The following is a 228,531-nucleotide window of genomic DNA, read 5'->3' as shown; positions in this document are numbered from 1 at the left end:
CACAGGTCCACCTGGCCGTGCTGCATCAGATGGCCACCCGCGTTGTCCACAATCAGCGTGTGCGGCACGCCGTGCTGGCCCAGCTCCCAGGCGGTGAGCGCGGCGCCCTGGTTGCGCGGGCGGGTTTCATCCACCCACACATGCACATCAATGCCTTCGTTGAAGGCCTGGTAAATCGCCGAGGTGGCCGTGCCCCAGTCCACCGTGGCCAGCCAGCCAGCGTTGCAGTGGGTGAGGATATTTATTCGCTGCCCGGGTTTTTGACGCGCCAGTTCGCGGATCAGCGCCAGGCCGTGAAGACCGAGCTGGTGGTTGATGGCGACGTCTTCATCCGCCATATGGGCTGCCAGCGCGAAAGCCGCTTGTTCGCGCTCTGACGGCGCGCGCGGCAGCAGGTCATCGACCATGCGCGCCAGGCCCCATTTCAGGTTCACGGCCGTGGGGCGGGTGGCCAGCAGCGTGCGCTGGGCGGCCAGCAGGGCGGCGTCGCTGGCGTCGTGGCGCATGGCCACGGCCAGGCCGTAAGCCGCCACCACGCCGATCAGCGGCGCGCCGCGAATCCACATCTCGCGGATGGCGCGCTCAAAGGTCACCACATCGGGCAGCGTGGCGGTTTTGAGTTCGTGTGGCAAAAAGCGCTGGTCGATGACTTCAACCAAACCGTCGGCATTGAGCCAGACGGTGCGCCACGGCGTTCCTTGAATTTTCATAACGTCAGTGTCCTGCATTCCTGGGCCAAGTCGATCACCTCGCTGATGAACTGAAAATCATCGCGCCCCAGCAGCAGCGCTTCGGCCAGGCGCAGCGTGCGCACCTCAATCAGCGCGCGCGCTGCTTCATCAGGGATGCCAGCAATTTCTGCCACCTTGGCCAAGCCCAGGGTGCGCCGCACCAGCTCACAACCCGCAAACCCCAGCGCGTCGTGGAACACCTGCTGCATGAAGGCCTCACGGAACAGGCGCTGACTGGCCTCGTCGCGGGCGCTGCCCATGAAGCTGGTGGCGCTGGCCGCATCGTGCGCGGCCCACAGCGCGGTGAATTTGTCGGCAAACCCGTCCCAGACCGCAGCCACCTGGCCCAGCAGCCAGGCCTGAACAGGCGCCGGGTCCTGCCCGGCCTGCACGCGGTGCCAGTCCTGCGACAAGTACGCCGTGAGCAAGTTGGCCAGCAGCAGGCCCACATCAAAACCGATGGGACCGTAGTAGGCAAATTCGGGGTCGATCACATAGGTGTCGGTGGGGTTCACCATCACCGAGCCAGTGTGCAGGTCGCCGTGCAGCAGCGTCTCGGCCCGGTTCATGAAGGCCCACTTCATCTGCGCGGCGGCCAGACGCACCTCGGGCTGGTGCACGCGCGCAATGGCTGCGCGCGGCAGCGCTGGGTTGTAGGCATTGGTGGGGTTGTCTTCAAACGGATCGGTGAAGATCAGGTCTTCGGTGATCTTGCACAGCTCGGTGTTGGTAGCAGCGGCCACCGCCTGCTTTTTGGCGGCGGCGCTCAAATACAGGTCCGAGCCGTGAAACAGCGTCTGCGCCAGATACGTGGACAGATGCTCGGCCAGGTTCGGGTAGGTGAGACCTTCCATCAGCCCCTTGCGCAAGATGATGTGGTCGCGCAGGTGCTGCATGGCGATCAGCGACTGCGCGCTGTCGGCATGGAACACGGCGGGCACGTGCTGCGGGCACAAGGCACCAAACTGCAGCAACGCGTTGGCCTCGCGGTCAGCGCGGTGGCGGGTGAGCGGCCAGCCTTCACCCACCAGACGCAGGTAAGGCAAGGCTTGCTTGATGACCAGGCTGCGCCCGGGCTGGCTGCGGCTGCTGACAAAGTAAACCAGGTTCAGGTTGCCGTCGCCCACCTCCACGATGTCCAGCGCGTCCAGATCGCCCAGCAAGGTCTGCAGGGCAGGCACGCCGCGCAGGTAGTCGGCCAGCGTCTCAGGGGTCAAAGCTTGGTAGGTCATGAGGATGATCTTTCAAATAAAAGATAGCACTTAAACCTTATGGATAAATGGCTAGCGGCACTTTTAATACAAATTAACATAAATCCCAAGTGATATACCAAACGAAGAAGTGCAATCGAGGGCGACTAGCGGCGTGCGTTGGGTGTCTGACGCAGCAAAATCAAGGAGGAGCCCGCAGGGCGGGGGACATTTGCGGAGTCAGGCACCCAATGTGCGCTGCGGGTTAAAACTGAACATGCGGGCATCACAAGCTGTGCTTTCACGCTACCGTCCATGGCCTTGGCATCCAAACTGCCGACAACCCGACGTGCTGGCTGGATGTTTGGCACCGCTCTTTCGCGTCACCGCAGCATCGCCGCCACATTGCCACCATCCACCGTCAACACGTTCCCAGTCGTCTTGGGCAACTGGGCCGACACCACAAACGCCTGCGCCACATCCTGCGCGGTCACCTCCTGGCCCAGCAGGTTGCCGCCCATGTAATCCGCCTCGCTCAAACCCCGCGCCTTGGCACGCAGCGCGATGGTGGCGTCATTGAGCAGGCCCGAGCGGATGCGGTCGGCATTCACCGCGTTGACGCGGATACCGTCCTTGCCATGCTCCAGCGCGTATTGGCGCACCAGCGCCAATAGCGCCGCCTTGGAGGTGCCATAAGCGCCAAAATCCGGCCCCGGGTTCACCGCCTGCTTGGACACATTGAACAACAACACGCCACCCAGGCGCTGCTGCTTCATGACCGTGACCGCCGTTTGCGCCACCCGTTGGTGCGCAAAAAAATTCACCTCAAAACTCTGGCGCAACGACTCATCAGGCAAAGTAAGCATGCCGCCCGGCAATGCCACACCAGCGTTGGAAACCACGATATCGACCCCGCCAAAGCGCTGCACCACCGCCGCAAAGGCGCTCTGCACCGACGCGGCATCGGTCACATCACACAGCAGCCCCAGCGCCTGGCGGCCGATGCTCTTGGCCACCGCCTGCGCCGCGGCCGCATCCACATCCAGCAGCGCCAACTCCGCGCCCTGCGCAGCAAAAGCGCGTGCGGTGGCCGCGCCAATGCCGCTGCCCGCACCCGTGACCACCACCACCCGGCCCTGCAAGGGCTTGGCCGCACTTTTGCCCAGCTTGGCCTGCTCCAGCGACCAGTATTCCATGTCGAACTCATGCGCCTCGCTCACTGGCTCATAAGTGCCACACGCATCGGCATCGGTCACGACTTCCATCCACGAGGCCATCACATCCGCGTTGACCGAGGCTTCAGCCGCCGTTTTGCCCACGCCGACCATACCCACACCGGGCAGCACGATGACGCGCGGCAGCGGGTCCAGCATCTTTTTGATGCCACCCACGCGGGCGTTGTTGCGCTCGAAATAAGCCTGGTACTGGCTGACAAACCCGGCCAGGCGCGCTTGCAGGTCGTGCGTCCAGGCGTCCAACTGACCCGCCAGCGGCGCCGCCAGCACCAGCGGGCGGCCTTTCATGCGGATCACATGGTCGGGCGTGGCCACGCCGCGTTGCGCCACCTCGGTCTGGCCGATGCCATTGGCAAATTCCAGCGCCAACGCATCGGCACGCAAGTCCAGCACCCAGTGCTGCGGGCTGCCTGGGGGGGCGAGGTCCGCCAGTGCGCCACGCAAAAACGGCCCCACATCGGCCATGCTGGCGACGCCAGCCGGGCCTGGGGTACCCGTGGCGGTGTCAGCATCCACCACGGCGGTTGTGACGCCGGGTGTTGCCAGTAACAGACCGTCATCCCGACCCCGCGCCGCCTTGCGCGCCGCAATAAAGTCTTCCGCCCGCGTCACAAAACCAATCATGCGTTCATACGACTGTTTGGCCGTGTCGCCAAAGCTGAACAACCCATGTTTGGCCAACAGCAAGCCCTTGGCCTGCGGGTGCGTCTCCACGGTGCGCGCCACCACCTGCGCCAGCTCAAAACCGGGCATCACATACGGCACCCAGACCACCTCATCGCCATACACCTCGCGGCACAGCGTCTCGCTGTCGGGCTGGTCGGCGATCACGATGGCGGCCAGCGCGTGGGTGTGGTCGATGAAGGTGTGCGACACATAGGCGTGCAGCAGCGCCTCCACCGACGGTGTGGGCGCGGTGTTGTCCAGCAGGTTGGTGCGCAGCGCGTTGACCATGGCCTCGTCGGACAGGCGGTCCAACTGGCGCAGCCGGTGCAGGCTCTCCATGCGCACCGCCGGGTGGCCGGCGGGCTCGATGGTGGCCAGGTCCCAGCCGCTGCCTTTGACACACAGCACCCGCACCGCGTCGCCCAACACATCTGTCAGGGTCAGCTTGACCGAGGTGTTGCCGCCGCCATGCAACACCAGCTTGGGGTTGGCGCCCAGCAGGCGCGCCGAATACGTGCGCAAGGCCAGCTCGGGCGGCACGCCAAGGGCGGTGTATTGATCGATACACGCCTGGGCGTCCAGATCACTCCATAAACTCTTCATACTGGCTTTCAAAAAGAAGTAACATAAGTTTCTACATATCAACAAATGTCATATTTACATATGTAAATAGTATCAGTCATTTGTCATAGTGCTGTATCAGGACTAACCCCCAAAAGCCCGCCACGCGTGTCGCAAAGGACCCATCATGAACACCTCGAAGGCGCCCAAAACGGTCAGAAGTTACGCCGGCAGCAATGCGCCCAGTCTGGACCCTATGTTGTCCGCGGCCTGGTTGTATTACGAAGACCAGCTGACGCAAAGCGACATTGCCGAGGTGCTGGGTGTGTCGCGCGCCTCGGTCATCAACTACCTGCACGAAGCGCGCCGCCTGGGTGTGGTGAAGATCACGCTGGACAGCGAACATTTCTCGGCCATGCGCCTGTCGCAGCAACTCGCCAAACGCTTCGGGCTGGCGCGCTGCATCGTCATCCCCGATGACCAGGGCCGCCGCCCGGTGGCCGAGCGGCTGGGTGAGGCCGGGGCGCAGTTGCTGGGCAAACTGGTGACAGCGGGCGACGTGCTGGGCGTGTCGTGGGGCCAGACGGTGCTGGCGCTGTCCAAAGCCATTGCGCCGCAGCGCGTGGCCGGTCTGTCGGTGATCCAGATCACCGGCAGCATGCTGTCCACCTTCGAGTTTTCGCCCGAGCTGTGCACCTCCAACATCGCCGACCGGTTTGGCGCGCGTTGTATCAACCTGCACGCGCCCGCGCTGGTATCGCGGCCCGAAATCCGCGCGCTGCTGTACAAAGAACCGGCCTTGATCCCGCAACTGGAACTGCTGCAAACCTGCACCAAGATCGTGTTTGGCGTGGGCCACCTGCAGCAGGACAGCACCATCTTTGGCTCGGGCACCGTCACCCCTGCCGACCTGCAGCCGTATGTCACGCAGGGCGCAGTGGGCGTCATTGCCGGGCGTTACATCGACAGCGCGGGCCAACCGGTGCTGGGCCCGCTGGACGAGCGCATGATCGGCCTGACGCTGCCCGAGATTGACCGCATCCCGATGCGCATCTGCCTGGCCGGTGGCGCCTCCAAAGCCACCGCCATCCGCGCCGCGCTGGACGGCCAGCACGCCACCATCCTGATCACCGACGAACTCGCGGCCCGGGCGCTGGTGGAGGGTGTGGACGAGGTCTGAACCCACGCCGGGGACGGCGATCAACGTGAGATGACCAGACGGGGTGCGCCCGGCGCCCGCGTCCGTAGAATCCGGGCATGCCTGAACTCACCTCTTCCCTCTTCTGGATCGCCGTCCTTCAAATCATCATCATCGACATCATGCTCGGTGGTGACAATGCCGTCGTCATCGCCCTGGCCTGCCGCAAATTGCCGCCCGAGCAGCGCAAAAAAGGCATTTTCTGGGGCGTGGTCGGCGCCATCGGCCTGCGTGTGGTGATGATTTTCTTTGCCCTGAAGTTGTTGGCGGTGCCTTACCTGAAGATTGTGGGCGGCCTGCTGCTGTTCTGGATCGGCATCAAGCTGATGCTGCCCGACCATGACGACGGCCACGGCAACATCGACGGTGGCACCACCCTGATGGCCGCCATCAAGACCATTGTGGTGGCCGACGCGGTGATGAGCCTGGACAACGTGATTGCGGTGGCCGGTGCCTCGCACGGGTCGATGGTGCTGGTGACCTTCGGCATTCTGGTGTCGATCCCGATCGTGGTTTGGGGCAGCAAGCTGGTGCTCACACTCATGGACCGTTTCCCGGTGGTGATCACCCTGGGTGCGGCGCTGCTGGGCTGGATTGCCGGGGGCATGCTGCTGTCTGACCGGGCCACGCCAGAGGTCCTGTCCAAAGGCATCCCGTACGCGCACTACCTGTTTGCCGCCGCCGGCGCGGTGCTGGTGGTGGTGGTGGGCAAATGGCTGGGCAGCCGGCGTGCGCCGCGCGCCAGCGTCGAACTGGCCGCCCCAAACAGCACCAAAACCACTGAAGGAGACTTGCCATGACCTCATCCTGCCTGATTGCCATCGACGGCTCCGAGCCCTCAGCCCGCGCGGTGGACCATGCCATAACCGACGCGGCCAGCCGCAAGCAGTGCCCGCACCTCTACCTGGTGAACGTGCAACCGGCCCTGTCCTCCAACGTGACCCGCTTCATCGACACCCAAACGGTGGACGACTTCCAGCGGGAAACCGGCGAGCAGGATCTGGCCGTGGCCAAGGCCAAGCTGACCGCCGCCGGGCTGACGTTTTCGACGCATATCCTGGTCGGCGAAGCGGCCCCCAGCATCGTTGACTTTGCCAAACAAAAAGGCTGCGACGTGATCGTCATGGGTGCACACGGCTTTGGCAGCGTGGTGGGCCTGTTCATGGGCTCGGTCACGGTCAAGGTGGTGCACCTGTCGCCGGTGCCGGTGCTGCTGGTCAAATAATCGGCATCTGGTAGAGCCACACCGGCCGCCCGTCCGGCGCCTGCAGCCGCGCAACGGCTGGCAAATCCGCCGCCTCAAATTCCAGACTCACCAGCCAGGCGCCGGGTTGGAGTTCGTCCAACGCTTTGGCGGCGGCGCGCGGCATGCTCTCAGGGCGCTGGAACAGATACACCAGCTCATAGCCCGACCAGTCGGCGCGCCAGATATCACCCTGGCGCACCCGTGCCCACGGACAACGCAGCGCACACAAGGCGCGCAGCGGCCAGCTCCATTCCAGCCCATGCAGTTCGGCTTGCGGGTAGGCGGCGCGCAAGGCTTTCAAACCATCACCCAGCCCACAACCTGCATCCAAAACCATAGCACCTAACCCAAGTGGTGCTTTGGTTGGAAGGTCTTTGAGGGCTTGCAAAGGCGTGGGGAACAGCGGTGCATCGCGCCAGGCGTTGAGCGGGTAAATCAGCAGCAGCAGCAACAGCGGCAGCAGCCAGGCCCAGGCCGGCAACGTCACCGCACCCGAAACACCCAGCAGCAACGGGAACCCCAGCGCCATCATCAAGCGGCGCCACCAGCTGCTGCCCAGCAGGCTGGCCGCCACACCCAACGCACAGGCCGTACCCAGGGCCAGCAACGGACTGGCGCCGATGCGTTGCAAGGCCGTGAACACCGCCCAGGCCACGCCCCACACCAACACGGCAGGAAGCGGCCAAAGCCGCATGAACGCGTTCATGGCACGTTCGAGGGCTTCACACCTTTTGCAGCTTCTCAATCAACCCGTTGAGCTCATCGAGCGAGCCAAACGCAATACTCAACTCACCCATTTCCTCCATGCGTCCGGCGCGTTTGACGCGCTTTTTGACGCGCACTTCCACCTCGGCCATCAGCAGATCAGACAGCTCCTCCTCCACCCGTTTCAGGTCGCGTGACTTCTCTTTTTTCGGCTTGGCGGCCACCAGCGAAAACTCGGCACCCAGTTTTTTGACCAGCCCCTCCGCCTCGCGCACCGACATTTTTTTGGCGGCAATCTGGCTGGCCGCGGTGATCTGCATGGCTTTGTCCAGACCCAGCAGCGCCCGCGCGTGGCCCATGTCCACGTCGCCGGCCATCAGCATGGTCTGCACCGGTTCGGCCAGGTTCAAGAGGCGCAGCAGGTTGCTGGCGGCGCTGCGTGAGCGGCCCACGGCCTGTGCGGCGGTTTCGTGCGTCAGGCCAAATTCCTTGATCAGGCGCTGCAAACCTTGTGCTTCTTCCAGCGGGTTCAGGTCTTCGCGCTGCATATTCTCGATCAGCGCCATGGCGGCGGCAGAGGCGTCGGGCACATCGCGCACCAGCACCGGCACGCTGTCGAGCCCGGCCAATTTGGCGGCCCGGAAGCGTCGTTCTCCGGCAATGATCTCGTACAGCGGCCGCCCTGCCCCGCCGCTGGGTGCCTCCGGCGTGAGCTCGCTGCGCTTGCGTTCGGCGGTGGTATCGCTCAAGCGGCGCACCAGAATCGGCTGCATGATGCCTTGGGCCTTGATCGATTCGGCCAGCTCATACAGCGCGCCTTCGTCCATGTGCGTGCGCGGCTGATACTGGCCGGGCACCATGTCGCTGAGCAACAGCGTGGACGGCTGGCCGCTGTTGGCGACGCTGGCGCTGGCGCCATCCGGCCCCAGCAAGTCATCCACCGTGGGCCCGAGCAAGGCCTCCAGACCGCGGCCCAGACCTTTTTGTTTTTTGGTGACCATGTGTGTGTCCCTGTCTAAGTTTGAATCAGTTGTTGCAGCAGCGCCTGCCCGGCAGGCCAGTCGCCCAAGCCGGAGTCGGCGTTGATGTGGCCGCGCGCGCCGATGTCCACCAGCCGCGAACCCCAGGCATGGGCAAACTGGGTGGCGCGCGCCAGCGTGCAATACGGGTCGTTGCTGCTGGCGACCAGCGTGCTGGGGAACGGCAAGGTATGGAGCACCAGCGGCGACCAGCTGCCCAGCACCGGGCGCAATTCGTCACGCTCGGCATCACCCGGCGCCACCAGCAGCGCCGCCGTGACGAGGCGGGTGTTTTTGGACAGGGCCGCCCACGCCGCCACCAGTTGGCAGCCCAGGCTGTGCGCCACCAGCACGGCGGGGGCATCACGTGACAGCAACACGTCTTCGAGCCGGGCGATCCAGTCGCCACGCAACGGGCGCAGCCAGTCGTGCTGCTCGACACGGACATAGCCCAACTGGTCTTGCCAGAGGCTTTGCCAGTGCAGCGGGCCGGAGTTTTGCCAGCCCGGCAGGATCAGGATGTTCTGGGGTTGCATGACTCGGTTTTGATCGCTGACAAGCTTGGGTGTGCGGGGGCTGAACGCTGGTTGGCTTATATTTTCCGGATGCGCGCCACCATCTCGGTGGCAAACGCCACAAACGCTTGCGCCCCCTTGGATGCGGGGTCAAACACCACACCGGGCACACCGTAGCTGGGTGCCTCGGCCAGGCGCACGTTGCGCGGGATCACGGAGTTGAACACCTTGTCACCAAAGCGCGCCTTGAGCTGTTCACTCACCTGCTGCTGCAGGGTGATGCGCGGGTCGAACATGACCCGCAGCAGACCGATGATGGCCAGCTCTTTGTTCAGATTGGCGTGCACCTGCTTGATGGTGTTGACCAGATCGGCCAGGCCTTCCAGCGCAAAGTACTCGCACTGCATCGGCACAATCACCCCGGTGGCGCAGCACAGGCCATTGAGGGTGAGCATGGACAGGCTCGGCGGGCAGTCGATCAGGATAAAGTCGTAGTCGGCGTCCACCTCGGCCAGCGCGGTTTTCAGGCGTTTCTCGCGGCGCTCCAGGCTGACCATTTCCACCTCGGCCCCGGCCAATTCGCGGTTGGCACCCAGAATGTCATAGCCACAACCGGCATCAACCAGCTTGGCACTTTGCACCCGGGCCTCGCGTACCGAGGCCGATCCGAGCAGCACGTCATAGACACTGAGTTCGAGCTTGCGTTTGTCGACACCCGAACCCATGGTGGCATTGCCCTGCGGGTCCAGGTCGATCATCAGCACCCGCTGCCCGACCTTGGCCAGACCAGCGGCCAGATTGACGGTGGTGGTGGTTTTGCCAACGCCACCTTTTTGGTTGGCAATGCAGAAAATTTGGGCCATGGGTGACTTCACTCGGAGAACAAAAAAAAAGGATCAGGCCAAGGTTTCACGTGAAACAACATCAGCACATCAGCGCGACACGGCCAGCTTGATGCCAAAACCAATCAGGAACAGGCCAGCGATTTTTTCCAGCACGCGGGTGATGGTGGGGTTGGCACGGACCTTTTCCGCCAAAAAATGGGTCAACAGGGTCGAGGTGAGGCCGTAACCCAAGGTCAGCGCGGCAATGGTCGCCGCCATGAAGGCGTAGGTCAGCAATCCCTGCTGGCGCGCGGGGTCCACAAACAGCGGGAAAAACGCCATGTAAAACAGGATGGCCTTGGGGTTGAGCAGCGTGATCATCAGCGCCTGTTTGAGGAAATGGTGCGGTTGGATGGTGAGCACCGGCGCCGCGCCCGGTTTGGCCAACAGCATCTTGCCGCCCAGCCAGGCCAGGTACGCGGCGCCCAGCCACTGCACGGCCTGGAATGCATCGGGATACGCCGCGAGCAAAGCCGCCACACCGGCCACCGCCGACCACATCAGCACCTGGTCACCCAGAATCACCCCCAAAGTCGCTGCCAGCCCACCCCGGATGCCGCCCTTGCTGGTGGAGGTGATCAGCGCCAGATTACCCGGCCCCGGCACCAGCAGGAACACGAGAACGGTGACAACAAAAGTGGCGTAGTCGGTGATGCCGAGCATGGGTTTCTTTGAACGGGGGAAGGCTGCGAGTTTACGTTGGAAAGGTTGGGGCCTGAAAACAGGGTTCGTATCGGCTGTTGACGCAGCGGCTGCTGAGGCAATACCTGCAGAGGTGATTCCGTTTCCAGATCGCTACGACACCAGGCGCGAAGCCGCAGACAGTACAAACGTACGGCATGGCGTTGCAACAACGTGTCGGATTGATATGGAAATGGAATGACACCTGTGGATGGGCCCGCAGTGCACTTGGGCTGGATACCGCCGTTCGTGTCCCCCGGCCTGCGGCCTCCTCCTTGACCTCACTTTGGTACCCAACCCAAGTACCCTGCTACCAGCCGGTGTGCCTCGTATTGACTTCGGAGCAAGACCGCCCTGACAATGCCGACGCACGTTTGAGGCCGGGTTTCGAAACCGTTCGATTCCACCCGCCGCAAAGAATCAGTCGGGTGGTGCGTTTTGCGTAGGTCAAGGAGGAGGCCGCAGGCCGGGGGACACGAAGCAAAACGCATCGCCCGGCTGATTCGGTCCTAACAACGAAATGGAAGTCCTGCAGTCACCCAGCCACAGCAGGCCGCATCCACACAAAACAGCGCTCCCGCAACCCGGCACCGTCAGCTGTTCCACGTGAAACACCGACACAGAGCCAGACAACGCAACCACTTCGTCACCCGGATTCCTACGATTCCACCCGCCGCAAAGATTCGGCCCTAACAACGGAACGGAGGTTCTGCAGTCACCCAGCCAAAGCAGGTCGCATCCACACAATACACCGCTCTGCCCCCAACCCCGGCACATTGAGTTGTTCCACGTGAAACACAGAAACCGTGCCAGGCAACGCAGCCATTTCATCTGCCGGATGTTTGCCCTTCATCGCCATCCAGATGCCCTGCTCTGCCAGCGCGTTGACGGACCAGGACGTGAAATCCACCAGCGACGCAAAGGCGCGCGAGCTGACCACCTGATACTTGTCCGTCAGACGCTCCACCCGCGCATGGACACCCCGCAGATTGGGCAACCTGAGCGTCACCGCCACCTGCTGGATGAACGACGCTTTTTTGGCCACGGTGTCCACACAATCGACCTGAATCTCCGGGCACAGGATGGCCATCACCACACCCGGCAAGCCTGCGCCCGAGCCCACGTCCAGCAGCTTCACCCGTTCCGGTGCACCGGTATCGGCTGAACGCAGCGTTTGCAACTGCGATTGCAACGGCGAGATCACCGCCAGACTGTCCAGCAGATGGTGCGTCAACATAGCGGGTGCGTCGCGCACCGCAGTCAGGTTATAGACCTTGTTCCACTTCTGGATCAGGGCCATGTAGGCCAACAAGGCGCTGGTTTGTGCTTCGGTCAACGGCACACCCATTTGGGCGGCAGACTGCGTCAGGGTCTGACGCAAGCTCACATCATGATCATTGACAGACAAGTTCACTCTCCCATTGATTCAATACGGGTGGATCCCACGGTGCCATCGCCACCACGGCTGCGGGTCATGTTGGCAGGTGTCACGTGAAACACATACGTCATGGTTCACAGGTCCAGCCACGCTGCCCGTTTTGCCACGGCGGGATCAGCCGCAACATCAGTTGTCCAGCGCCGCTGGGGAGACCAACCCACGGAACCCGCTTTTCTTGAGATACACCAACAACAGCGACACCGTGGCAGGCGTGATGCCCGATATGCGGGACGCCAGGCCCAGCGTCTGCGGGCGATGTTTGTTCAGCGTTTGCCGCGCCTCAAAACTCAGCGCCGTCACCTGCATATAGTCCAGGTCCGGCGGTAGCTTCAAGTGCTCGTAGTAAGCAGTGCGTTCGATCTCGGCGTGTTGCCGTTCGATATAACCCGAGTACGTGGCCGCAATTTCCACCTGCTCAATCACCTCAGCCACAAAGCGGTCCTGCGCTAACGCGGCGGCATCTGTTTCACGTGAAACAGCGGTTGGCAGTTCTGGCGCGGCGTATTTGCCGCCGTCCAGCGACATCAGACTGGGGTAGCTGATGCCGGGGCGGCGCAGCAGGTCGGCCAGGTTGTATTCATGTTCCAGCGCCTTGCCAAACACGCGTTCTGCTTCAGCAGCCGCCAGGTTTTTCGGGCTGACCCAGATCGAGCGCAGGCGCTCTGTTTCACGTGAAACAGCGTCGCGCTTGCGGCAAAAAGCTTCCCAGCGCACATCGTCCACCAGGCCGAGCTGGCGGCCCACGTCAGTCAGGCGGGCGTCGGCATTGTCTTCACGCAACTGCAGCCGGAACTCGGCCCGGCTGGTGAACATGCGGTAGGGTTCGGTCACCCCTTTGGTGATCAGGTCATCCACCAGCACCCCCAGATACGCCTCGTCACGCGCGGGCACCCAGCTGTCGCCGGTGTAAGACGCGCCGCCCGCCGCGCTGGCCAACACATCGCCACCGCCCATGGCGCGCACCTGCAGCGCCGCATTGGTGCCGGCAAACAAACCCTGTGCTGCCGCCTCCTCGTAACCGGTGGTGCCGTTGATCTGCCCGGCAAAAAACAGACCGCCAATGACCCGTGTCTCAAAGCTGTTTTTCAGCTGGGTCGGGTCAAAATAATCGTACTCAATGGCATACCCGGGCCGCAAGATGTGGGCGTTTTCCAGACCAGCCATGCTGCGCACCAAGGCGTACTGGATGTCAAACGGCAGACTGGTGCTGATGCCGTTGGGGTAATACTCGTGGGTGGTCAGGCCTTCGGGTTCCAGAAAAATCTGGTGGCTGTCCTTGTCGGCAAACCGGTTGATCTTGTCTTCCACACTCGGGCAATACCGCGGCCCCACCCCTTCGATCTTGCCGGTGAACATCGGGCTGCGGTCAAAGCCGCTGCGGATGATGTCGTGGGTGCGCTCATTGGTGTGGGTGATCCAGCACGGCATCTGCTGCGGGTGCTGCTCGGGTCGGCCCAGGTAACTGAACACCGGCATCACCGGGCTCATGCCGCCGGGCATGCCATCACCGGGTTGTTCGGTGCATTTGCTGAAATCGATCGAGCGGCCATCGATGCGCGGTGGGGTGCCGGTTTTCAGGCGCCCTTGCGGTAGCTTGAGCTCTTTCAGGCGCGCACTCAAGCTCACCGCTGGCGGATCACCGGCGCGACCCGCCGGGTAATTGTTCAGGCCGACATGGATCTTGCCATCCAGGAACGTGCCCGCCGTCAGCACCACCGTGGTGCTGCGAAACCGGATGCCGACCTGCGTCACCGCCCCCACCACCCGGTCACCCTCGACCATCAAATCATCCACCGCCTGCTGAAACAGCCACAGGTTGGGTTGGTTTTCCAGCCGACGGCGAATGGCGGCCTTGTACAAAATGCGGTCGGCCTGGGCGCGGGTGGCGCGCACCGCCGGGCCCTTGGAAGAATTGAGAATACGGAACTGGATGCCGCCTTCGTCAGTGGCCGCCGCCATGGCACCACCGAGTGCGTCCACCTCTTTCACCAGATGGCCCTTGCCGATGCCGCCAATTGACGGGTTGCAGCTCATCTGCCCCAGCGTCTCAATGTTGTGCGTCAGCAGCAGCGTCTTGCAGCCCATGCGGGCTGCGGCCAGCGCCGCCTCGGTGCCGGCATGGCCGCCACCGACGACGATCACATCAAAATGTTGGGGGTAAAGCATGGTGGTCCATTGAAAGAAGGCAGGTGAAAAAGCGGCGCCTGCCTGGCGCCTGAGTCGCCGCTGATTTTACCGAGACCCCACCCACCGCCGCCTTTTAAGGTGACCCAGGCGGCCTGAAAGCGGCCCAATCAAGCGCACAATGGCTGTTTGCAGTTGTCGTTTAAACCTCTTGAAAAAGGACAAAAAACCATGGCATCCGGAAGAATTCTCGTGGCCCAGGGCGGCGGCCCCACCGCCGTCATCAACCAGTCGCTGGCCGGAGTGGCGCTCGAGGCGCGGCGCTTCAGCCAGATCGGGCAAATTTATGGTGCCCTGCACGGTGTGCGCGGCATCGTGGACGAAAACTTTGTCGACCTGACCCAGGAAACCAGCCACAACCTGGAACTGGTGGCCAGCACCCCGTCCAGCGCGCTGGGCTCCACCCGCGACAAACCCGATGCCGCTTATTGCCACGAGATTTTCAAAGTGCTGCAGGCGCACAAGATCGGCCACTTTTTCTACATTGGCGGCAATGACTCGTCCGACACGGTGCGCATCGTCAGCGAAGAAGCACAGGCCGCCAACTACCCGCTGCGCACCATCCACATCCCCAAAACCATTGACAACGACCTGGTCGGCAGTGACCACACGCCCGGTTTTCCGTCCGCGGCGCGCTTTGTAGCGCAAGCCTTTGCCGGCGCCAACCTGGACAACGCCGCCCTCCCCGGCGTGTATGTGGGGGTCGTCATGGGACGCCACGCCGGTTTTCTGACCGCGGCTTCCGCTTTAGGCAAAAAATTCCCGGACGACGGCCCGCACCTGATTTACCTGCCCGAGCGCACCTTTGTGCTGGAGAAATTCCTGGCGGATGTGAAAACCACTTACGAGAAATATGGCCGCTGCGTGATCGCCGTGTCCGAGGGCATTCACGATGCGTCTGGTACACCGATTGCCGCCCTGCTGGCCAAGGACCTGGAACACGACGCGCACGGCAATGTGCAACTCTCGGGCAACGGCGCGCTGGCAGATCTGCTGTGTGAAGAGATCAAGTCCAAACTCAACATCAAACGCGTGCGCGGCGACACCTTTGGCTACATGCAGCGCTCGTTCATTGGCTGCGTCTCGGATGTAGACCAGCGCGAAGCCCGCGAAGTGGGTGAAAAGGCCGTGCAGTTTGCCATGTGGGGTGACCGCGACGGCTCGGTGGCCATCAAGCGCACCGGCTTTTATTCGGTCGACTACGAACTGCTGCCGCTGGCCACCGTGGCTGGCAAAACCCGCACCATGGAAGACGAGTTCATCGCGGCCAGCGGTACCGATGTGACCGATGCTTTCCGCATGTATTTGCGCCCGCTGCTGGGCTCCAAAATGCCCGACGCGTTCCGCCTGCGGCACAACCCGATTGCCAAGGTGTTGCAACGTTGACATGTTCAAACGTTCATATTTCATATGAACGTTTAGCTATCATTTTTGATAATTCACGGTGGTGGGTACAAGCGCCTTTAGCCATCCCAGCCCGGGTCTGCGGGGCATCCGGGCGGCTCAAAGGCTGAATGAGAGCGATGCGGGTTAGCATTGGGCACCTGGGCGGTATTGCCCGATCAACACCCACCTGATGGACGGTGCTCTTCCCTGAAAGGCTCGCATGAAACTCTATTACTCGCCCGGCGCCTGCTCTCTGGCCACCCACATCGCCCTGATGGAATCCGGTCTGGTCTTTGATGCCATCGCCTCGCCCACCAAAACCCACCGAACAGCCGACGGCACCGACTACTACACCATCAACCCGCTGGGTTATGTGCCGCTGCTGGTGCTGGATGATGGTCGTCAATTGCACGAGGTCGCGGTCATTCTGCAATACGTGGCTGACCAGGTCCCGCAGCTGCAACTGGCACCCGCCAATGGCACGTTTGAGCGTTACAAATTGCAGGAATGGCTCAACTTCATCGCCACCGAATTGCACAAGGGTTTCTCGCCGCTGTTCACACCGGGCATGCCTGACGAGGCCAAGGCGCTGGCCAAAACCCGCCTGATGGACCGCCTAAAATGGACTGACGGCGAACTGACGGGCCGAACTTTCCTGATGGGTGACACATTCACGGTGGCTGACGCTTACCTGTTTGTGGTGCAAAGCTGGGGCAAACATGTGGGTGTGGACACCTCCGGGCTGGCCCAGCTGAACGCCTTTGCGGCCCGCGTGGCGGCACGTCCGGCGGTTCAGGCGGCCTTGCGTGCCGAAGGTTTGCTGAAGTAAGCCACATTGCCTCCCCGCCTTTCCTGATTCAAGGTCTGTTCATGATTTTCGAAAAAAACAATCTCCGCCAACTTGATACACCCTTGACGTCAGTCGCCACCGTTCCCCATGCACCCGTTGTGGTGCCAGATTACCTGGAAAAAACCTACTGGTGGGCCTACACCCACCCCAACGCCGTGCGCGTGTTTGAGCGCCAATGGCTGGTGAACCTGATTTTGTGGGGCAATTTCTCGCGCCTGCGCGACCTGGCCCTGCAAGACATGGGCGAGGTCATCCATGGCCAAGTGTTGCAGGTGGCGTGTGTCTACGGCAACCTCACCGAGCACATCGTGCGCCGTCTGGACCCGCAGGCCCACTTGAGCGTGATTGACGTGGCGCCGGTGCAAATCAAGAACCTGCACCAAAAATTGACCGACAAACGCCAAGTCAGCATCCTGCAACAAGACGCCACCCACATGGGCTTTGCCGATGCCAGCCAGGACTGCACGCTGGTGTTTTTCCTGCTGCACGAAATGCCGGTGGAGGTGCGCCGCAAGACGATTGCCGAGGCACTTCGCGTCACCAAGCCGGGCGGCAAAGTCATTTTTGTGGATTACCACAAGCCGGTCGCCAGCAGCCCGTTCCGCTACATCATGGTGCCGATCCTGACCACGCTGGAACCGTTTGCCATGGATTTATGGAACCATGACATCACTGAATGGCTGCCTGCCAGCGTGACGGCCGATCAGATGGACAAACAAACCTACTTCGGCGGCCTGTACCAAAAACTGGTCATCACCCGCTAAGCCGGGCCTCTCACCCAAGGCGCACAGGGCGTGCGACCGTTCATCCGATAATTGCACCTTTTTGCTGCAGACCCTGCCTTGGACACGCCCGCCACACTGACCTTTTCCAAACTTGCTTGCAGCAAGGGTGGGCGTCTGCTTTTCAAGGACGTGGATTGCACCCTGGCGGCCGGGCATTGGCTGTATATCGCCGGAGCCAATGGCGTAGGCAAAACCAGTTTGCTGCGCATGGTGTGTGGTCTGGCCCCGGTGGAAGCTGGCCAGATTCTCTGGAACCACACGCCCATTGGCGCGCAGCACGACAGTTACCGGCAAGACCTGTGTTACCTCGGCCACCTGAACGCGCTGCAGGAATCGATGTCGGTGCAGGAAAACCTGATGTTCACCTCGGCCCTGGGCGGTATCGCGCTTGATGTGCAAAAAGCCAAGTCCGTGCTGGAGCGTTTTGGCCTGCGCGGGCGGTCGCAGCAACTGGTGCGGCACCTGTCGCAAGGGCAAAAGCGCCGCGTTGCCCTGTCCCGGCTGGCACTGAGTACGGCGCGGCTGTGGGTGCTGGACGAACCCTACGTGGCGATGGACGAAGCGGGCATCCAGATGTTGTCTGACCTGATCGCCACCCATCTGGATCACGGCGGCCTGGCCGTGCTGACCAGCCACCAACGCGTGCCGGTGGGCACACACACCGCGCAACTCCTTGAATTGAAAGCACCATGACACCCACCCCGAACATCCTGGGCGCTGGTTCCGTCATGCTGGCGGTGCTCAAGCGCGAAGTGGCCTTGGGGTTGCGGCAAAAAGGCGAAGTGCTGACGCCGCTGGTGTTTTTCATGGTGATCGCCAGCCTGTTCCCGTTGGGTGTGGGCGCCGAGTCCGGCCTGCTGCTGCGCATGGCGCCCGGCGTGTTGTGGGTTAGCGCCTTGCTGGCGGCCATGTTGTCGCTGCAGCGCATGTTTGCCACCGACTACGCCGACGGCTCACTCGAGCAGATGGTGCTGTCACCCACCCCGCTGGGCCTCTTGGTGCTGGCCAAGGCGCTGGCGCACTTTCTGCTGTCAGGCGTGCCGCTGGTGCTGATGGCGCCGGTGTTGGGCCTGCAATTTGGCCTGGACAGCCGGGCGCTGGGCATTTTGATGCTGACCCTGCTGCTGGGCACCCCCACGCTGAGCCTGATTGGCAGCATTGGCGCGGCGCTGACCTTGGGCGTACGCGGCGCAGGGGTTTTGCTGTCTTTATTGATCCTGCCACTTTATATTCCGGTGTTGATTTTTGGCGCCGGTGCGGTGGAGGCCGATGCCGCCGGTCTGGGCTTTGGCGGCCATGTGTCGCTGCTGTCGGCCCTGCTGGTACTCTCGTTGTTTTTTTCACCTTTTGCCACCGCGGCCGCGTTGAGGATTTCCCTGGAATGAAAACATCTGTGACTCACTGGTTCAAGTTTGCCTCGCCGCAAAACTTCTACCACCTAGCCGGCAAACTGTGGCCCTGGTTTGCCGCGCTGGCCACCGTGCTGTGCGCCGTTGGTCTGTGGATTGGCTTTTTTGTCGCGCCGGTGGACGCGCAACAAGGCCAGGGTTACCGCATCATCTTTGTGCATGTGCCGGCCTCGCAGATGTCGATGTTCATTTACCTGGTGATGGCGGCCTGGGCCGGGATTGGTTTGGCGTTCAACACCCGCTTATCGGGCATGGTCGCCTCCGCCCTGGCGCCCACTGGCGCCTTGTTTGCTTTTTTGTCGCTGCTGACCGGCGCCTTGTGGGGCAAACCGATGTGGGGCGCCTGGTGGGTGTGGGACGCGCGCCTGACCTCCACACTGATCCTGCTGTTCCTGTACCTGGGTTTTATGGCGCTGCACGCCAGCATCGACGACCCGCGCCGCGCCGACCGCGCCAGTGCCGTGCTGGCGCTGGTGGGGGCGGTGAACGTGCCCATCATTTATTTCTCGGTCAAATGGTGGAACACGCTGCACCAAGGCGCGTCGGTGTCACTCAAGGGCAGTTCCATGGCCAGCACCATGCTCACCGGCATGCTGGTCATGGTGGTGGCGTTCTGGATGTACGCCATTGCCATCGCGCTGTTTCGGGTGCGCAACATCATTTTGGACCGTGAACGTCATACCGAATGGGTGAAACATGCAGTGGCATAGCTGGGCAGAATTTTGGGCGATGGGCGGCTACGGCTTCTACGTCTGGGGCAGTTTTGGTGTGACCGCGCTGGTCATCGTGGCTGAAATCTGGCAGGTGCGGGCGCAACGCCGGGCACTTTTACGAAACCTTTTGAACGAAACCAACTCACAGGACGATATTCACTCGTCCCCGTCATCATGAAACCACGTCAAAAACGCGCCGCCATCATTGTGGGTGGGCTTGCCGCCGTCAGCTTGTCGGCTTATTTTGTCCTGAACGCTTTCGAGAGCAACCTGGTTTTTTTCTTCACACCCAGCCAGATCGAATCGGGCGAAGCGCCCAAAGACCGCACCTTCCGGGTCGGCGGCATGGTCAAGGAAGGCTCGCTGCAGCGCGTCAACATGACGTCCAACTTTGTCGTCACCGACTCCGCCAAAGAAGTCACGGTGTCCTACACCGGCATCCTGCCCGACCTGTTCAAAGAAGGCAAAGGCGTGGTGGCGCAAGGCAAGCTCGACGGTTCCGGCCACTTCACCGCGTCTGAAGTGCTGGCCAAACACGATGAGAACTACATGCCGCCTGAAGCCCAGCATGCCATGGACCAGGCCCAGATTGCCAACACGGCCAAATCCCTGAAGTAGCCGACTCTGGCTTCCCCTCTTTACCTGGCAACACACCATGATTCCTGAACTTGGTCATTTTTCGCTGATCCTGGCCTTGCTGGTGGCGGCCAGCCTGGGGGTTTTGCCGCTGGTGGGGGCCTACCAGAACCGCGCCGACTGGATGGCTTATGCCCGCCCCAGCACGCAGGCCTTGTGGTTCCTCATAGCGTTCTCTTTTTGCTGCCTGACCTACGCGTTCTACACCAACGATTTCTCGGTGCAATACGTGGCCCAACAGTCCAACTCCAAACTGCCGATGCTCTACAAGATCTCGGGCGTGTGGGGCGGCCATGAGGGCTCGCTGCTGCTGTGGATGCTGATGCTCAGCAGCTGGATGATGGCGGTATCGATTTTCTCGCGCCAGCTGCCCGATGTGATGGTGTCGCGCGTGCTGGCCGTGCTGGGTTTGGTGTCGGTGGGCTTCATGCTGTTCATGCTGCTCACCTCCAACCCGTTTGACCGTCTGGCCGACATCCCCGCCGATGGCCGTGACCTGAACCCGATGCTGCAAGACCCCGGCCTGGTGTTTCACCCGCCCTTGTTGTACATGGGTTATGTGGGGATGGCGGTGCCGTTTGCCTTTGCCATTGCGGCCTTGCTGAATGGTCGGCTGGACGCGGCTTGGGCGCGCTGGTCGCGGCCCTGGGCCACGGCCGCCTGGATCTTTCTGACCCTGGGCATTGCCTTGGGCTCATGGTGGGCCTATTACGAATTGGGCTGGGGCGGCTGGTGGTTCTGGGACCCGGTTGAAAACGCGTCCTTCCTGCCTTGGCTGATCTCCACCGCCCTGATCCACTCGCTGGCCGTCACCGAAAAGCGGGGCCTGTTCAGAAACTGGACCATCATTCTGGCCATCACCGCGTTTTCGTTGAGCCTGCTGGGCACCTTCCTGGTGCGCTCGGGGGTGCTGACCTCGGTCCATGCCTTTGCATCGGACCCGAGCCGCGGCGTGTTCATCCTGGGCTTTCTGGTGACGGTGGTGGGCAGTTCATTGGCCTTGTTTGCGGCGCGTGCCAGCAAGGTGCAAGTGGGTGGCAGTTTCTCGCTGGTGTCGCGTGAAACCTTTTTGCTCGTCAACAACGTGTTGCTGACCACGGCGGCCGCTAGTGTGTTGCTGGGCACGGTGTACCCGCTGATCGTCGATGCGCTCAACATGGGCAAGTTGTCGGTGGGCCCGCCTTATTTCAATGCGGTGTTTGCACCCATCATGATTCCGGTGCTACTTTTCATGGTGATTGGCTCCTACGCTCGCTGGAAAACCGACAGCCTGTCTGAAATCGGCAAACGGCTGCGCCCGATCGCCATCGTGTCGGTGCTGGCGGGCGGCGCTTTGCCGCTGCTGGCAGGCACCTGGTCACCGTTGGTCGCGTTGGGTCTGACGCTGTCTGTCTGGATCATTCTGGCCTCGGTGGTCGGCATTTACCGCCACGCCAAAGCCACCCGTGGCAGGCAGTCCACCCCCTTGTCCTTCTGGGGCATGCATGTGGCCCACATCGGCATTGCCGTGACTGTGATCGGTATCACCATGGTCAAGGGTTACGAGACCGAAAAAGACGTTCGCATGGCGCTCGGTGACACGGTCATGGTCGGGGGTTACACCTTCAAGCTCACCGGCATCGGTGAACGGCGTGGCCCCAACTACAACGCCGATGTCGGTACCGTTGAATTGCTGCAAGGCGACCAACTGCTGACCACGCTGCACCCGGAAAAGCGGGTGTATTTCTCGTCCACCATGCCAATGACCGAAGCTGCCATCCAAAGCAGCCTGACGCGCGATGTGTATGTGTCGCTCGGTGAGAAACTGGAAGACGGCGCCACCCCCGCCTGGGCGGTGCGGGTGTACCACAAACCTTTTGTCACCTGGATCTGGTTTGGTTGCCTGATCATGTCGCTGGGTGGCACCATGGCCGCGCTGGACCGGCGTTACCGCAAAAAGCTGGCGCAACGCCAGGCGCCAGGGCGTGATGGCGCGGGTGCCGTCCAGACAGCCTGACAACGTGAACCCTGTCTGAACGCATGAAAAAAACACTGATTCCCCTGATCATTTTTGGCGTCCTGGTCATCTTCCTGGCCATCGGGCTGACCCGCGACCCGCGTGAAATACCGTCACCGCTGATCAACAAACCGGCACCCGCTTTCACCGCACCGGTGCTGGGCAGCGACGGCCTGCAGTTTTCCAACAAGGACATGCTGGGCAAGGTCTGGCTGCTCAACGCCTGGGCCTCCTGGTGCGTGGCCTGCCGCCAGGAGCACCCGCTGCTGGTGCAACTGTCCAAAGCCAAGATCCTGCCCATCGTCGGGCTGGACTACAAGGACAAAGACGAATTGGGCCTCCAGTGGCTGAACCGGTATGGCAACCCTTACGATGTGTCGATGGTCGACCGCGACGGTCGCATCGGCATGGATTTTGGGGTGTATGGTGTGCCCGAGAGTTTCCTGATCGACAAGACCGGCTTGATTCGTTTCAAACAGATTGGTCCCTTCACCGAAGCCGACATCACCAACAAACTGTTGCCCCTGGTGAAGGAACTGCAAAAATGAAACTCTGGCTGACCCTCTTTCTGGCGCTGCAGCTCAGCCTGCCCAGCCACGCCAACGAAGCCGCCCCGCTGGCGGAAGACCCGGTGGTGGAACAACGCCTGATCGTCATCGCCGAAGAGCTGCGCTGCCTGGTTTGCCAGAACGAATCCCTGGCCGGTTCACGCGCCGACCTGGCCATGGACTTGCGCCGCGAGGTGCGCAACCTGATCAAATCCGGCAAGACAGACGCCGAGATCAAGGACTTTCTGGTCAGCCGTTATGGCGACTTCATCCTGTACCGCCCGCCGGTCAAGCCCACCACCTGGCTGCTCTGGTTTGGCCCGCTGGTGCTGTTGCTCGGCGCCATCTGGCTGCTGATCAGCACCATCCGGCGCAACCAGCAAGCCAAGGACACCCCCCGGATGGATGCGCAACAACGCGCCAAGGCCCAAGCCCTACTTCAAGAGACTGACCTTCAAAAATGACTGTATTCATAGGTATTGCGGCGCTGTTGACGCTGCTGGTGCTGGCTTGGCTCTTGATTCCCCTGCTGCGTTCCAGCCACCGAAGTGGCATCTCCAGTGAGGGCATCAATGCGGCCATCCACCGCGACCAGTTACAAGCGCTGGAAGCCGACCTGGCGCGCGGCGTGATCAACCAGGAAGACTTTGAAGCCACCCGCGACGAACTGCAACTCAGGTTGCTGGACGACACGCAAAGCACCCCCATCACCGCGGCGACATCAGGCAAACGCCTGCTGAGCCCCAAAGCCACCGCCGTCATGGTGGCACTGGCCACACCGCTGCTGGCCGTGGGCCTGTACCTGCAGTTGGGCAACCCGACGCTGGTGGACCCGGTGCAAAACCAGCACATGGGTGATCAGCAAATCCGCGCCATGATTGACAAGCTGGCGGAGCGCCAGAAGGCCAACCCGACCGACCTCAAAGGTTGGACCATGCTGGCGCGTTCCTACCGTGTCATGGGTCGTCTGGAAGACGCACGTGACGCCTTCGAGAAAGCGGGCAACTACATCGACACCGAACCCGATGCGCTGCTGGACTACGCCGCCGTTCTGGGCGGCCTGCAAGGCAACCGACTCGAAGGCAAACCCGTTGCCCTGATCGAGCAGGCGCTCAAGGTCAGCCCCGAGCACCCCAACGCGCTGATGATGCTGGGCATCGTCGCCTACCAGCGGGAAGACTACGCTGGCGCCGTCAAAGTCTGGGAACAATTGTTGGCCATGCTGGACCCCAATTCACAGGATGCCCAGCAAATGCAAGCCAACATTGCCGATGCCCGTGCCCAAGGCAAGTTGCCCCCGGCGGATGCCACCAAACTTCCCCCCGTGCCCGCCGCCGCTGCGGGTGGCATGACACCCGAGATGATCAACCAGATGGTGGAGCGCCTGGCCAACCGCCTCAAGGACAACCCCGACGATCACGCTGGCTGGGCGCGCCTGGCCAACGCCTACAAGGTGCAAGGCAAGTTGGATGATGCGGCGCAGGCCTTCAGCAAAACCGGCCCGCTGCTCGACACCGACGCCAACCTGATCAGCCAATACGCCGACCTGCTGGCCACCCGTGCCCAGGGTGATTTCAAGGGCCAGCCCCTCACCCTCATCAACAAGGCGCTGAGCATCGACCCCAAACAGCCCCATGCCTTGATGATGGCCGCGCAAGCCGCTTTGCAGCGCGCTGACTACGCCAAAGCCATCAGCCACTGGGAAACGGTACTGACCGTGCTACCCGCTGACTCGCCAGACAGCCAGCAAGTCAAGGCCGAAATGGCCGACGCCAAGGGCAAATTGGGGGCGCTGGGCAAGCCGTAGACCGCGTACCCACCCACACCATCCGATCAACCAGATCCGGGCAATGCCTGGATCTGGTTTTTTTTCGCCTCCAAACAGCCAACTCAAGGCAAAAACGCTCCCCCCATCGTCCGGGATAACCCTGTGAATAGTTTTGCTGGAAACGAAAGGTTATCCACAAAATTTTTTAATTTTCAAACTTGTTCAGGTTTCAAAGACAGCAACGAAGCGCACTCCTGCACAGCCGTCAATCGATATCAACATGATGATTTCAAAAGAAAAATGCGACTTATCCACGATAAAGCGGGCACTCTATCTACTACGACTACTTGATGTTTAAAGATATGGATAAAGACAAGCCAAAACTTTTGACAACTTTCACGACGAAAATTGAAAGACTCAATTGAACTTGTGCATAAATTGAAAAAAGCCTATCCCGCCGCGCCTTTTGGTGACGCAATCAAGTAACATTTGGCTTCGCAGGCCGCCCCATCGCTTTCCATCGGCGCCGCAGGCCCCACCCCTTCTATCCAGACCTTTTCGCCACCGCTATCCGTGACTGCCACTTTCGACATCAAAAGCGCCCAGCTTCCGCTGATGTCGCTGGTCACCAAAACGGCCGACCTGCAGCAGGTGCTTGCTGAATTGCTGCAAAGCTATGGCCCCGCCAGCGACAACGCCGATTTTTTTGAACACGACGCGGTGGTCATTGACACCTCCAAAACCAAAACCGCCCTTGCCGCAGAGGACCTGCACGCCCTGCTTGATGCCTTGCTGGCTTGTCGGCTCAAGCCGGTCGCCTTTCGGGGCGATCTGGTGGGCGGTGCGGAGGCCGCGCTGGCACTTGGCCTGGTGATGGCAGCACCCGACGTGGCGCGCAGTCAACCCAGGCCAGAGCCCAACACAACCGAAGCGCCAGTCCAGGTGATCAAAGAGGTGGTGACCGAAGTCATCCGGGAGGTGGTGCGCGAGGTGCCAGCGCCTGCGCTGCCCACCTTGGTGATCGACAAACCCGTGCGCTCTGGCCAGAAGGTGTACGCCCGTGGTGCTGATCTGGTGGTGCTAGCCATGGTGAACCAGGGCGGTGAAATCGTGGCGGACGGCCACATCCATGTGTATGCGCCGTTGCGTGGCAAAGCCATGGCGGGTGCCAATGGCAACACCCAGGCGCGCATTTTTTCCACCTGCCTGGAGCCTGAACTGATTTCCATCGCCGGGGTGTATCGCACCAGCGAAAATCCGCTGGCGCCCGATATCCAGGGCAAAGCGGCGCAAGTGCGTTTGAGCGATGATGGTCAGGAAAAGCTGTTGTTTGAAGCTTTGGCATCCTGACAAGCCCGTCCTGGATGCCACCGAACATTTATTTGAAAGACTGTGTAGTTATGACAAAAATCGTTGTGGTGACTTCTGGCAAGGGGGGCGTGGGCAAAACCACGACCAGCGCCAGTTTTGCAACCGGCCTGGCCCTGCGTGGCCACAAAACCGCAGTCATCGACTTTGACGTGGGCCTGCGCAACCTGGACCTGATCATGGGCTGCGAGCGCCGCGTCGTGTATGACCTGATCAACGTCATCCATGGTGAAGCCAACCTGAACCAGGCGCTGATCAAGGACAAGCAGTGTGACAACCTGTTCGTTCTGGCTGCCTCACAAACCCGCGACAAAGATGCCTTGACGCAGGACGGTGTTGAAAAAGTGCTGAACGATCTGGCCGCCATGGACTTCGAGTTCATCATCTGCGACTCCCCCGCCGGTATCGAGGTCGGGGCGCTGATGGCCATGCATTTTGCCGACGAGGCGCTGGTGGTCACCAACCCTGAAGTGTCCTCCGTGCGCGACTCGGACCGCATTTTGGGCATGTTGTCGAGCAAGACCAGGCGCGGCATGACCGGTGCCGAACCCATCAAGGAGCACCTGCTCATCACCCGTTACAACCCGGCGCGCGTCAACCAGGGTCAAATGCTCTCGTTGCAGGACATCCAGGACATTTTGCGCATCCAACTCATCGGTGTGATCCCCGAGAGTGAAGCCGTGTTGCAGGCGTCCAACCAGGGCTTGCCCGCCGTGCACCTGAACGGCAGCGATGTCTCGGAAGCCTACAAAGACGTGGTATCCCGTTTTCTCGGTGAAGACAAGCCCATGCGGTTCACCGAGGCGCCCAAGCAAGGCCTGCTCAAACGCTTGTTCGGGGGGAAATAAAGCATGTCTTTTTTCTCGTTCTTTCTGGGTGAAAAAAAGAAAACGGCCAGCGTGGCCAAAGAGCGGCTGCAGATCATCCTGGCGCACGAACGCAGCGGCCGCAGCCCGGCCACGCCGGACTATCTGCCGGATTTGCAACGAGAACTGATCGCGGTGATCAGCAAATACGTGCGCATCAACCCGGACGACATCAAGGTCAACCTGGAGCGCCAGGACAACCTGGAAGTGCTGGAAGTCAAGATCGAGCTGCCAGACAAGCGCTGACGGTGTCTGACCGCCTGGCAAAAAAACCGCTCAGGCCGCAGCCAGCCACTGCTGAACTTCAGCCACCGTTGGAATGCGCCCGCTACTGGCCAGTTTGTCATTGATGACCAAGCCGGGCGTGGCCAGCAGGTCGTAATGCATGATTTGCTGAATATCGGTCACCTTGACAAACTCGGCTTGGACATGGGCTGCGGCGGCAGCGTCCCTGGCAATGGCTTCGAGCTTGCGGCAGTTGGCGCAACCGGGGCCCAGTATCTTGATGTTGACCATGGGGTGTCTCCTTGAAAAGTCAAAAGAATCAAGCGGATGCCGCGTGATGCTGACGGTGTTTGAACCACATCCGGGTTCCACCTGCCATGGCCAGGACGAGCACCAACACCGTGGTCAGCGACCGCCAGCCCAACCCATCCACCCAGGCGCCATACAGCAAGCCCGCGCAGATGCTGAACACGGCCACCATGCCGACGTAAGCGGCTGTTTTGGTTCGACCAATCACGGCAGCCACCATCAGCATGCTTTGCAGGCTGAGTTCAGGATCAGCCATCAGGTAGGCCAGCAGCGGGCCGCGGTGCATGCCCAGGTCCAGAAACATGCGCGCCACCGGCACCTCAACTAGCGTCGGGAAATACATGAACACGCCAAAGCCCACCGCCACGGCATTGGCTGCCACCGTGTTGCTGCCCGCCAGGCTTTCAATCCATTCGGGCCGGATCACCTGGCGCACCATGCCAACGATAAAGACACCCGCCACCAGCAAGACAAAGATCTGTTTGACAAAACGCCAGGCCTCCCATAGCCAGGCACGCCAATCGTCACCCGCCAGCTGCCGGGCAAAGTGCCACACTGTCCCCAAGGCCACAGCGATCCCCACAACGCGGCCCGTCAGCGCCACTTGCAAGATACCGGGCCCAGGGGTCAAGCGCAGGGCTGCCACCAACAAGGTGCTGGCAGTCAGGCCCAGCGCCAGCCAGGTCCAGTGATTGGCGCCTTCGGTGATGTTCTCCAGACCCTTCCAGGCGGTTGCCGCAATCAGCAGCAGCAAGCCAATCAGGATCGAGCCCTGCAGGCTGACACCTTCTTCCCCTTTGGTGGCGTCAAAAGGCACCCACTCGAACAGCGTGCCTTGCCAAGCTTGGGCCCAGGCCACGGGCACATCCACCGTTGCCAACGTGGCCGTCAGAGGCCACAACTTCAAGGTGCCAGCTATCAGCAAGCCCACCAGCGCGAGCAAAACGCCCAGTGCTGCCGGCGCCATCGTGGCTTGCTGGGCGAACAAGGTGTCGGTTTGCGCATCGTGGCTGGCATCGTCGCGCCAGAAGATCAGCGCCATCAACAGGCCAATGCCGATGCCAAACAACAGGCACAACAACAACCGTGCCAACGCAAACTCAGGACCCAAAATACTGCCGGTATAGGCCAGCGCCATGATGTTGCCTGCGGGCGCAAAAAACAGGAAAGTGATCGCCGGACCAATGCCTGCCCCTTTTTTGTAGATACCGGCAAACAGCGGCACGATGGTGCAGGAGCAGACCGCAATCAACGAGCCCGCCGCCGCTGCGGCCGGGTACGAGACAAAGGGTGACGTGTTGCGCCCAAGCCAGCGGGTGATGCTGGCTTTGGGTATCAGCGCGGCCATGGCACCGGCAATGAAAAAAGCCGGCAACAGGCATAACAGGACATGGGCCGCCAGATAAGAAGCCAGGCTGCCGAGTCCGCCATGGAGCAATCTCAACATGAATTCCATCAAGAACTCCTGTTCCGAAGCGCGTCAACCATCTTAGGCTTTTGAAGGGACCTGGGTTTGCCTTATCTCAAAAAACGCGCCTTGGAAAAACCAACACCACGCCATTCCAATCATTCAACAATGGTTGTACTATCGCAGCAATGAACCCACTGACTGCAACCGCCGTTTTTGAATCCCTGTCGTCTGGCGTGCGTCTGGACATCTTCCGCTTGCTGGTAAAGGCTGGCCCTGCCGGACTGGTGGTGGGGGAAATCGGTAGCGCTTTGGCAATCCCTCCCACCAACCTGTCGTTTCATCTCAAGGCACTGACCCAAGCGCAATTGGTATCGGCCACGCAGGAGGGTCGTTTTCAGAGGTACCGGGCCAACCTGGCGCTGATGCAGGAACTGATTGCCTATTTGACGGCCGAGTGCTGCACGGGTCACCCAGAACAATGTGCCGAGCTTCAAGCGGCACCGATCTGCCCCTGACCGTCAGCCAAATGGCCCACCACCTGACCGAGCCAACCCGTTGACGCCAAGGAAGAAGTGACTGATGACAACCACCCCTGACGTACCCGCCGCGCCTGCGAAGCCCAATCCGCTGGGCGTGTTTGAGCGCTTCCTGACCATCTGGGTCGCCTTGGGCATCGGCGCTGGCGTGGGTCTGGGTTTGCTGATCCCCGACACGTTCGGGGCGATTGCCGCGCTGGAGATCGCCCATGTCAACCTGGTGGTGGCGGTGCTGATCTGGGTGATGATTTACCCGATGATGATCCAGATTGACTGGTCCGCCGTGAAGGACGTGGGTAAAAAACCGCGTGGTCTGGCCTTGACCCTGGTGGTGAACTGGCTCATCAAACCCTTCACCATGGCGGCTCTCGGTGTGCTGTTCTTCAAGTTCCTGTTGGCACCGTGGGTGGACCCGCAGTCCGCCAGCGAATACATCGCAGGCATGATTTTGCTGGGTGTGGCGCCGTGTACTGCGATGGTGTTTGTCTGGAGCCAGTTGGTGCGCGGCGATGCCAATTACACGCTGGTGCAGGTGTCGGTGAATGACCTGATCATGGTCTTTGCCTTCGCACCCATTGCCGCCTTTTTGCTGGGTGTGACCGACATCACCGTGCCATGGGAAACCCTGCTGCTTTCCACCCTGCTGTATGTGGTGCTGCCGCTGGCCGCTGGCATGGCCACGCGCCATGTGCTGGCGCGCCGCTCTGAGCAGGCGGTGGCGGCGTTTGTGGCACGCATCAAGCCTTGGTCGGTGGTCGGGCTGATTGCCACCGTGGTGTTGCTGTTTGGTTTTCAGGCCGGCACCATTGTGGCCAAGCCGCTCATCATTGGCCTGATTGCCATCCCGTTGGTGCTGCAAACCTATGGCATTTTTGCCATCAGTTGGTGGGGCGCCAAGCTGCTCAAACTGCCGCACAACATCGCCGGCCCGGCGTGCCTGATTGGCACCTCCAACTTCTTTGAATTGGCGGTGGCGGTGGCCATCTCCCTCTTTGGCCTCAACTCAGGCGCCGCGCTGGCCACCGTGGTGGGCGTGCTGGTGGAAGTGCCGGTGATGCTGTCGCTGGTCTGGCTGGTCAATCGTGCGGGGGCAGCTCAGGCACCAAGGTGACTGCGGCTGAGCGCAGGGTCAGCAACAGCTGGCGCCATCCGTCACGCCGCTGTCACAAACGGGTTTTATATTTCAACACTTATTGAAATATAGGCTGGGTCACCCTGCCAAGTTGCCGTGAAGCGCTGCGCCAGCCCGCGCTTGGCCAGCGGTTTCAGGTCCTTCTAACCCACAAGGAGTCCGCATGAAAGTCGGTATCAATGGCATGGGCCGCATTGGCCGCTTGGCGCTACGCGCCGCTCTGGGCGCCGCCGAGCGCCCGGCGGACGACCCGCACGCGGGCAACCGGCTGGAGGTGGTGCACCTCAACGAGCTCAAAGGTGGTGCTGACGCCACGGCCCACCTGCTGACTTTTGACACGGTGCAAGGCCGCTGGCGTGCCGACATTGCGGCGGATGGCGCCGACCGCCTGCACATCGGCGCGAAGCAGCTGACGTTTTCCTCTCACGCCACCGCTGCCGAGATTCCCTGGGGCGATCTGGGTGTGGACGTGGTGCTGGAATGCACCGGCAAGTTTTTGACCCCCGACACCCTGCAAGGCCACCTGGACCGGGGTGCCAAACGTGTCATCGTGGCCGCACCGGTCAAGGTGGGCGGCGTGCTGAACATCGTGGTGGGCGTCAACCACCACCTGTATGACCCGGCGCGTGATCACATCGTCACCGCGGCATCCTGCACCACCAACTGCCTGGCACCGGTGGTGAAAGTGGTGCATGAAGCCATTGGTATCCGCCACGGCCAGATCACCACCCTGCACAACCCCACCAACACCAACCTGGTGGTGGACGCGCCGCACAAAGACCTGCGCCGCGCCCGCAGCGCCATGGTCAACATGGCCCCCACCAGCACCGGCAGTGCCACCGCCATCACGCTGATTTACCCGGAGCTGCAAGGCAAGCTCAACGGCCACGCGGTGCGCGTACCGGCTCTCAATGCCTCGCTGACCGACTGCGTGTTTGAGATGCAGCGCGCAACCTCGGCCGAAGAAGTTAACGCGCTGTTTGCCGCCGCCGCTGCCAGTGGCCCGCTGGCGGGAATTCTGGGCTACGAGCCGCGCCCGTTGGTCAGCAGCGACTACGCCCGCGACACCCGTAGCAGCATCGTGGACGGCCTCTCGACCATGGTGACGGATGGCACGTTGCTCAAGGTCTACGCCTGGTACGACAACGAAATGGGCTACGCCACCCGCATGGTGGACCTGGCGTGCCACATGCAGCAGCAAGGCATCTGATTCCATTTCCAGATCAACCCGACACGTTGTTGCAAAGCCTTGCCGTACGTCTGTACTGTCTGCGGCTTCGCGCCTAGTGTCGAATTGATCTGGAAACGGAAGAACTTCCCATCAACAAACCAAAAGCTTTCCAGGCCATGACTACTCAAAGGGCGGGCGCCAGCGCCGCGCGCAACTACGCCATCGTCACCGCCGCCTATTGGGGCTTCACGCTGACCGATGGGGCGCTGCGCATGCTGGTGCTGCTGCACTTTTACCGGCTGGGTTATTCGCCGTTCACGCTGGCGTTTTTGTTTTTGCTGTACGAGGCAGCCGGTGTGCTGGCCAATCTGATTGGCGGCTGGTTGGCCACGCGCTATGGCATTCAGCGCATGCTGACCGTGGGACTGTGCACACAGATCACCGGGTTTTTGCTGCTCTCAGCCTTGTCCCCTACCTGGTCGGCCACTTTGTCCGTGGCCTGGGTGGTGCTGTCGCAAGGGGTGTGCGGCGTGGCCAAAGACTTGACCAAAACCGCCAGCAAATCAGCCATCAAACTCACCGCGGGGGAGGCCGAAGGCCAGCTGTTCAAGTGGGTGGCCTGGTTCACCGGCAGCAAAAACGCCATGAAAGGCGTGGGCTTTTTCCTGGGTGGCCTGCTGCTGGACCAGCTGGGTTTCAGCGGCTCGCTGTGGCTGATGGCGGCGCTGCTGGCGCTGGTGTTGCTGGCTGTGCTGCGTTTTGTGCCCAAGCTGATGGGCAAAAGCAAACCGTCCCAATCCGCCAAGGAGCTGTTTGCCAAAAACCGCGGCGTGAACCTGCTGGCCGCGGCGCGGGTGGTGCTGTTTGGTGCGCGTGATGTGTGGTTTGTGGTGGGTGTGCCGGTGTTTTTGTATGCCAGCGGCTGGACCTTTACCATGGTCGGCGGCTTTCTGGCCAGCTGGACCATTGGCTACGGCCTGGTGCAGGCGCTGGCGCCGCAGCTGGTGCGCCGCAGTGCCGATGGCTTGACGACAGAAGTGCCAGCTGCCCGATTGTGGTCCGGGTTATTGGCGCTGGTTCCCATCGCGCTGGCCGTGGCTGTGGCGCTGCAACTGCCAAACCTGGAATGGGTGGTGGTGGGTGGCCTGGGGCTGTTTGGCTTTGCTTTTGCGGTGAATTCATCGGTGCATTCCTACCTGGTGCTGGCCTACGCGGGCTCCGAGAAGGCGGCGGAAGACGTGGGCTTTTACTACGCCGCCAACGCGCTGGGGCGTTTCATGGGCACGCTGCTCTCAGGCCTGCTGTACCAGTGGGGCGGGCTGCTGTATGCGTTGATTGGCTCGGCGCTGATGCTGGTGCTTTGCTGGGCAGTGACGCTGGCTTTGCCGATGGTCAAACCCCCGGCTGTGGTCGCGGCATGACAGAAGCCGAGACCTTGCGCGCGCTGGCTGCGCTGGCACAAGCCTCGCGGCTGCAGATTTTTCGGCAACTGGTGGTGATGGGTGCAGAGGGTATGACGCCGGGGCGCTTGTCGGATGCGCTGGCGATGGCGCCCAACGCTTTGTCGTTCCATCTGCGCGAACTGAGCGCCGCCGGCCTGATCAGCCAGCAGCGCGATGGTCGCTTTCTGATTTACCGCGCGGCCTTTGACACGATGAACGCGCTGCTGTCCTACCTGAGTCTGAATTGTTGTGAATGGAAGCCCCATGATGTGTCTCAACCTGTCCCACCAAGGCGTGATCTGATGCCTCAAAAAGTGATGAACGTGCTGTTCATTTGCACCCACAACTCGGCCCGCAGCATCCTGGCTGAGGCGCTGCTCAACCAACTGGGCGGTGGCCGCTTCAGGGCCTACAGCGCGGGCAGCAGCCCGTCCGGCCAGGTCAACCCGCGGGCGGTGGCGCTGCTGGAGAAAAACCACTTCCGGGTCGGCGAGCTGCGCAGCAAAGACTGGGCAGAATTTGCCGCGCCGGGCGCGCCCCTGATGGACTTTGTGCTCACCGTGTGTGACAAGGCTGCGGGCGAAGTCTGTCCTGTCTGGCCGGGTCAACCCATGTCAGTGCACTGGGGGGTGCCCGACCCGGCGGCGGTCACAGGCCCCGACGCGCACATCGACGCCGCCTTCACCGATGCCTTCATGGTCTTGCAGCGGCGCATGTCGCTCTTTTTGAATCTGCCTATCGAGAAGCTGGCGCGCTTGTCGTTGCTCAGCGAATTGCAGGCGATTGGCCAGGTCACCCACGCCTGAGCCACAGCGCTGCGCCCTGACAAGTCATCGCCCGGTGCCAGTTAAGCTCCTGCCATGACGCCATCCCCAGCCAAGCCCACCGACCCCCGCGCCCTGCTACGCCAGATGTTTGACGCGGCGGTGGCCGCGGCGCAACCGGCCCGGTGTCTGGGCGCGCACCTGCCGCCAGCGCCCAAGGGCCGCACCATCGTCATCGGTGCGGGCAAAGCATCCGCCGCCATGGCCCGCGCGCTGGAAGACCTGTGGACCGCGCGTGACAACAGCCCGCTCGAAGGCCTGGTGGTCACCCGCTACGGCTACCAGGTGCCGTGCCGCCACATCGAGATTGTGCAAGCCGCGCACCCGGTGCCCGACGCCGCCGGGCAACAGGCCGCGCAGCGCATCCGCGCGCTGGTGACCGGGTTGACGGCAGACGATCTGGTGGTGGCGCTGATGTCTGGCGGTGGCTCGTCCTTGCTGGTGGCGACCGGTGAGGGCCTGACGCTGGCCGACAAACAGGCGGTGAACGCCGCGCTGCTGGCCAGTGGTGCCACGATTTCAGAGATGAACTGCGTGCGCCGCCACCTCTCGGGCATCAAGGGCGGGCGCCTGGGTGCCGCCTGCCACCCGGCCCAGTTGCTGACTTTGCTGATCTCGGATGTGCCGGGGGATGCACCGATGGACATCGCCTCCGGCCCCACGGTGGCGGATGCCACCACCTGTGCGCAGGCGCTGGACATCATCGCGCGGTATCAGATTCAGCTCACCCCCGCCGCGCGCCAGTTGCTGGAAAGTGGCGCCGGTGAAACCGTCAAACCGGGTGATACCCGCCTGCAAGCCAGCCAGGTGCGTTTGATCACGACCCCGCAGCTGGCGCTGGAGGCGGCGGCCGACGTGGCTCGCCAAGCAGGGTTCACGCCTTACATCCTGGGCGACAGCCTGGAAGGGGAATCGCGTGACGTGGCCAAGGTGCTGGGCGGCATGACCCGCCAGGTGGTGTTGCATGGCCAGCCGTTCAAGGCGCCGTGCGTGTTGCTGAGCGGCGGCGAAACCACGGTCACGCTCCGTGGCCAAGGCCGCGGCGGGCGCAACGTGGAGTTTTTGCTGGCGCTGGGTCTGGCGCTGGCCGACACACCGGGCGTCTACGCGCTGGCGGGTGACACCGATGGCGTGGACGGTGCCGAAGAAATTGCCGGCGCCATCCTGACCCCCGACACGCTGGCCCGCGCCTGGGCGCAGGGCATGAACCCGCGCAGTTTTCTGGACAACAACGACGCCCACAGCTTCTTCCAGGCGCTGGGCGACTCGGTCATCACCGGCCCCACGTTGACCAATGTGAACGACTTCCGGGCGATTCTGATCAGCTGAGAAACGGCAGCGCCACAAGGCGGGCCGCATCACTGGGTCAGGCAGACGTCTCTTTTTTCACCAGTGCGAACTCCGGATGCGTGTCGGTGAGCAGCTGGAACATGGCAAACGCCGGCCCGGCCATGTTGCGCGGGTCAGTGGCACTCTCCAGCGCCTGCCAGGTGCGCGACTGTTGCCCGCCGCGGCTGCCCGACTGGACCGGATAACCCATCAGACTGGCCGCCTCCACCTGGCTCAGGCCCGCTGTGAGCCGCGCCGCCTTGAGGGTTTCACCCGTCGGTTCGGGCATGGAAAGGAACAGTGTCATGGTGTCTCCGGGCGGGGGTTGGGTGAAGTGTTTGACAACTTGGGCTTCCAGCGTTTGAGCAGCAGGGCGTTGCTCATCACACTCACCGAACTCATCGCCATGGCGGCGCCAGCCATCACTGGGTTCAGCACACCGAAGGCCGCCAGCGGAATGCCGGCCACGTTGTAGACAAAGGCCCAGAACAGGTTCTGCCGGATCTTGGCCACGGTGCGGTGCGAGATGTCCAGCGCGGCGGCCACCAGCGCCAGGTCGCCACGCATCAGGGTGATGCCCGCGGCGTGCATCGCCACGTCGGTGCCACCACCGGCATTGGCCATGGCGATGCCGACATCCGCCGCCGCCAGCGCCGGGGCGTCGTTGACACCGTCGCCGACCATGATGACGGTCTGGCCACCCTGTTTGAGCCGGGTGATGTGCGCCGCCTTGTCGCCGGGCAACACATCGCTGATGACTTCATCGGGCAACAAGCCGACACGTTGGGCCATGGCCTGGGCGGCGGCCTGGTTGTCGCCCGAGAGCATCATCACCTGGATGCCTTGCGCACGCAGGGCCGCCACGGCAGAGGCGGCACTGGGCTTGGGCTCGTCACCAAACGCCATCAGGGCCAGCACCTTGACCCGGCCCGACTGGCTCAAGGCAAAGGCCGACAGCGTGGCGCCACGGCGTTGCAAGTCCAGCAGCGCCTGCTGAAAAGGCTCAAAGGTGCCACCTAGCTCGGTGATCCAGGCCAGATTGCCGATCAGGTAGTCGGCCCCCAGCACCGTGCCTTGCAGTCCTTTGCCCGGGGTGGACAGCACCTGGCTGACCTCGGGCAACACCAGGGCCTTGTCGGCCGCTGCTGCCACCACCGCACGCGCCAGCGGGTGGCTGCTGCCACTCTGGATGCTTGCGGCCACGGCCAGCAGCTGCTGCTCATCCACGCCGGGGTGCACCACAAAGTCGGTCAGCCGGGCGTGGCCCACGGTCAGGGTGCCGGTTTTGTCAAACACCACTACTTGCGCCTTGTGCGCCAGCTCCAGCGCCTGCGCGTCCTTGATCAAAATGCCGTGCTGCGCCGCCACCCCGGTCCCAGCCATGATGGCGGCCGGTGTGGCCAGCCCCAGCGCACACGGGCAGGCAATCACCAGCACGGTCACGGCGTGGATCACCGCCACCTCCAACGCCGCGCCGCTGGCCCACCAGCCCAGAAAGGTCGCCAATGCCAGCACCAACACCACCGGCACAAACACCGCACTCACCTGGTCCACCAGCCGCTGGATTGGTGCCTTGCCCGCCTGGGCGTCTTCCACCAGCCGGATGATGTTGGCCAGCACCGTGTCCACACCCACCGCCGTGACCTGCACGATGACGCGCCCGTCGCCATTGAGCGTGCCGCCGGTCACCGTCTCACCCACCTGTTTGACGACCGGCAGCGGCTCGCCGGTGAGCATCGACTCGTCCACCTGGGTTTGCCCCTCCATGACCTTGCCATCCACCGCAAACCGTTCGCCGGGGCGTACCACCAGCGCGTCACCGGCCAGCACCTCGTCGATAGGCACATCTACCTCGCCGTCCAGCCCCAGCAGGTGCGCCACCTCGGGCCGCAGGGCATGCAGTGCGCGGATGGCCGAAGTGGTTTGCCGCTTGGCGCGGGCTTCCAGCCATTTGCCCAGCAGCACCAGCGTGATGACCACCGCCGAGGCTTCAAAGTACAGGTGAGGCATGGTGTCAGCCGGTGAGGTGAGCCACAGCCACACCGACAGCGCCCAGCCCGCCGTGGTGCCAATCGACACCAGCAAGTCCATGTTGCCGCTGCGCGCCAGCAGCGCGTGCCAGCCGGCCTTGTAAAAACGCGCGCCCAAGACAAACTGCACCGGTGTCGCCAGCACAAACTGCAGCCAGGCCGGCAGCATCCAGTGCTGGCCGAACAGGTCACCCAGCATCGGCAGCATCAACGGCAAGGACAAGGCGGCACCCAGCGCCACCGGGCCAAAACCGGCCCAGGCGGATTCTGACGGCGCATCAATCGCGGCATTGGCCGCCACCGGCTCGTAACCCGCATCGCGCACCGCACGTTTGAGCCGTGCCTCGATCTGTTCGCTGGGGGCCACCAAAATGCGGGCCGATTCGGTGGCCAGGTTCACCGCCACCTCCTGCACGCCGGGCACTTTTTTCAGGGCGCGCTCGGCGCGGGCCACACACGACGCGCAGGTCATGCCGTGGATGCCGAGGTCGATGCGCAAGGGGGGATGGTCAGAATTCGGGGTGGTCATGGGGGGTGCGAGGCTCGGAGCAGAGAGGACAGGGGCCACAATAAGTCTTTTGTGATCACCCTATTTTCAGAGGTTTCAAATGAAGTACAGCTTTCACGTTGAAGGAATGACCTGCGAACACTGCGAAAAAGCCGTGGTGCGCGCCGTGCGCCAGCTCGACCGCAGTGCGCAGGTGGTGGCCGACCGCACCCAGAACAAGGTGGAGGTGGAATCGAGCGCCTCCGCCCAGGACATCACCCAGGCCATTGTGGAGGAAGGTTACAAGGTGGTGGCCTAAGTGGTGAGCACGGCGCCTGCCTGGCCGATGGCACAGGTCACCAGCCTGTACCCGTCGCTCAAGGCGGTGCAGCCCGGCTTGGCCGAGGTCAGCGCCCTGCTGCCCCCGATGACGGTGCCCGCCGACACCGTCTTGTTCAGCGAAAACGCCACCTGCCAGGGGTTTCCGCTGGTGATCGAGGGCGAGATCAAGGTGTCGCGCAACTCCAGTGACGGCCGCTCGCTGGAGCTGTACCGGGTGGTGGCTGGTGAACTGTGCCTAGTGTCCAGCGCCAGCCTGTTTCGGGCGCAGCCGCTGTCGGCCTGTGGCATCACCACCAAACCGAGCACCTTTTTGCTGATCCGCCCCGAGCTGTTCAAGCGCTGGATCGAGACCCCGGCGTTTCGCAATGATGTGCTGGGCCTGTTTGCCGAACGGATGGCCGACCTGACCGCGCTGGTGGACGCGGTGGCGTTTCACCGGCTGGACCGGCGCCTGGCCGCCGCCCTGCTGGGCCGCGGCCAGCAGCTCAGCCTGACGCACCAGGCGCTGGCTGACGAACTGGGCACGGTGCGCGAAATGGTCACGCGCCTGCTGCGCCGCTTTGAGCGCGACGGCTGGGTGGCGCTGGGGCGTGAGCAGATCACCATCCTCAACAGCGCGGCCTTGCGGGCGCTGGCTGGTTGAGTTTGCCTGGCTGACTGGGCAGCGGTGCTGGGATCAACTGCCTGGTTTGCGTTGGGGACTGCTGGTGTTGGTCAGCAAGGCGCATGTTGCTTTAAGACCCAAAGGAGCCGGTCACCCATTGAAAGAGCCTGTCCGACAGCAGTCATCCGAATCAGCAAGGTTATTGCGGCAATTGACCTTGCTTTGATCTCAAATGAGATACATAATGCCGATGCAACTTAGGAGGCATTACCATGACAGCACAAACTTCAATGCTCCACATCAGGGTGGAGGATGACATCAAAGAGCAAGCCACCCAGGCGCTGACTGCCATGGGTCTGTCTGTCTCGGATGCGGTACGCTTATTTTTGCGCCGCGTGGTGATCGACCAGGCATTTCCACTGGAACTCAAGGTGCCAAATGCGCAGACCCGTGCCGCAATGGAAGAGTCGCGCGCCATCATGGCAACACGCCGTGCGCGCTTTGCCTCTGCTGACGAACTGTTTGCTGACCTTGAAAAAAACAGCGGCAAGTAAACGCGCGGTGTTGCCGCGAGCCGCCGATTACGCCAAGGCGTTTCTGAAAGATTGGCAACGCCTGTCCCATTCTGGGCGCTTCGATATGGTGCGACTCAAGGAGGCGATGTTGTTGCTCATCGCCAATGACGCACCGCTTGCCCCTGAGTGGCTGGATCACAGCCTGAAAGGGGAATGGGCAGATCACCGTGAATGCCATATCGGCGGCGACTTCCTGCTGATTTACCAGGTCGACGCCAACTGGATTAACTTTGTTCGTTCTGGCACCCACTCCGAACTTTTCGGCAATTGACGATTTCCAAATCGAATCCGTCGGGCAGCAACAGGCTGATAGCGGACTTCCAAATTTTCAGACAGTGGTTCACCAAATCCTATGGTTTAGCTCTGAACGAACAAAACCCACACAGGGGTTTACAGTCCGATCGAGCGAGGGGTTTGGCGTCGCTGTCGGGAGTAAGTAAGTCCCTCGGGGGTTTCGGCGCGATAGTTCCACCTGACAAAGCACAATCTATTGCCGACTGTATTGGAGAAGCAGAAAGAGCGCTGCAATAGCCGCAGGTATCACAAGTCTTGCTGTCAGCAAGGCTCGCTTCACAAACCCATAGGCATGAAGCCGTTCTGTAGTGTCAGCTGGATACTTCTCGAAGAACCAGTTCAGCGTGGCTTTTTTTATTAGGTCTGCGGCAGGTTTTGCAAACAGAATTGCGAGGAAAACTGCTCCTAAACCCTGGCTCAAGCGCATTTCAATGGCTTGCGTTGATCGACCAAAGAGAAAAGTCACAGCAGCCACGGTCAGGATTGAGGCGACAAAGCCCAGAGCTAGAGACCAAGCGTCTTCCCTCCGATTTGCTCCTCGTGCGAGTCGAGTTAACGTTTCCTTGTACTTCTCTGGGTCAGAAGCTTGAAGTTCCGACAATCGACGATAGTTTGATACATCGACCTCAGGCAGTGGAAGTTGCATTATCGAGATTGTCCAGGCCAAAAAGATTGCGGCAAGGGCGTAACCAACAACGAACAGGTTTACAACGCGTGAGGTTGAAGGACGAGTGGCAACATCGTAGATAACGTTCAGTTGCAGCAGAAAAGATCCCGCAAACAGCGTGAGAATGACGATTAACATGATGCCGATAAGGACGAACGCAAGGCTTGTCGTCGCGAGATGCGGACGGCTGTTCTTGTAGTCGTACGGCTTTGCAAATGCATCAAAATAGTTATCGAGCAAGGCGCTGGAGTAGAAGTCACGAACCTCAGCTATAGGTGCGAGCCTTTTTAAGCACTCAGCGCGAAGGGCGACCAAGTAGCGTTGGTACCCCGATAGTGTTGCCGACACGGGGGAAAGGCTAGCAGCAAGGAATAGAAGAATCTCCTTGTGGTAGCCCAAGTTCTTGAATCCATAGCCAAAGAATTCGAACTCGTTCTTTCCTGAGTCTTGAGCGGCAAACAGTGAAAGCATGAGTATCAGATAAGCGACTGCCAAGACAAGCAGGGTTCGGCCTATGCGATTGATCCTGTTGCTCAGAGCCTCTACGTACTTTTCGCCAAAGTATTTGGAAGCAATTGTTTTGTTGTCCAGAAGCTGTGAGAACCGCTCCGCTCGGGCTGAGATCGCGGTTCGCCATCTTGTGCGCTTTAGCGCAGTTATCTCACTTCGTTCGTCATTCATCGCGGAAGTTAGGCCTCTCTGGGGACACAGCTAGTCGTTTCGTTTGCGCCGACGAACGTCGGATTTCAGCTGACGCCGAAGACGATCCGATGGAACTAATGGCAATTGTCACCCTAACATCGGCGTAGAAAAGGTCCAAATAGCCATTTAATAAAAGGCATCAATAACTTTCGATCAACGTCAAGGGGAATAAAAACTCCAGGAATACCAGCAACCAGACTTTTTACATCTGGTGCAGTTATGTGAGTAAGTGCTCTGACAGTAATTCTGAAAGTGAATTTTCTACCCAGGTGTCACCCTAAATGGGTGATGTGATTGAATGACCGCAACCGCTGCAATCCAGCCATCCAGCATCACCAGCAGCAAACAAAAAATACCACCCCGACGCTCCACGCCGCAAGCGGATCCCCTGGGTGACCTGAGTCACAGACGTTTGGCAGGGCGCACGCGTGTAATTGATACATCGTCCTTGCCCTGGGAAGTGTTTATTTACCAAGGAGTTGTCATGAAATCAAACGTTGGCGGTATCGACCGCATGCTGCGCATTGTTCTGGGTCTGGTGCTGATCGGCCTGACGCTCTCCGGCACGATTGGTGTCTGGGGCTGGATTGGTGTGGTGCCCCTGGCCACCGGCTTCATCAGCTTCTGCCCGCTTTACCCGCTGCTGGGCATCAATACCTGCGCCAAGAAATAGGTTTCTTCCAGATCTGGTTTCAAAAAGGGCCTGCCGGGCTTTGTCTGGCAGGCCTTTTTGACGTGCAAGATCAGGTTGTCATGCCGGGCCATGCCAGCACGTTGACCTCAATCATCGTCATCATGACCGCCGCGGCGCTTGCCACTGTGCTTGCCACCGCGCTCGCCGCCGTCACGGCCACCCTTGATGTCATGCTTGTTGCCGCTGCGATGGCACTCCACGCAGTTGTCGTATTGACGGATGCCCTCCTTGATGTGCTCGCGGCGGATGTTGTCGGGCGTGTGTTCGTGGCAGCTGTAGCAGGTGTAGCGGCTGTAGTCATTGCGTTCATGGCAGGTGGCACAGGTGGCGTTGTGGTCCTTGTCCAGCACAAAATATTGGGCGTGGTCAAAGGTCGCCGGCGTCCATTTCTGCTGTGAGTGGCATTGCTGGCAGTTGTCGGTGACTTGTTTGTGCAGCGCGTCGGTCGGTGTTTGGTGACAGGTCTGGCATTGCGCCAAGGTGGTTTGATTCAGCAGGTTGTGGTCAAACTGGCGCTGCCGGGCAAAACGTTTCACCCCGGCGTGGTCACTGTGGCAGGCCACGCAGTCCTGGCTTGTCAGGTCCTGGTGAAACGCCGCAGTGGTGCTGGGCTTGAGAACCGGCGCGCCGGTGGTGGTCAGGCGGCCAATGTCCACCGGCTTGTGGCAGCTGGCGCATTTCTCGGAATCGGCGCCGGTGAAGGCGGCATGGCAGGCAAAACAGTCGCCTTCCAGGGCGTGGTGGCCGGGGATCAGTTTGCCGGGCCCCACCATCAGGTTGGGGTAAATGAAGGTCAGCGCTCCCAGCACGGCGAGGTTGACCGCCAGCAGGAGTTTGACGAGGCGGCTCATGCCCAGCCCCAGAACATGAACACGCTGAGGATGTGCCCCAGCGCGATCACCAAAAACACCACGTAGATCGGGATGTGCACCTTGCGCCACTGGTTCATGACGTACAGCGCCACCGCGTCCCAGAACACGGCTTGTTCCACCTCGGGGTCGGACAGGCCGCGCTGCTGAAGCTGCTCGCGCTGGGTTTGCACGTGGGCTTTGGCGCGTTTGAGCAGCAAGCGCCCGACCAGACCGCTGACCACATTGACACTCATGGCCACCGTGGCCAGCCAGGGCAGGATGGCGTTGAAGTGCACCCCGGCGTGGATCAGGATCATTAGCGAGCCCAGCCAGGCGCTGAACTCATGCAGCCGCAGCAGCGTGACCGGGTTGCCGCTGGTGACGATCTTGCGTTTGCGCAGCGAGTAGTAAAACGAGACGATGATCAGCAGCGTGCCCAGAATGCCCAGGTAACGGCCCACCCACACCAGGTTCATGCGGTGCAGCAGGTAGTCGCCGGACCAGGACGCCAGCGCCAACACGCTCAGCAACAGGGTGAACGGCAAGACGTGGTCACGCCAGAGGGATCGGTTCATTTACAGCTCCAGGGTGAGGTGGCTTTTGGGGGTGCTGACGCACAGCAGGCAGCTGCCGGGTTCGGGGTCAAAGTCCGGCGCCTCCCGGTAACGCACCTCCCCCGTGCGAATCTTGGTCTGGCAGCCGCCGCAACTCCCGGAGCGGCAACCCGAGTTCACCGCAATGCCATGGGCCTCGGCAAAGTCCAGCAAATTGCCGCTGCCCGGCTGCCAGGCGACCTGTTGGCCAGACTTGGCAAAACTGACGGTGGCGGTTGCCGTGTCGCCCTCTGGCGCTGGCGCGGGGGTGGCCAGGGCGGCACTTTTGCGTTTCACGCTGGCGGGCCCAAACGCTTCAAAGTGAATCCGTGCATCGGGCACGCCCCAGTCTTCCAGCGCGGGCACTAGGCTGGCCAGCATCGGGGTCGGGCCGCACAGGTAGAAGTGGTAGGGTTTGAGCGGCAGCAGGCGGCGCAGCAAGTCGATGTCGATGCGGCCATGGCGCTGGTAGGGGTTGGTCAGGGTTGTGTTTGGGTCGGTGTCACTGAAACAGACGTGCAGGTGGAAGTTGGGGTGCATAGCGGCCAGCGCTTCCAGATGCGAGAGCGCCATCAGCTCCTGCTCAAAGCGGGCACCATAAAACAGCCAGACTTCGCGCCCGGGCTGCTCGGCAAAACACCAGTTCACCATGCTCAGCATCGGCGTGACGCCAATGCCGCCGCCCAGCAGCACCACCGGTGCGTCGCTGCGGTCGATATGGAAGTGCCCGGCCGGTGCGCGCACCTGCAACAGGCTGCCCACTGCCACGTGGTCGTGGAAAAAGTTGGACGAGCGCCCGGGTGGATGCGTGCTGTGGGGCGGCGTCGGCGCACGCTTGATCGACACGCGGTAACTGTTGGCGCGCGGCCCGTCAGAGAGCGAATAACAGCGTGTGATGGCTTGCGTGCTCCCATCGGGCAAGGGAATGTCCAGCTGAAAGGTCAGGTATTGGCCGGGCAGGAAGGCGGGCAGCGGTTGCCCGTCTTGCGGTGCCAGATGAAACGAACAGATGTCGCCAGTGGCGTTCTCCACCACTTTGTGGGTGACCTGGAAGTACCGCCAGCCCGACCAGGCAGCGGGCACCGCCTTGGGCTCGGGGGGATCCGCATGGGGCTTGACGGGCAAGCCGCCCTCACTGACCGTGGTGCGCAGGGTCTCGTAGGTCTGCCAGTGCCGCCAGAAGCCCATGGCCAGGTAGATGGCCAGTTGCAACACGATGGCGGCGGTGATCCAGAGCAGCAGTTGGAGCGAGGTCATGGCGCCGCGCCTGGGGCCACGTCGGCCCTTGCCTGAGGGGTGTCAAACACTGGGGTTACCTAGGTCCTGTCAAAGTGACAAAAGTTTAGGCGCGCCGTCTTAAGTAAGTCTTAACACGACAACACAGCGCGATTTAAGAGGGCCTTAAGCTGGGCTTGCGACCATCCGGCTTCTTCAACAAAAACAACGACGCGATGCCATTCCTACCCACCCACTACCTCACACCCAAGCGATTGCTCTGGGCCTCGATTGCCGTGGCCGTGATCACCATCACGCTGAAAACGCTGGCCTGGGTGGTGACCGACTCGGTGGGTTTGCTCTCAGACGCGATGGAGTCGTTTGTCAACCTGGCCAGCGCGGTGTTTGCGCTGATGATGGTGACCATCGCGCAGCGCCCGGCCGACGACGACCACCCCTACGGGCACCACAAGGCGGAGTACTTTTCGTCCGGTTTTGAGGGCCTTCTGATTGTGGGGGTGGCCATGGGCATCCTCTGGGCGGCAGCTTCGCGGTTGCTGGCGCCGCAGCCGCTGCAGGAACTGGGCTGGGGCCTGGCCTTGTCGGTGCTGAGCTCGGCCTTGAACGGTTTGCTGGCCTGGGTGATGTTCAGCGCGGCCAAAGAACACCGCTCGATTGCGCTGGAGGCCGATGCCCGGCATCTGGTCACCGATGTCTGGACCTCCGCAGGGGTGGTGGCGGGTCTGGCGGGCGTGGCCTTGACCGGCTGGCTCTGGCTGGACGCGCTGGCGGCCATCGGCGTGGCGCTGAACATTTTGTGGGAGGGCGGCCACCTGGTGTGGCGCTCGGCCCAAGGGCTGATGGACGAGGCGGTCGAGCCCGAGGTGCTGCAGGACATTCAGACCACGCTGGCCACCTTTGACCAGCAAGCCATCCGGTTCGATCACCTCATCACCCGCCGCTCGGGCCAGCGCCGCTTTGTGGATTTGCACATGCACATGCCCTCGCACTGGACGCTGGGGCGTGCCGCCACCGTGCGCACCGAGGTGGAGCAGGCACTGATGCGGGCGGTGCCCGGCCTGCGCGCCACCATCCAGCTGTTGCCCACCGATGTGGAGGCGCATGGTGATGACGCACCCGGTGTGCCCGCCACGCGTCCCCAGAGCGGGCCGCCCACTGGCGGGTGAACGATGCCCCGGTCGGCGCTCAGGCCACCGGCATCTCGCCGCCCAGCGCTTCCAGCAGATCGGGCAGCAGCTTTTGCAGCTCGCCGGTGGAGATGGCCACATCGGCGTCAAAGTCGTCGTCCTTGTGCTTGCTGGCGCTGGTGGACTCAAACACGCCGTCCAGAAACGCCAGCTTCTTTAACTGCAGGCCTTCGGTGAGCATGAACGACACCCGCTCATTCCAGGTCATGGCCAGGCGGGTCGGCATCTTGCCTTCCTTGATGTGCTGCTGCACTTCTTCGGTGTCCAGCCGGTGGCGGGCGTAGCGCACCACGGCTTTGGACTCGTCAGCGGCTTTGAGCTCACATTCGCGGTCGACACTGAAGCCGGCCGGGGCTTCCTGGCTCAGCAGCCATTCGGCCATGGCGGCCACGGGCGAGGTCTGGGTGTTGATCAGGGTGGCGGCAAAACCGGGCAGCGCCTGCACCAGCAGCGTCACCACCTCGTCGGCGCGCGCCTGGCTGGCGGCGTCCACCACCAGCAACCTGGCGTCGCGGTCGATCCACACCAGCGCGCTGGACTGCTTGGTGAACGCCATCGGCAGCAGTTCCAGGCGCATGTCGTCCTTGATGTCCCGGATTTCTTTCTTGCCGGGTTTGCGCCCGGTGCTGGCTTCGATCTGGGCCACGCGCTCCTGCGCCTTGCGGTTGACCACCGAGGCCGGCAGCGCGCGGGTTTCGACCATCAGTTTGGCCATCCATTGGCCGGCCACCACTTCCAGCAGCGGGCCGTTGGCCTGGCCACGCGGTTCGATCCAGCCAATGGATTTTTCCTGGCTGGCGCCACACTCGACATAGCGCCCGGCCTGCAGGCGCTCTTCCACTTGGTCGGCGGTGGTGGCCCAGCTGGCATCAAGGCGGTAAAAAATGAGGTTCTTGAACACGGGAGTTCCCTTTGGGTTGTCGTTGTCATTCCATTTCCAGATCAATCCGACACGTTGTTGCTTCGCCTTGCCGTACGTCTGTACTGTCTGCGGCTTCGCGCCTAGTCTCGTATCGATCTTGAAACGGAATCAGATGAGAAAGGCGTGGATCATCCCATCAAACGCGCGGCAAAACCTTCATCCAACTTTACAAAGCTTTGGCGCGGCCTCATCGCGGCGATACATGGGGTGCAGATACTTCTTTTCACGCCGATGCCACTTTCTGGTCAGCGGCTCTACCCAAAGGATGTCATCATGAAATCAAGTCTCAAACTCTCCCTCATCGCCGGTCTGATGGTGGCCGCAGGGCTTGCCTACGCTGGCCAGCGTGGCGGCCAGTGGAACAACGCATGCGACCCGATGATGGGCTCGGGCGGCATGATGCAGGGCCACGGCATGCGCCATGACCGCATGGGCAAGATGGACCCGGCGCGTATGCAGGCCAGGATGGAACAGCGCGACACGCTGCTCAAAGCCCAGCTCAAGCTGACCCCGGCGCAGGAAGGGGCCTGGAAAGCCTTTGTGGATGCCAGAAAACCCATGGCAACGCCCACCACGATGCAGCGCCCGGACCCGGTCGAGATGGCCAAGCTGACCACCCCCGAGCGGCTGGACAAGATGAAAGCCCTGCGCGCTGAACGCATGAAAACCATGACCGAGGCCATGGAGAAGCATGAGGCAGCCACCAAAACCTTCTATGCCGCCCTGACGCCGGACCAGCAAAAGGTGTTTGACGTGGCCGCCATGCCCGGCCAGGGCCACCGCATGGGTGGGCGCCAAGGCCAGGGGCCTGCTGCTGCACCAGCACCGGCTGCCAAACCCTGAGCCTCTCTGAGCCCGCATCTGAGCCCGCATCGGGCTGACTGACCCGAGCTGACACCTCACCGGAGCCGACATCTGCAGCAAGCGGGTGTCGGTTTCGGCATTTGTGGCAACATCGCGACCTTCGTTGCCCTCATCCCCCATGCCCCCATCCCGCTTGATGTCCAAGCCGCCCACACCCCGAACCGTCAGCCTCACCCAGCCCCTGACCTGGCTGGCGCGCGGCGGGCGCGACCTGTGGCGCTGCGGCTGGATCAGTTACCTGCATGGTCTGCTCATGACCGCGTTTGGCGCGATCATGCTGCTGCTGGCGGGTGAGCATGTCTGGCTGCTGGCGGGCGCTTTTTCTGGGTTTTTGCTGGTGGCACCGATTCTGGTGACCAGCGTGTACGCCATGAGCCGGGCGCTGGAGCGGCGCGAGCCGGTGGGCTGGCCGCTGGTGTTGAAGACCTGGCTGAACTGGCAGCACGGCGATTTCATCAAATGGGGTGATGAGCACTGGAACTTGCTGCGCTTTGGCGTGTTGCTGGCCACGGCGGGCACCACCTGGGTGGTGCTCTCGGCGGTGCTGATTCAACTCATGGCCACTGCACCCATCAGCACACCCACCGATTTTCTGGAGCAGGTGGTGCTGGCCCCGCGCGGGTTTTTGTTGGAGACCTGGCTGTTCATCGGCGGCATCCTGGCGGCGCCCATTGTTGCCTTCACGGTCATCACCATCCCGTTGCTGCTGGACCGGCGGATCACCGTGGCCCAGGCGATGACCGCGAGCTGGCAGGTGGTGGCGGCCAACCCGGTGGCGCTGGCCTTCTGGGGCGCCATCATCCTGAGCTTGACCCTGCTGGGTTTTGGGCTGGCCTTGCTGGGCCTGGTGGTGGTGGTGCCGTGGCTGGGCCATGCCAGCTGGCACGCTTACCGCGACCTGGTGGATGTGTCGGGCCTGCCGGGTTGGGAGTCGCACTGATGTGGGGTTTGACCGAGGCGCAGATCAGCGAATTTGGCATGACGTTCGGCATCGGCGCCGGCATTCTCTACATGCTGTTCATCATCGGCCAGCTGGCCTGGGAGTCCAAAGCCGGCAAGTTCGGCACTTTTGTGCTGTTTCTGGGCCTGGCGTTTGGCTTTGTCGGCTTCATGGCCAAGTACGTCATCCAGTATTTCATGGGTATCAAGTAGGGCGGCCACGCCGCCCGTGGATCACCGTGGTGATCAGCCAAACGGCTTGATGCCGATCAGCCAGCCGTGTAACCAGAAGGCAAACACGCCCCAGGCCAGCACGCCCAGCACCACGGTGATACCGGTGGCCGCCAGCGTGGTGGCGGGTGAGTGGCTGGACAGGTTGCGCCGGTCGCGCTTGCGCGCGGCAATGAAGTCCGCCACCGCCCAGGCCAGGAAACTGCCAAACAAAATGATGTGCGCCAGGCTGCCGTTGGCCATCAGATGCGCCACCGCCCACAGTTTGACGCCGGCCACCATCGGGTGATGCACTTTGGCCTTGATGGCGTTGCCCGGCACATAGGCGGCCACCAGCAGGATGAAGGCCAGCAGGTTGAACAGCGATGAGGCATGGCGCATGCCCAGCGGGGGAATCCAGATCCAGGTGGGTGTTTCACGTACCTGACCGTAGCCCCACACCAGCAACCCCAGGCCCAGCAGCGACAACACCGCATAGATGCCGCGCCAGGTGTCGGCCCCGAGCCGGCGGCGCTGGCGGTTGCGCCAGTCCTCGGCAAAGATGCGCACCGAATGCACGCCCAGAAAAAGCACCAAACCCGTCAACATGATCAACATGCCCATATGTCCCACCTCCTAGATGTGTGTGTATCAGGCGCCGAGCACCCGGTTTTTGCCAGACCGTTTGGCCAGGTACATGGCCTGATCAGCGCGTTTGATGGCCTGCGGCCCGGTTTCGCCAGCCGCCAATTGGGCCACACCAGCACTGAAAGTGATCAACACCTTCTCGGTGCCAGCCAGAAAAAAGCGCTTGGTCAGCTCGCGCTGCAGCCGGGTCATGGCCTCGATGCCTTTGTCCAGCGGCGTGTCGGGCAGCAGGATGACAAATTCTTCGCCGCCGTAACGCGCCAGCGTGTCTTGCGGGCGCATCACCTCCCGCGTAACCGTGGCCAGGTGGGTCAGCGCCGCATCGCCGGTGGCGTGGCCCAGGGTGTCGTTGAGTTTCTTGAAGTTGTCGATGTCCAGCAGCGCCATGCACAGGGGCGTGTCCTGTCGCTTCACCTTGGACACCTCGCGGGCCATGGCTTCGTCCAGACCCTGCCGGTTGAGGGCGCCGGTCAGTGGGTCATGACGCGCCTGGGTGCTGACGCGGTCGAGTTCCATGTGCAATTTGGCGATTTCGGCCTCGGTGGCCTCCGAGCGTTGTTTCATGCCGTGCAACTCGTCGCGCGCCATCTGACTGTCGCGCGCCATGGTGCGGGTGGCACCCACAATGTCTTTGAGCACCGGCGCGATGTCGGCCAGGGTTTTGGCCTGCTCGATGAGTTTGGCGCTGGCCTCCAGCTGCTCATGAAACCCGCTGGTGGACTGGCTCATGGCGGCCAGGCGCTCGATGAAGGTGGCCAGCATCTGGCGCATGTCTTCCTGCGCCTGTACCGCACGGGATTTGGCCTCGGTCTGCTTGAAGATCACGTCCTTGAGCTTTTGCTCCACATCGTCGAGGCGGCGCAAGGTGAGCGGCGGCACACAGGCGGCCATCAGCGCCTCGGTCTGGCCCTTGAGCCAGCTGTCATCAATGCTCAGGTGGCTGATGTTTTCCACCAGCAGGTGAAGCAGTTTCAGCAGCACGGTTTTGATTTCGGCCTGGTCCTCGGCGGCAAACGACAGCCGGTGGCTGTACTGGGCGATCATCTGTTTGACGGTGACGGCATCGTTGCCGGGATCACGTAGCGCGTTCAGCAGGGTCTGGGTCTGCGCCAGAAAGTGCTCGTCGTCGTTGCCCAGCGCGGGCAAAGCGAACTCGATCATGCGGGCGATCTGGCCGAAAAAATCGGCCGTCAAGGCCGGTGCCGTGACCACCGGGGGTGCCGGGGCGATCTCAATCGGCGGGGCGGGCAGCGTTTTGGGCGGGTCGACCAGCGACAGGCCGGGTTTGCCGTTGTCTGGCGCGGCCGGGCTGAAGCCGCCGTAGGCCATCAGCGCGTTTTTGACGCCATCCCAGTTGAGCTGGTGGATCGCCGACTCCAGCAAACCGCGCTGTTTTTGCTGGCCCGGTGTTTTGGTGGGCAGCGCCTTGGCAATGTCCAGCAGACGGTCCGCCGGAAACGGGGGCTCGATGGGCAGCTGGGCAATTTCGTTGTAGATTTTCTGGTAGTTCAGTGGCGTGGGCGCCAGCTTGCGAACCGTGAGTTGCTTGAGGGTCTCGCGTGCAAACTCGAAGGGGGTTTTCTCGGCCATGAGGTAATTTGCTACAAATTCAGTTGCTACCAGCCGTTATCGAATCAGGGTCATCGGTTGAAAGTAACGGTAGTTTATGCCAACCGTCATGTCCTCAGAGGGAGCTTGCATCATAGCTGCCCGAGGCCCAACAGGCGTCGGCTGACCGGCAGGGCGGGTTACCATCCCGGCCAGCCATGAACGCTTGTAGCGCGGCGCTTGCCCAAGCGGGCGGTCATGCCCAGTTGGCCCTTTTTCAAGAGAACCCCTATGCACTACCGTCCCCTTGGCCGCACCGGCTGGAACATCTCAACCGTCAGTTTTGGCGCCTGGGCCATTGGTGGCACCTGGGGCGAGGTGGATGACGCCGAATCGATGGGCGCGCTGCACCGGGCGCTGGATCTGGGTGTGAACTTCTTCGACAGCGCTGACGTGTATGGTGATGGCCGCAGCGAGCGCCTGCTGGCCCGGCTCAAACGTGAGCGCAGCGAGCCGTTTTACATCGCCACCAAAGCCGGGCGGCGCCTGGACCCGCACGAGGCCAGCGGCTACAACCGGGCCAACCTGACGGCGTTTGTCGAGCGCAGCCTGGTCAACCTGAACACCGAGGCCATCGACCTGCTGCAATTACATTGCCCGCCCACCGAGGTGTTTTACATGCCCGAGGTGTTTGGCGTGCTCGACGACCTAGTGGCCGCGGGCAAGCTGCGCCACTACGGCGTGAGTGTCGAGAAGGTGGAAGAAGCGCTCAAAGCCATCGAATTTCCCGGCGTGCAAAGTGTGCAGATCATCTACAACCTGTTTCGCCAGCGCCCGGCAGAGCTGCTGTTTGAGCAGACGCAAAAGCGCGGCGTCGGCATCCTGGCGCGGCTGCCGCTCTCATCCGGCCTGCTCAGCGGCAAGATGAATGCGCAGAGCACCTTTGCGTTGGACGATCACCGCCTGTTCAACCGCGACGGCGCGGCTTTTGACAAGGGTGAGACCTTCTCCGGCCTCGATTTCAATGTGGGCCTGCAGGCCGTGGAAGCCATGCGGCCCCTGGTGCCTGCAGGCCAGAGCATGGCGCAAATGGCGCTGCGCTGGATCCAGATGAACCCGGCGGTGACCTGCTCGATTCCCGGTGGCAAACGTGCTGATCAGGTGGCCGACAACGTGGCCGCAGCGGACTTGCCACCGCTCACGGACACCACCATGCAAGCTTTGGCCGACATCTACGCACGTTACGCCAAGCCGCTGGTCCACCAGCGCTGGTAAATATCGGTATTTGCCGATCTGTTTGTATATTCATTCGCATATCGATAGCAGGCAAATCTTCATCAATGGGAATGGGTTTCTGCGGGTATCTCGGCTTGCTAGTTGACAGAGGTCGGACGTAGGATGGGATGCCCCCCAACCAAGGGGCAACTTGAGCAACCGGGGGCGGGCGGTTTCCCACGTTTTTGCTTCCCGTTCAACCCATTTGTTGAGGAGATTTTGATGAAATACAACCGGCGTACCCTGATGGCCACCCTGGTGGCGGCCTCCTTTGCCATGGGCCTGCCGCTCAGTGCCTTTGCGCAGAAAAAGATCGTCCTGGGCTTCAGCCAGGTGGGTGCCGAGAGTGAATGGCGCACTGCCAACACCAACTCCATCAAAGAGGCTGCCGCCAAGGAAGGCATTGACCTGAAGTTCTCCGACGCCCAGCAAAAGCAGGAAAACCAGATCAAGGCCCTGCGCTCCTTCATCGCGCAAAAAGTGGACGTGATCGCCTTTGCACCGGTGGTTGAATCGGGCTGGGACACGGTGCTCAAAGAAATCAAGGCGGCCAAGATTCCCGTCATCCTGACCGACCGCTCGGTCGACTCCAAAGACACCTCCCTGTACGTGACCTTCATGGGCTCGGACTTCACCGAAGAAGGCCGCAAGGCGGGCCGCTGGCTGCTCGACAAGGTGAAGAACACCACGGGTGATGTCAACGTCGTGGAACTGCAGGGCACCGTGGGTTCCGGCCCGGCGATCGACCGCAAGAAAGGTTTTGAAGAAATCATCAAGGCCGAGCCGCGCATCAAGATCATCCGCTCCCAAACCGGTGACTTCACCCGCGCCAAGGGCAAGGAAGTCATGGAAGCCTTCCTGAAAGCCGAGGGCAAGAAGATCAACGTGCTCTATGCGCACAACGACGACATGGCGATTGGCGCCATCCAGGCGATCGAAGAAGCTGGCTTGCGGCCGTCCAAAGACATCACCATCATCTCGGTGGATGCGGTCAAGGGCGCGTTTGAGGCCATGATGGCCGGCAAGCTGGACGTGACGGTGGAATGCAGCCCGCTGCTCGGGCCGCAGCTGATGTCAGCCGTCAAGGACGTGGTGGGGGGTAAAACCCTGCCGCGGCGCATCGTGACGGTGGAGGGCATCTTCCCGATGGAAGTGGCAGCCAAGGAATTCCCGAACCGGAAATACTGATCGGTCGTTGTGATGGCAGCGGTGCGCAGCAGGTGCTGCGCATCCGCTTGTAGACAAGTCGTCCAACCGGCTTGTCTGGTTTGAGGTAACGGGATGACCATAACAAATATCACCAAGCCCCCATCGGGCCGAGGTAGCACTGCACCGGTGCTGGAGCTGCGTGGGATCGACAAACAGTTTGGCGCCGTTCAGGCCTTGCATCAGGTCAACCTGAACCTCTACGCGGGTGAGATCCATGCGCTGATGGGGCAAAACGGCGCGGGCAAATCGACCTTGATCAAGGTGCTCACGGGCGTCTACCCGGCTGATGCCGGCGAGATCAGGTTGAAAGGCCAGCCCATTCGCCCCACCTCCACGCTGCACGCGCAGCATCTGGGCATCAGCACGGTGTACCAGGAGGTCAACCTCTGCACCAACTTGTCGGTGGCAGAGAATATTTTTGCCGGCCGATACCCGCGCCGTGGCGCTTTAGGCGGCTGGTCCATCGACTGGGCGCGCATGCACCAGGAAGCCCGTGACCTGTTGAAGCGTCTGAATCTGGACATCGACGTGACGCAGCCGCTCTCGAACTACTCGGTAGCGGTGCAGCAGATGGTGGCGATTGCGCGGGGGCTGAACATCTCGGCCCAGGTGCTGATCCTGGATGAACCCACCTCCAGCCTGGACGATGACGAGGTGGCGCGTCTGTTTGGCGTGTTGCGCCAGCTGCGCGACCAGGGCATGGCCATTGTGTTCATCACCCACTTTCTGGACCAGATGTACGCGCTGTGTGACCACATCACCGTGCTGCGCAATGGGGAACTGGTGGGTGAATACCCGGCCGCCGAACTGGGCCACAGTGCGCTGATTGCGGCGATGGTCGGGCATGAGCTGGGAGCCAGTTTGAGTGCTACACCCGCCGCCCAACAGACGACCGAGTCGGCGGCTGAGTGGTTGACGGCCCGCGGGCTGGCACGCGCTGGCTGCATCAAACCGCTGGACCTGAGCTTGCGCCGCGGTGAAGTGGTGGGCATCGGCGGCTTGCTGGGATCGGGTCGCACCGAGCTGGCGCGGCTGCTGTTCGGGCTGGACCGCAGCGACGCCGGTGACATCTCTCTGGGCGGGCAGCCGGTGCGCATGGATTCCCCGGCCACCGCCATCAAGCTGGGCCTGGGGCTGTGCCCGGAAGACCGCAAGGCCGAAGGCATCATTGCCGAACTCTCGGTGCGTGAAAACATCGCGCTGGCGCTGCAGGCACGCCAAGGCCTGTGGCCGTTCATCAGCCGCGCGCGCCAGACCGAGATGGCGCAGCACTATGTCAAGGCGCTGGGCATCAAGACCACCGACATCGACACCCCGATTGGCCAGCTCTCGGGTGGCAACCAGCAAAAGGCGATGCTGGCACGCTGGCTGGCCACGCAGCCCAAGTTATTGATATTGGACGAACCCACCCGCGGCATCGACGTGGCCGCCAAACAGGAAATCATGAACGAGATACTGAGCTTGGCCAAGCAGGGCATGGCGGTGCTGTTCATCTCCTCCGAGATGAGCGAAGTGGTGCGGGTGGCAGACCGCATTGTGGTCATGCGTGACCATGCCAAGGTGGGCGAGCTGCCCGCAGGCAGCAGCGACCACGCGGTCTACGCCCTGATTGCGGAGCACGCATGAGCACCTCCACTTTGCCCTTGCACAAGCGCCTGCTGGCGCACCCGCTGATGTGGCCGCTGGTCACCCTGGCGCTGATTCTGGTGGTCAACGCCAGCCTGAACCCGGGCTTCTGGGTGCTGCAGTGGCGCGACGGCCACCTCTACGGCAGCATCATCGACATCCTGAACCGTGCCGCTCCGCTGATGCTGGTGTCACTCGGCATGACGCTGGTGATCGCCACACGCGGCATCGACATTTCAGTGGGCGCGGTGGTGGCCATCAGCGCCTCGGTGGCCGCGCTGATGATTGGTGGCACGCTGGTCATCAACGACGGCGTGCCGACCCATGTGAGCCGCTTCCCGATGCCCATCGCCATCGGGTGCGCGCTGCTGGTGGCGCTGTTCTGCGGGTTATGGAACGGGCTGCTGGTGGCCAAGATCGGCCTGCAGCCGATCATTGCGACGCTGATCCTGATGGTCGCCGGGCGCGGTATCGCGCAACTGGTCACCGGCGGGCAAATCGTCACGGTGTATTACGCGCCCTATTTCTATATTGGCAACGGCTTCTTGTGGGGCCTGCCGTTTGCCTTGTTCATTGCCGGTGGGGCATTTCTGGCGGTGCATTTGCTGGTGACCCGCACGGCGCTGGGCCTGTTCATCCAGTCCATCGGCATCAATCCGGCGGCAGCGCGGCTGGCCGGGGTGCGTGAGCGACTCATCACGGTTTGTGTGTACGCCTTCTGCGGCCTGACGGCCGGCATCGCCGGGCTGATCATCAGCTCCAACGTCAAAAGTGCCGACGGCAACAACGCCGGTAACCTGATGGAACTCGACGCCATCCTGGCGGTCACGTTGGGCGGAACTTTGCTTTCCGGCGGGCGCTTCAGTCTGGCTGGCAGCATGGTTGGCGCACTCATCATCCAGACGCTGACCTCCACCATTTATTCGATTGGTGTGCCACCGGAGATCAACCTGGTGGTCAAGGCGGTGGTGGTGTTTGTGGTGATGCTGTTGCAGTCGGCAAATTTCCGGCGGACGGTGCATGGCTGGGTGGTGCGACCTGCCGCGACCGGGGGAGGCGTATGAAGCTCAACGCCAAATACCTGCCCCTGGTGGCCACGGTGTCATTGTTTGTGGCGATGGCCACCTTTGGCTCGGTGTCGTACAACGGGTTTTTCTCGGCCCAGGTGTTTTTGAACCTGTTGATCGACAACGCGTTTTTGGTGATTGTGGCGGTGGGCATGACCTTTGTCATCCTGACCGGTGGCATTGACCTGTCAGTCGGCTCTGTGGTGGCCCTGAGCACCATGGTGCTGGCCGAGTTGGTGGAGCATCAGCACTGGAACCTGGGGCTGGCCATTCCGCTGGTGCTGCTGATGGGCACCGGTTTGGGGGCCTTCATGGGCTGGCTGATCCAGCGCTTTCGGCTGCAGCCCTTCATCGTCACGCTGGCGGGCATGTTTCTGGCACGCGGCCTGTGTTACGTGATCAGCATCGATTCGATCAGCATCACCGACGAGACCTACACCGCGCTGGCGCAGATCCGGGTGCCGTTGTGGCCGGATGCGGCGCTGTCGCTGAGTGCCATCCTGGCCGTGCTGGTGCTGCTGGCGGCGATTTTTGTGGCGCACGGCACCGAGTTTGGCCGCACTGTTTACGCCATCGGCGGCAGTGAGCCGTCGGCCATGCTGATGGGCTTGCCGGTGGCGCGCACCATGGTGCTGGTTTACAGCCTGAGCGGTTTCTGCTCGGCACTGGGCGGGGTGGTGTTCACCTTTTACATGTTGTCGGGTTACGGCCTGCATGCAGTGGGCCTGGAACTCGATGCCATCGCGGCGGTGGTGATTGGCGGCACGCTGCTCAGCGGCGGGGTCGGTTACGTGGCGGGCACGCTGTTTGGCGTGCTGGCGCTGGGGCTGATCCAGACCCTGATCATGTTTGACGGCTCGCTGAGTTCCTGGTGGACGCGCATTGTCATCGGCGCGCTGTTGCTGGTGTTTTGTGTGTTGCAGCGGGTGTTTGAGGTTCGGCGCAAGTAGCCTTTTCTTGCGCCGTTCTCACAAGACTCAGGACGACGCGGCACTCAGCTCCGCGGCTGTCCCCCGGCCCTGCGGGCCTCCTCCTTGATGCCGCTGCGCTGAATGCCACGCCGTCCCGAGTCCGCCAGCGTGGTGGGAATTCAACCGGTATTCACGGCCTGAATACCTACACGGTTCGCCACCGATGACCTGGGGGCGGATGGTGCAGCGAAATTAAGGGGGAGCCCGAAGGGCGGAGGACATTCGCGGAAGCATCTGCCCCCAGGTCATCGGTGACACCACTGGCGCAGACCAAGGTTTGTATTCTCAGATGCGCCGTCAAATAACGCGGCTATTCCAACAGCCCTCGCGGACACGGTCAGACTGTCGAGGCTGTCTCACTGAAGCGCCATTCCAGCTGCAGCGTCAGGCTCTCGCCCTGGTGCAACACCTTCAGGCCCGGCAACCCCGGCATGTGAAACGCATCAATCGGGTGGGTCACCGGCTCGAAACAAAACGCCGTGATGACCGGTGAGCGGTACAGCAAACACATACCATCGTTTTGCCCGCGCTGGACAATGTTCGGTTCGCGCATCGTCAGCGCCAGTTGCTGCTCTGGCCAGTCAATACGGGCCTCGCCCGACCAGCCGGTGTAGGCGTTGTCGATCAAGGTGCCATGCACATCCATGCCACCACGCGGGTCCCAGCTTGGGGGGAACTGGGTGGTGTGCTGGGTTGGCAGGCAATCAGGCCGGCTGAGCCAGACCCCTTGCACCTGCGTCGTCAGGCGGGTGCCGACCGGGCGCGGGAAAAACGGGTGTTGCCCCAAACCGTACGGCAAAGGCCGCTCGCCCGTGTGGGTGACGGTCAGCGTCTGGTCCATGCCGCCATCCACCAGCACAAAACGTTGCAACGCCTGGTAGGCATAGGGGTTGCCGTCAAAAGCCTGTGACTCCAGTGTCATCTCGACCGTGTTGTCCTGGGCTTGGTGCAGGGCCCAGGCTTGCAGCCAGCCGTCGCCATGAATTGGGTAGGGCTCACCGGCCCGATTCGGTGCCATCGGGTAATGGACACCGTCAAAGTCAAACCCGCCAGCGCTGATGCGGTTGGACCAGGGCACCAGCGGAAAAGATGCCAGCGTGTAACGGTCAGTGTCGCCAGCCCATGGGCGCCAGACATCGAGCTTGTCACCTTGGCGGTCGAGTTGCCAGGCCGCGACACCCCCGCCCAGCGAGGGCACCAGGCCCAGGTGTTGGTCGGCATGGTGCAGCCAAAAAATGGGGTGCTCGGCAGAAGTCATGGTGAATCGCATCCAGATAGTGACGTCACCCCAAGGGGCAACGAGGTGAAGATCGGGATGCTAACAATTCGTGGACGGGGGCTGGGATCAATTGTTTAGTGTCTAACATACACAAATTGCAATACTTGCCTGCTGAAACAGGAACCGATATGGTGATGAAGAGATCTTTGGCCGTTTTCCCCAGTCTGCGCGGTCAGCGTGTGTTTGTGACTGGCGGTGCAACGGCGGTGGGGGCGGCCATCGTCAGCGCGTTTGCCGCCCAGGGCGCCCAGGTGGCGTTTGTGGATGTGGCTGACGAGGACAGCCAACAACTGGTGGCCGATATCCAGGCCCAGGGCTTTGGCACCGTCTGGTGGCGCCATTGTGATGTGTGTGATGTGGCGGCCCTGCAAGCGGCCATGGCCGACGCCCGGCAGGAACTGGGTGACTTTTCGATTCTGGTCAACAACGTCGCCAGTGACGATCGGCATACGCTGGAATCGGTCACCCCCGACTATTGGGACGAACGCATGGCCGTGAACCAGCGCCCGGCTTTTTTTGCCATCCAGGCGGTGGTGCCCGGCATGCGCCGTCTGGGTGGCGGGGCCATCATCAACCTGGGATCGACTGGCTGGCAGCAAAAAAGCGGCGGTTACCCGTGTTATGCGGTGGCCAAATCGTCGATGAACGGGTTGACCCGGGGTCTGGCGGAGACGCTGGGCGCGGACCGCATCCGGATCAACACCGTGTCACCGGGCTGGGTCATGACGCCTCGGCAACTGTCCAAGTGGCTGGACGACGCAACCCTCGGCCAGATCCGTCACAACCAGTGTCTGCCCGACATGATCCAGGCGTCCGATGTGGCGCGCATGGTGCTGTTTCTCGCGTCCGACGACGCTGCCATGTGCACCGCGCAAGAGTTCAAGGTGGATGCGGGCTGGAATTAGGCGCCGGTTTTGTTGAACGGTTTGCCGTAAACCGTCAAGGCGGTGGCCTTCAGGGCCGACAGCAACACCTGGGCCGCAGGCGACAAGGGCTTGTCGCGCCGGGTGATGAAACCAAACGGCTCCATCTGGCACGGCAACACCACCGGCAGAATGCGCAGCAGGCCGTGGTCGGCGTAGTAGCGGGCCACGTCTTGCGCCATGATGCTGACCATGTCGCTTTGCTGCATCATCTTGGTCAAGAAAAGCAGCGAGCTGGTTTCCACCCGGTTGGTGAGTTGTTGCAAGTCCAGCTCCTGAAACATCAGGTCGAACTTGTGCCGCATCACGCTGCCCACCGGCGGCACGATCCAGCAATAGGCCAGCAGGTCGGTGAGCACTAATTGCTCGATGCCGAACAACGGATGCCCTGGCCGCGCCACGGCGCAGACCGGCTCGTCACCGATGGATTCGTAGCGCAAATCGTCGGTGTTGTGCTCATCCGATAAGCGCCCGATCATCACATCCAGCGTGCCGCGGTACAACTGCTCGATCAGCACGTTGCTGGACTCGATCTGGATGGTGATGCGCAGATGCGGGTGGGCCACTTTGACAGCGGCAATGGTCGGTGGCAGCAGCACCACGCCGGGGGCGGTGATGGCGCCCAGGCTGACCTGACCAAACTGGCCGTTTTTGGCCGCCTGCAACTCGTCGTTGGCCTGGTTCAGGCTGTTGAGCGCGGCGCGGGCGTGCCGGATCAGGGTTTCGCCATACCAGGTGGGGCGCATGCCGCGCGGCAGGCGCTCGAACAGTTGCACGCCCAGCACATCTTCCAAGTCTTTCAGCAGTTTGGAGGCCGCCGGTTGGGTCATGTTGAGCACCTGCGATGCCCGGTGGATATTGCCTTCTTCAGACAGCGCCACCACCAGCAAGAGTTGCCTGGTTTTCAGGCGCGCGCGGATCAGCCAATGGGTGTAGTTCGTCATGCCAGGGTTTCTACTGATGCCTTTTTGTGTATCGGAATGGGCGCAAATTAGATTGGAATATAGCGCCCATTGTCCTTATGATGCAGCCCATCCAAGCCGTCTGGGTATGGACAAAACAATTGGTTGCTGATCACTTACAGGAGTCATATTTTGAATGCTCGCAGAACAACATTGAAAGCATTGGCCGCTGCTTTGGCGCTGGGGTTTGCCGTCGCAACACCTTTGGCCCAGGCGCAGGACAAAGGCACCGTGGGTGTCTCCATGCCCACCAAGAGCTCGACCCGCTGGATCAGTGACGGCAACAGCATGGTCGCAGCCCTGCAAGCCAAAGGCTACAAGGCCGATCTGCAGTACGCTGACGACGACATCCCGAACCAGCTGGCCCAGATTGAAAACATGATCACCAAAGGGGTGAAGGTGCTGGTGATTGCCGCGATTGACGGCACCACCCTGTCCAACGCGCTGCAAAAAGCGGCGGACAAAGGCATCAAGGTGGTGTCGTATGACCGATTGATCGTCGGCAGCAAAAACGTGGACTACTACGCCACGTTCGACAACTTCCAGGTCGGTGTGTTGCAAGCCCAGTCGCTGGAAAAGGCGCTGGGTCTGAAAGAAGGCAAAGGCCCGTTCAACATCGAGCTGTTTGGTGGCTCGGCCGATGACAACAACGCCTTCTTCTTCTACGACGGCGCCATGTCGGTGCTGCAACCGTACATCGACAAAGGCAAGCTGGTGGTGCAGAGCAAACAAACTGGCATGAACAAGGTGTCCACCTTGCGCTGGGACGGTGCGGTGGCGCAGGCACGGATGGAAAACCTGTTGAGCGCCTACTACGGCAAAGCCAAGGTGAACGCGGTGTTGTCACCCTATGACGGTTTGAGCATCGGTATCTTGTCCGCCCTCAAGGGCGTGGGTTATGGCAGCGGTGGCCAGGCCATGCCGTTTGTGAGCGGCCAGGACGCGGAGGTGCCCTCGGTCAAGTCCATCATCCGTGGTGAGCAGTATTCGACCGTGTTCAAGGACACCCGCGAGCTGGCCAAGGTCACGGCCGGCATGGTGGATGCCATGATGAGCGGCAAGAAGGTCGAGATCAACGACACCAAGACCTACAACAACAAGGTCAAGATCGTGCCGTCTTACCTGCTGAAACCCGTGAGCGTGGACAAGTCCAATTACAAGGAAGTGCTGGTGGGCAGCGGCTACATCAAGGAAGAGCAGCTCAAGTAATTCCCGATCTTGGGGTAAATGAGGCCCTGTGCAGACAAGCGCAGGGCCTTTCCATTTTCAGAGGTCATATGGCTGAACCCATCTTAGAAATGCGCGGCATCGTCAAGGCGTTTCGCGGTGTCCGGGCGTTGAACAATGTCAACCTGACCGTTCAAGCCGGCCAGATCCACGCCATCGTGGGTGAAAACGGGGCGGGCAAGTCCACCCTGATGAAGGTGCTCAGTGGCGTTTACCCGCACGGTGAGTACGAAGGTGACATCCGGTTTTTGAACCAGGAATGCCGCTTCAAGGGCATCTCGGACAGCGAGCACCGCGGCATCATCATCATCCACCAGGAGCTGGCGCTGGTGCCGCTGCTGTCGATTGCCGAAAACATCTTTCTGGGCAACGAGCCAGCGCGCCACGGCATCATCGACTGGCATGTGGCACACACCAAAACGCAGGCGCTGTTGAGCAAGGTCGGGCTCAACGAGTCGCCCGACACCCTGATCACCCACCTGGGTGTGGGCAAACAGCAGCTGATTGAAATTGCCAAGGCCCTGTCCAAACAAGTCAAGCTGCTGATCCTGGACGAGCCCACCGCCAGTCTGAACGAAAAAGACAGCGACGCGCTGCTGGAGCTGCTGCTGGAACTCAAGCGTCAGGGCATTGCCTGTATCCTGATCTCGCACAAGCTCAACGAAGTCTCCAAGGTGGCCGACGCCATCACCATCCTGCGTGATGGGACCACGGTGGCGTCGCTCGATACCCAGGGCGGCAAAATCAGCGAAGACTTGGTGATCAAACACATGGTCGGACGCGAGATGGCGGACCGTTATCCCAAGCGCACCCCGCACATTGGTGACAAGGTGTTCGAGATCAAAAACTGGCATGTGCACCATGACGAACATGCCGACCGCGAAGTCATCAAAGGCATCAACCTGCATGTACGAAAAGGCGAAATTGTCGGCATTGCCGGTCTGATGGGCGCGGGCCGCACCGAACTGGCGATGAGTGTGTTTGGCCGCACCTATGGCCGCAACATCACTGGCGAGGTGCTGATGCACGGCCAACCGATCGACACCAGCACGGTTCAAAAAGCCATCGACCATGGCATTGCCTATGTGACCGAAGACCGCAAGGGTTATGGCCTGGTGCTCGATGAGACCATCGTCTGGAACACCACGCTGGCCAACTTGAATGCGGTGTCCAGCCGCTCGGTCATCGACGAGGGCCAGGAATACAGCGTGGCGGAGGACTACCGCAAAAAGCTCAACATCCGCAGCCCGAACGTGTTTGCCAGCACCGGCAACCTGTCGGGCGGCAACCAGCAAAAAGTGGTGCTCAGCAAATGGCTGTTTTCCGACCCCGAGGTGCTGATCCTCGACGAACCCACCCGCGGCATCGACGTGGGGGCCAAGTTCGAGATCTACACCATCATTGCGCAGCTGGCCGAACAGGGCAAATGTGTGCTGATGATCTCGTCGGAGATGCCCGAGCTGTTGGGCATGTGTGACCGGATCTGTGTCCTCAACGAAGGCGTGTTTGTGGCGGAGTTCCCTGCTGCAGAGGCGTCACAAGAAAAAATCATGCGATCCATCGTGACATCAGGAGCCAATTGACATGTCGACCGTTCCCTCCACCGCCACCCCTGCCGCAGCCGAGAAGGCGCCGGGGTTTTTGAAAAACAACCTGCGCGAGTACGGTTTGCTGATGGCCCTGGTGGTCATCATGGCTTTTTTCCAGGTGATGACCGATGGCACCCTGTTCCAGCCGTTGAACCTGACCAACCTGATTTTGCAGAACAGTTACATCATCGTGATGGCGCTGGGCATGTTGCTGGTCATCGTGGCCGGGCACATTGACCTGTCGGTCGGCTCGGTGTGTGGTTTTGTCGGTGCAGTCGCCGCAGTGTTGATGGTGGAATACAACCTCAACTTTGCCCTGACGGCCATGATTTGCCTGGTGCTGGGCGGTGTGATTGGCGCGGCTCAGGGCTATTGGGTGGCGTTTTACAAGATTCCGGCGTTCATCGTGACGCTGGCGGGCATGCTGGTGTTTCGGGGCCTGACGCTGGTGGTGCTGGGCGGTGCCTCGGTCGGCCCGTTCCCGACCGAGTTCCAGTTGCTGAGCACCGGCTTCATCCCCGACCCGTTTGGTGGTGAAACACTCAAAATCTTGTCGCTGGTTCTGGGGCTGGCCATGGCCTTGATCCTGTTGTACACCAAGGTGAAGGACCGGGCGGCTCGCACCAAACACGGCATGGACAACGAGCCCTATGCCTTCTTCCTGCTCAAAAACCTGGTCTTTGTGGGCATGATCACGGCCTTCAGCTACCTGTTGTCGTCTTACCGCGGCCTGCCTAACGTGCTGATCGTGATGCTGCTGTTGATGTTGTTTTACGACTTTGTCACTTCCAAAACCACCGTGGGGCGGCGCATCTATGCCCTGGGCGGCAACGAAAAAGCGGCGCGCCTCTCGGGCATCAACACCGAACGGCTGACGTTTTACACCTTCATCAACATGGGCGTGCTGGCCGCGCTGGCGGGTCTGATTTTTGCCGCACGGCTCAACACCGCCACCCCCAAAGCCGGTCTGGGTTTTGAGTTGGACGTGATTGCCGCGTGTTTCATCGGTGGTGCTTCGGCGTCCGGCGGTGTCGGCAAGGTGCTGGGCGCGGTGATTGGCGCCTTCATCATGGGTGTGATGAACAACGGCATGTCGATCATGGGCATCGGCATCGACTGGCAGCAGGTCATCAAGGGCCTGGTGCTGCTGGCCGCGGTGTTTTTTGACGTCTACAACAAGAAGAAATAAGCGCCATGTCGGACAACACTGTTTTGAAACTGCTGGGGCGCCGGTTGCGCCTGGCCGTGATTGGTGGCGGGCCGGGCTCGTTCATTGGTGCCATGCACCGCCAAGCGGCGCGCCTTGACGATCGGTATGAACTGGTCGCCTGCGCCTTGTCTTCGGATGCGCAGCGCTCGGTCAGTGCGGGCTTGGGCATAGGTGTGCCACTCGAGCGCTGTTATCCCGGGGGCCAGGCCTTGATGGAGGCTGAAGCCAAGCGTGTCGACGGCGCCGAGGTGGTGGCCATCATGACCCCCAACGACAGCCATTTCAGCTTTGCCATGCTGGCGCTGAATCACGGCATGGACGTGATCTGCGACAAACCCATGACCAACACGCTGGATGAGGCCCAGGCCTTGTTCCAACGGGTGCAGGACAGTGGCCTGGTGTTTTGCCTGACCCACAACTACACCGGTTACCCGATGGTGCGCCAGGCCCGGGCCATGGTGCAGGACGGCCAACTCGGCGAGATCCGGCTGGTGCAGGTGGAATACGTGCAGGGCGGTCGCGCCAAGGCGGGCCCCGGTAGACGCGCCTGGAAAGAAGACCCGGTGCGCGGTGGCCCGTCGCTGGTGATGGGCGACATCGGCACCCACGCCCACAACCTGCTGCGTTTCATGACCGGCCTGGAAGTGGCCCAGGTGGCGGCAGACATTGGCTGCATCGTGCCCGACCGTGTGACCCACGATTACGCGGGTGCGATGCTGCGCCTGAGCAATGGCGCACGCGGCAGTTTCTGGGTCACCCAGGCGGCTGCGGGTGTTGAAAACGGTTTGCGCATTCGCATCAGTGGATCGCTCGGCAGTCTGGAATGGTTTCAGGAACACCCGCAAGTGCTGCATTTCAAGCCGCTGGAAGCGCCCGCCCAGGTGCGCACGCCCAACGGGCCGGGCACTTTGCCGCTGGCCGCGCGGGCCTCACGCATCGTGGCCGGGCACCCGGAAGGTTTCCACGAAGCCTTTGCCAATTTGTACACCGACGCGGCCGATGCGATTGCGGCGCGGCGCAGCGGGCAGGTGGCTGACCCGATGGCGCTGCATTTCCCCAATGCCGGTGATGGCTTGCAAGGCATCCGTTTTGTCACCGCTGCCTTGGCCTCCAGCAATCACCAGGGCGCCTGGACGGCTGTCTGAGGTGCGCCAACCCATGTTCGACCCCAGTGACCATTCCCACCGCCGTTACAACCCATTGACCGGGCAGTGGGTGCTGGTGTCGCCGCACCGCGCCAAGCGCCCCTGGCAAGGCCAGCAGGAATTACCAGACCGCAGCGCGCGGCCCAGCCATGACCCGCAGTGTTATTTGTGTGCGGGCAACCTGCGGGTCACCGGCGAGCACAACCCGGATTACAAACACACCTACGTCTTCACCAACGATTTCGCCGCCATGATGGCCGACACACCCGAGGCCGCGCCGTCACTGGATGAGCTGTTCCAGATCACCAGCGCGCGCGGTACCAGCCGGGTGATCTGTTTTTCGCCCGACCACAGCCTGTCACTGCCCGAGCTGTCACTCACTGCCATCGGCCAGATCATTCAAACCTGGATGTCTGAGACCACCGAGCTTGGCCAGACCTACCCGTGTGTCCAGATTTTCGAGAACAAGGGCGCGATGATGGGGTGCTCCAACCCGCACCCGCATGGGCAGATCTGGGCCACCAGCTACCTTCCCACGGAGGTCCAGCATGAGGACGATCACCAGCGCGCTTACTTTGCCAAACACCAGCGTCTCATGTTGCTGGATGTCGCCGAGCGTGAAGCGGCCAGCGGTGAGCGCGTGGTGGTCCAAACCGAACACTGGCTGGCGGTCGTGCCGTTCTGGGCCACCTGGCCGTTCGAGGCCTTGCTGCTGCCGCGTTTTGCCGTGCAACGCATCACCCAGCTGACGACCGAGCAGCAAGCTGATCTGGCGCTGGCACTCAAAAAACTGACCAGCCGTTACGACAACCTGTTTCAGTGTTCCTTTCCGTATTCCATGGGCTGGCACGGTGCCCCGTTTGACGGTCGTGCCACCGACGGCTGGCAGTTGCATGCCCACTTTTATCCGCCCTTGCTGCGCTCAGCCAGTGTGCGCAAGTTCATGGTGGGGTTTGAGATGCTGGCCGAGGCCCAGCGCGACCTCACCCCCGAACAGGCGGCACAGCGCCTGCGGGCGCTACCCGATCTGCACTACCTCCAGGCCGCGCCATGTTCCAAGCTTTGAAACCTGTCGCCACGCAGGCGTTCGACGCCGCCTTTGGCTACGAGCCACAACGCTGGGTGCAGGCCCCGGGGCGGGTCAACCTGATTGGGGAACACACCGACTACAACGATGGCTTTGTGTTGCCCTGTGCCATCAACTTTGGCACGGTGATTGCCGCCAGTGCGCGCACCGACACCACCGTGCGGGTGGTGGCCGCGGACTACCGTGGCGAAGTGGACGTGTTCCGGCTGGATCAGGACATCCTGCCGTTGGCGGAGGGTACCTGGCCGAATTACGTGCGCGGGGTGGTCAAGTACCTGCAAGCGCATGGCTTGGCGCTGCAAGGTGCCGATCTGGCGTTGAGCGGTGATGTGCCGCAGGGTGCGGGCTTGTCGTCATCCGCTTCGCTGGAAGTCGCGGTCGCGCAGGCGTTCAAAACCCTGCAGGGTTGGGATGGTCTGAGCCCGACCGACATGGCCCTGATCGCCCAGCGCGCCGAGAACCGTTTTGTCGGCTGCAACTGCGGCATCATGGACCAGCTGGTGTCGGCGCGCGGGGAAGCGGGCAGCGCCCTGCTGATTGACTGCCGCTCCCACGACACCCGCGCGGTGCCACTGCCGCCCGATGTGGCGGTGATGATTGTTCACTCACGGGTGCGCCGCGGGCTGGTGGGCAGCGAATACAACATCCGGCGCCAGCAGTGTGAGGCGGCCGCCCAACACTACGGCGTGCGTGCCTTGCGTGACCTGAGCCTGGCGCGCTTGGAGGCGGATGCCGGTGACCTGGATGCCACGGTGCTGCGCCGGGCCCGCCACATCGTCACCGAGAACCAACGCACCCTCGACGCCGCCGCCGTGCTGGCCGCCGGTGATCTGCGGCAAATGGGTGTGCTCATGGCCGCTTCGCATGTGTCCATGCGCGACGATTTTGAGATCACCCATCCCGCCGTTGACGAGTTGGTGGAGATCCTGCAAACCGCCATCGGTGAGAGTGGTGGCGCCCGCATGACCGGTGGTGGTTTTGGCGGTTGTGCGGTGGCGCTGCTGCCCATGGCGCACGTGGCAGCGGTTCGCCGTGCGGTGGAGAAAAACTACCGTTCGCCCACGGGAGAGGTCGGCACGGTGTACGTTTGTCAGGCCTCGGCCGGTGCCGGTCAGGTGGCTTGAGGCGACGTCGGCACCGCCGGGCCGAGCGCCAAGCCGCCATGCTTTTATTGGTATCAATAACACCCTAATCTCTATTGGATGAGGATGAGGTCGCTCGCTATCATGCGCTCACGCTGGGGCAAACGATCACGCAGGCAAGCTGTTGATCTACCGCAAAAGGCTTGATGTTTGGCGTGAGTCAGCGGGCTGATCACGCTGGATGGTTTCTATTTTTTCCTGGGTGTTTTATGACCTCTTATGCATTGGGCCTGGACTACGGCAGTGACTCGGTCCGGGCGCTGTTGGTGAATGCGCTCACGGGCGAAGAAGTGGCCAGTGCCGTGGTGTACTACCCGCGCTGGAGCGAGGGCCTGTTTTGCGTGCCCGCCAAAGACCAGTTTCGCCAGCATCCGCTGGACTACACCGACAGCCTGGTGCAAGCCGTGCAAGCCCTGTGGCAACAAGCCCCGGCGGGTGCGGCCCAGCAGGTGGTGGGCCTGAGTTTTGACACCACCGGCTCGACCCCCATCGCCTTGAACCGCGACGGTGTGGCGCTGGCGCTGTTGCCCGAATTCGCCGACAACCCCAACGCCATGTTTGTGCTGTGGAAAGACCACACGGCCGTCAAGGAAGCCCGCGAAATCACCGCCGCCGCCCACGCCGCACCCGACAACTACCTGAAGTTTGAGGGCGGCATTTATTCTTCCGAGTGGTACTGGGCCAAGGCCTTGCATGTGATGCGGGCTGATGCGGCGGTGGCCCAAGCCGCTTACATCTGGGTCGAACACTGCGACTGGATTTCCGCCGTGTTGACGGGTACCACCCACCCCGACACCTTGCGCATGGGGCGCTGCGCCACCGGGCACAAACTGATGTGGCACGCCAGCTGGGGCGGTTACCCGCCGGATGCCTTTTTTGCTGGCATCGATCCGCTGCTTAGTGGTTTGCGGGACCGGCTGCCGGTCGAGACCTTCACCGCCGACCAGCTGTGTGGCCGCCTCACCGCAGAATGGGCTGACAAACTGGGCCTGCCGGTGGGCACAGCGGTCGGTTTTGGCGCTTTTGATGCCCACATGGGCGCCGTTGCAGCCAATGTCAAACCGGGTGTGTTGACCAAAATCATGGGCACCTCCACCTGCGACATCACCGTGGCCAGCTACGCTGACATCGGCGACAAAACTGTGCGGGGCATCTGTGGCCAGGTGGACGGCTCGGTGATGCCCGGCTTGGTGGGGCTGGAGGCCGGGCAATCCGCGTTTGGCGACTTGTATGCATGGTTTCGCAACCTGGTCAACTGGCCCACGACCAACCTGCTGCAGCGTAGCACCCTGATCGACGAGGCCACCAAGCACAAGCTGATCCAGGAGATGGAAGACCACACATTAACCGCCCTGGGTGTTGAAGCCGCCAAATTCGCGGTCGGCGAGACCGGTATCACCGCGCTGGACTGGGTCAATGGTCGCCGCACCCCCGACGCCGACCAGACCGTGGCCATGGCCCTCACCGGCCTGAAGATGGGCAGCCAGGCACCGCAGGTGTTTCGCGCGCTGGTGGAAGCCACCGCCTTTGGCGCGCGCGCCATCATCGAGCGCTTCAAAGAGGAAGGCATCGCGATCAACGCCGTGGTGGTGATTGGCGGCATTTCCAAAAAGTCCGACTTTGTCATGCAGGTCTGCGCCGATGTCTGGAACTGCCCGATCGATGTGCTGGAGAGTGAACAAAGCTGTGCCCTGGGCGCCGCCATCTTTGCCGCCACCGTCGGGGGCGCCCATGCCCATGTGGCAGATGCCCAGCAAGCGATGGCCTCGCCCGTCTGCAAAACCTACCAACCCAACCCCGCAGCCGCACGGGCCTATGAGCCGCTGTATGCCAGATACCAACATCTGGGTGCCTACGTCAACCAAGGAAAACCATGAGTTACACCGAACTCAAACGCGCGGCCTATGAGGCCAACATGGAACTCGACCGCCGCCACCTGGTGGTGTACAACTTTGGCAATGTGTCGGAAATCGACCGCGCCAAAGGCGTGATCGCCATCAAACCCAGCGGTGTGCCGTATGCCGAACTGAGCCCGGAAGACATGGTGGTGGTCGATCTGGACAACGTCGTGGTGGAGGGGCGGCTCAAACCCTCTTCCGACACCCGCACGCACACCCATTTGTACCGGCACTTCGCGCACATTGGCGGGGTGACGCACACCCACTCCACCTATGCCACCGCCTGGGCCCAGGCGCAGCTGCCCATCCCCTGCCTGGGCACCACCCATGCCGACTTTGTGTATGGCGACATTCCTTGCACGGCCGTCATCACTGACGCGCAGATCGCGCGCGACTACGAAGAAGAAACCGGCGTGCAGATCACCGACTGCTTCGCTGGCCGCAACCCGGACGAATCCCCCATGGTCATCGTGGCCGGTCACGGCCCCTTCACCTGGGGCAAGGACGCCGCCAAAGCCGTTTACCACGCGGTGATTCTGGAAGAGGTGGCGCACATGGCCTACCTGACCCAAACCCTGCGGCCCGGCATGGCCGCGCTGAAGCAGACCATCATCGACAAACACTTTTTGCGCAAACACGGCAAAAACGCCTATTACGGACAAACCGAGTCAAAGTGACCCGGTTGCCACTTGAGGAAGGAACACACCATGAAAGTTTTTGACAACAAGGAAGTCTGGCTGATCACCGGCTCACAACACCTGTACGGCCCGGGCGTGCTGGCGCAAGTGGCTGAGAACAGCCAGACCATTGCCAGCCGCCTGAGTGCCTGCGAGGCCATCTCGATCAAGATCGTGGCAAAAGACACGGTGGTATCACCCACCGACATCCTGGCGGTCTGCCAGGCCGCCAACAGCGCGCCCAACTGTGTCGGCGTCATCCTGTGGATGCACACCTTTTCACCCGCCAAGATGTGGATTGCCGGTCTGAAGGCGCTGCGCAAACCCTATATGCATCTGCACACCCAGTTCAACGCCGAACTGCCGTTTGCCGACATCAACATGCATTTCATGAACCTGAACCAGAGCGCCCACGGTGACCGCGAGTTCGGCCACATCAGCACCCGCCTGCGCCAAGACCGCAAGGTGGTGGTGGGGCATTGGGCCGAGCCGCGTGTGCAGGCCGACATCGACAGCTGGTGCCGCGTGGCCATGGGCTGGTTTGAGAGCCAGAACCTGAAGGTCGCGCGGTTGGGCGACAACATGCGCCAGGTGGCAGTGACCGAAGGCGACAAGGTCTCGGCGCAGATCCAGTTCGGCTACGAGGTGCACGCCTTTGGCCTGGGTGACCTGCAGGAAGCCGTAGCCACCATCACCGATGCCCAAGTGGCCCAGCAAATCGAGATCTACAAGGCAGACTACGAGGTGTCACCCGCCCTGCTGGCCGATGCCCACCAGTTTGAGATGTTGCAAAACGAAGCCCGCCTGGAACTGGGCCTGCACAAGTTCCTGACCGAGGGCGGCTTTGGTGCCTTCACCAACTGTTTTGAAAACCTGACCGGCACCACCAACCTGCCCGGCCTGGCCACCCAGCGCCTGATGAGTCAGGGTTTTGGCTACGGTGGTGAAGGTGACTGGAAAACCGCCGCCATGGTGCGTATCGCCAAGGTCATGTCCAAGGGACGCAGCGGTGGAACCTCGTTCATGGAGGACTACACCTACAACTTTGGCGCTGTCGGCCAGGTGCTGGGCGCACACATGCTCGAAGTCTGCCCGTCGATTGCCGCCGCGAAACCGAAGCTGGAAGTGCATTTGCACACCATCGGTTGCCGCAAGGACATCGCACGCCTGCTGTTCACCGGCAAAGCGGGCCCGGCGATCAATATCTCGGTGATCGACATGGGCACCCGTTTCCGCATGATCATCAACGAGGTCGATACCGTCACGCCAGCGCAAGAGTTGCCGAATCTGCCGGTGGCCAAGGCGTTGTGGGAGCCTCGCCCCAGCCTGGCAGTGGCCGCAGCGGCCTGGATCCATGCTGGTGGCGCCCACCACAGCGCCTACACCCAGGGCATCACCGCTGACGAAGCGGTGGACCTGGCCGAGATGGCCGGCATTGAAGCCGTGGTGATCGGCGCCGACACCACGGTGCGCGGCATCAAAACCGAGCTGCGCCACAATGCTGCCTATTACCACTTGAACCAGGGACTCTGACAACAGGGATCTCTGCCTCTAGCCCTTATGTACGATGACTATGTAGCTCTGATTTTTGACATGGATGGCACGCTGGTCGACAGCGGCCAGCTGCACGAATTCAGCTGGACCGCCACGTTGACCAAGTACGGCATCCCGATCGACGGCCCGTTGATGCGCTCCCTGGCGGGTGTGCCGACCAAGGAAACGCTGGAGATTCTGATCCAGAAGTTCAACTGCCAAGTGCAGGCCAGCGTGCATGAGATGAACGAGTTCAAGGAGCAGTGCGTGCGCGAAAACGTGCATCGCTTTGTGCGCCCCACGGCGCTGATCGACGTGGTGAAAAAGTACCACGGCATCAAACCCATGGCCATTGGCACCGGTGCCAACACGCCCGAGGCGCGGCTGGTGCTCCAACAATGCGGCCTGGAGAAGTACCTCGATGTGGTGGTGGGCGCCGACCAGGTGGCCAACCCCAAACCCGCGCCCGACACCTTTCTGCGCTGTGCCGAATTACTCGGTGTGGATGCCCGCCAATGTGTGGTGTTTGAAGATTCCCAACTCGGCCTGGAGGCCGCCGCCCGCGCGGGCATGGTGGGCATTGACGTGCTGCTGATTCACCAGATCAGCAATGACTACTACCTACGTTCGTCACCCGTTGTGCCGGGCGCGGGATCAGCGCCGGTCTGATCCGGCACCGTAGGGCAACAAGGCTTTGGCCGCTTCGATGCGCAAGTGCATCTCGATGGCCGGGTCGTTCATCACGGCGAGCAAAAATCGTTGTGGGTCGGTGCTCTCGCCGGTGAACGTGTAGGCTGCGTCGCGCGGGGCGTTGGCACCACCGGTCATGTCCACAGCGGCCAGGGCCGTATCCGGTGCCGCCGCAGCACCTGAAGGACGCAGCCGCGCCAGCGCCTGGCGAAACCCGGCGGGCGACATGCTCTCGAAATTCGCCAGCAGCTTGGCCTGCGCCTCGTCGCTGGGCGGCAGGTCAAGCCAGGGTTCGTCAGCAAACATGCTGATCAGGCCCGGCGCCACAAACGCGGACCAATGGCCGGTGTCGGCCTGCAGGGCGGGCACCCTTCGGGCGTGTTGGATCTGACCGGACGCCTCTGCCACGGGCCACATGACCACGTGCCGTGGCGACACCTCAGCCAGGTAACGCTGCCGCAGCGATTCAAGAAACACCATCGCCTGCGCCGCAGGCACCGGCTCCCGAAGGGAAAACCAGACCTGGTAGCCGCTGCCCGATACCGCCATGGCGGCAGCGGGCAGGCCCAGCTCGTCCTGAACGCCTTGCCACAGCGCCAGCACGCAACTGCAACCAGCCAGCTGCGCCACCGCCAGCACCATGGCCCGAACATGCCCGTTGGCGTCGATCAAACCCGCCTCGTTACCTGCCGGGTGCTGGGCATCGGCGGGCGGGTGGTCTGGCAGGTAAAGGCGGTGCAGCTCGGCTTGCAGTGGGTTCATGGTCGGTGCTTCTGAAGGGCGGGTGGGTGGGGTGGATTGTGGCTTGCACAGGCACGTAAACTGATGGCCCTGCACAAGACAACGCCACCCACCATGCCCATCACCGTCACTGACAAAGGAAACGCCCGCACCGAGGCGGCCCTGAAACGATTGCAACAGGCCATGGCCGAGATTGAAGCCGACATCGTGGCCAACCAAGGCATTTACCCGTTCAACCACGGGCGCGTCACGCAGTCCGAGCTGTGTCGTCGGGCCGATGTCAAAAAAGCCACGCTGCAAAACCCGCTGCACAAAGACACCACCCGCGTGGACATCCTGGCCTGGCTTGACGGGCTGTCTGCCAAACTGGCGCACACCCGCGATGCCAGCCGTGAGCGCGTCACCGCCGTGGCAGACAGCTTGAAGGACGAGATCACACGTTTGCGGCAAGACAACGACCTTCTGCGGCAACAGCTGCTGACCACCACGGCGCCGCTGCCCGCCGCCGCAACGGCCCTGGGCCAGATCGTTCCGGGTGCCCAGTTTCGGCACTACAAGGGCGGGCGCTACACTGTGATCGGCACCTGTCTGATCGAGGCCACCTTGCAGCCCGGCGTCTTGTACCGGCCCTGCCAGGGCGACCAACAGGATGTGCTGTGGATGCGTCCGGTGGCGGATTTTTTGGCACAGGTGGCAACGGCGCAGGGTTCGGTGCCACGTTTTGCACCCGTTGACTAGCCGTGGTCCAATCCTGGTCTGCTTCACCCTCCAAGTTGCCCCATGGCCCGCATCCACATCCAACTCCCCCGCCAGTTCGCCTTTTCTACCGACATCCTGCTGTACCAGAGCCATATGAACTATGGCGGCCATCTGGACAACGCCCTGTTGCTCAGCGTGGTGTCCGAGGCGCGTGTGCGGTTTTTCAAATCACTTGGTTACACCGAACTTGACGTCGAAGGCGTCGGGATCTTGGTGGCTGATGCGGCGCTGCAGTACCGCTCCGAAGCGTTTCACGGCGAGGTGATGGTGGTCAGCCTGGGTGCGGCCGACCTGGGTCGCAAAGGCTTCGATCTGGTGTGGTCGATGAACGAGCAAACCACCCGGCGTGAGGTGGCGCGCGGCAAAACCGGCATCGTGTTTTTTGACTACACCACCCAGCAGGTGGCGCCGATGCCCGCCGCCTTTCGGGACAAGATGGCCCGGTTCATGGCGCCCAGTGCGCTGGCGCCGGAAACGGTGTCAGCCTGATTCGGTCACGCGGTGGCGTTCAGGCGCTTGGTGCGCCGAGGGCCTGAACGCTGTCACGGAAAGAGGATGTCATTGTCATTGCGCAGGCATTCCGGGGGCTGGCCATAACCCGTTGAGCGCACCTGCTGCTCTTGGGACAACTCCACCTGGAACCACTGGCACGCGTAGTTTTCGTACCGGTAGCTCCACACCACACCACGCGCGCGGCCCAGCCCCTGCGTCTCGCTGGGCCGCCCGAGGCGCTGGCGGACCTCGTCCTGCGTCATGCCCGGGGTGATGAGGTTGAAGTTCCCTTCGGTCAGCACCTGCTCGGCTTGGACGATGTGGCCTGCGCCATCCACGTCCACAAACCAGGTGTGGTGCCCCATCGGCCCGCGCGGGAATTCCAGCCGGGTGCCGCTGGCGGTCTGGCGCACCGTGTCGGGTGGGCCCATTTTTGCCACCAGTTGGGCTTGGGTCAGGCTGGTCACGTTGGCCGGTGGCGCATAACTGCTGCACGCCGTCAACAGGGACAGCGCCAGCAGGCTCAAGGTCGTGGAGAGTTGCATGGCGCAAGCATAGCCGTTACGGCACGTAGTTGAATTGAGGGGAAAAAGTAGGCGGAGAAAGGGACGCATCCAGATCAACCGACGGGAGTCCGGCGTGATCGATCACCTGGATGACCGGCCCCAGGTGTCTGACGTAAGGGCGGCCCTCCAGCATGTCAACTGCCTGGCCAATCGAGAGCCGCCCTTGAAGCACCGGTGAATCGGTGGGGGCGGCCAAAATCTTGTCACGGGCAATGCCCCGGTAGACCCCCGGGGTGAAATAGGTGGAGAGGATCTGCGTCTGGTGTTCCCGGCCTTTTTCGCGCAAGATGCTCACGGCCGCCTCGGCCATCATGGCATTGCCCACCAGATAGCGCACTTTGGGGTGCTGGTCGAGCGCGACCTGAACCAGATTGCGCTGGACCGATTTGTCGGTATCGCCCCAACCCGTGGTGACGATGCGAATCGGACTGTTGCGGATTGCATCGCGAAAGCCCCGGTCCACAAAGGGCACCCAGCCAGCCGCGCGTGGTCCGGGAAACCAGGCCACGGGGATGTCGGTGCGGTCATTCTGGTGACGCTTGACCAGATAGCGGCCCATCAAATGCCCCATCTGGTACCAGGGCACCCCCACCTTGCCACTCAAGCCCTCATTGGCGATGTCGTTGACGGTGGCAAACACGGGTGTTCGGCGGCTCACGGTCTGGATGATGTCGCTCAGCCCCGCATAAGACACGGTGCCCAGAATGATGGCGTCCACCGGGTTCATGGCGGCACAGTTCTGCAGCAGATCGCGCTGACGCTGCAGGTGGGCATAACCCCAGGCTTCCTGGATGCGCAGCTTGACCCCCAGGCGGCGGGCCTCTTCCAGCATCCCGTAATTCACCGCCAGCCAATAGGCGTCCTTGATGTGGGGAATCACGATGCACAGACGCCAGGGCCGGGTGGGCAGGGCAGCCGCTTGGTAGGTCAGCGGGGTTGCCGTGCCTTCGTAGGAGAATGGCGGCTCCCAGCGGACCAGCTCGGTGGCCTGCACCGGTGGCTGCGCCAGCATCAGGAGCAGCATGGCGGCCAGGCTGGCCAGGCCCCTGGGTGATCGCTGGCAGTAGGCTTTCATCAACAATTTTTTCATCAGGCAGTCAGGACAGTCTTGCGCATCTTACGTCTTCATGAGCGTTTTCCTGCCTGGCTCGCCAATGCCTTGCGGCGTGAAGACAGCCTGGGCCCGGGCCTGGTCGGCAAGATGCTGGCGGTGTTCGGGGTGGCGGCCCTGCTGACGGTGGTGTTGGCCACCCTGGCCTGGCTCAGCTTTGAGCAGGTGGTGGCCAGCCACGGAAAAATTGTCAACGAGGCGATCCCGGCCATGGAGTCGGTGCAAGACCTGGTCCACCGCAATTCCCGCATTTCGGCCTGGCTGGAACAGTTGCAGCGGGCGCAAAGTGCGGATGAAACCCGGCGGCTTGGCCAGAATCTGACCGAACAGCTCAACGGCATGGCGCAGGTGCTGGATCAGCTTGAGCAGCAGCCCTTTGCCCATGACTTGCGTGGCCCGATGCGCGCAACCGTCCAGGCCATGGCGGCGAATGTCCAGCGCCAGGTGGAACAGACGCTGGCACGCATCGCCACCCAGCAAAGCGAAAGCGCCGCCCTGGCACGGCAGCGCACGGCGGTTGACGCCCTGCTGCGCTTGTCGGAATTTCTGGTGGCCAACGCCTCGGCCACGACCACCGCCAACATTGCCAATCTGTACCGGCTGCTGGACAAGGACAGCCAATCAGGCCAGTTGCTGCTCACCCTGGACCGGCTGATCGAGGTGGACATTGACGCGATGGAGCGCATGTCAGAGCTGCAGCTCTTGTGCTCCAGCCTGAAAACGGCGCTTGACCAGTTGCAAGCTGCGCAGCAGGACGAGGTGATCGCCGCCATCGAGACCCGCTTCGCCACTGACCTGAGCACGCTCAAGCGCCGCATCCAGGACCTGCGCGACCCCAGCCTGCAACAAGACAGCCTGGCGCAGTACAAGGTGCTGGCCAGCGCAGGCGCTGACAGCCCGTTTGCCCTGCACCGGCAGTCGCTGGCCCAGGCTGCCGCCCTGGCGCAGTCTGGCCACCAGGGCAGTGCCTGGGTCGCGCAGTTCAACCAACACGCCAGCGCGCTGGCCACGGCCGCCGGCAAGGCCATTGACACCGCCAGAACCGGGAGCCAGCGCGCCGTTGATCGGGTGTTCGTCGGCTTCCTGCTGGTGGCGGCTTTGTGCTGTGTGGGGCTGTTTGTGATCTTTTGGGCGGTTTTTCGCCACCATGTGGTGACGCGCCTGAAAGGCATGGAAACCGCCGTTCGCGCCCTCAGCACCGGCAACTATGACATCAGTCTGACGACCTCCGACCAGGACCTGCTGGCGCCGCTGAGCCACGCGCTGGAACAGGTTCGCCAGAACGTCCGTGAGCGCGAGCGGCTGGAACAGGCGTTGCGCCAGCACCAGGAGGCTCTGGAAAGCCAGGTGGCCGAGCGCACCGCCGAACTCAAGCGCACCAACCAATTGCTCGAGCATGAGGTGGCCGAGCACGCCGTGGCGCGGCAGCAGGCGGAAGACGCCAACAAGGCCAAAAACATCTTCCTGGGCAGTTTGAGCCATGAACTGCGCACCCCCTTGAGTGGGGTCAGCGGCGCCGTGCAGCTGCTGCAGCAGACCCACCCCGATGCCCGGCAGCGGGAGTACCTGCAGATGATCGACTACGCCAACCGCACCTTGCTGGAGATTTTCGAGGACATGCTCAGCTTCTCGCGCATCGAGGCCGGCAAGCTCGACCTGCTGTTGGAGCCGTTCGACCTGCGCGAAACCCTGGACGCGATGCTGTCCTTGCAGTTGTTGCCCGCCCAAAGCAAGGGCATTGCCCTGCGGTCTCAGGTGGCGCCCGATGTCCCCCGGTTCATGGTGGGTGACCGCCGCAAAATCAACCAGGTGCTACTTAACGTGATCGGCAATGCCATCAAGTTCACCGACCACGGCAGCGTGAGCGTGGTGGTTGAGGCACAGGACACCGCCGACCCGCAGCGCAAGCGCCTCAGTGTGGCGGTGGTCGATACCGGCATCGGCATCCCCGAGTCGCAGTGTGCCGAGGTGTTCAAGCCCTTTTTCCAGGTCGAAGAAACTGCGCATCAGCGCCATGGCGGCACCGGTCTGGGTCTGGCGATTTGCCAGCGTCTGATCCAGGCCATGGGCGGTGACATCCGCTTGACCTCGGCGCCGGGGCGTGGCACCTGCGTCACCTTCCGTCTTGAACTGGCCGTCGCGCCGGCCATGCCGACCAGGCCCGAGGCACAGCAGCCGCCTGTGGCGCTGCACCCGCTGACGGTGCTGGTGGTGGAGGACGATCCGATCAACCGGCTGGTCTGTGCCCGTTACCTGGAATTGCTGCAACACCGTGGCCTGCTTGCTGCGGACGGTGCCCAAGCGCTGGAACAACTGGCGCAGCAGACCCAGGCGGTCGATGCCATCCTGATGGACATCAGCCTGCCCGGCCGTTCGGGTCTGGAGGTGGCGCGTGACATCCACGCCCTGGCGCAAGGGCGCTGGGCCCACGTGCCGGTCATCGTGATGTCGGCGCATCTGGCAGAACAAACCCAGGCGGCCCAGGTCGAAGCCGGTCTGGCAGGTTTTTTGAGCAAACCGTTCACGCTGGACGACCTGGCCCGGGTGCTGGTTGACGTGACGCAGGCCAGGCCTGGCACGGGTGTTGAGCGCCCGGCGCCAGCCCCAGCCCCAACCCATGATGGTGACGCTGACTGGCTGGATCTGGCCTTTCTGGCCACCGAAATCGACACGCTGGGTGCCCCCATGCTGGTCGAGTTGCTGGCCCTGTTCGAAGACACCGCGGCTGCCACGTTGGATCAGATGGCAACCGCCCGGCAAGCCGGTGATGGGGTGGCGCTGGGGAAACTGGCACACCGGCTGCACAGCTCGGCGGCCAATCTGGGCTTGGTCCGGGTCATGTCAGCCACCCGCGAACTGGAGCTGGCCGCGGGCGCCGTGGGCACCGACAACGGGCACCTGGCCGATCTGTTGGCCCGGCTCCAGGCCACGACCGTGCAAAGTTGCCAGGCTCTGCGCCAGCATGTGCTGGCACAGAACCGGCCAGGTTAACGCGGGCTGGCGTCCTGCATCAGGACGTAGCCTTCGCTGCGCACGGTGACGATCAGCTTGGGTTTTTTTGGGTCGTCCTCCAGCTTGTCACGAAGCCGCGAGATCAGCACATCAATGGTGCGGTCGCTCGGGTCCCAGGCCCGGTGGCTGACGTTCTGCATCAAACGCTCCCGGCTGAGCACCGTGCCCGGATGGCTGGCCAGGGCGGACAACAACTCCAGTTCGCCGCGGGTCAGCACCTCCTGCTGCCCTTGCGGGTCCAGCAAGCGCCGTTGTTTGAGATCGAAGTGCCAGCGGCCCAGGGTCAGGCTGGGGGTGACGCTGGCTTTTTGCTGTCGGCGTGCACTGCGCAGAACGATCTTGACGCGGGCCAGCAACTCGCGCGCATTGAAGGGTTTGGTGACGTAGTCATCCGCGCCGGACTCCAGGCCGACAATTTTGTCGACATCATCATCATGGCCACTGATCAGGATGATGCCTATCCCGTCGTCGCGGGCGCGCAGCTCGCGTGCCAGTTCCAGACCGTCTTTGCCGGGCAGGCCAACATCGAGCAGCAGCACGGAAATGTCCTGGCTGGCCAGCACACGCCCCATCTCCTGCCCGTTGTGGGCCAGAAAAACGACATAACCTTCGGCCGTGAAATAGGCCTCCAGGCGTTTGCAGGTGATGGGGTCGTCGTCGACCACCAGAAGTTTGACAGGGCTATTTTCCACAGGCTGGGTTCATAAAAAGTGGCCGGATTATCCAGCGGTCAGCTCGGGCCAGGGCCGAACCCGCCAGGTTTGGTTAATGCGGTTAACACAACACAGGGCGCCATTCACAAATTTCACCAGTCAGTTCATACCCGCTGAGCAAAATCATCCGCAGCCGGTGAATGCGTGATTGCGGCATTCACTTCGTCAACGCACATTGCCATAGGACCCAGCATGGACAACAAACCGGATGATTTTTCAAGCGAGGCGGCCATTGTCGGGTCGCAGCGCGACTGGCGCAATTTCTTGCTGCTGGCCCTGGTCGGCCTGCCCGCCTTGATGGGCGTCTTGCTGGTGGTGTATGGGTTTCTGGTCTGGTTCTCCCAGCTGCTGGTCTTTGGACCACCGAGCTGAGTTTGCAGGCCAACCCGGTTTGACGCGTCGGTGCGCGCGCCATTGACTAGCGCATCACATGCCTAGAAAGAGATCATGACAAAGTTATTCAGATTTATCCGCCAGCTGTTCCTGCGGCCTTCCATGAAGATTGGCCTGGGCGTGCTGGTGACGGGCGGCTTCATGGCCGGCATCCTGTCCTGGCAGGGCTTCAACACGGCCATGGAACTCACCAACAAGGAAGAGTTTTGCCTCAACTGCCACACCATGCACGACAACCTGCTGCCCGAGCTGCAAAAGACCGTGCACTGGAGCAACCGCAGCGGGGTTCGCGCCACCTGCCCGGACTGCCACGTGCCCCACGACTTCACCGACAAGCTGGCGCGCAAGATGCAGGCCAGCCGCGAAGTGCTGGCGCAGTTCACCGGCCAGATCGGCACCCGTGAAAAATTCAAGGAGCACCGCCTGGTGCTGGCCCAGCGTGAGTGGGCACGTTTTTCCGCCAACGGTTCACGCGAATGCCGCAACTGCCATGACTACAAGGACATGGACTTCGACAAGATGCGCCCGACCTCGCAAGTCGCCATGCGCAATGCCGCCGCGCGCGACCAGAGCTGCATCGATTGCCACAAAGGTGTGGCCCACCAGTTGCCTGACATGAAAGGTGCGCGCAACCCGGCCTTTGACACTTTGTTGTCCAGTGCCATCGGCCAGAGCGTGTCCAGTGGCAAGGACTACTACACCGTGGTGCCGCAAGACTTGTTTGCCGACGCCGAGCTCAAGAGCAAAGTGGGTGCGATCGAAGTGGCCGCCAAGGTCAAGGTGCTGCAAACCCAGGGCGACGCCCAACAGGTGGAGCTGACGCTGTGGCGCAAGAACAAAGGTTATGGCCGCGTCTGGTATGGCGAGTTTGGCCTGAACATCACCAACGCCGTGCTGGACAAGGCAGTGGCGCAAAAACCCGAACTGGTCAAGGTCCTGGCCAGCCAGGAAGACCCGAACACCGGGCTGGAATGGCAGCAGGTACAAGCCCAACTCTGGATCAAGAAGGGCAGCCTGATCGACAGCGTGGAGCCCATCTGGACCATCGCCCGTGCCTCCTACACGCAAAGTTGCAGCGTGTGCCACCGCCAACCGCTGGAGTCGCACATTGATGCCAACGCCTGGCCGGGTCTGTTTGGCGGCATGGTGGGCTTCACCAGCATGGATGCCGACACCGCCAAGGTGGTGCTGAAGTACCTGCAATCGCACTCGTCGGACTTCAGCAACAAGCCCCATGCGGCAGCCGCTGCTGACGCCACTTTACAAACCGCACGGCCTTGAACAGGATGACCAACATGACTTACTCACGTCGCAATTTTTTAAAGGGACTGGCGGCTTTTTCCGGCACCACGCTGGTGGGCCCGGCCTTGCTGAGCGCCGCACCGGCCCAGGCCGCGACCGCCCGGGACGGCGCCAGCGCTGTTGCGGGTGCGGCCAGTGCCGCTGGCAAGGACATGGCCGGCTGGAAGATCACCGGCTCACACTTCGGCGCCATCCGCGCCAAGGTGGTCAACGACCGGGTGGTGGAAGTGCGGCCGTTTGAATACGACAAACACCCGACCGAGATGATCAAGGGCATTCCCGGCCTGATCTACAGCTCCTCGCGCATTCGTTACCCGATGGTGCGGCTGGACTGGTACAAGAAGCGCCACCACAGTGACACCGCCCAGCGCGGCGACAACCGTTTTGTGCGCGTCAGCTGGGACGATGCGCTGGACCTGTTCTACGAGGAGCTGGAGCGCGTTCAAAAATCCTACGGCCCGTGGGCGCTGCACACCGCCGGGGTCGGCTGGCGCACGGTGGGCCAGATGCACAGCTGCGGCAACCACATGATCCGCGCCATCGGCATGCATGGCCGCAGTGTCGGCACCGTGGGCGACTACTCCACCGGCGCTGGCCAAACCATCCTGCCCTATGTGCTGGGCTCGACCGAGGTTTATTCGCAGGGCACCTCGTGGGAGTTGATCCTCAAAGAAAGCAAGATGATCGTGTTCTGGGCCAATGACCCGATCAAGAACCTGCAGGTCGGCTGGAACACCGAAACCCACGAGTCTTACGCCTACTTTGAGCAGCTCAAGAAAAAAGTCGCCGCCAAAGAGATCCAGGTGCTGTGTCTGGACCCGGTCAAGAGCAAGACGCAGAATTACCTGGGCTGCGAGCACCAGTACATCAACCCGATGACCGACGTGGCGATGATGCTGGGCATTGCGCACACGCTGGTCAAGGAAGACCTGTACGACAAGAGCTTCATCAAGACCTACACCCTGGGGTTTGATCGGTTCCTGCCGTACCTGCTGGGCCAGACCGAAGACAAGGTGGAAAAAACCGCCGAGTGGGCGGCTGCCATCTGCGGCGTGCCCGCGCAGCGCATTCGCCAGCTGGCGCGTCAAATGGCCAAAAACCGCACCCAGCTGATCTTCGGCTGGGCCATCCAGCGCCAGCAACATGGTGAGCAGCCGTACTGGATGGGCGCGGTGCTGGCGGCCATGCTGGGCCAGATCGGCCTGCCCGGGGGCGGCATCAGCTACGCCCACCACTACAGCTCGGTGGGCGTGTCGTCCTCGGGCGCGGCCATGCCGGGCGCCTTCCCGCTCAACCTGGACCCGGGTCGCAAGCCCAAGTACGACAACACCGATTACAAGGGCTACAGCCCGACCATGCCGATTGCTCGCGTGATCGACGCCCTGCTCGAGCCCGGCAAAGAGATCGACTTCAATGGCGGCAAAGTGAAGCTGGCGCCGTACAAGATGGCCATCTTCACCGGCTGCAACCAGTGGCACCGCCAGTCGCAACGCAACCGCATGAAGCAGGCCTACCGCCAGCTGGAAACCGTGGTCGCGATCGACTACAACTGGACCGCCACCTGCCGCTTTGCCGACATCGTGCTGCCGGCCTGCACCCACTTTGAGCGCAACGACATCGACGCCTACGGCTCCTACAGCAACCGCGGCGTGCTGGCGATGCACAAGCTGGTGGACCCGCTGTTTCACTCGCGCCCGGATTTCGAGATCTTCAAGGGCCTGTGCCGCCGCTTCAACCGCGAAGAGGAATACACCCGTGGCATGAACGAGATGCAGTGGGTCGAAAAACTCTACGAGGACTGCCGCAAGGAAAACGGCCTCAAGGAGTTCCCCATGCCACCTTTTGCCGAGTTCTGGAAAACGGGCTATGTGCTGTTTCCTGAAGGCAAACCCTGGGTGCGTCATGCTGATTTTCGTGACGATGCCGAGGTCAATGCGCTGGGCACCCCGTCGGGATTTATTGAGATTTTCAGCCGCAAGATCGAGCGCTTTGGCTACGCCGACTGCAAAGGTCACCCGATCTGGATGGAAAAAACCGAGCGCTCGCACGGCGGCCCCAACTCCAAACGCTTCCCGCTGTGGCTGCAGTCGGTGCACCCGGACAAGCGCCTGCACTCGCAGCTGTGCGAGTCCGAACCGCTGCGCTCGACCTACGCCATCAAGGGCCGCGAACCGGTCTTCTTGAGCCCGGCCGATGCCAAGGCACGCGGCATCGCGCACGGCGACCTGGTGCGCGTGTTCAACGACCGCGGCCAGTTGCTGGCCGGTGCCCATGTGTCGGACAACTTCCCCAGCGGCGTGGTGCGCATTCAGGAAGGCGCCTGGTACGGCCCGACCGGGCCCGAGGTCGGTGCGCTCGACACCTATGGCGACCCGAACACCTTGACGCTGGACATCGGCACCTCCAGCCTAGCCCAGGCCACCAGCGCCAATACCTGCCTGGTGCAGATCGAGAAGTTCATCGGCGCGGCACCCGCAGTCACCGCCTTTGGCGGCCCGACCGAGGTCGATGCCAGCGGCACACCGGTGCGTTCAGCATGAGGGCCGCAGAATCGGGCGCGCTCGATGCGGCGCAGTGGCAACAGGCGTGCCAGCAGCGCGCGGTGGTCTACGGGTGGTTCTCCAGCCTCTACGCCGCCGAGTTGACTGACGCCCAACTCAACGCCTACCTGGGCGGCGAAGTGGATGGGCTGCTGCAGGGGCTGGCCAACATCGGGCTGGCTCCTGAGAGCCAGCGCCTGCAAGCGGCGCTGCACAGCCTGCGCGAGGTGCCCTACGCCCGCCTGGAACTGGCGGCGGACTTTGCCCAGGCGTTCTTGCTGGACGCCAAGTCCGGCGCCTTGCCGTATGGCTCCTGCTACAAAAACGACGCGGCGCAGTTTTGCGGGCCCACCGAGCAACGCATGCGGTCGTTTTTGGCGCAGTCGTCGCTGGTGCTGCAGGACGACTTCAAGGAGCCCGCCGACCACCTGGCGATCTACCTGGCGGTGATGGTCAAGCTGATCGAACAAGCGCCGCAAGACAACCTGCGCGCCGGCGTTCAAGCGCTGGACCAGGCGGCTTTCCTGCAGGATGGACTGATGACCTGGCTCCCGATGTTTGCCGAGAAATCCCGCCAAGTCACGACCCGGTTCGATGTTTACCCCGCCCTGGCCGCCCTGGTGCTGGCTTTTGTCCAGCACGATGTGTTGTTCTTGCAGGATGTGGCGCAGGGTGACGCAGCAGCGTCACAGGATGGCAATCGCCGCACGTCTTAGTCGACGCCCAAGGTGAGAAGTTGAAGCAGCCCGCGGGGCGCTTCCGGCTGCTTCATGCCAAAAACTGTGGTTAGAATTCCGCTGTTGGTGCTCGCGACGTGGTTCACACGGCGCAGTTCAACGGGAAGCAGGAGGGTCAGGCTGACAACAGCCCACCTAACCTGCGCTGCCCCCGCAACGGTAAGTGGACGAATCGTCATGATTTAGCTCCCATCAAGGCCACTGAGTGTTCTGAACAGACACTTGGGAAGGCGATGGAGGTGGCATCCACCAGCCCGGATACCGGCCAACAAGGTGGTTGCTCGCGTGCGGGCAACCGTGACGCTCAGGCACTGTCGGGGAAGATGGTGAGAGCTTGATGCCGGTGAATTCTGTGATGACTCTTCGACCCCCTGTCGCGCGCCTCTTGTCTTGGCCGTGGGCTTGTTCGCCCGTTTTCTTTTCCGTCCCACACACCCCTATCGCCCGAGTCACCCGCGCTGCGGCCATCGCCGCCAGGGCGTCGGGCTCGCCCGCGCGCTGACCCTGCTTAGCTTTTAACGGCTGGGTCACCCAACATCATGGCGCAACACGCGCTGGTGCTCACACGCATGGCTGCACATGGCCTTGTCAGACAGGCGCTGTTGCGCCTGCGTCAGGAGGTGCCCAACTGCTGACAGCTCTTCTCTGCGTTCACCCGTTATTTTTCAATCCGTCGTTTTTAAAGGAGTTACACCATGCACATCGAACCAGGCCTTGTTGAAGGCGCCAAAATTTTCCTCAGTGTCGCCACCGCCGCCGGTGCCCTGGCGTATGCGGCCAAGTTGGCTGTCAATACCGTCAAACGTGATGGCTTGTTGGCTTTTGCTTTGCGTTCTGCCATGGCCGTGGCTTTGGTGTTCTGCTTTTTTGAAGTGCTGCCGCACCACCCGGTGGGTGTCTCCGAGGTGCACCTGATTCTGGGTACCACCCTGTTGCTGGTATTTGGTGTGGCACCGGCTGCCATTGGCCTAGCTGGTGGTTTGTTGGTTCAGGGCCTGTTTTTTGCACCGTTCGATTTGCCGCAGTACGGCATGAACGTCACCACCCTGCTGGTGCCGCTGTTTGCCACCGCCGCCCTGGCGCGCAAGATCATTCCTGAGAGCACCGCTTATGTGGACATCAGCTACGCCCAGGCCTTCAAGCTGTCGGTGGCTTACCAAGGTGGCATCGTGGTGTGGGTCGGCTTCTGGGCCTTGTATGGCCGGGGTGTGGGTGCTGAGAACCTGGCCAGTGTTGCCAGCTTTGGCGCAGCCTACATGACCATTGTGTTGGCCGAACCCCTGATCGACCTGGGCGTGTTGGCATTGGCCAAGATGATGCACCGCCTGCAAGGCTCGGTCGCTGTCGACAAACGTCTGTACAGCGCGGCCTGATCCATGGTGCAGCCCAAGCCCGGATGCGTTTGGTTTGTGGGGGCCGGTCCTGGTGACCCGGACCTGATCACCGTCAAGGGCCGCGGGCTGATTGAGCGCGCGGGCGCCATTTTGTTCGCTGGCTCCCTGGTCAGCGAAGCCGCAACCCGCTGGGCACCAGCGGATTGCGTCATTGTGGACAGCAAAGACATGACCTTGGAGGACATGTCGGCTTGGCTGATCACGCAGGCGGCGCGCTGCGAGACCGTGGTGCGCCTGCAGACCGGAGACCCCGGGCTGTACGGCGCCTTGATTGAGCTGGTGCAGCCGCTGGATGCGGCGGGTGTGCCGGTGCAGGTGGTGCCGGGGGTGTCCTCGGCCATGGCCTCTGCCGCAGCAGCGGTCGAGAGCCTGACCCTGCCCGAAGTCACCCAGACCGTGATTCTGACCCGCATGGAAGGGCGCACGCCCATGCCCGAGGGTGAATCGTTGCAAGAGCTGGCAGCCCACCACAGCACCCTATGCATCTTTCTGAGCATCACCCTGCTGGGCAAAGTCACTGCGGCCTTGAGCGCCGCGGGCTGGTCGCGTGATGCGCCCGTGGTGGTGGTGCACAAGGCCAGTTGGCCCGGTGAAGAAAAGATTGTGCGTGGCACCGTGGCCACCATCCAGGCCCTGTGCCGCGAGGCCAAGCTGGTCAGCCAGTCGATGATCATCGCCAGCCCGACACTGGGCGCCCGGCATTGGACCACCCTGGCCAAATCCAAACTCTACGACGCCAGCTTTACCCACCGTTTCCGGCAGGCCAGCGTGCCTGCTTCTCAACTTACCCTGGATACCCCATGACCTCTGACACCATTTTGCTGGTGGGCCACGGCTCACGCGAGGCCTCCGGCAACGACGAAATCCTGGCTTTTGCCCAGCAGTGGCGCCAACGCCAGCCGAGCTGGTCGATCGAGGTTTGTTTTATCGAGCTGGCCGACATCACGCTGGCGCAGGGTTTGAATACTGCCGCCGCCAAGTCGGGCCGCGTGATGGTGGTGCCGCTGATTCTGAATGCGGCGGGCCACGTCAAGATGGACATCCCGCAGGCGATTGACGCAGCACGTGTCCGGTTTCCACGGGTCCAGTTTTTGTACACCCCCGAGTTGACCGCTTGCGACCTGCTGTTGAAGGTGGTGCTGCGCCGCCTCAAAACCGCGATGAAGTCGCTGGACATGCCCGACCCCACCACCACCGGTGTGGTCTTGCTCGGGCGCGGCTCGTCCGACCGCCACGCGAATGGCGAAATGGCCAAGATGGCGCGCTGGGTGATGGAAGAAACGGACCACCCGCTGGTCGATGTGGCGTTCACCGGCATCACCTACCCGCGCCTGGAGAAAGTCGTGCAGCGCCAGCACCTGCTGGGCATGACCCAGGTGGTGGTGTTGCCGTATTACCTGTTCAACGGCACGCTGATGGCGCGCATCGTGCGCCAGGTGGCCAACCTCAAGACGCAGTACCCCACGGTGCGTTTTGCGCTGACCGACTATTTTGGTTTTGAGCCCGAAGTGTTTGAGGTGCTGGAACAACGTGTGAACGATGCCCGGCTTGGTCGCCCCGCGGCGATGATGGCCTGTGATGGCTGCAAGTTCCGCGAGTTTGCCGTTGAACATGGCCAAGGCGGTCACCTGCATGACGATGGCACACACCACGGCCATGACCATGCACACCCGCACGAACACGACCATCCTCATGAACATGAACATGAACATGAGCATGAGCATGAGCATGAGCATGAGCATGAGCATGAGCATGAGCATGAGCATGGACACCACCATCCCCATGTCGGAGCCCCGGCATGAGTTTGTCCACTCCCAATGTCATCACCGAACAACTCACCGCCGCTGGCCGCGCCATCGAGCACGATTCGTTTGCGGTGATCGACCGCGAAGCCGGTCCCCACAACTACGCGCCAGAACAGTGGCCCGTGGTGCGTCGCATGATCCACGCCAATGCCGACTTTGATTTCAATGGCTTGACCGAATTTCATCCCCAGGCGGTGAGCGCCGGTCTGGCGGCCATTTTTTCGGGCCAGGCTCGTGTGGTGGCCGATGTCGAGATGATTTGTGTGGGTCTGTCTGCCCCGCGCCTGGCGCACTTTGGCATCAGCACCCACCAGTTCATCAGTGATCCTGATGTGATTGAGTTGGCTCAGACACAGGGCACCACGCGTGCGGTGCAGGCCATGCGCAAGGCGCACAGGCTGGGGCTGCTGGACGGTGCCATCGTCGGCATTGGCAACGCCCCCACCGCTTTGATCGAAGTGGTGCGGCTGATCCGCGAAGAGGGTGTCCGCCCGGCCCTGGTGGTCGGCATGCCGGTGGGTTTTGTATCGGCGGCTGAGTCCAAAGACTTGATGGCCTTGCAGAGTGATTTACCCTGGGTGGTGATCCGTGGCCGCAAGGGCGGCTCGACCCTGGTGGTGGCGGCCATCCACGCTTTGCTGGGCATGGCGGAGGCCAAGGCCAACAGCAAGGACAGCATCGCGTGATGGACAAAAGTGTGCCGCGTGGCACACGCACCGGTTTCACCACCGGTGCGTGTTCCGCAGCGGCGGCGCGGGCGGCGGTCATCGGCCTGGTGACCGGTCAGGTGCCTGACAGTGTCGAATGCCAGTTGCCCAATGGTGACTTGGTGACTTTTGCCGTGCACGATGGTCGTTGTGACGGGGTTTGTGCCCATGCCATGGTGATCAAGGATGCGGGTGACGACCCCGATTGCACCGACAAGGCCCACTTAACGGCCGATGTGCGCTGGCTGGCTGAGTTGCCAGGAAAGGTGTTGCTGGCTGGTGGTGTGGGTGTCGGTCGGGTCACGATGCCCGGTTTGGGCCTGGAGGTGGGTGGCCCGGCCATCAACCCGGTGCCACGCCGCAACATCGAAACTAATGTGCGCCAAGCCGCCGGGGCGCTGCTCGTCAAAGCAGGCTTGGAGGTGACGATTTCGGTGCCACAAGGCCAGGAGATGGCCAAAAAAACCACCAACGCCCGCCTGGGTATCCTGGGTGGCATCTCCATTCTGGGCACCACCGGCATTGTCAAACCGTATTCCACCGCCGCCTACCGGGCCAGTGTGGTGCAGGGGGTGCATGTTGCTGGCACCTTGCCGCAGGGGGTGGTGGTGCTGACCACCGGTGGTCGCACCGAAAAGTTTGTTATGGAACAGCTGCCCCATCTGCCCGAGGCCGCCTTTGTGCAGATGGGTGACTTTTTGCGTTACGCCATGAGTGCGGCGGTGAAAGCCGGTGTGAAGCAGGTGGTGATTGGCGGCATGGTGGGCAAACTCACCAAAATCGCCCAGGGTGAAACCATCACCCACGCTGGGCGGGCCGACGTCGACACCGGGCTGCTGGCCGACTTGGCGGCTGAACTCGGTGTGGCAGCCGAGGTGTGTGCCGACATCCGCGCCGCCAAAACCGCGCGGTATGCCGGTGAACGTATGGATGAACTCGGCTTGGGCACGGTGTTCCACACTACTCTGGCGCAACGTGTGGTGCAGACCTTGCGTCTGACCTACCCCGATCAGTTTGATATTCAGGTGCTGGTGTGTGACTTTGATGGGCACAAGATTGCCCAGTACCCATGAACAAGGAAGCCATGAAGAATTTGGACAAGTGCCGTGTGTTGGGCGTGCTGGACGATGGCGCGACCAGCCTGAGCCAGGCTGCGCTGACCCATCTGGAACAGGCGCAGTTGGTGATTGGTGGCACACGCACGCTGGAACTGCTGGCCGAGCACATCGCGCCGCAGGCCGAGCAGCGTGACCTGACCGGTGTGATGTCCCAGGTGCCGGAATGGATTCGCGCTGCGCTCGATGAAGGCCTGCGCGTGGTGGTGTTGGCCACTGGCGACCCCTTGTGCCATGGCATTGCCGCTTACCTGGCCTCGCGCCTGTGTGTCGAGGTGATCGAGGTGCTTCCCAACGTCTCGACCCTGCAACTGGCCTGCGCCCGCCTGTGTCTGCCCTGGCAGGACATGCGTTTTGTTTCGGTGCACAGCCGTGATGCCGGCGAATGGGTGGCCGGATCACCACCCAGCCATGGGCTGTATGGTTTGCTGCGTGAACTGCGCCAGCACGACCGCCTGGCGGTGTTGACCAGCCCGGCCAACTCACCCGATCGCATCGCCCGCATGCTGGTCACCGAGGGCCTGGATAACGACTGGGAAATGGCGGTGGCCGAGCGCCTGTGCCAGCCGCAGGAGCGCGTGCTGAGCGGCTTCAGCATCGAGGCCGCCACCCAGATGACTTTTGCCGAACTCAATGTGGTGCTGCTGTGGCGCACCACGTTGCGGGCGTCGCCAGTGTTGTTTGGCTTGCCCGATGTCAGCTTTGCCCAGCGCCACCCGGAAAAAGGTCTGATCACCAAAAACGAGGTGCGAGCGGTGTCCTTGGCGCGCCTGCAACTGCGCCAGAACAGTGTGGTCTGGGACATTGGTGCGGGCTCGGGCTCGGTCGGGCTGGAGGCCGCCCGCTTGTGCTCAATGGGCCATGTGTATGCCATTGAAAAAAATGCCGACGACTGCGCCAATGTGCTGCAGAACCGTCGCGCCTTGGGCATCAGCAACCACAGCCTGGTCCACGGCAAGGCGCCCGACGGCCTGGCCGACTGGGCCGACCCCGATGCGGTGTTCATCGGCGGTTCGGGCGGCGAGCTGGCCGCACTGATTGGCCTGGTGATGCAGCGCCTGCGCCCCGGCGGCTGGCTCGTGATGAATTTTGTGACGCTGGAAAACATGGCCACGGCGGTTGAAACGGTCAAAACCCTGGCTGCCAACTGGGACGTGCTGCAGTTACAGGCCTCACGCAGCCAGCCGATTCTGCAGATGCACCGCATGGCCGCAGAAAACCCGGTCTGGGTCGTCTGTGCCCAGGCAGGGTCTATCCCAATCACTTCTGAATTTGTAGCAACTCATGTCTAAAAACGGTACCCTTTTTGGTGTCTCGCTTGGCCCCGGCGACCCCGGACTGATCACACGCCGGGCCTGGGCTTTGCTGGAGCGCCCCGATGCGATCTGGACCTACCCGGTGCGCAGCATGCGCTCCGACAGTTACGCGCTCGATATTGCCCAGCGCGCGGGTTTGCCGCTGCCCGCGCAGCATCTGCCGCTGCTGTTCCCGATGACGCACGATGCAGAGAAACTGGCGCGCCATTGGCTGAAAGCCGCTGAAACCGTGCGTGAGCTGTTGGCCACCGGTAAGGACGTGTTGTTTCTGGTGGAGGGGGACGCCTCCACTTACGCCAGCTTCAGCTACCTGGCGCGGGTGCTGCGTGAGCTGGACCCAGCCGCGCAGGTGCAAGTTGTGGCGGGTGTGAGTTCGTTCAATGCAGTCTGTGCCACGGTGCAGGTGCCGCTGTCCGAGCAGGACGACACCATTGCCATCGTGCCCGCCGCTTATGGCATCCATGCGGTGGAAAAAATGCTCGACGACTTCGACACCCTGGTGCTGATGAAGGTGAAACCGCTGCTGGACGAGCTGATCGATTTGCTGGCGCGACGTGGCCTGCTGACCCACAGCTGCCTGGTGGAAAAAGCCGGTTCGCCGCTGGAGCGGGTGGTGCGGGACGTGGCCAGCCTCAAAGGCAGCCAGGTCAACTACCTGTCTTTGCTGCTTGTGAAAAATCCGGGCCGCGAAAAAGGGCCGATGGTGCGCGGTTGTCGCAAAAAAACCAGCACCGAGCTGGCAGAGGAAGCTGCCCAATGAGTGAGCAGATATCTCCCGTTTTGACCGAGCCGGTGCCGCGTGTGATGCTGATTGCCATCACCAAACACGGCGCACAACAAGCCGCGCTGCTGGCGCAGCAGTTGCCCGCCGCCCATGTGTGTGTCGCCGACAAGTTTGCCCCGCTGCTGGCCGGCGTCAGCAACCCGGTCCAGACCTACAGCGGCCCGTTTCGTGATGAAGTAGCGCAGCTCTTTGCCAACTTTGACCAACTGGTGTTTTTTGTCTCGCTCGGTGCGGTGGTGCGCCTGATCGCGCCCTACCTCAAAAGCAAGGACGAAGACCCCGGTGTGATTGTGGTGGACGATGCCGGGCAGTTTGTCATACCGGTGCTCTCTGGCCATATCGGTGGGGCCAACGCCATGGCAGAACAGGTGGCTGCGTTGCTGGGGGGCACTGCGGTGCTGACCACCGCGTCGGATGTGGGCAAGACCATCCCCGTCGATATTCTGGGACGCGAACTGGGCTGGCGTGTGGAGTCGCCCAAGATCAATATCACTCGCGTCTCTGCCGCCGTGGTCAACCAGGAGCCGGTGGCGCTGGTGCAAGAGGCGGGCAGCCCCCACTGGTGGACCCGCCCGACACCCTTGCCAGCCAACATCCAGCGCTTTACCCGCTTGGAAGATGTTGATCTGGATCAGTTCAAGGCGGTGCTGTGGATCACCCATGCCGAAGTGACCCCCGCGCATTGGGAACAACTGCATGAACGGCTGGTGGTTTACCGCCCGCCGCAGGGGCAGAGCGCATGAGTGTTGCGACATCGGGCGTTGCGATTGGTCTGGGCTGTGACCGGGGCACCCCCTTGACCACGGTGCTGCAGGCGCTGTACGACGCGTTGGCGCAGGCCGGGCTGAGCCGCACCCAGGTGCGGGTGTTGGCCAGCATCGAGGCCAAGTCCAACGAGCTTGCTTTCCTCGAACTGGCCAAGGTAGGGGGCTGGCCGCTGCGATTTTTCCGCGCGGCTGAACTGGCTGTGGTGCCGGTGCCCAATCCGTCCGAGACCGTCTTGCGTTACATGGGCACCCCCTCGGTGTCCGAGGCCGCTGCGTTGCTGGCGGCGGGGGCACAAGCCGATCAGTTGCTGGTCGAAAAATTCAAACACCAAGGCGTTGACGGAAAAAACGCCACCATTTCCATTGCAAGGATGACGCATGACTGAGATTGTTTCTGAAGCCCCCGTTGCCACCGGCCCGCAAGGCAAGATCATGCTGGTGGGCATCGGCCCGGGCAGCTTCGCCCAGATGACCCACCGCGCGGTCGAAGCCATTGCCGAGGCTGACGTGGTGATCGGGTATGTCACCTACATCAAGCTGGTGGCCGATTTGCTCGAGGGCAAAGAGGTCATTCGCAAGGGCATGACCGAGGAACTCGACCGCGCGGTGCATGCGCTGGAGCGCGCCCAGGCCGGCAAAAAGGTGGCGCTGATTTCCAGCGGCGACGCCGGGGTCTACGGCATGGCTGGTCCGACCTATGAGGTATTGTTTCAGGCGGGTTGGACGCCTGACAGCGGTGTGCCGGTGGAGATTGTGCCGGGCACCTCGGCCATCAATGCCTGTGCCTCGCTGGTGGGGGCGCCGTTGACGCATGACTTCTGCTCGATTTCGCTGTCCGACCTGTTGACCCCCTGGCCCGTCATCGCCCGTCGGCTGGAGGCCGCTGCTGCGGCTGACTTTGTGGTGGCGCTGTACAACCCCAAGAGTGGGCGGCGCACCCAGCAGATTGAACAGGCGCAGTACCTGTTTTTGCGGCATCGCTCGCCGCAGACGCCGGTGGCGGTGGTCAAGTCGGCCTACCGTCGCCGCCAGGCCATTGTGTTCACCACACTCGACAAGATGAGTGAGTGCGAGATCGGCATGCTCAGCACCGTGTTGATTGGCAACAGCAACACCTTTGTGCGTGACGGTCTGATGGTCACCCCGCGTGGTTATGCCAATAAATACGATCTGCAAGGTGACGGTAGCGCGCGGGAGGGCGAAAAACGTGGCCGTTCTCTGTCCACCGGTCTGCTGGGCTGGATGGCCAACCTACACGCTGACTTTGCTGAAGGCATCAGTCTGACGCAGTTGGCGCAGCTTCACCATCTGCCCGCAGACTATCTGGAGCTGGTGCTCAGAACCCCGCTTGAAGAGGAAGAGACGCCTGGTGCTGACGAGGCTGAGGTATGACTGAGGTGATCAAACCCAAAATTGGCGAGTACAAACGCCATCTGCTGATTTGCACCGGCCCACGCTGTGCCCAGGACGGCGCCGCGCAGGCCCTGTTTGACAGTTTGGGTGACAAGTTCAAGGCCGCCGGTTTGAATGACGGCGCGTTGCGGGTCAAACGCAGCCGGGTCAGCTGTTTTGCCGCCTGCAAAGGCGGGCCGGTGATGTGTGTACAACCCGATGGCACCTGGTACTACAACGTGACACCCGACAATATGGACCGCATCATCGAGCAGCATTTGGTGGCGGGCAAACCGGTGGCTGATCTGGTGTTTCACCAAGGTCCGGGAGATTGTCATGAGTGAGACAGCAGGTTTTGTCTACATCGTGGGTGCAGGGCCCGGCCCGGCCGACCTGATGACCTTGCGTGCGCTCAACCGCCTGCAGCGTGCCGAGGTGGTGGTGCATGACCGGCTGATCACACAAGAGGTCCTCGACCAGATTCCAGCCAGCGCTGAGCGCCTCTATGTGGGCAAGGCCCTGGGCAACCATTCGGTGCCACAAGACCAGATCAACGCCCTGCTGGTGCAACATGCCCAGGCTGGGCGCCAAGTGGTGCGGCTCAAAGGGGGCGACCCGTTTGTGTTTGGCCGCGGAGGGGAAGAAGTGCAGGCGCTGCAGGCCGCAGGGATCGGTTTTGAAGTTGTTCCGGGTGTGACAGCAGCCAGCGGCTGTTCGATGGCGGCAGGCATCCCGCTGACCCACCGCGACTTGGCTGGCAGCTGTGTCTTCCTGCCCGGCCATCTGGCCGACGAGAGCGGTGGTTATGACTGGACGGCCTTGGCGCGCCCGGGGCAGACGCGTGTGTTCTACATGGGGGTGCAGCGCCTGCCGCACATTGCCCAGCAACTGATCTCGCATGGCCTGGCGCCCGACACCCCGGCTGCCGTGGTGCGCGACGGTACCCGGACCAGCCAGCGTATCTGGGCCACCGGCCTGAGTCGCTTGGTGACGCTGGCGCCGTCTTATGGCCCCCAGCCCGGGCTGGTGATCATTGGTGAGACGGTGCAACTGAGTCCGCACTTCAACCCGCAGCGCTGAATGGGGCGTCCTACGCTGATGAAATCGGCCACTTGAGTGGCAGAATCGTCCTTGATCCACCTCTGTAACTTTCCAGCGGGTGACCGCAATCCATCAGGGAAAAGCCAGCGGCATGGACAAAAAATCACTCTCCGAGAGCGACATCTGCGACAAGTTCGTGCGTCCGGCTTTGGTGGCCGCCGGTTGGCACACACTTGACCAGATCTATGCCCAGTACCCCTTGCGCGACGGCCGGGTGGTGGTGCGCGGCAAAACCGCCCGGCGCGACCAAAACACGGTGCTGCGCGCCGACTACGCGCTGTTTTTCAAAGCCAACATCCCGCTGGCCGTGGTCGAGGTCAAACAAGCCCGTCTGTCCGTCAGCGCGGGCACCCAGCAAGCCATTCACTACGCCCAGTTGCTCGACGTGCCGTTCAGCTTTGCCAGCAATGGCGACGGTTTTGTCTTTCGTGACGCCACCTGTGCCACCGGCGTTCTGGAGCAAACCATTGGCCTGGACGAATTTCCCAGCCCGCAAGAACTGTGGCGTCGTTACTGCGCCTGGAAAGGCTGGGCACCTGCGGTACAGCGCGTGGCCGAAACCCCTTACGCCCCAGCCAAAACCCCGCGTTATTACCAGCTGGGCGCCATCAACCGCACGGTCGAAGCCATTGCCGCCGGGCAGCACCGGGTGCTGTTGGTCATGGCCACCGGCACCGGCAAAACCTACACCGCCTTCCAGATCATCCACCGGCTCTGGAAGTCCGACTGGCGCGCGGGCAAAGCCAACGGCCAAAAGCGCATCCTGTTCCTGGCCGACCGCAACATCCTGGTCGACCAAACCATGGTCAACGACTTCCGGCCCTTCAAGGGCGCCATGGCCAAACTCAGCCCCAATGCCAAGGGCATTGAGCGGGTCGATGCACAAGGCCATGTCACGGTGGAAGACATCGACCTGGCCGTCAACAAAAGCACCAAAGAGGTTAACAAGTCGTACGAGATTTACCTCTCGCTGTACCAGGCCGTCAGCGGCACGGATGAGGACCGCAACATCTACAAACAGTTCTCGCCAGACTTTTTCGATCTGATCGTGGTGGACGAATGCCACCGCGGTAGCGCCGCCGAAGACTCGGCCTGGCGCGAAATCCTCTCCTATTTCAGCATCGCCGCGCAGATCGGCCTGACCGCCACACCCAAAGAAACCAAAGACATCTCCAACAGCGACTACTTTGGTGAGCCGCTGTACACCTACAGCCTCAAACATGGCATTGAGGACGGTTACCTGGCGCCCTACAAAGTCATCCGTGTTGATTTGGACAAAGACAAGCTTCTTGAGGCGCTGACTGTGGAAAAAGATCTGATTGGTGTCAGGAACTATGACCGGCTGATGGACGGCTCTCGTCGTTTTGACGTCGAGGACTGGCTTCTGGGGCCAGGCGCGCTGTTGGACGAGGTGGACCCCGAGAGAAACAACTTCGGAACTCTTTCTGCGTTGAGCCTGAATCGCCCCGGATTTTGAGGAGGCTCCACACTTTGAGAAGATGGAGTCATGAGCAAGAAATCAAACCGTTTTTCCCCGGAAGTGCGCGAACGCGCTGTTCGCATGGTGCAAGAGCACCGTGGCGAATATCCGTTGGCCATGACACACTTCAGGAGAGAGTTGCAATCCATGGGTATGGATGCCCGTCACTTGCCTTTGGGGCTTGTTTGATTGCAGAAAAAATCTGACTTTAAAGAGTTACCGGTACTGCAGCCAAAGTCTTGCCGTTTACACAAAATTCGGGACACCCTCGCTTGGGCGCTCCCTTGCGCACCTGATCGAAACGATTGGCGCGCTCGAAGCGCGAGGCGTCGGCTTTAGGTCACTGACTGAGGCCATCGATACCACCACTTCGGGCGGACGGCTCATCTTCCACGTGTTCGGTGCGCTGGGCCAGTTTGAGCGTGACTTGATCCGCGATCGCACCAAGGCAGGACTGGCGGCAGCTGCCGCCCGTGGGCGCAAAGGTGGCCGCAAACCGGTCATCACCGCCGACAAGTTGCAGCGGGCGAGAGAGCATATTGCCAACGGGCTGACTGTTCGTGAAGCTGCGGCACGGCTCAAGATTGGCAAGACCGCCCTCTACGCCGCCCTGCAAGCTGCAAGTGCGGCGCGGCCTCCTGATGTTGTGCAGTCGCCTTCAGGGTAGGACACGAAGGCTTAGCGTACGATTTTTTCCGTTTTCTGAGACGACCCCTCGTAGTCCTCGCGCTCCCAAGGGTGGCCCTGGGCGACAACGTCCCAGTCGTGCTACTCGATGCGCCCGATCTCGCCACTGGCGAGGTTCAGGCGAGCGCTGGCGGTGACGATGTCGTCGGCGAGTTCGTCGGTTAGGGTGATCGGCACATGTAGGTCCATGGGGCGATTGTTCGCTGATTCGGGGGGGCGGCGCGCGCCGGGCCCCCTATGAGTAGCGCAGCTCCGTCTTGACCGTGCACCACAAGGCCACGAGCAGCGTGGCGCCCAGGTACAGCGCCACCGCGTAGCCGCTGTCGAAGCGGTTCAGCAGCATCAGGCAGATCGTCGGTGCCAGCGCCCCGCCGAGGATGCCGGCCGCCTGGAACCCCAGGCCGGTGCCGGTGTAGCGCACGCTCACCGGGAACAGCGCCGGCAGGTGCGCCGCCAGCGGGGCCCACAGCGCGGCCAGCAGGAACAGCGCGACGAAGGCCCCGGCGATGATCCACGGCATTTGCATCGTGTCGAGCAGGTAGACGTAGGCGAAGCACCAGACGATGTTCAGCACCGCTCCGACGGCCAGGACACGCTTCGTCCCGTGGCGGTCGCTCAGGTAGCCGAACAGCGGGATGCCGCACATCTGCCCGACCGCTGCCGCCATGCCGACCACCAGCGCCGATTCGCGCGGCAGGCCCAGGTGGGGCAGGTACACCAGCGGGAACAGCGCGAACACGTAGAAGGCGATGTCGCTGCCGGTGCGCGTGCCGACGGCCAGCAAGACTGGCTTCAGATGGTTGCGCGCGACCTCGAGCACCGGCGCCACCGGCTCCTTCTTCTGCATCTGCAGGAACTCGGGCGACTCGGCGAGGTGCAGGCGCATGTAGACGCCGACGCCCACCAGCAGGGCGCTCAGCAGGAACGGGATGCGCCAGCCCCAGTCGAGCAGCTGGGCCTCGGTCGTCAGGCTGGTGACGGCGGCGAACATGCCGCCGGCGAGCAGGAAGCCCAGCGGCGACGCCATCTGCACGATGCTGCCGAGCAGCGCCTTGATCTTGCTGCCCTTGGCGTACTCGCTGACCATCAGCGTGGCGCCGCCCCACTCGCCGCCCAGCGCGATGCCCTGCAGCACGCGCAGCACGCACAGCAGGTAGGCGCCGGTGGCGCCGGCCGTCGCGTAGTCGGGCAGGCAGCCGATCAGGAAGGTCGACGCGCCCATCAGGACCAGCGCGACGACCAGCACGTCCCGGCGGCCGATCCGGTCGCCGAAGTGGCCGAAGATGACGGCGCCCAGCGGCCTCGCGAGGAAGGCGACGCCGTAGGTCACCAGCGACAGCAGCAGCGCCAGGTTCGGGCTCATCTGCGAGAAGAACACCCGCGGGAAGATCAGCGCGGCCGCCGATCCGTAGATGAAGTGGTCGTAGAACTCCAGCGTGGTTCCGACCATGCCGGCAAGTGTGACCCGCAGCATGGCTGCGCGTTTCGGAACTGCATTCTCGGTGGACACGGGTGACCTTTCAGTGGGGTAGCGCGGGGAACAGCTGGCTGATCGCCCGGGTGAATGGTTGGGTCAGCGGATGGCGCTGGCGGAAGAGATCGTGGACATACGAATCGATCACCCCGCTCTGGTTCTTGCGCCGCACCAGCGACATCGGCGACGGCGCCCGGAAGACGCCGGGAACGTTCAGCCGGTGCAGCCGGCCGGCCTCGACATGGGCCTGGGCCACGACCTGCGGCAGGAAGCCGACGCCCAGCCCGAGCAGGTGGGCGTTGATCTTGGTCTCCATGTCCGGCACCAGCAGCTCCTGCTGCCCGGTCAGGCGCCAGGCCTGCCGTTTGTGCAGGTGGCGGGAGGTGTCCTCGATGTTGATGACCGGGATCCGCCGCACGTCGTCTTCGGTCAGCGACTGTGAGCGCCGCACGAGCGGGTGGCCGGCGGCACAGACGAAGTCCCACTCGATCAGGCCCAGCGGCAGGCAGCGATAGGTGTCGTCGATGGCGTGCAGGCCGGGCGCGCCGATGCCGGCATGGGCGTTCTCGTGAAGCATGTAGTCCCAGACCCCCATGTTCACCGCACGCTCCAGGCGAAACAGCGTGCCGGGAAACTTCTCGTACAGGTGGACCAGCAGGCTGGCCGCCCCCTGGGCGTCGTAGAGGAGATTGTTGAAGACCATCGTGAAACTCGGCTCAACTCCCGAGGCGACTTTCTTGAGTTCCCGCGGCAGATCATGCTGCCAGTCCAGCAGGTATTTGGCCTTCTCGATCAGCAGCAAGCCCGCGGCGGTAGGCGTAACCGAATGCGTGGTCCGGTTGATGAGCTTGATGTCGAGTATTTCTTCGAGATTCTTGATGCGATAGCTGATGGTGGACGTGGTCTTGTGCATCAGTTCGGAAACCACCGAAAAACTCTGGTGCTCGACGACCAGAAGAAACGTATAGAGGGTTTCGAGGTCTAAGTTGTGGGGCGGCTTGGAATAACTTGTCATGAGTCGTCGCTCCCGAGGTGATGACCGCACGGACCCGTGTCTCGGGCCTTCGTTCGACCCGACTCGGACGACCGGCGCGCCGCCAAGGCGCGCGGACGACGCCAGGCGGACACCCGGCCGCGCTCGTGCGGGCGGGTGCCGATGCCTGCCGTCTGGGCGGCGCGGGTGGTGGTCGAGCGGGCAAGAAACATCGTTGACGGTGGTCCGGTGCGGTTGGCGACGGCCTCACATCTCGTCGAGGCGCAGCGAGGGTCAGCGTCCGGCGACGGACCTGGGCGAATTGCGGGTAAATCCTAGCGCGTAAACCAGTTTTTGGGTGCGGCGCGCTTGTCAAAAAAAATTGCACGCGGATCGCGTGAGTTTTCCGATAACTCGGTTTTTGCTCGCCCTATAGTTTCTGTGCTGGCAAATGGTTGCCACACAACAGCGTATCGGAGCAGCAAATGACAGGTGAAAAACTGGCTGTCGTGGCGATCGGTGGTAATGCCCTGATCAAATCGGCGGCGGAAGCCGAGGCCCAGGATCAGTACGACACGATCCGGGGCATTGCGACGCACGTCGTGAACATGATCGACGCCGGCTGGCGGGTCGCCATCACGCACGGCAACGGCCCCCAGGTGGGCTTCTTGCAGCGCCGTTCGGAGATGGCCCGAGGGGAAGTCCCGGTGGCGCCGCTGGAGCATTCGGTGGCCCATACCCAGGGCTCGATCGGATTCATGTTCCAGAACGCCCTGCACAACGAGTTCATCCGCCGCGGGCAGGCCGCGCGCCGCGTCGTGACGGTCGTCACCCGCGTCGAGGTCGACGCCGCTGACGCAGCGTTCTCGAATCCCGACAAGCCGATCGGCGGCCACATGTCGTCCGAGCGGGCGCACGAGCTGGCGGCGTCGCAGGGCTGGTCGATCGCCGAGGACTCCGGGCGTGGATGGCGCCGGGTGGTGGCGTCGCCCAAGCCCCGCGCCATCCTGGAAGAAGAAAGCATCCTGCGGCTGCTGGCCGATGACACCGTGGTCATCGCCTGCGGCGGTGGCGGGATACCGGTCGTGCGCAGCGCCGAAGGCGGCTACGAGAGCGTCCAGGCCGTCATCGACAAGGACCGCGTCTCGGCCCTTCTCGCGGTCAGCCTGAAGGCCGACCTGTTCGTCATTCCGACGGCGGTCGACAAGGTTGCGATCCGCTTCGGACAGCCCGACATGCAGCAGCTTGGCGTCGTCCACGTCGACGAGGCCCGCCGCTACATGGCCGCCGGCGAGTTCGGCGTGGGCAGCATGCAGCCGAAGGTGGAGGCCATCCTGACCTACCTCGATCGGCGTCCCGGCGGGCGTGGCGTCATCACGTCCATTCACCAACTGGAGCAGGCCGTCGGAGACCGTTCCGTCGGCACGCATTTCCACACCGAACAAGCCTGAGGTCAGATATGAAATCAATCGGTTACATCAAGAAGAACACCTACTTCGACTCCGTCACCCTGATGGGGATCTCGAAGGGGCTGCTGGAGTTGCCCGGCGTGTTGCGCGTCTCGGTCAGCATGGGCACCGAGATGAACAAGCAGCTGCTGGCTGACGGCGGCTTTGACACCCGCGAGACCATGGGGGCCGAGCCGAACGACGTGATGATCGTCATCCAGCTCGACGACGCCCAGGACGAGGCCTCGACCCTGCAGGGGATCGAGGCGGCGATGAGCCGCCGCACCGACGGCGACGACTCGAAGCAGGCCAACCCGCGGACGCTGCAGGCGGCCGTGCGCCAGCTCGAGCCGAATGTCGCGGTCATCTCGCTGCCGGGGCTGTACGCCGCGGCCGAGGCGCGCAAGGCGCTGCTGGCAGGCCTGCACGTCATGCTGTTCAGCGACAACGTCAGCCTGGAAGACGAGCGCTCGCTGAAGGAACTCGCCCGCGACAAGGGCCTGCTGATGATGGGCCCCGACTGCGGCACCTCGATCATCGGCGGCAAGGCGCTGTGCTTCGCCAACCAGGTGGAGCGCGGCTCGGTGGGCATCGTCAGTGCGTCGGGCACCGGTGCGCAGGAGATCTCGGTCCTGCTGAGCCGGGCCGGTGCCGGCGTCAGCCAGCTGATCGGCGTCGGCGGCCGCGACCTGAGCGCGCAGATCGGCGGCCTGATGATGTTCGAGGCGATGGACGCGCTGGCGAACGACCCCGCCACCGAGGTCATCGTCCTGATCTCCAAGCCGCCGCACCCGACCATTGCCGAAGAGATCCGCCGCCGCGCCCGGGCCTGCGGCAAGCCGGTCGTGCTGTGCTTCCTCGGGGCCGCCGGCTCCGGCGAGCCCGACGGCAACGTGCTCGGCGCCTCGACGCTGGAGGCCGGCGCGGCGCAGACCCTGCGCGCGCTGTCGCGCCCGGTGCCCGACTGGATCGGCAAGGAAGGGCGGCTGCCGGCGGACTGCACGCCCTCCAAGAACGGCTACGTGCGGGCGCTGTTCTGCGGCGGCACGCTGACCGAGGAGTCGCGCCTCATCTTCCGCCAGGAGCGGCCGAACGCGCCGTGCTTCGGCAACACCGCCAAGAAGGCCGAGGAGCAGCTCGCGGACCCGATGCGCAGCCAGGCCCACACCTTCCTGGACATGGGCGACGACGTGTTCACGCGCGGCAAGCCGCACCCGATGATCGACCCGGAAGTCCGCAACACCCGCATCGTTGCGGAGGGTTCGGACCCCGAGACGGCCGTGCTGCTGCTCGACTTCGTGCTCGGCTACGGCGGGCATCCCGATCCGGTCGGCTCGGCGCTGCCGGCCATCGAGAAGGCCCTGGCCGAGGCCAAGCGCCAGGGGCGCCGGCTGACGGTCGTCGCCTACGTGCTGGGCACGCCGAAAGACCCGCAGAACTTTGTCGACCAGTGCGCGCGCCTTCGTGATCTCGGCGTGCTGCTCGGTGAGACCAACGCCCATGCCGCCCGACTGGCGGCCCTACTTGTCCAGGAGAACTGATGATGTCCAAAGTCCAAGAACTGTTCGGCTCGCCGCTGAAGGCGGTGAACCTGGGAACGGAGAATTTCTTCCACGACCTGCTCGACCAGGGCGTGTCGGCGGTGCATGTCGACTGGACGCCCCCGGCCGGCGGCAACCCCGAGCTGATCCGCGCGCTGTCGCTGCTGGAGAGCCCCGAGATCGACGCGGCCAACCAGGTTGCCATCGACCGGTTCCTGGCGGCCTCGCCGTTCCTGGTCGACTGCCGCCAGGCGATCGACGTGATTCCGGGCATGAAGCCCAACATGGTGCTGCACGCCGGGCCGCCGATCACCTGGGACCGCATGTGCGGCCCGATGCGCGGCGCGATCATCGGCGTGATCATGCTGGAAGGCTTCGCCAAGACGCCGGAAGAGGCGGAACAGGTCGCGGCCTCCGGCCAGATCGAGTTCTCGCCGTGCCACGACCACGACACCGTCGGCGCGATGGGCGGCGTGATCTCGGCGCACATGGCGGTTCACGTGTTCCAGAACAAGAAGCACGGCAACTTCGCCTATTGCGCCGTGCCCGAGGGCATGGGCGGCAAGCTGCTGCGCTACGGGGCCTTCGCTCCCGAGGTGCTCGAGCGGCTGCGCTGGATCGGCAGCGAGTACTGCAACGTCATGCACGAGGCGCTGTCCAACAGCGAGGGCATCGACGCCCGTTCGCTGCAGTTCCAGGCGCTGCACATGGGTGACGAGGGCCACAACCGCAACAAGGCCGGCACCAGCCTGCTGCTGCGCGCCCTGTTCCCGCTGCTGCTGAAGACCGGGATCTCCCACGAGCGGCTGTCGCACGTCGTCGACTTCGTCAACGGCAACGACGGCTACTTCCTCAGCATCAGCATGCCGACGTCCAAGGTCTGCCTGGACGTGGCGCGCAACGTGCCGAACAGCACGATGGTGACGGCGATGTGCCGCAACGGCGTCGACTTCGGCATCCGTGTCTCCGGCCTCGGCGACACCTGGTTCGTTGGGCCGGCGCAGCGTGTCGTCGGGCTGTACTTCCCGGGCTTTGGCGACGACGACGCCAACCTCGACATGGGCGACTCCTGCATCACCGAGACGGCCGGCATCGGCGGCTTCGCGCTGAGCGGCGCGCCGGCGATCGTGCAGCTGATCGGCGGTTCGCCGTCCGAAGGCATCGAGATCTCCAAGCGCATGTACGACATCACGCTGACCGAGAACCTGAACTACTCGCAGCCGGTGCTGAACTTCAGGGGCTCGCCGACCGGCATCGACATCCGCAAGGTCGTCAGCACCAACATCCTGCCGGTCATCACGACGGGCAGCGTGCACAAGGAGCCTGGCATCGGGCAGGTCGGCGCCGGCATCACGACGCCGCCGATGGAGTGCTTCAGCCGCGCGGTCCTGGCATTCGCGCAGCAATGTGCGCAGAACTGAGGCAAAGCCATGGACGAGATCATCAACAGCCCGTTGTTGTGGGCACTTTGCAGCGTCACGGTCGCGATCGTGGCGTTCCAGGGGGTCGCGTACTTCCGCCTGACCAAGCGCCAGGCCGCGCGCGTCGGCGTCAGCGAGGCGCAGTGCCGACAGGCCATGCGCATCGGCATGATGACGGCGGTCGGCCCGGCGCTGGGCATCCTCATCGTGATGGTCGGCCTGATGGCCGTGCTCGGCAGCCCGCTGGCCTGGATGCGGCTGTCGATCATCGTGTCGGCGACCAATGAACTGGCCGCCGCGAAGATCGGTGCCGAGGCCGCGGGCGTGACCTTCGGCGGCGCCGACTACGCGAAGGAAGCGCTGATGGTGTCCTGGTTCGGGATGTGGCTGAACGGCGTCGGCTCGCTGCTGGCGGTCGTGCTGTTCGCCAAGCACCTGGCCGGCATCCAGCGCAAGGTCGTCAGCCGCAACCCCCGGATCCTGGCGATCGTCAGCGGGGCCGCGATGTGCGCCATCTACGGCAACCTGAGCTCGGGAACGCTGCTCGGCGGCGGTGACTTCGTCGCCGCCTGGGCCGCGGCCGGCATCGCCACCTTCGTCTTCTATCAGATCGCGCAGCGCGTCGAGAAGCTGAAGGAATACAGCCTGGGTCTGGCGATGATCGTCGGAACGCTCGCCGGTGCCGCCTGGCACGGCCTCGCTTGAATCAGAGGTGAATGAAATGGACAATGCTGTTTACGAAAAGGAATGGGTTCGCCCGGTGCACCTCATCGGGAGAATCACGCTGATCGGCGTTTGCCTGTCATCCTTTCTTCCGGTCGCGTACCTGTACCTGGTGCATGGCGTCGTTCCGCCGATGGACTGGATCATCAAGGACGTGCTGCTGATCACCGCATCGTTCGGCTTCATCTGGCTGATCGAGCCGATCACGTTCTACCCGGCCCTCGGGATGATCGGCAGCTACCTGGCGTTCCTCACCGGCAACATCGGCACCAGCAAGCTGCCGGCGTCGGCCGTGGCGCAGGACATCATCAAGGTCGAGCCGGGCTCGCGGCAGGCCGAGGTGGTGTCGTCGATGGCGATCATCGGGTCGATCATCACCACGGTCGGCTTCGTCTGCGTCGGGGCACTGGCAGGCTCGGTGCTGCTCGCGGCGCTGCCGGCCGAGGTGCTGAACGCGATCAAGTCCTACACGGTGCCGGCGGTGTTCGGGTCGCTGATGGTCTCGTTCGCCATCAAGTACCCCAAGGTGATCCCGGTGGCGATCGGCGTGCCGCTGCTGCTCAGGCTCTTTGCCAAGGGCTTCGTTCCCGGCTATCTGTTCATCGTCTTCACGATCGTGGCCACGATTGCGGCGGCGCTGCTGATCTACAAGAACCAGATCTGGAACAAGCAGGAAAGCTGAACCGGTCGATGACTTGACCATGCGCCTGAGGAAACTCCGGCGCTTTTTTTCCGTCTGCCATGCGGTCTCTTGAAGTCATTTCGCGCTGCGGCCTGACGGTCGGCCAGTCCGGCGATGGCGTGGTTCATTCTTCCTTCCGGCAGGCGCTGAACTTCCGCCTCGACGGCGAGCTGTTCAGCCTGTTGGGCGAGGGCCAGGCGCTGGCGCCTGCCGGCATGATCGTCGGCGGCCGGTCGGACTTCACGCGCTTCGCGCCCGGCGCGCGTGTGCGCATGACGGCCGACGAGTTGGTTGTGGCCGGGGAGTCGTTCTCGCTGCGTGCCGCCGCGGTGGCGAGCACCGCGATCGCCGATCACGGGCCGCCGGACGACAGGCGGATCTCGGAACTGGCGGCCGTGCTCTCGCAATGGCTGTCACGCGATCCTCCCGCCCACGGCTGGTTCGACTCGCTGCACAACGAGGCTTCGCCTTACGCGCCGGCGGTGCGCCGAGTCTGGCTGGCATTGCAGGCGGCGGTGAGGACGGGCGACGACGACCAACTGGTCCATGCCTGCTCGGGCCTCGTCGGCCTCGGCCCGGGCCTGACCCCGTCGGGCGACGACTTCCTGCTCGGCATGTTCCTAGTGCTGCAGTGGCGGGCGCCCGGGCTGGGCGCCAGGATCCTGGAGCAGGCCGCGCGTGGCGCGTCGACGACCGACGTCAGCCAGGCCATGCTCCGGCGCGCGCTGCAGGGTCACGCGAGCCAGCTCTACCTGGCGGTGCTGGACCCCGGCGCGGAGCTGGAGTCGGCCCTGGCGAAGGCCAGGGCGTTCGGCCACTCGTCCGGGCACGACTGTCTGTGCGGGATGCTGTTCGCGTTGCAGCACTGGTAGGGGGCGGTGCCCGCCTCCTGAATGAGCGGCACGGCGTCCATCCGCTGGGTCGCGATGGCTCCTCTGGCGGAAGCGGTGAAATTCGAACTCACGGACGGTTGCTGTTGGCGCCTACAAGAATTGTTGTCTTCTCATCGGCATCCAAACCGACGCAGGCGATGCGTCGGAACTGGCAGAGCTCCGCATAGCGGAGCGTTACGCTCCCAGTCAGGTGCGTGGGTTGCGCTTGTTCAGTCATTTCTGGTCCCCCCAAAAACCAGCCGTAGCTTTCGCGACCTAGAGCCGACTCAGAGGCGGCATTGCCGAGGAAGTGAACGCAGTCGAGCCGGTATTCCTTAGCAGTTGGCTATGAAAAAACTGGGCCTATAGATTTCGCGTCTTATGCCTGGCTCTACACTCGTCAAATATCGATATTCCCCGCCCGCAACGCATTGGTTTCGATGAACTCACGGCGAGGTTCCACCTCGTCGCCCATCAGCATGGTGAACACCTTGTCGGCCTCAATCGCGTCGTCAATCTGCACCCGCAGCAGGGTGCGCACGGCCGGGTCCATGGTGGTTTCCCAGAGCTGTTCGGGGTTCATTTCGCCCAGCCCTTTGTAGCGTTGGCGGCTGGTGCTGCGTTCGGCTTCAGAGATCAGCCAGTCCATGGCTTCGCGGAAGTCGTTGACTTTTTGCTCTTTCTGTCGCTCGCCTTCACCGCGCGTGACTTTGGCACCCGCGCCCAGCAGGCCCTTGAAGGTTTTGGCGGCCTCGGCCAGCGCACCGTAGTCCGCGCCGTGGACAAAGTCTTGGGTGAGCACGCTGCTCTTGATGTTGCCGTGCAAGCGGCGGCTGATGCGCAGAATCGGTTTGTCGGTGCGCGCGTCAAATTCCCCCGCCACCTCGGCGTCGGGCAGGAAGGCCTGCATCGCAGCGGCGGAGATTTCGGCATCGGCCACGGTGTCGAGGTTGAGCGCCACGCCGTCGGCAATGGCGCGCAGGGCCGACACATCCATGAAGTTGCCCAGCCGGGCAATCACGGTCTGCGCCACCTGGTGCTTGCGTGCCAGCTCGGTCAGGGTGTCACCGGTCAGTGCGGTGTTGGCTTCGCCGCCGGTGTAAACCGTGGCGTGGACCAGCGCAATACGCAGCAAAAAGTTGTCGAGATCGGTGGGGCCTTGCAGGTACAGCTCTTCGCGCCCGGCCTTGACCTTGTACAGCGGCGGCTGGGCGATGTAGATGTGACCACGCTCCACCAGTTCGGGCATCTGGCGGTAGAAGAAGGTCAGCAGCAGGGTGCGGATGTGGGCGCCGTCCACGTCGGCATCGGTCATGATGATGATGCGGTGGTAACGCAGCTTGGCCACGTCAAAGTCGTCGTTGCCGGTGGAGCCACCAGCCTTGCCGATGCCGGTGCCCAAAGCAGTGATCAGCGTTAGGATTTCGTTGCTGGTGAGCAGTTTTTCGTAGCGCGCTTTCTCCACGTTCAGGATCTTGCCGCGCAGCGGCAGGATCGCCTGGAACTTGCGGTCGCGCCCTTGTTTGGCAGAGCCACCGGCGGAGTCGCCCTCTACGATGTAGATCTCGCAGCCTGCCGGGTCTTTTTCCTGGCAGTCGGCCAGTTTGCCGGGCAGGCCCATGCCGTCAAGCACCCCTTTGCGGCGCGTCATGTCGCGCGCCTTGCGGGCGGCTTCGCGGGCGCGCGCGGCTTCGATGATCTTGCCAACGATGATCTTGGCGTCGGCCGGGCGCTCTTGCAGGTAGTCCCACAGCAGTTTGCTCACGATGTCTTCCACCGGGCCGCGCACCTCTGATGACACCAGTTTGTCCTTGGTCTGGCTGCTGAACTTGGGCTCGGGCACCTTCACGGACAGCACGCAGCACAGGCCTTCGCGCATGTCGTCGCCGCTGACTTCGACCTTGGCTTTCTTGGCCAACTCGTTGTCGTCAATGTATTTGTTGATGATGCGGGTCATGGCAGCGCGCAGCCCGGTCAGGTGGGTGCCGCCGTCGCGCTGGGGAATATTGTTGGTGAAACACAGCACCTGTTCGTTGTAGCCGCTGTTCCACTGCATGGCCACTTCCACACCGATGTTGGTGCCCTGGTCACTCTGGCGGTCACCCAGCGCGTGGAAGATGTTGGGGTTGAGGATGGTCTTGCCTTTGTTGATGAAGTTGACAAAACCACGCACGCCGTCCGCGCCGGAAAAGTCGTCTTCCTTGCCGCTGCGTTCGTCTTTCAGGCGGATGCGCACACCGTGGTTCAAAAAGCTCAGCTCGCGCAGGCGCTTGGCCAGCACTTCGTAATGGAACTCGTTGTTTTCCTTGAAGATATCGGTGTCGGGCAAAAAGTGCACTTCGGTGCCGCGGCGTTCGGTATCGCCAATCACCTTCATGGGTGACACATCCACACCGTCCATGGCCTCGGTGATGCGGTTTTGCACAAACCCCCGGCTGAACTCCAGCACATGCACCTTGTGGTCCCGGCGCACGGTCAGGCGCAGCATCTTGGAGAGGGCGTTGACGCAGCTCACGCCCACGCCGTGCAGACCGCCCGAGACCTTGTAGCTGTTCTGGTTGAACTTGCCGCCAGCGTGCAACTCGGTCAAGGCAATTTCAGCGGCGCTGCGTTTGGGCTCATGCTTGTCGTCCATCTTCACGCCGGTCGGGATGCCGCGGCCGTTGTCGACCACACTCACCGAGTTGTCGGCGTGGATGGTGACCAGAATGTCGTCGCAATGGCCCGCCAGCGATTCGTCGATCGAGTTGTCCACCACCTCAAACACCAGGTGGTGCAGGCCGGTGCCGTCCGATGTGTCGCCGATGTACATGCCGGGGCGCTTGCGCACGGCTTCCAGGCCTTCCAGGATCTGGATCGAGCCTTCGCCATAAGCCTCGGAGGCCCCGGCCTGGTGCGCGTCGATGGTGGGCTGAAAGTTGGAGCTGTCAGCGGCGCCCTCGCCCGTGTGAACCCCGTTGCCGATGGGTTCATTGGAGGGGATGGGCTGGTTTTCTTCGGTCATGACACACTCTTGGACAGGTTAGACAGGCTTTTGGATGAGGCCGTGTCGCAAAACTTCGTAAATCTGGCGGGGTCTGGAAACATCAAACCCGCAAAGAACAGCGTGCTCGTCGCGGGTTTGGTTGGGCTGCACAGGGGCAACGTGGTGCCTAGATTCGCATCGGCATCACCACGTACTTGAACTGGTCGTTGTCGGGAATGGTCAGCAGCGCGGAGCTGTTGCCGTCAGACAGCTCGATCTTGATCATCTCTTGCGACATGTTGGCGAGGGCGTCAATCAGGTAGGTGACGTTGAAGCCGATCTCGATGCTGTCACCGCCGTAATCGATGTCGAGTTCGTCCACCGCCTCTTCCTGCTCGGCGTTGTTGGCGGCCACGCGCAGGGTGCCGGGGTCGATGTTCAGGCGCACACCCTTGAACTTGTCACTGGTCAGAATGGCGGTGCGCTGCAAGGTGGACAACAGCGCCGCACGGCCCAGAATGATGCTGTTTTGGTGGTTGCGCGGAATGACGCGGTTGTAGTCGGGGAACTTGCCTTCCACCAGCTTGGTGACGAACTCCATGCCGCCAAAGCTGAACTTGGCCTGGTTGTTGGCAAACTGCATGTCGATGGCGCCTTCGGCATCACTGAGAAGGCGCTGCAATTCCAGCACTGTTTTGCGCGGCAAGATCACCTCTTGCTTGGGCACTTCCACATCCAGCGTGGCGCTGGCAAAGGCCAGACGGTGGCCGTCGGTGGACACCAGACTGAGCTGCTGGCCTTCGGCCACAAACAAAATACCGTTGAGGTAATAACGAATGTCATGCACCGCCATGGCAAACGACACCTGGCTGAGCAACGCCTTCAGCGTTTTTTGTGGCACGCTGAACACCGGGCCAAAGTTGGCCGACTCCTGCACCAGCGGAAAGTCTTCGGCGGGCATGGATTGCAGCGTGAACTTGCTCTTGCCGCCTTTGAGGATCAGCTTGGTTGCGCTGGACTCCAGCGACACCACCTGATCGGCAGGCAGGCTGCGCAAGATGTCGATGAGCTTGCGTGCACCCACGGTGGTGGTGAAGTCGCCGGTGTCGCCGCCCAGGTCCGCGGTGGTGCGGATCTGGATCTCCAGGTCGCTGGTGGTGAGTTGCACGCTGGTGCCGGTCTTGCGGATCATGACGTTGGCCAGAATCGGCAGCGTGTGACGCCGCTCGACAATGCCCGAGACGGCCTGCAGCACGGAGAGCACTTTACTTTGGGTGTCTTTGATCACAATCATGAGGTCTTCTTCCGGTCACTGGTCAATGAATTGGTCGGTACGGCACAGGCTATTTTCCCACTCATTTGCTTCAGCCTTTGAGGGTTTGTTCGAGCACATGCAACTGTTGGTTGAGTTCCGTCAACTGTTGGCGTTCACTGCCGATCTTTCGCACCGCGTGCAACACGGTGGTGTGGTCACGCCCGCCAAACAGCTCGCCAATTTCGGGCAGACTTTTTTGCGTGAGTTCCTTGGCCAGGTACATGGCAATCTGGCGCGGCCGGGCAATGCTGGCCGGGCGCTTCTTGGAGTACATGTCGGCGATCTTGATCTTGTAGTAGTCGGCCACCGTTTTTTGGATGTTCTCCACTGAAATTTGCCGGTTTTGGATGGACAACAGGTCGCGCAGCGCCTCGCGTGCCAGGGCAATCGAAATTTCTTTTTGGTTGAAGCGTGAGTAAGCCAGAATTTTGCGCAGCGCACCTTCGAGCTCGCGCACGTTCGAGCGCACATTTTTGGCGACAAAAAACGCCACCTCTTCGGGCATCACGATGCCTTCGGCGTGCGCCTTGTTGATCAAAATCGCCACGCGCATTTCCAGCTCGGGCGGCTCGATGGCCACCGTGAGGCCCGAATCAAAGCGGGAGACAAGGCGCTCGTGGATGTCGGCCAGGCCCTTGGGGTAGGTGTCGCTGGTCATCACGATGTGCGATTTGCGCGCCAGCAGCGCCTCAAAGGCGTTGAAAAACTCCTCTTGGGTGCGTTCCTTGTTGGCAAAAAACTGCACGTCATCGATCAGCAGCAGGTCCAGCGAGTGGTACCGCTCCTTGAACTCATCAAAGGCTTTGCGCTGGTAAGCTTTCACCACATCAGTCACAAACTGTTCGGCGTGGATGTACAGCACTTTCGCAGTCGGACGTTCGCTGATCAGCTGGTTACCCACAGCGTGCATCAAATGGGTTTTACCCAAGCCAACTCCGCCATAAATGAACAGCGGGTTGTACAAATGGCCCGGCATGCCCGCCACGTGCATGGCGGCTGCACGCGCCATGCGGTTGGCGCTGCCTTCGACCAGCGTGTCAAAGGTCAGACCATTGTTCAGACGGTTTTTGAGCGGCTCGTTGGCCGATGTTTCCTGGCTGGCGCTTGACCCCTGAGGGTTCGGGCTGGCAGCCGCCAAAACTGCGGGCGCACGCGGCACAGGCTCCCGCGCCGCCAGTGCCAACTCAATCGACACGGGTTGCCCGGTCAGGCGCTCCATCAGGGACGCCAACCGGCCGCTGTATTGCGCCCGGATCCAGTCCAGCTTGAAGCGGTTGGCCACAAAGATGGTGACTTTGGAGAGGTCGTCAGAGACCTGGGCCGAGAGCGGCTTGATCCAGGTCTGGAACTGCTGGTCGGGTAATTCCTGCGCCAGCTGATCGATGCAGGTTTGCCAAAAATCGGGGTGGGCCAGCACGTCCGGTGTGTCTGGCCGGGGTGGAAGTCCCTGCGTCATGTCATGTCAGCTTTGTGTGGATAGTTTTAAATTGCTGGACCCGGCATTCTAATTTATCAAAGCCTTATCCACACCCCGGGCGAACCCGCAAATCGCATGCAAGGCAGGGGCTTGCAAGTCAATGTCAATGTGGGTGTGAAACGCTGGTCACAAAAATTTGCGATAATCTACGGTTCCCTGATGTTTTCAGGAGAAACCCGAACGTCGGTTGAACTGGTGCGGGCCCTGACCCGTGGCGCAGTCTGCTGCTTTAGCTTCTTAGGATTTCCAAAATGAAACGCACATACCAACCCTCCAAAATTCGTCGCGCCCGCACTCACGGCTTTTTGGTCCGCATGAAAACCCGTGGTGGCCGCGCAGTGATCAACGCTCGCCGCGCCAAGGGTCGCAAGCGCCTGGCTGTTTAATCAAGGCGGGATGGGTCAGCGGCTGATCAGCCTCCTTCTAGCGGCCTGACCTTGCAGCGTCTCAAGAGCCGCCCACAGTTTCAGGCCGTGTTGGCTGGCTCCATTCTGGCGCGAACTTCTCACTTTGCCCTGCATCGCGTGGCCCTGTCCGCCCGTCGAGACAGTGATGCGTGTCAGACTCTTTTTGCAGTCGACGATGTGTGGCTGGGCGCCATGGTGCCCAAGCGCTGGGCCAGGCGCGCGGTGACGCGCAACATCATCAAACGCCAGGTCTACACCGTGACCCAAGAGTTTGAGTCTTCCCTGTCGCACGCGGCCCATGTGGTGCGTCTGCGCAGCGGATTTGATCGCCAGCACTTTGTCAGCGCCACGTCCGATGCCTTGAAAGCTGCGGTGAGGGCTGAATTGCAGCAGCTGTTTGCCATGGCTGCAAAACGACCCATGTTGCGCCTGGAGCAGGCATGATCGCGCGTTTGCTGATGGGGCTTGTCAAAGGCTACCGCCTGTTTCTGAGTCCGGCGCTGGGTTCGTCCTGCCGTTTTGAGCCCACCTGCTCGGCCTATGCTTTGCAGGCGCTGGAAACCCGTGGCGCGGCCATGGGCAGTTACTTGACGCTCAAGCGTATCGGGCGTTGTCATCCCTGGTGCGAAGGTGGTCTGGATGAGGTGCCGCTACCCAAGGCGGGCACTGCCAGCCATGTATTTTCCCGGTTGATCTCAACTTCCTCTGAAAAGAAGTCTTCATGAACGATATTCGTCGCACGATGCTGTGGGTGGTTTTTGGCATGTCTTTGGTCATGCTGTGGGACCAATGGCAGATTTATAACGGTCGTCAGACGACTTTTTTCCCGTCCCCCACCCCGGTGGTGGCCGCGCCCGGTGCCGCAACGTCTGCCAGTGGCGTGCCCAGTGCTGTGCCGCAGGCAAGCACATCAGGCGCTGTTGGCGACATGGCCAAGGCAAGCACCGATGCTGTGCCGCAGGGTGGCACTGTGCCGGTCGCGCACGAGCTGGTGGAGGTGAAGACCGACGTGCTCAAGCTCACGTTTGATACCGCGGGCGGTTCCGTGGTGCGCGCCGAGTTCCTCAAGCATGTGGACATGGCCGACAACTCGCGCAACTTTGTCCTGCTCGACGACAGCAAGGAGCGGGTGTATCTGGCGCAGTCGGGGCTGATTTCTGCCAGCGGCGGTGCGGCCCTGCCGACCCACAAGGCGGTCATGACGCTGACCCCGGGTGAACGCACCCTGCAAGACGGCAGTGACACGCTGGAACTGCGTTTTGAGTCTCCCGAGGTGGGCGGTGTCAAGCTGATCAAGACCTACACCCTGACGCGTGGCAGCTACGCGCTGGCGGTCAAGCACGAAGTGCTCAACGTCGGCAGCACGCCCGTGTCACCGCAGTTGTACCTGCAACTGGTGCGCGATGGCAACAAGCCGCCGGGCGAGTCCAGTTTCTACTTCACCTTTACGGGGCCGGCGGTCTACACCGAGGCCAAGAAATACCAGAAGGTCGATTTTGAGGACATCGAGAAGAACAATGTCGATGTCGAAAAATCTGCCACCAACGGTTATGTGGCCATGGTGCAGCACTACTTTGCCAGCGCCTGGCTGCTGGGTGACGGCATCCAGCGTGACTTGTTCTTGCGCAAAGTCGACACCAATCTGTACTCGGTGGGCATGATCGCGCCGCTGGCCGAACTGGCGCCGGGTGCCAGCAAGACGCTGGACACCACCCTGTTTGCCGGTCCGCAAGAAGAAAAAGTACTCGAAGCCCTGGCCCCGGGCCTGGAGCTGGTGAAAGACTATGGCTGGCTGACCATTCTGGCCAAACCTTTGTACTGGCTGCTGGACCAGTTGCATCAGATCATCAACAACTGGGGCTGGTCAATTGTGGCGCTGGTGGTGTTGCTGAAAATCGCGTTTTATTGGCTCAACGCCAAGGCCTACGCCAGCATGGCCAAGATGAAGGCGGTGAACCCCAAGATCACCGAGATGCGCGAGCGCCTGAAGGACAACCCGCAAAAGATGCAGATGGAGATGATGCGCATCTATCGCGAGGAAAAAGTCAACCCGATGGGCGGCTGCTTCCCGATCATGATCCAGATCCCGGTGTTCATCGCGCTGTACTGGGTGCTGCTGTCGAGCGTGGAAATGCGCAACACGCCCTGGCTCGGCTGGATCCACGACCTCTCCAGCCCTGACCCGCTGTTCATCCTGCCGATCATCATGACGCTGACCACGGTGCTGCAGACCTCGCTGAACCCGGCGCCGCCAGACCCGCTGCAAGCCAAGATGATGTGGTTCATGCCGCTGGCGTTCAGCGTGATGTTCTTCTTCTTTCCGGCGGGCCTGGTGCTGTACTGGATCACCAACAACGTGCTGTCGATTGCTCAGCAGTGGGTCATCAACACCCGCATGGGCGTGCCGCCCAAGTTCCATTTTCCGAAGTTCTGATCGGTCGCCGGGCGGTTGAGCCATGACTTTGCCGCGCCATCAGGAGCCGATTGTGGCCATCGCCACCGCCCCGGGCCGGGGCGCGGTGGGCATCGTGCGGGTCAGCGGCCGCGGCCTGCAGGCTTTGACGCAAGCGCTTTGCGGCAAGGGGCTGACCCCGCGCGAAGCCACCTACACCGGTTTTCTGGACGCCCACGGCACCGCCATCGACCACGGCCTGGCGCTGTACTTTCCGTCACCGCATTCGTTCACCGGCGAGGATGTGCTGGAGTTGCAGGCGCACGGCGGCCCAGTGGTGTTGCAGCTGCTGTTGGCGCGCTGCCTGGAAGCCGCCGCGCAAGCGCTGCCTGGCGGTCAAGCCACGCTGGCCCATTTGCGGCTGGCCCTGCCGGGCGAATTTTCCGAGCGGGCGTTTCTCAATGACAAGATCGACCTGGTTCAGGCCGAGGCCATTGCCGACCTGATTGACGCCAGCACCGAGGCCGCCGCGCGCAGCGCCAGCCGGTCGCTGTCAGGCGCGTTCTCGCATGAAATTCACCAATTGCGTGACGCGCTGATCCACCTGCGCATGCTGGTGGAGGCCACGCTGGACTTTCCGGAAGAAGAAATCGATTTCCTGCGCCAGTCGGACGCGCAGGGGCAACTGGCGAGGCTGCAGGACGGCGTGACGGCGGTGCTGGCCAAGGCGCGCCAGGGGGCGTTGTTGCGTGAAGGCATCAAGGTCGTGATTGCCGGCCAGCCCAATGCCGGTAAATCGTCGCTGCTCAACGCGCTGGCCGGAGCCGAACTGGCCATCGTCACCGCCGTGCCGGGCACCACCCGCGACAAGGTGCAGCAGACCATCCAGATTGAAGGGGTGCCGTTGCACGTGATTGATACCGCCGGCCTGCGTGACAGTGACGACGAGGTGGAAAAAATTGGCATCGAGCGCGCCTGGCACGCCATTGCTGAGGCCGATGCGGTGCTGTTTTTGCATGACTTGACGCGCGCCCATGCTGCTGAATACAGAGCAGCAGATGACGCCATCGCCAGCGTCATGCGCCAGAAGCTGCCGCAGCACATCAGCGTTCTCGATATCTGGAACAAGGCCGATGCGGCCCCGGCTGCGGCACCCCTGCAAGGTGTGGTGCTGTCGGCCAAGACCGGCGCCGGGCTCGATGCGCTGCGGCATCAGTTGCTGCGGCTGGCGGGTTGGCAGCCGGGCGCTGAAGGCGTGTTTGCCGCCCGGGCGCGCCATGTGGAGGCGCTGCGACACGTCCAAAGTCACCTGAATCGGGCGGCGCTGCACCTGACGCAACAGGCGCAGGCGCTGGACGTGTTGGCCGAGGAGTTGCGGCTGGCGCAAAATGCGGTCAATGCCATCACCGGTGAATTCAGCTCCGACGATTTGCTGGGTGTCATCTTTTCGAGTTTCTGTATCGGAAAATAAGCGTTCTCTGACGGGTGCCACAGCGGCCTGGCGGAGAATGTCCTGACGTATTGGCCCGACGGGTTTGAGAGGTTCACCATGTCTCTGTTCAGTTGGTTGTTTTCCAAGTCTGCGCCACCGCCATCGTCCAGCTTGCCCGCCGACCCCGCGAAAGGCTTGTCGCCCAAGGCAGCACCCCCCGCTAATTCAGTGGACCCGCTGGCGGATCTCAAGCAGCAGCGCCATGAGCGGCGCGAGCATCTGTACGACGTGGTTCGCAGCGTGATGCTGCGCGCCGAGGTGCTGGCTTCGCACTACAAGTTCAAGGTGCTGTCGCTGGACGCCCGGGGTCGCCAGTTTCTGGTGATGGTGGATCTGCTAGGTGACGAGGTGCTGGCCCCGGACCGTTGGGCTGCCATTGAACAGCTGATGGCGATGACCGCCGCGCAGCGGCATGACCTGCAGATCAAGGCGGTGTACTGGCGGCTGATGGCGCCCGTCGCTGGCCAGAGCGTTGCGCCAGAGACCGCCGTCGTGCCACCCGCGAGGGTGGAGGTGCCGGTGGCCAAAGTGGCGGCTGCCACGGCCGTTGGCGCGGCTGTGGCCGCCACCCGGCACGGTTTTGAGCCGATTGACAACGACGAGGTGATGGCGTTCAAGCGCGCCATCTCAGACGCCACGCCAGAAGCTCAGTTGGCGGCACAGGCGGGTCAGGTGGTGACCTCCGGGCCGCGCAAACCTGCGCCAGCGCCCGGTTATGAAGACACCCAGTTGCTGGAGCCCGACGACACCGGTTCGCCCTTGAGCCGCACCCAGTTTGGCGGGCTGGACTGAGCGCTCGCCCAGCCTGGGCCGCTTCAAAGGCCCTCGAAATCCACCAGGGTGAACAGCGGCAGACCCGAGGCCCGCAGCTTGTCCGAGCCGCCAAGCTCGGGCAGGTCGACGATGGCGGCACCTTCCATGACATCGGCCCCCAATTTTTCGAGCAGTTTTTTACCCGCCATCATGGTGCCGCCGGTGGCAATCAGGTCGTCAATCAGCAGCACCCGGTGGCCCACCTTGACGGCGTCCACATGCAGCTCCACCGTGGCGCTGCCGTACTCCAGCTCGTAGGTTTCTTCCACGGTGGTGAAGGGCAGCTTGCCCTTTTTGCGGATCGGCACAAAGCCCACGCCCAGCTCATAGGCGATGACCGAGCCGATGATGAAGCCACGCGCATCCAGCCCGGCCACCACATCGGGGCGCAGCGCGGGGTCCATGTAGCGGTGCACAAAGGCGTCAATCAGCACCCGGAACACCTTGGCATCCTGCAGCAGCGGCGTGATGTCGCGGAACTGGACGCCGGGTGCCGGCCAGTCCAGCACGGTGCGGATGTGGTCGCGAAGGTATTGGTTGACGCTGGTGTTGTACATAAAGCAGCCGTTAGAAAACAGGGAGTGGTGATTGTGCCCGTCAGACAGGCGACGGCGGTTTGGGCAAGATCAACCTTTGATCAGTCTGAGTTCGGTCTGGGCGATGGCATTGGCCTTGCCCGAGATCACCAGCGTGTCGCCTGCTGCCAACAGCAGGTCGTCGGTGAGCGGCATGATCTGCCCGGAGGCCCGGCGCACGCTCACCAGCCGGGTGCCCAGGGCACGCAGGGCGAGGTCGTCCACGGTGCGGCCGATCGCCTTGGCGTGCAGTGGCAGCTGGATGGTGCTGAGCCGTTCCAGCTCGGCCTCGTCCGCATCGCCGTCGTCGGCACCGCGGAAAAAGCCGCGCAGCAGGCTGTAGCGCGCGTCGCGCTGCTCACGCACGATGCGGATCACCCGGCGCACCGGCACCCCCACCAGGGCCAGCGCATGGCTGGCCAACATCAGCGAGCCTTCGATGGTTTCGGGCACCACCTCGGTGGCACCGGCTTTTTGCAGCAGTTCCAGATCGTGGTCGTCCTGGGTGCGCACAACCACCGGCACCTGGGGCGCATGTTCATGGATGTGGGCCAGCACTTTCAGCGCGCTGGGGGTTTCCAGATAGGTCACCACCACCGCGCTGGCCCGCGCCAGGCCAGCCGCCATCAGCGCCTGCAGACGACCGGCATCGCCAAACACCACCGAATCACCGGCGGCGGCGGCCTGGCGCACCCGGTCGGGGTCGAGATCGAGCGCCATGTAGGCGATGTTTTCCTTGTCCAGCATGCGCGCCAGGTTCTGGCCACAGCGCCCGTAGCCGCAGATGATGACGTGCTTGTTGGCCTTGATCGACTTGCGGGCGATGGTGGTCATCTGCACCGACTCCATCAGCCATTCGTTGCTGACCAGCCGCATCACGATGGCGCTGCTGTGCATGATGATGAAGGGTGTGGCCAGCATCGACAGCACCATCGCCGCCAGAATCGGGTTGAGCAGTTCCGGCGGCACCAGGCTGTTGCGTTGCGCCAGGGTCAGCAGCACAAAGCCGAATTCACCAGCCTGCGCCAGGTACAGACCGGTGCGCAAGGACACGCCCGAACTGGCGCCGAAACCTTTGGTGATGAGGGTGATCATGGCGGCCTTGAACAGCACCGGCAGCGTGACCAGAATCAGCACCAGCGGCCAGCGCTCCAGCACCAGCCGCCAATCGAGCATCATGCCGATGCTGATGAAAAACAGGCCCAGCAACACATCGTGAAACGGGCGGATGTCGGTCTCCACCTGGTGCTTGTACTGGGTCTCGGAAATCAGCATGCCGGCAATGAAGGCGCCCAGCGCCAGGCTCAAGCCCGCCAGCTCGGTCAGCCAGGCCAGGCCCAGCGTGACCAGCAGCAGGTTCAGCACAAACAGCTCTTCGCTCTTGCGCCGCGCCACCAGCGTGAGCCACCAGCGCATGATGCGCGGCCCGCCCACCAGCAGCAGGGTGATCAACACCGCCGCCTTCAGCAGCGCCCAGCTCAGCGTCTCGGCCATCTGTTCGGCTGAGGCGCCCAGCGCCGGAATCAGCACCAGCAACGGCACCACCGCCAAGTCCTGAAACAGCAGCACACCCATGATGCGTTTGCCATGTTCGCTCTCAATTTCGATGCGCTCGGACATCAGCTTGACGACAATGGCGGTGCTGCTCATGGCCATGGCGCTGGACAGGGCCAGCGCAGTTTTCCAGTCCATGCCCCAATGGGTGGGCGCCATCACGGCGAATGCCATGCTGGCCGCCGTGGTGATCAGAATGGTCAGGGTGACCTGGAACAGCCCCAGCCCGAACACATGTTGGCGCATGGTGCGCAGCTTGGGCAGGTTGAACTCGAGCCCGATCACAAACATCAAAAACACCACGCCAAACTCGCCCAAGTGGCGTACGCCATCGGCATTTTTGGCCAGCGCCAGCGCGTTCGGGCCAATCAGCACCCCCACCGCCAGATAGCCCAGCATCGGCGGCAGCTTCAGGCTGCGGCACACCACCACGCCCAACACGGCCGCCAGCAAATACAACAGGGTTAATTCGAGAGGACTCACCCCCGGATACTACCAACTGCCCCCGCGCCCGCAGCCCGGCGGTCGATAAAATGCCGACATGAATACCACCCCCTCGCTTGCGCCGTCGTTTGACGCTGATCGCATTCTGCAATTGGCCCGAGAGACCCTGGATGTGGAGGCTGCGGCGGTGGTGCGCCTCAAGCACCACCTGGGCGACAACTTTGTGCAGGCGGTGCGGCTGGTGCTGGCCAGCCAAGGGCGTGTGGTGGTCATGGGCATGGGGAAAAGTGGCCATATTGGTCGCAAAATTGTCGCCACGCTCGCCTCCACCGGCACGCCCGCCATGTTTGTGCACCCGGCCGAGGCCAGCCACGGTGATCTGGGCATGATCCAACCCATGGACGTGGTGCTGGCCATCTCCAACAGTGGCGAGTCCGATGAGCTCAACGTGGTGTTGCCGATGATCAAGCGCCTGGGCATCCCGCTGCTGGCCATGACCGGCAACCCCGCCTCCACGCTGGCGCGGCATGCCTCCGTTTTCCTGAACAGCGGCGTTGAAAAAGAAGCCTGTCCGCTGAATCTGGCGCCCACCGCCAGCACCACCGCGCAACTGGCGCTGGGGGATGCCTTGGCCGTGGCTTTGCTGGACGCGCGCGGTTTCAAGGCCGAAGACTTTGCCCGCTCGCACCCGGGTGGCGCGCTCGGGCGCAAGTTGCTGACCCACGTGCGCGACGTGATGCGCAGTGGTGACCAGGTTCCCCGGGTCACGCTGGCATCCAGTTTCAGTGAACTGATGCGCGAAATGAGCGACAAAGGCCTGGGCGCCACCGCAGTGGTGGACGATGCCGGTCAGGTCTGCGGCATCTTCACCGATGGTGATCTGCGTCGTCTGATCGAAAAAGGCATCGACCTGCGCCAGTCCACCGCCGCCCAGGTGATGCACCCCCATCCGCAAACCGTCAGTGCCGACGCTCTGGCGGTGGAAGCGGCCGAACTGATGGAGTTGCGCCGCATCACCAGCGTGCTGGTGCTGGACGCGCAGGGCCAACTGTGCGGGGCGCTCAACAGCAACGACCTGATGCGCGCCAAGGTCATCTGATGGCACCCGCGCTCAACTTCCCGCCCGAGTTGCTGCTGCAGGCACAAGGCATCCGCGTGGTGTTTTTCGATGTCGATGGGGTGCTGACTGACGGCGGCCTGTACTTTTCCGAGGCGGGTGAAACCCTCAAACGCTTCAACACACTGGACGGCCACGGCCTGAAGCTGCTGCAGCGCGCTGGCGTCACCCCGGCGGTCATCACCGGGCGCGACTCCCGGGCGTTGCGGGTGCGGCTGGCAGCGCTGGGCATCGAACACGTGCATTACGGCACCGAAGACAAGCGCCCGGCGGCCGAGGCCACGCTCACCGCGCTGGGTCTGGACTGGTCCCAGGCCGCCGCGATGGGCGACGACTGGCCCGACCTGCCGATGATGACGCGCAGTGCGTTTGCCTGCGCGCCCGCCAACGCGCATGCCGAGGTGCTGGCCGCCGCGCACCATGTCACGCGGCAGCGTGGTGGCGAAGGGGCGGTGCGCGAACTGTGTGACCTGCTGCTGGTGGCCAGCGGCCGCTACGCCTCGTTGTTGCAGGCCTATTTGCCGTGAACAACCTGCGCTGGGCACTGGACCGTCTGACGCTGTACTTGCCGTTGCTGCTGATGGCAACGCTTGCCATGGCCACCTATTGGCTGGTGCGCACCACGCCGACCACCAGCGCCGTGGCTACCGTCGCAGCCGTGCAGCATCTGCCCGACTATTACATGCACCAATTCACGGTCAAGACCTTTGATGTGCGGGGGCAACTCAAAAGCGAGGTCAAAGGTGTGGAGGCACGGCATTTCCCCGACACCGACACCCTGGAGATCGACCAGGTGATCATCCGTTCGTTTGATGAGCAGGGTCACCTGACCACCGCCACGGCCCGCCGTGCGCTGACCAACAGCGACGCGTCCGAGGTGACCCTGATGGGCGACGCCCGCGTGCTGCGCGCCCCCACCGTCAGCGCAACGGGCAAGGCCCAGCCCGCCATGAGCTTTGAGGGCGACCATTTGCACACCTTTGTCAACACCGAACAAGTCAGGTCAGACCTGCCCGTGATCCTGACACGTGGGCAAGACAAGTTCACCGCTGACCGCATGGACTACGACAACAAAGGGCAGGTCATCCAGATGCAGGGGCGGGTCAAGGGTGTGTTGTTTCCCACCGTCAAACCCTGACCTGGCACCGGCTTCACCATGGCCCAGCTTGTCTTGATCACCGGCGCGTCCAGCGGCATCGGCCAGGCCTTGGCCATGCACTACGCGGCGCAGGGCTGGCACTTGGCCCTGGTGGCGCGCCGTGAATCAGCGATCCAAGCATGGCTTGGCGCCAGCGGCATCTGTGCGGATACATATCAGATTTATAGCGCCGATGTGACGGACATCGCAGGCATGCAACGTCTGGCGCTAGATTGCATGGCACGCCAGGGCTTGCCGGAGGTGGTGATTGCCAATGCCGGCATCAGCATCGGCGTGGATACCGCACGGCCCGAAGACCTGGCGGTGATGGCGCGCGTGCTGGCCACCAACGTGATGGGTGTGGCCGCCACCCTGGGGCCTTTCGTGTCTGCCATGCGCTTGCGCGGCTCAGGCACGCTGGTGGGCATCGGCAGTGTGGCGGGCATCCGGGGTTTGCCAGGGCATGGTGCCTATTGCGCCAGCAAGGCGGCCGTCATCAGTTACTGCGAAAGCTTGCGCGGCGAGTTGCGCGATAGCGGCGTTCGGGTGGTGACGTTGTGCCCCGGCTATATCGCGACGTCGCTGACGCAAAACAACGGTTACGACATGCCTTTTTTGATGCAGCCCGATGTGTTCGCCGCCAAAGCCTTCCAGGCCATTGCCGCAGGTAACAGCTACCGGGTGATTCCCTGGCAGATGGGGGTGGTGGCCAAACTGTTGCGCCTGCTGCCCAACAGCCTTTTTGACAAGCTGTTTGCCGGGCGGCCGCGTAAACCCCGCATCACCGACATTTGACACCCCAATGCAAAAAGGGCCCCGAGGGACCCTTTTGTGTCAGGCCAAAGCCTGAGTCAAGCAGCAAGTGCTTAGTAGCTGCTACGGCCACCGCCGTAACCGCCGCCGCCACCACCGCCGTAACCACCACCACCGCCGCCGCCAGAGCGACCGCCACCACCGTAGCCGCCACCACCGCCGCCGCCGCCGAAGCCGCCGCCACCAGAGCGGGGGGGACGCGGTTCCATCGGACGGGCTTCGTTGACCACGAGGCCACGGCCACCGAATTGTTGGCCGTTCATGGCATTGATGGCTGTTTGTGCTTCAGCATCGCTGCCCATTTCGACGAAACCGAAACCTTTGGAGCGGCCGGTGTCACGTTCCATCATGACTTTGGCGCTGGTAACGGAACCGTGTTGGGAGAATGCCTGTTGCAGGTCATCGTCACGGAAGGAATAAGGCAGATTGCCGACGTAAAGTTTGTTGCCCATGAAAGGACTCCTCAAAATAACTCAAAACGCGATGGAGTCCATGACCGCTGCAACCAAACCTCTGAAGACTTAGAGAAGACGCGTAACTGGCATTCACCGCAAACCCATATTGCCCCGGAAAGAAGCAATACGGGGCGGATGATACGTCAAGTTCCCGAGTTGCAGATATTTTTTTCAGTTTGTTTCATATCGCGCTGTTTTCCCACCAGCCCGGCCCGGGCGGCAGGCGGCGTTTTTGGATGCGCGCGTTCAGGGCGGCGTCACTGGCTGCGCTGGCGTCTGTCGGGACGCACCGGTACCCGCAGATCGTCCAGGTAGTCGTGCGCAATGTCGACGCCAGAGCGCACACCCAGGTCGCTGGCGTGCTGGGCCAGCCACTGGTGGGCGTGGCTTTGACCCAGATCGCGCAGGGCGTTGATCAGCTGCGCATCGGTTGACAGCTTGGTGGCTGCGCCCAGTTGCTCCAGCACCTCGCCGCCGTCAATGCGGTGCAACAAGACGTCTTTGTAATGCGCTGGGTTGAGCTTGCCTTCTTTGAGCAGGCGCTTGACAAAATCGATGGCGCGCATCTCGGCCATCAGGGCGGCATTGAACGTGATCTCGTTGAGCCGGTCCATGATGTCGACGGCGCTGGTGGGCAATTTGTCGCGCTTGATCGGGTTGATCTGCACCAGCAAAATGTCGCGGCTGTCGCACTGGTAGATCAGCGGGTGAATGGCCGGGTTGCCGGCGTAACCGCCGTCCCAGTAAAACTCGCCTTCAATCTCCACCGCCTGAAACATCATGGGCAGGCAGGCAGACGCCATCACCGCGTTGGCCGTGATGCGCTCACCGGAGAACACCTCGGCCTTGCCGGTGCTGACCCGGGTTGCCACCACAAACAGCTTGAGGTCGGTGAAGGCCGCCAGCCGTTCAAAATCAATCTGCCGATCGACAAAATCTTTCAGCGGATTGATGTCCAGCGGGTTGCTCTGGTACGGCGACAACGTTCCCGACCAGGCACGCGCCATGGCGTCGGCCCACTGGCCGGTGGGTGAGCTGTCCATGCCTGCCAGGCCAAACATCAAATCGAACGGCGCACGCTGCGCCTGTCCAAGGGCGCCCATGGCCACGATGCCGTTCCAGAAGTTGGCCAGCGACTCGCGGGCGGCTTCACGGCGGGCCACCTGCGAGCGCCCTTGGGCCTGCGCCAGGCCATGGGCCAGCGCCACCGCGTTCATGGCGCCGGCACTGGTGCCGCTGATGCCTTCGATGTGGATGCGCGGGTCTTGCAGCAGCACGTCGAGCACGCCCCAGGTGAAGGCGCCGTGCGAGCCGCCGCCTTGCAGGCCGAGGTTGACAGGGTGCGCGCTGTGGGACGAGGTGGGCGAGGTATCAGACTTTTTATGCATGGCTTGAGCTTAGCAGCCCGCAGCCGCGGCCCAACTCGGGCGCCCACCAGCCGCTTTCCAGAGGGATCATTGCTGCGGTTAACATAGCAATCAAATCAATCAATGTAAAGACTCTAGCGCGGTATGTGGATCTGATTTTCAGTTCGCACTGTTGCCGGATGGCAGGCGGTGCTAAAGTGGTTGTCAACGGCCGGGTTTGCTGGGCCGAGAGTTGGGAGTCCATGATGAAGCACAACCTGCAGAGGCCGCCCGCATGCGAGCATGCGCTGATGGATCAGCGCAACGCCCGGCTGCCCGTTGCCCGGCCTGAACTGGCAAAAACGCGCCGCCGCGGGGCCCGTGCTCGGTTGGTGCGCACCTTGGAGAAGCCGTGAGATTGCCCGTCCTGCAACGCTGGCTGCTGGGTACCGTGCGCCGTCAACTGGTCACGGGCATGGTGCTGACGGCGGCCCTGATGATGGGTGCTGTTGTCTGGGACCTGGCACAGCGCCAACAGCAGGCAGCGCTGGCGCAGCAGTCCAGCCAGGCGGTGGGCATCGCCCACAGCGTGGCGGTGGCCGGGTCGGTCTGGCTGGCTGAGCGGGATGCCGGTGGCCTGCAGGAGATGGTGCAGGGTCTGTCCTCCTACCCGGACTTGCGCTACGCCATGGTGCTCGACACCCGTGGTCAGGTGCTGGCTCACAGCGATGCCAGGCGGCTTGGGCAATACCAGACCGACCTGCCGCCCGTCATGGCGCCGCAGGTGCGCCAGCAAGCGGGTCCTCTGGTGGATGTGTTCAGCCCGGTCGTGCGCCAGGACCGACCGATGGGCTGGGTTCGCATTGGCGTGGCAGGGCCGTCGACGGATGCGGGTCTGTCCCAGGCCATCCGGGACGGCGTGATGTACGCGCTGGCAGGGGTGCTGTTGGCAGCGCTGTTGGCGGAGGTGGTCAGCCGTTTGTTGACGCGCCGTCTGCAGAGCATCTCCCGTGTGGCCAGCGCGGTCGAAGCTGGCCAGTCTTTGTTGCGCGCCGACGTGCCGGGTCACGACGAGGCCGCCCAACTGGCACGCCAGTTCAACACCATGCTCGATGCCCTGGCGCAGCGCGACCGGGCGCTCAAAGACAGTGAGTCTTTCAAGACCGCGATACTGGACTCGGTGGCTGCCGAGATTGCGGTGGTTGACCGCGCGGGTACCATCCTGGCCGTCAATGCGCAGTGGCGGTGTTTTGCGCTGGACAACAGCCTGCGGCCCGGGCAGCCCCCATCGAACACCGATGTTGGCGCCAATTACCTGGAGGCATGCGACCCGCACGACGGCCATGCCAGCGTCGGCGCGGCGCTGGCGCGTGACGGTATCCAGCGCGTGCTGGACGGGCGCGCACCAAACTTCAGGCTGGACTACCCCTGCCATTCGCCAGGCCAGCAGCGCTGGTTCACCATGATGGCGCGGCCCTTGGGGGCAGACCACCACAGTGCCGTGGTCATCACCCACACCGACATCAGCGCCGTCAAACTGGCCGAGCATTACGAACAGTTTCGCAGCCGCATCCTGGAGCTGATGGCCAGCGATGCTGCCCTGCCTGACCTGCTGCTCGCCATGGTTTTGGGCGTGGAGCAACTGCACCCGTCGATGTTGTGCAGCATTCTTCTGCTGAGTGACGACGGTCGCCACCTGGGCGAGGTGACGGCACCCAGCTTGCCGGAGTTCTACAACCAGGCCCTCGTCGGTGTCGCCATTGGTCCGGGTCAGGGTTCGTGTGGCACCGCCGCAGCCACCGGTCAGCGTGTGGTGGTGGAAGACATCGCCACGCATCCTTACTGGGTTGATTACAAGGACCTGGCCCGGCGCGCCGGGCTGTTCGCCTGCTGGTCGCAGCCTGTGGTGTCGTCCACCGGCCAGGTGCTGGGCACCTTCGCGATCTACCACCGTCAGACTCATGCCCCGTCGCCGCATGACATTGCGCTGATCGAGCAGACCGCCCGTCTGGCCAGCATTGCCATCGAGCACAAGAACACCCAGGCCGACTTGCGGGCCAGCGAAGGCATGTTCCGCACGCTGTTCGAGACCCTGCCCACCGGGGTGGTGTACGAAAACCTGGACGGCGTCATCATCTCGGCCAACCCGGCCGCCCAGCGCATGCTGGGCCTGACGACCGACCAGTTGCAGGGCCGCACCTCGATCGACCCGCGCTGGCACGCCATCCATGAGGATGGCAGCGACTTCCCCGGTGATCAGCATCCGATCTCGGTCGCCCTCAAGACCGGTCAGCCGGTGCGCAATGTGATGATGGGCGTGGCCGTGCCGGGGCGTGGGCTCCTCTGGCTGCTGGTCAGCGCCATGCCCTTGTTTCGGGACGGCAAACTGGAGCAGGCCTACGTGGTGTTTGAAGACGTGACCGAGCGCCACCAGATGGAACAGCAGGTGCGCCACATGGCGTTTTACGACCCGCTCACGCAGTTGCCCAACCGCCGCCTGCTCAGCGAGCGCCTGACCCAGGCCATCACCGCCAGCAGGCGCAGCGGCTGTTATGGGGCGCTGATGTTTCTGGACCTGGACAACTTCAAACCCATCAACGACCAGCATGGCCACGAACTCGGCGACCAGCTGCTGGGCGAAGTGGCGCGGCGCCTGCGCGCCTGTGTGCGTGAGGTGGATACCGTGGCGCGCCTGGGCGGTGATGAATTTGTGGTGATGCTGACCGATCTGGCCGAGGACCCGGTCGCGTCGGCGGCACTGGCCCGCACCGTGGCTAGCAAGATACTTGACAGCCTGGCCGACCCCTATCTGTTGCGCTGCAGCGATGCCCATCACACCAGCCAGACGGTGGTGCACCGCTGCACCGCCAGCATTGGTGTCACCTTGTTCTCACACCGTGACAGCACGCAGGAGCCCATCTTGCAGCGCGCCGACACCGCCATGTACCGGGCCAAGGACGATGGCCGCAACCGGATGCAGTTTGACCCGGTCGCGCAGCCGTTTGTGGATGGCATTGGCTAGCCCACAAGACGCCAGGCCTCAAGTTGAGCCTGCCACGGCAAGTTCACTACGCTGGATCAGCAACGCTGAACCACACCCGGCGCCAGCCTACAATGCGCCCTGTCATTGGGGAGTAGCCGCCCTTCTTCATTGAGAGGGGCTTGCGTCAACAGACTTGTCTGGCCAGCACCGGCCAACATGGCGCAAGCAGGGTCCTGCAACGGGATTTTGGCGAGACCTTTGACTGCGCACCTCTGTTTTTGGCCGGGGATGTTGCGCAGTCATTGGTTTTTAATCTCCGGCCGGAGACCCTCATGGAAGCATTTTTAATCTCTACCGGCATCGTCGCGCTGGCCGAAATGGGCGACAAAACCCAACTCCTGGCCCTCATCCTGGCGGCGCGTTTTCGCCAACCCTGGCCGATTGTCTGGGGCATTTTTGTCGCCACCCTTGCCAACCATGCCCTGGCCGGGGCCGTGGGCGCCTGGGTCAACACCGCGCTGGGCCCCGATGTGCTGCGCTGGGTGCTGGGTCTCTCCTTCATCGCCATGGCGATCTGGATGCTGATCCCCGACAAGATGGACGACGATGACACCCCGACCCAGCCGCGTTTTGGCGTGTTTGGCACCACCGTGGTGGCGTTTTTTCTGGCCGAAATGGGTGACAAGACCCAGGTCGCCACGGTGATGCTGGCGGCGCAGTACAGCGCTTATTACTGGGTGATTGCCGGCACCACGCTGGGCATGATGCTGGCCAACGCGCCCGTGGTGTGGCTGGGTGAGCGCATGACGCGGCTGGTGCCGCTTCGGGTGGTGCACATCGTGTCAGCGCTGATTTTCATCGGGCTGGGGCTGTGGGCGCTGCTGGGCAATTTTTAGGTGGTTGACGGCAAGGCCGTTTCGGCGCGCCGTGTTTGCTGCACCAGACGCAGCAGGGTGAACTCGCCAGGGCGCAGCACCGCCACGTCCACGTCAATGATCAGCCGCCCCTCTCGCACGTCCCGCGCTGTCATCGTCAGATTCGGGCCGCAGCGCACGACATACGCCTGGTCCGGGCTGGCGCCCATCAAGGCGCCGTCTTGCCATTTCTGAAGCAAATAGTCGCCAATCTGGCGGCGCACCAGGTCCCAGGTCGGTCCATGGTTGGGCTCACACCTCACCCATGCGATGGCCTTTTGAAGCGACGCCTGCAACTGGATGGCAAAACGCCGCACTGCCACGTAACGCCACGCGTTGGCCTGCCCTGCCAGCGTGCGCGCGCCCCAGATCATCACGCCCCGGCCTGCGACGGTGCGGATGGCGTTGACCTGTTTGCCAGCGATTCCACCCCCCATCAGTGCGCTGGCCTGCCCGGCGTCCAGCGCCACGGCGGGCGCCGTCACGCCCGCGATAACCACATTGGCGGGTGCCCGCCAGATGCCATGCTGCGCATCCATGGCCGCATACACACCCGCCACCGCACCGCCGGGTGGGCAGGCGACCGGTGTGGTCAGCACACCGCTCACCACACTTTGGTAAGCCTCGCAATGCGTCTCCAGCCAGGCCTGCAGTGGCGCCACCTCGGTGGGTGCCGCCATGTCGATGGCATGGTCCAGCGCTTGCAGGTGCGCCAGCACCACCGCATCGTGGGTCAGGTCGTGCCAACTGACCGGCTTGCCACGGCGCCTGAGCTTGCCGCGCAGGGCGGCATAGTCCGGGCAATGGTTGTGGCGCAGCAGTAGCCACGGCGTATAGGCTGCGCCCTCGCACAAGGCCTCCTGGCCGATGTTGGCGCGAAACGCCTGCGCCAGCGGGTCATCCAGCCGGGTGTCCAGCACGGCAAACCGGTTCTGCAAACGGCTGCATTGGCACAACATGGCGTGCTGCACCACCGCCAGGTCGCGCGACGCCAGCCGCGCGGCATCCGGGCACACCACCAGTGTCGGTTCGTCCAGGGCGGCCAACCCCGCCAACCCCGTCAACAGCGGCTGGCGCTCGGGCATCGAATCGGCAGCGCTGCCGACGGAGATCACCACACAGGTCTGGCCGCCATTGGCAAAAAACAGGGCCAGGCTGTCGTGCAGTACATAACGGGTGGCAAGCCGGGCACTGACAAAGTGGCCGCTGTCGTCCACCACTACCGCATGGATGTGGCAGGGTGAGGTGCCAAAGAGCGCCTCAAACGCCGCCAGGCTGTTGATGCGGGTGGGTTGCCCACTCAGGTCACCCGGGGTCAACCGGGTCGCCGTCTCGGTGTACCCCACAAAGGCGGGCACAGCGGTCGTCACCTCGGCCACCGGTGGCGGCAGCGCCTGCCTGTCCAGGTCAAAACCACCCGGTGTTGTCCAGATTGCCACGGGTTGCCTCTCCTTCAAAACCACTCCGGCGCCCCGGTCGCGCCCGATGAAAGGGTTGACTTACATCAAAAAAAGTTGCCGCCAAACAGTGCGCATGGCTAGAATTTCCCGATCAAACAGAGGTCGCACAAGCGACACGGGCTGGCGCATCGAGACAGGCGCCCCAGCCGGATGTCTTTCGTTGGATGGATTGGATTGCGCTGCCACGCCCCGGTCAATACGGGGGTGTACGCACACTGTGTTGTTCAACCTGTCAGCCAAGGAGAGTCGTCATGGCCAAAAAAGCCCTTTGCATCGGCATCAACAACTACCCCGGCACCCAGATGGACCTGCAAGGTTGCGTCAACGACGCGGCCGACTGGAACAGCGCGTTGACCAGCCGCGGCTTCAAAGTCACCACGCTGATCGACGACGCCGCCACCAAACAGGCCATGCTCGACGCCATGGGCGCCCTGATCAGCAAAGCGGTCAAGGGCGACAGCCTGGTGATCACCTTCTCCGGCCATGGCACCTACATGCCCGACACCGATGGCGACGAGGCCGACGGCTTTGATGAGGCCCTGTGCACCTATGACATCACCACCCATGGCCCGCTGAACGATGACGAGATCAAGGCCCTGTTTGCCACCCGCAAAGCCGGGGTGAGCCTGGTGCTGATTGCCGACAGCTGCCACTCCGGCACGGTCACCCGCGCTGCCAAGGCCGACAAAGACAGCGACACCCGAGCGCGCTTCATGCCGATGGGCAACTGGCTGCCCCTGCGGGAGCTGCCCAAAAACCGCGCCGGCAAGCCCGCGACCAGCGTGTTGGGCCCCATCGGCACGCCGCCACTGCAGGGGCTGTATTCGCGGGTGATGGGTGATGTGCTGCTGGCGGGCTGCAAGGAGGGGCCCAACAACTACAGCTATGACGCCCGCATCAACGGCCGGTTCAATGGCGCCTTCACCTACCACGCGCTGAAGACCCTGAAAACGCTCAAACCCGAGGCCACCTACGCGGACTGGCACAAGGCCATCATCAAGTACCTGCCATCAAGCAGCTACCCGCAGGCGCCCCAGCTGTTTGCCAGCGAGGCCGCCCGCCAACGCATCGTGTTCGCGTAAACGGTGCGGCGGCCATGGCGCAATGGGCGGCTGCCTTGGCGGACTTCACCGTTGTCATGGCGGGCGACGACCCGCCATCCATGAACCCGGGATGACAAATTGGGTGATCCCGATGCCAGCCTAGGGATCCAAAAAAAACAGCCTGTTGCGTTTTCGTTAACCGTCACCAGCCAGGAGCCTCCCATGGCAGAGCAGCTTTACAAGATCCGCGGCACCTTGAGCGACACCCGCTCGCACCTGCCCGGTGGCATCGCGCCCAGCTACCGGCTCACGCCCGGTGCCGCCCGCGACGGCGCTGCTGACGAGATCACGGTGGCCGCCAGCACGGTGGTGCGGGTCGAGCTGGACAACGGGTTTGTGCTCTGGAGCCGGGTCGATGACCTGACGCAGGAATACGGCGCGCTGCCCAGCCGCGATGCCGGAGCCGCCTGGGAGTTTTCCCGGCTGGCGCCGCGCAGCGCCAGTGGCGGTGAGCGCGGGTTGCTGGGCCTGGCGATCCGGGTGCTGGACTTCTTCGGGGTGGACCTGGCCGAGAAATCGGCCCGCAAGCTGGGCGTGTTTTTTGAGGAGAAGCTGCTGGGCGGCCACCCACCGGGTCTGTACCGGCTGGACCTGGCGGGCAGCCTGGGCCTGACCGCGGTGCAGGAAGGTGCCAGCCTGGCGTCGCAACCCGGCCCGCTGCTGGTCTTCCTGCACGGCACCGCCTCCAGCACCGCCAGCAGCTTTGGCAAGCTCTGGGACGCGGGTAACACCGAAGGCGCGCGGCTGCGCCAGGCGCTGGCGCCCATGTACGGCAACCGGGTGGTTGCCCTGGAACACCGCAGCCTGAGCGAGAGCCCCATCACCAACGCGCTGGCGATGGTGAAACGCCTGCCCCCCGGTGCCGAGCTGCACCTGGTCAGCCATTCCCGTGGCGGCCTGGTGGGTGAGCTGCTGGCCCTGTCGGGCTGCCCGAACCTCGCGGCGGTGTTGACGGTGGACAAAGTGCAAGCCCTCTTTGCCTTGGATCGCACCCTGGCGCCGCAACTGGGGCTGGCCCCGCTGGACAACGATGACGCCCAGGCGCGCGACGCCGCCTACGAGGCTGACCGCCAGCGCCTGCTGGAACTGGTGGCGCTGATGGTGCAAAAGCAGCTGCGCGTGACACGTTTTGCCCGCGTCGCCTGCCCGGCGCGTGGCACCACGCTGGCCTCCGGGCGGCTGGACCGCTGGCTCTCGGTGCTGGACTACCTGGCCAGCGCCGCCACCGGTTTTGGCCTGTTTGGCGACGGGCTGGACTTTTTGCTGGCGGTGGTCAAAGAGCGCACCGACCCGCGCACCCTGCCCGGCGTCGAGGCGATGGTGCCCGGCTCGGCCCTCACCCGCCTGCTCAACGGCACGCCCGAGCTGGTGACCAGCGCCGACCTGAGCGTGATCGCCGGCGACATCGCAGCCGGTGACGGGCTGTGGAACACCCTCAAAGTGCTGGCCACCGACTGGTTTTACAAAAACGAGCACGACCTGGTGGTGGACACCGGCTCGATGACCGGCGGCCTGACCCGCGTGGCGCAAGGCGCCCGCCTGCGCCAAGACCAGGGCCCCAAGGTCAACCATTTCCGCTACTTCACCAACGAGGTCAGCGTGCGCTGGCTGGGCGCCGCTTTAAGCCGTGGCGACAACGACAACGCCGGTTTTCTGCCGCTGACCCTGCCGCCACCCGTTGCGCCGCGCTGCCAGGCCGCGGTGGCACGCAGCCGCGCCAACACCAAGCCACGCCCGATTGTGGTGGTGTTGCCCGGCACCATGGGCAGCCAGCTGCGTGCGGACGACGACACCGTCTGGCTGGATTACTGGTCGCTGCTCAAGGGCGGCCTCAAGCGCCTGGCGATGGACCGCCCGGGCATCCTGCCGGTAGGTTTGGTGGATCAGTTCTACGGCCCGCTGGTGGAGTTTCTGGCCCACAGCCACCAGGTGGAACTGTTCCCCTACGACTGGCGCCACTCGGTGCGCCAGGCGGCCGCGCGGCTGGCCGACACCCTGGAGCCGCTGGTGGCGCAGGCCGAGCGCAGCGGCCAGCCACTGCGCCTGGTGGCGCATTCCATGGGCGGTCTGGTGGTGCGCGCCATGATCGCCGATGGTGGCAAAGGCAGCGCGCTGTGGCAGCGCATCACCCGGCTGCCTGGCGCACGGTTTTTGATGCTGGGCACACCCAACCTGGGCTCGTACGAGGCGGTGCGCTGGCTGACCGGTTTCAACCCGACGCAAACCAAGCTGGCCTTGCTGGACATCACCCAGAGCACCGACCAGATCGTCGGCCTGGTGGCGCGTTACCCGGGTTTGCTGGAGCTGCTGCCGTTTGCCCCGGACGACCCCGACTTTGCCGACACCGGCCGCTGGGACACGCTGCGCCAGGCCACCTGTGCGCGTTGGGAGACGGCGCCCGCCGCACCGCTGCAAGAAGCCGCCGCCACCTGGAAGCTGCTGCGCGGCGCGGCGCCTGACCCGCGCTTCATGGTGTACGTGGCGGGCTGCCAGCCCAGCACCGTGATCGATTACCAGCTCAGCAGCGCCAACGCCTGGTGGCGGCCCGAGCAGAAACGCCTGCAGTTCATCGCCACCCGTGAGGGCGACGGCACGGTCAGCTGGCGCTCCGGCCGCCTGCCCGGTGTGCCCACCTGGTACGCCGACAACACCGCCCATGACGCCTTGTGTGCGCAGGCCAAAGCCTTCCCGGGGTATCTGGACCTGCTGGTCAACGGCCAGACCACGCTGCTGCCCGCCAACCCGCCCGCCAGCGCCCGCGCCGCGGGGGGTGAGGACCGCTTTGTGCTGCCCGATGCCCCGCCAGTGGACGGCATCCCGGCGGCGGGCGACATCGGCAGCTTTGGTTTCTCGGGCAGCGGCCCGTTGACTGAGGAAGCGTCTGAGCCGGCGCTGCCGCCCATCGAGGTCAGCATCCGCCACGGCAACCTGGCCTACGCACGCCACCCGGTGGTGGTCGGCCACTACGAAGGCTACGCAGTGGTGAGTGCCGAGGCGGTGCTGGACCGCCATCTGCGCGGCGCGCTGACCCGGCGGCTGGACCTGGGCGTGTACCCCGGCCCGCTGGGCAGCAACACGGTCTTCTTGAACGACTCCGCCAACGGCAAGCCAGCCGGTGCCGTGGTGGTGGGCCTGGGCCAGGTGGGTACCTTGAGCCCGGGGCTGCTGGAAGAGTCGGTGCGCACGGCGCTGATGAGTTTTGCGCTGGAGGTGGCGCACTGGCCCGACCCGCGTTTTGGCGAGGTCGGGCGGCCGCGTTCGGCGGCGGTGACCTGCCTGATGGTGGGCACCAATGGCGGCGGCGTGCAAGTGGGCGATGCGCTGGAAGCCATGCTGCGCGCGGCGGTGTGCGCCAACCTGCGCCTGGCCGCGCAAGACCTGGACAGCCGCGTGCTGATTGACCGCATCGAGTTTCTCGAAATCAACGAGGACATTGCCATCTCCGCCGCCGAGGCGTTGGGGCGCATCGTGTTGACCGACGCGCTGGCCGACAAGGTGCGCTGGCGCGCCCGGGCGGTGGAGCCTGGGCAGGGCGGGCGTCGCCGCGTGCGCTTTGAGCAGCCGCAGGAGTGGTACCAGCGCCTCGAAATCATCGAAGAAGCCGATCACCTGCGCTTTATTTTCCCGACCGACCGCGCGCGTGCCGAGGAAACCCTGGCCACCGGACAGCTCGCGCTGGCGCAGAGTTTTGTGCAGCTGGCCAGCCAAAGCACCGGGCAAAACTCCGAGGCCTCCAAAACCCTGTTCGAGATGCTGCTGCCGCTGCGCCTGCGCGAACTCAGCGCCCAGCAAGGCAACCTGGTGGTGATGGTGGACGGCAAAACCGCGCCCTACCCCTGGGAGCTGTTGGAAAACCGCTGGGCCACTGGCGAGCGTCCACCGGCGGTGGCGGCAGGTTTCATTCGCCAGTTCCGCACCACCGAGTTTCGCCAGCGCCCGGTGCATGGCCTGAACACCACCGCGCTGGTGATTGGCAACCCCAATCTGGCTGGCTCTGCCGACTTTGCCGACCTGCCCGGCGCGCGCGAAGAAGCGCGCCAGGTGGCCGAGCAGCTGGCCAACCATGGTTATGAGGTGCTGGACTGCATTGACCAGGCCAGCACGCCCATCATGGAGGCGCTGCACAAAAACAGCTGGCGCATCGTGCACCTGGCCGGGCATGGCGTGCACCGCTACCAGCGGGCCAAGGCGCCGGGCAGCCCGCCCATTTCGGGCATGGTGATTGGTGGCGACACCTTTTTGACCCCGGGCGACATCGCCCAACTGCGTTATGTGCCCGAGCTGGTCTTCGTGAACTGCTGCCACCTGGGCCGTGTGGACGGTGCACGTCCGCTGGACCGCCTGGGGCTGGCCGCCAACCTGGGCGAGGAACTGATCCGCATGGGGGTGCGCGCGGTGATTGCGGCGGGCTGGGCGGTGGACGACCGTGCCGGCCAGGTGTTTGCCGCTACCTTTTACCAGGGCATGTTGGCGGGCGTGGCTTTTGGTGAGGCGGTGCGCCAGGCGCGCGAAGACGTCTGGACGCGCTGCCCCGATGTCAACACCTGGGGCGCCTACCAGTGTTATGGCGACCCGGACTTCCGGTTTCACCGCGACGGCAGCGTGGTGCCACAACACCGGCCCGACTTCAGCACACCGTATGAACTGGTCACCGAGCTGGACAACCTGTGCGCCGACCTGCGCGCCGGGGGCGACACCCGCCACGGCAGCGAACGCATCACCAGCCAGCTGGCCCGCGTGCCCACCACCCAGGCCGAGCGCTGGCTGGCCCGCGCCGATGTGTGTGCCGCACTCGGCCTGGCGTGGGGGGAACTGCGCGAGTTTGAACAAGCCGTCAACTGGCTCAACCAGGCACTCACCGCCGAGCGCGGCGACTGCTCGATGCGCGCGCTGGAGCAGCAGGCCAGCTTCCGGGTGCGCCTGGCGGTGGAGCGATGGCGTGCCGCCCAACGCCAAAGCACCGCCAAACGTGAGGCCGCGCGGCTGGCCGCGGTGGACCAGATCGAAGCCGCCCTGCTGGACCTGGACGTGTTGTCCCGCCGCGCCCCCACGGTGGAGCGCTTCAACCTGCTGGGCAGCGCCTACAAACGCCTGGCGCTGGTGGAGACCGGCGACGGCAGGCGCCTGGAAGCGCTCACCAACATGGCCCAGCACTACCACCTGGCGCTGCAGCGCCAGCGCGATGCCTATGCCTACACCAACTGGCTGGCGGCCACGCTGCTGACCGGGCAGCGCGGTGGCCAGATCACACTGGATGTGGCCGATGTGCTGCAACAGATGGCCGAGATGCAGCGCACGCTGACTGCCCGCCTGCTTGATGACCCCAACTTCTGGGACACCACCAGCCTGGCCGACCTGAGCCTGAGTCACCTGCTGCTACAGAGCATCAGCGAGCCGCGGCCACGCGCCAAAGTGGCCGCTGGCGAAGCCGCCGCGCCGGTGCTGGCGGCTTACCGTGCCGCCATTGACCGTGCCAGCAGCCCGCGCGAAAAAGCCGCGCTGGTGGACAACCTGGACTTTTTACGCACGCTGTGGACGCCGCGCGACAAGGTCACGCTCGGCATTCTGGAGCAATTGCAGGAGAGCCTGTCATGAGCACCCGCCCCGCCAAAACCCGTGCCAATTCCCCGGTGGCAACCCCCGCCAAACCGCGCCCGCTACGCAAGACCCGGCTGCCTGCCGCAGCGCCGGTACCCACTGAAGGTGACGCCACCCGCCAACCACCAACGCCAGCGTCAAATCCAAGGCCAATGTCAAAGCCAAAGCCATTGCCCGCTCCCGCTCCAGCGCCCAAAGCGATTCGGCGCAAACGCGCAGCACCTGTGCCCCGTGCGGCGTCGGGTGCTGCGGTTCTGGCGCGTGGTGAGCTGGACCTGAGCCAGACGCCGCTGGCGCAGATCCACTTGGCGCAACTGGCCCCGCGCACGCTGATTGCGCCCAATTTCCGCGCCTACGAGCTGACGCAGTCCGACCTGGCCTCGCGCCGCGGCATCAGCAATGGGTTCGACAGCGAACAGCACCTGCGCTCGGCCATTCACCTGGCGCGCAAAGTGTTGCAGCCGGTGCGCGACGCCTTTGGCGCCTTCACCCCCAACAGCGTCTACCGCAGCCAGGCGCTGGAGCGCACCCTCAAGAACAAACCTGCCACCTGGGTCAGCACCAGCCAGCACGCGCGCGGCGAGGCGTGTGACATCGAGATCGTCGGCAAACCCACGCTCGAATTGGCCGCCTGGGCGCGTGACCATCTGGACGACTTTGATCAGATCATCTGCGAGTGTTTCGACCCGCGCCAAGGCCCCAACTCGGGCTGGGTACACATCTCCCTGAAGGCGCCCGGCCAGGGCAGCAACCGCCGCCAGTGCCTGAGTTACGTGCCCGATGCGAGCGGGCGGCTGGTCTACGTGCCTGGTCTGCAGGCCATGGCCTGACGCCATTGCCAGATCCATCCGACACGTTGTTGATCCGCCTTGCCGCACGTCTGTCCTGTCTGCGGCTTTGCGCCTGATGTCGCCTCGATCTGAAAACGCAACAACAACACGCACACGATGGCTTCCGGCAAGATCCTCACCCTGCTGGTCATCGCCACATTACTGGCGGTGATTTGCGCCCAGGTGGTGGCTTGGCGTTACCGCGTCAGCATGAAACGGTGGATGCAGGCGCCGCTGGGGCCCGCCGCTGCCGTGACCGATACGCCACCACCCACCGCGCCAGCCACCTTGCCAGCGCCCGCCGCGCTGACATTGGCTGACAACCAGCGCGCCCACCGGCGTCTGATCACGCAGTTTTTGCTGCTCACGGTGGTGATGGCGCTCACCCGCACCCTCATCACGCAGTGGCTGGCCGACGCACCCATCAGCTTCAAAACTGTGGCCACACTGGGCGCGGCCTACGCCTGGCCGGTGCTGCCGGTGCTGGCGGTGATGGGGCGCTGGTCGCGCTGGCGCTTTGTCGGGGCGATGCTGGGCTGGTTTGTGCTGGCGGTGCTGCTGTTGAGCTGGCGCACCAACGAGAACGTGACGCTGCTGAAAATTGTCCAATGGATGGCGTTTGACGTGGGCTTGCCGCTGCTGGTGGTGACCGCGCTGTGCCTGGGCGGTGCCACGCGCGCTGTCGGGCCGTGGCTGGCGCCGCTGCTGGTGCTGCTGAGCGCGTCGTCGCAGCTGGGACTGGACCTGCTGGCGGCGCTGATCCAGGCCGACAGCCCCATCGTCCATTGGCTGGCGAGCTGGCTGGGTGCCACCTGGGCGTTTGTGCTGTTTGCGTTGCTGCCGTGGGCGGTGGCCTGGTGGCCCGCACGCTGGCTGGGCCGCAGGCTGGCGCAGGCGTACCGCCAGCAGCAGGTGTCGGAGCTGTTTTACTTGTTCACCGCTGTGTGGACCATTGCGCTGATCAGCCCCGCGCTGATGGCGATGGGCAGCATGGGCTGGGGCGCCTTGCTGTGTTTTGCGCCGCTGTTATGGATTCCGCTGGGTGCTGCGTTGATGCAGCGGTTTGGCGCGCCCACGCAGGCGGGGCGACCACCCACGCTGCTGGTGTTGCGGGTGTTCCAGCAGGACGCCAATGTCCAGCACCTGTTTGACCGCGTGATCGAGCGCTGGCGGCTCACCGGCAACACCGTGCTGATCGCCGGTACCGACCTGCTGGACCGCACCATTGATGCCGATGACATCTTCACCTTCATCGACGGGCGCCTGGGTGAGCGTTTCCTCCAGACCCCGGCGGACCTGCCGCGCCGTCTGGCCGAGTTTGAATGGCGCCCAGATGCGGAAGGTCGCCACCGCGTCAACGAAATTTATTGCCACGACACCACCTGGCAGCAGGCGCTGGACGCACTGGTGCGCACCAGCGATGTGGTGCTGATGGACCTGCGCAACTTTGTCGCGCACAACAGGGGTTGCCTGCATGAGCTGCAGGTGCTGGCTAGCACGCCGGGATTGCGCCGCGTTGTGGTGCTGGTCAACGACCGGACCGAACTGCCACCCGCGCAAGCCGCCACGGCCGGCGCGCCCGAGGGCCGTTTTGTCTGGCTCAGTCAGCCGGGCCCCACACCGCTCGCCACCGAGCAGGTGCTGGCACCCTTGTTTTGACTGGCCCCTGAAACTTACCCGGCAATGGTCAGCACTTGTTTGCTCGCACCCGCTGATTTGCTGCTGTGCGAGGCACCAAACTGGATGTCGCCGCTGATCTGCCCGCCTTCTTCAATCACCAATTTACCGTAGCGGATCTTGCCGGTGACGCGGCCGGTGGCATAAATCACCAGCTTCTCGCGCACCGTCAAATCGCCATCAAACTGGCCGCGAATTTCGGCCAGGTCAATCTCGGCCGAGCCTTTGAACGCGCCGGGTTCGGCAATTTCCATCAGCCGGGCGTCCATGGTGGCTTCCACCAGACCTTCCACAAACAAGGTGTCGCAATCGGTGATCTCGACCCCCTTGAGCTTGATGTTGGGGCCCACGGTGAGCTTGCTGCCACCTTCCTTGCGCGACGCGCCGGCATCGACGGCGCTGGCAGCAGGGCTGGTGGAGACCGACGCGCTGGCCGAACCGGTGCCGCTGGTGGCACTGTTGGCTGCACTCTGCGCCGGGGCACTGCCCGAGCCGGTGTAGCCCGGAACCTGCGGCAGCGGCACGACGTGGCGTGGCGTGGTGGTGGTTTCATCGCGTTTGTTGAAGAAGTGGGGTGACATGGCCATGTGGTTTCCTTAAAACTGGCCATGCTAGAAGCGACAAGCGCAAAAGTCGCCACCGGTTTTGCAAGTGTTGTAACAGGATGAATACCAGCCCCTGTGCGTGGTCCGGCGCACAGTCGGGTCGAGGCGGTGTCGCTATATTGACTGACCGATTTTTGCCTCTCGTCTTTTTTTGGGCGCTCCCGTCATGAACACCGATTTACGTACCTTCAAGTTTGCCGATCAGCGTCCGGGTCATCTGAATCTGCCGCGCGACGACCGTGCGCCGGGGTGGCGGGCGGTGCTGCGTGCGCCTTGGTTGTTGCGCGTGCTGGCGGCAGGTGCGGTGATCAGTTTGGTGCTGACCTTTTACGCGGTGGTGACGCAGGCGGTGCAGCAAAGCGCCTTGCGGCAACAGGCGATCGCAGCGCAGGCCCAGGCGGTCAGCCGCTGCGCGTCGTTGGTCCCTGCGTCGGCCCGCCGCAGCTGTTTGCTGGACCTGGCCGCGCTGCAGCCGGTGGCGGTCAGTTTGCCGGGGCCGGTGTCACGGTGATGCTTTGGCGCAAGACGCCCCCGGAGCGTGCGCCGCGGGTGATGTCGCCCTGATCCAGGATGCGCGCCTCACAGGCGACGCGATCATCACCTTGATGGGCGTCACAACGGCGCAGGGCATTGGCCTGGTACTGGTCCGGCTGGTTGCGCAAAGCACCGCGTTGCGCCTCCGCCAACGCGCTGGCGGCTTCCTGTCGGCAGGTGACGGCGGTCTGGTTCGACTGGCCGCTGTTGCACTCCGCCAAGTCACGTTGGTAACGTGCCTGCGCCTCGGCTGAGGCTTGCGGTGGGGCAGCCAGTGCGCTGGAAGCGCCGATGAGCGTCGTCAAGACCGCCACGGTGAGTTGACGAAAAGAGGCTGAAGCAGTGGTCATGGTGGGTTGTCCTGAAAGAGGTGGATCGAAGACCCGGGCCAAACCCGGGCGCGGCACCCATCCAGTCAGGCGCCGCTGCAGACTACAGCGCGGCGCAGCGGCTGTCTGTGCGCTGGCGCAGACAGGGGACCGGGTTGGCTTACAAGCCCAGCGTCTGCCAGAGTTGATCCACTTTGGCCGTGACCTCCGGGCTCATGGTCAGGGGCTGGCCCCATTCGCGCTGGGTTTCGCCGGGCCATTTGTTGGTGGCGTCAATGCCCATCTTTCTGCCCCGTGGCTTGCAGATCGACCGTGGAATTTAAACGATCAGTTGAGGCTTGCCCAATTGCTCAAACAAATCTATCAGTTCATGAACTCGGGTGCTCGGGTTCCATCCACCGTCGCTGGTTGCTTCAACCAACACTTCCGCTGCGCGGCGGCGGGCCAAGGGCAACTTGGTAAGCAGATCCTCAAACAAGCGGGTGGAGGCACCCTTGTCATAGTTCTCCATACCCGCTTCCTTGCAAAGATCCTTGACGAGGAGATCGCCAGAAGAGTGCTTCCCCGCACCCACATACGAACTGCGCGTCTTGCGGAAATGCAGCAACAGCCAGTACTCGTAACACGGGTAAGACGCGATGACCGTCACTTTGTTGGCGTGGGCGGCGGCTTGGATCAACGCTGCATCAAATTTGGGGTCGCTGTCGCGGTCAATGGCGCAGTACACATGGTCATAGTCACGTTGCCGTTTTAACGCCTCTTCAACGATGCCTTTGGGGTCATTCTTGCCGCAATGGCTGATTTCAACCTCGGCGTACGCACGAAAGTGGTTGGCCGCGTCCTGCAGATACATCCGGCTTGATTTGGAGTCCTCACAAAGTATCAGCACGCGCGCTTGTTGTTTGAAGCTCGGCTTCTTGCGGTCGAACCGGGACGGTGCGCGCGCCATGTTTACTGGCTCCGGGTGATCAGCGGCAAGCCCCGGTAGCGCCCTTCGTAGTAACGCTTTTCAATGTCTTCGTTGTCACGCCCTTCGAAGTCATGGATGGAGCGCAGTTGGGTGGCACCATTCATATCGCGCTCGGTGATCCAGAACTGGTCACGGCGCAGCAGCTTGGCATCCATCAGGTGGGTGTCGTGAGTGGTGAAGATGAGCTGTGAGGGCTTTGGGTCGTTGATGTGCTTCTCAACCAGAGCTGCCACTATTTTGGGATGAAGGCTACTGTCGAGTTCATCGACAATCAAGAGCTGACCTGAATTAATGGCCACTTCTTTGATGAGCCATGGCAGACAGAACCCGACCAAATTTTTTGTCCCTTCTGACTCGTCTTCGAAAGTCAATTCCGCTTCCCCCAAGGCCGTTTTGTGGGTCAGGAAAGTTATGTTTTGAACGGACTGCGGTGGAGTCAACTGCTCCAAAGCATTTAACGAAACTTCCCGCTTGTCTGGCTGCTCAATTCGGATGTCGGAGATGGGAACATCAACTTCATGAAGGAAGGATGCGATTGTCTTTGCAAGAAGATGGTCGTCACCAGCTAGCTTTTGTGCAGCTTTGGCCATACCTGCCATGCCATTCAAAAGCAGGCGACTTGATTCTGTTATCCATTCAAACGGCGCCTTCAACTGGGTTAGCTCTTCACTGCTGTTTGCAACAGCTTGCGCAATAAACAGCAATCGTGGAGGTGTCAACTTTCTCCATGCTTCCAGAATGTCTTCACCTAGGCTGTTTTCTAGTTGTTCGCCAAAGCTGTACGTTTCTCCTTGCTCCGTATGTTGCCGCTCATAGAGCGGCGACTCACGTCCTTTGGGAAAGGCCAACAGTTTTTCACCAACAATGCGCTCGCTTGTCACCGCCAGATTGAATTGGTAGCGCATTCCGGAATGGATGAAATGCAACTCAAACAAACTGGGCTGATTTGCCAGTTCTGCGTCAAATCGAAACGGGACAACAGGCAGTGGAATGTCTCGCGTGCTGGGCTCACGACGAGCAATTTGCCGCACGACGCTCAGAGCCTTGAGCAAATTGCTTTTGCCAGAGGCGTTTGGGCCGTAGATGACTGCGACCTTGAGTAAATCAGGGAACTTCTCCCCCGTGAGCTCCGGCTTAAAGACGTTCTCACGTTTACGCAAGCGCGGCGTGGCCACCATGGACAGGGTTTGACGTTCCCTGAACGAGCGGAAGTTGGAGACGGAGAATTCGATCAACATGTAGAAATCTCGCAGTACATATGTAAATACAAGCACTATTTAAGCACAGTGATGATTTAAGTGCGAAATTTTTGCATTTCACATGTTATGTTGTTTGATGTCTAAATCACTGTGCGAATGACGACATTTCCAATGAGGCTCAGACCACTCCAATGCGCGGTGGTGCATCGTCTGAGATGCTCATCTATCTAATAGCATTTCAGGCCTGATTCATAAGGGCTACAGCCCGATTTGACTCACAACCCCAGCGTCTGCCAGATCTGGTCCACCCGGGCGGTGACGTCCGGGCTCATGGTCAACGGCTGGCCCCATTCGCGCTGGGTTTCACCAGGCCATTTGTTGGTGGCGTCGATGCCCATCTTGCTGCCCAGGCCGCTCACGGGAGAGGCAAAGTCCAGGTAGTCGATCGGTGTGTTGTCCACCAACATCGTGTCACGTGTGGGGTCAACCCGGGTGGTGATGGCCCAGATCACGTCGGTCCAGCTGCGCGGGTTCACGTCGTCGTCCACCACCACGATGAACTTGGTGTACATGAACTGGCGCAAAAAGCTCCAGATGCCAAACATCACCCGTCGCGCGTGGCCGGGGTAAGCTTTTTTGATCTGCACCACCGCCATGCGGTAGCTGCAGCCTTCGGGTGGCAGGTAGAAGTCGGTGATCTCGGGGTACTGGCGCTGCAACAGCGGCACGAACACCTCGTTGAGCGCCAGCGCCAACATGGCCGGCTCGTCCGGCGGTTTGCCGGTGTAGGTGGAGTGGTAGATCGGGTCACGGCGCATCGTGATGCGGTCGATGGTGAACACCGGAAACCAGTCCTGCTCGTTGTAATACCCGGTGTGGTCGCCAAACGGGCCTTCCAGCGCGTGCTCAAAGCCGCTTTTGTGGTTAACGTCCGGGTAAATGTGGCCTTCGAGCACGATCTCGGCAGAGGCGGGCACGCGCAGCTCGCTGCCCAGCGCCTTGACCAGTTCGGTGCGGCTGCCGCGCAGCAGCCCGGCAAACTGGTACTCGCTCAAACTGTCCGGCACCGGTGTCACCGCACCCAGGATGGTGGCGGGGTCAGCGCCGAGGGCCACACATACCGGGTAAGGTTGGCCGGGGTTCTGTTTGGCGTGGTCCCGAAAATCCAGCGCGCCACCGCGGTGCGCCAGCCAGCGCATGATGACCTTGTTGCGCGATAACACCTGTTGGCGGTAGATGCCAAGGTTTTGTCGGGTTTTGAGCGGGCCGCGGGTGATGACCAGGCCCCAGGTGATCAGCGGTGCCACGTCGCCGGGCCAGCAGTGCTGGATCGGCAGCTTGGCCAAATCCACGTCATTGCCTTCCCAGACCACGTCCTGACACGGTGCGCTGCGTTGCTCTTTGGGGGCCATGCTCCACAGGGTTTTGACCAGGTTGCCCATGCCGATGAGTTCTTTGAAGCCTTTGGGTGCTTCGGGTTCTTTCAGCGTGGCCAGCACGTGGCCAAACTGGCGCAACTCGCTCACATCTTTCACCCCCATGCCCATTGCCACGCGTTTGGTCGTGCCAAACAGGTTGCCCAGTACCGGGATGGTATGGCCGGTGGGCTTCTCAAACAGCAGCGCCGGGCCACCGGCTTGCAGGGTGCGGTCGCACAGGGCGGTCATTTCCAGGTGCGGTGACACGGGCACCGCCACACGTTTGAGTTCACCCATCTGTTCGAGTTGGGTGATGAAGTCTCTTAAATCTCGGTAAGCCACAGGGTTGTTCTCTGTAAATTGACTTGAAATAGCGGGGTGCAGTGCTCAGTCAGTTTGTTAGTTGGTTTTTACCCGCAGCGCACGTTGGGTATCCGACTCCGCGAATGTCCCCCGGTCTGGGCTTTGCCCAGCCCTCCTCCTTGATTTCGCTGCGTCAGATACCCAACGCACGCTGCTAGCCTTCACCAGAGCACTCATGAAGTCTGCGTCCCCTCTATGGGAGCCCTGCCCAGCGTGGGCTGCTGGATTGAGGCAAGCCAAGCAAATCAACCACCCGGCTGACAGTGTGATCCACCATCTCGGCAATGCTCTGAGGCTTTTGGTAGAAGGCGGGCAGCGGCGGGAAGATGATGCCGCCCATCTCGGTTACGCTGGTCATGTTGCGCAGGTGCGCGAGGTTCAGCGGGGTTTCGCGCACCATCAGGATCAGGCGCCGGCGCTCCTTGAGCATCACATCCGCCGCGCGGGTGATCAGGTTGTCAGACAGGCCATGCGCCACCGCTGCCAGCGTGCGCATGGAGCACGGCGCCACCACCATGCCGTCGCACTGGAACGAGCCGCTGGCCAGTGCCGCACCCACGTTGCGCACCGGGTGCACCACATCGGCCAAGGCTTCGACTTGTTCGCGCGACTGGTCCAGCTCTTGCTGAATGTTGAGCCAACCGGCCTCGGACACGGTCAGGTGGGTTTGCACACCCTTCACGTCGCGCAGCACCTGCAGCAGCCGCACGCCATACACCGCGCCACTGGCGCCAGAGATGGCGACGATGATGCGTTTGGGCGGGGTGTTTGCCGTCATGCGCCAGCCTTCAAGACCTGCTCAGTGTTGTGGATGGCGGATCGGGTCTGCCAAAACAGCGTCCGGGTCACGACGCCTCAGCGTGGCCGCAGCGCCGCCAGTCGCGACATCAGATGCTCGCGCGCCTGGGCCATCACGTGGCGCGGGTGCAACTGGGCGGCGTTGAACACCGGCAGCTCGATCGCGTCGATGGTGTTTTTGACCAGCAGGCCGAGTTCGGTGTCACCTTCCATGGCCAGGCGGCGGCTGAAAAACAGCGTGTCGGGGTCTTCCTGGCGGCGGGCCAGCAGCACAAAGTCATAGGCGCTGGCGCTGATGGTCAGGTCGGCCGTGCCGGGGTTTTTGCAGGCCACAAACCGGTTGTTTTTCCACTCAAAATCAAACGCCCATTGCGCATCCAGCACGCACAGACGCAGCTTTTTGCCCACCAGCATCTCGGTCACATCGGGCGCCAGTTGCTTGGCCAGCGCCAGGTTCAGGCCGGTGACAAACAACATCGAACCTGGCAGCGCAGGCAAGCGGCCCAGCGCTTTGCCAACGGGCTTGGGCAGAACAAAAGGCGAGGTTTGCATGGTGTAAGTCCTTGAAAGATCGAAAAAAGGAGGTCAGGCCAGTGCCATTTCGGGCGCCACCGTTTCCAGCCCTGGCTTGCCGTACCAGTAGCCGTTGCAGGCTTTCTCGGGCATCAGGGTCAACAGCTCGGTATTGGCCACATCGGCGGCCAGTTGCCCGGCCATCACCCCTTTGAACAACGCGATGATGCGCAGCGTGTGGGCAGATTGCGGGCTGATACGAACCACATCCACCCCCAGTTTCGCCAGCGTGCTGATCTCGGGCAGCAGGTTGTAAACCCGGGCCGATTGGGTTTGGATGCCGTTGAGCACCAGAAATTCTTCTGCTTCGCGGGTGCGCATCAACAGCCCGTCCGGGTGGTCCATGCACTTGAACTGGCAGTCGTCCTTGGGCAAATTGGCGTGGCGGGCGGTGAAACAGCGGGCTGAGAACGCCAGCGGCATGCGGCCATAGGCAAACACTTCGGTCTGAAGGCCAGCCGGGCGGCCTGGCTGCATCAGCGCCAGGTCATCGCGGCCCAGCTCCAGCGGCAACACCCAGCGCACCATGCCCAGCGGCGCCATCCACTGCAGTGTGGGCAGGTTGTAGATGTTCAGGTGCGGGCCGCCGACAAACGGCACCTTGTTCTCGACACAGCGCACCGCGCCCATGTCGTTGGCTTCGACCATGAACTCACCGTTGTCGGCAATCTTGTGCAGCACGGTCACGTCGGCGCCGGATTCGATCAGCACCTGGGTGGACAGCACCACCTCTTTGCCAGCCTCGCGCAGCTTGCGGGCCACATCGAGCCAGTCGGCCAGACGCAGCTCGTGGCGGCGCGAACATACCGCCTCGCCCAGGTAGACGATGTCGACCGCGCTGCTGGCAACCGATTCATAAAACGCGAGCACCTGCGCGCGTGGCCAGTAGTACAGAAGGGGACCTAAGGAAAGCTTCATATGCAAAATCTCAAGTGTTAGCAGTGGCGGACGCGCGCAAAGCCGTCCTGGCTAGGCGCGCCGCCGCAGGCAGTACGCCTTGTACGGCAAGGCGGCGCAACGACGCGAGGGCGGCTTTTCGCACGTCTTTCACGGTCATTTCCAGGGCCGGTGGTAGGCGCCCAGCGTGTGCTGCTGGCCCTCGGCGACCTTGTCCAGGTCGCTGACCCAGGCCGGTTTGGCGGTGTAGCGGTGCGGGTTGTCGCGGCAGCTGTCGATGGCTTGCCGCCACACTTTGGTGACCTGCGCCACGTAAGCCGGGCTGCGCTGGCGGCCTTCGATCTTGATGGCGCGCACGCCCATCTTCATCAGCTGCGGCAGCAAACTCAGCGTGTTCAGGCTGGTGGGCTCTTCGATGGCGTAGTAGTTGTGGTCGTCTTCCACATCAAAACGGCCCTTGCACAGCGTGGGGTAACCGGCGTTTTCACCAGGCGCGTAGCGGTCGATCAGCACACCGTTCAGGCGCGACTCACGACCTTGCGGGGTTTCCACCCAGCGTACCGCCTTGGGGGGTGAACAGACACCGTTGCTGTTGGGCGCCTCACCGGTGACGTAGCTGGACAAGGCGCAGCGCCCCTCCACCATCACACACAGACTGCCAAAACCAAAGACTTCGATCTCGATCGGGGTCTTTTCCATGAGCTGCTCCACCTGCGTCATGGACAACACGCGTGGCAACACCGCGCGCGAGATGCCAAAGTGCTGGTAATAAAAGTCCAGCGCCTCGTAGTTGGTGGCCGAGCCCTGCACCGACAGATGCAGACGCAACTGCGGCTGGTGTTTGACGGCGTAGGCCATCAGCCCCGGGTCGGCCAGGATGACCGCATCGACGCCGCTGTCCGCCGCCTTGTCGACGGCATCGCACCAGAGCGCCGATTTGGCCGCCTGCGGGTAGGTGTTGAGCGCCACAAACACCTTGCGGCCCCGGTCATGCGCGTAGCGGATGCCGGTGGCGATGGCCGCGGCGTCAAAGTTCAGCCCGGCAAAGTTGCGGGCGTTGGTGGCGTCGCGAAAGCCCAGATAAACGCAGTCGGCACCGTTGTCAACGGCGGCTTTTAACGCGGGCAGGCTGCCGGCCGGGCACACCAGTTCCATGGGCGCGGTGGCGGGGCCGCCGGGCGCAACAGTCAAAGAAGGGTCAATAGCGGCATTCATAGGCGGGTGTGATGCGCTGGGGGCAGCGCTGCTGAAGACGAACAGTGGAGCGTAACCAAGCGCCTTCATTTGGCCAATGATGTAGGTCAACCAAGTGACAAAAAGGCCAGGACCGCCGCCCGCGAGTGCGGGAAGCCGGCCACCGTCGCAGATCCACCGGTACTTGAAATTTTGTGCCATGTTGCTAGACTGGCGATGGTGTGGGGGGGTAGCTCAGTTGGGAGAGCGCTACGTTCGCAATGTAGAGGTCGTGAGTTCGATCCTCATCCTCTCCACCAGCCTTTAAACCCTTGTAAATCAATGATTTACAAGGGTTTACTTATAATGCTGGGCAAGCAGCTTCAGCCTTGCGTCTGGCCCGGTAGGTGGGTGTCATCGCGCAAGGTCGCCACACACCGTGGCCCGCACCAACCCAGGCATCCTCCCCATGACGACACCTCGCCCCCTCAAACTTTCCATGCTCGACCTGGTTGCTGTGCGCGAGGGCGGCACGGTGGCGCAGGCGCTGGCGATAGCGCTGCAAACCGCGCAGCATGCAGACAAGCTCGGCTTTACCCGCTACTGGCTGGCCGAGCACCACAACATGGCCGGCATTGCCAGCTCGGCCACGGCTGTGCTGGTGGGCCATATTGCCGGTGGCACCCAGCGCATGCGCGTGGGTTCGGGCGGCATCATGCTGCCCAACCATGCGCCGCTGGTGGTGGCCGAGGCTTTTGGCACGCTGGCCGAGCTGTACCCGGGGCGCATTGATCTGGGCCTGGGGCGCGCGCCCGGCACCGACCGCGCCACCATGCGCGCGCTGCGGCGTGACCGGCTGGAAACTGAACAGGACTTTCCGCGCGACGTGGCCGAATTGCAGCGGCTGCTCGGGCCGGAGCAACCCGGCCAAGGCATTGTGGCGATGCCCGGTGCGGGTACCAACGTGCCGATCTGGCTGCTGGGCTCGAGCCTGTTTTCAGCACAACTTGCCGCCGAGCGTGGTCTGCCTTACGCGTTTGCCGCGCACTTTGCGCCACGGCTGCTGCACCAGGCGCTGGACCTGTACCGCAGCCTGTTTAGGCCCTCCAAAACGCTGGCCCAACCGTATGTCATCGTCGGCGTGCCGCTGGTTGCCGCCCCCACCGACGACGACGCCGAATTCCTGGCCAGCAGCACCTATCAGCGCATTCTGGGCATCTTGACCGGGGACCGCACGCGCCTGAAGCCGCCCGTGGCGGACTTCATGGCCAGCCTGCACCCGCAAGAGCGCGCCGCCATTGGCGACTTTCTGGCCGCCGCGGTGGTTGGCGGGCCGGACACGGTGCGCGCCGGGCTGGCGAGCTTGGCCGAGGCCACCGGGGCCGATGAATTGATGCTGGTGTGTGATGTGTTTGACCCGGCTTGGCGCCTGCGCTCGCTGGACATCGCGGCGGCGGCCTGTACCTTGGCACCCGCGTTGGCTTGAACGACCGGATGGGCCATGACGACCACCGCACAAACCTATGTCGACGCCCTGCAGATGCTGCCGCACCCGGAGGGCGGGTTTTACAAGGAAAGCTACCGCAGCCCGCAGCTGATGACGGTGGTCCGGCCTGCTGACGGCGCGCCGGTTCAACGAAACGCCAGCACCGGCATCTACTTCTTGCTGGAGCAGGGCAACTTCTCGGCCTTTCACAAGATCCGCTCGGACGAGATGTGGCACTTTTACGCAGGGCAGACGCTGGAGGTGCTGGAGATCACAGCCAGTGGTGCGCTGCGCTGCACCCGGCTGGGCCCCAAGCTCTGGCAGGGCGAGGTGTTTCAGCATGTGGTGCGCGGCGACACCTGGTTTGCCGCGCGGGTGGCGGCGGGGGGTGACTTTGCGCTGGTGGGGTGCACGGTGGCGCCCGGCTTTGATTTTGCCGACTTTGACCTGGCAGACCGGGCGGCGCTGTTGGCAGCGTTTCCGCAGCACCAGCAGACCATCACCGAGCTGACGCGCTGACCAGCCATGAACCGAAACCTCTGGCTGCTGGCCATCTGCCAGGGCCTGTTTTTGACCAACAACGTCACCTTCATCGCCATCAACGGGCTGGTGGGTTTCAGCCTGGCGCCGCTGGGCTGGATGGCCACGCTGCCGGTGATGGGCTATGTGGTGGGCGGTGCCTTGTCTACCGGCCTGGTGGCCCAAACACAGGCACGTTTTGGCCGAAAGACCTCGTTCCAGGTCGGACTGGCGGTGGCTTTTGCCAGTGCGCTGCTTTGCGCGTATGCGGCGGCCAGCCACAACTTCTGGCTGCTGTGTGCCGCCACGCTGGTGGCGGGTTATTACAACGCCAATGGCAACCTGTACCGCTTTGCCGCCGCCGAGCTGGCGGGTAGTGCGTTCCGCGAAAAAGCCGTGTCTCTGGTGATGGCGGGTGGCCTGATCGGTGCGGTGGCGGGCCCGAACCTGGCGGCACAAACGCGCACCCTCACCGCCGTGCCGTTCATGGGCGCGTACCTGGCGCTGGCCGGGGTGGCGCTGCTGTCGATGGTGGTGCTGGCGTTCATCAGTTTTCCGCCGGTGCTGGCCAAAGTGGCGGGTGCTGAGGGGCGGCCTGTGCGGGAGATCATGCGCCAGCCCGCTTTCATCGTGGCGGCGCTTACCGGCGCGTTGGGTTTTGGGGTGATGAACCTGTTGATGGCGGCCACGCCGCTGGCCATGCAGCAATGCAACTTGGCGTTCAGCGACGCGGCGCTGGTGCTGGAGTGGCATGTGATCGGCATGTTTGCACCCGGCTTTTTCACCGGTCACCTGATCAAGCGGTTTGGTGTGTTGCCGATCATGGGCACCGGTGTGGTGCTCAATCTGGCGTGTATGGCGGTGGCGCTGTCGGGGGTGGACCTGCACCAGTTTCTGGTGGCGCTGTTTCTGCTGGGCGTGGGCTGGAACTTTCTGTTTACCGGCAGCACCACCTTGTCGCTGCAAACCTACACGCCAGCCGAGAAAGACCGGGCGCAGGGCGTGCTCAATTTCTGCGTCTTTGCCACCACCGCCCTGAGTTCCTTGGCCTCGGGTGTGCTGGTCACCACGCAGGGCTGGCAGTGGCTTAACCTGGGTTCGCTGCTGCCGGTGGTCGTGACCGGGGCGGCACTGCTCTGGCTGGCGCGCCACCCACGCGCTTCGGCAGCGGCTTGAGCGGCACCCACCCGGCAGGCACGCGATCGGGCTGCCCAAAGCGGCGCCGGGTCAGTATGATGGATGACATTTCCGCCTCAACATCACCTTGTGAACACCTTGTCGCCCCAGCCAGCCAGTCCGGATGCTCCTGGGAAGCGGGTCCACTGGATCGCCCGCATCAACCACCGCAGCCGCACCTTCGGGTTTGCCCTGCTGCTGGTGATCATGGGGCTGCACATGGCGCAACACAACCGGAGTTGGGCTCTGTGGCTGGCGCTGGTGCTGCAGTTTGGGGTGTACCCGCAAGTGGCCTTCTGGCGCGCCCGGCGTGCGGCTGACCCGCTGCATACCGAAGTGCGCCACATGTGGCTGGACGCGCTGAGCCTGGGTGGCTGGATCGCGGTGTTGCACTTTCCGCTGTGGATCAGCTTTGCAGCAGCAACGGGCGCCATGCAAAACCTGACCTTCTACCGTGGCGCGCGCGGTTGGCTGGAAGCGGTGGGTTTGTTGTTGCTGGGGTGTGGCTTGGCCGGGTGGGTCACGGGTTGGGCGGTGCAACCCCAGACCGATGACGTGGTGACCGCGCTGTCGATCATCGCCTTGTCGCTGTATCTGTTTTCGATCGCGCTGGACAGCCAGCGCCGCTCGGTGCGGCTGCGTGAGGTCCGCCAGGAGTTGCGCGCCAAAGAGCACGCCTTGCAGCAGCAGTTGGCCGAGATCCGGAGCCTGCAGGCCGAGTTGCGCGACCAGGCCCGCCACGATGCCCTCACCGGTCTGTTCAACCGGCGCCACTTGAATGAACTGATGACCCATGAGCTGGCGCGCTGCGCCCGCAACGGCGAGCCGCTGAGCCTGCTGATGATCGACATCGACCACTTCAAACGCATCAACGACGCCCACGGGCACCAGGTGGGTGACGAGGTGCTGCGTGAAACCGCCCGCTTGCTCACCGAGCGCGCCCGCGCCAGCGACATGCTGTTTCGCTACGGCGGTGAAGAATTTTTGCTGGTGCTGTTGCCCGCCGATGCCATCGTGGCCAAAGAGGTGGCCGAAGAACTGCGCCAGCGCTACGCGGTGAGCCCGTTGACACCGGGTGACCCGCCCATCACCGCCACGCTGTCCATCGGTGTGGCCACGTTTGCCGACCACGGGGTCACGGTCGACAGCCTGATCGAAGCCGCTGACCAGGCGCTGTACCGGGCCAAACGCGCGGGTCGCAACCGGGTCGAGATTGCCTGAGTGTTACGCCACGTTGGCGGCGGCCAGCACCTGCGCCACCGCGGCGGTGAGCCTCTTGGCATACGGCACATGCAAAAACTCGTTGGGCCCGTGGGCGTTGCTCTTGGGGCCAAGCACGCCGCACACCATCATCTGCGCCTTGGGGAAGCCGGTGGACAGCATGTTCATCAGCGGGATGGTGCCGCCCTGGCCGATGTAGCCGCAGGGCGCGCCAAAGCAGCTTTGTGAGGCGGTGTTCACCGCTGCCTCGAACCAGGGCGCGCTGCTGGGGGCGTTCCAGCCGGTGGCCCCGGCGGCGCGCTCGAACGTCACTTTGGCCTGGTACGGCGCGTTGTCTTCCAGCAGGGTTTTCAGGTCGGCCACGGCTTTGGCGGCATCCACCAGCGGCGGCAGGCGCAAGGACAGTTTGAACGCGGTGTAGGGCCGCAACACGTTGCCGGCGTTTTGCAAATCGGGCAGGCCTTCGGCGCCGGTCACGCTCAGCGTGGGCAGCCAGGTGCGGTTCAGCAGCGCCTGCAGCGGGTCGGTGGTGGTGGGCAACATGCTTTGCGATGCGCCGCCACAGTCGGCGTGCGCCCACGGAAAACGCTTGTAAATCTCGTCGCCCAAAATGGCGGCGGTGGCTTTGGCCTGCGCCCAGCGGTCGGGCGGCACATCGCAATGGAAAGAGGCGGGCAGCAGGCGGCCGGTGGCACTGTCTTCCAGCCGGTCCAGCAGATGGCGCAGGACGCGAAAACTCGACGGCACCAGGCCGCTGGCGTCGCCCGAGTGCACGCCCTCGGTCAGCACCTCCACCTTCAGCACGCCACTGGCCATGCCGCGCAGGCTGCTGGTGAGCCAGAGCTGGTCGTAATTGCCCGCGCCCGAGTCCAGGCAGATCACCAGGCCGACCTCGCCCAGCCGGGGCTTCAGCGCATCAATGTACGGCAGCAAGTCATACGAGCCGCTTTCCTCGCAGGTTTCAATCAGGCCGACGATACGCGGGTGCGCCGCCTGCTGGCTGTGCAGCGCCTGGATGGCGGCAATCGCCGCGTACACCGCGTAACCGTCGTCCGCGCCGCCCCGGCCATAGAGCTTGCCGTCCTCAAACACCGGCTTCCACGGGCCCAGGTCACTGCGCCAGCCGGTGAATTCGGGCTGCTTGTCCAGGTGCCCGTAAAACAACACTGTTTGACCGCTGGCGCTGGCCTCTGCCGGGCTGGCCGCTTGGGTGTGTGCAGCGCCTTGCGACGCGGCGACTTCAAAAAACAGCACCGGCGTGCGTCCGGGCAGGCGCACGATCTCGGCCTGCAACCCGGCCACGTTTTGCGCCAGCACCCAGTCATAAGCGTTGCGCACCACCGTGTCGATGAAGCCGTGCTGCGCCCAGTCGGGGTCGAACATCGGCGATTTGGCGGGGATGGCGATGTAGTTGCTGAGTTGCCCGACGATGTCCTTGTCCCAGGCGGCACTGACCTGGCTGAGGATATCGGGCGCGTTGAGCACGCGGGTGGGGACGGATGCGTTCATTGAAAAAACTCCTGTGCAATAGGTTTCAGCCAATGATCATGCCACGAAGTCCCGCAGCCGGTGGTGTTGGCTGGGTTGGCCAGGCGGCGCCGTAGAATCAAAAACCAGCCTTGCACACCCACCCATCGGGAGACAGCTTGAACACGTTCACACCGGGCATGGAACCCTTAAGCGGGCTTGACGGGGCTTTTCTGGCCCTGGAAACCCCGGCCACGCCCATGCATGTGGGCTCGTTGCACACCTTCGAGATGCCCCCAGATTACCGGGGCGACTTTCTGACCGATGCCAAAACCATGCTGACGCAGCGCATGGTGCCACTGCTGCGCAGGCGGTTGGCCAACATGCCGCTGCAACTGGCCAACCCGATGTGGGTGCAGGGCGAGGTGGACCTGGACCAGCACATCGTGCGTGTCGAGATTCCGGCGCCGGGCCAGCGCGCGCAGTTGGAGGCCGTGGTGGCTGGCCTGCACGCCGACCTGCTGGCGCGCGAGCGCCCGCTGTGGAAGATGTTTGTGCTCGACGGCCTGGCCAGCGGCGAGAAGGCCTACTACTTCAAGATTCACCACGCCATGCTGGACGGCCACGCGGCCACCGCGCTGGCTGCCGCGCTGTTTGACACCGCGCCAGTGGTGTTGAAAACCGGCACCCGCAAAAGGGGCGCTGCGGCGCAGCTGCGCTCCCGCCCGCCCGGTGCCCTGCGGCTGGTGGCAGCAGCCTTGCGCCGAGATGCCAGCCAGTATGTGAAGCTGGTGCGGGTGTTGCCGGGTGTGGCGCGCACGCTGGCAGGGTTGGCGCGCAGCTCGGGGGGCGATGCTGCCGCCAGCGCGGCCAACCGTGGCGCGGGCAACGGCAAGGCGGCCTCAAGCCTGACGGGCATGGCGTTTGCCCCGCGCACACCGATCAATGTGGCCATCACCCGCGAGCGTGGTTTTGCCTTTGAGGCCGTGCCGCTGGCCGACATCAAGGCCATGGCCAGCGCCTGTGATGCCACGGTCAACGACGTGGTGCTGACCGTGTGCGGCGGCGCGCTCAGGCGCTACCTAGCGCGGCTCGGGCCGCTGCCCAAGAAGTCGCTGATTGCGTCGATGGCGATCTCGTTGCGTGACAAGGGCAACACCGACTTTCATACCCAGGCCACGCTGAGTCTGGTGAGCCTGGCCACCCGCATCAAAGACCCGCTCAAACGCCTGCAGGCGGTGCGCAGCCACACCACGGCCACCAAGGCGGTGGCGCGGCACGCCAAAACGGCGCTGCCCACCGACTTCCCGTCCATCGGCGCGCCCTGGCTGATCGGCACGCTGGCCAACCTGTATGGGCGCGCGGGGGTCAGTGAGGTGTTGCCGCCGTTGGCCAACGTGCTGATTTCCAACGTGCCCGGCCCGGCGATGCCGCTATATGTGGGCCAGGCGCGCATGACCGGTTATTGGCCGGTGTCCATCGTCGAGCACGGCATCGGCCTGAACATCACGCTGATGAGCTACGCCGGGCAACTGTGTGTGGGCTTCACCGCGGCACGCTGCGCCGTGCCGAATGTGCGCCAGTTGGCCGATGACTTTGTGGCGGCGTATGGCGAGCTCAGGCAGGCAGCGCTGGGCACCCCCCAAACCACCGATTAATCACCGATTAACCGCCCGCGCCCATGCCCGCCGCCACCCAGGTCACCCGCCACCGCCACATCGGTGCGCCGCATTTTTGGCACTCGCTGCTGGAGCCGCGTGCGCTCTTGGAGGCGGCGCTGTTGCCCGCATCGCTGCCGCTGTTGATGCAGGCTCCCCAAGGCGACGGCCACCCGGTGCTGCTGCTGCCGGGTTTCATGGCCGATGACAAGTCGCTGTTTGTGCTGAAAACCTTTCTGGAGCGCAAGGGCTATGACGTGCACACCTGGGGGCTGGGCCGCAACCTGGGTTTTCGCAGCCAACACGCCAGCGCCCTGCCGCAAAAAATACGCTACCTGCAGCATGTCACCGGGCGTAAGGTCAGCCTGGTGGGCTGGAGCCTGGGCGGTGTGTTTTCACTTTTTGGGGCTGAAAACGCGCTGGACTGCGTGCGTTGTGTCATCACCCTGGGCAGCCCGGTCAGCATGGATGCGCAGGGCAGCCAGTCGCCCGGGGTGGTCAAGGCGCTGTACCGGCTGGTGTCGCACCGCCACGGTTCCAATGCCCACGCCATGGCCCCGCGCGCCAAGGCGCTGCGGGAACACCGCCGCCTGGCGATTCCGACCAGTTGCCTGTATTCGCTGGGTGACGGCGTGGTGCCGCCGCAAGAAGCCACCATCGATGGCGACGCCGCGCTGCATGAAAACATCCGCGTGCCCGGCAGCCACATCGGCCTGGGCTTTAACGGTCTGGTGCTGGCGGTGGTGGCGGACCGGCTGGCCCAGCCGCAAGATGCGTGGCAGCCGTTCAAGCCGACCGGCCTGCTGGCGCGGGTCTGGCGCCTGCTGCCCAACGACAGGGTGGATTGACCCATGCCCCGCGCACCGCAACCCACCCTGCGCCAGTTGGGCGAAGCCGATGCCGCGTTCATCTACTCCGACAGCGCGCACGCCAACTCCAATGTGTCGCTGCTGCACATTTATGACCAGAGCACGGCCCCGCACGGCATGGTGCGTTTCAAGCAGATACTGACGCACCTTGAGGCCCGGCTGCACCGGCTGCCGGTGCTGCGGCAAAAAGTGATGCGCGTACCGCTGGACCTGGACTACCCGTATTGGGTGGAAGACGAGAACTTTGACCTTGAGTACCACGTGCGCCACATGGCGCTGCCCAAGCCGGGTGACTGGCGGCAGTTCTGCATCCAGGCGTCGCGCATCCATGCCCGCGCGCTGGACCTGCAGCGCCCGCTGTGGGAGATGTATGTCATTGAAGGGCTGGACAGCCTGCTGGACCTGCCGCCCGGCAGCTTTGCCGTGCTGCTGAAGGTGCACCACGCTGCGGTGGATGTGGCGCATGAGGCGCAGCTGACCACCTTGCTGCACGACCTGAGCCCCAACCCGCCACCCGCAGCACCGGCGCCGCCGTGGTTTCCCCAGTCGCCACCGGGCCAGCTGGCGCTGATGTGGCGCGCCGGTTTTCATGCGGCCAGCTTCCCGCTGCGTCTGGCGGGCGGCCTCTCGCAGGGGCTGGGGCGGATGGCGCTGAGTATCAAGACGGTGGCCGGGGAGTTCTGGCACCGCCCGAGCGACTTTCCACCCACCCGCTTCAACACCGTGGTGTCGCCACACCGCGTGTTTGACACCCGGCGTTTCCCACTCGACGATGTCAAGCGCATCAGCCGCCGGGTCAAGGGCGCCACGGTGAATGACGTGGTGCTGGCGGTCTGCGCCGGTGGCCTGCGCCGCTACCTGGACCGACAAGGTGAATTGCCAGAAGGCAGCCTGCTGGCCGCCGCCCCCATCACCGTGCGCAGCGCAACCGGTGCCGACAGCTTCTCATGGGTGCGCGTCAGCCTGCACACCGACGAGCCCGATGCGCTGCGCCGCCTCAAAGCCATCCGCGCCACCACCTCGTCGTCGACCCTGCGGGACAAAGCGGCGCGGGTGCGCGGCCTGAGTGATGCCGCCAGCCATGCCCCGGCGCTGGCCATTGCCGCCACCAGCAAGATGATGCGCGCCGCCTCGGCCCGCCTGGGCGACTGGGCCCCGCTGGCCAATTGCAGCATCACCCACCTGAGCGAGCCCGACGCGCCGCTGTACCTGCTGGGCGCGCGGCTGACCTACCTGTCGGCCATCATGCCGATTGCCGACGGCATGGGGCTGGTGTTCTCGGTGACCAGTTACAACGGCATGCTGGTGATCTCGTTCACCGGCTGTTATGAGCAGCTGCCCGACCCCGAGGTGTTGGCCCAGTGCCTGCGGGACAGCTTTCAGGACTATCTGGCGCTGGCGCCTCAACCCAAGGAAACTCTCTGACCATGCGAACCACCGGAACCACACCGATCGAATTTGAGTCGCTGGGCAACCCGGCGCACCCGGCCATCGTGCTGATCATGGGGCTGGGCATGCAGCTGGTGGCCTGGCCCGATGACTTTTGCCAGGCGCTGGTGGCGGGCGGCTACCGGGTGGTGCGGTTCGACAACCGCGACAGCGGCCTCTCGGGCCGCGCCACGGGCGGCGGCGCCTTGGGCCTGTTCAAGGTCATCGCCGGGTCGGTGTTGAAACTGCCGGTGAAAACGCCCTACACGCTGCACGACATGGCCCAAGACACGCTGGCGGTGATGGATGCGCTGCACATCGAGCGCGCGCACATCGTCGGCGTGTCGATGGGCGGCATGATCGGGCAGGTGCTGGCGGCCGAGCATCCGCAGCGGGTGCTGAGCCTGACCTCCATCATGTCGACCAGCGGCCACATGCGCCTGCCGCAGCCTAGCCTGAAGGTGCGCCGGGTGCTGATGAGCCGCCCGGCCAACCCGAAGGATCTGGAATCGGTCACCGACCACCTGGTGCATGTGCTGCAAGTCATTGGCAGCCCGGGCTACCCGGAACCCGCACCGGCACTGCGCGCGCGCGTTCGCCGCGGTGTCTTGCGCGCCTACATCCCGGCGGGCACCAACCGCCAGGTGATGGCGGTGATTGCCAGCGGTGACCGGCGGTCCTTGCTGCAGCGCATCCACACCCCCACCCTGGTCATCCACGGCCGTGACGACCCGCTGGTGCCGCTGTCCGGTGGCCAGGACACGGCCAAACACGTGCGTGGTGCGAAACTGCTGGTGATCGATGGCATGGGCCACGATCTGCCCACCGCGCTGCTGCCCCAACTGGCCAGCGCGATTCTTCAGCATTGCAACACGGCACCGGTCGCCAGTCCACGCAAAATCTAGATTCTTTGCTATCTTTTCAAGATTTTTTTCCTCTACCCTGACCCAACGGACCTCATCACCATGACCTCAACCCTTGACACCCTGAACACCGCCTTTGGCATCCCCAACACCCTGCACTTCACCGAAGTCAAACCTGGTTTTGTGGTGGCCGAGATCACCACCCCGCTGGCCAGCGCCAGCGTCGCCCTGCACGGCGCGCACGTGCTGAGCTGGCAACCCGCGGGGCAGCAGCCGGTGATCTGGGTCTCGAAAGCCGCTTTTTTTGAGCCCGGCAAGCCGGTGCGCGGTGGCGTGCCGGTGTGCTGGCCGTGGTTTGGCGCGGTGCCCGGCAAAACGCTGCACGGCTTTGTGCGCACCATGATCTGGCAGGTGCGCGGCGCCGAGCTGGACGCGACCGGCCAGCTGGTGCTGCGTTTGGGGTTGACCGACGACGCCACCACCCGCGCCGTGTGGGACCACGCCTTTGACCTGGAACTGGCGGTGACCGTGGGCAGCACCCTCGCCCTGGCACTCACCACCCGCAACACCGGCGATGCGCCCTTGAGCATCACCCAGGCCCTGCACAGCTACTTTTGCACCGCTGACATCACCCAGACCACCGTGCAGGGGCTCGACGGCACCCCTTACCTCGACAAGGTGCAAAACTTCGCCGTCTGCCAGCAAAGCGGCGACGTGACGTTCAGCGGTGAAACCGACCGCATCTACACCGACACCACGTCTGACAGCCTGATCCAGGACGGCGCTGGCAGGCGCAGCATCCGCATCGCCAAACAGGGCAGCGCCTCCACCGTGGTCTGGAACCCCTGGGTTGAGAAAGAAAAGACCATGGCTGACATGGCGCCCGGTGAACACCGGCAGTTTCTGTGTGTGGAAACCTGCAACGCCGGGTCGGATGCGGTCACGATTGCGCCCGCCATGACCCACACCCTGGCCGCGACGATCTCGCTGGTGTGACGCCCTCCAGCGCCGTTGGCCTGGCCCCCGGCGCCCGGGTTGCGCGGCGCGGCCCAAGGGGGTGTTGCGCCGGGCACGGGCAGGGGCTGAGGTAGGATTTGCCCATAACAACCGTCCGTTGGAAAGGCAAACATCGCATGACTGCAGATCTCCAAACCAAAAAGGCGCCGTTCGTCATTGAATGGCGTGACGGCTTCAAAATCGGTATTGCGCAGGTCGACCAGGAGCACCGGCACCTGTTCACCTTGGTGCGCGCGCTCAACCTCGCATCGGTGGACCACACCGTGGACGAATTGCTGGACTACGTGGTCACCCACTTCTCCAACGAGCAGGAGATGATGGAAAAGAGCGGCTACCCCGCCTTTGAGCAACATCTGAAACTGCATGAAGAGTTTGCCGCGCAGGTGGGTGATTTCCTCGGCAGCGATCAGGCGTGGAGCGAAGAGCGTGTCCAGGACTTGCGCCGGTTTCTGAACAAATGGCTGATCGGCCACATCATGACGCACGACCTGCGCTTCGGCAAATGGCTGGCCAGCCGACCAGTGGTCAGCGCGCCGGTTGCGCCGGTGGTCAGAAAACCCTCCGGTTTTTTTGCCCGGTTGTTCGGCGCCCGATAACAGCGCCAAGCCCACGCCGCCGGGGCGCAGGCGGATGTCAGCCACAGTCTGGGTCTGCCTGTCAGCCCACAAGCCCAAGGGTATTGGTCGGCCTCGGTAGACTCGCCCGCTTTACCCTCACGATCGCGCTATGGAATTCCTGACCGACCCGAACATCTGGATAGCCTTCTTCATGCTTGCCGCCCTGGAAATTGTCCTGGGCATCGACAACATCATCTTCATCAGCATCCTGGTCGGGCGCCTGCCGCCTGAGCAGCGCGACCTGGCGCGCCGCCTGGGGCTCGGGTTTGCCATGCTGTCGCGTATTGCGCTGCTGTTCAGCCTGGCCTGGGTGATGACGCTCACCGAGCCGCTGCTGACCGTGATGGCGCAGGAGATCAGTGGCCGTGACCTGATTTTGCTGGGCGGCGGCCTGTTTCTGCTTTACAAGGCCTCGCATGAAATTTTCATGGAGGTCGAAGCCCATGAAACCAAGGAAGCCAGCGCCGGGGTTGATAGCATCAAAGCCGGTACCGGCGTGTTCTGGGGCACCATTGCGCAGATCGGTGTGGTCGATATCGTGTTTTCGCTCGATTCGGTGATCACCGCCGTGGGCATGGTGGACCAGATCGGTGTGATGGTGGCCGCGGTGATTGCCTCGGTGGCGGTGATGATGTTTGCTGCCAAGCCGATTGGCGAGTTTGTCGACAAGCACCCCTCCATCAAAGTGTTGGCGCTGGCTTTCCTGACCATGGTGGGCACTTTGCTGGTGGCCGAGGCCTTTGACGTGCATGTGCCCAAAGCCTATGTGTACGTGGCCATGCTGTTTTCTTTGACGGTGGAGGCGCTCAACATCCGGGCGCGCACCAAGCGCCTGGCCCGCGGATAAAACGCCAGCCAGCGCTAGTGGCAGGTCAGGCGACGCCAGTGCCTGCCTGCCCGGGCCGGGTCAGTGTTTGCCCAGCGTGGGGTAGTCGGTGTAACCCTTGGCACCACCACCGTAGTAGGTGCTGCGGTCACCTTCAGCCAACTCTCTGCCGTGGCGCAAGCGTTCCACCAGGTCCGGGTTGGCAATGAAGGCGCGGCCGAAGGCGACCAGATCGGCGCCCTCGCGCACCGCTTGTTCGGCTTGGGCTTTGTTCAGGCTGTTGTTGACCATCCAGGCACCCTGGCCACCGGCCGCGCGGTAGGCGCGGCGCAGGCCGGTGTAGTCAAACGGGCGGTCGGAGAGCTCACGCGCGCCGCCGGTGGCGCCTTCGATCACGTGCACATAAGCCAGCTTGAAGGCGGCCAGCTCACGCACCACGTAGTCAAACAGCGGCTGCGGGTCCGGGTCAAACGCGTCGTTGGCCGGGGTCACCGGCGACAGGCGGATGCCCACGCGGCCCGCGCCCACGGCGTCGGTCACGCCGCGCACCACTTCCAGGAGGAAACGGGCGCGGTTTTCGATGCTGCCGCCAAAGTCGTCGCGGCGCTGGTTGGAGCCGCTCTTCAAGAACTGGTCAATCAGGTAGCCGTTGGCGGCATGGATTTCCACGCCGTCAAACCCTGCGGTGTGCACCGCGTTGCGCGCCGCCGCCACGTAGGCGTGCACGATGTCGGGCAGCTCATAGGCTTGCAGCGCCCGCGGCTCGGAGGTGTCGACAAACACCGGCACACCGTCCTTGATCAGCACGGTTTTGGTTTTGGCGGTGATGGCGGACGGTGCCACCGGCGCGGCACCACCGGGCTGCAGGCTGGTGTGTGAGACCCGCCCCACATGCCACAGTTGGCAGACGATTTTGCCGCCCGCAGCGTGCACGCTCTTGGTGACCGGTTTCCAGGCTTCGACCTGCTCTTCGGCATACAAGCCGGGCACATCGGCGTAACCCTGGCCTTGCTGGCTGATGGCGGTGGCCTCACTGATGATCAACCCGGCCGTGGCGCGCTGGGTGTAGTACTCGGCCATCAGCGCGGTGGGTACCGCATCGGGCGCGCGGTTGCGGGTGAGTGGTGCCATGACGATGCGGTTGGCCAAATGCAGGTCCCCGGCGTTCACGGGGTTGAAAAGGGTGGCGGTGGAGTGGGGCATACAAGACCTCTTTGAAACGACAAACAATGGTAGCGCGGGCCACAGCCCTTGGAAAGACAAGACGCCGTGGCGGAGATACGGACTACCGGGACAACTTGTAGACCGAGGTGCCGGCCAGCAGATTGGGGGCGAAACGCAGCACCTCGCCGTCCTGGATGCCAAAGTTGTCCAGCACTTTCAGGCCGCAGGCACGCGCCAGCACCCCCAGATCGGCATGCGTGCCGACGCGGATGTTGGGCGTGTCGTACCACTGGTAGGGCAGCCGTTTGGTCACCGGCATGCGGCCTTTGAGCACGCTCAGGCGGTTGGGCCAATGGGCAAAGTTGGGGAAGGCGACGATGCCAAAGCGACCCACGCGCACGGTCTCGCGCAGCATCACCTCGGCGTTGCGCAGGTTTTGCAGGGTGTCGATCTGCAGCACCACGTCAAACGACGCGTCTTCGAACATCGACAGGCCTTCGTCCAGGTTGAGCTGGATGACGTTGACGCCGCGCTGCACGCAGGCCAGCACATTGGCGTCGTCCAGCTCGATGCCGTAGCCGGTGCAGCCGCGCACTTTTTGCAGGTGCGCCAGCATGGTGCCGTCGCCGCAGCCCAGGTCGAGCACGCGCGCGCCCTCGGGCACCAGTTCGCCGATGCGTTGCAGGGTGGGGCTGACCAGACCGTCAGTCGTGTGGTGGGCGTTCATGGCTGGCCCTCCAGGCTGCGTGAAATATTCTCAAAATAGGAGCGGACCACGTTCATGTAACGCGGGTCGTCGAGCAAAAAGGCATCATGCCCGTGGGGCGCGTCGATCTCGGCGTAACTCACATCGCGTTTGTTGTCGAGCAGGGCCTTGACGATTTCGCGGCTGCGTTTGGGTGAAAAGCGCCAGTCGGTGGTGAAACTCACCAGCAAAAACTTGGCGGTGGCGCGGCCCAGCGCAAGGCTCAGGTTGCCACCGTAGGCGCGCGCCGGGTCAAAGTAGTCCAGCGCCCGGGTGATCAGCAGGTAGGTGTTGGCATCAAAGTACTCGGCAAACTTGTCACCCTGGTAACGCAAGTAGCTCTCGATCTGGAACTCGACCTCTTGGGTGCTGTATTTGTAGGACTGGAGCAGCGTATCGAGCGCCGCCGGGGTGGGGGCTTTTTGCTGGCGGCCAAACTTCTCGTTCATCACGTCGTCACTCAGGTACGTGATGTGGCCAATCATGCGGGCAATGCGCAGGCCGCGCTTCGGGACCGTGCCGTGCTGATAAAAGTGCCCGCCATGAAAATCGGGGTCGGTGACGATGGCGCGGCGGGCCACCTCGTTGAAGGCGATGTTCTCAGCCGTCAGATTCGGCGCGCTGGCAATCACCAGCGCATGGCGCACGCGGTTCGGGTACTGCAGCGTCCAGCTCAGGGTTTGCATGCCGCCCAGGCTGCCGCCCATCACCGCGGCCAGCGTTTGAATGCCTAAAGCGTCGAGCAGGCGCGCCTGGGCGTTGACCCAGTCTTCGACCGTGACCACCGGAAAATCGGCACCGTACACCTCGCCGGTGTCGGGGTTGGTGTGCATGGGCCCGGTGGAGCCAAAACACGAGCCGAGGTTGTTGACACCGATAACAAAGAATTGGTTGGTATCGAGCGGCTTGCCCGGGCCGATCATGTTGTGCCACCAGCCCTCACTCTTGTCCTGGCCCGCATAGGTGCCCGCCACATGGTGCGAGGCGTTGAGCGCGTGGCAGATCAGCACGGCGTTGGATTTGCTGGCGTTGAGCTGGCCGTAGGTCTCAAAGCTCAGGTGGTAGCCGCGCAGACTGGCGCCGCTTTGCAGCGGCAAGGCGGCCTCAAAAAACATCGACTGGGGGGTAGCGATCAATTCCATGTCACAAAAAAACCCGGTAGCGCTAAAGGCAAAACCGGGTTGGCAGGCATCTTTAGCGGAACTTGTTACGCGCCCGCAATTGAAGTCAAATCGGCGCCCGGGCAGTATAGCAATGCCGTCTATGTGCTGCGAGAGTGGGCGGCACAGGGTGCGCACGGGTGCCATCCGGCGGCTGAGGTAGCATCCTTTAAAAAAGCACACACTCGTTGGCGACCCACTTTCGCCCCAGGTAGGAAGCCCATGTCCACTGTTGACCCTGATCGCCGCCTGCTGCTGGCCAGCGCGGCAGGCCTGTCGCTGGCCACTTTGAGTGCCTGTCACCGGCCTGAGCCGTTGGTGCGCCTGGCCGGTAACGCCTGGGTGGGCTGCGCGCCGCTGTTTCTGGCCCGCGAGCTGGGCTATTTCAGCCACACCAAAATCCGTTTGCTGGAGCTGCCCTCCAATTCCGCCAGCCTGATGGCGCTGGCGTCTGGTCAGGTGGAGGTGGCTGCCCTCACGCTCGATGAGGTGCTGGTGGCCACCGAGGGGCAGCTGGACCTGCAGGTGATCATGGTGTTTGACGAGTCGGCCGGGGCCGACGTGGTGATGGCGCGCCCGGGCATCACCCGGCTGGAACAGCTGCGGGGGCGGCGCATCGCGGTGGAAAGCACGGCCAGCGGCGCCCTGATGTTGGCGCGCACGCTGGAAGCCGCCAGGCTGCGCCCGCAAGACGTGGTCAAGGTGCCGCTGGCCGGGGCGCCGCAGGTCAGCAGTTATGCCAGTGGCGACGTCGATGCGGTGGTCAGTTTTGAGCCGTTTGCCACGCAGCTGGCCCGGCTGGGGGCGGTGCGGCTGTTGGACAGCCGCCGTTTTCCGGGCGTCATTGTGGACGTGCTGGCCGCCCGTTCACAGGCCCTGGCGGACTCGCCAGGGCAGTTCAGGCAACTGCTGGCCGGGTATTTCCAGGCGCTGGAGCGGTTGCAGAAGTCACCCCAACAAAGCGCTGAGCTGATGTCGCCAGCCCTGGGCATCAGTGCGGGCGAGTTGCTGGCCGCCCTGCAAGGGGTGCACATGATGACCCTGGCCGACAACCACCGCTTGCTGGGGGGCACGTCGCCCGGCTTGCGCCCGATGGCGCAGGGGGTGGCTGACCTGATGCTGCGCTCGCGTCTGCTCACCACCCGCCCCCGCCTGGACACGCTGACCGATGCCCGGTATTTACCCGCTGCCTGACTGGAGAACCCGATGCCCCGCCCCCCGAGTCTGAAATGGTCGCTGCCCCTGGGCTTGGCGGTGGTGCTGCTGATCTTCACCACCATGGCCACCTGGAACAGCCTGAGCACCCGCCAGGACAGCCTGAAACAGACGGCGCGCCAGGACCTGCTGGAACAGGTTTCGCATCTGGCGCGCATGGCCGAGCAGGGCCTGCAGACCAGCCCCACGCTGGTGGCGTCTGACCTGGGCCAGCTCAGCGCCGACCCGCGTGTGGCGGTGGCGCTGATTCTGGACGAACAGGGCCAGGTGGTGATGTCGCAGCGCAAGGCCTGGACCGGCCTGCCCGCCAGAACCGTGCTGCCCGAATTTGACGACGTCTGGCGGCTGCAAGTGCTTGGCGGGCGCTTGCCGCAGCTGCGTAGTTCGGACGATGGCCTGCGCATCACTGGCCTGCAGCCATTTGAGCTGCCTGCCGCCAGCAACGAGGTGCGCAGCTTGCGCCGAGGCGCGGTGTTCCTCCAGATGGACCTGCACGACGCCTGGGTCGAGGCCCGCTACAGCGCCCTGCTGTTGCGCCTGCCCGGCCTGATCACCGCCCTGCTGGTGCTGCTGGCGGTGGGCGCGCTGTTGCACCGCTTTGTGAGCCGGCCACTGCAAACCCTGGCCGACGCCGCCGGGCGGCTGCAACAGGGGCAACTGGGCAGCCGTGCCGCCGTGCAGGGCCCGCAGGAGATTGCCATGCTGGCGCGAGACTTCAACGCCATGGCCCAAGCCATCGAAGACGCCCAGCAGGCGCTGGTGACCAGTGAGCAGCGCATGGCTACCACCCTGCAGTCGATTGGTGACGGGCTGATTGCCACCGACACCCGGGCCCGCATCACGCTGATGAATCCGGCCGCCGAGCGTTTCACCGGCTGGACGCTGGCGCAGGCGCGCGGGCTGGCGATCTCCGATGTGTTTGTGATCGAGAGCGCCCTTACCGGCCTGCCTGCCGAGATCCCGGTGAAACGGGTGCTGCTGGAGGGCACGGTGCTGGGCCTGGCCAACCACACGGTGCTGGTGGCGCGCGACGGCACCCGGCGTGACGTGGCCGACTCGGCCGCACCCATCCGCAACGCCCACGGTGTCATTGAAGGCGTGGTGCTGGTGTTTCAGGACGTCACCGAGTCCTACCGCATGCGCCGCGCGCTGGCCGACAGCGAGCAACATTTTCGCAGCCTGGCCGACAACGGCCAGGCGCTGATCTGGACCGCCGGGTTGGACAAGAAGTGTGACTATTTCAACAGCGTGTGGCTGCGCTTCACCGGCCGCACGCTGGCGCAGGAGCTGGGCGACGGCTGGTTGGAAGGGGTGCATCCGCAGGAACTGGCACGCTGTATGGCCACCTATGTGGCTGCGTTTGACGCGCGCGAATCGTTCGCCATGGAATACCGCCTGCGCCACGCTAGTGGCGAGCACCGCTGGATTCTGGACCAGGGCAGCCCGCGTTTTGACAGCGCGGGCCGGTTTCTGGGGTATATCGGGCACTGTCTGGACCTCACCCAGGTCAAGCAGGCCGAGGCCCAGGTGAAGCATCTGGCCTACCACGACGCGCTCTCCGGCCTGCCCAACCGGGCGCTGTTCCAGGACCGGCTCAACCAGGCCACGGCGGCAGCGCGGCGCTGCCAACGGTTTGGCGCGCTGATGTTTGTGGATCTGGACCATTTCAAACAGATCAACGACGTGTATGGCCACGCACTGGGCGATGCCGTGCTGAAAGAAGTGGCCAGCCGCCTGCAGTTTTACCTGCGCCAGGAAGACACCGTGGCCCGCCTGGGGGGCGACGAATTTGTGGTGCTGCTGCCCGCGCTGGGGGCGGAGGCCGACGGCGCCGCCACGTTGGCGCGCGCCGTGGCCGACAAGATCCGCCTGGCACTCGAGGCCCCGATGCTCATCGACGGCACCAGCTACCACACCGCGGCCAGCATGGGCGTCACCTTGTTCCCCAAAGGTGACGAGTCGGTGGATGACCTGATGCGCGAGGCCGACATCGCCATGTACCGCGCCAAGGAAAGTGGCCGCAACGCGATCTCGTTCTTCCAGGCCGACATGCAGCACAGCGTGACCCAGCGTTACGCGCTGGAGCAAGAGTTGCGTGAAGCCGTGGCGCAGCAGGCGTTTGAGCTGCACCTGCAGTCGCAGGTGGACGCCCAGGGCCGGGTGACAGGTGCCGAGGCGCTGGTGCGCTGGCGCCACCCCACCCGCGGGCTGGTGGCACCGGCCACCTTCATCCCGCTGGCCGAAGCGTCGCGCCTGATCCTGCCGCTGGGTGACTGGGTGCTGCAGCAGGCCTGCGCGGTGATTGCCCGGCTGGACGCGCGCGGGCACAGCCTGCACATCGCCGTCAATGTCAGCCCGCTGCAGTTTGCGCAAGCCAACTTTGTGGCCCGCATCCGCGACATCCTCAGCACCACCGGCGCCGACCCGACGCACCTGACCTTGGAGATCACCGAAGGCCTGCTGGTGGAGCACCTGACCGAGACCATGGGCCGCATGGCCGAGCTGGCGGATTTGGGCATCCGCTTCTCGATCGACGACTTTGGCACCGGTTATTCGTCGCTGTCGTACCTGAAGCGCCTGCCGCTCTACGAGCTCAAGATCGACAAGAGTTTTGTCCAGGACGTGCCCGACGACCCGAACGATGTGGCGCTGGTCGAGACCATTCTGGCCATGTCGCGCCACCTGCATCTGAATGTGGTGGCTGAAGGCGTGGAGACGGCGGCGCAATTTGAATTCCTCAAAAGCCGGGGCTGCACCCGGTTTCAGGGTTACCACTTTCACCGGCCACAACACCACCACGACTGGTTGGCGGCATGGCTGGGCACGCTGGCGGAGCGCTCACCTGCATGACAGCAAACCCACCCCAAAGCTGACACGTTGTTGTCATGGCGGGCCATGACCTGACCGCCGCAGGACGCCAGCCGCCCATCCGACATCCGTTACCCTCGGCGCCCAGGAGATCACCATGCCCCGCTTTGCCGCCAATCTGACGTTTTTATTCACCGAGGTGCCGTTTCTGGAGCGCTTCGAGCGTGCCGCGCGCGCCGGATTTACCGCGGTGGAGTTTTTGTTTCCCTACCCCTGGCCGGCGGCCGAACTCAAGGCGCGGCTGGACGACTGCGGCCTGCAACTGGTGTTGTTCAACCTGCCCGGCGGCCACTGGGAGGCCGGTGAACGCGGCCTGGCTTGTCTGCCGGGGCGCACCGACGACTTTCGCGCAGCGGTGGCACACGGCATCCGCTACGCCGAGGCGCTGGGGGTGCGCCAGATCCACTGCATGGCGGGCAAGGCGCCTGCTGGTGTCGAGGATGCGCTGCTGCACCAGACGCTGGTGGCCAACCTGCGTTACGCCGCTGCCGAGTTCCAGGCCGCCGGGCTGAACCTGCTGTTGGAGCCCATCAACTGCTATGACATGCCGGGGTTTTATGTGAACCGCCCGGCCCAGGCCATGGCCATTCTGGACGAGGTGGGTGCCGACAACGCCTTGTTGCAGTACGACATTTACCATGCCCAGCGCATGCAGGGCGAACTGGCCGCGACGATGACGCAGTACCTGCCGCGCATCGGCCACATGCAGCTGGGTGACAACCCGGGCCGCCACGAACCGGGCACTGGCGAGATCAATTTCCACTTTTTGTTCAAGCACCTGGACGCCATCGGCTACACCGGCTGGATTGGCTGCGAATACCACCCTGCCACCCAGACCGAAGCCGGTTTGGGCTGGCTGCAGGCGCTCAATCCGTCATTCATGCCGTCCAAAGCCATGGATGCCGGGTCGCGGCCCGGCCTGACAGACACTGTTTTAGGTTAAAGGTAAGGCTGCATCAGCGCGCGCACATTCACCCGTGCTTTGAGGCGGCTGGCCAGCATGTAGATGCCGCCAAACTTGCGCTGCAAGAACAACGTGTCCATCGGCGGGATGTGCCAGAAGCTGCGCTCCTGGCCAATCGCCATACCGCCGTCGCGCAGGCGCAGCGCGATGTCGGTGTCGCCAAAGTCAAACGGCACGTCCTCGCGCAGCGGCTCCAGCGACAGCTCAAACATGTCCATCACCGCGTTCTGGTAGTGCTCGGGCGTGGCCTCGGTGAAGAAGCCGATGTCAATCATGGCTTGGCGTGCACCAGCCCGGTCACTGGCCAGGCCCACGTTCATCAGGCGGCGGTATTGCGGCGGCATCTCGGGCGGAAACTCGCGCGTGGCGCCAAAGTCCAGCAGCACCAGTTGGCGCGTGCTGGGGCTGTAGCGGTAGTTGGCAAAGTTGGGGTCGGTCTGCATCAGGCGGAACTCGAACAGCTCGCGAAACAACAGGCCCACCAGCAGCGTCATGAGCCGGTCACGCTCAGCTTGGGGCGCGTCCACCAGCGACTCCACCGGCACACCCTCCACATAGTCCATGGCCAGCACACTCTGGGTGGTCAGGTCGGCATGTAACTTGGGCACCAGAAACTCGGGGGCGTCGGCCAGCAGTTCAGCAAAGCGTTTCAGGTACTGGCCTTCCTGTTGGTAGTTGGCCTCCTGGTGCAGCTCGCGCTTGGCCTCGGCCAGCATCGGCGCAATGTTCAGTGTTTTGGGCAACACGCCGGACAGGCGCATGAGTGAGGCCACGTTGTTCACATCGCTGTCGATGCTGTGGCGCACGCCGGGGTACTGGATCTTGATGGCCAGGTCGCGCCCGTCCTTGGTTTGGGCGCGGTGCACCTGGCCGATGGAGGCGGCCGCCACCGGCTGATAAGAAAACTCGGCAAAACGCGCGGGCCAGCCGACACCCCAATGGGCGTTGAGCGCCGCCTGCAGCTGGCTGCGCGGCATGTGTTGTGCGTCCGATCGCAGGCGGCCCAGAATCTCGGCCATCTCGGGCGGCAGCATCTCGCCCGCGTCCATCGACATCAGTTGCCCCACCTTCATGGCCGCGCCGCGCAACTGCGCCAACTGGTGGGTGACCTTGAGGGCGTTGGCGGGCGTGAGCAGCAGGTCACTCACGCTGGGGCGTTTGCCCTGGGCCAGCTGTTTGGCGCCGTCCAGCAACATGCCCCCGACAATGCCCCCGGCCATGCCGCCAAACCGCGCCAGCCGCGACAAACGGCCGCTGGGAACGGCAACACCTTTGGATTCAAATTGGCGATGTGGCATCTAGGGCGGGCTTTCTCGGGGCGCGGGTGCGTTTCTTGACCTCGGGGGGAGGCGTTGGGGTGACTTTGGTTCGGTTGCGGGTGCGCGCGCCGGTTTTGGTTTGTGCCCGCGCGGCCAGGGCCAGCGCGCGCACCTGGGCAATGTCGTCGTCGCTGAACGGCCCGTTCACACCGCTGATGGCGGCCAGCTGCATGCCGTGTTTGAGGCCCAGCTTGTAAATCTCGCGCACTTTTTCCCACTCAATGGCGCGGCCCACGGTGAAGTTCTCGAAGCGGCCTTCCAGCGCCAGCACAATCGTTTCGGCCAGGCAGGCGTAGGCCACGCCTTTGGGCAGGCCGATGTTTTTCATCTGGATGTGTTCACCAGGCAGCTGGATCTCACCCGACTCGATCACCAGCACATCCGGGCGTTTGGCCACCTCGCTGGCGGGCAGGTCCAGCGGGCGCGCCACGTCGGTGATGACGCAGCCGGGCTTCACCTTCATGATGTCGAGCACCTTCTTGCCCGCGCCCGAGGTGGCGGTGACGATCATGTCCATGTCGGCGATGTCCTTGTCGGCACGGGCTGACAAAAACAGGCTGGCGTCGGGGGTCTCCTTCAGGATGGATTCTTTCAGCGCCAGCAGCTTGGCGGTTTCAGGCGACACCAGGTAGACCTCGGTGGCCACCTTGGCGATCAGGCGCGCGCACACCGAACCAATCGCGCCGGTGGCACCCACCACCATCGCCTTGAACTTGACACGCTGCTTGCCGTTGGGTTTGGGCAGCAACTGGAGCCGCAGCAGGGCGTCGTGCGCAGCCCACAGTGCGCCCGAGGCGCTGTAACTGTTGCCGGTGGTGATGGGCAGCGGCGAGCGTTTGGCTACCGTCACCCCCGCATCGCCCACCACTTTGGTGAACGCACCCAGCCCCATGATCTGCGCGCCCAGCCGTTGCGCCATGGCGGCGGCGTCCAGCAGGCGGCGGTAGGTGAACTCGGGGCTGTGGCGCATGATCTCCTTGGGCGTGCCACCCACCGAGATCAACCAGCCCTCGGCCTCCACACCGGTGGGCGATTGGATGCCGCTGACGTGGGAATACACAAACGGCGGCGCGTAGGCCATGATCTTTTCCAGCGAATTCATCATCACCGGGGGCGACACCTGGGACAGCAGATCAATGGGTTTGATCTTCTTGAAATACTCTTGCGACAGCGGGTGAATCACAAACGCAAAGCGGTTCACCCGCTTGAAACCGTTCGGGTAGACCAGGCGCGGGGCCAGTTGCAGGCTGGTGATGATTTCCAGGTAATCGTCCTCAAGAATCTCGTCGGGGGCCTTGCCGGTGGCGGCGCAGATCATGGCGTCAAGCAAATCCGGCCCCAGGCTGTGGCCGTGCATCACCGGCGCACCGTCGATCACCAGGTGCACCCCTTTGGCCTGCAGTTGGGCCATGCGCTCATCACTCACGGTGGAGGTGATGATGGTTTTGCCGGCCAGTTCTTCCAGGCCAAATTCATCGAGCTCATGCACCGGTGCCACGATGACGCTGGCTTTTTGCATGGCTTTGCGTAGCAAAAAGCGCGTCCACTCCTTCACCGGGCCACTCGACAGGGCCGCCGGCAGTGACCAGTCTTTCACGTAGTGAGCGCCGCTGGCGTACAGCTGTAGCGCCTGCAGGCTGGTCAACAGCTTGGGTACCGCCAGCTGGTTGAGCGGATCGGCAAAACTCAGGTTGTCGGTGTACTCGGCCATGCTCATGGCCAGCTTGTAGTTTTTCAGGCCCGAGAAAAACAGCACCCGCGCGTTGTTGAAATAGTTGCCCAGCGCCACCTGGGCATGGCGCAGCGCCCATTCCTGCAAGATGTCACCCAGCGGGCCGCCCATGGTGACCGGCGCCTTGACCGCCACCGATTTGAGCTTGGCGCTGTCTTTCTCGATGAAGCGGTGGCTGCCGGCCTTGTAGCTGTCTTTCAACACCCCCAGGCCGATGGCGTCGGCGCGCTTGTCCCAGCTCTTGAGGAGTTTGGTGGCCTTGGCCAGGCTGCCATCGGTGCCCAGGCGCTTGACGTGTAACGGCTCACCCAGAAAGGTGGTGTTGAACTCAAAATTCTGGGAACTGGCCCCCAGGCTGATACCGATCACTGTTTTCATGGGCACCTTTTTCACGACAGTTGGTTTGGAGAGATGCAACTACAACAATGCCGTTACGCGATGCATCATGGCAGCTGGCGACGGGTTAAGTCGGCCATGAATTTTAGGAAGAAGGAAGCTCATGATGTTGACCAATTTGCTGTCGGGAACAGTGCGTTCCGTGGGTTTGACAGCGGTGATGCGTGCCGTGGGGGTGGCCACCCGGCTGCTGCCCATTCCCCAACCCACGATGCTCGTCGGCCCGGGCGCCAGCGCCCGGCTGGGTCAGGCCATCTGTGACTTTGATCACACCCGGGTCTTGGTGGTGACCGACCCGGTGGTGGCCAAGCTGGGGCTGATGGCGCCGCTGCTGGCGGCGCTCAAGGCGGGCGGCACGGCGTATGTGGTGTTTGACAAGATGCTGCCCGATGCGCCGGTGGCACTGATCGAGCAAGGTGTGGCGCTGTTCAAGCGCAAGGGCTGTGATGCCGTCATCGCTTTTGGCGGCGGCTCGGCGATGGATGCGGCCAAGGCCATTGCCCTGGCCGCGGCCAACAACAAACACCCGGCGCAACTGGCGGGCTACTTCAAGGGCTTGCGCACACCCGCACCCATTTACGCCGTGCCCACCACCGCCGGTACCGGCTCCGAGGTGACCGTGGCCGCCGTCATCTCGGACCCCGACACCCAGCGCAAACTGGTGATTGCCGACACCCGCATCGTGCCGCGCATGGCCGCGCTCGACCCCAACCTGATGCTGGGCCTGCCACCTGACATCACCGCAGCCACCGGCATGGACGCGCTCACCCACGCCATCGAGGCCTATATTGGCCACTGGCGCACGGCGTTCACCGACCGCATGGCGCTGTCGGCCGTGGGCATGATTTTTGAGGCGCTGCCCGTGGCTTACGCCAACGGCCAGGACCTGGCAGCGCGCGAGAAGATGGCACTGGCCGCCAACTACGCCGGTCAGGCCTTCACCCGCGCCAATGTGGGCTATGTGCACGCCATCGCGCACCAGTTGGGTGGGCGCTACCACACGCCGCACGGCCTGGCCAACGCCATCCTGCTGCCGCATGTGTTGCGGTTCATGCGCCCGGCCATTGAGCCGCAGCTGGCTCAGCTGGCGCTGCGCTCCAAGGTCGGCAAAAAGACCGAGTCTGATGCCGTGCTGGCGTCCAAGTTCCTGGATGCCATCGACGCCATGAACACCCGCCTGGGCATTCCCACCACGCTGGCCGCGCTGCGTGAGGAAGATATCCCCGCCCTGGCCCGCGCCGCCTGCCACGAGGCGATGACCAATTACCCGGTGCCGGTGTATCTGTCGCAAGCTGAATGCGAGGGGGTGATCCGGCTGGTGCTGCCGCATGAGCCTCTGGGCGGGGTGGATGCGGACAGTCCAGTGACAACCGAAAAAGCAGCGCGCAGGCGGGTGGTCGCCAAGAAGGCGCAGCGCGGTCGTGTGGCTGCCCGGGAGAAGAAGGGCACTTAGAAAACGCGCAAATCGATCACCTTAAGTGATTGATTTATAAAAATTTATTCGAGAGACTTTCGGGTGATTTTGGGGGCACAGCCCGATGGTTTCGCTGTCATGGCGGGCTTGATATGCCATCCATGATTTCAAAGGTGGTCACGTTGGAATGGCTGTTTTCCAGCTTGCACGCGGGTGAAGCTCTGGGGATCCGGGTACGCCCGGACTCAGGACGACGCGGCACTCAGCTCCGCGGCTGTCCCCCGCCCTGCGGGCTCCTCCTTGATGCCGCTGCGCTGAATGCCACGCCGTCCTGAGTCAGCCAACAAAGTGCGAAGCGTGAGGAATTCATTGTTGGTTTACCTACAGCGCTGGCGACCGATGAGACTGGGGTGAATGGTGCAGCGGCATCAAGGAGGAGGTTTGGGGCGTCGTCCCAAACCGGGGGACAGCCGCGGAAGCATTCGCCCCAGTCTCATCGGTCATCACCTACCAGCCCCCAACGATGCATGCAGCACCCGGAAACGATGCACGTTGTCAAGTGTCCAACGCGCATGTGTCTCCTCAAGCCGCCGCACGAGCCAACATCAGGGCATGTACTGACCGCCGTTGACGTTGATCACCTGACCGGTGATGTAGCCGCTGCAGGCATGCGACGCCAGGAACAGGAAGGCGGGCGCCACCTCTTGTGCGGTGGCAAAGCGGCCCATCGGAATGGTGGCGTTGATCTGGGCGCGCACGGCGTCGTTTTTGTCGGCATGGAACGCGGTGTCCACGGTACCCGGTGACACCACGTTGAAACGCACGCCGTCCTTGGTGTAAGACGAGACCCAGTTTTTCTGGATGGTGTGGATCCAGGCCTTGGCAGCGGCATACAGCGACGCGCCCGGCCCACCGCCCATGTAACTGGCAAACGAGCCCACCAGAATCACTGACGCGGTGGTGCCGCTGGCCTGTGCCGAGGCCTTCAGGTGTGGCATGGCGTATTTGGTGACCATGTGCGCCGAGCGAGCATTCAGGTCAAACACCCGGTCAAAAAATTCGTCGTCAATGTCACCGATCTGCTTGCGGCCCACCAAGCCGCCGACGTTGTTGATCACCACATCAATGCCGCCGAAGCGGGCCACAAATTGCTCGATCAACTGCTGGCAGGCCTGGGTGTTGCACAGGTTACCCTGAAAAAATTCGGCCTCGGCGCCAAGCTGCCGCAGTGCCTCCAGTGTTTGCGGCAGATCGTCGGGCAACGTCTGTCCGGTGATGCCGATCTTGGCGCCATATCGCGCAAAAGACTGCGCGGCTGCCAGCCCGATGCCGGCCGTTGACCCGGTGATCAACACGCGTTTGTCTTTCAAGTCATTGAACATTTTCTTTCTCCTTGTGATGAAAAGTGGCTGACCGTGTGGCAAGATTTAGTGCTTGATGTCTCACTATATGGACACTAAAAAACTATTTGACACAATAGTACTTAAATCCTACTATTTGGTCAACCCGACAAATAGTTGAGACGAAGTTGAAGTGCCCTTTGAACAATCCAGCCAAACCCTTGCTGTCGACCGAAGAGAAAGACCCGCAAAAAGCGACCGGAACCCAGACGCTGTTGCGCGGGCTGGCTTTGCTTGAATGTGTGGCGCAGGGCATCTCGGATGTCAAAGGCATCGCGGCGCACCTGGGCACACCGCGCAGCACCACCCACCGCATGCTCAACAGTCTGGTGGCCGAGGGCTATCTGCACCATGTGCCGTATGGCGGCTATTCACTGGGTTTCCGGTTGATCTATCTGGGTGCCAAGGCCAGCGAGCAGCGGCCGCTGGGCGCCTTGGCGCGACCCTATCTGGAAGGGTTGGCAGCCCAGACCGGTGACACCGTGCATCTGGGCACCCGGGAGGAAAACCGGGTGTTTTATCTGGACAAGATTGCCGGCACCAAAGGGCTGGAAATGCGCTCGCGGGTGGGTCACCGCATGCCGCTGGCCTCCACCGGCGTGGGCAAGGCGCTGATGCTGGGCTTGGCGCCAGAAGCCTGGAAACCCCTCTATGACGAAGCAGTGGCCGAGAAGGTCAAGGCGGGTGAACCTGTCCTGCTGCCGCCGTGGCAGCAATACCTGGCCGACATGCAGCACTACCGGGCCCAGGGCTGGGTGCTGGATCTGGAAGAAAACGAACTTGGCATCCGCTGCGTGGCCGCGCCGATTCGCGACATCAGCGGTGCAGTGGTGGCTGCTGTCAGCGTGGCCAGTGCGGTGCCCTACATCCCCAAAGAAAGGCTGTTGGCCTTGGGGCCCACGGTACTGGCCGTGACACAACACATATCCGAAAAGTTAGGACTGGAGAAAAAACCGTCATGAATGACATCACCACAAGCAGCACCCCTGAGCTGCTGGCGCTGGATTGGGGAACGTCGAGTTTGCGCGCCTTTTTATTGGGTGAAGGCGGCCAGGTGCTGCAAACCCGCAGCACCGCCCAGGGGCTGCAAGCGCTGCCCTTGCCGGGTGCAGCGGGTTTTGAGAAAGCCTTTGCCGACATTGCCGGTGACTGGCTGGCGAGTTGGCCCCACCTGCCTGTGGTGGCCGGTGGCATGGTCGGCAGCATCCAGGGCTGGAAAGAAGCGCCGTATGTGCGCTGCCCGGCGGACGTCGGGTCACTGGCTGCCCACAGCGTGCGGGTGCCCAGCGGGGCCGGTGTGGATGTGGTGATTGCGCCTGGTGTGTTGCTGGATGACGTGGGCATGGCCCCGGATGTGATCCGGGGCGAAGAAATCCAGATTGCCGGCGCCCTGGCCGAAAACCCGGCGCTGGCCGAGCGCGCCACCCTGGTGCTGCCCGGTACCCATTCCAAATGGGTGCAGATCACAGACGGGCGGATCACCCACTTCACCAGTTACATGACCGGTGAAATTTTCTCGGTGCTGGTCAAACATTCGATCCTGGGCCGGTTGATGACCGATGAGGCCGGCGCCGATGCCGGGGCCACCGAAGCCGCCTTCCTGCAAGGCTTGATGGCTGCGCGCGATAGCCAGCCCGGTGACTTCACGCACCAGATTTTTGCCGCCCGGACCCTCGGGCTGAGCCAACGCTTGCCGCAGCACCTGCTCAAGAGTTACCTCTCGGGGTTGCTGATTGGCCACGAACTGGTGTCCGGCCTGGCGAAATCGTCGACCACCTTGCAGGCGCAAGGGCCGCTGTTGCTGATTGGTGAAGTGTCGTTGTGCCAGCGGTATGCGAAGGCTTTTGCGGCCTTGGGCGTGACGGTGGCCGGCATTCTGGACAACCCGGCGCCGCGCGGTCTCTGGGAGTTCGCCAAAGCGCTGGGACTGATCCGCCAACCCCTGACTGAAATCAACTGAGAACACACGATGACCAACCCCATTCACACCCGATTTGAGACTGCGCTGCAGCACTTGCCCCTGGTGGCCATTCTTCGCGGGCTGACCCCGACCGAGGCCGAACCGGTGGCCCAAACCCTGTACCAGGCGGGCTTTCGTCTGATTGAAGTCCCGTTGAATTCACCGGACCCGTTCACCAGCATCGCGCGCATTCGCCAGTGCCTGCCCGACGATGCGCTGGTGGGCGCCGGGACGGTGCTTGAGGCGTCGGATGTGTCCCGCCTCCAAGCCATCGGTGGTGAGCTGGTGGTGATGCCGCACGCCGACACCAGCGTGATCAGTGCCGCCAAGGCCCTGGGACTGATTTGCATGCCCGGCATCGTCACACCGACCGAGGCGTTTGCCGCGCTGAAGGCTGGTGCCAATGCGCTGAAGCTGTTCCCGGCCGAGCTGGTGTCGCCTGCCATCATGAAAGCGATGCGACCCATTTTGCCCAAGGGCACACGTCTGTTTCCGGTGGGTGGCATCACGCCAGACACCATGGCGCCCTTCCTCGCCACGGGTGCCAGTGGTTTTGGCCTGGGCTCTGCCTTGTATTCGCCTGGAGTGTCGCTGGCACAGTTGTCCAGGCAAGCCGAATGCTTTGTGGCTGCGTGGAAGGCGCAGTGCGTGGCATAAAGAGTTCCTGACGATCGCGCCGGGAATCTCATGTTTGAGTGGTTTTTTTCAACAACAGTCAATATCTTTTCAAGATCAGGAGCAATGATGAAATCGAAAACAGTGATAGCGCGTTTGTTGACGGCGGTGTGCGCCTCGACCCTTTTGCTCGGTGCCGCGGTGCACGCAGCCGACTACCCGACCAAACCGATCGAAGTGGTGGTGCCTTACGCTGCCGGCGGCGGCACCGATCTGGTCACTCGCGCCTTTGTCGACACCGCCAAAAAATACCTGCCCAAGGCCATCGGTGTGGTCAACAAGACCGGCGGTGGCGGCGCGGTGGGTCTGTCTGAAATCGCGATGGCGCGCCCTGATGGCTACAAAATTGGGACTGGCACGGTGGAACTGGCCATGCTGCCGCACATGGGCCTGGTGCAGTTCACGGCTGACGACTTCACGCCCATTGCCCGTCTGAACGCCGAGCCATCGGCGATTTCGGTCAACGCCAGCGCGCCGTGGAACACCTATGAAGAGTTCATTGCCTACGCCAAGGCCAACCCGGGCAAGGTGCGCATCGGCAACTCAGGCACCGGTGCCATCTGGCACCTGGCGGCTGAAGCCCTGGCTGAAAAGACTGGCGCCAAGTTCAACCACATTCCGTACGACGGTGCCAACCCTGCGGTCACGGCCTTGCTGGGCAATCACATTGAAGCCGTCACGGTCAGCCCGGCTGAAGTGGTCGGCCATGTCACCGCTGGCAAGATCAAGATTTTGGCCGTCATGGCTGACCAGCGTCAGCCCGCGTTTGACAAGGTGCCCACCCTGAAGGAAAAGGGTGTGGACCTGAGCATCCTGACTTGGCGCGGTATTGTGGTTCCCAAGAAGACCCCGCAAGATGTCCAGGATGTGTTGCGCGCCGCCGCCAAGAAGACCGTGGACGATCCGGTCTTCAAGGAGCAGCTGGCCAAGATGAACCTGACCCACGCCTACCTGGATGGCGCCGCCTTCAAAACGGCCATCGACAAGGACAACCTGTTTTTCAAAACCCTGATGACCAAACTTGGTATCGCCAGGTAACACCTGATGCTGCCCGGTGACAGCGGGCGGATCAGACAACATAGCCAAGTCAGCCAGCGCTCTCCGGCGGGCTCGTTGCCCGAACCGGCCGGGGTTGTGCTGCCAATTCGTGAGGGTAATAACATGACTACATCCCAAACATCCAGCCCGACCGAGCCGACATCCGGCCGGTGGAACATGGACATCGTGATCGCCGCCATTGTGTCGACGGTGGCTGTTGCTGCGATATTTTTTTCGCGCAAGTTCCCGACCACCGGCCTGACCACGGACATCGGCTCGGCCCGGTTTCCGCAAATTTATGCCGGTGCGCTGCTGGTGCTGTGTGCGATGCTGGTCGCCCGCCATTGGTTGCAGGGTCGGCCCAAGCCGCAGGCGGTGCCTGAGGGCCAGGTGGTCAACGTGGAAGTCCGCAGTTACCGCAAAACCTTTTTTGGCGTTGTCAGTTCGGTGATCTGCCTGGCCGCCATGCCCTACCTGGGTTATGGCCTGGTCACCGCCAGCTACCTGTCTTTTCTGATGTGGCTGATGGGCATGCGGCACAAGGCCTGGAACCCTGTCCTGGCGATCTCGATCGCTGCCGTCCTGTATGTCACCTTTTCGGTCGGGCTGAATGTGCCTTTGCCGATCGGCAGCCTGTTTGAATAAATAGAACCCCATCGTTGGAGACATGCCATGCAAGAACTGAATTTGCTTTTGAACGGGTTTGCCGCCTTGGCGCAACAGCCTCTGGCGCTGCTGCTGGCGGTGATCGGCGTGACCGTGGGGATCATCATCGGTGCCATGCCGGGGCTGACCGCGACCATGGGGGTGGCGATTTTGCTGCCCTTCACCTTTGGCATGGACCCCGTTTCGGGTCTGCTGATGATCTCCGGGGTGTATTTCGGCGGCGTCTATGGCGGGTCGATTACCGCCATCCTGCTCAAAATTCCCGGTACCCCGGCAGCGGCGGCCACCGCGATGGATGGTTTTGCGCTGACCAAAAAGGGCATGGCCGGCATTGCCTTGGGCACGGCCACCATCTCCTCGTTCCTGGGCGGCACGTTGAGCATCATCGTGCTGGTGTTCATGGCCCCGCTGCTGGCGGGCGTGGCGCTGGAGTTCAGCGCGTCTGAAACCTTTGCGCTGGCCGTGTTTGGCTTGAGCATCATCGCCAGCATTTCGGGCAAATCCTTGATCAAGGGCCTGATTGCCGGTTTTGTCGGCCTGCTGATCTCCACCATCGGGCTGGACCCGATGGGCGGTTTTCCGCGGTTCACCGGCGGCTTTGTTGAACTGATGAGTGTGCCGTTCATCCCGGTGATGATTGGCCTGTTTGCCGCCGCTGAAGCGTTCAAGCAGATGGAAACCAGCGACATCGTCAAGAAAAAAGCCGCCGAGCTGGGCCGCATCATTCCGCCCTGGTCGGTGTTCAAGGGCTTGATCTTCACCATTCTGCGTTCAGCCGGACTGGGGATTTTCATCGGCTCCATTCCGGGTGCCGGTGCCGACATTGCGGCCTATGTGGCCTACAACGAAGCCAAGCGCTTCAGCAAGACCCCCGAGAACTTTGGCAAGGGTGAGTTGGCGGGTGTGGCCGCCTGCGAATCCGGTGCCAATGGCTGTACCGGTGGCGCCATGTTGCCGATGCTGACGCTGGGCATTCCGGGGGATGCCACCACCGCGGTCATGCTGGGTGCGCTCACGCTGCAAGGTTTGCAACCGGGGCCGCTGCTGTTCAAGGACCACAGTGGTCTGGTCTTCACGCTGTTTGCCGGCATGTTGTTCTGTTACCTGGCCATGTTGGTGATTGGTTTGGGCTCGCTGCGTTTCATCGGCAAAATTTTGCAGATGCCCAAGTCGATCCTCACACCGACCATTCTGGCGCTGTGTGTGGTGGGCACCTACGCCATCAACAACAGCATGTTCGACATCGGCATCATGCTGGCGGCCGGGCTGCTGGGCTACTTCATGGAGAAGTGGGACTTCCCGCCGTCGCCCATCGTGCTGGCGCTGATCATGGGACCGATGGCCGAGGCCAACTTCCGCCGCGCCCTGTCGCTCTCCAACGGCAGTTATGACTTTTTGTACACCCGCCCGATCACCGCCACCTTCCTGGTGATCGCCCTGCTGTCGCTGTTCTTCCCGGTGTTTCGCAGGTACCAGCAGAAACGTCGGCTCAGCCGTCTGGCCAGTGCCCCTGCGGCCTGACACCCCCACTTTGCAAAGGTCAACGAGATGAACTTAACAACCCTGGGTGCTGACACCCTGATCTGCCCCGAGGTGCGTAACGCCGTGGGTGAAAGCCCGGTCTGGGATGCCAACGCGGCGTGCTGGCTGTGGATCGACCAGGCGGGCAAAGCCTTCCGTCTGGACCCGGCCACCGGCCAGCCCCGCCACTGGTCGGTGACCGAAAAAATCGGCAGCATGGTGCTGCGCCCCGACGGTGGCCTGGTGTGCAGCTGTGAGACCGGCATTTTTGATGTGGACCTCGGTGAGGGTGACGCCGCCCGCATAACCCGCTTGGCCGCCATCACCCACCCCAAAACCGGCATGCGTTTCAACGATGGCCGTTGTGACCGGCAGGGGCGGCTCTGGGTGTCCACCATGGTGATGGACATTTCACTCGGTGATCCGGCTGGGCGCTGGTTTCGCTACACCCGCCAGGACGGCCTGATGGCGTCTGACTTTGGCGGCTTTGTGATTCCGAACGGCTCAGCTTTCAGCCCGGACGGTAAAACCATGTACTGCTCCGACACCCACCGCGATGTGCGCATGCTCTGGCAGTTTGACTATGACATCCACACAGGTATGCCCAGCAACCAACGCCCGTTTGTCGACCTGCGCACCGAGGTGGGGCGCCCGGATGGGGCTGCCATCGACACCGATGGGTGTTACTGGATTTGTGGTCTGGATGAAGGTTGCATCATGCGGTTCACCCCGCAAGGCAAGCTGGACCGCAAAATTTTGACGCCGATGCAAAAACCGACCATGTGTTCGTTTGGCGGCACCGATGGCCAAACCATGCTGGTGACCTCGTTGTGCCGGGGCGAGAAGGACCTGGAGACCGACCCGCACGCCGGTCGGTTGCTGATGTTCAGGCCGGGTGCGCAGGGGATTGTGGAGCCGCGGCTGCGCGCCTGATGCTTCTCGGTCGGGTCGCGATCTGGGTGCAGATGCGACCACCAGCCGTTACAGCGGCACCAGCAGCGCCGTCAAAGCCGCCAGCGCGGCGGTTTCGGCGCGCAACACCCGCGGGCCCAGCGTGACGGGCTGAAAGCCTGCCGCCAAGGCAGCGTCCTCTTCGACCGGGCTCAAGCCGCCCTCGGGGCCGGACAGGAAGGTGACGGGCCGGTTGATGGCGGCTTGACCGGGCGTTGTGAGGGTGGTTTGGCTCACCGCCTGGCGCACGCCTTGAGCATCTTCGCGCAGGGACAGCAACAAGCCCGTCGGCGCATCGATACCGCCGGCACGCCAGTTATTGAGCCAAAGCGTCAAGGTCATCACCGGGTGAATCAGCGGCACCCGGTTGCCGCCGCATTGTTCACACGCGGCCACGGCCACACTGTGCCAGTGCGCCACCTTTTTCTCAGCACGCTCGCCGCTCAGGCGCAACACGCTGCGCTCGGTCATCAGGGGCTGGATGCTGGCCACGCCCAGCTCGGTGGCTTTTTCCACCAGCCAGTCCATGCGGTCATTGGCGGGCATGCCCACGGCCAGAGCCACGCGCAAGGCCGGTTCGCGCTGGGTCGCAACAAAGTCGCCCACCAACACCTGCACGTTGCTGCGGCCCATCTGGGTGACGGTGGCGTTGAATTCGCCCGAAGTCTCTCCATTGAACAGCGTGATGGGTTCACCCGGCTGCAGGCGTAGCACCTGCACATGGCGCGCCGCGCCGGCGGGCAGGTCCAGCAGGGCACCGGGGGCCAGCGGGGTTGGGCAGTAGAAACGGGGCATGGTGAAGGGTTGGGCAATGCGCGGGTGTCACCGCTGGGGGGTGTGAGGGTTGACGCCCTGGGCCGGTCAGCTCAGGCCTGTCGCCCGAAGCCAAAAATATCAGGCTCCACGATGCCTTCGGCCTTGTCCACCAGGCGCAGCAGCGGTTTGAGTTCGCGGTAACGCGCGCAGGTGCTGCGGATGTAGTGGATAAAGCGCGGGGTGTCGGCCAGGTACTGCGGTTTGCCGTCGCGCAGTGTCAGGCGGGCAAAAATACCGGCCACTTTCAGGTGGCGCTGCAGGCCCATCCACTCCACACCGCGGTAAAACTCGCCAAAGTCGTCGCCCACCGGCAAGCCTGCTTTGCGCGCTTTGTCCCAGTAGCGAACGGTCACGTCCAGGCAAAAATCTTCGTCCCAGCTTAGGAAGGCGTCCCGCATCAGGCTGGCAATGTCGTAGGTGATGGGGCCGTACACCGCGTCTTGAAAATCCAGCAAACCCAACGGCGCACCTGGAACGGTGGGCGCCATCAGATTTCTTGGCATGAAATCTCGGTGCACAAACACGCTGGGCTGCGCCAGGTTGGTGGCGATGATCTGTTCGAACGTGTTGTCCAGCGTGAAACGCATGGCGTCATCGATGACCAGGCCCTTGTGCTGCACCAGGTACCAGTCGGGGAACAGTTCCAACTCACGGCGCAACAGGGCTTCGTCGTAGGGCGGCAGCACATCCGGCTTGGATGCCAGTTGCCAGGTGATCAGCGCGTCCACCGCCTGCAGATACAGCGGCAGGTTGGCTTGCGGGTTGGTTTTGTCGATTACCTGCATCATGGTCTGGCCGCCCAGGTCGGTCAGCAGCATGAAGCCGTTGGGCTCATCCCAGGCCAGCACCTCGGGGGCGTGCAGACCCGCACTGTGCATCAGTTGCGCCACTTTCACGAACGGTTGGCAGTTTTCACGGTCGGGTGGTGCGTCCATGATGATGCGGCTGCCAGCGGCGGCATCGATGCGGAAATAGCGCCGGAAGCTGGCATCTGCGCTGGCCAGCCGCAGGCTGTCGGCTTGCAGGCCTTGCGCCGCAGCGGTGGCTGCCAGCCACTGGGTAAACCGCTGGCCGCGTTGGGGGTCGGCCCAGAGAATGGGGTGGGCTGCAGACAGGCTGCCGGGGGCGGGGGTTTGGAGGGGGAGGGCGTCGCTCATGGATAATCAATTCTACTGACCCGATTTAGCCTGCCCACCACCCTGCTTTGATGGCCCACCTTGCCTGCGTTCCATGGTTTTCTTGAAGCTTGACCTTCTGGTTGGGGCGGTGCCTGTCCGGTGGCCGGGGCTGCGCCTGACGTTGACGTCGGGTCTGCTGGCGCCCGCGCTGGCCTTGGCGCAGGGGGCGGCAACGCCGGAGCTGCTGCAGTTGCGCAACAGCCAGATGCTGGAGGAATCCATCAGCCCGCTCACCCGCAGTGTGCTGCCCATTTTTGTCTCGGGTGACACCATCACCGGCCGCACCGACCTGGAAACCGTGGTGCAGGGCCACGCCATGTTGCGCAAGGGTGACATGGTGGTTCGCGCCAACCGGCTCGAGTACAACCAGTCCACCGACCTCGCCCGTGCCACCGGCCAGGTGCGGGTGAACCGCGCGGGCAACGTCTATGAAGGCCCGCTGCTGGAGCTGCGGGTGGATGCGTTTGAAGGTTTTTTCAACCAGCCCACCTACCATTTCCTGAAAAACGATGCCCATGGCCAGGCCGACCGGGTGGATTTTCTGGACGAGCAGCGCGCCGTCATCCACAACGCCACCTTCACCACCTGCAAGCGCCAGGGCGGCCCGGACTGGATGCCCGCCTGGATTTTGAAAGCCACCCAGCTCAGCATGGACAATGCCGAAGACGTCGGCACCGCCGAGGGCGCCTTGCTCAGCTTCCAGGGCGTGCCGCTGCTGCCGATTCCGTACCTCAGCTTCCCACTCAGCGGGCAGCGCAAGTCCGGCGTGCTGCCACCCACCCTGGGGCTGGACAACGTCAATGGGGTTGAAGTGGCGGTGCCCTATTACTGGAACATCGCGCCCAACCGGGATGCCACCTTCACCCCCACGCTGATGAGCAAACGCGGGCTGAACCTGGGCGCCGAGTTCCGCTACCTGGAGCCTGATTACTCGGGCACCACACAGTTGGATTGGATGTCGTCCGACAAATTGCGCGACGCCGATCGCTGGAGCGTGAATGCCACCCATCAAGGCAGCATCGACAGCGGCTGGACCGACAACGGCTTCGCCCTGAACCTGAGCCTGAACCGCGTCAGTGACGACAACTACTGGCGCGATTTCTCCCGCGCTGGCGGATCGGTCACACAGCTGTCCGCGACCGACACCGCGTTGTTTGCTGCCAACACCCTGCTCACCCAGCGCCTGCTGGCCAACGATGCCCAGCTGTCCTGGACCAATGGCCCGTTCAGCAGCATGGTGCGCACGCTCAAGTGGCAAACCCTGCAAGACCCGACCGCGCCGATCGTGCCACCCTATGACCGCATGCCGCAAATTGCCACGCGTTACGCCAGCACCTCCGAGGCGGGACTGAACCTGTCGGCCGATGTGGACTACACCCAGTTTCATTCGGATAGCGCACTGACCAATCAGGTCAATGGCCAGCGGATGTTTTCCATGCTGCAGGCGAGCCGCACCTGGCGTGCGCCCGAGGGCTTCATCACCCCCAAGTTGCAGCTGCACGCCACCCAGTACCAGTTTGATGCGCCGTTGCGCAACGGTGCCACCCAAGTCAGCCGTGTGGTGCCCACCTTCAGCCTGGACGGTGGCCTGGTGTTTGAACGCGACACCCAGTTTTTTGGCCGCAATCTGAGCCAGACGCTGGAACCCCGCGCGTTTTACGTGCACACACCCTACCGCGACCAGAACTCGCTGCCCAATTACGACTCGGGCGCCAACGATTTCAACATCTCCACCGTCTACACCGAAAACGCCTTCGTTGGCCATGACCGCATCTCCGACAGCCACTTGGTCACCCTGGGTGTGACCAGCCGCCTGCTGGACCCCGACACCGGCGCCGAAGCCGCGCGTTTTGGTGTCGCCCAGCGGGTGCTGTTTGACGACCAGCGGGTGACCCTGCCTGGTGGTGCTCCGTTAACCGACCGCATCAGCGACGTGTTGCTGGGCGGCTCGGTCAACTGGCATCCGCAATGGAACGTCAACGGCACTGTCCAGTACAACCCCGACATTTCGCGCACGGTGCGCTCCACGCTGGGCGCCAGTTACCGGCCAGGCAGCTACCGCACCGTGACGGCGGCCTACCGTTTCCAGCGAGACAGCAGCGAGCAGATCGACCTGGGCTGGCAATGGCCACTGAGCGACCTGTGGCGGGGTCGCAGCCAAGACGCCATGGACCCGGGCGCGGGCCGCTGGTACAGCGTCGGGCGCCTGAACTACAGCCTCAACGAGGCCCAGATGGTCAACACCGTGCTGGGCTTTGAATACGACGCGGGCTGCTGGCTGGGGCGCATTGTGCTGGAGCGCGTGCAAACCAGCACCGCCAGCGCCACCCAAAGCATCATGTTCCAGCTGGAGCTGGTCGGCTTCTCGCGCCTGGGGGTGAACCCGCTCAAGACCCTCAGAGACAATGTTCCCGGCTACCAGATCTTGCGTCCGCCTGCGGAAGATCCCAGCCGTTTCAGTAATTACGATTGACCCACCATGACCCATCGCCTGAGAACTTTCACCATGACCGTGCTGGCGCTCGCTGCCAGCTGGCAAGTCCATGCGCAGGGTTTGCGCGTGCCCGCCGCGCCGGTGTTGGCGCCGCCGGTCGCACCTGCATCGACGCAGGCCGACTACATCGTGGCGGTGGTGAACTCGGAGCCGGTCACCAACATGGAGGTGCGGCGTGAGGCGCAACGCGAGTACCAGCAACTGGTGCAGCAGCGCCGCGCGCCGCCCGACGCCCGGGAGCTGCTGCCCGCGGTGCTGGAGGGCCTGATCAACCGCAAGGCCCAGTTGCAATTGGCGCGCGACACCGGTTTGCGGGTGGAAGAGTCCGCCATCGACCAGGCCGAACAAACCATTGCGGTGCAAAACCAGTTTGACGTGGCCGAGCTGCGGCGGCGCGTCGTGCGCGATGGCATGTCGGTGAGCCAGTTTCGCGCCCAGTTGAGTGACCAGATCCTGTTGCAGCGCCTGCGTGAGCGCGATGTCGAAGGCCGGGTGCGGGTGAGTGAGCAGGACATTGACCAATTTTTGCGGGAACAACAAGCCCTGGATACCACCGGTGACACCCAGATCAACCTGGCACAGATTCTGGTGGCCGTGCCTGAAAGTGCCTCCGAGCAGCAGGTGGACGCGCTCAAGCTGCGCGCCCAGCGCGCGCTGGAACGCGCCCGCAAAGGGGATGACTTTGCCGCGCTGGTGCGTGAGTTTTCGGATGCCACCGATCTGGGCAGCGGCGGCCAGCTGGGCCTGCGCAGCACCACCCGTTACCCGGAGCTGTTTGTGCAGGCCACCACGGCGCTGTCGGTCGGTGACGTGGCTGAACTGGTGCGCTCGCCGGCCGGTTTTCACATCTTGAAAGTGGTGGAGAAAGTTCGCCCTGGCCTGCCCACCCTGGCGGTCACGCAAAGCCGCGCCCGGCATATTTTGCTGGTGCCCGGTGCGAAGCTCAGCGAAGCCGAGGCCCGGCGCAAGTTGACCGAGTTCAAAAAGCAGGTGGTGGCCAACCAGGCGGACTTTGCCACCCTGGCCCGCGACAACTCGCAAGACGGGAGCGCCGCGCAAGGGGGTGACCTGGGCTGGGCCAGCCCGGGCATGTTTGTGCCTGAGTTCGAGGCCACCATGAACCGCCTCGCACCCGGCGAGGTGAGTGACCCGCTGCTGTCGCGTTTTGGTCTGCACCTGATCCAATTGCTGGAGCGCCGCAAGGCCAGCCTGACACCCGAGCAGCAGCGAGAGGCGGTGCGTGCCATGCTGCGCGAGAAAAAACTCGACGAGGCCTACCTGACCTGGGCGCAGGACGTGCGCGCCCGCGCCTATGTCGAACTGCGAGAACCGCCGCTTTGAAGCCTGACCCGGCGCCGCGGCCCCATCACCTATGAAACACATTGCGCGCAAGCGGTTTGGTCAGCATTTCCTGACTGACGGCGGCATCATCGATGCCATCGTGGAGGCGATCAACCCGAAACCCGGCCAGGCCATGGTCGAGATCGGGCCCGGCCTGGCGGCGCTGACGCAGCCGCTGGTGGAGCGGCTCGGCACCCTCACGGTGATTGAGCTGGACCGTGACCTGGCCCAGCGCCTGCGCGCCCACGGCCAGCTCAAGGTGATCGAATCCGATGTGCTCAAAGTGGACTTTGCGGAGGTGGCGCAAGGGCTGTCTGCTTCAAAAATCAGAGTGGTCGGCAACCTGCCTTACAACATCTCCACGCCGATCCTGTTTCATCTGCTGCAGCATGTCGCGGTCATTGAAGACCAGCATTTCATGCTGCAAAAAGAGGTGATCGACCGCATGGTGGCGCGCCCGGCCACGGCGGCTTATGGGCGCCTGAGCGTCATGCTGCAGTGGCGCTACGCCATGGAGAACGTGTTGCTGGTGCCGCCAGAGAGTTTCGAGCCACCCCCGCGTGTCGACAGCGCCGTGGTGCGCATGGTGCCGCGTGACAACCCGGCGGCAGTGAACGTGGACCTGCTCAGTGAGTTGGTGCAAGTAGCGTTCAGCCAGCGCCGCAAACTGCTGCGCCATACCTTGGGCCAATGGCTGCAAGGCAAGAACTATGCGGGCGAGTTCAATGTGCAGCGCCGCGCCGAAGAGGTGCCGGTGGACGAGTACATCGCCCTGGCGCTGTCAGTCGGTCAACGTTGAGACGAAAAAAAGCCCGCAGCGGCGGGCTTTTTTGGGAGAGGACGCGCCTGCACCTTAGCTGGCCATCCAATACCCGGCGTTGAAAGGGCTGCTCATGCGCAACGCCTGGGGCGAAATGTCCAACAACTTGTCAGTGGGCATCTTCTCGCCGGTTTCGGTGTGAACTTCAATGGCCTCTCCACCCGGGAGGGCGGCGCCGTTGTTGCTGTTAGCCTCGTTGGCCCGGTCTGCTTGGCTAGTGTGTGCAGAACGGGCTACAGAAAAGAATAGAAGCACCTGAAGGGTATCTTTCGGTCCCCCCAATAGTCAGCGGTGTCGCGGAAGATGTCCAGCAGTTGCTCGCGCGCTTCCTTGTCAAACTTGGCGTTGGCAGGAATGTGCTCCAGCACCGCGATGAAGCCGGGCTGCGGGCCCGACTTGTGCACCGGGTCGGTCATACTGTCGTACAAAGAGTCAAAATTCTTTCCAACTTGAACGGTCAGCATGAACTGCTGGCTGATCAGGTCCAGCACATCCTGTTTGCTTTGGGCGCTGGCCAGGTTGGCGTACAGAAAATGATGGCCTAATCCCTGCGCTGCGGCCTGGAGGTCCGGCACACGAAACGCCCGGATCGACTGGACAATGTTGGGACGCACACCTCGCAGGGGCACATCGGCTAGCGCGGCCGATGGCTTGAGGGCTGCCTGGTCAAGTAACATATTCATCTTCTCTCTTCTGTTCAAAGTAACAATTCAGCTTCACGGCACGATCTTGCGAAAACTCGCATAGTGGTCGGCGGTGTAGTAACAAACGTCGGGCTTGGTAGGCGGCCCGCCGCACACAATTCGCCGGGTTCCCCGGTGTCTCAGACCTGGGGTCGGGACGGTGTATTCCCGATAAAACCCCCGCTTGTAAAGTGGCAGCAACCGCTCCCGATTGCCGAACACCGTGCCATCTTTTTCACTTGCAAACGGACCGCCCTGATGGATCAGGGCGTAGATTCGTTCACCCTGTCGGGGCAATTCAGTCACCCGGATGGTGGCCTGGATATCGGTCGGCGCGGGTGCCCTGGCTTGCGCCGGGCTGATCGCCAATACCGCGGTTAAAAATAAGCCAGTGAGCACCAACTTAAAGTTTTTAAATCGCGACATGTACTGGCTTTCCTTCTCAACCCCCGGGTAAACCCGAATCTGTAAGGACGCGAGTGTCCGCGATTTGCAAGAAAAATGCAAGCTATTGCTCAAACAATAGGCAACAGCCGTGTGGGATTGAGGCGCCGTTCAGGTGCTCAACCCACTTTTGTGCTCCAGTCGCTAACGGACGACGTTGGCGTCCGCCACGGTCAGCGCGGTCATGTTGACGATGCGCCGCACGGTGGTGCTGGGGGTCAACACATGCACCGGTTTGGCGGCACCCAGCAACACGGGCCCAATGGCGATGTTGCCACCCGCGGCGGTTTTCAGCAGGTTGTAGGAGATATTGGCGGCGTCCAGATTGGGCAACACCAGCAGGTTGGCATCACCTGTCAATGTGCTGTTGGGCATCAAGGACGCACGCGACTTGCCGTCCAGGGCCAGATCACCATGCATTTCACCGTCCACATCGAGCCACGGGGTGTTGGCGCGCAACAAATCCAGTGTGTCACGCATTTTGACGGCCGTGGGCTGGTTGCTGCTCCCAAAATTAGAGTGCGACAACAAGGCTGCTTTAGGGGTGATGCCAAAACGCTTCATTTCCTCGGCCGCCATGGTGGTGATTTCAGCCAGTTGGGCCGCGCTGGGGTCGTAGTTGATGTGGGTGTCGACCAGAAAGATCTGGCGGTCTGGCAGCAGCAGGCCGTTCATGCAGGCGTAGGTGTTCACGCCAACACGTTTGCCCAGCACCTGGTCAATGAACTGCAGATGCAAGGACAAACTGCCCCAGGTGCCGCAAATCATGCCGTCCACGTCGCCTTTGTGTAACAACATGCACGCAATCAGGCTCAAACGGCGGCGCATGTCGATCTTGGCCATCTGTTCGGTCACCCCCTTGCGCTCGGTCATGCGGTGGTAGGTTTGCCAGAAATCACGGTAACGGTGGTCTCTTTCCACATTGACCACGGCGTAATCAGTTCCTTCACGCAGGCGCAGGCCAAATTTCTCGATGCGCTGTGCAATCATGGCCGGGCGACCGATCAGGGTCGGCAGCGCCAGGCCTTCGTCCACCACGATCTGGCAGGCCCGCAGCACGCGTTCGTCCTCGCCCTCGGAATAGACCACACGTTTTTTGAGGCCCTTTTTGGCGGCGGTGAAGATGGGTTTCATCACCGTGCCCGAGGCATACACAAAACTTTGCAGCTGCTGGCGGTAGGCCGCCATGTCCTGGATCGGGCGCGTGGCCACGCCGCTGTCAAACGCCGCCTGGGCGACTGCCGGGGCGATTTTCATCATCAACCGGTGGTCAAACGGTTTGGGAATCAGGTATTCGGGGCCAAAAGCGAGCTTTTCGCCGGCATAAGCGGCGGCCACCACCTCACTTTGCTCGGCCTGCGCGAGTTCGGCAATCGCGTGTACCGCCGCAATTTCCATCTCGATGGTGATGGTGGAGGCACCCGCATCGAGTGTGCCGCGGAAGATGTACGGGAAACACAGGACGTTGTTGACCTGGTTGGGGTAATCGGAGCGGCCGGTGGCGATGATGGCGTCATCCCGCACCGCTTTCACCTCTTCGGGCAGGATTTCGGGCGTTGGGTTGGCCAGCGCAAACACCAGCGGGCGTGCCGCCATCTTGCGCACCATGTCGGCTTTGAGCACGCCGCCAGCGGACAAGCCCAGAAACACATCGGCGCCTTCAATCACCTCACCCAAGGTGCGGGCCGCTGTGTTTTGTGCAAAAAAGGCCTTGTCGTCGTCCATCAGCTCGGTGCGGCCTTGATACACCACACCCGCCAAGTCGGTGACATAGATGTTCTCACGCGCAATACCCAACTTGACCAGCAGCCCCAGACAGGCCAGTGCGGCGGCACCTGCGCCTGAGGTGACCAGTTTGACCTGCGCCGGGTCTTTGCCCGCCACTTTGAGTCCGTTCAGAATCGCCGCACCAACGCAGATCGCGGTGCCGTGCTGGTCATCGTGGAACACCGGGATCTTCATACGCTCGCGCAGCTTGCGCTCGACATAGAAGCAGTCGGGCGCCTTGATGTCTTCCAGATTGATGCCTCCAAAAGTCGGCTCCAGCGACGCGATGATGTCGACCAGCTTGTCGAGGTCGTGTTTTTCGTTGATTTCGATGTCAAACACGTCGATGCCAGCGAACTTCTTGAACAGCACGCCCTTGCCTTCCATCACCGGCTTGGCCGCCAGCGGGCCAATGTCACCCAGACCCAGCACCGCCGTGCCATTGGTGATCACCGCCACCAGGTTGCCGCGGCTGGTGTACTTAAAAACGTTGTTGGGGTCCTTGACGATTTCTTCGCAGGGTGCGGCCACGCCGGGGGAATAGGCCAGCGCCAGGTCGTGCTGGTTGGTGAGCTGTTTGGTGGCAGCGATGGCGATCTTGCCGGGCGTGGGCAACTGGTGGTAGTCAAGCGCAGCACGGCGCAGTTGGACACGCTTTTCTTCGGGCGAGTTGTGGGGCATGCAGATCTCCGTCGGCCATCACGCGGCTTGGAGCGGCACGCTTGATGAGGTGAAAGGGCACAAATTGTAGGCCCGCGCGTCCATGGTCCCGAGGCCACCCCACCGGTCACGCAAGTGCATCCGTCTGCAACACGGATGGGCGGTGTGATCGGTCGTTGGCCCACCGGGCGAGGGCTTGCCACACCCTGTCCGCTGTAACAGCGGTGTTTCATTTTTTTGGCGAAGTCCACGACAATCGGGGCAAGTGTTGGATTCCCAACAGACAACCTCACTTTTCAAACCAACCAGACACACCAAGTGCGCGATAACAAGATTGACTCCTACGTTCCCAGTGGCATCTTCCCGCCCCTGAAGCCCTACCGCAGTGGTCGGCTGGAGGTGGACGACTTGCACACGCTGTATTGGGAAGAAAGCGGCAACCCGCAGGGTGTGCCGGTGCTGTTTTTGCATGGTGGCCCGGGGGCTGGCACGGCACCCAGCCACCGCCAGTTTTTTGACCCGTCCCACTACCGCATCGTGTTGTTTGACCAGCGCGGTTCGGGCCAATCCACCCCACTGGGTGAAGCGCGTCAGAACAGCACCCAGCTGCTGATTGACGACATCGAGCGCCTGCGCGAGATGATGGGCATTGAAGACTGGCTTATTTTTGGCGGCTCCTGGGGTTCCACGCTGGCCTTGGCTTACGGGCAGGCGCACCCGCAGCGCTGCACCGGGTTCATTTTGCGCGGCATTTTTTTGGGCACACAGGCCGAGATCGACTGGTTTCTACAGGGCATGCCGCTGTTTTTCCCGGACGAACATGCCAAGTTTGTCAGCCAGATCCCCGAGGAAGAGCGCGGCGACCTGCTGGAGGCTTACATGAAACGCCTGTTTGGTGACGATCCGGTGGTGAGCTTGCGTGCAGCACAAGCCTGGAGCCGTTACGAAGCCAATTGCCTGCATTTGCTGCCTCGCCCGGAAGTGGCCAGAATGTTCAGCACGGCGTGTGTCGCGCTGGGCGTCGGGCGCCTGGGGGCCCATTACTTTAGTAACAAAATGTTTTTGTCAGAAGGCCAGTTGATCGACGGCATGGCGCGCATTGCGCATCTGCCGGCGGTCATCATCCAGGGCCGCTACGACGTGGTGTGCCCACCCCGCACGGCCTGGCAATTGCGCCAAGCCTGGCCAAATGCCAGTTACCAGATTGTCGATGACGCCGGGCACGCCGCATCGGAGCCCGGCATTGCCAGCGCCTTGGTGGCAGCCACCGAGCGTTTCAAGCTCACCGGCACGCTGTAGCCGGCAGCACCGCCAGCCGCGGTGCCAGCGACCCGCTGATCAGTTGTTGCCGCGATTCTCTTTGTCTTTCTTGTGGCCATGGCGGCCGTTGTCACGGCGGTCATCACGGCGATCTTCCCGCTGATCTGCCCGACGTGGCGGCTCGCCACGGTATGGCGGCTCACCGTAGTAACGCGGCGCATACACCTCACGGTACCAGCTGTCCTGCACGAAGTACACCGGCTGGCCGCAGGCGCTGTATTTGCGGCAATGTTTGGCCCAGTTTTTTTCGTGCCCCGGCGGCACCCGCAGGTAAATCGGTTGGCGCATGACCGGCATCGCCCGATGTTCAATGATCACCGGCTGGGTGTAAATCAACACGGGTTGCGGTGCCCGGCCAATGTCGATGCGGCCATAAAACCCAGGTTGGGAGATGTTGACAGAGACGCCCACATCCGTTGCCGCGGCGGTGCTGGACAGCACGGCGACGGTCAAAAAGGTGGCCAACGAGCGTGTTAGTGTGTTCATGCGCGCATTCTAGGGTGGGGGTTGGGGCCGCTTGTAAGTAGACGTAACGTCTCAACACGCTGGCTGAATCAGCCTGGCATGAAGCACAAATTCCCCCAAAGTGCCCAGCCGTGGTTACACCTGTGGCAGCAAAAAGCGCCGCTCCCAGGCGCTGACTTCATTCAGGTAATGGTTGTTCTCCATGGCTTTGACGGCGCAATACCCGGTCACAAAGTCATCACCAAACACCTGTCTGGCAAGTGTGCTGTGCTGCATGTTTGCCAGGGCAAGTTCCAGGTTGCGCGGCAGGCCATGGGCCTCGTCGTAGCCGTTGCTGGCCAACGGTCTGGAGGGCTGCAATTGTTCGCGGATGCCCGCCAACCCGGCCGCCAGCGTGGCGGCGATGGCCAGGTACGGGTTGGCATCGGCCCCGGCGATGCGGTTTTCCACCCGCCGCGCCGCTGGGTGGCTGGCCGGAATGCGCAGACCGGTCGTGCGGTTGTCATACCCCCAGGCCATGTTGGTGGGCGCCTGGCTGCCCGCCACGTAGCGCCGGAACGAATTCACGTTGGGCGCCAACATCAGCATCAGTTCCGGGCCATAGGTTTGCAGTCCGGCGATGAACTGGCCAAACAAGGGGCTCTCGGCGCCATCGGGCAGGCTGAACACGTTGGCACCGTGCGCATCCACCAGACTGGTGTGCAAATGCATCGAACTGCCCGCGCTGCCCGCGATGGGTTTGGCCATGAAGACGGCGTTCAGGCCATGTTTCAGGGCGATTTCGCGTGCGGCGTACTTGAATAGAAACGCCTGGTCGGCCACCGCGACCGCGTTGCCGTGCATCAGGTTGATCTCGTACTGCGTCGGGCCGACCTCATGGATCCAGGTGTCGGCGTCGATGTGCAGGGTGACCAGCGCGGCGCGGAACTCGTCCCAGAAGGGGGCCAGCTCGTTGAGCATGTTCAGGCTGAAGGCGCTTTGGCCCACCTCGGTCCGGCCACCGCGCACGGTGGGTGGCGCCAGCGGCTGTGCCGGGTCGGCGTTGGCAGCGGTCAGGTAAAACTCGATCTCTGGCGCCACCACGGGCGTCAAGCCCAGCGCGGTGTAGTCGGCCAGCACACGTTGAAGGGTGCTGCGCGGCGCAAAGGTGCACAGCTCACCGCTCAGTTCCACACAGTCATGCACGACCACGGCGCGCGGCTGGCTGGCCCAGGGTGCCAGCGTGAGGGTGGCGTAGTCGGGCACCAGGCGCACGTCGGGGTCACTGTCGGGGAACACCGGGTTGTACGAATACTCGCCAGTCACCGCCTGCATCGGAATTGCCTGGCAGATGCGCAGCTCGGCCCCTTCGGCAAACCGCCCGGCAGGCATCAGCTTGCCACGCGGGAAGCCGGAGATATCGGCAAAGATGCACTCCACATCGGTCACACCATGCTGGGTGAAAAACGCGTTGATTTGCTCGGGTGTTGGCCGCTGGGCAGGGGTGCCGTGGGGTGCAGACTGTGACATGGTAGGGATGGGCTTGGTAGGGAAACGCCGCCCCGGGTGGCTAAACCGTGGCGGTGCGGCTGGCCGGGTGCTTATCGCATCAGCGCTTCAATCTCGGCCACGCTCACCGGCACACCGCGCGTGATCAGCTCACAGCCGGTGTTGGTCACGATGGCGTCGTCTTCGATGCGGATGCCGATGTTGTGAAAGTGCTCGGGCACGCCGGGCGCCGGGCGCACGTAGATGCCCGGCTCAATCGTCAACACCATGCCGCTGCGCAAGATGCGCGCCGGGCGGTTCTTGATGACTTCACCAGTGAGTGCGTCTTTGCGTTCGCTGGTCTGACCGATCTCGCTGGGTTCGGTGTAGGCGCCGCAGTCGTGCACGTCCATGCCCAGCCAGTGGCCGGTGCGGTGCATGTAGAAGGGGAAGTAGGCGCGTTTTTCGATCACATCGTCCAGCGTGCCGACGGTGTTTTTGTCGAGCAGACCCACGTCCAGCATGCCCTGCGCGAGCACCTTGACGGTGGCGTCGTGCGGGTCGGTGAAGCGGGCACCGGCCTTGGTGGCGGCAATGGCGGCTTCTTGGGACGCCAGTACCAATTCGTACAGGGTTTTTTGCGGGCCGGTGAATTGGCCGTTGGCCGGGAAGGTGCGAGTGATGTCTGACGCATAACCGTCCAGCTCGCAACCCGCGTCGATCAGCACCAGGTCACCACTCTGCACCAGGCCCGCGTCGGCGCGGTAGTGCAGCACGCAGGCATTGGCCCCGGCGGCGACGATGGAGCCATAGGCCGGGTATTGCGAGCCGTGGCGGCGGAATTCGTGCAGCAGCTCGGCGTCCAGGTGGTATTCGCGCACCTCCTGCCCGGCGCGCAGCATGCGGGCGCTCAACTGCATCGCGCGCACGTGGGCCCCTGCGCTGATCTGCGCGGCGCGGCGCATCACGTCCTGCTCAAACGCGTCCTTGATCAGGCGCATTTCATCCAGCGGGCCACACAGGTCACGCTGCTGCTGCGGGCACAAGGTGCCGTAACGCACCCGCGCGCGCAGTGTGCCCAGCCAGCCGTCCACACGTGACTCCAGACCGGCGTGGGTGGCAAACGGGTACCAGACGGAGTCTTTGCCGTCCAGCAAGGCGGGCAACTGTTTGTCCAGTTCGGCTATGGAAAACGCGGCATCGACACCCAGGGCCGTCAGCGCCGCCTCAGGGCCCAGGCGGTACCCGTCCCAGATCTCGCGTTCCAGGTCTTTGGGCTGGCAAAAGAGGGTGGTTTTGCCGTCGCCGGTGATCACCAGCCAGGCCTTGGGCTCGGTGAAGCCGCTCAGGTAATAAAAATAACTGTCGTGGCGGAACAGGAAGTCGCTGTCACGGTTGCGTTGCTGCTCGGGCGCGGTGGGCAGGATGGCGATGCCGCCTGGGCCGATGGTTTTGGCGAGTGCGGCGCGGCGTTGGGCGTAGAGGGCAGATGGGGTACTCATGGCTGTTTGTCTGTGAATGGATGCAAGCGTGTTGGCCTGGATGCAGAGGATGTTCAAAAGCCAGCATTGTGCTGCTGACCGCCCCTGCGCAAGGCGCAGCGGGTTGATTTTCAGGCATGGAGCTGCGCCAGCCGCTCGGGTGTACCAACATCGGTCCAGGGGCCTTCATACAGCTCGGCGCTGACCCGGCCCTGGTCCATGGCGGCGCGCAGCAGTGGCGCCAGTGCCGCTGTCAGACCTTGCGGGTTGCCGCTTGGGATGGCGCACCACGGTGGCGCAAACAGGGTGCGGTGGTACAGACCGATGGTGGAATAGGTGTAGCGCGGTTGCGGATCGTCTTTGGGCAGATTCAGCGCCAGCCCGCTCGCCGCGTCCAGGCCAAAGTCGCCGCGCGGGTTGTGCGCCGGGTTGGGCACCAGCCACAGGTGCGCGAGCTGGCCGCTGGCCACAAAACGCGCCACCGCCGCCTGGGTGAAGGTGAAACCGGGTGTGAACACATCGGCGGCCAGCACCCAGAACACGTCACCCGCACGGTCGTCCTGCGCTGGCAACAGCTGCGGCAGCGCCCGGCAAATGCCGCCCGCGGTCTCCAGCGCCGCGCCAAAGTCACGCCCTTCCATCGAATACACCAACGCCAAAGACGCCGAATGAAAGCGCTGCTCACCCTCAACCGCCAATGGCTGGGGGCCAAAACGATCCCCAAACCGCTGAACGATCACGTCCTCCAGCCAGGCGGTGTTGATAACCGCCCGCTGGCAACCGCCGCGCAGCAGCGCCTCCAGATGCCATTGCATCAGCGGTTTGCCCTGCACGCTCAATAGCGGCTTGGGGCAGGTGTCGGTGAGCGGGCGCATGCGTTCGCCCCGGCCAGCGGCCAGCAGCATGGCTGGGGCCGTGGGAACATCGTTGGGATGGGGATCAGACGTGGACAAGGACATCGGTGTAGGCAGGTGAAACAAGGCCCCAGCGTGACCACGCTCAGGCCCTGCCGAGCATAGCCCAGCTCAACTGACCGGCAGCCAGCGCACCGCGCCCCGGTACGCGTGCCAGCTGCCATGCCCCAGCAACGGCCCCACCAGCAACAGGCCCAGCGACCACGGCAAAAGCAGCGCCACCACCGTCAGCACCACGATCAGCGCGGCCCACCACAACATCACCCCGGTGTTGTTGAGCACCACCTCGATGCTGGTGATTCCGGCAGAAATTGCATCGGTATCGCGGTCCAGAATCATCGGGATCGACACCACCGAGGTGGCGAACACCAGTGTGGCAAACACGCCGCCCACCATCAGGTAGGCCATCAAGAATTCCAGGTTTTGCGGGTTCAACACCGCTTGCGCAATGCCCACTGACGACGGCATGCCGGTGGTAAAAAACACTGCAATCACCACCAGCGAGGCGCGGCCCCACAACAATTCCAGCACGATCAACACCCCCACCAGCAGGCTCAAGCTGCGCAGGTGATGCCTCCAACAGGTCAGCGAGGCCACAAAGTCGGGTGGCAGCCCCTGCTCGCGCCGGCGGCTGGCGTCGTACAGGCCCAGCGCCAGAAACGGCCCGACCAGCAGGCAGCCCGATACCAGCGTCATGGTGTATTCGGGGTTGGTCCGAAACACCGCGGTCAGTGCCAGCGCCATGGCCCAGAAGGCTGCGCCGTAAAACAGGCTGATGCCCGGCTGCGCCGCCAGGTCACGCCAGCCCAGGCGCAACCAGCGCGCTGGTGCTGACCAGGCCAGCGGCACGATCTCCTTGGGCGGCGCCTCGGACGGGGGCGGCACATAAGGCGCAGGCGGTTCTTCGGGTGGGCGGGTGCTCATCCGCGCAGCGTAGGGCGAATGGTTGGTCAGGTGGTGGCCGGGTGCAAAAGCACCGGTCAGTCCACACGTGTTTGTGGCCGCGTTGGCATGTGTCGCCAACAGAAGTGATAAGGTGGCGTGTTGCCCCCAAAGCGCCTGCCCGGGCCACAAGCGCTGTGTATCATCCCGCTGCAACAGCACCTCAGGAGCACACATGGCACTCATGGACTTCATCAGAAAACAGTTCATTGACATCATTCAGTGGACCGAAGGTGACGACGGCACCCTGGCCTGGCGCTTCCCGATGGCGGACATGGAAATCCAGAACGGCGCGAATCGCAAATGGCGCTGTTTGTCAACGAAGGCCAAGCCGCCGACGTGTTGGGCCCCGGCACCTACAAGCTCACCACCCAGACGCTGCCGGTGCTCACTTACCTGAAGAATTGGGACAAGCTGTTTGAATCGCCCTTCAAGAGCGATGTGTACTTTTTCAGCACCCGCCAGCAGGTGGATCAGAAATGGGGCACGCCGCAGCCCATCACCCTGCGTGATGCCGACTTTGGCGCGGTGCGCCTGCGCGCGTTTGGCAACTACAGTTTCCGCGTGGTTGACCCCAAGTTGTTCCACACCGAAATCTCGGGCACGCGCGAGCGTTACACCACGCAAGACATTGACGGCCAGTTGCGCGGCCTGGTGCTGCAAAACATCAGCAACGCGGTGGCCAGCAGCGGCATCGCCTTTCTGGACCTGGCGGCCAACCAGCTCAGTTTTGCCCAGGCCCTGACGCACCAACTGGCGCCCGAGTTCGAGAAGATCGGCCTCCAGCTCGAAGGCATGACGGTACAAAACGTCTCGCTGCCCGAAGAGCTGCAAATGGTGCTGGACCAGAAGATCGGCATGGGCATGGTCGGCAAGGACATGGCCCAGTTCATGCAATACCAGACGGCGCAGGCCATCCCCAAATTCGCCGAAGGTGCAGCAGGCGGCGGTGGCGGCAGCATGGCCGGCGACGCCATGGGCCTGGGCGCTGGCGTGGCCCTGGGCCAGGTACTGGCGCAGAACTTGTCCGCCGGGCTGCAGGGTCTGAGCAACCCGGCGCCGGTGGCAGCGGCGGTGGGTGTGAGACCTGAGGATGTGATGGCCACGCTGGAGAAACTCGGTGAGCTCCAAGCCAAAGGCATTCTGACGCAGGCAGAATTTGACGCCAAGAAAGCCGAGTTGCTGAAAAAACTGGTGTGAGTTTGCTGCCTGATGGCCCGCCAGAGCTGCGCAACCGTGGTGGTGCCGATCGCGTCGGCTTCGACTAACGCCGCGCGAACGTCAAAACACCGTCACCGATCGGATACCCAGCGCAAACGGACCCGCTTGCCCATGGGCAATCATCCAGCCCACCTGCCGGATGCGCTCGGGCTGCAGCCGCGGCGCACGCGGCACCAGCTGCCCGCGGTAGGTGGGGGTCATGCCTGCCACCAGCACGGTGATGTCGGTCCACACCCCCGCTGGCGGCTGAAAACTGGCCTGGTACGTCAGGCCATCCAGCGCGTCGTCGGTACGCAGGTTGAATTTGTAGCGCTTGCCATCACCCAGCACATGCAGCAGGTAACCCGCCGCACCGGCGCGGGCCAGCGCACGGGTGTTGGCGCGCACCGAGGCAAAGCCCTCGTTGTTCTGCAGCGACACGGTGCCCTCAAACACCGCCCAACCCGCCGCGTCCAGCCGAAAGCCACTGCTGGACAGGCCCCCCATCACCTGGTCGTTGATCGGTTGCCACAGCGCGCAGGCAGCTACAGTATCGAGATGGAGAACGTGGGTCATGATGCGCACATTGTGGGCGCATTCCGGGCCATCCATCAAGCAGGGCAGCAACACACCATGAGCAAGGCATTCACCAAAGAGTCTGACAACGACGATGACGACGAGCTGCAACTGCCGCCGCTGCCCGCTGGCGGCAAAAACTACATCACCCCGCACGGCTTTGCCACGCTGCGCGCCGAGCTGAAAGAACTGGTGGAGGTGGAGCGCCCGAAAATCGTTGATGCGGTGCATTGGGCCGCCAGCAACGGCGACCGCTCCGAGAACGGCGACTACCTGTACGGCAAAAAGCGCCTGCGCGAGATCGACCGGCGCATCCGCTTCCTGATCAAACGCCTGGAGATCGCCGTGGTGGCCGACCCCGCGCTGCACCATGGGCACACGCAGATCTTTTTTGGCGCCACCGTGACCTATGTGGACGACGCGGGCGTGGAGCGCAGCGTCAAGATCGTCGGCATTGACGAAGCCAACAGCGCTGCGGGTGAAGTGAGCTGGATCTCCCCCATCGCCCGCACCCTGCTCAAAGCGTTTGAAGGCGATGTGTTGAAGCTGGTCATGCCTGACCGGGTGGATGAGATTGAGGTGCTGCGGGTGAGCTACCCGGCACCTGTTGCCAACTAGCCAGGGCGGCTTGTCAAGGCCATCGGGCGGTGCCTTCACCCTGGCGGCATCGGCCAAGCGGTGCGTGAACACCTTTTTCATCGCCGCTGTTGCCCCAACGCACAGCGGTTGACGGCCTCAACGCAGCGGCCGGATGAACTCGGCCAGCACGCTGGCGGCAGCGGCGGGCACCTCTTTGAAATAGCTGTCCACGTTCAGGGAAAAACTGGCCGAGTTGTCCGTCGTGCCAAACAGAAAACCCGTCAGTGTCGGCCCGGGTTTCGGCGTGTTGCTTTCGCCAATCACCCCATCCATGAAGAGCGACGTCTTCAAGGTGATTTTGGCAATGCCGCCGTTGTGGCCCACGGACAAGCGGCTGAGTCGCTCGCCAATGCGCAGCGCGGCGGTGGTGGTGGAGCGGTCGCGTTGCCAGTTGGCAGCCATCCAGGTGTTGGTGCTGGTGACGGCCAGCGGCACAAACAGGCGCACATGCAAGGTGGCCGCGCCCAGGTCCTTTTGCACATCCTTGTCGTAATAGGCCCAGTTGGTTGTGTACAAGTTAAGTCGGCCGGCAAACGAGAGGGTCGGGTCCCCCACCGACGACCAGCCGTCCATCAGGTGGTCAAAGTCGCCGTGCAAAACCAGCGGCAAGCCTTTCGGGGTCATCATCACACTGTTGTAGCCGCCACCCTTGCCACGGCTCCAGGTGCTTTCGTCGCGCGGTGTGGGGGCGCTGAGTTCCACCATCTTCTTGAACGACGGCAACTCGGCCAGCGCTTGCGGCGCGACCACCGCCAGGCCAGCGGCTTGCGCGTTTTGAATGAACTGCTGGTAGATCGCTTCCGTCGTTTCCTGCAGGCGACCACGCTACAGCTGCGCCGTGAAGTCGATGCCGGAACTGGCGCCGCCCTTGGAGGTGGCCTCCTGCGCCACCACGTACTGCACCACGAACGATGCCACGGCGACACGTTGGATACCCGTGATGTGTTTCGCATCAATGATCTCCAAGCTCGGAGGCTCTGCCGCAGCCAGCGGTGACGCCAGCCCAGCCAGTGCCCCCAACAAAACCCAAACACAGGTGCATGGACGCAACTTCATGGTGCGGATCGTTGACAGGGTGGTGTGACAAAAAATGGTGTGAAAATTTTCCAGGTCCGCTCAAGCCCTTGGCCTTGCAGCTCCGGGCGCAGCCCGCCGGGGCGTGGGGCGGTTGACAGGCCAAGAAATCCGGGTAAACGGCCAGACTAAACTGGCACACGCATTTTTCAAAAAAACATCCACCGTATGCTGCCCAACCCCCGTTTGCATGACTTGACCGCCGAACTCCACGCCGCTGTGAGTGACCCCCAGCGCTGGCGGGCGGCCTGGCAGGCGTTGAACGAATTTGTGGGTGACGCTGATCGACCTCCTGCACGCGCGGCATCTGTCCAGCCGCCGGGCAATACCGAGTCGGCACGCTGTAGTCCGGGGGCGGACCGGCGATGCCATCCCCACGACGGCGTCTTGCGCAAGGGTGCTTACCCCGTGATACCCGTCAACGGGGCGTCTGAACACGGGCTTCACACGGTGCGTTGTTACTTGCAGGACACCTACCTCGCTGCGCTGGATGCCTTGCCGGTGGCGGCGTGGTTGTGTGATGTCAACCGGCATCTGTTGCATGCCAACGCCGCCGGGGCGGCAGAACTTAAGCATCCGCGTTGGTTCAAACTGGACGCCGGTCAGCTGTGTGCCAGTGACCGTGCACTGCAGTCGCGCTTTGTCACGGGCTTTGCGGTTTTGGTGCCCCCTGAAGTGCGCCCTGGTCCCACGGCGCAGACCGTGCTGCACTTGAATGACGATTTGGTGGAGGTGGGTTTGCGGCGCGTGGAGCAACCGGATCGCTCGCCATTTGTGCTGGTCAGCGCGGCGGCCAGGGCGCGCCCCGGCCAGGCCGTCACAGCGGGCGCATCCGGCACGTACTGGCCGGAGCGCCGCCTGCTGTCACCGCGTCAGCGCGAACTGGCCGGGCTGCTGCTCACCTTTCATAGCCTGGATGAGGCGGCCGACAAGATGGGCATCACCCGGCGCACCGCCCGCGACCACCTGGCCGCCCTGTTTCAGGCCACCGGCATGCGCCGCCAGCAAGATCTGATCAATTTTCTGCGCCAGCATTCGCCGTCTTGATGCCAGACCAGGCCCTGCACGGCCTGTGCGGTGTGCTGACTGTGGGCAGATCAGTGATCGCCCACACGGCTAAATGGCCGTGTTGCTGGCGTTGACAACAAGTGGCATGCGCTGCAAGCGCTCAGCGGATGCGTGCTGGAGATTAAATTTAACTATATGATTTATAAGGTATAAATCGGTTCAATACGTATTGGCACGTATCATGCTTTTGTGGATGTATCACCCGGCTTTGGGTGTCATAGTCCAACAATCAAGCTGATCGAAATCGCCATGAAAATCTCCAACTCAACATCACGCCTGGTAGCGCTCACTGCTGCCACTCTGGGGCTCGCCTTGCCCGCTGCTGCAGCGCCCGTAGAGATGATCACCAATGGCAGCTTCGGAACGGCGACCAGTGCATCGATGGCTTCCTGGACAACTGTTGGCACGGCCGGTGCGCGCCTGAATACCGATGCCATTAATACATCCAGCGCTGAAAACGGTGGGTTCAACGATTTCTTCGGCACACCCACCTCGACCAAAACCAAGACTTGCGGAATGGTCGTGTTTGGAAGTTGTTTGTTCCCACGTACCGAGACCGTTGTGACATCCACCAACGCCTTTGCGGTGCTGGGTGACAGAAGTGGTGTGGTGGGCGGAGAAACAGCTGGCGGCATCCATGCCATCTACCAGGAGTTCACGCTGGATACAGCGTCCGGATTCTCCGATCTCGTGGTTTCTTTTGACTGGGCACTCAATTCTCAGAATGCAAGAAGTGCCGGCGGCGACGCCCTGTTCGCTGTCTTTTCGTGGGTAGACAGTGGCTGGTCCCGGATCTCCAATGCGGCCTCTGGCATGACGGATGTGCTCACTTCCAATACGAATGAATCGTTCTCGTACGCCAATGTGGCGGACGGTTTGTACAGGATCACGTTCTCCCTGGATGAGAGCGCCACATGCTCGTCGGGCAGGAACTGCAGCAATCCCTGGAACAGCGGTGCCGGCATCGACAATGTTTCTGTCCTGGCCAATGCAGTCGCTCCAGCCGCGCAAGCCAATGACGTGCCCGAACCCGGTTCTTTGGCGCTGATGGCGCTGGGTTTGCTGGGCTTGGCAGCTGCGGCTCGTCGTCGCAAGATGTAAGCGAACCCTGCGACCGACAAAAGAAGGCCCTTCGGGGCCTTTTTTTGTGGGCGCTTTCAAGCGATCCAAGTCGCCGATGTGTGAGGGTGCGCTGCTCTGGCCACCATCGCAGTGCCAGGATCGTGGCCAATCCCTCAACCATGAACGCTTGTTGTTGCTGAAATTTGGCGGGGCTGAGGCTTGTGTACCCGTGCAAAACTGGTCGATGCGGGGATTCCCCCGTCGTGTTTTCTGGTCCTGCCGTTTGGCAAAGGTGTGCCGCAATGCAGCGTGACATGTCGCCCGGCGTTTGCTGGGCGGGCGTGATTCGCCTGCCCGGTTGCCAACGCCACAGTTTTGTCATCAAAATGACATACCGAACCGTCACACTTCGTGGATCACCGAACCAGGCCCGCATGACCGACACCGCTCCCACCCCCGAGGCACCGCCCGTGCCCGCTGCCATCGCCGCACCCGTCAAACGCAAAGCCCGGCCCAAGGCGGCGCCTGCGCCCGCACCCGTTGACACGTCCTGGATTGACCGCGATGTGAGCCTGCTGGCCTTCAACGCGCGGGTGCTGCACTGGGCGAAAAAGACCGATGTACCGCTGCTGGAGCGCCTGCGCTACCTGACCATCGTGTCGTCCAATCTGGACGAGTTTTTTGAGGTGCGCGCCGCGCTCTACACCAGCCTGGCCAAACCCAAGGCTGACCTCAACGCCATCGATGCGCAAGCGCAGGAGTCGCTGAGCCGTGCGGCCCACGCACTGGTCGAAGAGCAATACGCGCTGTACAACGATGTGCTGATCCCGGCCCTGGCCAAAGAAGGCGTGCGCATCGTGCCGCATGGCGAGCGCACGCTGGCGCAGCACCGCTGGGTGAAGTCGTTTTTTGAGCGCGAGGTGCGTCCGCTGCTGCTGCCCGTGGGGCTGGACCCGTCGCACCCGTTCCCGCAGGTGGCCAACAAGTCGCTCAATTTCATCGTGCGGCTGTCGGGCCACGATGCGTTCGGGCGCGAGAACGAGATCGCCATCGTCAAGGTGCCGCGCAGCCTGCCGCGTTTCATCCGCCTGCCGGAAAAGTTGTCCGGAAAACGCACGCTGTTTGTGTCGATTTCCAGCGTGATCCGCACCCACCTGAAAGAACTGTTTCCAGGCCGCACGGTGGGCAATTTTTCGCAGTTCCGCGTCACCCGCCACTCCGATCTGTCGGTGGACGAGGAAGATGTGAAAAACCTGCGCACCGCGTTGCGCCAGGGCCTGGTGCACCGCAATTACGGCCAGGCGGTGCGCCTGGAAGTGTCGGCGGGCTGTGTCGAGCACCTGTCGGACCTGCTGCTGCGCCAGTTTGAGCTGCCCGCCTCCGCCCTGTACCGGGTGCATGGCCCGGTGAACCTGGTGCGTCTGAACCAGCTGATTGACCTGATCGACCAACCCAAGTGGTTGTGGCCGCGGTACGAGGCCAGCTACCCGAGCCAGCTGCCACCCAACACCACCATCTTCGAGCGCCTGGCCGAGGGCGATGTGTTGATCCACCAGCCCTACGAGAGTTTTGACGGCGTGTTGGCCTTTTTGCGTGAGGCGGTTTACGACCCCGATGTGCTGGCCATCAAGCAGACCATTTACCGCACCGGCTCGGACTCGGTGCTGATGGAGCTGCTGCGCCAGGCGGTGCAGCGCGGCAAAGAGGTCACCGTGGTGGTGGAGCTCAAAGCGCGCTTTGACGAAGAAGCCAACATCAACTGGGCGGAAAAGCTTGAATACATCGGCGCCCAGGTGGTGTACGGCATCGTCGGTCTGAAAACCCACGCCAAGATGCTGCTGGTGTCGCGCCGCGAGGGCCGCAACATCGTCCGCTACGCGCACCTGTCCACCGGCAACTACAACCCCAAAACTGCGCGGCTCTACACCGACCTGAGTTACCTCACGGCCAATCCCAAACTCACCGCCGACATGGAAACGGTGTTTGGCCTGCTGGCCAACCAGAGCCGCATCCCCAAGCTCAACAAGCTGATCCTGGCGCCGTTTCACCTGCAGCGCAGCCTGATCGACCGGGTGGACCAGGTCGCCAAGGCCGCGGCCAGCGGCGTGTCGGGCCGCATCATCCTGAAGATGAACAGCCTGACCGACGAGAAGCTGATGGAGGCGCTGGCGCGGGCTTCGCAAGCCGGTGTCGAGGTGGACCTGATCGTGCGTGGCGCCTGCATGCTGCCGGCACAGCGGCCGGGTTTCACCGAGCACGTCCGGGTGCGCAGCATCATCGGCCGGTTTCTGGAGCACTCCCGGGTGTTCTACTTCCAGACCGGCGCCGAGGAAACCTTGTACCTGTCGAGTGCTGACTGGATGAACCGCAACATGTTGCGCCGCGTGGAGCTGGCCTGGCCGGTGGAAGACGCAGCCTTGCGCCAGCGCATCATCAGCGAGTGTCTGACGATGTACCTGGCTGACCACGTCGATGCCTGGACGATGGCGCCCGATGGCAGCTACCACCAAGTGACACCGCCCCGCAGTCCGGCCAAGCCCAAAGCAGCGGTCGGTGCGCAGGCCAGGTTGATGGCCCTTTATTCAGCCAAGCCCTGATGGCATAAGGACGACAAGCTATGGATTTGATCCTTTGGCGACACGCCCAGGCGTTTGACGCCGAGCCCGGCTGTGATGACCTGTCGCGCGCTCTCACCCACAAGGGCGAGGGCCAGGCGGCCCGCGTGGCCAAGTGGCTGGACCGCCAGCTGCCCGAGAGCACCCGGGTGCTGGTCAGCCCGGCGCGGCGGGCCGAGCAGACCGCGCGTGCGCTGGGGCGCAAGTTCAAGTTCCGCGACGAGCTAGCGCCGCAGTCCAATGCCGATGAAGCTTTGGCTTTCATTCAATGGACCGCTGAAAACGGCCCGCCGCACAAAGGCGCGGTGTTGCTGGTGGGCCATCAGCCGATGCTGGGCCAGATCGCCGCGCGCCTGTTGGGTGTGGATGAGGCCGCGTGTGACATCCGCAAAGGTGCCGTCTGGTGGCTGCGCAGTCGCCAGCGCGAGCAAGAGCTACGCGTGCACCTGGTCTCCGTGATCAGCCCGGAGCTGATCTGAGGCAGCTCAGTTCACCACCATTTCCAAACTCCAGGGCATCTTCTGCCAGGCCAGACTTTCCTGGCGCAGCAAGTGGGTTGACTGCGGGTAGTCCGAGGCCCAGACCTCATCCACAGTGAGGGTGAAGCGCTGGCGTTTGGCCGCGTAGGCCAGCGTCACGCGCTCGTCTTGCGGGTCTTGGCGGGCGTGGCACAGGATGACAGCCAGGCGCATGGCCAGCAGCAGCATCACAAAGCCGGACTCTTCAAAGTCGGCCTCCAGCTTGCGCAGCTTGCCACGGTGGCCCAGCACCAGCAGGCCCAGGCGATGCAACTCGGGCAGGCTGAACCCCACCGTATCGGCGTTTTCCAGAATGTAGGCGCCGTGTTTGTGGTAGTCGCTGTTCGAGATGGCCATGCCCACTTCGTGCAGCGCCGCCGCCCAGCGCAGCTTGCGCTGCAGCACGTGGGCGTCTGGCGCGTCGTCTGGCAACACCTGCGCCAGCAGGCGGGTCGCCACCCGGCTGACCCGGGTTGCCTGGCCAGCGTCCACGGCAAATTTGAGGGCCAAGCGCTGCACCGAGGTGTCGCGCGCGTCGGTGGCGTGGGCGTCGCGCGTCAGCATCTCCTGCAGCACGCCGTGGCGCAGCGCGCCTTGCGCCACTTGCAGGGTGTCGATCTGCAGCAGGTCCATCAGCCCGCGCAGCACACTCACGCCGCCGCCGATCACCGCGCGGCGGTCCTCTTTCAGCCCCTCCAGTTGCACCTGGTAAACGCTGCCCGCACGCAACAGGCATTTGACCAGCCAGTCCAGCCCCTCGCGGGTGATCTGACCACTGCCCCAGCCCGCCAGCGCCAGAATGTCGGCTACCGCGCCGATCGTGCCAGAAGCACCGTAGGCCGTGTCCCACTGGTGGGGCGCGTAGCTGGCAAGCGCTTCATCCAGCACCGCTTGGGCGGCCACTTCGGCGCGAAACAAGGCCTGTTCGGTGAATTCACCCTTGGGAAAGTATTTCATCGACCAGGTGACGCTGCCCACCCGGTATGAGGCGGTTTGCGTGGCGTCCAGGTCATGGCCCAGCACCAGTTCGGTGGAGCGCCCGCCGATGTCGATCACCAGGCGGCGCTCGGCGCTTTGCGGCAGAAAGTGCGCCACGCCCTGGTAGATCAGGCGCGCTTCTTCGGTGCCGGCAATCACGTCAATCGGAAAGCCCAGCACCTCGCGGCCACGCTTCAGAAAGTCGTCGCGGTTTTTGGCTTCGCGCAGGGTCTGGGTGGCCACGGCGCGCACCTGGTCCGGGCCAAAGCCCGCCAGCCGCTCGGCAAACCGCGCCAGGCAATCCCAGCCGCGGGTCATGGCTTCGACCGACAGGTTGCGTTCCTCGTCAAAACCGTTGCCCAGGCGCACGGTCTCCTTCAGGTAGTCCACCCGCTGGATCTGCCCGTGGTCAAAACGCCCGATTTCCAGCCGAAAGCTGTTGGAGCCCAGGTCAATGGCTGCCAGGAATGTGCCGTTGTTCATACCAGGAGTTTACGTTTGTGGCGTGACGATGCCGTGTCACCACCAAGTCGGCCGCATGCCGCCTTCGTTCTACCGACGCCCATGGGCATCCAGATGTGCCATATTGAACCTGCCTGTAATATCCGCGGCTTCAGGTGATGGCAGACTGTGCCGCCCGGCCTGGCCGACTGCCCGCAAGACGCGCACGTGCTGCACCTGGTCACCTGTGGCTCTATGTCTTGAGAGAAAACCATCATGCTTAACAATTTCAAAATCGGTGCCCGTCTTTCCGGCGCCTTCCTGACCCTGGTGCTTCTTCTTCTGGGTATTGCCTATGCAGGGTGGGCGGGTATTGGCAAGACGTTCGACGGAACGGTCGACATGTACAACGACAGTCTTGTTCCCATGAACAACATGAGCGCGGTGCAATACCTGGCCATCCGCAACCGCACCCTGGTGATGGACATGTTGTTGAACCCGGAGCCTGCCAACATTGTCAAACGTGTGTCCGAGATGGACAAGAATTTCGACCTCATGGACCAGGACTGGAAAGCCTTTCTCGCCACCAACCTGTCCCCGCAAGAAAAGGTCTTGGTCGCCGAGGTTGAACCTGCCATGGCCGCCTTTCGCAACGACGGGCTGAACCCGGCCAAACAGGCCCTGGCTGAGGGGAAACTCGAGGATGCCCTCACCATCTACAAATCAAAAGTCAGTCCGCTGGCGCCCCAATTTTTTGGACCCCTGGAGAAGCTGATGGCGCTGCAGGTGGACATGTCCAAAGCGGACATCCAAGCCGCCACCCAGGCCAATCGCACCACGTCCATCGTCATTGCGGTCGCCACCTTGGCTGCGCTGCTGCTGGCGGGTGTGTTGGCGGTGGTGATCACCCGCTCCGTCACCCGCCCCATCGGTGAAGCGGTGGCGTTTGCCCAGACCACAGCCAGTGGCGACCTCACCGCCCGCATCCTGCACGCCAGCCGTGATGAGGTGGGTGAGCTGCTTGATGCCCTGGCCTTGATGCAGGCCAATCTGGTCAAGGTGGTCAGTCACGTCCGCAGCGGCTCCGAAGGTGTGGCCACAGCCAGTTCCCAGATTGCCGAAGCCAACCACGACCTGTCGGCCCGCACCGAACAACAAGCCAGCGCCCTGGAACAGACCTCGGCCAGCATGGAAGAACTGGGCGCCACCGTCAAACAGAATGCCGAATCGGCGCGCACCGCCAACCAGCTGGCCATGAGTGCGTCTGCGGTGGCGCAACAAGGTGGCGACGTGGTCGGCCAGGTGGTGCAGACCATGAAAGGCATCAACGAGTCGTCCCACAAAATTGCCGACATCATCAGCGTCATTGACGGCATTGCGTTCCAGACCAACATCCTGGCGCTCAACGCGGCGGTGGAAGCGGCCCGTGCCGGGGAGCAAGGTCGGGGTTTTGCCGTGGTGGCCTCCGAGGTGCGATCCCTGGCCGGGCGCAGTGCCGAGGCGGCCAAGGAAATCAAGCAACTGATCAACGCCAGTGTGGAACGCGTCGGTCAAGGCAGCGTTCTGGTGGACCAGGCTGGGGAAACCATGACCGAGGTGGTCAACAGCATCAAACGGGTGACCGACATCATGGGTGAGATCAGTGCCGCCAGCACCGAACAGTCTTTGGGGGTGGCCCAGGTCGGCGAAGCGGTCACCCACATGGACCAAGCCACCCAGCAGAACGCGGCCTTGGTCGAGCAAATGGCCGCAGCGGCCAGCAGCCTCAAAACCCAGGCCATGGACCTGGTGCAAATGGTGGGCGCCTTCAAACTGGGCGATGCCGACCCGCTGCGGGAACCTGTGGCGGGCAGCCTGGCGCTCAGCGGCCCGCGCCGCCCGGCCCTGGCCTAGACAGCCGCCAGATCACACGTCCCAGCCAGGCCAGCCGAGGCTCAGGACGCCAACCAGCGCATCACCTTGTCGCGACTGGGCACACCACCGGCGTGCACCACTTTGCCGTCAATCACCACGCCGGGGGTGCTCATCACACCGTAACCGATGATCTGCTTGATGTCCTCGACCTTGCCGAGTGTGATGGCCACGCCTTTGGCTTGGGCCACCTCATCGATCAGGGCAAGGGTGGCTTTGCAGTTGGCACAGCCGGTGCCGAGTACTTGGATGTCCATGGTTTTTCCTTTCAAGAATGGGAGAAATCAGCGATTCAGAGCACCGCATTGAACACAAAACCCACGATCAGGATGCCGCTGGCCACCACGCCGACAAAGGTGGCGATCAGCCGCAGTTTCAGCACCTTGCGCAGGATGATCATCTCGGGCAACGAGAGCGCGATCACACTCATCATGAACGCCAGCACCGTGCCCAGTGCTGCGCCCTTGGCCAGCAGTGCCTGCACGATGGGGATGATGCCCGCCGCGTTGGTGTACATCGGCACACCCATCAGCACCGCCAGCGGCACGCTCCACCAGGCGTCCTTGCCCATGAAACTGGCCATGAAATCCTGCGGCACATAGCCGTGGATGCCCGCGCCAATGGCGATACCGGCCAGGATGTAGGGCCAGACCTTGCCGACAATCTGGCGCACGGCGGCAAACCCGCCGTCCAGACGATCCGCCAGCGTCATGCCGCCGTCCTCAAACTGCGCCGAGGTTTTGGGCATGTCGCGCACCCAGTCTTCCAGATGCGCTTCCATCTTCAAGCGGCCAATGGTCCAGCCCGCCACAATCGCCACGCTCAAACCCAGGCCCAGGTACAGCAGCGCCACTTGCCAACCAAACAGGCCAAACAGCAGGGTAAGCGCCACCTCGTTGACCATGGGTGCCGAGATCAGGAACGAAAACGTCACGCCCAACGGCACACCCGCCTGCACAAAACCAATGAACAGTGGCACCGCCGAGCAGCTGCAAAACGGCGTGACGATGCCCAAACTGGCGGCCATCACGTTGGCCACACCTTCACTGCGCCCGGCCAGCAGCGCGCGGGTGCGCTCGGGGGTGAAGTAGCTGTTGACCATGCCCATGACAAACACCACGCCGGTCAGCAGCATCAGCACCTTGGGCGTGTCGTAAATGAAGAATTGCAACGCGCCGCCCAGGTGGCTGTCGCGCGCCACCGGCAGCGCGGCCACGGCCGCTTCAGACAGCGGCAGCAACAGCTGGTACAGGCCCAGCCAGAGCGCGGCGGCGAAGATCAGAAAAGCCAGCGGCTGGCGCTTGGGCAGGGTGGCAAGTGAGTTTGTGAGGGCGGTCATACCCGTGAAGACGCGCCAATGCCCAAAAGGATTCAGCCTGGGGCTAGGTGCCCTCAAAATACCGGGTGCAGTTAACGGTCATCCCGGGCTTGGCCCGGGATCGATGCCTCCAGTGTTCATGGGTTGCCCCGGATCGAGCCCGGGGCAGGCGCCTTGCGTCCGCCATGACCGCCACGGGAAAGGCCCGCCTTGGACAATGACTGCCATCCCGTCAGCGCCTTGAACTTACTGGCAGGCCGCGCCCTCGCGCAGCGCACAGTTCAGCGCGTAGCCGGGTGACTCCAGTTGCAGCGTGACGTGGCGGATCTCGAAGTGTTCATGCAATTCATGTTCCGCCAGGTGCAGCAGCGCGCCGCTGTCGGCTGCCGGGTCGGTCAGCACCAGGTGCGCCGTCAGCGCAATGTCGGAGGTGCCCATGGCCCACACATGCAGGTCATGCACCTCGGCCACGCCCCCCAGGCCCAGCAGCCGCTGGCGCACCGCGGCCACGTCCACCGAGTCGGGCACGCCGTCAAACAGCAGGTGCACCGACTGGCGCAGCAAGCTCCAGGTGCCCAGCACAATCACCAGCGCAATCAGCAGGCTCATCACCGGGTCGATCCAGGCCCAGCCCTGCCACAGGTACAGCGCGCCGCCCAGCACCACGCCCAGCGACACCAGCGCGTCGGCGGCCATGTGCAAAAACGCGCCTCGGATGTTGATGTCGTCCTGGCTGCCGCGCATGAACAGCAGCGCCGTGGCGGTGTTGATGACGATGCCGACACCCGCCACCGCCATCATGGTCCAGCCCTGGGTGGGTTCGGGGGACTGCAGACGCTGCAGCGCCTCCCAGCTCAGCGAGCCCATGGCCAGCAGCAGCAACATTGCGTTGATGAAGGCCGCCAGGATGGAGGCGCGTTTGAAGCCGTAGGTGTGCCGCGCATCCGGTCGGCGCTTGCCCGCCAGCGCGCCGCCCCAGGCCAGCAGTAACCCGGCCACGTCGCTCAGGTTGTGCCCGGCATCGGCCAGTAGCGCCAGCGAGTCGATCTGCCAGCCGTAAAACGCCTCGATGCCCACAAACACCGTGTTGAGCCCGATGCCAATCGCAAAAGCGCGGTTGAAGTTGGCCGGCGCATGGCTGTGTCCGTGGTGGTGGTCGTGGCTATGGCTGTGGCCATGATCATGATCGTGGTGGGTACTCATGTGGCCTCCATGGCAACGTGGCAGCACACTTGCCCGTGCTCGTCAAACTGCACGCCGCAGTGCGCGACCAAGTGCTGGCGCAGGCGCTGGCGAGCGCGCAGCAGGCGGGACTTGGCAGCGCTCAGGCTCAAGCCGTGGGTTTGTGCAAAGTCACGCACCGTCTGGCTGTGCAGGTCGCAGGCCTCAATGACGGCGCGATCAGCCTCGTCCAGACGTGCCAGGTTTCGGCCCAAGCAGGCATTCAGCGCGTCGACCGCCGGGCGCGGCTCGGCCACCGGTGCCACCAAGTCGTCGGGCAAGTCCACCCAGGGTTTGGCTAAGCGGGTGTGGTCCACCAGCGTGGTGCGGGCCACTTGGAACAGCCAGGCGCGCGGGTTGTCCAGACGGCAAAAGCCCTGGCCAGCACGCATGGATTTCAGAAACACCTCTTGCAGCACGTCCTGCGCGAGGCTGTGGTCCTGCAACTGGCGTGACAGGTAGGCGAGCAACTCGGCCTCATGGGCACGCCAGGCCTTCACCACGCAGTCAAAGCGCGGCGGTGTATCGGTGGCGTGGGAGGTGTTCAACGGGCTTTCTTCGGGTTGTCAACAACGGGCCGCACTATACGGGAGGCGCTGGCGGCGCGTTGGCAGCAGGGCCAGCCTGGTCAGCAGATGGCTGGGCTGCCCTGTCACGGCGATGTCATCAAATCGCCATCAAAGCGTCACCCCGCACCCGCACCATCCATGGCAAACCAAGGAGCATGACCATGAGAGAACTACCCAACCCCACATTTGCTTTTTCCCCGGTCTCGTTGCCCAGGGGGTCACTTCATCGACCTGAGCTTTGTCAGCCTGACGCGTCGCGCGTCGTGGCAAGCCCTGAGCGCGGCGGTCTGCAGGTATCGTGGGCGCGCCACACGGATGAAGTCCGCCAGGCGCAGCGCCTGAGGTACCGCGTATTTGCCGAGGAAATGGGTGCCCGCCTGAGCACCACCGTGCCCGGCCACGACGTGGACATTTTTGACCCGTATTGCGAACACCTGTTGGTGCGCGACGAGGCCACGCAAGAGGTGATTGGCACCTACCGCGTGCTCACCCCGGCGCAGGCCAAACGCATTGGCAGCACCTACAGCGACACCGAGTTTGACCTGGTGCGCCTGCGCAGCTTGCGCGAACGCATGGTCGAGCTGGGCCGCAGCTGTGTGCACCCGGAGCACCGCCACGGCGGTGTGATCATGGCACTGTGGGGCGCGCTGGCCGAGTTCATGGTGCGCAACCAGCTCGACACCATGGTCGGTTGCGCCAGCATCCCGATGTTGCACAACGGTGTGGTCAGTGGTGATGTGGCGGCCAGCATCTGGCGCCAGCTCCAGGCCACCCACATGGCACCCATCGAGTTCCATGTGCGCCCGCGCCTTCCCCTGCCAGTGGAGCAGCTCGATGCCAGCCTGCAGGTGGAGCCACCGGCGCTGATCAAAGGTTACTTGCGCCTGGGCGCCAAGGTGCTGGGTGCCCCGGCCTGGGACCCGGACTTCAACACCGCCGACTTGCCGATGTTGATGCGCATCCACGACCTGCCTGCGCGTTACCGCAAACACTTTCTGGGTAACTGAGTCTCTGGTTGACGGGGCGCCGCGTTCAGGCGCCCCTCGCCGCTGGTGCGCGCTCAGCTCACACCAAACAACGCAGGCTGTCCACAGCGGCGCGGGTGTCCTGGGCGAGCGCCCTGCGGTCCCGCCCCAAAGGTGACTGCACCGGACCCAGCCGCACCTCTGCCTGCAAACCCGGATGGCGCACCGTGCGCCACATCGACTGCAACAGCGTGTCTTCGTCAACGTAGATGGGTGCCAGGCTGACCTGGCCACTGGCACGCTCCACAAACTGCAGCGCCAGCGCCTGCACTGGCGCCTTGGCAGACACCGCCGCCTGGAACAAATTCGCGTGAAACGGCAGCACCTGCTGCCCGTTGCTGGTGGTGCCCTCCGGGAAGATGGTCAACACCTCACCGGCTTGGAGATGCTCGGCCATCTGGTGCACCACACGCAGTGCGTCACGGGGTGACTCGCGGCTGATGAACAGTGTGCCAGCCTTGGCCGCCAGCCGCCCCATCAGCGGCCACTGGCGCACCTCGGCCTTGGCGACAAAGCGGCTCGGGCTGGTGGCCTGCAGCACCAGAATGTCCAGCCACGACACATGGTTGGACACCCGCAGTGCCGGGCCTGTTGCGGGCGGCGCGCCAGATACTTTTAAATCAATAGCTAAAAGCCCAAGCGCAGCAAGGGCCCAGGCCTGAATTTCCTCTTGTTGCCGGGCGGCGGACCAGCCCGGAAAGCGCCAGCGCAGCGTGGCCAGACCACCGATCAGGTGGCCGCCCAGCCGCAGCAGGCGCCAGCTGGCCAACAGCTGCTGGCGCATCAGCATGGAGGCCGCTCGCCTCAGCTACCGATCACACCACCGTCTTTTTTGGTGATGACGATGGTGGCGGAGCGGGGGCGCTGACCGGCGCCGTAGCCTGCGTTGGCAGGCCAGTGGCTGGTGTACTTGGCAGGGTTGCCAATGTCGGCCATCGGGGTGAGTTCACCGGGGTGCTGGATGTTGATGAACATCGCACGACCGTCGGGTGACTCACACAGACCGGTGATCTCGCAGTTGACCGGGCCCACCAGAAAACGTTTGAGAATGTCAGCCGACTGCGCCTTGCCCATCGGGGTGCTGACCTGTTTTTCGCTGCCGTCCTCGCGTTTGTAGGTCAGCGTTTTGCTGCTGCCGTCACCGACCTTGCCGGGAATGGCCGCCAGCAACATGCAGTTGGTTTTGTCGGTCATCGCGCCGTCGTCGGTCTGGATCCAGCACACACCGGTGGACGGGCTGAACACCAGGCCATCGGGTGCCGACAGTTCGTTGTCATCGGTCAGGTTCGACAGGTTGACACGGGTCTTGTCGGCGTCGGCTTCCGAGGCAAACAGGTAGATGTCCCAGGTGAATTGGGTGTCCGCCGGGTTGGCTTGCGCCACGCGGATGATGTGGCCGTTGACATTGCCTTTTTGCTCTTTGCCCGCTTTGAGGTCGGTGTAGGTGCGCGGGTTGGCCGCGTCCACACCCATCTCACCGTCCACCGTGCGGTTGCTGTTGTTGGTCAGCGTCATGTAGAAGTCACCGGTGCGTGGGTTCACACCACCCCATTCCGGGCGATCCATCTTGGTGGCGTTGACTGCATCGGCGGCCAGGCGGGTGAAGATGGCAATGTCAGCATCGGACTTGAAGGCAAAGTCAGGGTTGGCCGCCACAATCGGGTTGGCCATCGACAGCTCCAGCCATTGGCCGGTGCCGTCTGCCTTGAAACTGGCCGCGTACAAGGTGCCTTTGTCCAGGTATTTGTCACCCACGTCCAGCGGGTTGGCGCTGTGGGCGTCGGCGGCATCCCATTTGGCGGTTGATACAAACTTGTACATGTATTCACCGCGCGAGTCGTCACCCATGTAGGCCACGATCGGCTGGCCGGGGACGGGTTTGGCAAAACTCACACTTTCATGGGCAAAACGGCCCAAGCCGGTACGCTTGCGCACCGCCAATTGGGGGTTGTAGGCGTCCATTTCCACCACATAACCAAAGGTGTTCATCTCGTTGCGGTAGTCGCTTTTGGCGTCAGACGCCAGTGCGCCGTTGTTCCAGCGCACATAGCTGTCGCCCGCGCCCGCGCTCTCCCAGCCATGGCGGCTGGCAGCGCCGGCTTTGCGGCCATAACGGTCCAGACCCAACACTTGCGGGTTTTTCTTGCCACGGCGGTCGTCGTCCTTGGCATCACGATAAAAGTAACCAGACCAGTTTTCTTCACCCGACACAAAGGTGTTCCAGGGCGTTTTGCCGGTGCCGCAGTTGTTGAGCGTGCCGCGCGCGCGGGTGCCGTCCGGGCTGAACTTGGTAACCAGATGGCCACTGCCCTTGGCCGGGCCGTGGACCAGGACTTCGGTCATGGTGGTGACGCGGCGGTTAAACGGGGAGCCCGCCTTGTACGCCCACTGGTTGCCCTTGGCTTCGATTTCCACCACCGAGACACCGTGGATGGCCAACTCTTTGTCCACCTCGCTGGCCGGACGCGGCAGCTTGGAGGTGCCGCCGTTGGCGTGCAGGAAGAAGGAGCTGAGTTTTTCGTCGGTGGTGGCCTCATGGTTGATGGCCAACAACGCGCGTTGGGTGCTGGAGGCAGAAGGCTTGCCATTGGCATCCAGGCCAAACCATTCCATGCCGTCATGGTGGTCACCGGCGCGTTTGTCAAAGTCGGTGTCGGTGCCGTCGTTCTTGTAAGCGGGTGTGCTGGCGGTGAGCGGGTCGCCCAGCGCATAGAGCACCTGGGTCTGGTAGCCGTCGGCCACGGTCACGGTATCCATCAGGCTTTTGCCCACAGCGGCAAAACCCAGGGTGCTCAGGGGCGCAGACAGGCCCATGGCACTGGCGGCACCGGCACCTGCGGTGGCCGAGGTGGCGCAGCCGCTCAAACCCAGACCACCCAACAGGGCACCACCGGCAGCACCCACACCACTGAGCAACATGCTGCGACGGCTCAGCCGGGCCCTGACCACCGCATCAATGTGCGGGTTGCTGGAGGTGTTGGAGTCTTCTTCGTTGAAGAGGTCGTTGGGGCGCAGGGTTGGTTGGTTCACGGTCGGGGCCTCGTAGGTTGATGGAATAACCCAGCGAGTGTTCCCGCCCAGCATGAAACTTTTGTGACAGGGCCGCGACGACCCCACGCGCTCAAACAGTTAGCGCATACCCACCGATACTTGGCCAAACACCGCCTGCGCTGCGCGTGGCAGGCAGCGCCAATACGACGGGAAGGCCGCCACCGTACCGCCTAGTGCGGCTGCCGCATGCCAGCCCCAGCGCGGCTCGTACAAGAAGGCCCGCGCCAGCGCCACCAGATCGGCGTCACCGGCTTGCAGAACGGCTTCGGCCTGGGCCGGTTCGGTGATCAAGCCCACAGCGGTGGTCACCATGCCGCTGCTGGCGCGAACACTTTTGGCCAACGGTACCTGGTAGCCTGCCCCCAGCGTGATTTTTTGCAAGGGTGAAACACCGCCCGACGAGACGTGGATGAAGTCGCAGCCCGCCGCCTTGAGTTGCTGGCAGAAGGCTTCACTTTGGGATAAGTCCCAGCCGCCGTCCACCCAGTCAGAGGCCGACAGGCGCAGACCCAACACGCCGTCGTAGGCCGCGCGCACCGCCTGGAACACTTCCAGTGGAAAACGGATGCGGTTCTCCAACGAGCCGCCATACGCATCGCTGCGCTGGTTCGCCAGCGGCGACAGAAACTGGTGCAACAAATAGCCATGGGCACCGTGCAGTTCAATCGCGTCCATGCCGATGCGCTGGGCGCGCTGCGCGGCAGTCACAAATGCCTCGCGGATGCGCACCAGCTCAGCCGCGCTGATCTCGGTCGGTGCTGCCTCGGTAGGTGAATGGGGCAAGGCAGAGGGCGCCACGGTGGGCCAGCCACCTTGTTCCGGTGACAGCAGTTGCCCGCCCTGCCAAGGCACGGCACTCGACGCCTTGCGCCCGGCGTGGGCCAGCTGGATGCACACCGCGGTGTGGGGCGCCAGCGCGCGGGCGCGCTGCAGGTGGTCGGCCAGCGCGGCCTCGGTGCTGTCGTCCCATAACCCCAGGCACGCCGGGGTGATGCGGCCTTCTGGCAGCACGGCGGTGGCTTCGATGGTGAACATCGCCGCGCCGCTGTTGAGCAGGTTGCCCCAATGCATCAGGTGCCAGTCGGTGGCGCAACCCTTGACGGCCTGGTACTGGCACATCGGCGCCACCACCAGACGGTTGGGCAGGGTGAGGCCACCGCGTGGCGAGGGCAGATGCAAGGGCGAAAAAAGCAGGCTCATGGCAGGGGCTTGTGGTTGCTGGCGGGGCCGCAAGCATAGCCCACGGCCTGGCCCGCCGGTGCTGTCGGGTGCGCGTCAGGCGGGCGTGTTACCCGCATGTTCCCAGCCGTGCTGGTGATCGGTAAAATAGGCGCTGACCCGCTTGAAACATGACCGCGCCGGTTCTGAACGCCGAGCAAGCCACAGGTTGGTTTTAATTAACTCCCGGAGAAAAAGTATGACGATCAAGATTGGTATCAACGGCTTTGGCCGCATTGGCCGCAACGTGTTGCGTTCCGCCCTGCAGAGCTTCGACGACATTGAAGTGGTCGCCATCAACGACCTGCTGGAGCCCAACTACCTGGCGTACATGCTGCAATATGACTCGGTGCATGGTCGTTTCAAGGGTGACGTGTCGGTCGACGGCAACACGCTGATCGTCAACGGCAAAAAAATCCGCCTGACGCAAGAAAAAGACCCGGCCAACCTGAAGTGGAACGAAGTCGGCGCCGACATCGTGATCGAATCCACCGGTATTTTCCTGGACAAGGCCGGCGGCGAGAAACACCTGGCAGCGGGCGCCAAGAAGGTCATCTTCTCGGCACCGTCCAAAGACGACACCCCGATGTTTGTGTTTGGCGTGAATGACAAGACCTATGCCGGTCAAGCCATCATCTCCAACGCTTCTTGCACCACCAACTGCCTGGCCCCGCTGGCCAAGGTGATCCACGACAAGTTTGGCATCAAGCGCGGCCTGATGACCACCGTGCACGCAGCGACTGCCACACAAAAGACTGTCGATGGCCCGTCCAACAAAGACTGGCGCGGCGGTCGCGGCATTCTGGAAAACATCATCCCCTCGAGCACCGGCGCTGCTAAGGCCGTGGGTGTGGTCATTCCTGAGCTGAACAAGAAGCTCACCGGCATGTCGTTCCGCGTGCCCACCAGTGACGTGAGCGTGGTTGACCTGACCGTTGAACTCAACACCAGCGCCACCATGGCTGAAATCTGTGCCGAAATCAAGGCACAAAGCGAAGGCGCCATGAAGGGCGTGCTGGGTTACACCGACGAAAAAGTGGTGGCCACCGACTTCCGCGGCGAAACCCGCACCAGCGTGTTTGACGCTGACGCTTCCATCGCGCTGGACGGCACCTTCGTCAAGCTCGTGGCCTGGTACGACAACGAATGGGGTTATTCCAACAAGTGCCTGGAAATGGTGCGCGTGGTCGCCAAGTAATTCGGGTCACACCCAATCAAAAGGCCCGGCTGCATGGCAGTCGGGCCTTTTTTCATTGGGCTGGACCCGCGCCAGTTGGGCGCTGGTCTCTTGGTGGGTGTCAGCGGATGGTGTCTTTCAGTTGGCCCAACATGGCGGGTGTGACCAGCGTGATGCCGGTCTCAGTCACGTGAAAGCGCTTGCGGTCCGCCTCGTGGTCGACGCCAATCTGGGTGCCTTCGGGCAGGTGGCAGCCCCGGTCCAGAATACATTTCTTGACGATGCAGTGGCGGTCAATTTGCACATTGGGCAGGACCACCGAGTCTTCCACCAGCGAGTAACTGTGCACGTGCACCCCTGAGAACAGCATCGAGTGGCGCACCGTGGCCCCGCTGATGATGCAGCCGCCTGACACGGTGGAGTCCACCGCGCTGCCGCGCCGGGTTTCGTCATCAAACACAAACTTGGCCGGCGGGCGCTGCTCTTGCCAGGTCCAGATGGGCCAGTTCTCGTCGTACAGGTTCAGGTCGGGGGTGACTTCCACCAGGTCCATGTTGGCGGACCAATAGGCGTCCAGCGTGCCCACATCGCGCCAATACGGCGGTTTGCCGGGCTCTTGCACACAACTCTCGGAGAAGTTTTGCGCAAAGGTGCGGTAGCGCTTGACGCAGTGCGGGATGATGTTCTTGCCGAAATCGTGGTTGGACTTGGGGTCGTCGGCGTCGCGGTTGAGCTGCTCGAACAGGAAGCGGGCGTTGAACACATACACCCCCATGCTGGCCAGCGCCATGTCCGGGTTGCCAGGCATGGGCGGCGGGTTGGCAGGTTTTTCCTGGAACTCCACCACGCGACCCTCGTCGTTGACCGCCATCACACCAAATTCGCTGGCGTCCTTGAGGGGCACCTCGATACAGGCCACGGTCATGTCGGCCTTGCTCTCGACGTGGCCCAACAGCAGGCGGCCGTAGTCCATGCGGTAGATGTGGTCGCCCGAGAGGATCAGCACATATTCCGGGTTGGCGTGGCGGATTTCGCGCAGGTTCTGGAACACCGCGTCCGCCGTGCCCTGGTACCAATGGGACTCATCCACTTGCTGCTGTGCGGGCATGATCTCGATGAACTCGCCCAGGCGGCCATCCAGAAAACTCCAGCCCAGCTGCAGATGCCGGATCAGGCTTTGTGATTTGTACTGGGTGGCCACACCCACGCGGCGCACGCCCGAATTGACACAGTTGGACAGGGTGAAATCGATGATGCGGAACTTGCCGCCAAAGGGCACCGCGGGTTTGGAGCGCCAGTCGGTCAGTTCGCGCAGGCGGCTGCCGCGCCCGCCCGCCAGTACCATGGCGAAGGTGTTGCGTGTCAAGTGGCTGACAAGTCGGGGGTCACGCTCGTTGCGTGAGCCGAACGAGGATTCGTCAAAGTCTGTCATGTGTTGGCCCTTCATGGTTTCACTACACCCTGTCGCTGCGTCGCTACCGCAGGCAACTTTCAATTCTATTGACTTAGGCGCCCATCAGGTAGGTTTTGGCGGCTGCTTTCAGGCGCGATAAGCCCCGCTTCTATCCATCAGCGGCAGGCAACTGTCACGATTGATGACGCCACCGGGGCTGGCGACGGCGGCACAGTGGCCTTATTCGGGCACGCAAATCTGGTCGCGTTGCATGGCGATCACGGTGCGAACACTGATCAGCGTCACCAGCAGCACCAGCGCCGTCAACAGCACAACAAACAGCGCGGCAAAAAAGCCGCCGCCGACCTGCTCCAGCATGACAGAGGTGGCCAGGGTCATGGCCGCCACGGGGAAGGTGTAGGCCCACCACGGCAGGGCAAAGGCCAGCTTCCAGAAGTGCCTGGCCTGCGACAGCAGCAGCAAGGTGATGAACAGGCCAAAGTAATACAGGATACGCGCCACATCATCCACCACCCCGTTGTGCAGCTTGACCCAGGAGAGACAACCCACCGCGGGTGGCGCGATCAGGATGAACAGCGTGGGCAGCAGTTTGGCAGGCAGCATCGGGTGAAAGAAGAACCGGTTCAACAGCACCGCCAGCAGCGGTGTCCACATCATCAGCCCGACGCTGAAGGAGAACCACGACACCTCCTGATAACCCAGCGGCACCCCGGCCACCGGCACCAGGATGTTGCCCACAATCGGGATGAACCAGGCCGGGTTGCTGTGCTGCACCTGAAACTTGTCGTGGTGCATCCAGGCCGACAGGACGGCCAGCGTGAACAGCAGTTGCGCCGCAGCGCCCACGGCCCACAAAACCAGCGACACACCGGGCGCGTGGCGCATGACGGCTATGGCCAGCAGCAGCAAACCAATCGACATGGCCGGGAAAAAGCTCAGCCGAATCGGATGGTTGAACTCGGCCACCACATGCTGGCGGTGCAGCACGAACTTGGCCAGGTAAGCCAGGCTGATGGCGGCAAACACCAGCGCGGTCACGGCCAGCAACACCGCACTGGGAGACACCGACCAGCCCCATAACTGCTCGGCCTTTTCCAGTGCGATGGTGGTGCCGGCCAGCCCCATGACGATCGAAAACATCGACACCGGCAGGTGTTCCAGATGGCCGTGTGCGGCGGTGGGGGCATTGGCGGATGCGGCAGCAGGTGCGGCGGGGGTGCTCATGGTCACTCATCTCCAGTGAAAAACGCTGGAAATCATGGTACTTGCCCGGGTATCAAAACGACGGTGACAAGAGTCACGCAGCGTCAGCGCTTGGCGGCTACTTCTGAGCTTTGGCTGGATTGCCCGATGCGCGCGGCCCGACCCGGGCGTCGCGCACCAACTGGCCGCAATCGCTGTCCTGACCGGGGCCCGCGTCGATCAGCGGCAACAAGGCCAGCAGCGGGTTGACCAGGCCCAGCGCCACGGCGCCAACGGCACGCGCTGCCACCCGGCCGGTGTCGATGCTGACCTGGGGTTGGGCAAAGCTGCCGCGAATGTAGATCGGGCTGCGCAAGGCGACCGGGCTGGTGGCCTTGGTTTTGGGGGTCAGCGTCAGGTCCAGCGTTTCTCGCGCAAGGTTGATGCTGCCGGTGCCCAGCAGCGTGGTGATCTGGGTGTCGAACACCAGTGCCTCGGTCTGCATGGTGCCGGCTTTGACGTTGAAGTCGGCCACCGCGCAACGCAGTTTCACCAGCTTGTCGCCGGTCAGGTTGAGCTGCAGGATTTCCCACAGATGCAGGCCGGCTTTTTCCATCATCAGCCGGCTGATCTGGCCGCCCGCCACCACCAGAGCAACCTTGCCGTCGGCACTGGCCAGCATCTTGCCCACCGAGTTGCCGCTGCCGGTCAGACTGAACTCGCCGTTCATCTGGCCGATGCTGGCCTGGGTCAGGTCCACCGTGGGGAACAGTTTGGACAGCAACAGCTTGCGCGCCCGCAGCTGCACCGTCGCCTGGATCGGCGTTTTGCGGCCATCGAGCGTGATGCGGGTCTGCAGCTCACCGCCCGCCAGGCCAAAGTTGAGCGGGTCCAGCGTCAGCACCGAATCGCGCAGACTCACGTGCGCCGTGAGGTCTTCCAGCGGCAGGGCTTGGGCGCGGCGCAGGGTCTTGGCGGTGAGCTGTACCTCGGCATCGACCGAGTTCCAGCGCGCCGCGTTGAACGGCAAGTCGGGCAACACCCGGCGTTTGGCCAGCGGGTCGGCCACCGCCCGGGTGACACTGCCGGTGCGGGCGCCGATCAGCGGGCCCAGATCGTCCAGTGCCAGCACTTTGGCGGTCAGGTCGGCGCGCAAGGCGGGCCGCTTGCCACCGGTTTCCACCTGGACGAACCCGGCGATGTCGCTGGCGCCAATGCGACCGGCAAATTGCTCAAAACGCCAGCGCTGGTCCGTGTGGATCAAACGTCCTTCGGCGGTGTAGGCCCGCGTCGCCGGAAAAGCGATGCCCAGCAGCGGGTAGAGCTGCTCCAGGCTGCCGCCGCGCAGCGCCATCTGCATGTCCACCGCCGACAACGCCAGCAAGCCGGTGAGGGTGCCGTCCACCTCCACGCGGGTCGGGCCGACGCTGGCGCTCAGTTTGAGCGGATACGGCTGGCTGGTGTCACGCAGCGCCAGCACCGGCCCACCGCTGCCCTGCGCCTTGACCGGCAGGCCTTTGAACTGGCCGGTGGCTGAGAAAGTCAGATCCAGCCCGGTTGGGCCCGTGTCCACACCAGCGGTCGTGGAGAGTTGGGCGCGGATGCTGGTTTTTTGGCGCACATCGTCATACCCCAGCGTTCCTTGGCTCAGTGTCACGCGCCCGATGTGGATGCGTGCGGTTTCGTCCTGCTGGTTGAGGTCCAGCAGCCAGCTTTTGCGCCCGTCGGTCGCCTGTTCCAGAAAAATGGCGGCCTGGTCCAGGCGCACTTCGGTGAAGGCCACGGTGCGCTGCAGCAGCGCGGGCAGATCGACACTGACCGCCACGCCTTCAGCCGTCACCATCTGTTGTTCTTGCGCCCAGGCCGGGTTGGCAAAGCGCACGCCGGCCGCGTGCAGGCGCACCACCGGCCAGCCAAAATCGACGCTCAGGTCACCGCTGATCACCAGCGCGCGGCCGGTTTTTTCCAGGACCAGACGCTCCACCGGCGCGCGCAGCCAGTTCCAGCCCACCAGCGCGAGGGTCAGCACCGCCAGTAGCACCAGCGCCAACAGGCCAGCGCCGACCCGCAGCCAAGAACGGCGCCATACCGAAGGGGTGGGTGAAACCATACACGTCAGACTTTCCAGGTGACTGGCTCCGGGAGTGTCCAGCTTCTCGCGCGATTGTGGCTGATGGCGTCGAGTGCTTCAGTGCGCCAGCGTACTCACACGGCGTGGACTCGCCCAAAGAACGCCAGCCGCGCGGCGGCATTTGCGCGTTTTCACAGCCTGCCTGAACGCGCCGCCCGCTCGCCGTCACGTTCTGGCAAGCCGCTGCCAGCGATGGGCGGGTGTCGGAAGGCTTCCGCCAGATTGCGGCACAGAATCTGAGCCATCTTGGCCTCGAGCCCTGGCGGTTTCAAATCCAAGTGCAACACGGGGGAGTCTGTTGGATCGATGCGTCGGGCCGCTCCTGGGCATAGCGTGACAGATCAGGCCCCCTCCCGGTGACCGGGGGACTGTCTGTCCGCCATGTCGGGTGGACGCACATGAATGCTCAGCAGGTCTGCGGGCTGACCACGCCGGTCCTCACCCTTGGTGCGAGGCCAGTGCCTGGCGCGTGCCATGCGCCGGCAAGCAACGGTCTCTTTGCGCAGTTGGGCGCAGCAGACGTTCCAAATAGTGTCGTGCGAGACGCGTTTGGCAGCCTCAGTGGCATGCAGTTGAGCCAGGTGGGAGGCGATTTGTTGGGGCGACCAGTGCTGGCGTAGCAAGGCGGTGGTGGCATCAAACAGGGCGTTGCCTGCGATCAGCTTTGGGCGGGTACACGCCAAGTGCCGGGTCATGCGGCGTGCTGTGGGGGCGATGGAGGGCAGGCGGATAATCCGGCTGCCCTGGCAACCCATGCTCTTTGGTTCCTGCGTGTCCTTATCCTCCCGATTCCCCCCTTTTCTGATTGAGTTTCTGCAGCGCTGGCGCCGCCCGACCCGGCGCGAGCTGCTCTGGGCGCTGGCCGCTTTGCCAACCCTGCTGCTGGTCTACACCCTGCTGCTGATTCCTTTCACACCTGCCATCAGCGACATCCGCAAGGCCAAGGTCGATTTACCCGCGCAGGTGATGTCGAGCGACGGCAAGTTGCTGACCGAGTTCAAATGGGCCAACCGGGTCTGGGTGCCGCTCAAAGACGTGTCGCCCTCGGTGGTCAACGCGCTGATCGCCACCGAAGACCACCGCTTTTATGAGCACTTCGGGCTGGACTGGCGGCGCACCGCCTCAGCGGCGTTGCACACCTTCTCGGGTGACCGGCAAGGCGGCTCAACCCTGACCCAGCAACTGGCGCGCAACCTGTTTCCGCAGGAGATTGGCCGCGCGCCCACGCTGACACGCAAACTCAAGGAAGCCATCACCGCGTTCAAGATTGAGGCGCTCTACACCAAGCCCGAGATCCTGGAGACCTACCTCAACACCGTGCCCTTTCTCTACAACGCCTACGGCATCGAGATGGCGGCGCGCACCTACTTTGACAAATCAGCCGACCAGCTCAGTGTGCTGGAGAGCGCCACGCTGGTGGGCATGCTCAAGGGCAACAGCTACTACAACCCGGTGCTCAACCCCGAGCGGGCGCTGCAGCGTCGCAACACCGTGCTGGCGCAGATGGTCAAACGCGGGCAGCTTGAGGCGGCGCAGTACACCAGCCTGAGCAAACGCCCGCTGCGCATTGACTTTGAGCGCCAGGTCGAAGACAGCGGGCCGGTGCCACACTTTGCGGTGCAGCTGCGCAAATGGCTGATCGATTGGGCCGACGACCACGACTACAACCTCTATGCCGACGGCCTGGTGGTGCACACCACCATTGACGCACGCCTGCAGACCCTGGCCAACCAGGCGCTGGCGCGCCAAAGCCGCCATCTGCAAAATTTGGCCGACGCCGCCTGGCAGCCGCGCCGGGCCTGGGGACCCGACAGCGCCCTGGTCCAGACCCTGGTACGCGAAACACCGGAATTCCGCCGAGCGGTCGAGGCCGGCCAAAACGCTGACGACGTGCTGAACGCGCTGCTGAAAGACCGCAGCTTCATGGACCAACTGCGCGCGCAGAAAACCCGGCTGCAGGCCGGTTTCCTGGCGCTGGACCCGCGCAACGGGCAGGTGCGCGCCTGGGTGGGCAGCCGCGACTTTGCGCAAGAGCCGTTTGACCATGTGTCACAGGCACGGCGCCAGCCCGGCTCCACCTTCAAACCCTTTGTCTACGGCGCCGCCTTCGACCAGGGCGCGAGTCCCGACGACACGCTGATCGACCAGGCGGTGGAGATCCCGCTGCCCGGTGGTGAAGTCTGGCGCCCCAGCGACGGCGGCCCGCCCAGCGACAAACCCATGCGTCTGCGCGATGCGCTGGCCTATTCCAAAAACACCATCACCGCCCAGCTGATGCAGTCCGTGGGCCCCGAGCGGGTGGCCCGGCTGGCACGTGCCATGGGGGTGAACGAGAGCCCGCTGGAGGCGGTGCCCGCGCTGGCCCTGGGCACCAGCCCGGTGAGCTTGAAGGAAATGGTCAGCGCCTACAGCAGCATCGCGCACGACGGCCAGTACCTGGCGCCGATGCTGGTGACCCGCATCGAGAACCGCCAGGGTGAGGTGCTGGCCGAGTTCGCTCCGGCCCAGCCTCAGCGGGCCTTGTCTGCCAAAGTGAACTACCAGCTGCTCGACGCCATGCGGGGTGTGGTGGACAAAGGCACCGGCGTCGCTATCCGCAGCCGCTATGGCATCCGCGCCGATGTGGCGGGCAAAACCGGCACCACCCAGGACAACACCGACGGCTGGTTCATCCTGATGCACCCGCAGCTGGTGGCCGGTGCCTGGGTCGGCTTCAACGATGGCCGCATCACGCTGCGCAGCGACTACTGGGGCCAGGGCGCGCACAGCGCCTTGCCGATCGTTGGTGAAGTCACCGCCCAGGCGCTGCGGACCAAGCTGATCGACCCACGCGAGCGCTTCGAGGCACCACCCGAGGGCTTTTTCAGCCAGCTGGCCAAAGGCTTGCGTGACTGGGCCCAAGGCCTGATGGCGCCCAAGCCCGTACCTGTGCCACAACCGGTGCGTCAGCCCGCCCCCATCCCGGACGAGGAGGTGGTGGCGCCGGAGCCCGCTGTGCCCGCCAGTGAACCGGTCGAGTTTGTGGAGTCGCAAGTCACGCTGCCCGCCAGTGCGCCGGTATCGCCCATTTCAGCCTCGACCGCCGTGCCTACCTTGGGGCCGGTGGCACCGGTGTCTGTGCCCGCACCGGCTGTGGTGCCCGATGAGGCGGTGCGTTAAGGCCGGGTTTGATGGTCCGAGCACGGACTTGGGCGGGGTTGAATACCGGGTTCATTCGCTGAGGTGCTGACGTTGTGGGTAGGCCATGTGGGGTTAGCGAAGTAATCGGCCCGCCTGCGCCGCAAATCGTTCCGAAGAAACACGTGGCGCGGGCGTTGCAAATGTGGCAAGGTGGAGCGTGGCACAGGCAAAGACCGGTGTAGCAATGGTGCATATTGCCCG

General features: G+C 63.1%; 207 protein-coding genes, 1 tRNA gene, 4 pseudogenes and 2 riboswitches (1 of these 214 only partly in view). Of the genes and pseudogenes, 133 read left to right on the top strand and 79 right to left on the bottom strand.

What is annotated here, in order from left to right; genetic code table 11:
- From mtnA to LHU53_RS05640, 3 genes are all read right to left on the bottom strand, one after another.
- A protein-coding gene (gene mtnA / locus LHU53_RS05650) for an S-methyl-5-thioribose-1-phosphate isomerase (protein ID WP_227331171.1) crosses the window boundary here: on the bottom strand, positions 1-710 show its 5' portion. Its footprint begins 385 nt before the window's first position; only the first 710 of its 1,095 coding nucleotides appear in the window; the start codon lies at positions 708-710; the stop codon falls past the left edge of the window.
- The gene (mtnK, locus tag LHU53_RS05645) at positions 707-1,963 is read right to left on the bottom strand and encodes an S-methyl-5-thioribose kinase (RefSeq protein WP_227331169.1); all 1,257 of its coding nucleotides are present in this window, start codon (positions 1,961-1,963) and stop codon (positions 707-709) included. Before mtnK ends, mtnA begins: the two co-directional genes overlap by 4 nt.
- 341 nt (positions 1,964-2,304) lie before the next feature.
- Positions 2,305-4,425, bottom strand: a complete 2,121-nt coding sequence (locus tag LHU53_RS05640; protein WP_227331167.1) for a bifunctional aldolase/short-chain dehydrogenase — start codon at positions 4,423-4,425, stop codon at positions 2,305-2,307.
- A gap of 145 nt (positions 4,426-4,570) precedes the next feature.
- Between LHU53_RS05640 and LHU53_RS05635 the strand changes: the two genes are divergently transcribed.
- The 3 genes from LHU53_RS05635 to LHU53_RS05625 all read left to right on the top strand — a co-directional run bounded on the left by LHU53_RS05635 (position 4,571) and on the right by LHU53_RS05625 (position 6,806).
- The gene (locus tag LHU53_RS05635) at positions 4,571-5,563 is read left to right on the top strand and encodes a sugar-binding transcriptional regulator (RefSeq protein WP_227331165.1); all 993 of its coding nucleotides are present in this window, start codon (positions 4,571-4,573) and stop codon (positions 5,561-5,563) included.
- A gap of 77 nt (positions 5,564-5,640) precedes the next feature.
- Positions 5,641-6,381, top strand: coding sequence for a TerC family protein (locus LHU53_RS05630; protein WP_227331163.1), 741 nt, complete (start codon positions 5,641-5,643; stop codon positions 6,379-6,381).
- Positions 6,378-6,806: a universal stress protein gene (locus LHU53_RS05625; RefSeq protein WP_227331161.1), complete on the top strand. Its 429-nt coding sequence runs from the start codon at positions 6,378-6,380 to the stop codon at positions 6,804-6,806. Before LHU53_RS05630 ends, LHU53_RS05625 begins: the two co-directional genes overlap by 4 nt.
- Here the strand turns inward: LHU53_RS05625 and LHU53_RS05620 are convergent.
- From LHU53_RS05620 to mnmG, 7 genes are all read right to left on the bottom strand, one after another.
- On the bottom strand, positions 6,799-7,533 hold the full coding sequence (locus LHU53_RS05620) for a trans-aconitate 2-methyltransferase (protein WP_227331160.1): 735 nt from the start codon (positions 7,531-7,533) through the stop codon (positions 6,799-6,801). The genes LHU53_RS05625 and LHU53_RS05620 overlap by 8 nt on opposite strands.
- 16 nt (positions 7,534-7,549) lie before the next feature.
- Positions 7,550-8,533, bottom strand: a complete 984-nt coding sequence (locus tag LHU53_RS05615; RefSeq protein ID WP_227331158.1) for a ParB/RepB/Spo0J family partition protein — start codon at positions 8,531-8,533, stop codon at positions 7,550-7,552.
- Between the two features lie 14 nt (positions 8,534-8,547).
- Positions 8,548-9,087 (bottom strand): alpha/beta hydrolase, encoded by a 540-nt coding sequence (locus tag LHU53_RS05610; RefSeq protein ID WP_227331156.1) that lies wholly within the window; start codon positions 9,085-9,087, stop codon positions 8,548-8,550.
- Between the two features lie 56 nt (positions 9,088-9,143).
- Positions 9,144-9,929, bottom strand: a complete 786-nt coding sequence (locus LHU53_RS05605) for a ParA family protein (RefSeq protein WP_227331149.1) — start codon at positions 9,927-9,929, stop codon at positions 9,144-9,146.
- A 69-nt stretch (positions 9,930-9,998) separates the two neighbouring features.
- Positions 9,999-10,613: a LysE family transporter gene (locus tag LHU53_RS05600; RefSeq protein ID WP_227331147.1), complete on the bottom strand. Its 615-nt coding sequence runs from the start codon at positions 10,611-10,613 to the stop codon at positions 9,999-10,001.
- Positions 10,614-11,346: 733 nt separating this feature from the next.
- Positions 11,347-11,979, bottom strand: coding sequence for a 16S rRNA (guanine(527)-N(7))-methyltransferase RsmG (rsmG, locus tag LHU53_RS05590; protein ID WP_227331245.1), 633 nt, complete (start codon positions 11,977-11,979; stop codon positions 11,347-11,349).
- Positions 11,980-12,195: 216 nt separating this feature from the next.
- Entirely contained in the window at positions 12,196-14,235 is a 2,040-nt protein-coding gene (mnmG, locus tag LHU53_RS05585; protein ID WP_227331146.1) for a tRNA uridine-5-carboxymethylaminomethyl(34) synthesis enzyme MnmG, read from the bottom strand.
- 189 nt (positions 14,236-14,424) lie between these two features.
- Between mnmG and LHU53_RS05580 the strand changes: the two genes are divergently transcribed.
- The 15 genes from LHU53_RS05580 (at position 14,425) to minE (ending at position 26,824) form a co-directional block, all read left to right on the top strand.
- Complete coding sequence (locus LHU53_RS05580; RefSeq protein ID WP_227331144.1) at positions 14,425-15,639, top strand: 6-phosphofructokinase; 1,215 nt, start codon at positions 14,425-14,427, stop codon at positions 15,637-15,639.
- Positions 15,640-15,859: 220 nt separating this feature from the next.
- Positions 15,860-16,468, top strand: a complete 609-nt coding sequence (gstA, locus tag LHU53_RS05575) for a glutathione transferase GstA (RefSeq protein WP_227331143.1) — start codon at positions 15,860-15,862, stop codon at positions 16,466-16,468.
- Between the two features lie 83 nt (positions 16,469-16,551).
- On the top strand, positions 16,552-17,253 hold the full coding sequence (rquA, locus tag LHU53_RS05570) for a rhodoquinone biosynthesis methyltransferase RquA (RefSeq protein ID WP_227331141.1): 702 nt from the start codon (positions 16,552-16,554) through the stop codon (positions 17,251-17,253).
- A gap of 78 nt (positions 17,254-17,331) precedes the next feature.
- The gene (gene ccmA, locus LHU53_RS05565) at positions 17,332-17,967 is read left to right on the top strand and encodes a cytochrome c biogenesis heme-transporting ATPase CcmA (protein ID WP_227331140.1); all 636 of its coding nucleotides are present in this window, start codon (positions 17,332-17,334) and stop codon (positions 17,965-17,967) included.
- Positions 17,964-18,659: a heme exporter protein CcmB gene (gene ccmB / locus LHU53_RS05560; protein ID WP_227331139.1), complete on the top strand. Its 696-nt coding sequence runs from the start codon at positions 17,964-17,966 to the stop codon at positions 18,657-18,659. The genes ccmA and ccmB overlap by 4 nt, the downstream gene beginning before the upstream one ends.
- A complete protein-coding gene (gene ccmC / locus LHU53_RS05555) occupies positions 18,656-19,393 on the top strand; it encodes a heme ABC transporter permease CcmC (RefSeq protein WP_227331137.1) in 738 nt (245 codons plus the stop codon). Before ccmB ends, ccmC begins: the two co-directional genes overlap by 4 nt.
- Positions 19,380-19,574: a heme exporter protein CcmD gene (gene ccmD, locus LHU53_RS05550; protein WP_227331136.1), complete on the top strand. Its 195-nt coding sequence runs from the start codon at positions 19,380-19,382 to the stop codon at positions 19,572-19,574. Before ccmC ends, ccmD begins: the two co-directional genes overlap by 14 nt.
- The gene (ccmE, locus tag LHU53_RS05545; RefSeq protein WP_227331134.1) at positions 19,571-20,014 is read left to right on the top strand and encodes a cytochrome c maturation protein CcmE; all 444 of its coding nucleotides are present in this window, start codon (positions 19,571-19,573) and stop codon (positions 20,012-20,014) included. The genes ccmD and ccmE overlap by 4 nt, the downstream gene beginning before the upstream one ends.
- Positions 20,015-20,051: 37 nt before the next feature.
- Positions 20,052-22,028: a heme lyase CcmF/NrfE family subunit gene (locus LHU53_RS05540; RefSeq protein ID WP_227331132.1), complete on the top strand. Its 1,977-nt coding sequence runs from the start codon at positions 20,052-20,054 to the stop codon at positions 22,026-22,028.
- 23 nt (positions 22,029-22,051) lie between these two features.
- Entirely contained in the window at positions 22,052-22,576 is a 525-nt protein-coding gene (locus tag LHU53_RS05535) for a DsbE family thiol:disulfide interchange protein (protein ID WP_227331126.1), read from the top strand.
- Positions 22,573-23,040 carry a cytochrome c-type biogenesis protein gene (locus LHU53_RS05530; RefSeq protein WP_227331124.1) on the top strand — a complete coding sequence of 156 codons (468 nt, stop codon included), beginning with the start codon at positions 22,573-22,575 and terminating at the stop codon, positions 23,038-23,040. Before LHU53_RS05535 ends, LHU53_RS05530 begins: the two co-directional genes overlap by 4 nt.
- Positions 23,037-24,383: a c-type cytochrome biogenesis protein CcmI gene (ccmI, locus tag LHU53_RS05525; protein ID WP_227331122.1), complete on the top strand. Its 1,347-nt coding sequence runs from the start codon at positions 23,037-23,039 to the stop codon at positions 24,381-24,383. The genes LHU53_RS05530 and ccmI overlap by 4 nt, the downstream gene beginning before the upstream one ends.
- A 534-nt stretch (positions 24,384-24,917) precedes the next feature.
- A complete protein-coding gene (minC, locus tag LHU53_RS05520) occupies positions 24,918-25,694 on the top strand; it encodes a septum site-determining protein MinC (RefSeq protein ID WP_227331120.1) in 777 nt (258 codons plus the stop codon).
- A 50-nt stretch (positions 25,695-25,744) separates the two neighbouring features.
- Entirely contained in the window at positions 25,745-26,560 is an 816-nt protein-coding gene (minD, locus tag LHU53_RS05515; RefSeq protein ID WP_227331119.1) for a septum site-determining protein MinD, read from the top strand.
- A gap of 3 nt (positions 26,561-26,563) precedes the next feature.
- The gene (minE, locus tag LHU53_RS05510) at positions 26,564-26,824 is read left to right on the top strand and encodes a cell division topological specificity factor MinE (RefSeq protein WP_227331118.1); all 261 of its coding nucleotides are present in this window, start codon (positions 26,564-26,566) and stop codon (positions 26,822-26,824) included.
- Positions 26,825-26,854: 30 nt separating this feature from the next.
- On the opposite strand, the gene LHU53_RS05505 is transcribed toward minE, so the two are convergent.
- Both LHU53_RS05505 and LHU53_RS05500 read right to left on the bottom strand, forming a co-directional pair.
- A complete protein-coding gene (locus LHU53_RS05505; RefSeq protein ID WP_227331116.1) occupies positions 26,855-27,094 on the bottom strand; it encodes a thioredoxin family protein in 240 nt (79 codons plus the stop codon).
- A 28-nt stretch (positions 27,095-27,122) separates the two neighbouring features.
- Positions 27,123-28,559, bottom strand: a complete 1,437-nt coding sequence (locus LHU53_RS05500) for a permease (RefSeq protein WP_227331114.1) — start codon at positions 28,557-28,559, stop codon at positions 27,123-27,125.
- A gap of 149 nt (positions 28,560-28,708) precedes the next feature.
- Here LHU53_RS05500 and LHU53_RS05495 point away from each other — a divergent pair, with 149 nt between their 5' ends.
- The 7 genes and pseudogenes from LHU53_RS05495 (at position 28,709) to LHU53_RS05465 (ending at position 34,957) form a co-directional block, all read left to right on the top strand.
- Positions 28,709-29,038 carry a helix-turn-helix transcriptional regulator gene (locus LHU53_RS05495; protein ID WP_227331243.1) on the top strand — a complete coding sequence of 110 codons (330 nt, stop codon included), beginning with the start codon at positions 28,709-28,711 and terminating at the stop codon, positions 29,036-29,038.
- A gap of 112 nt (positions 29,039-29,150) precedes the next feature.
- A complete protein-coding gene (arsB, locus tag LHU53_RS05490; protein ID WP_304621924.1) occupies positions 29,151-30,170 on the top strand; it encodes an ACR3 family arsenite efflux transporter in 1,020 nt (339 codons plus the stop codon).
- A gap of 184 nt (positions 30,171-30,354) precedes the next feature.
- Complete coding sequence (locus LHU53_RS05485) at positions 30,355-31,401, top strand: ArsJ-associated glyceraldehyde-3-phosphate dehydrogenase (RefSeq protein WP_227331112.1); 1,047 nt, start codon at positions 30,355-30,357, stop codon at positions 31,399-31,401.
- 137 nt (positions 31,402-31,538) lie between these two features.
- Positions 31,539-32,783: an organoarsenical effux MFS transporter ArsJ gene (gene arsJ / locus LHU53_RS05480; protein ID WP_227331110.1), complete on the top strand. Its 1,245-nt coding sequence runs from the start codon at positions 31,539-31,541 to the stop codon at positions 32,781-32,783.
- Positions 32,780-32,959: pseudogene (locus tag LHU53_RS05475) on the top strand (winged helix-turn-helix domain-containing protein); the annotation flags it as partial. The gene arsJ and the pseudogene LHU53_RS05475, both read left to right, overlap by 4 nt.
- A 147-nt stretch (positions 32,960-33,106) precedes the next feature.
- Positions 33,107-33,610: an arsenate reductase ArsC gene (locus tag LHU53_RS05470; protein ID WP_227331241.1), complete on the top strand. Its 504-nt coding sequence runs from the start codon at positions 33,107-33,109 to the stop codon at positions 33,608-33,610.
- A gap of 54 nt (positions 33,611-33,664) precedes the next feature.
- Positions 33,665-34,957 carry a glycerate kinase gene (locus tag LHU53_RS05465; RefSeq protein ID WP_227331109.1) on the top strand — a complete coding sequence of 431 codons (1,293 nt, stop codon included), beginning with the start codon at positions 33,665-33,667 and terminating at the stop codon, positions 34,955-34,957.
- 37 nt (positions 34,958-34,994) lie between these two features.
- On the opposite strand, the gene LHU53_RS05460 is transcribed toward LHU53_RS05465, so the two are convergent.
- A complete protein-coding gene (locus LHU53_RS05460) occupies positions 34,995-35,264 on the bottom strand; it encodes an XRE family transcriptional regulator (RefSeq protein WP_227331108.1) in 270 nt (89 codons plus the stop codon).
- Positions 35,261-37,516 (bottom strand): cation-translocating P-type ATPase, encoded by a 2,256-nt coding sequence (locus tag LHU53_RS05455; protein WP_227331107.1) that lies wholly within the window; start codon positions 37,514-37,516, stop codon positions 35,261-35,263. The genes LHU53_RS05460 and LHU53_RS05455 overlap by 4 nt, the downstream gene beginning before the upstream one ends.
- Before the next feature lie 79 nt (positions 37,517-37,595).
- Between LHU53_RS05455 and LHU53_RS05450 the strand changes: the two genes are divergently transcribed.
- The 4 genes from LHU53_RS05450 to LHU53_RS05435 all read left to right on the top strand — a co-directional run bounded on the left by LHU53_RS05450 (position 37,596) and on the right by LHU53_RS05435 (position 39,266).
- Positions 37,596-37,793 (top strand): heavy-metal-associated domain-containing protein, encoded by a 198-nt coding sequence (locus tag LHU53_RS05450; RefSeq protein ID WP_227331105.1) that lies wholly within the window; start codon positions 37,596-37,598, stop codon positions 37,791-37,793.
- 27 nt (positions 37,794-37,820) lie between these two features.
- Positions 37,821-38,459, top strand: coding sequence for a Crp/Fnr family transcriptional regulator (locus LHU53_RS05445; protein WP_227331103.1), 639 nt, complete (start codon positions 37,821-37,823; stop codon positions 38,457-38,459).
- Positions 38,460-38,692: 233 nt separating this feature from the next.
- Positions 38,693-38,974, top strand: coding sequence for a type II toxin-antitoxin system RelB/DinJ family antitoxin (locus tag LHU53_RS05440; RefSeq protein WP_227331102.1), 282 nt, complete (start codon positions 38,693-38,695; stop codon positions 38,972-38,974).
- Entirely contained in the window at positions 38,946-39,266 is a 321-nt protein-coding gene (locus LHU53_RS05435; protein WP_227331239.1) for a type II toxin-antitoxin system YafQ family toxin, read from the top strand. The genes LHU53_RS05440 and LHU53_RS05435 overlap by 29 nt, the downstream gene beginning before the upstream one ends.
- Positions 39,267-39,482: 216 nt before the next feature.
- Here the strand turns inward: LHU53_RS05435 and LHU53_RS05430 are convergent, their stop codons facing one another.
- Positions 39,483-40,637, bottom strand: a complete 1,155-nt coding sequence (locus tag LHU53_RS05430; protein WP_227331100.1) for a hypothetical protein — start codon at positions 40,635-40,637, stop codon at positions 39,483-39,485.
- A gap of 505 nt (positions 40,638-41,142) precedes the next feature.
- Here LHU53_RS05430 and LHU53_RS05425 point away from each other — a divergent pair.
- The gene (locus LHU53_RS05425; protein ID WP_227331099.1) at positions 41,143-41,331 is read left to right on the top strand and encodes a DUF2892 domain-containing protein; all 189 of its coding nucleotides are present in this window, start codon (positions 41,143-41,145) and stop codon (positions 41,329-41,331) included.
- Positions 41,332-41,438: 107 nt separating this feature from the next.
- Here the strand turns inward: LHU53_RS05425 and LHU53_RS05420 are convergent, their stop codons facing one another.
- From LHU53_RS05420 to LHU53_RS05410, 3 genes are read right to left on the bottom strand one after another with little or no spacing between them, the layout of a single operon-like run.
- Positions 41,439-42,203 (bottom strand): cytochrome c3 family protein, encoded by a 765-nt coding sequence (locus LHU53_RS05420; RefSeq protein WP_227331096.1) that lies wholly within the window; start codon positions 42,201-42,203, stop codon positions 41,439-41,441.
- Positions 42,200-42,778 carry a hypothetical protein gene (locus tag LHU53_RS05415; RefSeq protein ID WP_227331095.1) on the bottom strand — a complete coding sequence of 193 codons (579 nt, stop codon included), beginning with the start codon at positions 42,776-42,778 and terminating at the stop codon, positions 42,200-42,202. Before LHU53_RS05415 ends, LHU53_RS05420 begins: the two co-directional genes overlap by 4 nt.
- Positions 42,779-44,053 carry a 2Fe-2S iron-sulfur cluster-binding protein gene (locus LHU53_RS05410; protein WP_227331094.1) on the bottom strand — a complete coding sequence of 425 codons (1,275 nt, stop codon included), beginning with the start codon at positions 44,051-44,053 and terminating at the stop codon, positions 42,779-42,781.
- A 194-nt stretch (positions 44,054-44,247) separates the two neighbouring features.
- Here LHU53_RS05410 and LHU53_RS05405 point away from each other — a divergent pair, with 194 nt between their 5' ends.
- On the top strand, positions 44,248-45,198 hold the full coding sequence (locus LHU53_RS05405) for a cation diffusion facilitator family transporter (protein WP_227331093.1): 951 nt from the start codon (positions 44,248-44,250) through the stop codon (positions 45,196-45,198).
- 19 nt (positions 45,199-45,217) lie between these two features.
- Here the strand turns inward: LHU53_RS05405 and LHU53_RS05400 are convergent, their stop codons facing one another.
- Positions 45,218-46,120 carry a recombination-associated protein RdgC gene (locus tag LHU53_RS05400; RefSeq protein WP_227331091.1) on the bottom strand — a complete coding sequence of 301 codons (903 nt, stop codon included), beginning with the start codon at positions 46,118-46,120 and terminating at the stop codon, positions 45,218-45,220.
- A 294-nt stretch (positions 46,121-46,414) separates the two neighbouring features.
- Between LHU53_RS05400 and LHU53_RS05395 the strand changes: the two genes are divergently transcribed.
- The 3 genes from LHU53_RS05395 (at position 46,415) to LHU53_RS05385 (ending at position 48,157) form a co-directional block, all read left to right on the top strand.
- Positions 46,415-46,984: a Spy/CpxP family protein refolding chaperone gene (locus LHU53_RS05395; protein WP_227331090.1), complete on the top strand. Its 570-nt coding sequence runs from the start codon at positions 46,415-46,417 to the stop codon at positions 46,982-46,984.
- A 139-nt stretch (positions 46,985-47,123) separates the two neighbouring features.
- On the top strand, positions 47,124-47,945 hold the full coding sequence (locus tag LHU53_RS05390) for a DUF2189 domain-containing protein (RefSeq protein ID WP_227331089.1): 822 nt from the start codon (positions 47,124-47,126) through the stop codon (positions 47,943-47,945).
- Positions 47,945-48,157 carry a DUF2788 domain-containing protein gene (locus LHU53_RS05385; RefSeq protein ID WP_227331087.1) on the top strand — a complete coding sequence of 71 codons (213 nt, stop codon included), beginning with the start codon at positions 47,945-47,947 and terminating at the stop codon, positions 48,155-48,157. Before LHU53_RS05390 ends, LHU53_RS05385 begins: the two co-directional genes overlap by 1 nt.
- 33 nt (positions 48,158-48,190) lie before the next feature.
- On the opposite strand, the gene LHU53_RS05380 is transcribed toward LHU53_RS05385, so the two are convergent.
- Both LHU53_RS05380 and LHU53_RS05375 read right to left on the bottom strand, forming a co-directional pair.
- Positions 48,191-48,772, bottom strand: a complete 582-nt coding sequence (locus tag LHU53_RS05380; RefSeq protein ID WP_227331085.1) for an NnrU family protein — start codon at positions 48,770-48,772, stop codon at positions 48,191-48,193.
- Positions 48,773-48,805: 33 nt separating this feature from the next.
- The gene (locus tag LHU53_RS05375) at positions 48,806-50,392 is read right to left on the bottom strand and encodes a GGDEF domain-containing protein (RefSeq protein ID WP_227331083.1); all 1,587 of its coding nucleotides are present in this window, start codon (positions 50,390-50,392) and stop codon (positions 48,806-48,808) included.
- A 249-nt stretch (positions 50,393-50,641) separates the two neighbouring features.
- On the opposite strand from LHU53_RS05375, the gene LHU53_RS05370 reads away from it, so the two are divergent.
- From LHU53_RS05370 to yjfF, 5 genes are all read left to right on the top strand, one after another.
- A complete protein-coding gene (locus LHU53_RS05370) occupies positions 50,642-51,625 on the top strand; it encodes an aldo/keto reductase (protein WP_227331081.1) in 984 nt (327 codons plus the stop codon).
- Positions 51,626-51,847: 222 nt separating this feature from the next.
- On the top strand, positions 51,848-52,813 hold the full coding sequence (locus LHU53_RS05365) for an ABC transporter substrate-binding protein (RefSeq protein ID WP_227331079.1): 966 nt from the start codon (positions 51,848-51,850) through the stop codon (positions 52,811-52,813).
- A 93-nt stretch (positions 52,814-52,906) separates the two neighbouring features.
- Positions 52,907-54,460 carry a sugar ABC transporter ATP-binding protein gene (locus tag LHU53_RS05360; RefSeq protein WP_227331078.1) on the top strand — a complete coding sequence of 518 codons (1,554 nt, stop codon included), beginning with the start codon at positions 52,907-52,909 and terminating at the stop codon, positions 54,458-54,460.
- Positions 54,457-55,524: an ABC transporter permease gene (locus LHU53_RS05355; RefSeq protein ID WP_227331076.1), complete on the top strand. Its 1,068-nt coding sequence runs from the start codon at positions 54,457-54,459 to the stop codon at positions 55,522-55,524. The genes LHU53_RS05360 and LHU53_RS05355 overlap by 4 nt, the downstream gene beginning before the upstream one ends.
- A complete protein-coding gene (gene yjfF, locus LHU53_RS05350; RefSeq protein ID WP_227331074.1) occupies positions 55,521-56,477 on the top strand; it encodes a galactofuranose ABC transporter, permease protein YjfF in 957 nt (318 codons plus the stop codon). The genes LHU53_RS05355 and yjfF overlap by 4 nt, the downstream gene beginning before the upstream one ends.
- A 358-nt stretch (positions 56,478-56,835) precedes the next feature.
- Here the strand turns inward: yjfF and LHU53_RS05345 are convergent, their stop codons facing one another.
- The gene (locus LHU53_RS05345; RefSeq protein ID WP_227331072.1) at positions 56,836-57,756 is read right to left on the bottom strand and encodes an aldose 1-epimerase; all 921 of its coding nucleotides are present in this window, start codon (positions 57,754-57,756) and stop codon (positions 56,836-56,838) included.
- Positions 57,757-57,911: 155 nt separating this feature from the next.
- Here LHU53_RS05345 and LHU53_RS05340 point away from each other — a divergent pair, with 155 nt between their 5' ends.
- Positions 57,912-58,682, top strand: coding sequence for an SDR family NAD(P)-dependent oxidoreductase (locus LHU53_RS05340; RefSeq protein WP_227331071.1), 771 nt, complete (start codon positions 57,912-57,914; stop codon positions 58,680-58,682).
- On the opposite strand, the gene LHU53_RS05335 is transcribed toward LHU53_RS05340, so the two are convergent.
- A complete protein-coding gene (locus LHU53_RS05335; RefSeq protein ID WP_227331070.1) occupies positions 58,679-59,644 on the bottom strand; it encodes a LysR family transcriptional regulator in 966 nt (321 codons plus the stop codon). The two genes, LHU53_RS05340 and LHU53_RS05335, sit on opposite strands and share 4 nt — an antisense overlap.
- Before the next feature lie 171 nt (positions 59,645-59,815).
- On the opposite strand from LHU53_RS05335, the gene chvE reads away from it, so the two are divergent.
- From chvE to LHU53_RS05285, 10 genes are all read left to right on the top strand, one after another.
- Positions 59,816-60,871, top strand: coding sequence for a multiple monosaccharide ABC transporter substrate-binding protein (gene chvE, locus LHU53_RS05330; protein ID WP_370632225.1), 1,056 nt, complete (start codon positions 59,816-59,818; stop codon positions 60,869-60,871).
- Between the two features lie 68 nt (positions 60,872-60,939).
- Entirely contained in the window at positions 60,940-62,472 is a 1,533-nt protein-coding gene (gene mmsA, locus LHU53_RS05325) for a multiple monosaccharide ABC transporter ATP-binding protein (protein WP_227331069.1), read from the top strand.
- A 1-nt stretch (position 62,473) separates the two neighbouring features.
- Entirely contained in the window at positions 62,474-63,667 is a 1,194-nt protein-coding gene (gene mmsB, locus LHU53_RS05320) for a multiple monosaccharide ABC transporter permease (protein ID WP_227331068.1), read from the top strand.
- A 5-nt stretch (positions 63,668-63,672) separates the two neighbouring features.
- Complete coding sequence (locus tag LHU53_RS05315; protein WP_227331067.1) at positions 63,673-64,833, top strand: Gfo/Idh/MocA family protein; 1,161 nt, start codon at positions 63,673-63,675, stop codon at positions 64,831-64,833.
- Positions 64,834-64,846: 13 nt separating this feature from the next.
- Positions 64,847-65,899, top strand: coding sequence for a UDP-glucose--hexose-1-phosphate uridylyltransferase (locus tag LHU53_RS05310; protein WP_227331066.1), 1,053 nt, complete (start codon positions 64,847-64,849; stop codon positions 65,897-65,899).
- Complete coding sequence (gene galK / locus LHU53_RS05305) at positions 65,884-67,044, top strand: galactokinase (protein ID WP_227331065.1); 1,161 nt, start codon at positions 65,884-65,886, stop codon at positions 67,042-67,044. Before LHU53_RS05310 ends, galK begins: the two co-directional genes overlap by 16 nt.
- 227 nt (positions 67,045-67,271) lie before the next feature.
- The gene (locus tag LHU53_RS05300; protein WP_227331064.1) at positions 67,272-68,939 is read left to right on the top strand and encodes a ribulokinase; all 1,668 of its coding nucleotides are present in this window, start codon (positions 67,272-67,274) and stop codon (positions 68,937-68,939) included.
- A complete protein-coding gene (gene araD / locus LHU53_RS05295; protein WP_227331062.1) occupies positions 68,936-69,637 on the top strand; it encodes an L-ribulose-5-phosphate 4-epimerase AraD in 702 nt (233 codons plus the stop codon). Before LHU53_RS05300 ends, araD begins: the two co-directional genes overlap by 4 nt.
- Before the next feature lie 30 nt (positions 69,638-69,667).
- Complete coding sequence (gene araA / locus LHU53_RS05290; RefSeq protein ID WP_227331060.1) at positions 69,668-71,170, top strand: L-arabinose isomerase; 1,503 nt, start codon at positions 69,668-69,670, stop codon at positions 71,168-71,170.
- 27 nt (positions 71,171-71,197) lie between these two features.
- The gene (locus LHU53_RS05285) at positions 71,198-71,839 is read left to right on the top strand and encodes a beta-phosphoglucomutase family hydrolase (protein WP_227331058.1); all 642 of its coding nucleotides are present in this window, start codon (positions 71,198-71,200) and stop codon (positions 71,837-71,839) included.
- Here LHU53_RS05285 and LHU53_RS05280 read toward each other — a convergent pair.
- On the bottom strand, positions 71,825-72,622 hold the full coding sequence (locus LHU53_RS05280) for a hypothetical protein (protein WP_227331057.1): 798 nt from the start codon (positions 72,620-72,622) through the stop codon (positions 71,825-71,827). The two genes, LHU53_RS05285 and LHU53_RS05280, sit on opposite strands and share 15 nt — an antisense overlap.
- 93 nt (positions 72,623-72,715) lie before the next feature.
- Here LHU53_RS05280 and LHU53_RS05275 point away from each other — a divergent pair, with 93 nt between their 5' ends.
- Entirely contained in the window at positions 72,716-73,339 is a 624-nt protein-coding gene (locus LHU53_RS05275; protein ID WP_227331055.1) for a DUF1653 domain-containing protein, read from the top strand.
- A 42-nt stretch (positions 73,340-73,381) separates the two neighbouring features.
- Entirely contained in the window at positions 73,382-73,849 is a 468-nt protein-coding gene (locus tag LHU53_RS05270) for a thioesterase family protein (RefSeq protein ID WP_227331054.1), read from the top strand.
- A gap of 53 nt (positions 73,850-73,902) precedes the next feature.
- Here LHU53_RS05270 and bamE read toward each other — a convergent pair whose 3' ends face one another.
- Together bamE and torT are read right to left on the bottom strand one after the other, a co-directional pair.
- Entirely contained in the window at positions 73,903-74,397 is a 495-nt protein-coding gene (gene bamE, locus LHU53_RS05265; RefSeq protein ID WP_227331052.1) for an outer membrane protein assembly factor BamE, read from the bottom strand.
- A 16-nt stretch (positions 74,398-74,413) separates the two neighbouring features.
- Complete coding sequence (torT, locus tag LHU53_RS05260) at positions 74,414-75,508, bottom strand: TMAO reductase system periplasmic protein TorT (protein WP_227331050.1); 1,095 nt, start codon at positions 75,506-75,508, stop codon at positions 74,414-74,416.
- 18 nt (positions 75,509-75,526) lie between these two features.
- Between torT and LHU53_RS05255 the strand changes: the two genes are divergently transcribed.
- Complete coding sequence (locus LHU53_RS05255; RefSeq protein ID WP_227331049.1) at positions 75,527-78,520, top strand: ATP-binding protein; 2,994 nt, start codon at positions 75,527-75,529, stop codon at positions 78,518-78,520.
- On the opposite strand, the gene LHU53_RS05250 is transcribed toward LHU53_RS05255, so the two are convergent.
- The gene (locus LHU53_RS05250; RefSeq protein ID WP_227331047.1) at positions 78,517-79,233 is read right to left on the bottom strand and encodes a response regulator; all 717 of its coding nucleotides are present in this window, start codon (positions 79,231-79,233) and stop codon (positions 78,517-78,519) included. The genes LHU53_RS05255 and LHU53_RS05250 overlap by 4 nt on opposite strands.
- 213 nt (positions 79,234-79,446) lie before the next feature.
- Between LHU53_RS05250 and LHU53_RS05245 the strand changes: the two genes are divergently transcribed.
- The 19 genes and pseudogenes from LHU53_RS05245 to LHU53_RS05155 all read left to right on the top strand — a co-directional run.
- Complete coding sequence (locus LHU53_RS05245) at positions 79,447-79,626, top strand: periplasmic nitrate reductase, NapE protein (RefSeq protein WP_227331046.1); 180 nt, start codon at positions 79,447-79,449, stop codon at positions 79,624-79,626.
- Positions 79,627-79,701: 75 nt separating this feature from the next.
- Positions 79,702-80,928 (top strand): pentaheme c-type cytochrome TorC, encoded by a 1,227-nt coding sequence (gene torC, locus LHU53_RS05240; RefSeq protein WP_227331044.1) that lies wholly within the window; start codon positions 79,702-79,704, stop codon positions 80,926-80,928.
- Positions 80,929-80,942: 14 nt separating this feature from the next.
- A complete protein-coding gene (torA, locus tag LHU53_RS05235; protein WP_227331042.1) occupies positions 80,943-83,489 on the top strand; it encodes a trimethylamine-N-oxide reductase TorA in 2,547 nt (848 codons plus the stop codon).
- Positions 83,486-84,205: a molecular chaperone TorD gene (torD, locus tag LHU53_RS05230; protein ID WP_227331041.1), complete on the top strand. Its 720-nt coding sequence runs from the start codon at positions 83,486-83,488 to the stop codon at positions 84,203-84,205. The genes torA and torD overlap by 4 nt, the downstream gene beginning before the upstream one ends.
- A gap of 68 nt (positions 84,206-84,273) precedes the next feature.
- Positions 84,274-84,511, top strand: a riboswitch (cobalamin riboswitch).
- Positions 84,512-84,921: 410 nt separating this feature from the next.
- Positions 84,922-85,599, top strand: a complete 678-nt coding sequence (locus LHU53_RS05225) for an energy-coupling factor ABC transporter permease (protein WP_227331040.1) — start codon at positions 84,922-84,924, stop codon at positions 85,597-85,599.
- A gap of 3 nt (positions 85,600-85,602) precedes the next feature.
- Positions 85,603-86,424 (top strand): precorrin-4 C(11)-methyltransferase, encoded by an 822-nt coding sequence (gene cobM / locus LHU53_RS05220; RefSeq protein WP_227331038.1) that lies wholly within the window; start codon positions 85,603-85,605, stop codon positions 86,422-86,424.
- Complete coding sequence (locus tag LHU53_RS05215) at positions 86,421-87,422, top strand: sirohydrochlorin chelatase (protein ID WP_227331037.1); 1,002 nt, start codon at positions 86,421-86,423, stop codon at positions 87,420-87,422. The genes cobM and LHU53_RS05215 overlap by 4 nt, the downstream gene beginning before the upstream one ends.
- A gap of 2 nt (positions 87,423-87,424) precedes the next feature.
- Positions 87,425-88,111: a precorrin-8X methylmutase gene (locus tag LHU53_RS05210; RefSeq protein WP_304621923.1), complete on the top strand. Its 687-nt coding sequence runs from the start codon at positions 87,425-87,427 to the stop codon at positions 88,109-88,111.
- The gene (locus LHU53_RS05205) at positions 88,108-89,205 is read left to right on the top strand and encodes a cobalt-precorrin-5B (C(1))-methyltransferase (RefSeq protein ID WP_227331034.1); all 1,098 of its coding nucleotides are present in this window, start codon (positions 88,108-88,110) and stop codon (positions 89,203-89,205) included. Before LHU53_RS05210 ends, LHU53_RS05205 begins: the two co-directional genes overlap by 4 nt.
- A gap of 11 nt (positions 89,206-89,216) precedes the next feature.
- Entirely contained in the window at positions 89,217-90,539 is a 1,323-nt protein-coding gene (gene cbiE, locus LHU53_RS05200; RefSeq protein ID WP_227331033.1) for a precorrin-6y C5,15-methyltransferase (decarboxylating) subunit CbiE, read from the top strand.
- Complete coding sequence (cobI, locus tag LHU53_RS05195; protein ID WP_227331032.1) at positions 90,532-91,323, top strand: precorrin-2 C(20)-methyltransferase; 792 nt, start codon at positions 90,532-90,534, stop codon at positions 91,321-91,323. Before cbiE ends, cobI begins: the two co-directional genes overlap by 8 nt.
- Positions 91,320-92,090: a cobalamin biosynthesis central domain-containing protein gene (locus tag LHU53_RS05190; protein ID WP_227331031.1), complete on the top strand. Its 771-nt coding sequence runs from the start codon at positions 91,320-91,322 to the stop codon at positions 92,088-92,090. Before cobI ends, LHU53_RS05190 begins: the two co-directional genes overlap by 4 nt.
- A complete protein-coding gene (locus tag LHU53_RS05185; protein WP_227331030.1) occupies positions 92,087-92,500 on the top strand; it encodes a cobalamin biosynthesis protein in 414 nt (137 codons plus the stop codon). The genes LHU53_RS05190 and LHU53_RS05185 overlap by 4 nt, the downstream gene beginning before the upstream one ends.
- On the top strand, positions 92,493-93,506 hold the full coding sequence (gene cobJ / locus LHU53_RS05180; protein ID WP_227331029.1) for a precorrin-3B C(17)-methyltransferase: 1,014 nt from the start codon (positions 92,493-92,495) through the stop codon (positions 93,504-93,506). The genes LHU53_RS05185 and cobJ overlap by 8 nt, the downstream gene beginning before the upstream one ends.
- Entirely contained in the window at positions 93,503-93,850 is a 348-nt protein-coding gene (locus tag LHU53_RS05175; protein ID WP_227331028.1) for a ferredoxin, read from the top strand. The genes cobJ and LHU53_RS05175 overlap by 4 nt, the downstream gene beginning before the upstream one ends.
- The gene (cobA, locus tag LHU53_RS05170; RefSeq protein ID WP_227331026.1) at positions 93,843-94,586 is read left to right on the top strand and encodes a uroporphyrinogen-III C-methyltransferase; all 744 of its coding nucleotides are present in this window, start codon (positions 93,843-93,845) and stop codon (positions 94,584-94,586) included. The genes LHU53_RS05175 and cobA overlap by 8 nt, the downstream gene beginning before the upstream one ends.
- A 112-nt stretch (positions 94,587-94,698) precedes the next feature.
- A pseudogene (locus LHU53_RS05165) lies at positions 94,699-95,889 on the top strand (DEAD/DEAH box helicase family protein); the annotation flags it as partial.
- Positions 95,890-96,114: 225 nt separating this feature from the next.
- Positions 96,115-96,276 carry a hypothetical protein gene (locus LHU53_RS05160; RefSeq protein ID WP_227331258.1) on the top strand — a complete coding sequence of 54 codons (162 nt, stop codon included), beginning with the start codon at positions 96,115-96,117 and terminating at the stop codon, positions 96,274-96,276.
- Between the two features lie 82 nt (positions 96,277-96,358).
- Positions 96,359-96,754 (top strand): annotated as a pseudogene (locus LHU53_RS05155) (recombinase family protein); the annotation flags it as partial.
- A gap of 255 nt (positions 96,755-97,009) precedes the next feature.
- Here the strand turns inward: LHU53_RS05155 and LHU53_RS05150 are convergent.
- Together LHU53_RS05150 and LHU53_RS05145 are read right to left on the bottom strand one after the other, a co-directional pair.
- Positions 97,010-98,284 (bottom strand): MFS transporter, encoded by a 1,275-nt coding sequence (locus LHU53_RS05150; RefSeq protein ID WP_227331025.1) that lies wholly within the window; start codon positions 98,282-98,284, stop codon positions 97,010-97,012.
- A gap of 10 nt (positions 98,285-98,294) precedes the next feature.
- On the bottom strand, positions 98,295-99,263 hold the full coding sequence (locus LHU53_RS05145) for a LysR substrate-binding domain-containing protein (RefSeq protein ID WP_227331024.1): 969 nt from the start codon (positions 99,261-99,263) through the stop codon (positions 98,295-98,297).
- Positions 99,264-99,706: 443 nt separating this feature from the next.
- On the opposite strand from LHU53_RS05145, the gene LHU53_RS05140 reads away from it, so the two are divergent.
- The 6 genes from LHU53_RS05140 to LHU53_RS05115 are packed head-to-tail and all read left to right on the top strand — an operon-like array spanning position 99,707 to position 105,908.
- Positions 99,707-100,672 carry a carbamate kinase gene (locus LHU53_RS05140; protein WP_227331023.1) on the top strand — a complete coding sequence of 322 codons (966 nt, stop codon included), beginning with the start codon at positions 99,707-99,709 and terminating at the stop codon, positions 100,670-100,672.
- 8 nt (positions 100,673-100,680) lie between these two features.
- Positions 100,681-102,210: an acyl-CoA synthetase FdrA gene (gene fdrA / locus LHU53_RS05135; RefSeq protein WP_227331022.1), complete on the top strand. Its 1,530-nt coding sequence runs from the start codon at positions 100,681-100,683 to the stop codon at positions 102,208-102,210.
- A gap of 2 nt (positions 102,211-102,212) precedes the next feature.
- On the top strand, positions 102,213-103,631 hold the full coding sequence (locus LHU53_RS05130; RefSeq protein ID WP_227331021.1) for a DUF1116 domain-containing protein: 1,419 nt from the start codon (positions 102,213-102,215) through the stop codon (positions 103,629-103,631).
- A 9-nt stretch (positions 103,632-103,640) separates the two neighbouring features.
- Positions 103,641-104,336 (top strand): DUF5058 family protein, encoded by a 696-nt coding sequence (locus tag LHU53_RS05125; protein ID WP_227331020.1) that lies wholly within the window; start codon positions 103,641-103,643, stop codon positions 104,334-104,336.
- A gap of 16 nt (positions 104,337-104,352) precedes the next feature.
- Positions 104,353-105,036, top strand: a complete 684-nt coding sequence (locus LHU53_RS05120; RefSeq protein WP_227331018.1) for a hypothetical protein — start codon at positions 104,353-104,355, stop codon at positions 105,034-105,036.
- A gap of 59 nt (positions 105,037-105,095) precedes the next feature.
- Positions 105,096-105,908 carry a DUF2877 domain-containing protein gene (locus tag LHU53_RS05115; RefSeq protein WP_227331017.1) on the top strand — a complete coding sequence of 271 codons (813 nt, stop codon included), beginning with the start codon at positions 105,096-105,098 and terminating at the stop codon, positions 105,906-105,908.
- A 400-nt stretch (positions 105,909-106,308) separates the two neighbouring features.
- On the opposite strand, the gene gyrB is transcribed toward LHU53_RS05115, so the two are convergent.
- The 3 genes from gyrB to dnaA form a co-directional block, all read right to left on the bottom strand.
- On the bottom strand, positions 106,309-108,912 hold the full coding sequence (gyrB, locus tag LHU53_RS05110; RefSeq protein WP_227331015.1) for a DNA topoisomerase (ATP-hydrolyzing) subunit B: 2,604 nt from the start codon (positions 108,910-108,912) through the stop codon (positions 106,309-106,311).
- Between the two features lie 148 nt (positions 108,913-109,060).
- Complete coding sequence (gene dnaN / locus LHU53_RS05105) at positions 109,061-110,167, bottom strand: DNA polymerase III subunit beta (RefSeq protein ID WP_227331014.1); 1,107 nt, start codon at positions 110,165-110,167, stop codon at positions 109,061-109,063.
- 70 nt (positions 110,168-110,237) lie between these two features.
- A complete protein-coding gene (gene dnaA / locus LHU53_RS05100) occupies positions 110,238-111,644 on the bottom strand; it encodes a chromosomal replication initiator protein DnaA (protein WP_227331012.1) in 1,407 nt (468 codons plus the stop codon).
- A gap of 272 nt (positions 111,645-111,916) precedes the next feature.
- Between dnaA and rpmH the strand changes: the two genes are divergently transcribed.
- The 6 genes from rpmH to LHU53_RS05070 all read left to right on the top strand — a co-directional run bounded on the left by rpmH (position 111,917) and on the right by LHU53_RS05070 (position 116,748).
- Positions 111,917-112,051 (top strand): 50S ribosomal protein L34, encoded by a 135-nt coding sequence (rpmH, locus tag LHU53_RS05095; protein ID WP_006299042.1) that lies wholly within the window; start codon positions 111,917-111,919, stop codon positions 112,049-112,051.
- Between the two features lie 51 nt (positions 112,052-112,102).
- A complete protein-coding gene (locus tag LHU53_RS05090; RefSeq protein ID WP_227331011.1) occupies positions 112,103-112,516 on the top strand; it encodes a ribonuclease P protein component in 414 nt (137 codons plus the stop codon).
- Positions 112,513-112,797 (top strand): membrane protein insertion efficiency factor YidD, encoded by a 285-nt coding sequence (gene yidD / locus LHU53_RS05085; protein WP_227331010.1) that lies wholly within the window; start codon positions 112,513-112,515, stop codon positions 112,795-112,797. Before LHU53_RS05090 ends, yidD begins: the two co-directional genes overlap by 4 nt.
- Entirely contained in the window at positions 112,794-114,506 is a 1,713-nt protein-coding gene (gene yidC, locus LHU53_RS05080; protein WP_227331009.1) for a membrane protein insertase YidC, read from the top strand. The genes yidD and yidC overlap by 4 nt, the downstream gene beginning before the upstream one ends.
- Positions 114,507-114,528: 22 nt before the next feature.
- Positions 114,529-115,935 (top strand): tRNA uridine-5-carboxymethylaminomethyl(34) synthesis GTPase MnmE, encoded by a 1,407-nt coding sequence (mnmE, locus tag LHU53_RS05075; protein WP_227331007.1) that lies wholly within the window; start codon positions 114,529-114,531, stop codon positions 115,933-115,935.
- A 78-nt stretch (positions 115,936-116,013) separates the two neighbouring features.
- The gene (locus LHU53_RS05070) at positions 116,014-116,748 is read left to right on the top strand and encodes a hypothetical protein (RefSeq protein WP_227331005.1); all 735 of its coding nucleotides are present in this window, start codon (positions 116,014-116,016) and stop codon (positions 116,746-116,748) included.
- Between the two features lie 23 nt (positions 116,749-116,771).
- Here LHU53_RS05070 and LHU53_RS05065 read toward each other — a convergent pair whose 3' ends face one another.
- Both LHU53_RS05065 and LHU53_RS05060 read right to left on the bottom strand, forming a co-directional pair.
- Positions 116,772-117,326, bottom strand: a complete 555-nt coding sequence (locus tag LHU53_RS05065; protein ID WP_227331004.1) for an adenine phosphoribosyltransferase — start codon at positions 117,324-117,326, stop codon at positions 116,772-116,774.
- Between the two features lie 69 nt (positions 117,327-117,395).
- Positions 117,396-119,381: a monovalent cation:proton antiporter family protein gene (locus tag LHU53_RS05060; protein ID WP_227331003.1), complete on the bottom strand. Its 1,986-nt coding sequence runs from the start codon at positions 119,379-119,381 to the stop codon at positions 117,396-117,398.
- A 58-nt stretch (positions 119,382-119,439) separates the two neighbouring features.
- Here LHU53_RS05060 and LHU53_RS05055 point away from each other — a divergent pair, with 58 nt between their 5' ends.
- From LHU53_RS05055 to LHU53_RS05040, 4 genes are read left to right on the top strand one after another with little or no spacing between them, the layout of a single operon-like run.
- Positions 119,440-120,441: an SIS domain-containing protein gene (locus tag LHU53_RS05055; protein ID WP_227331002.1), complete on the top strand. Its 1,002-nt coding sequence runs from the start codon at positions 119,440-119,442 to the stop codon at positions 120,439-120,441.
- Positions 120,441-120,986, top strand: a complete 546-nt coding sequence (locus LHU53_RS05050; protein ID WP_227330997.1) for an HAD family hydrolase — start codon at positions 120,441-120,443, stop codon at positions 120,984-120,986. The genes LHU53_RS05055 and LHU53_RS05050 overlap by 1 nt, the downstream gene beginning before the upstream one ends.
- Complete coding sequence (lptC, locus tag LHU53_RS05045) at positions 120,983-121,597, top strand: LPS export ABC transporter periplasmic protein LptC (protein ID WP_370632224.1); 615 nt, start codon at positions 120,983-120,985, stop codon at positions 121,595-121,597. Before LHU53_RS05050 ends, lptC begins: the two co-directional genes overlap by 4 nt.
- 18 nt (positions 121,598-121,615) lie before the next feature.
- The gene (locus LHU53_RS05040) at positions 121,616-122,392 is read left to right on the top strand and encodes an SDR family oxidoreductase (protein WP_227330996.1); all 777 of its coding nucleotides are present in this window, start codon (positions 121,616-121,618) and stop codon (positions 122,390-122,392) included.
- Between the two features lie 71 nt (positions 122,393-122,463).
- Here the strand turns inward: LHU53_RS05040 and LHU53_RS05035 are convergent, their stop codons facing one another.
- A complete protein-coding gene (locus LHU53_RS05035) occupies positions 122,464-122,862 on the bottom strand; it encodes an RNA-binding protein (protein ID WP_227330995.1) in 399 nt (132 codons plus the stop codon).
- 260 nt (positions 122,863-123,122) lie between these two features.
- Positions 123,123-124,253: a patatin-like phospholipase family protein gene (locus LHU53_RS05030; protein WP_227330994.1), complete on the bottom strand. Its 1,131-nt coding sequence runs from the start codon at positions 124,251-124,253 to the stop codon at positions 123,123-123,125.
- 224 nt (positions 124,254-124,477) lie between these two features.
- Between LHU53_RS05030 and LHU53_RS05025 the strand changes: the two genes are divergently transcribed.
- The 3 genes from LHU53_RS05025 (at position 124,478) to LHU53_RS05015 (ending at position 128,090) form a co-directional block, all read left to right on the top strand.
- On the top strand, positions 124,478-124,627 hold the full coding sequence (locus LHU53_RS05025; protein ID WP_227330993.1) for a hypothetical protein: 150 nt from the start codon (positions 124,478-124,480) through the stop codon (positions 124,625-124,627).
- Positions 124,624-127,233: a diguanylate cyclase domain-containing protein gene (locus LHU53_RS05020; protein ID WP_227330992.1), complete on the top strand. Its 2,610-nt coding sequence runs from the start codon at positions 124,624-124,626 to the stop codon at positions 127,231-127,233. Before LHU53_RS05025 ends, LHU53_RS05020 begins: the two co-directional genes overlap by 4 nt.
- A gap of 95 nt (positions 127,234-127,328) precedes the next feature.
- Positions 127,329-127,525: riboswitch (yybP-ykoY riboswitch) on the top strand.
- Between the two features lies 1 nt (position 127,526).
- Positions 127,527-128,090: a TMEM165/GDT1 family protein gene (locus LHU53_RS05015; RefSeq protein WP_227330991.1), complete on the top strand. Its 564-nt coding sequence runs from the start codon at positions 127,527-127,529 to the stop codon at positions 128,088-128,090.
- Here the strand turns inward: LHU53_RS05015 and LHU53_RS19855 are convergent.
- Complete coding sequence (locus LHU53_RS19855; RefSeq protein WP_227330990.1) at positions 128,087-129,547, bottom strand: phage tail sheath C-terminal domain-containing protein; 1,461 nt, start codon at positions 129,545-129,547, stop codon at positions 128,087-128,089. The two genes, LHU53_RS05015 and LHU53_RS19855, sit on opposite strands and share 4 nt — an antisense overlap.
- 272 nt (positions 129,548-129,819) lie before the next feature.
- Between LHU53_RS19855 and LHU53_RS05005 the strand changes: the two genes are divergently transcribed.
- The 4 genes from LHU53_RS05005 to LHU53_RS04990 all read left to right on the top strand — a co-directional run bounded on the left by LHU53_RS05005 (position 129,820) and on the right by LHU53_RS04990 (position 138,758).
- Positions 129,820-130,650: a caspase family protein gene (locus LHU53_RS05005; RefSeq protein WP_227330989.1), complete on the top strand. Its 831-nt coding sequence runs from the start codon at positions 129,820-129,822 to the stop codon at positions 130,648-130,650.
- A 183-nt stretch (positions 130,651-130,833) separates the two neighbouring features.
- Positions 130,834-136,266, top strand: coding sequence for a CHAT domain-containing protein (locus tag LHU53_RS05000; RefSeq protein ID WP_227330988.1), 5,433 nt, complete (start codon positions 130,834-130,836; stop codon positions 136,264-136,266).
- The gene (locus tag LHU53_RS04995) at positions 136,263-137,099 is read left to right on the top strand and encodes a D-Ala-D-Ala carboxypeptidase family metallohydrolase (protein ID WP_227330987.1); all 837 of its coding nucleotides are present in this window, start codon (positions 136,263-136,265) and stop codon (positions 137,097-137,099) included. Before LHU53_RS05000 ends, LHU53_RS04995 begins: the two co-directional genes overlap by 4 nt.
- A gap of 117 nt (positions 137,100-137,216) precedes the next feature.
- Positions 137,217-138,758: a hypothetical protein gene (locus tag LHU53_RS04990; RefSeq protein ID WP_227330986.1), complete on the top strand. Its 1,542-nt coding sequence runs from the start codon at positions 137,217-137,219 to the stop codon at positions 138,756-138,758.
- Between the two features lie 14 nt (positions 138,759-138,772).
- Here the strand turns inward: LHU53_RS04990 and LHU53_RS04985 are convergent, their stop codons facing one another.
- Entirely contained in the window at positions 138,773-139,363 is a 591-nt protein-coding gene (locus tag LHU53_RS04985) for a polymer-forming cytoskeletal protein (RefSeq protein ID WP_227330985.1), read from the bottom strand.
- 184 nt (positions 139,364-139,547) lie between these two features.
- Here LHU53_RS04985 and LHU53_RS04980 point away from each other — a divergent pair, with 184 nt between their 5' ends.
- Complete coding sequence (locus LHU53_RS04980) at positions 139,548-139,892, top strand: hypothetical protein (RefSeq protein WP_227330984.1); 345 nt, start codon at positions 139,548-139,550, stop codon at positions 139,890-139,892.
- Here the strand turns inward: LHU53_RS04980 and LHU53_RS04975 are convergent.
- From LHU53_RS04975 to LHU53_RS04940, 9 genes are all read right to left on the bottom strand, one after another.
- Positions 139,864-140,265 carry a hypothetical protein gene (locus LHU53_RS04975; RefSeq protein ID WP_227330983.1) on the bottom strand — a complete coding sequence of 134 codons (402 nt, stop codon included), beginning with the start codon at positions 140,263-140,265 and terminating at the stop codon, positions 139,864-139,866. The genes LHU53_RS04980 and LHU53_RS04975 overlap by 29 nt on opposite strands.
- Before the next feature lie 139 nt (positions 140,266-140,404).
- On the bottom strand, positions 140,405-140,527 hold the full coding sequence (locus tag LHU53_RS19665) for a hypothetical protein (protein WP_255631918.1): 123 nt from the start codon (positions 140,525-140,527) through the stop codon (positions 140,405-140,407).
- Positions 140,528-140,563: 36 nt separating this feature from the next.
- Positions 140,564-141,193 (bottom strand): RloB family protein, encoded by a 630-nt coding sequence (locus LHU53_RS04970; protein WP_227330982.1) that lies wholly within the window; start codon positions 141,191-141,193, stop codon positions 140,564-140,566.
- Between the two features lie 2 nt (positions 141,194-141,195).
- Positions 141,196-142,452 (bottom strand): ATP/GTP-binding protein, encoded by a 1,257-nt coding sequence (locus tag LHU53_RS04965; RefSeq protein WP_227330981.1) that lies wholly within the window; start codon positions 142,450-142,452, stop codon positions 141,196-141,198.
- Positions 142,453-142,688: 236 nt separating this feature from the next.
- Positions 142,689-144,173: a 4-hydroxy-3-polyprenylbenzoate decarboxylase gene (ubiD, locus tag LHU53_RS04960; RefSeq protein ID WP_227330980.1), complete on the bottom strand. Its 1,485-nt coding sequence runs from the start codon at positions 144,171-144,173 to the stop codon at positions 142,689-142,691.
- Between the two features lie 214 nt (positions 144,174-144,387).
- Positions 144,388-144,972, bottom strand: a complete 585-nt coding sequence (locus tag LHU53_RS04955) for a UbiX family flavin prenyltransferase (RefSeq protein ID WP_227330979.1) — start codon at positions 144,970-144,972, stop codon at positions 144,388-144,390.
- A 77-nt stretch (positions 144,973-145,049) separates the two neighbouring features.
- Positions 145,050-145,544: an SCP2 domain-containing protein gene (locus tag LHU53_RS04950; protein WP_227330978.1), complete on the bottom strand. Its 495-nt coding sequence runs from the start codon at positions 145,542-145,544 to the stop codon at positions 145,050-145,052.
- Positions 145,545-145,577: 33 nt separating this feature from the next.
- Complete coding sequence (locus LHU53_RS04945) at positions 145,578-146,483, bottom strand: U32 family peptidase (RefSeq protein WP_227330977.1); 906 nt, start codon at positions 146,481-146,483, stop codon at positions 145,578-145,580.
- A 135-nt stretch (positions 146,484-146,618) separates the two neighbouring features.
- The gene (locus LHU53_RS04940; RefSeq protein WP_227330976.1) at positions 146,619-147,677 is read right to left on the bottom strand and encodes a peptidase U32 family protein; all 1,059 of its coding nucleotides are present in this window, start codon (positions 147,675-147,677) and stop codon (positions 146,619-146,621) included.
- 202 nt (positions 147,678-147,879) lie between these two features.
- Between LHU53_RS04940 and LHU53_RS04935 the strand changes: the two genes are divergently transcribed.
- The 5 genes from LHU53_RS04935 (at position 147,880) to LHU53_RS04915 (ending at position 152,037) form a co-directional block, all read left to right on the top strand.
- Positions 147,880-147,955, top strand: a tRNA-Ala gene (locus LHU53_RS04935).
- A gap of 149 nt (positions 147,956-148,104) precedes the next feature.
- Positions 148,105-149,121, top strand: coding sequence for an LLM class flavin-dependent oxidoreductase (locus LHU53_RS04930; protein WP_227330975.1), 1,017 nt, complete (start codon positions 148,105-148,107; stop codon positions 149,119-149,121).
- Between the two features lie 15 nt (positions 149,122-149,136).
- Positions 149,137-149,640 carry a cupin domain-containing protein gene (locus LHU53_RS04925; RefSeq protein ID WP_227330974.1) on the top strand — a complete coding sequence of 168 codons (504 nt, stop codon included), beginning with the start codon at positions 149,137-149,139 and terminating at the stop codon, positions 149,638-149,640.
- 6 nt (positions 149,641-149,646) lie between these two features.
- Positions 149,647-150,816: an MFS transporter gene (locus LHU53_RS04920; RefSeq protein WP_227330973.1), complete on the top strand. Its 1,170-nt coding sequence runs from the start codon at positions 149,647-149,649 to the stop codon at positions 150,814-150,816.
- Positions 150,817-150,906: 90 nt separating this feature from the next.
- Complete coding sequence (locus tag LHU53_RS04915; RefSeq protein ID WP_227330972.1) at positions 150,907-152,037, top strand: sensor domain-containing diguanylate cyclase; 1,131 nt, start codon at positions 150,907-150,909, stop codon at positions 152,035-152,037.
- Positions 152,038-152,040: 3 nt separating this feature from the next.
- Here the strand turns inward: LHU53_RS04915 and LHU53_RS04910 are convergent, their stop codons facing one another.
- Positions 152,041-153,546: a M20/M25/M40 family metallo-hydrolase gene (locus tag LHU53_RS04910; protein WP_227330971.1), complete on the bottom strand. Its 1,506-nt coding sequence runs from the start codon at positions 153,544-153,546 to the stop codon at positions 152,041-152,043.
- A gap of 137 nt (positions 153,547-153,683) precedes the next feature.
- On the opposite strand from LHU53_RS04910, the gene LHU53_RS04905 reads away from it, so the two are divergent.
- The 7 genes from LHU53_RS04905 (at position 153,684) to LHU53_RS04875 (ending at position 160,803) form a co-directional block, all read left to right on the top strand.
- The gene (locus tag LHU53_RS04905) at positions 153,684-155,162 is read left to right on the top strand and encodes a wax ester/triacylglycerol synthase family O-acyltransferase (protein WP_227330970.1); all 1,479 of its coding nucleotides are present in this window, start codon (positions 153,684-153,686) and stop codon (positions 155,160-155,162) included.
- A 23-nt stretch (positions 155,163-155,185) separates the two neighbouring features.
- Complete coding sequence (locus LHU53_RS04900; RefSeq protein ID WP_227330969.1) at positions 155,186-156,010, top strand: alpha/beta hydrolase; 825 nt, start codon at positions 155,186-155,188, stop codon at positions 156,008-156,010.
- A gap of 3 nt (positions 156,011-156,013) precedes the next feature.
- Positions 156,014-157,456 carry a wax ester/triacylglycerol synthase family O-acyltransferase gene (locus LHU53_RS04895; RefSeq protein ID WP_227330968.1) on the top strand — a complete coding sequence of 481 codons (1,443 nt, stop codon included), beginning with the start codon at positions 156,014-156,016 and terminating at the stop codon, positions 157,454-157,456.
- A 2-nt stretch (positions 157,457-157,458) separates the two neighbouring features.
- The gene (locus LHU53_RS04890; protein ID WP_227330967.1) at positions 157,459-158,364 is read left to right on the top strand and encodes an alpha/beta fold hydrolase; all 906 of its coding nucleotides are present in this window, start codon (positions 157,459-157,461) and stop codon (positions 158,362-158,364) included.
- Between the two features lie 60 nt (positions 158,365-158,424).
- Positions 158,425-159,318 (top strand): D-hexose-6-phosphate mutarotase, encoded by an 894-nt coding sequence (locus LHU53_RS04885; RefSeq protein WP_227330966.1) that lies wholly within the window; start codon positions 158,425-158,427, stop codon positions 159,316-159,318.
- A gap of 137 nt (positions 159,319-159,455) precedes the next feature.
- A complete protein-coding gene (locus LHU53_RS04880; RefSeq protein WP_227330965.1) occupies positions 159,456-159,935 on the top strand; it encodes a bacteriohemerythrin in 480 nt (159 codons plus the stop codon).
- 130 nt (positions 159,936-160,065) lie between these two features.
- Positions 160,066-160,803, top strand: a complete 738-nt coding sequence (locus LHU53_RS04875) for a TerC family protein (RefSeq protein ID WP_227330964.1) — start codon at positions 160,066-160,068, stop codon at positions 160,801-160,803.
- A gap of 60 nt (positions 160,804-160,863) precedes the next feature.
- On the opposite strand, the gene LHU53_RS04870 is transcribed toward LHU53_RS04875, so the two are convergent.
- The 3 genes from LHU53_RS04870 to LHU53_RS04860 all read right to left on the bottom strand — a co-directional run bounded on the left by LHU53_RS04870 (position 160,864) and on the right by LHU53_RS04860 (position 163,833).
- Positions 160,864-161,985 (bottom strand): alkene reductase, encoded by a 1,122-nt coding sequence (locus LHU53_RS04870; RefSeq protein WP_227330963.1) that lies wholly within the window; start codon positions 161,983-161,985, stop codon positions 160,864-160,866.
- Positions 161,986-162,067: 82 nt separating this feature from the next.
- Positions 162,068-162,673 (bottom strand): methionine biosynthesis protein MetW, encoded by a 606-nt coding sequence (gene metW, locus LHU53_RS04865; protein ID WP_227330962.1) that lies wholly within the window; start codon positions 162,671-162,673, stop codon positions 162,068-162,070.
- The gene (locus tag LHU53_RS04860; protein WP_227330961.1) at positions 162,670-163,833 is read right to left on the bottom strand and encodes a homoserine O-acetyltransferase; all 1,164 of its coding nucleotides are present in this window, start codon (positions 163,831-163,833) and stop codon (positions 162,670-162,672) included. Before LHU53_RS04860 ends, metW begins: the two co-directional genes overlap by 4 nt.
- 240 nt (positions 163,834-164,073) lie before the next feature.
- Between LHU53_RS04860 and LHU53_RS04855 the strand changes: the two genes are divergently transcribed.
- From LHU53_RS04855 to hyi, 3 genes are all read left to right on the top strand, one after another.
- A complete protein-coding gene (locus LHU53_RS04855; RefSeq protein ID WP_227330960.1) occupies positions 164,074-165,045 on the top strand; it encodes an ABC transporter substrate-binding protein in 972 nt (323 codons plus the stop codon).
- A 12-nt stretch (positions 165,046-165,057) separates the two neighbouring features.
- A complete protein-coding gene (locus tag LHU53_RS04850; protein ID WP_227330959.1) occupies positions 165,058-167,916 on the top strand; it encodes an EAL domain-containing protein in 2,859 nt (952 codons plus the stop codon).
- A gap of 115 nt (positions 167,917-168,031) precedes the next feature.
- Positions 168,032-168,877, top strand: coding sequence for a hydroxypyruvate isomerase (hyi, locus tag LHU53_RS04845; RefSeq protein WP_227330958.1), 846 nt, complete (start codon positions 168,032-168,034; stop codon positions 168,875-168,877).
- Here the strand turns inward: hyi and LHU53_RS04840 are convergent.
- Together LHU53_RS04840 and LHU53_RS04835 are read right to left on the bottom strand one after the other, a co-directional pair.
- The gene (locus LHU53_RS04840) at positions 168,874-170,196 is read right to left on the bottom strand and encodes an AarF/ABC1/UbiB kinase family protein (protein ID WP_227330957.1); all 1,323 of its coding nucleotides are present in this window, start codon (positions 170,194-170,196) and stop codon (positions 168,874-168,876) included. The two genes, hyi and LHU53_RS04840, sit on opposite strands and share 4 nt — an antisense overlap.
- Entirely contained in the window at positions 170,177-172,327 is a 2,151-nt protein-coding gene (locus LHU53_RS04835) for a dehydrogenase (protein WP_227330956.1), read from the bottom strand. The genes LHU53_RS04840 and LHU53_RS04835 overlap by 20 nt, the downstream gene beginning before the upstream one ends.
- Positions 172,328-172,448: 121 nt before the next feature.
- Between LHU53_RS04835 and LHU53_RS04830 the strand changes: the two genes are divergently transcribed.
- The gene (locus tag LHU53_RS04830; RefSeq protein WP_227330955.1) at positions 172,449-173,798 is read left to right on the top strand and encodes an iron-containing alcohol dehydrogenase; all 1,350 of its coding nucleotides are present in this window, start codon (positions 172,449-172,451) and stop codon (positions 173,796-173,798) included.
- Between the two features lie 566 nt (positions 173,799-174,364).
- On the opposite strand, the gene LHU53_RS04825 is transcribed toward LHU53_RS04830, so the two are convergent.
- Positions 174,365-175,141: an SDR family NAD(P)-dependent oxidoreductase gene (locus LHU53_RS04825; protein ID WP_227330954.1), complete on the bottom strand. Its 777-nt coding sequence runs from the start codon at positions 175,139-175,141 to the stop codon at positions 174,365-174,367.
- A 158-nt stretch (positions 175,142-175,299) separates the two neighbouring features.
- Between LHU53_RS04825 and LHU53_RS04820 the strand changes: the two genes are divergently transcribed.
- The 7 genes from LHU53_RS04820 to LHU53_RS04790 all read left to right on the top strand — a co-directional run bounded on the left by LHU53_RS04820 (position 175,300) and on the right by LHU53_RS04790 (position 181,952).
- A complete protein-coding gene (locus LHU53_RS04820; RefSeq protein WP_227330953.1) occupies positions 175,300-176,121 on the top strand; it encodes an IclR family transcriptional regulator in 822 nt (273 codons plus the stop codon).
- The gene (locus tag LHU53_RS04815) at positions 176,118-177,119 is read left to right on the top strand and encodes a 2-dehydro-3-deoxygalactonokinase (protein WP_227330952.1); all 1,002 of its coding nucleotides are present in this window, start codon (positions 176,118-176,120) and stop codon (positions 177,117-177,119) included. Before LHU53_RS04820 ends, LHU53_RS04815 begins: the two co-directional genes overlap by 4 nt.
- Before the next feature lie 9 nt (positions 177,120-177,128).
- Entirely contained in the window at positions 177,129-177,776 is a 648-nt protein-coding gene (locus tag LHU53_RS04810) for a 2-dehydro-3-deoxy-6-phosphogalactonate aldolase (RefSeq protein WP_227330951.1), read from the top strand.
- Positions 177,777-177,863: 87 nt separating this feature from the next.
- Positions 177,864-178,832: a tripartite tricarboxylate transporter substrate binding protein gene (locus LHU53_RS04805; RefSeq protein WP_227330950.1), complete on the top strand. Its 969-nt coding sequence runs from the start codon at positions 177,864-177,866 to the stop codon at positions 178,830-178,832.
- 123 nt (positions 178,833-178,955) lie between these two features.
- On the top strand, positions 178,956-179,477 hold the full coding sequence (locus LHU53_RS04800; RefSeq protein ID WP_227330949.1) for a tripartite tricarboxylate transporter TctB family protein: 522 nt from the start codon (positions 178,956-178,958) through the stop codon (positions 179,475-179,477).
- 27 nt (positions 179,478-179,504) lie between these two features.
- On the top strand, positions 179,505-181,019 hold the full coding sequence (locus tag LHU53_RS04795) for a tripartite tricarboxylate transporter permease (RefSeq protein WP_227330948.1): 1,515 nt from the start codon (positions 179,505-179,507) through the stop codon (positions 181,017-181,019).
- A gap of 27 nt (positions 181,020-181,046) precedes the next feature.
- Positions 181,047-181,952, top strand: coding sequence for an SMP-30/gluconolactonase/LRE family protein (locus LHU53_RS04790; protein WP_227330947.1), 906 nt, complete (start codon positions 181,047-181,049; stop codon positions 181,950-181,952).
- Positions 181,953-182,000: 48 nt separating this feature from the next.
- On the opposite strand, the gene LHU53_RS04785 is transcribed toward LHU53_RS04790, so the two are convergent.
- Positions 182,001-182,765 carry a 16S rRNA (uracil(1498)-N(3))-methyltransferase gene (locus tag LHU53_RS04785; protein WP_227330946.1) on the bottom strand — a complete coding sequence of 255 codons (765 nt, stop codon included), beginning with the start codon at positions 182,763-182,765 and terminating at the stop codon, positions 182,001-182,003.
- Between the two features lie 71 nt (positions 182,766-182,836).
- Positions 182,837-183,943 carry an aminoglycoside phosphotransferase family protein gene (locus LHU53_RS04780; RefSeq protein WP_227330945.1) on the bottom strand — a complete coding sequence of 369 codons (1,107 nt, stop codon included), beginning with the start codon at positions 183,941-183,943 and terminating at the stop codon, positions 182,837-182,839.
- 73 nt (positions 183,944-184,016) lie between these two features.
- On the opposite strand from LHU53_RS04780, the gene LHU53_RS04775 reads away from it, so the two are divergent.
- The 3 genes from LHU53_RS04775 to rsmA are packed head-to-tail and all read left to right on the top strand — an operon-like array spanning position 184,017 to position 188,598.
- Entirely contained in the window at positions 184,017-186,437 is a 2,421-nt protein-coding gene (locus LHU53_RS04775; RefSeq protein WP_370632223.1) for an LPS-assembly protein LptD, read from the top strand.
- A 6-nt stretch (positions 186,438-186,443) separates the two neighbouring features.
- Positions 186,444-187,799, top strand: coding sequence for a peptidylprolyl isomerase (locus LHU53_RS04770; RefSeq protein WP_227330943.1), 1,356 nt, complete (start codon positions 186,444-186,446; stop codon positions 187,797-187,799).
- 31 nt (positions 187,800-187,830) lie between these two features.
- Entirely contained in the window at positions 187,831-188,598 is a 768-nt protein-coding gene (gene rsmA, locus LHU53_RS04765) for a 16S rRNA (adenine(1518)-N(6)/adenine(1519)-N(6))-dimethyltransferase RsmA (RefSeq protein ID WP_227330942.1), read from the top strand.
- Between the two features lie 254 nt (positions 188,599-188,852).
- Here the strand turns inward: rsmA and LHU53_RS04760 are convergent, their stop codons facing one another.
- From LHU53_RS04760 to LHU53_RS04750, 3 genes are all read right to left on the bottom strand, one after another.
- A complete protein-coding gene (locus LHU53_RS04760; RefSeq protein WP_227330941.1) occupies positions 188,853-189,302 on the bottom strand; it encodes a barstar family protein in 450 nt (149 codons plus the stop codon).
- Between the two features lie 33 nt (positions 189,303-189,335).
- Positions 189,336-189,728 (bottom strand): ribonuclease domain-containing protein, encoded by a 393-nt coding sequence (locus LHU53_RS04755; RefSeq protein WP_227330940.1) that lies wholly within the window; start codon positions 189,726-189,728, stop codon positions 189,336-189,338.
- Positions 189,729-189,890: 162 nt separating this feature from the next.
- Positions 189,891-192,194: an NADP-dependent malic enzyme gene (locus tag LHU53_RS04750; protein WP_227330939.1), complete on the bottom strand. Its 2,304-nt coding sequence runs from the start codon at positions 192,192-192,194 to the stop codon at positions 189,891-189,893.
- A gap of 297 nt (positions 192,195-192,491) precedes the next feature.
- Between LHU53_RS04750 and pip the strand changes: the two genes are divergently transcribed.
- Positions 192,492-193,472 carry a prolyl aminopeptidase gene (gene pip, locus LHU53_RS04745; protein ID WP_227330938.1) on the top strand — a complete coding sequence of 327 codons (981 nt, stop codon included), beginning with the start codon at positions 192,492-192,494 and terminating at the stop codon, positions 193,470-193,472.
- Positions 193,473-193,511: 39 nt separating this feature from the next.
- Here pip and LHU53_RS04740 read toward each other — a convergent pair whose 3' ends face one another.
- From LHU53_RS04740 to LHU53_RS04720, 5 genes are all read right to left on the bottom strand, one after another.
- The gene (locus LHU53_RS04740) at positions 193,512-193,979 is read right to left on the bottom strand and encodes a hypothetical protein (protein ID WP_227330937.1); all 468 of its coding nucleotides are present in this window, start codon (positions 193,977-193,979) and stop codon (positions 193,512-193,514) included.
- 114 nt (positions 193,980-194,093) lie between these two features.
- Positions 194,094-195,467, bottom strand: a complete 1,374-nt coding sequence (locus LHU53_RS04735) for a glutamine synthetase family protein (RefSeq protein WP_227330936.1) — start codon at positions 195,465-195,467, stop codon at positions 194,094-194,096.
- A gap of 71 nt (positions 195,468-195,538) precedes the next feature.
- Positions 195,539-196,927: an aminopeptidase P N-terminal domain-containing protein gene (locus tag LHU53_RS04730; protein ID WP_227330935.1), complete on the bottom strand. Its 1,389-nt coding sequence runs from the start codon at positions 196,925-196,927 to the stop codon at positions 195,539-195,541.
- Between the two features lie 110 nt (positions 196,928-197,037).
- Positions 197,038-197,865 (bottom strand): nucleotidyltransferase family protein, encoded by an 828-nt coding sequence (locus LHU53_RS04725; RefSeq protein ID WP_227330934.1) that lies wholly within the window; start codon positions 197,863-197,865, stop codon positions 197,038-197,040.
- Positions 197,866-197,931: 66 nt separating this feature from the next.
- Positions 197,932-198,744 carry a DUF2189 domain-containing protein gene (locus tag LHU53_RS04720; RefSeq protein ID WP_227330933.1) on the bottom strand — a complete coding sequence of 271 codons (813 nt, stop codon included), beginning with the start codon at positions 198,742-198,744 and terminating at the stop codon, positions 197,932-197,934.
- A 193-nt stretch (positions 198,745-198,937) separates the two neighbouring features.
- Here LHU53_RS04720 and LHU53_RS04715 point away from each other — a divergent pair.
- Positions 198,938-199,962: pseudogene (locus LHU53_RS04715) on the top strand (SPFH domain-containing protein).
- Between the two features lie 81 nt (positions 199,963-200,043).
- On the opposite strand, the gene LHU53_RS04710 reads toward LHU53_RS04715, so the two are convergent.
- Positions 200,044-200,538 carry a CIA30 family protein gene (locus LHU53_RS04710; protein WP_227330932.1) on the bottom strand — a complete coding sequence of 165 codons (495 nt, stop codon included), beginning with the start codon at positions 200,536-200,538 and terminating at the stop codon, positions 200,044-200,046.
- Between the two features lie 57 nt (positions 200,539-200,595).
- Between LHU53_RS04710 and greB the strand changes: the two genes are divergently transcribed.
- A complete protein-coding gene (greB, locus tag LHU53_RS04705) occupies positions 200,596-201,156 on the top strand; it encodes a transcription elongation factor GreB (protein WP_227330931.1) in 561 nt (186 codons plus the stop codon).
- Positions 201,157-201,273: 117 nt separating this feature from the next.
- Here greB and LHU53_RS04700 read toward each other — a convergent pair whose 3' ends face one another.
- Together LHU53_RS04700 and LHU53_RS04695 are read right to left on the bottom strand one after the other, a co-directional pair.
- Positions 201,274-201,927: a hypothetical protein gene (locus LHU53_RS04700; protein ID WP_227330930.1), complete on the bottom strand. Its 654-nt coding sequence runs from the start codon at positions 201,925-201,927 to the stop codon at positions 201,274-201,276.
- A 75-nt stretch (positions 201,928-202,002) separates the two neighbouring features.
- Entirely contained in the window at positions 202,003-202,233 is a 231-nt protein-coding gene (locus LHU53_RS04695; protein ID WP_227330929.1) for a hypothetical protein, read from the bottom strand.
- Positions 202,234-202,419: 186 nt separating this feature from the next.
- On the opposite strand from LHU53_RS04695, the gene LHU53_RS04690 reads away from it, so the two are divergent.
- The 4 genes from LHU53_RS04690 to LHU53_RS04675 all read left to right on the top strand — a co-directional run bounded on the left by LHU53_RS04690 (position 202,420) and on the right by LHU53_RS04675 (position 207,475).
- Positions 202,420-203,298, top strand: a complete 879-nt coding sequence (locus tag LHU53_RS04690; RefSeq protein WP_227330928.1) for a hypothetical protein — start codon at positions 202,420-202,422, stop codon at positions 203,296-203,298.
- Between the two features lie 270 nt (positions 203,299-203,568).
- Complete coding sequence (locus LHU53_RS04685) at positions 203,569-204,420, top strand: PEP-CTERM sorting domain-containing protein (protein WP_227330927.1); 852 nt, start codon at positions 203,569-203,571, stop codon at positions 204,418-204,420.
- 395 nt (positions 204,421-204,815) lie between these two features.
- On the top strand, positions 204,816-206,978 hold the full coding sequence (gene ppk1, locus LHU53_RS04680; protein WP_227330926.1) for a polyphosphate kinase 1: 2,163 nt from the start codon (positions 204,816-204,818) through the stop codon (positions 206,976-206,978).
- Positions 206,979-206,998: 20 nt separating this feature from the next.
- Positions 206,999-207,475, top strand: a complete 477-nt coding sequence (locus tag LHU53_RS04675) for a histidine phosphatase family protein (protein WP_227330925.1) — start codon at positions 206,999-207,001, stop codon at positions 207,473-207,475.
- A gap of 6 nt (positions 207,476-207,481) precedes the next feature.
- Here the strand turns inward: LHU53_RS04675 and ppx are convergent, their stop codons facing one another.
- The gene (gene ppx, locus LHU53_RS04670) at positions 207,482-208,975 is read right to left on the bottom strand and encodes an exopolyphosphatase (RefSeq protein WP_227330924.1); all 1,494 of its coding nucleotides are present in this window, start codon (positions 208,973-208,975) and stop codon (positions 207,482-207,484) included.
- A 234-nt stretch (positions 208,976-209,209) separates the two neighbouring features.
- Between ppx and LHU53_RS19800 the strand changes: the two genes are divergently transcribed.
- Positions 209,210-210,826 (top strand): methyl-accepting chemotaxis protein, encoded by a 1,617-nt coding sequence (locus tag LHU53_RS19800; protein ID WP_304621922.1) that lies wholly within the window; start codon positions 209,210-209,212, stop codon positions 210,824-210,826.
- 41 nt (positions 210,827-210,867) lie between these two features.
- On the opposite strand, the gene LHU53_RS04655 is transcribed toward LHU53_RS19800, so the two are convergent.
- From LHU53_RS04655 to LHU53_RS04640, 4 genes are all read right to left on the bottom strand, one after another.
- The gene (locus LHU53_RS04655) at positions 210,868-211,101 is read right to left on the bottom strand and encodes a thioredoxin family protein (protein WP_227330923.1); all 234 of its coding nucleotides are present in this window, start codon (positions 211,099-211,101) and stop codon (positions 210,868-210,870) included.
- A gap of 35 nt (positions 211,102-211,136) precedes the next feature.
- Positions 211,137-212,183 (bottom strand): permease, encoded by a 1,047-nt coding sequence (locus LHU53_RS04650; RefSeq protein ID WP_227330922.1) that lies wholly within the window; start codon positions 212,181-212,183, stop codon positions 211,137-211,139.
- A gap of 225 nt (positions 212,184-212,408) precedes the next feature.
- Positions 212,409-213,365 (bottom strand): cation diffusion facilitator family transporter, encoded by a 957-nt coding sequence (locus LHU53_RS04645; protein ID WP_227330921.1) that lies wholly within the window; start codon positions 213,363-213,365, stop codon positions 212,409-212,411.
- On the bottom strand, positions 213,362-213,931 hold the full coding sequence (locus tag LHU53_RS04640; RefSeq protein ID WP_227330920.1) for a sigma-70 family RNA polymerase sigma factor: 570 nt from the start codon (positions 213,929-213,931) through the stop codon (positions 213,362-213,364). Before LHU53_RS04640 ends, LHU53_RS04645 begins: the two co-directional genes overlap by 4 nt.
- Before the next feature lie 182 nt (positions 213,932-214,113).
- Here LHU53_RS04640 and LHU53_RS04635 point away from each other — a divergent pair, with 182 nt between their 5' ends.
- Entirely contained in the window at positions 214,114-214,959 is an 846-nt protein-coding gene (locus LHU53_RS04635) for a GNAT family N-acetyltransferase (RefSeq protein ID WP_227330919.1), read from the top strand.
- Positions 214,960-215,017: 58 nt separating this feature from the next.
- Here the strand turns inward: LHU53_RS04635 and LHU53_RS04630 are convergent, their stop codons facing one another.
- The 3 genes from LHU53_RS04630 to LHU53_RS04620 form a co-directional block, all read right to left on the bottom strand.
- Positions 215,018-215,767, bottom strand: a complete 750-nt coding sequence (locus LHU53_RS04630; protein ID WP_370632222.1) for a lysophospholipid acyltransferase family protein — start codon at positions 215,765-215,767, stop codon at positions 215,018-215,020.
- Between the two features lie 14 nt (positions 215,768-215,781).
- Entirely contained in the window at positions 215,782-218,007 is a 2,226-nt protein-coding gene (locus tag LHU53_RS04625; protein WP_227330918.1) for a PhoX family phosphatase, read from the bottom strand.
- 99 nt (positions 218,008-218,106) lie between these two features.
- On the bottom strand, positions 218,107-219,228 hold the full coding sequence (locus LHU53_RS04620; protein WP_227330917.1) for an NADH:flavin oxidoreductase/NADH oxidase: 1,122 nt from the start codon (positions 219,226-219,228) through the stop codon (positions 218,107-218,109).
- Between the two features lie 217 nt (positions 219,229-219,445).
- Between LHU53_RS04620 and gap the strand changes: the two genes are divergently transcribed.
- A complete protein-coding gene (gap, locus tag LHU53_RS04615) occupies positions 219,446-220,444 on the top strand; it encodes a type I glyceraldehyde-3-phosphate dehydrogenase (protein ID WP_227330916.1) in 999 nt (332 codons plus the stop codon).
- Between the two features lie 100 nt (positions 220,445-220,544).
- Here gap and glgC read toward each other — a convergent pair whose 3' ends face one another.
- From glgC to LHU53_RS04595, 4 genes are all read right to left on the bottom strand, one after another.
- On the bottom strand, positions 220,545-221,855 hold the full coding sequence (gene glgC, locus LHU53_RS04610; protein ID WP_227330915.1) for a glucose-1-phosphate adenylyltransferase: 1,311 nt from the start codon (positions 221,853-221,855) through the stop codon (positions 220,545-220,547).
- 201 nt (positions 221,856-222,056) lie between these two features.
- Positions 222,057-223,061: an SLAC1 anion channel family protein gene (locus tag LHU53_RS04605; RefSeq protein WP_227330914.1), complete on the bottom strand. Its 1,005-nt coding sequence runs from the start codon at positions 223,059-223,061 to the stop codon at positions 222,057-222,059.
- A gap of 97 nt (positions 223,062-223,158) precedes the next feature.
- Complete coding sequence (locus tag LHU53_RS04600; protein WP_227330913.1) at positions 223,159-225,129, bottom strand: AsmA family protein; 1,971 nt, start codon at positions 225,127-225,129, stop codon at positions 223,159-223,161.
- Positions 225,130-225,491: 362 nt separating this feature from the next.
- Positions 225,492-225,845 (bottom strand): hypothetical protein, encoded by a 354-nt coding sequence (locus tag LHU53_RS04595; RefSeq protein ID WP_227330912.1) that lies wholly within the window; start codon positions 225,843-225,845, stop codon positions 225,492-225,494.
- A 58-nt stretch (positions 225,846-225,903) separates the two neighbouring features.
- On the opposite strand from LHU53_RS04595, the gene LHU53_RS04590 reads away from it, so the two are divergent.
- The gene (locus tag LHU53_RS04590) at positions 225,904-228,309 is read left to right on the top strand and encodes a penicillin-binding protein 1A (RefSeq protein WP_370632221.1); all 2,406 of its coding nucleotides are present in this window, start codon (positions 225,904-225,906) and stop codon (positions 228,307-228,309) included.
- Positions 228,310-228,531: the final 222 nt, after the last annotated feature.

Source organism: Rhodoferax sp. U2-2l (assembly GCF_020594515.1).
In the GTDB taxonomy this organism is placed as follows: Bacteria; Pseudomonadota; Gammaproteobacteria; order Burkholderiales; family Burkholderiaceae_C; genus Rhodoferax.
The sequence above is the reverse complement of the archived record's forward strand: the minus strand, read 5'-3'. Positions and strand labels throughout refer to the sequence as shown.

Bases quoted from the DNA above. Each gene is read 5' to 3' on its own strand.
- LHU53_RS04810 (WP_227330951.1), top strand. From the start codon at position 177,129: ATGACCAACCCCATTCACACCCGATTTGAGACTGCGCTGCAGCACTTG.
- LHU53_RS05035 (WP_227330995.1), bottom strand. From the start codon at position 122,862: ATGGGCAACAAACTTTACGTCGGCAATCTGCCTTATTCCTTCCGTGAC.
- LHU53_RS04930 (WP_227330975.1), top strand. From the start codon at position 148,105: ATGACGACACCTCGCCCCCTCAAACTTTCCATGCTCGACCTGGTTGCT.
- LHU53_RS04770 (WP_227330943.1), top strand. From the start codon at position 186,444: ATGACCCATCGCCTGAGAACTTTCACCATGACCGTGCTGGCGCTCGCT.
- LHU53_RS05430 (WP_227331100.1), bottom strand. From the start codon at position 40,637: ATGAATGACGAACGAAGTGAGATAACTGCGCTAAAGCGCACAAGATGG.
- LHU53_RS05405 (WP_227331093.1), top strand. From the start codon at position 44,248: ATGCCATTCCTACCCACCCACTACCTCACACCCAAGCGATTGCTCTGG.
- LHU53_RS05245 (WP_227331046.1), top strand. From the start codon at position 79,447: ATGGACAACAAACCGGATGATTTTTCAAGCGAGGCGGCCATTGTCGGG.
- LHU53_RS05450 (WP_227331105.1), top strand. From the start codon at position 37,596: ATGAAGTACAGCTTTCACGTTGAAGGAATGACCTGCGAACACTGCGAA.
- ccmE (WP_227331134.1), top strand. From the start codon at position 19,571: ATGAAACCACGTCAAAAACGCGCCGCCATCATTGTGGGTGGGCTTGCC.
- LHU53_RS05340 (WP_227331071.1), top strand. From the start codon at position 57,912: ATGAAGAGATCTTTGGCCGTTTTCCCCAGTCTGCGCGGTCAGCGTGTG.
- LHU53_RS04725 (WP_227330934.1), bottom strand. From the start codon at position 197,865: ATGTCCTTGTCCACGTCTGATCCCCATCCCAACGATGTTCCCACGGCC.
- LHU53_RS04840 (WP_227330957.1), bottom strand. From the start codon at position 170,196: ATGCCACATCGCCAATTTGAATCCAAAGGTGTTGCCGTTCCCAGCGGC.
- LHU53_RS05610 (WP_227331156.1), bottom strand. From the start codon at position 9,087: ATGCAACCCCAGAACATCCTGATCCTGCCGGGCTGGCAAAACTCCGGC.
- LHU53_RS04675 (WP_227330925.1), top strand. From the start codon at position 206,999: ATGGATTTGATCCTTTGGCGACACGCCCAGGCGTTTGACGCCGAGCCC.
- LHU53_RS04785 (WP_227330946.1), bottom strand. From the start codon at position 182,765: ATGCCCCGTTTCTACTGCCCAACCCCGCTGGCCCCCGGTGCCCTGCTG.
- ccmD (WP_227331136.1), top strand. From the start codon at position 19,380: ATGCAGTGGCATAGCTGGGCAGAATTTTGGGCGATGGGCGGCTACGGC.
- araD (WP_227331062.1), top strand. From the start codon at position 68,936: ATGAGTTACACCGAACTCAAACGCGCGGCCTATGAGGCCAACATGGAA.
- LHU53_RS05460 (WP_227331108.1), bottom strand. From the start codon at position 35,264: ATGACACTGTTCCTTTCCATGCCCGAACCGACGGGTGAAACCCTCAAG.
- glgC (WP_227330915.1), bottom strand. From the start codon at position 221,855: ATGACAGACTTTGACGAATCCTCGTTCGGCTCACGCAACGAGCGTGAC.
- LHU53_RS05370 (WP_227331081.1), top strand. From the start codon at position 50,642: ATGCACTACCGTCCCCTTGGCCGCACCGGCTGGAACATCTCAACCGTC.
- LHU53_RS05625 (WP_227331161.1), top strand. From the start codon at position 6,378: ATGACCTCATCCTGCCTGATTGCCATCGACGGCTCCGAGCCCTCAGCC.
- LHU53_RS05335 (WP_227331070.1), bottom strand. From the start codon at position 59,644: ATGACGAACTACACCCATTGGCTGATCCGCGCGCGCCTGAAAACCAGG.
- minD (WP_227331119.1), top strand. From the start codon at position 25,745: ATGACAAAAATCGTTGTGGTGACTTCTGGCAAGGGGGGCGTGGGCAAA.
- LHU53_RS05390 (WP_227331089.1), top strand. From the start codon at position 47,124: ATGCCCCCATCCCGCTTGATGTCCAAGCCGCCCACACCCCGAACCGTC.
- LHU53_RS04825 (WP_227330954.1), bottom strand. From the start codon at position 175,141: ATGTTCAATGACTTGAAAGACAAACGCGTGTTGATCACCGGGTCAACG.
- LHU53_RS04755 (WP_227330940.1), bottom strand. From the start codon at position 189,728: ATGTCGCGATTTAAAAACTTTAAGTTGGTGCTCACTGGCTTATTTTTA.
- torD (WP_227331041.1), top strand. From the start codon at position 83,486: ATGAGGGCCGCAGAATCGGGCGCGCTCGATGCGGCGCAGTGGCAACAG.
- LHU53_RS04775 (WP_370632223.1), top strand. From the start codon at position 184,017: ATGGTTTTCTTGAAGCTTGACCTTCTGGTTGGGGCGGTGCCTGTCCGG.
- yidC (WP_227331009.1), top strand. From the start codon at position 112,794: ATGAACGATATTCGTCGCACGATGCTGTGGGTGGTTTTTGGCATGTCT.
- gyrB (WP_227331015.1), bottom strand. From the start codon at position 108,912: ATGACCGAAGAAAACCAGCCCATCCCCTCCAATGAACCCATCGGCAAC.
- LHU53_RS04710 (WP_227330932.1), bottom strand. From the start codon at position 200,538: ATGACCCACGTTCTCCATCTCGATACTGTAGCTGCCTGCGCGCTGTGG.
- yjfF (WP_227331074.1), top strand. From the start codon at position 55,521: ATGAAGCTCAACGCCAAATACCTGCCCCTGGTGGCCACGGTGTCATTG.
- LHU53_RS04850 (WP_227330959.1), top strand. From the start codon at position 165,058: ATGCCCCGCCCCCCGAGTCTGAAATGGTCGCTGCCCCTGGGCTTGGCG.
- LHU53_RS04695 (WP_227330929.1), bottom strand. From the start codon at position 202,233: ATGAAGTTGCGTCCATGCACCTGTGTTTGGGTTTTGTTGGGGGCACTG.
- LHU53_RS04735 (WP_227330936.1), bottom strand. From the start codon at position 195,467: ATGTCACAGTCTGCACCCCACGGCACCCCTGCCCAGCGGCCAACACCC.
- torT (WP_227331050.1), bottom strand. From the start codon at position 75,508: ATGAAAAAATTGTTGATGAAAGCCTACTGCCAGCGATCACCCAGGGGC.
- LHU53_RS04795 (WP_227330948.1), top strand. From the start codon at position 179,505: ATGCAAGAACTGAATTTGCTTTTGAACGGGTTTGCCGCCTTGGCGCAA.
- LHU53_RS04910 (WP_227330971.1), bottom strand. From the start codon at position 153,546: ATGAACGCATCCGTCCCCACCCGCGTGCTCAACGCGCCCGATATCCTC.
- metW (WP_227330962.1), bottom strand. From the start codon at position 162,673: ATGAACGCCCACCACACGACTGACGGTCTGGTCAGCCCCACCCTGCAA.
- LHU53_RS04720 (WP_227330933.1), bottom strand. From the start codon at position 198,744: ATGAGCACCCGCCCACCCGAAGAACCGCCTGCGCCTTATGTGCCGCCC.
- hyi (WP_227330958.1), top strand. From the start codon at position 168,032: ATGCCCCGCTTTGCCGCCAATCTGACGTTTTTATTCACCGAGGTGCCG.
- LHU53_RS05360 (WP_227331078.1), top strand. From the start codon at position 52,907: ATGACCATAACAAATATCACCAAGCCCCCATCGGGCCGAGGTAGCACT.
- LHU53_RS05470 (WP_227331241.1), top strand. From the start codon at position 33,107: ATGCCTCAAAAAGTGATGAACGTGCTGTTCATTTGCACCCACAACTCG.
- LHU53_RS05465 (WP_227331109.1), top strand. From the start codon at position 33,665: ATGACGCCATCCCCAGCCAAGCCCACCGACCCCCGCGCCCTGCTACGC.
- LHU53_RS05445 (WP_227331103.1), top strand. From the start codon at position 37,821: ATGGCACAGGTCACCAGCCTGTACCCGTCGCTCAAGGCGGTGCAGCCC.
- torA (WP_227331042.1), top strand. From the start codon at position 80,943: ATGACTTACTCACGTCGCAATTTTTTAAAGGGACTGGCGGCTTTTTCC.
- LHU53_RS04800 (WP_227330949.1), top strand. From the start codon at position 178,956: ATGACTACATCCCAAACATCCAGCCCGACCGAGCCGACATCCGGCCGG.
- LHU53_RS05005 (WP_227330989.1), top strand. From the start codon at position 129,820: ATGGCCAAAAAAGCCCTTTGCATCGGCATCAACAACTACCCCGGCACC.
- LHU53_RS05415 (WP_227331095.1), bottom strand. From the start codon at position 42,778: ATGAACCGATCCCTCTGGCGTGACCACGTCTTGCCGTTCACCCTGTTG.
- LHU53_RS04685 (WP_227330927.1), top strand. From the start codon at position 203,569: ATGAAAATCTCCAACTCAACATCACGCCTGGTAGCGCTCACTGCTGCC.
- LHU53_RS05175 (WP_227331028.1), top strand. From the start codon at position 93,503: ATGACTGAGGTGATCAAACCCAAAATTGGCGAGTACAAACGCCATCTG.
- gstA (WP_227331143.1), top strand. From the start codon at position 15,860: ATGAAACTCTATTACTCGCCCGGCGCCTGCTCTCTGGCCACCCACATC.
- LHU53_RS04990 (WP_227330986.1), top strand. From the start codon at position 137,217: ATGGCTTCCGGCAAGATCCTCACCCTGCTGGTCATCGCCACATTACTG.
- LHU53_RS05050 (WP_227330997.1), top strand. From the start codon at position 120,441: ATGGCACCCGCGCTCAACTTCCCGCCCGAGTTGCTGCTGCAGGCACAA.
- ccmI (WP_227331122.1), top strand. From the start codon at position 23,037: ATGACTGTATTCATAGGTATTGCGGCGCTGTTGACGCTGCTGGTGCTG.
- LHU53_RS04890 (WP_227330967.1), top strand. From the start codon at position 157,459: ATGCGAACCACCGGAACCACACCGATCGAATTTGAGTCGCTGGGCAAC.
- LHU53_RS05540 (WP_227331132.1), top strand. From the start codon at position 20,052: ATGATTCCTGAACTTGGTCATTTTTCGCTGATCCTGGCCTTGCTGGTG.
- LHU53_RS04815 (WP_227330952.1), top strand. From the start codon at position 176,118: ATGAATGACATCACCACAAGCAGCACCCCTGAGCTGCTGGCGCTGGAT.
- LHU53_RS05270 (WP_227331054.1), top strand. From the start codon at position 73,382: ATGGCCCGCATCCACATCCAACTCCCCCGCCAGTTCGCCTTTTCTACC.
- LHU53_RS04950 (WP_227330978.1), bottom strand. From the start codon at position 145,544: ATGCAAACCTCGCCTTTTGTTCTGCCCAAGCCCGTTGGCAAAGCGCTG.
- LHU53_RS04780 (WP_227330945.1), bottom strand. From the start codon at position 183,943: ATGAGCGACGCCCTCCCCCTCCAAACCCCCGCCCCCGGCAGCCTGTCT.
- mtnK (WP_227331169.1), bottom strand. From the start codon at position 1,963: ATGACCTACCAAGCTTTGACCCCTGAGACGCTGGCCGACTACCTGCGC.
- torC (WP_227331044.1), top strand. From the start codon at position 79,702: ATGACAAAGTTATTCAGATTTATCCGCCAGCTGTTCCTGCGGCCTTCC.
- LHU53_RS05125 (WP_227331020.1), top strand. From the start codon at position 103,641: ATGGACGAGATCATCAACAGCCCGTTGTTGTGGGCACTTTGCAGCGTC.
- LHU53_RS05160 (WP_227331258.1), top strand. From the start codon at position 96,115: ATGAGCAAGAAATCAAACCGTTTTTCCCCGGAAGTGCGCGAACGCGCT.
- ppk1 (WP_227330926.1), top strand. From the start codon at position 204,816: ATGACCGACACCGCTCCCACCCCCGAGGCACCGCCCGTGCCCGCTGCC.
- dnaN (WP_227331014.1), bottom strand. From the start codon at position 110,167: ATGATTGTGATCAAAGACACCCAAAGTAAAGTGCTCTCCGTGCTGCAG.
- LHU53_RS05640 (WP_227331167.1), bottom strand. From the start codon at position 4,425: ATGAAGAGTTTATGGAGTGATCTGGACGCCCAGGCGTGTATCGATCAA.
- mnmE (WP_227331007.1), top strand. From the start codon at position 114,529: ATGACTTTGCCGCGCCATCAGGAGCCGATTGTGGCCATCGCCACCGCC.
- araA (WP_227331060.1), top strand. From the start codon at position 69,668: ATGAAAGTTTTTGACAACAAGGAAGTCTGGCTGATCACCGGCTCACAA.
- LHU53_RS04650 (WP_227330922.1), bottom strand. From the start codon at position 212,183: ATGACCGCCCTCACAAACTCACTTGCCACCCTGCCCAAGCGCCAGCCG.
- LHU53_RS04860 (WP_227330961.1), bottom strand. From the start codon at position 163,833: ATGGAATTGATCGCTACCCCCCAGTCGATGTTTTTTGAGGCCGCCTTG.
- LHU53_RS04835 (WP_227330956.1), bottom strand. From the start codon at position 172,327: ATGAAAACAGTGATCGGTATCAGCCTGGGGGCCAGTTCCCAGAATTTT.
- rsmA (WP_227330942.1), top strand. From the start codon at position 187,831: ATGAAACACATTGCGCGCAAGCGGTTTGGTCAGCATTTCCTGACTGAC.
- LHU53_RS04875 (WP_227330964.1), top strand. From the start codon at position 160,066: ATGGAATTCCTGACCGACCCGAACATCTGGATAGCCTTCTTCATGCTT.
- LHU53_RS04885 (WP_227330966.1), top strand. From the start codon at position 158,425: ATGACCTCAACCCTTGACACCCTGAACACCGCCTTTGGCATCCCCAAC.
- LHU53_RS05115 (WP_227331017.1), top strand. From the start codon at position 105,096: ATGCGGTCTCTTGAAGTCATTTCGCGCTGCGGCCTGACGGTCGGCCAG.
- rpmH (WP_006299042.1), top strand. From the start codon at position 111,917: ATGAAACGCACATACCAACCCTCCAAAATTCGTCGCGCCCGCACTCAC.
- cobI (WP_227331032.1), top strand. From the start codon at position 90,532: ATGTCTAAAAACGGTACCCTTTTTGGTGTCTCGCTTGGCCCCGGCGAC.
- LHU53_RS04870 (WP_227330963.1), bottom strand. From the start codon at position 161,985: ATGCCCCACTCCACCGCCACCCTTTTCAACCCCGTGAACGCCGGGGAC.
- LHU53_RS05440 (WP_227331102.1), top strand. From the start codon at position 38,693: ATGACAGCACAAACTTCAATGCTCCACATCAGGGTGGAGGATGACATC.
- LHU53_RS05580 (WP_227331144.1), top strand. From the start codon at position 14,425: ATGGCATCCGGAAGAATTCTCGTGGCCCAGGGCGGCGGCCCCACCGCC.
- LHU53_RS05600 (WP_227331147.1), bottom strand. From the start codon at position 10,613: ATGCTCGGCATCACCGACTACGCCACTTTTGTTGTCACCGTTCTCGTG.
- LHU53_RS05120 (WP_227331018.1), top strand. From the start codon at position 104,353: ATGGACAATGCTGTTTACGAAAAGGAATGGGTTCGCCCGGTGCACCTC.
- LHU53_RS05385 (WP_227331087.1), top strand. From the start codon at position 47,945: ATGTGGGGTTTGACCGAGGCGCAGATCAGCGAATTTGGCATGACGTTC.
- cobJ (WP_227331029.1), top strand. From the start codon at position 92,493: ATGACTGAGATTGTTTCTGAAGCCCCCGTTGCCACCGGCCCGCAAGGC.
- LHU53_RS05485 (WP_227331112.1), top strand. From the start codon at position 30,355: ATGAAAGTCGGTATCAATGGCATGGGCCGCATTGGCCGCTTGGCGCTA.
- LHU53_RS04630 (WP_370632222.1), bottom strand. From the start codon at position 215,767: ATGCTGATGCGCCAGCAGCTGTTGGCCAGCTGGCGCCTGCTGCGGCTG.
- mnmG (WP_227331146.1), bottom strand. From the start codon at position 14,235: ATGCTTTACCCCCAACATTTTGATGTGATCGTCGTCGGTGGCGGCCAT.
- LHU53_RS05605 (WP_227331149.1), bottom strand. From the start codon at position 9,929: ATGGCCCAAATTTTCTGCATTGCCAACCAAAAAGGTGGCGTTGGCAAA.
- LHU53_RS05065 (WP_227331004.1), bottom strand. From the start codon at position 117,326: ATGTACAACACCAGCGTCAACCAATACCTTCGCGACCACATCCGCACC.
- LHU53_RS05070 (WP_227331005.1), top strand. From the start codon at position 116,014: ATGTCTCTGTTCAGTTGGTTGTTTTCCAAGTCTGCGCCACCGCCATCG.
- rsmG (WP_227331245.1), bottom strand. From the start codon at position 11,979: ATGGGTGTGCCGTTGACCGAAGCACAAACCAGCGCCTTGTTGGCCTAC.
- cobA (WP_227331026.1), top strand. From the start codon at position 93,843: ATGAGTGAGACAGCAGGTTTTGTCTACATCGTGGGTGCAGGGCCCGGC.
- LHU53_RS05380 (WP_227331085.1), bottom strand. From the start codon at position 48,772: ATGTTGATCATGTTGACGGGTTTGGTGCTTTTTCTGGGCGTGCATTCG.
- LHU53_RS04945 (WP_227330977.1), bottom strand. From the start codon at position 146,483: ATGAAGCTTTCCTTAGGTCCCCTTCTGTACTACTGGCCACGCGCGCAG.
- LHU53_RS05185 (WP_227331030.1), top strand. From the start codon at position 92,087: ATGAGTGTTGCGACATCGGGCGTTGCGATTGGTCTGGGCTGTGACCGG.
- LHU53_RS05505 (WP_227331116.1), bottom strand. From the start codon at position 27,094: ATGGTCAACATCAAGATACTGGGCCCCGGTTGCGCCAACTGCCGCAAG.
- LHU53_RS05410 (WP_227331094.1), bottom strand. From the start codon at position 44,053: ATGACCTCGCTCCAACTGCTGCTCTGGATCACCGCCGCCATCGTGTTG.
- LHU53_RS05145 (WP_227331024.1), bottom strand. From the start codon at position 99,263: ATGACAAGTTATTCCAAGCCGCCCCACAACTTAGACCTCGAAACCCTC.
- LHU53_RS05315 (WP_227331067.1), top strand. From the start codon at position 63,673: ATGTCGGACAACACTGTTTTGAAACTGCTGGGGCGCCGGTTGCGCCTG.
- LHU53_RS04760 (WP_227330941.1), bottom strand. From the start codon at position 189,302: ATGAATATGTTACTTGACCAGGCAGCCCTCAAGCCATCGGCCGCGCTA.
- cbiE (WP_227331033.1), top strand. From the start codon at position 89,217: ATGAAGAATTTGGACAAGTGCCGTGTGTTGGGCGTGCTGGACGATGGC.
- LHU53_RS04790 (WP_227330947.1), top strand. From the start codon at position 181,047: ATGAACTTAACAACCCTGGGTGCTGACACCCTGATCTGCCCCGAGGTG.
- LHU53_RS05630 (WP_227331163.1), top strand. From the start codon at position 5,641: ATGCCTGAACTCACCTCTTCCCTCTTCTGGATCGCCGTCCTTCAAATC.
- LHU53_RS04590 (WP_370632221.1), top strand. From the start codon at position 225,904: ATGCTCTTTGGTTCCTGCGTGTCCTTATCCTCCCGATTCCCCCCTTTT.
- LHU53_RS04980 (WP_227330984.1), top strand. From the start codon at position 139,548: ATGAACACCGATTTACGTACCTTCAAGTTTGCCGATCAGCGTCCGGGT.
- LHU53_RS04595 (WP_227330912.1), bottom strand. From the start codon at position 225,845: ATGACCCGGCACTTGGCGTGTACCCGCCCAAAGCTGATCGCAGGCAAC.
- LHU53_RS04940 (WP_227330976.1), bottom strand. From the start codon at position 147,677: ATGAATGCCGCTATTGACCCTTCTTTGACTGTTGCGCCCGGCGGCCCC.
- greB (WP_227330931.1), top strand. From the start codon at position 200,596: ATGAGCAAGGCATTCACCAAAGAGTCTGACAACGACGATGACGACGAG.
- LHU53_RS05345 (WP_227331072.1), bottom strand. From the start codon at position 57,756: ATGACTTCTGCCGAGCACCCCATTTTTTGGCTGCACCATGCCGACCAA.
- LHU53_RS04830 (WP_227330955.1), top strand. From the start codon at position 172,449: ATGATGTTGACCAATTTGCTGTCGGGAACAGTGCGTTCCGTGGGTTTG.
- LHU53_RS04600 (WP_227330913.1), bottom strand. From the start codon at position 225,129: ATGGTTTCACCCACCCCTTCGGTATGGCGCCGTTCTTGGCTGCGGGTC.
- LHU53_RS04605 (WP_227330914.1), bottom strand. From the start codon at position 223,061: ATGAGCACCCCCGCCGCACCTGCTGCCGCATCCGCCAATGCCCCCACC.
- LHU53_RS04750 (WP_227330939.1), bottom strand. From the start codon at position 192,194: ATGCCCCACAACTCGCCCGAAGAAAAGCGTGTCCAACTGCGCCGTGCT.
- ccmC (WP_227331137.1), top strand. From the start codon at position 18,656: ATGAAAACATCTGTGACTCACTGGTTCAAGTTTGCCTCGCCGCAAAAC.
- LHU53_RS04925 (WP_227330974.1), top strand. From the start codon at position 149,137: ATGACGACCACCGCACAAACCTATGTCGACGCCCTGCAGATGCTGCCG.
- ccmB (WP_227331139.1), top strand. From the start codon at position 17,964: ATGACACCCACCCCGAACATCCTGGGCGCTGGTTCCGTCATGCTGGCG.
- LHU53_RS04955 (WP_227330979.1), bottom strand. From the start codon at position 144,972: ATGACGGCAAACACCCCGCCCAAACGCATCATCGTCGCCATCTCTGGC.
- LHU53_RS04805 (WP_227330950.1), top strand. From the start codon at position 177,864: ATGAAATCGAAAACAGTGATAGCGCGTTTGTTGACGGCGGTGTGCGCC.
- LHU53_RS05140 (WP_227331023.1), top strand. From the start codon at position 99,707: ATGACAGGTGAAAAACTGGCTGTCGTGGCGATCGGTGGTAATGCCCTG.
- LHU53_RS05000 (WP_227330988.1), top strand. From the start codon at position 130,834: ATGGCAGAGCAGCTTTACAAGATCCGCGGCACCTTGAGCGACACCCGC.
- LHU53_RS05275 (WP_227331055.1), top strand. From the start codon at position 72,716: ATGCCCATCACCGTCACTGACAAAGGAAACGCCCGCACCGAGGCGGCC.
- LHU53_RS04985 (WP_227330985.1), bottom strand. From the start codon at position 139,363: ATGGCCATGTCACCCCACTTCTTCAACAAACGCGATGAAACCACCACC.
- LHU53_RS05030 (WP_227330994.1), bottom strand. From the start codon at position 124,253: ATGCATAAAAAGTCTGATACCTCGCCCACCTCGTCCCACAGCGCGCAC.
- LHU53_RS05365 (WP_227331079.1), top strand. From the start codon at position 51,848: ATGAAATACAACCGGCGTACCCTGATGGCCACCCTGGTGGCGGCCTCC.
- mmsA (WP_227331069.1), top strand. From the start codon at position 60,940: ATGGCTGAACCCATCTTAGAAATGCGCGGCATCGTCAAGGCGTTTCGC.
- LHU53_RS04655 (WP_227330923.1), bottom strand. From the start codon at position 211,101: ATGGACATCCAAGTACTCGGCACCGGCTGTGCCAACTGCAAAGCCACC.
- minE (WP_227331118.1), top strand. From the start codon at position 26,564: ATGTCTTTTTTCTCGTTCTTTCTGGGTGAAAAAAAGAAAACGGCCAGC.
- LHU53_RS05310 (WP_227331066.1), top strand. From the start codon at position 64,847: ATGTTCGACCCCAGTGACCATTCCCACCGCCGTTACAACCCATTGACC.
- LHU53_RS04620 (WP_227330917.1), bottom strand. From the start codon at position 219,228: ATGAGCCTGCTTTTTTCGCCCTTGCATCTGCCCTCGCCACGCGGTGGC.
- LHU53_RS05130 (WP_227331021.1), top strand. From the start codon at position 102,213: ATGTCCAAAGTCCAAGAACTGTTCGGCTCGCCGCTGAAGGCGGTGAAC.
- bamE (WP_227331052.1), bottom strand. From the start codon at position 74,397: ATGCAACTCTCCACGACCTTGAGCCTGCTGGCGCTGTCCCTGTTGACG.
- LHU53_RS04975 (WP_227330983.1), bottom strand. From the start codon at position 140,265: ATGACCACTGCTTCAGCCTCTTTTCGTCAACTCACCGTGGCGGTCTTG.
- LHU53_RS04970 (WP_227330982.1), bottom strand. From the start codon at position 141,193: ATGGCGCGCGCACCGTCCCGGTTCGACCGCAAGAAGCCGAGCTTCAAA.
- LHU53_RS05500 (WP_227331114.1), bottom strand. From the start codon at position 28,559: ATGTTGAGATTGCTCCATGGCGGACTCGGCAGCCTGGCTTCTTATCTG.
- LHU53_RS05300 (WP_227331064.1), top strand. From the start codon at position 67,272: ATGACCTCTTATGCATTGGGCCTGGACTACGGCAGTGACTCGGTCCGG.
- LHU53_RS05635 (WP_227331165.1), top strand. From the start codon at position 4,571: ATGAACACCTCGAAGGCGCCCAAAACGGTCAGAAGTTACGCCGGCAGC.
- LHU53_RS05420 (WP_227331096.1), bottom strand. From the start codon at position 42,203: ATGAGCCGCCTCGTCAAACTCCTGCTGGCGGTCAACCTCGCCGTGCTG.
- LHU53_RS05215 (WP_227331037.1), top strand. From the start codon at position 86,421: ATGACCTCTGACACCATTTTGCTGGTGGGCCACGGCTCACGCGAGGCC.
- yidD (WP_227331010.1), top strand. From the start codon at position 112,513: ATGATCGCGCGTTTGCTGATGGGGCTTGTCAAAGGCTACCGCCTGTTT.
- mmsB (WP_227331068.1), top strand. From the start codon at position 62,474: ATGTCGACCGTTCCCTCCACCGCCACCCCTGCCGCAGCCGAGAAGGCG.
- LHU53_RS04880 (WP_227330965.1), top strand. From the start codon at position 159,456: ATGACTGCAGATCTCCAAACCAAAAAGGCGCCGTTCGTCATTGAATGG.
- LHU53_RS04920 (WP_227330973.1), top strand. From the start codon at position 149,647: ATGAACCGAAACCTCTGGCTGCTGGCCATCTGCCAGGGCCTGTTTTTG.
- gap (WP_227330916.1), top strand. From the start codon at position 219,446: ATGACGATCAAGATTGGTATCAACGGCTTTGGCCGCATTGGCCGCAAC.
- LHU53_RS05225 (WP_227331040.1), top strand. From the start codon at position 84,922: ATGCACATCGAACCAGGCCTTGTTGAAGGCGCCAAAATTTTCCTCAGT.
- LHU53_RS05285 (WP_227331058.1), top strand. From the start codon at position 71,198: ATGTACGATGACTATGTAGCTCTGATTTTTGACATGGATGGCACGCTG.
- LHU53_RS05495 (WP_227331243.1), top strand. From the start codon at position 28,709: ATGAACCCACTGACTGCAACCGCCGTTTTTGAATCCCTGTCGTCTGGC.
- LHU53_RS05535 (WP_227331126.1), top strand. From the start codon at position 22,052: ATGAAAAAAACACTGATTCCCCTGATCATTTTTGGCGTCCTGGTCATC.
- LHU53_RS04855 (WP_227330960.1), top strand. From the start codon at position 164,074: ATGTCCACTGTTGACCCTGATCGCCGCCTGCTGCTGGCCAGCGCGGCA.
- LHU53_RS04900 (WP_227330969.1), top strand. From the start codon at position 155,186: ATGCCCGCCGCCACCCAGGTCACCCGCCACCGCCACATCGGTGCGCCG.
- arsJ (WP_227331110.1), top strand. From the start codon at position 31,539: ATGACTACTCAAAGGGCGGGCGCCAGCGCCGCGCGCAACTACGCCATC.
- LHU53_RS04965 (WP_227330981.1), bottom strand. From the start codon at position 142,452: ATGTTGATCGAATTCTCCGTCTCCAACTTCCGCTCGTTCAGGGAACGT.
- LHU53_RS05530 (WP_227331124.1), top strand. From the start codon at position 22,573: ATGAAACTCTGGCTGACCCTCTTTCTGGCGCTGCAGCTCAGCCTGCCC.
- LHU53_RS05395 (WP_227331090.1), top strand. From the start codon at position 46,415: ATGAAATCAAGTCTCAAACTCTCCCTCATCGCCGGTCTGATGGTGGCC.
- LHU53_RS19665 (WP_255631918.1), bottom strand. From the start codon at position 140,527: ATGGGCATTGACGCCACCAACAAATGGCCCGGCGAAACCCAGCGCGAA.
- galK (WP_227331065.1), top strand. From the start codon at position 65,884: ATGTTCCAAGCTTTGAAACCTGTCGCCACGCAGGCGTTCGACGCCGCC.
- LHU53_RS05040 (WP_227330996.1), top strand. From the start codon at position 121,616: ATGGCCCAGCTTGTCTTGATCACCGGCGCGTCCAGCGGCATCGGCCAG.
- ppx (WP_227330924.1), bottom strand. From the start codon at position 208,975: ATGAACAACGGCACATTCCTGGCAGCCATTGACCTGGGCTCCAACAGC.
- LHU53_RS05055 (WP_227331002.1), top strand. From the start codon at position 119,440: ATGAATACCACCCCCTCGCTTGCGCCGTCGTTTGACGCTGATCGCATT.
- cobM (WP_227331038.1), top strand. From the start codon at position 85,603: ATGGTGCAGCCCAAGCCCGGATGCGTTTGGTTTGTGGGGGCCGGTCCT.
- LHU53_RS05355 (WP_227331076.1), top strand. From the start codon at position 54,457: ATGAGCACCTCCACTTTGCCCTTGCACAAGCGCCTGCTGGCGCACCCG.
- LHU53_RS05190 (WP_227331031.1), top strand. From the start codon at position 91,320: ATGAGTGAGCAGATATCTCCCGTTTTGACCGAGCCGGTGCCGCGTGTG.
- LHU53_RS05620 (WP_227331160.1), bottom strand. From the start codon at position 7,533: ATGAACGCGTTCATGCGGCTTTGGCCGCTTCCTGCCGTGTTGGTGTGG.
- LHU53_RS04645 (WP_227330921.1), bottom strand. From the start codon at position 213,365: ATGAGTACCCACCACGATCATGATCATGGCCACAGCCATAGCCACGAC.
- LHU53_RS05615 (WP_227331158.1), bottom strand. From the start codon at position 8,533: ATGGTCACCAAAAAACAAAAAGGTCTGGGCCGCGGTCTGGAGGCCTTG.
- LHU53_RS04740 (WP_227330937.1), bottom strand. From the start codon at position 193,979: ATGAACACACTAACACGCTCGTTGGCCACCTTTTTGACCGTCGCCGTG.
- LHU53_RS04690 (WP_227330928.1), top strand. From the start codon at position 202,420: ATGCTGCCCAACCCCCGTTTGCATGACTTGACCGCCGAACTCCACGCC.
- LHU53_RS04730 (WP_227330935.1), bottom strand. From the start codon at position 196,927: ATGAGTACCCCATCTGCCCTCTACGCCCAACGCCGCGCCGCACTCGCC.
- LHU53_RS05425 (WP_227331099.1), top strand. From the start codon at position 41,143: ATGAAATCAAACGTTGGCGGTATCGACCGCATGCTGCGCATTGTTCTG.
- LHU53_RS05455 (WP_227331107.1), bottom strand. From the start codon at position 37,516: ATGACCACCCCGAATTCTGACCATCCCCCCTTGCGCATCGACCTCGGC.
- dnaA (WP_227331012.1), bottom strand. From the start codon at position 111,644: ATGACGCAGGGACTTCCACCCCGGCCAGACACACCGGACGTGCTGGCC.
- fdrA (WP_227331022.1), top strand. From the start codon at position 100,681: ATGAAATCAATCGGTTACATCAAGAAGAACACCTACTTCGACTCCGTC.
- LHU53_RS05015 (WP_227330991.1), top strand. From the start codon at position 127,527: ATGGAAGCATTTTTAATCTCTACCGGCATCGTCGCGCTGGCCGAAATG.
- LHU53_RS05280 (WP_227331057.1), bottom strand. From the start codon at position 72,622: ATGAACCCACTGCAAGCCGAGCTGCACCGCCTTTACCTGCCAGACCAC.
- LHU53_RS04995 (WP_227330987.1), top strand. From the start codon at position 136,263: ATGAGCACCCGCCCCGCCAAAACCCGTGCCAATTCCCCGGTGGCAACC.
- LHU53_RS05025 (WP_227330993.1), top strand. From the start codon at position 124,478: ATGAAGCACAACCTGCAGAGGCCGCCCGCATGCGAGCATGCGCTGATG.
- LHU53_RS19800 (WP_304621922.1), top strand. From the start codon at position 209,210: ATGCTTAACAATTTCAAAATCGGTGCCCGTCTTTCCGGCGCCTTCCTG.
- LHU53_RS04895 (WP_227330968.1), top strand. From the start codon at position 156,014: ATGCCCCGCGCACCGCAACCCACCCTGCGCCAGTTGGGCGAAGCCGAT.
- LHU53_RS04635 (WP_227330919.1), top strand. From the start codon at position 214,114: ATGAGAGAACTACCCAACCCCACATTTGCTTTTTCCCCGGTCTCGTTG.
- LHU53_RS05375 (WP_227331083.1), bottom strand. From the start codon at position 50,392: ATGGCCGAGAAAACCCCCTTCGAGTTTGCACGCGAGACCCTCAAGCAA.